This window comes from Shewanella sp. FDAARGOS_354, from assembly GCF_002209245.2.
GTDB classification, from domain to species: domain Bacteria; phylum Pseudomonadota; class Gammaproteobacteria; order Enterobacterales; family Shewanellaceae; genus Shewanella; species Shewanella xiamenensis.
This window is the reverse complement of sequence record NZ_CP022089.2, coordinates 4,469,214-4,699,899: the sequence shown is the minus strand read 5'-3', so window position 1 is coordinate 4,699,899 and position 230,686 is coordinate 4,469,214. Positions and strand designations below refer to the sequence as shown.

Genomic DNA, 230,686 nt, shown 5'->3' with positions numbered 1-230,686 from the left:
ACAAAAAATGACCGTGGCGCAAATGCAGCAAAAAATTGAGAGCGAAGGCTTAAGCTTCGGCCAATACCGTGAGCAACTGCGTGAAGAAATCACCTTAGGTGAAATCCAACGTATTCAAGTACAACGCCGTATCCAAGTTTCACCACAGGAAATCACTGGCCTAGTGAAACTGATCCAAGAGCAAGGCATGAAGGACGTCGAATACCAAATCGGCCATATCCTGATCGATGTACCCAATAATCCCACCAGTGAACAACTCGAAGCGTCAAGCAAACGCGCCAATGCGGTGCTTGAACGTTTAAAGAGTGGTGAGGATTTCCGCCGTACCGCTATCGCCTCTTCATCTGGCCCTAAAGCACTTGAAGGCGGTATTTGGGATTATATGAACATCAACGAGATGCCAACCCTGTTTGCTGAAGTCATTAATGGCGCCAAAAAAGGCGATATTATCGGCCCAATTAAAAGCGGTGCTGGCTTCCATATCATCAAGATTATGGATGCTCGTGGTTTACAAACCAAAGAAATTGAAGAAGTGAGAGCGCGTCATATCCTGCTCAAGCCATCGCCAATTCTGTCGGAAGATCGCGCTAAGGCCATGTTAGAACAGTTCCTGAAGCAAATTCGTTCAGGCGAAGCTAAATTCGAAGATTTAGCCCGTCAATACTCTGAAGATCCGGGTTCAGCGACTAAGGGGGGCGAGTTAGGTTGGGCTGAGCCTGGTATTTATGTGCCAGAATTTGCGCAGACACTTAATAGTTTAAGCCCTGATCAGATCAGTGAGCCTTTCCGTACTACCCACGGCTGGCATATCACTCAGTTAGAAGAGCGTAGAAAAACCGATGCCACGGATCAATTTAATACTAACCGTGCGCACCAACTGATTTTCCGTCGCAAATTTAACGAAGAACTGCAAAACTGGCTAGACGAAATGCGTGCCGACGCATACATTGAAGTCTTTCAGCCTGAGTCTAATCGAGGTTAAGGTAAATTGACCACTAAACGTATTGCCGTTACCCCCGGAGAACCTGCGGGTATCGGCCCCGATTTAGTCGTGCAACTGGCTCAGCAGGCTTGGCCTGCTGAGTTAGTCGTTTGTGCGGATCCTGAATTATTAGCCAGCCGGGCTAAACGACTTGGCCTTCATGTTACCTTTCGCCCCTATTTGCCTGATCAAGCCCCAAAACCTCAAGCAGCAGGTACGCTGACAATCGCCCCCTTCAAGCTCGTCACTGAAGCCGTCTGTGGGCAACTTGATGAGCAAAATAGTACCTATGTGGTTGAGACTCTGCGTTACGCAGGTGAAAAAAACATGAGTGGCGAGTTTGATGCCGTTGTCACCGGCCCAGTGCATAAGGGGATCATCAATCAAGCAGGGATTTCCTTTAGTGGTCACACCGAGTTTTTTGCCCATCAGGCTAACTGCCCCGATGTAGTGATGATGTTAGCAACTCAAGGTTTACAAGTGGCACTGGTGACCACTCATATTCCACTGGCTTATGTTGCTAAAGCCATTACACGCCAACGCTTACATCATATAATCAAGATTTTACACGCTGACCTTATCAGCAAGTTTGCCATTGCTTCGCCTAAGATTTATGTCTGTGGCTTAAATCCCCATGCGGGTGAAGACGGCCATCTTGGCCGGGAAGAAATCGATGTGATTATTCCGGCACTGAATGAACTGCGTGAAGAATATCAAATGAACATTGTCGGCCCTCTACCCGCCGATACCCTGTTCCAACCTAAATATTTACAGGACGCGGATGTCGTCTTGGCCATGTACCATGACCAAGGCTTACCCGTTCTAAAGTCACAAGGATTTGGCAAATCGGTAAACATTACCTTAGGTTTACCTTATATCCGTACCTCGGTTGACCATGGTACGGCGCTCGATCTTGCGGGAACTGGCAAAGCCGATATCGGCAGTTTTGTCTGCGCCTTGAATAAAGCCATTGAGTTATCCTCAAAAAACTAAACGATTAGATATTAATGAGTAGCAAAGTACATTTAGGCCACACGGCCAGAAAGCGTTTCGGACAAAACTTCTTAACTGATAACAATGTGATTAACCGCATTGTGGGTGCGATCGTCCCCGATAACGACCATGTGATGGTAGAGATCGGCCCAGGCCTTGGCGCTTTAACGGAGCCAGTCGCCTCCTCGATAGACAATCTCACCGTAGTGGAGTTAGACCGCGATTTGGTTGAGCGCTTGCAGCATCACCCAGTACTTAAGGATAAGCTCACCATTCATCAGGGCGATGCATTGCAGTTTGATTTTAGTCAGTTGGTTGTCCCAGGTAAAAAACTCAAAGTTTTTGGTAACTTACCTTACAATATTTCAACTCCGTTAATGTTCCATCTGTTCGAGTTTGCCGAACTGATTGAAACCATGCACTTTATGTTGCAGAAGGAAGTAGTGCTGCGTTTATCTGCAAGTCCAGGTACGAAAGCCTATGGCAGATTAACGGTTATGGCACAATATTTTTGCCAAGTGGTCCCCGTACTCGAAGTACCACCCCATAGCTTTGCGCCGCCACCGAAAGTGGATTCTGCCGTAGTGCGCCTTTTGCCCTATGCAGAAAAACCCTTCCCCTGTAAAGATGTGAATGTGCTACGCCAGCTATGTACCACGGCATTCAATATGCGCCGCAAAACACTGCGTAATAACCTCAAACAAGTGTTAAGTGATGAAGAGTTCGAACAGTTAGGTATCGATCACAACCTGCGTCCAGAACAAATCTCCGTTGAACAATATGTTGCAATGGCGAATATGGTATGTGATAAGCAGGCTTAAGCAGTTAAGTTTGATGGGCACTTAGGTGCCCAATATCATTGTAGGAACTCACATGAGCGTATTGGATAACTCTATCCGAGTCGAAGTCAAAACCGAGTATATTGAACAACAATCCTCGCCAGAGGATCAGAAATACCTCTTTAGCTACACTATCACCATTATTAACCTCGGTGAGCAGACCGCAAAACTCGAAACCCGTCACTGGATCATTACCGACGCGAACGGCAAAATGACTGAAGTACAAGGTGCAGGAGTAGTCGGCGAAACCCCAAGCATTCCACCCAATACCGCCTACCAATATACCAGTGGCACAGTACTCGATACGCCTCTTGGCATTATGTATGGTACTTATGGTATGGTCAGCGAATCTGGCGAACGTTTTAAGGCAACCATTAAGCCCTTCCGTTTAGCGACCCCTGGTTTATTACACTGATTTAATTTAAGAAAGGATACTGTGGCCCATTATTTTGTTGGTGATGTCCAAGGCTGTTTTGCCGAACTCCAAAAATTACTTGCTAAAGTCGACTTTAATCCATCCCGCGATGAACTGTGGGCGGTGGGTGATCTTGTCGCTAGAGGCCCAGATTCATTAGCGACACTGCGCTTTTTTCAATCTCTAGGTGATGCGGGTAAAACGGTTCTCGGGAACCACGATCTGCATTTACTGGCCCTGCATGGCAAACTTAAGCGGGATAAACCCAGTGATAACCTCACACCACTATTAAACGCACCGGATATTTCGAGCCTTATCGACTGGCTTAGGCAGCAACCCTTAATGCGGGAGTTGCCAGAACATAACGTCATCATGACCCATGCTGGCGTGCCACCGCAATGGTCGTTAGAACAATTAAAGCAAGAATCCCAACTGGTTAGCCAAGCCCTACAGCAAAATGATTATCTCGATGCTCTCATTCGCCAAATGTATACCGACACTGCAGAACGTTGGGACCCAAGTGCTATTGGTATAAATCGGCTGCGATTTTGTATTAATGCGTTGACCCGCATGCGTTATTTGTATATCGATGGTCATTTGGATTTTGATTGTAAACAGCCACCAGAAAATTGCAGTAATCCACAGCTTCGCCCGTGGTTTGAATTTACGTCGGCATTACGCCAAAGTCACACCTTAGTGTTTGGACATTGGGCTGCATTGATGGGAAAAGTGAAAGATCCTAAGTTAAAAGCACTCGATACAGGCTGTTGCTGGGGAGAACACCTCACCCTATGGCATCTTGAAAAAGACCAAAAAATTACCCAAAAAAAGTTAAAAAAGAGTTAAACTAACCTTAACTTTGGTCGATAAACGACAGTGCGTCTAAGCCCTGAATTTAATAATCTTTTCATTCGGAATAATATAATAATAACCGGAGTATCCTATGAAAGTTAATGTAGCCACCCGAGTCATTGGCGGGTTTAGCATAGTCACGCTTTTACTTGTGTTGTTAGGATTTACCTCTTACCTGACGAACATTAGCCTCAAAGATAGTTCGGCGATGATGCAAGAACTCAGCCTGCCAGCCCTAAAATCGACCAATCATTTAACCGAGTCCCTGAGTGAGCAACAGCGTCAAGTATTAATCGCTTACCATGCCCCAAAATCCCGGCTCATTCCCGATATCCGTAAAGTATTTAACGACCATAGCGCCCAGTTTAAAAATGAGATCAGCAATCTCAACCAGCTTGTTCAAAAGCAAAACAACTTGTCATCATTGATTTCTCAATTAAATACAAGCTTTTCTACCTTTGAGCGGGATAGTTTGGCCATGCTTACCGAGCGAGAAGCCGCGTTAAGCAAACAAGAACAGCTTATCAATTTAAAAAAGAAACTCGAAAATGCCGCCGATGATGCCTCATCGGTACTGCTCGATATTATCGATTTAGAAAATAGCCAAAACCCTGATGCCCAGAGTCTTGCAGCTTCAGCCAGTGCAATTGATAGCAGCATGGGGAATATCATCACCACCATTGCTGATTTGGTGACAAACGAAGAAATGAGTAAACACGAACTCATTTCCAAGGAACTTGATTACATTCTTAGCGAAAGCAAAAATAAGCTCGAATACGTTAACCGCCATGCGCAGGGTATTATTGAAGCTGATACCTTAGAATCGATTAACCAAGATATTAAAAAAGTACTGGCACTCCTCGAAGGCTCAGATTCTATGGTGCAACTCAAAGCGAGCCAGCTGAACCACGCACTGGCGGCATCGAATCAACTCAGCATTATTGAGAAAGACGCTAAAATCATCGATCGTAACATGGAAGAAGTGAGCAATAATATCGAAGCGGTTGCGGCACAAATGAGCCAAGAAACCATTGCTCAAATTGATGCAGCAAGTATCCGCACTATGATTGTGGTGCTTATCGCAATTGTTGTCGCCGTTATTATCAGCTTTGCCGTAGTCACGCCCCTAAAACGCTCGCTGAACCAAGTAAACAATGCGCTGAATGTGCTCGCTTCAGGTAATTTAACCCACAAATTAGATGATTCAGGTCACGATGAGTTTGCTGAACTTGCCAAAAACTGTAATCGCTTGGTCTATAGTTTACGCGGCTTAATTGCGGGTATTTTAGATCGTTCAAACCAGCTTGCCGCCGCAGCTGAACAGACCTCTGCAATCACCGCACAAACCACCACGGGTATCCAAGAACAAAAGAATCAAGTCGATCAAGTGGCTACCGCAACGACAGAATTAAGCTCCAGCGCGCAACAAGTGTCGATGAGTGCCGATGATGCCCTCGCACAAATTAAACAAGCTGATCAAGAAGCTAAGCATATGCGTGCTATTGCCGAGGAAAATAAACACACCATTCTGGCCTTAGCGGAAGAAGTGGCTAAAGCAGGCCAAGTGATTAACAAGGTCCAATCGGATAGCGCCTCAATTGGCTCGATTTTGGATGTGATCCGCGGTATTGCCGAACAGACGAATCTATTGGCATTGAACGCGGCCATTGAAGCCGCGCGGGCGGGTGAACAAGGCCGTGGCTTTGCGGTCGTCGCCGACGAAGTAAGAAGCCTAGCATCAAGAACCCAAGTCTCGACCCGTGAAATTCAACAAATGATTGAGGTACTACAGCAAGGGGCACAGCAAGCAGTGGCTGCGATGGATATGGGCCGTGCCCAAGCCAATGCCTGCGTAGCAAAAACAGAACAAGCCAACCTTGCCCTAGAGACCATCAGCCAGTCGGTGCATAAAGCCTATGATGCAGGCACTCATATTGCCCACGCCGCGCAGGAACAAAATTTAGTAAGCCAACAAGTGTCTGAAAAGCTAGAACATATTGCAGCAATTTCGGAAGAGACCGCGATTGGCGCAGATCAAACCGCCCAATCAAGCCACCAGGTGGCTAAGCTTGCCGAAGAGCTACAAGCTTCTGTCGGTGAATTTAGAGTGTAAGCAAACACTCAGGTATAAATAGGGTCGCTGTCGCGGCCCTTTTCTTTGGCTTGCGCTTTCCCTTGAACTAGGTTATCAGGCTATCCCGCAGCCAAATGCTATAAATGCAATTTCGGAACTCAACTTAATATTCGGTAAAAATGGCCTAAACGACACACATAAAAAATGCCGAACTGAGTTCGGCATTTTTTATGTATTATTCTTTGTCTATGTAAAAGCACGCGAGAAAATGATTAATCAGGCTATTACTCTTCTTCACCGCCAGCGCCTGCACCTAAACGCTCTTTAACCGCTGCAGTGATAGGACTGGCACTATGACCATTTGCCTCAGCCCAAGCTTGGATAGTCATGCCATCCGCTTCTGGTACGCTTAGCTCGTTGGCGGATAACCGCTTAGCAACAAACTCACCCGCATCATTCGCATTCACGGCATAGGCGGTACGTAGTAAGCTTTGGCCGTCACAACTAATTCCGCTGTAAACTTGGCGCAATTTAACACGACTTTCTTTTAATTTTTTACGTAAGCGGTTTTTATCGTTCGCTTTAACGTAATCACAAATACTCGCAACAAGCGGATCTGCTTCAGTCGCTTTAGCCGAGGTTGGCACAGAAACATAGCTAAATCCGATTAGTGCAGCCAAGGCTACAGGCATTAGACGCATCCGATACTCCTTAATACTTTCTTATAATTTTTTTATGGTTTGTATGGTCTGCGTCTATCTCTAACGATAATTGACCTCTCAGGTTCAGATAGCTCTCGATAACACAGTTATCTCAGCCTACTGGCGCCTAGCCGGTATAATACCTTCGACATATTGACAATCCATACGCACAGGGTACACAACATAACGACATAATTTAACATTTTTTTGCCAAATTGATAAAGCGATATTCCAGCCCATCAGCATTTATAGCTGCTACGGATTCGGTTTCTTGCCACTCATCGTTTTTCCAAGCAGGGAAAAAGGTATCACCTTCAACGTCTAAGTTAATTTGAGTTAGATAGAGCCTATCGGCTTGGGGTAATAGCTGTTGATACAATTGTCCACCGCCAATGACCACCAACTCTTCACAATCGCCAGCCGCCTCTTTGGCAGCTTCAAATGATGTGACACAGGTTACGCCCTCGATCAATAAATCCGCTTGGCGAGAAATCACAATATTATGACGCCCAGGTAAAGGTCGACCGATTGATTCAAAGGTTTTACGGCCCATCACAACTGGCTTACCTAAGGTCATGGCTTTAAAATGGCGTAAATCTTCGGGTAGATGCCATGGCATTTTATTGTCTTTTCCGATGACTCGATTGTTTGCCATCGCGGCTATCATAGCAATGCGCATGGTCACTCCTGTGGAATTGTTTTTATTTAATAACTGGACGGGTTCTAAAGTACAGCAAACTCGGCAAGGCTAAACCAACCGATAGTGCCCCTAGAATAAAGACTGTTTTTAGCCCATTACTAATCACTTGGCCTGTTAGCTCTTGGCTTACCTGCGATTGTGCCGTGAGTTGCACTAAGGCAATCACAGTATTGAATGCATAAGTACCTGGGATCATGGGGATAATGGCAGCAACTGCATACATCAACGGCGGCGCTAAATGACGCTTTGCAAACCCGATAGTAATAGTGCCCACTAACGCCGCCGCGGCAAAGGTCGCCCACTCAATGGGTAAGCCAAATTGCAGCATAAGTGTGCGAGAGCTATGACCAATTGCGCCAGCTAATGCACAGTAGACTAAAAAGCGTTTAGGTACATTAAATACCATGGCAAAGCCGATGGCAGGGATCGCTGAGAAAAAGGCATCGTGTAGCAAAATAGTCAGTAATTCCATCACAGAAAAATACCACCAAGTTGCATTGCGATTGTAATCCCAATGACCGAAGAAACCGTCAGTAATGTTGCATGTCCCCAACGGGAAATGCCCACGTTCATATGCCCCTTAACCATATCAGAAATCGCATTGATCATTGGGAATCCCGGCACCAGCATTAATACACTGGCCGCCATGGCCGCCTGCGGAGTCTCACTCAAGTTGAATACATAACCCGTCTGCGCCAACATGCTAGTGACAAATGCCGTCACCGCAAAATTCACCAGCAAATTAAAATGCCGCTTTGCGATCGCAAGGCGCACCGACATTCCCACTGCAGAGGCGAAAAAAGTAATGATTGAAGCCGCGACATCACCATTAAAGAGGTGACAAAAACTCGCGCAGGATAAGCCTATCATCAATATAACAAGATAAGGAGGATAGGTCTTAGGCTCGATGCGGGCTAAACGTTTGCGCACTTCATTGGGGCCATAGAGGCCTTTTTCTGCAAGTAAACAAATACGTTGTAACTCACACACTATGGTCATGTTAATGCCATGCTCACGGATCCGACGCGTTGTCGTGATACAGCGACCATGAACTAAACTCGTTAACACGAGGGAATTGGAGGAAATAGAAAGCTCGATACTTGCTAAGCCTAAGGCCTGACCTAGGCGCTGGCTGATTTCTTCAACTAAATCAGATTCAGCACCGTAGGCCAGCAAGAGTTGTGCAACCCGCACAACTTGCCGAGTAATATCATTTTGAGTATCTGCGTACACGAAACTCTCAAAACTTAGATATGGATATTATCTTTGGTAGATGACTTCAACATCGTAGTCATCATCATCAAAGTCATCGTCGAAGTCATCATCATAATCTTCATTGACGGACTCAATGTTAGCTTGATGATAATTATCCCACTTGAATTCGACTTCATCGTCTGGATTTGCATCTTTATCTTCAGGAGGAAGACTTTGGATGAAATCCCACAGCTTAGTCGCTAATTCCTTAGTACCATCGCGGCCATAGGCGGAAATAGTGTAAACCTCACCTTCCCAACCAAGCTCTTTAACAACTCGGTCAACCTTTTCTTTTAGCTCGTCTTCGAGCAGTAGATCGGCCTTATTGAAGACTAACCAACGAGGTTTGCTTGCCAGTTTTGGCGAATACTTTTCAAGCTCACCGACGATTGCACGGGCAGAGTCGACAGGATCTGTGCCATCAATTGGCTCGATATCGATGATATGTAACAGAATACGGCAACGTTCTAAATGCTTTAAGAAGCGAATACCCAGACCCGCACCTTCTGCCGCGCCTTCGATCAAACCAGGAATATCTGCGATCACATAGCTTTGGCCTGGACGTGGGTTAACCACACCGAGGTTAGGCACTAATGTCGTAAAGGGATAATCCGCAACCTTAGGTGTCGCACGAGACACTGCACGAATAAAGGTCGATTTACCCGCATTAGGCATACCAAGCAAGCCAACATCGGCTAACAATAGCAGTTCTAATTTTAAGCTACGCACTTCACCCGGTGTACCTAAGGTTTTCTGGCGGGGCGCACGGTTTGTACTGCTCTTAAAGCGAGTATTCCCTAAACCATGGAAACCACCTTTTGCCACTAATAACTTCTGGCCATGGGTAGTTAAATCACCAAGCACTTCCTCGGTGTCATGATCAATCGCACGAGTACCCACAGGCACTTTTAAAATCAAATCTTTACCACTATGGCCAGTACAATCACGGCCACGACCGTTTTCACCGCGTTCAGCCATGTGGAAACGTTCAAAACGATATTCAATCAAGGTGTTGAAGTTTTCGTCGGCCTCCAGATACACACTGCCGCCGTCACCACCATCACCACCATCAGGACCACCATCAGGGATATATTTTTCGCGTCTGAAACTCACGCAACCGCTACCGCCGTCGCCTGCTTCGACCCTAATTACTGCCTCATCGACAAACTTCATACTTACTCCTGGCATCACTGAATGAAGGAATTATACCGTTTAACTTCATCGGTCGCCAAAAAACTCGAGATACTTGCTCCCAATCTTACCAGTCAACGCCCTTAATTTGATAAAGATTTATCAAATTGCTCCAGAAACGTAGGTAAGTAGAAGCACAAAAAACAGAAAGCCCCACCAAAGGCGGGGCTTTACAGTATAAGCTAGACTCGAAAATTAAGCTTCGATGCTAATAAACTTACGGTTATTAGGACCTTTAACTTCGAATTTTACTTTACCGTCGGTCAGAGCAAACAGAGTGTGGTCGCGACCAATACCCACGTTTACACCAGCGTGGAATTTAGTACCACGTTGACGAACGATAATGTTACCAGCTAGAACTGATTCACCGCCAAAGCGCTTAACACCTAGACGTTTACTTTCTGAATCACGGCCGTTACGAGTAGAACCGCCAGCTTTTTTATGTGCCATGAGTTAGACTCCTATTATGCGTTGATAGCAGTAATTTTAACTTCGGTGAACCACTGACGGTGGCCCAACTTCTTGTCGTGGTGCTTACGACGACGGAACTTAACAATAGTTACTTTCTCGCCACGACCATGACTTACTACTTCAGCAACGACTTTACCGCCAGCCACTAAAGGAGCACCAACGTGCACTTTTTCACCGTCAGCGATCAGTAAAACTTGATCGAATTCAACAGTTGAACCAGTAGCAACTTCTAATTTTTCTAAACGAACTGTGTGGCCAGGGGCTACACGGTGTTGTTTACCACCACTTTGAAAAACAGCGTACATAGCTATTTTACTCCGATATTCCTAACATGCTGGCCCACATTCTTGGGGGCAGGATGCTACAAAAACTTTATTGACAATGGGCGCGGAGTTTACGCGAAGAATCCTTATCTGGCAAGCCCTAATTAGGAAAGAATAAAAAAAGGCCGGAATAACTCGCACATTAGTAGTGTGAGTACTGTCATATGTCAGAATTTTAGGTAAAATTCATTCTATATAACACGTGAGCCTAAAATACAGGCCGGGTACGTAATGGCCCCACAACCAGAGTCTATTATGGATTTAAACGCTATTCGTCAACTGGCTGACACTGATATGCAAGCAGTCAATCAGCTGATCTATAAACAGCTGGAGTCAGATGTCGCCCTGATCAACCAGCTAGGTTTCTACATTATCAATGGTGGTGGTAAACGTCTTCGTCCTTTACTGTCCGTCCTCGCCGCTCGCGCCGTCGACTATAAAGGTGAAGCCCACCTTAAGCTTGCCGCGATTATTGAATTTATTCATACCGCTTCATTACTGCACGATGATGTGGTCGACGAATCGACCCTCAGACGCGGCCGCGAAACCGCCAACGCGCTCTTTGGTAACAGCGCCAGTGTATTAGTGGGTGACTTCCTTTATACCCGCTCATTCCAAATGATGACTGAACTCGACAATATGCGAGTATTACGGGTACTAGCCGATACCACCAACGTATTAGCTGAGGGCGAAGTATTACAGCTAATGAACTGTAATGACCCAGATACTACCGAAGAAAGCTATATGCGGGTGATTTACTGTAAGACTGCAAAGCTATTCGAAGCCGCAACCTTACTTGCCGCGGTATTAGCGGGCGCCACACCTGAACAAGAAACGGCGTTGGGCGATTATGGTAAGTATTTAGGTACAGCCTTCCAATTGACCGACGATTTGCTCGACTACACCGCCGACAGTGAAGAGTTAGGTAAAAACATCGGTGATGACCTCGCCGAAGGCAAGCCGACCTTACCGCTGATCTATGCCATTGCCCATGGCACAGAAGAAGAGCAGCAACTCATTCGTCATGCGATTGAGCAAGGTGATGGCACCCATGCTATTGAGAAGATAGTTGCCGCTCTGCATCATTGCGGCGCGCTCACTTATACTCAGCAAAAGGCCATTGAGGAATCAAATAAGGCTATTGCTGCACTTGCGGCATTACCTGACAGTGATTTTAAAACCGCATTAGTCTCACTGGCGAAAATATCTGTAGATCGCAACCACTAAGCTGTTGTGAACAATCAATAAAAAGGCCTTGCTTAGCAAGGCCTTTTTATTTTTAACGTTCTTTACAACATGGAACTTAAACCTGCCATTGAATCGGCACTTCGCCCCGAGCCATCAGTAGTTGATTCACTTTTGAAAAATGCCCACAACCAAAAAAACCACGATACGCCGATAAAGGTGATGGATGCGGTCCCGATAGAATTTGGTGTTGTGGCGCGTTAATCACAGCACCTTTTTTGATGGCATGGCTCCCCCACAGCACGAAGATAATTGGACGTTGCTGCGCATTAAGCAGCTTTAACGCTTCCGTCGTAAAAATTTCCCAGCCCGCATTGGCATGGGAGTGCGCCTGCCCCTGTTCTACCGTGAGGACAGTATTAAGCATCAAAATCCCCTGTTCAGCCCAGGCCGTTAAATCACCATGGTTGGGAATATGGAATCCCGGAATATCGTTAACCAATTCTTTATACATATTGGCAAGCGAAGGCGGCGGTTTAACCCCTCGTTTCACTGAGAAACATAAACCGTGGGCTTGATTGGGGCCATGGTAGGGATCTTGACCAATTAACACTACACGCACTTGCTCGAGCGGCGTTGTTTTGAATGCATTAAACACATCCTCTTTCGGAGGATAAATCACTTTGCCCGCTTCTCGCTGTTGATTCACAAATGCGATCAGCTGTTGATAGTAAGGCTGCGTACGTTGATGGTCGATAAATGCTTGCCAAGTCGCCAAAATCAGTTTCTCTTACTTAAGTTACAATGCCGTTAGCTTAAAAGTGATAAGCAACCATGACAAGCTCACTGTGCGATTAATTCGCCTGAACTGCTGATAGTTCAAGTTAAAATGCCACCAATTAAGTGCTATAGTGTCGGCACTTATCCCCTATTCATTCAGATAAATGATCCGCGACCGCTTACAAGGCTCAAGTCCACAATCCGCAGGCTTTACCTTAATTGAACTCGTTGTAGTGATTATTGTGCTTGGAATTTTAGCCGTTGTGGCTTTGCCCAAGTTTATCAATGTGCAGCAAGATGCGCAGATAGCTACAGTCAAAGCCGCAGGCGCAGGATTTAAATCCGGTTTAAATTTAGCGCGTTCAGTTTGGGCAGTGAAAGTGGGTTCAGGCCCCAAGGAAGATTTGCCCGTATTTGGCACTGCACAATCTGAACAAGTGGACTTTAATGCTAACGGTTGGCCTGCCCAACACTATATTTATGGCAATGAGGCATCACCTTCATTAGATAATGTGGAAGACTGTGTCTCTGTATGGGAAGTCTTATTCCAAAATGCGCAGCCGAGCGTCTCACGACTCAATATTGATGCCACGGAAACAGACTATAAAGCCAGTTATCTCAACCCTAACCAATGCCGATATTTTTATCGGGCTAACGATAAATTATCCATTTATTACGATTCAAGAACGGGAACCGTCACAACAGACTTAGATCCCAATAGTTAAGAGTTAGCGATTCTTTCCCATAGAAATTAGGATAGAATCGCCCACCAATAAATTATTTTGAGTAAGCGCTATGACAGACACGAGCAACACCACTATTTTTGAACTTGCCGATCAATTTATTGCCTTAGCCAATCAGCTAAGCCAGCAAGAAGGTGATGTAGGCAAAGTAGGTACCGCCCTGCGTTTTGCGGCAGCCCGTTTTAATGCTTTTGAAGCGGCGATTAAATCAGCCGATTTAGGTGCAGAAAAAGACAATGCACTCGACTGGTTTAGCGCAGAATACCGTGAAATGCTGAGTGATAATTTAGACGACCATATCGCCAACCCACCCGTTATGCAGGAAGAACCCGCAGAGATAGATGATTCTGTCCAAATTTTTAAGAACTGATAATCTGCTAAGGGTGAAGTGGCACACTATTTTTTGTGCCACCAAAGCTGCAGTGATCTTCTTATCTTACAGATCACTTTAGGTGAATACATCAGCGCTACACCACAAGACATTTAGGGCTAAATTCAAACTGGATACTGCTGAATTAGTCCCTAATAGAAACCCTAAGCCAGTATCAATATTAGTTTCTATTTACTGTCTCGTTGAGTGAATGCAACGAAAGCCAGTATTTGATATTTAGCGAGCACTAGGGCGTGTGCAACTCAACCTAATGAATATCTATCCCAAACCGCTTTCCACCATACGCAGGCATTGGGTCGTTTTATCATCTCAAAATGAAAAAGCGATAAGCCCTATGGGTTTATCGCTTTTTATTGTCTTGCTTTGACCGCAGTGACGCTAATCCGGCAATGGATTATTTAACGATTTCCATCTCAGCTAAGAGATTGTCGGCACCATCCAAATATTTCATTACCCACAACATATAACGGCTATCGACATGAATAGAGCGGTTAATTTCATTATCAAATGCCCAGCCGCCGATAATGCTTTCATATACACCATCGAACAGCAGACCCACTAATTCGGCGCGGCCGTTTAAGGTAGGTGAACCTGAGTTACCACCAGTGGTATCTAAGGTCGACAGGAAGTTTACAGGCACAGAATCGATGGATTTCATATAGAAATCACCGTATTGCTTCTGTTTAATAAGCTCTAACTGCTTTTTCGGTGCATCGAATGGATCAATTCCCGTGTCTTTTTGCACTATGCCTTCGAGGCGAGTGAATGGCACAGCCACTAAACCATCTTTTGGCGAATAACCTTTTACATGGCCAACCGTAACACGCAGGCTAGAGTTTGCATCGGCGTAAACAGGCTTACCCTGCTCAAGATTATAGGCAATGATGGCATCCATATATTGCGGACGCACTTTCATCAGCTCGCCATCTAATTCTTTTTCTTTCTTCTCTTCGCTCATATTGGTGTCATACATGGCCACCGCAAATTGAATAAAAGGATCCTTAGAGGCTTTAAAATCGTCGACGGATTTTTCCATCCAAGCTAAACGCACATCTTTATTACCGAGTTCGGTTTTGGCGTACATTTTATCTAAGGTTTTAGCAAGCTTAGCTTCGTTAACCTTGTTATCGATACCAAAGGCTTTATCCATCGCAGGTAAACGCTGCGCTTCAGGTAACGCGGCATAACGTTTTAGCATATCTAAGAGTACGGCCTTATCGACACTCGCGGCATAACGGCGATCAATACGTTCCATGCTTGCCTTAAAGCGAGTCATATCACGGTCTTGGAAGCCTGGTTCACGCTGCATATCAGGCAGTTGCTTTTCATGGGCTAAACGGTACAGATTCGTCGCCGTTGGTAACATAGTGGTGCTACTGATGTAGCTTAAAATCATATCCCGCTCTTGGTGCGCTTTGCTCTTAGCAATCAAGGCATCTAATTCGGCTAAGGTTTTACCGTATTTAGCCTCACGGCTGCTGTCTTTAGCGATCCACTCAGCCAGTTTAGCTTCAAGGGCTTTACGGTCGGCCAACATGGTCGATTTGCCGTAGAACTCGATCATCGAAGTGAAGTTTTTAGCATAGTTTGCTAAACCCGCGATTTGGCTCTCGTACTTAATCCGCTCGTCACTGCCCTCTGGCGCAGTTGCTTTGATGATTTCAATAAAGCGCTCACGCAGCATTTTGCCTTCGGGATAAGCCCACTCAAACTCATTTTGAACTTCAGTCGCGGTGCGATAACGATTTGTGCGGCCGGGGTAACCCGCTACCATCACAAAGTCACCTTCACTCACGCCTTTAGCAGAGACTTTTAAGAAGCTCTTTGGCTCGTAGGGCACGTTGTCAGCGCTAAATTCTGCGGGTTTACCATTTTTAGACACATAGGCGCGGTAGAAAGAATAGTCGCCCGTATGACGTGGCCACATCCAGTTATCGATATCGCCACCGTATTTACCCACACTGCCCGCAGGATTGTAGACTAAACGCACGTCGCGGATTTCTAGCTGTTTAACCAGATAGTATTCCAAGCCACCGTGGAAGCTATACACCTGGCAACGATAGCCTTCGTCTTTTTCACACTCGGCAACGAGAGCTTTCTCTTGGTTTTCAATCCCTTGATAAAACTCACGTCCCGTTTTGTTTTCTAGCCCAGCTTTAACGCGCTCAGTAACATTAGTCACATCTTCAGTCACATATACCCGTGAGCCTGGGGCTGCGGGTAATTCATCAGCAAAGGTTTTAGCTAAAAAACCGTCCTGTAACAGGTTTTTCTCAGCAGTAGAATTGTATTGAATCGAACCATAGGCGCAGTGATGGTTAGTCACCACTAAGCCTTTGGGTGATACAAAAGATGCCGTACAGCCACCAAGGCTTATCACGGCATTCATCGGGAATTCGGTAAGTTTAGAGATTGATTTAGCATCAATTTCTAAGCCTTTCGCTTTGAGTTCATCGGCCATTGCGGGCAATTGATGGGGCTGCCACATACCTTCGTCAGCATGGGAAGCAAAACTCGCCGCCACAGCAACTGAGAGTAACCATTTTTTCATTGTCTTAAGTCCGTTTTGATAAAGAAAGCCGAGCGCTTGCGAGGCTATTTCTACGTATGATGTGAATCACTTACCCGACAGCCAGAAAGTAAAAAGTCAGGCATAGAGCCTGACTTTAGCATATCGCACGCACTTTATAACAGACTCAGAAAAATTCGCTTACAAAGCAAATACATTAACTAAGCACTACAAGTTTAAATGCGCTCAATTGCCGCAGTTTAAAGTGCGACAAATAGCTGAGCACCAATAATGATTGCACCCAACAGACCAGCAAGGCCAAGGGCAAATGTTCCGCCTGACACTTGGTATCCTTGGGGCACGGCTTGACGTTGACGTAGCGCCATCACAATCGGCAGAAAAATAATCATCACCACCAGCGGCACCGCAGCAAAGCCTAATACGGCAACAAAGCCTTCGGGCACATAGAGCGCGCATAACAATGGCGGCACAAAGGTTAATAACCAGGTTTGCGTCCGCCCCAAAAAGGTTTTCTTAGCGCGGGTGAGTTCTGCCACAAAATCATACAAACTTAAGGTCACCCCGAGGAAAGAGGTAATTAAAGCTAAATCCGCGAATAGCGAAATACATTTACTGATCCAAGGCGTATGGGCAATCTCTTGTAACGCACTGATAAGCGCAGGCAAAGAACCATTAAAGCCACTGATTTCATTGCCCCCCACAGTGCCTAAGGTCACCAACAACCAAAAGATATAACAGGCAAGCGGAATCGTTGAACCTATTAACAATACCTTACGCAGCGAGGCGGCATCACCATCTAAATAACGCACTAAGGTTGCAATACACACGTGAAAACCAAAGGAGGTGAATACCACAGGGATCGCCGCCATCCAACTGCTGGTCAAGGATTGCGCTATCGCATTGGTTGCCATACTGGAAATACTGACTTCAGGTAATAAAAACAGCACGACAACAATCAGCAATAAAATCATCAATGAGAACAAAAAGCGCGACACTTTATCGACCCAAGCCACGCCTAATGCCGCAAACCCGCCCAGTACTAAGGTGAATAACACCACCGCAAGTTGGTTATCTAACACGATATCAAACATATTTTGCGCTTTGAGCACTAATAGCGATGAGCCTCCTGTTAGATACGCCGCCGTTAAGGCAAAGAGTAAGCTAAGGAACGATGCGCCTTGCACCATTTGGCCTTTCTTACCGAGTAATTTGCCAGTAATCGCATGGACATTATCGCCCACACCAGAACGAAGGTTAATCTCAAGCATTAACAATGAGGTATAGGCTGACAGCCCCCAAATAACCACCATCAATAAAATAGCGGGGATCATACCTAACGCAGCCGTGGCTAAGGGTAAGGCTAACATTCCCGCGCCAATGGCGGTTCCCGCGACGATGGCTATCGAGCCTAACATTTTTGAATTCACACAATTATCCTGTTCAAGTATTAATTATTTTTTTAAGGTTTTTGAGTAGATTTGAAGGATAAAGCCTTGCGCACTCTGTGATTAAGCCAACAGCAATCTCAAACGAAAAGCGTCACTAAACTTAAAGCATCCAATCCGATCTCAATAGAGCAGATCAATTGGCCCCAATAGCTTTTGAATATTTCAACCCAGTAGCCATTGAGGCTAACTAAATCGTTTGCAGAAAAGTGACATTAATTTCAACCGTGATTGCCTTAGCAAAACAGCGACAACGCGCGTAATAGAAGATAGCTAGGGACATTAACAGAGCCAATCCCAGTGGGCAAGCCAGTTGTGAACAAAGATAGAAGGCGCGCCTAATGGTAACAACTCAATAGCGCAGTGATAAACGAAAACATACAAACCAACAAAATCGCTACCTTTGTGAAAATACGCCAAATGCGCGATTAAAATCATCGTAAGGTTAATTTGGCCTTTGCAACATCACAAACGCGCTGATAATGGACTTAAACACCTTCCATATGCTTAAGTCCATTCCGTTGAATTTAACAATCACTCAAAATGTTAAATTACAGCTCAGTCCAAGCCATGGTCCAAGAGCTACCTACGCCTGGTTCAAAACCCGTTGCAGTTGGTGACCATTGCACACAATAGCCACTGTAGGGCCAAGGTTTACATTGATAGACTTTACCAGTTTTAGGTTGTAGCACTTTAGTGCCCGCAGCATAGCTTTTTATCCCCTCAGGGAAGATAAAGTCAGCATCCGGTGCAGTGGCTTGATCTTTTAGGAAAAGATCAAAGTTTTGCTGGATAACTTCACCTTGTTTAGGCTCGGCTTTCACTTGTAAATGATAATGTCCTGCCTTAGGGGCAACGACATCCAACACAAAACTCGCGCTGGTATTGTTTACCGCCTGCGTCACATAACCTGCTGCGGTGCCATCGTGGCTAAATAAATAGGCCGAAACCTGCATATCCGCATTGGTGCTCACATCAAAACTGACCTGTGCGGCACCATCAACAATGGTGTAATCATCGGCCAAGGAGGTGACATTAAGCTGATTTCCCGGTGCTGGCGCAATATCAAAGCTCACTTCCACTCGCTCTAAGCCCGACTTAGGCGCGGCAAAAATCTCATTTTTGCCATATACAGGTGAAATCACACCAGCCGCATTCTTCTGCCCAGCTTTAAGTTGTGGCTGCTGAGCATTAATCGCGCTAGCTAAAAGGAATGGCCAATTTTGCTTAGCACCTTGGGTGGCATCGGCAATAGTAATTTGGGTTTGCTTAGCACTTTGTTCACCATTAGCATCAAACACCCGTGTCATTACCTTATCACCCGCCTTAAGATCGAGTGACGGATTAATATCACCAATATCGGTCCACTCGCCCGGCACCACAGCGCCTGAGCTCAAGTTTACATCGATGGCATTGTAGAAGCTGTTGGTGGTGTCACCCACTTCCCACACGGCCAAGATAACGTGATAACCCGTTCTATCTTCAGGCACATAACAATTATGAGTCACTAGCTTTGGCGGTTGCACCATGCCACCGTCGATCACACAGAAGGGGGCTAAGTCAAAGCTTGCGCGGCTCAGAGCTTGATTTTGATCCCAGCCTTGACGAGTTAAATAGTAACGCCAATTGCGGGTAACGTGGTTAGCAGTAAACTGCCAAGAAAAGTCATTCCAACCCGCTTTGATATCGCGCTTAGACCAACGACTTGGGCTCTGTTCATCCAAAGGAGAAAATGCCCCATTTGCCGCACTAGCAATTTTACCGTCAGCAGGGCCAGACTCAGGGAATCCAGAAGGACCTTCAACACTTTGCGGCTCCCACTGAATGGCGCCACAGTTGACGTTGCTGCCCGTTTTACAGGCGTAGGAGCGAGACTCTGGTGATATAACATAACCATGAGCCGATGCCGTTTGGCTCAGCAACGAACTTCCGGCAGTCAAGGCTAATGCTACTAGGCTTAACTGAGTAAGCTTAGGAATTGCAAATTTAGGGACAGTTGATTGAGAAAAAGCAGTCAGATGTTCCACTTTAATGTACTCCGTAGGGGCCATTCAATAAAAGATTGGCATTGGTATAAAAGTGGTATTTAGGCAAAACAGCATTAAGCAAAGCCGTTTATTTTTTATAGAATTCAATATATTAGCTGAATTCTACAGCAACCCCGCTATCTTAGTTAACATCCTTTTACAACCTTAGACCGGAGGCTTTGCGTCCTAATTTTTCAATTAGTTTGCCCAATACGGTGGATCTCAATTGATTAAGTTAACAGGATGTAACTCAAAGACTGAGATGCGGCTAAACTAACAACAAAAGACAACGTTGTCAAAAATTAAATTATTACAATTCAATGAATTATGGAATGTGAATCGGTATTTTTTTGGCACCTGCCAGATTTTATGCTTTTAATCTTGATAAGTTTAACCTTGAAACGGATCGCGACTTGGGTATAATGCCCACCTCGCTTCGGGGGAGTAGCTAACTGGATTTTGAGTCATCAATATCTAGGGTGAGCATCAACATACTTGGCCACATGCCATGGTGTTCACAGCAAATCATCGATTTGTCTTGCAAGACCTGAGCACAATAACCGCACCTAGGGGTGGACGGTCTATTGTGCTTATGTCAAAAACCACCCCTAAAAGGATCACACTTGGAAGCGTTACTCGCCTCAACCTTTACGGTTGCTATCGCCGAGATTGGCGATAAAACTCAACTGCTTGCCCTCTTACTCGCTGCAAGATTTAAAAATAAAACCGCGATCATTATGGGGATTTTACTCTCAACCCTGTTTAACCATTTTGCCGCTGCATGGCTTGGACAATGGGCCATTAACTGGGTGAGTCCTGATGTAGCGCGTTACTTGGTTGCCGCCTCCTTCTTCGCGATTGCCCTTTGGGTGTTAATCCCCGACAAAGTGGATGCTGAAGAAAGCCGTTTCTATAAAATGGGCCCCTTTGTCGCGACCTTTATTCTGTTCTTTATTGCCGAAATGGGCGACAAGACCCAAATTGCGACCGTAGTATTAGCGGCAAAATACGATGCATTAGCCATGGTAGTGGCAGGTACTACTTTAGGTATGTTGCTCGCGAACGTGCCAGTGGTGATTGCTGGGCATTTTAGTGCCGAAAAACTACCAATGAAATGGATCCACAGGGGCTGCGCGATTTTGTTTGCCCTACTTGGGGTCGCAACCTTAATCTATTAATTCAACTAATCAATTGAATTTTAATAATTAAAAGGCCTGTGATATCACAGGCCTTTGCTATGGGTTAGTAGATTAACTTATAGCCCTAATGCGGTTTGGATCCGTAGACCATAATCCGCATCAGCCTTATGGAAATGTGCCAGCATACGTTGCTGTACATCTAAACTCGCTTGACGCAGTGAGCCTGAAATGGTTTCCACTAAGCGGGCTTTTTCATCTTCGCTGAAGATGCGATACAAATTACCGGCTTGGGTGTAATCATCCTGATTGTATCGGCTGTAACGCGCCGCCTCGCCCTCTAAACGCAGTGGTGGCTCAGCAAAGTTTGCTGGTTCTACCAAGGCGCCCGCAGTGCTATTAGGGCCATAGTTTGCTGAAGCATCACTACCTGTTTGACTGCCATGATAAGGACATTGAGTTCCTGCCATTGCGCCTGCACGTTGATGATGATTGGCTTTAGCCGCATGTGGACAGTTTACTGGCAATTGGTTGTAATTCGCGCCAATACGATAACGCTGTGCATCGGCATAGGCGAACAAACGTGCCTGTAACATTTTATCAGGTGAGGCGCCTACACCAGGCACTAAGTTACTCGGTGCTAAGGCCACTTGCTCGACTTCCGCAAAGTAGTTTTGCGGTAAACGGTTCAGCTCTAACACACCGATTTCAATTAATGGGTAATCACCATGTGGCCAAACCTTAGTTAAATCAAATGGGTTGATATGGTAAGTGTTGGCATCAGCCTCAGGCATAATCTGCACATTCACCGTCCAACGCGGGAAGTTGCCATCGGTGATCGCCACCACCATATCGCGTTGTGATGAATCAGGGTCAATCCCTTTTAACTTATCAGCCTGTTCGTTAGTTAAGTTCACTACGCCTTGCTGCGATTTAAAGTGAAACTTCACCCAGAAACGCTCGCCTTTAGCATTCCAGAACGAGAAAGTATGCGAGCCATAGCCGTGCATTTGGCGATAGTTTGCCGGAATACCACGGTCTGACATCAAAATCGTCACCTGATGCATGGCTTCAGGGTTTAATGACCAGAAGTCCCACATCGCTTGTGGATCTTTAAGGTTGGTCAATGGGTTGCGCTTTTGAGTATGGATAAAATCCGGGAACTTAATGCCATCACGCAGAAAGAAGGTCGGCGTATTGTTACCCACTATGTCGTGATTACCACGAGCAGTATAGAAGCGCAGACCAAAACCACGGGGGTCACGCTCTGCATCGGCAGAGCCCATTTCACCGCCAACGGTTGAGAAACGCACGAAGGTTTCAGTTTGCTTACCCACACCATTGAAATGGTCGGCAATGGTGTAATCACTCAAGTCTTTGGTCAGAGTGAAAGTCCCGTATACACCAGTACCTTTAGCATGAACTACACGCTCAGGAATACGCTCACGGTTAAAATGAGCAAGCTTTTCAATTAAATGCCAATCTTGTAGGAGTAAAGGGCCACGCTCACCCGCTGACAACGAGTTTTGATCGTCTGCAATAGGGGAACCGCTCTGGCTGGTTAAATACTGTTGACTCATATCTTGCTCCTTAGTCTTTTTTAGTGTGAATCCAAGATTCAATTAAATCGAAAATAGTAGCCATGGCTTATCTCCTTGGCAGGCGACGTGTTGTCGATGGAGCTAGAATAGAGAAAAGACAAAATCTAATAAAGCGATTAATACAGATTTAAATAATCTATTTTAAAGATTAAGACTAAGAAATACTCACTGTCATCACTTAAGTGCAGACAGTATTACTGTTTAATATCTGGAGAGTAAAACCCATTAAAGGGTATCCCCGACTGATGGAATATATGAGTTTTTACACTGAGGACTAAAATTAAAGGTATGAAAAATAAGCAGATTGGTTAGGACTTGCATCGAAACCAACCTCCAAACTTACTTTTGGCTTAGCTGCTCACGGTAGATAACAACAAGATAATAAGCATCGATGAGTACAATAAAAAAGTTAACCGCTGCAACAGGATAAGCCTGTATCGCCATCCCATAAGCAACAAACAGTACCGCCCCAAGCAAATTCAACCAACGTAACTTCTTGATGTTTGACATCATCAAAGAGATAGCTACTACCACAGACGCCAAATAACCAACCCATTCCCAAATCATTGCACTATCCATATTAAAACCTTATTTATCGATTTATACATTGAAACAGGTTGGTTAATCTGCATTAGCGTTTAACTACCGCTGCTGTCATCCGTGAGATACAGGTCAACTCCCCTGCACTATTATGGATTAAGATTTCCCATACCGAGCTGCGTTTCCCCAGATGAATGGGTTTTGCCGTTGCGGTTAGCACACCATTACGTGAAGCACGTAAATGGTTGGCGTTAATCTCTTGTCCAACACAATAATATTGCTCGAAATCCACCGCAAAGTTTGCCGCATAACTGGCAACCGTTTCGGCTAAGGCAACGTTCGCGCCCCCATGGACAATGCCTAAGGGATTATGTACGGCGGGCGTGGCAGGCATAGTCGCCTTCATAAAGTCATCGCCAATCTCGCTGATCTCAATCCCTAGGGTCTGCATCAAGGTGCCTTTGCCCCCCATACCAGCATCTAAACGGGCACAATCCTCTAAGCTTACCGGTCTAAACCAAATACTCATTTCAACATCCTAGTAAAGAAAACCAGCTAGCAGTTTACTAAGAAGTGACTGAAGTTCAACACATAAGCCATCGCTTAACCAGTTCTGTACGGCAAGGAAACGCTACGACTAACTTAACCAATGTTTTGTGACAGCCAAACGGCTAAACCAAACTAAGAAAATCCCCCAAAGGATCACTACACTTGGCATCACAAGAGCATCAGTGCCCAATACCGCTGCCGCCTGCTGAATCCCAAATACATAACCCATCTGCACCAATACCGCCACCAGTGACGCGAGCAACACTTTATAAGAGAAGGCTTTTTTAATCAGTAGAAACAGACAACCGATAACGCCAGAAACCACCGCAAAACCAAACACAAAGTTGAGCCAAGCGGGTGTCGATTCATAGAGCTTAATCTGATCAGGACTCATCTGCGCCATGGCGTCTGGCGTCATAGTCATTTGAATAACAAAGGCCAATAATCCCATGATATTCCAAAGCAAACTAACGACTGCGATAACGTAAAACCACAATGGCGCCTTGGTAACACCAATGGAATGCTGGGGTGTACTCACAACCATCTTTTTCTCCGTTGGGCTCAGGACTCATTCCCATGAAATACGATGAAAACACAATAAAACCAGCTCAATAAAAAGGGATGGTAAAACCATCCCTTAGCTCTGAGTTTAGCTCACAAAATAAGTTGTGAGCGTATTAACACGTATTTAACGGCGACGGCGTTGTAATCCAAATAGTGATAACAAGGCTAAGCCTAAGTAACCTAGCGCACCACCATCATCCTTAGGCTTTGGCTCAGGTTTTGGTGGCTCAACAGGCGCTGGATAGCTTAATGCAACTATCACAGGGTCATGGTCTGAAGCAGAAAACGCATTTTCAGATTTTACGAGATTACCTGAGAATTTTTTGCCGTATTCGAACAGGGTAGACTCCACAGAGTTGATATGCCAATCTTCAATATCCACTAAACGCTTGGCGAGACTAGTGTTTGCCAAGGCATGGTCAAGGTTGCCTAACTCACCATTGTAGCTGTATGAGTAAGTGCCAGTACCGTGAGCTTTAGTATTGAGATTGATAAGACCATAACCTTTCTCAATCTTGCTGCCTTGGCGTTCAAACACTTTGCCATTTAAGGTTGTCCAAGAGGCGGTCATGATTGCACGATCAGACTTGCTCGCATCGTAGTCGGTCAATACACGGATAGGATCTTCCATACCGTAGGCATTCATATCACCGATAACCAGTAAATCGCCTTTTACGTCTTTCAACGCTTCACCGATCACTTTAGCTGCTGACACGCGGAAAGCATTACACTTACCCTGTTGATCCGCAGGATCAACAGACTCTTCGAAGTTAACCCAATCCTCCAAACAGCCTGAGCCTTTTGATTTCAGATGGTTAACAACAACGGTTAGATTTTCATTATGGATCTTAAAGGTTTGCGCTAAGCTGTGGCGTTGGTAAGCATCGTTACCTGGGTTAGTCTCAGTCTTACCCTCTTTAATGCGAGTCACACTGCCTGCACTCGCATGTTGCTCTGGGGTATCAATAGTGCGAGCAGCACCTGCAAGGCTTACTTTACCCGCACGGTACAGCATACCAACGGTAATCGCATCGCTACCGAAGTACTTACCGTCGTATTTATCTTCATCGACGATTTCAATATAGCTGTAAGCATTTTCAGCAGTTTGCTTCTCGTTTAAGGCATCGACTAAGTTCTTAATCGCGCTCTTTTCGCCAAAACCGTTGTTAGCAATTTCCATCAAGCCAACGATATCGGCATTCATGGCTGTAATGGCACTAACGATTTTCGCACGTTGTAACAGCATTTCTTCTTCGGTCAATGCGCCGCGGTTGCCACCCGATGGGTTAGTATCACCACCCACAACATCATTGAAGAAGTTCAGTACGTTAAAGCTGGCCACACGGATATCACCTTTAGTCGCCACACTTGGTGCATCTGTTCTATCATCGCCGCGGATAAAATCGCCAGCAGTAATAGTGTTCGTAGCCACTAAACGGTAAGCCCCGTAGCTATAACCAATCACCCCTTGCAGATTGGTCAATTGATCACCGACGCGGATATAACCTGTTTCAGCATTAAAGTCAGGGAAGTAAGGAATTACACCGTCAGCAGGTTTGTAATCGGATTCGATAAACAGCTGATTTTCTAGGTTTGATTTAACTAATGCCGTTGCCTCTGGAGAAAGCGCTGGGTATAACTGGGTTGGCTTCATCAAGGGTTCTTTGTAAGACACCAACATGTTATTACGCTTGCCCGCATAGTCGAAGCTAAAGGTGCGGCTGATCTTCAGATCACTGCCCGCATCTAATAGCACGTTCATGCCTTCATAACGCTCTAAAGCCTGCGCTAACGTTTCTCCCTCGGCAACATAGAAAGGCGCTGCGACAGGAACTTCCCCCTTCGCGCCCACTTCAAATTTTTTATCGGTTTTAATATCAATTTGGGTTAGACCGAAGTATTCCTTGACCTTACCCTGAACACAGATTTCAACCCCAGGTTGTATCGCTGCTGGCGGTGTTTCACCTAAAAAGACAAATACACCATCGGAAGTATATGGCGAGTTATCACCCTTCACTTCTTGCAAATAAAAACCTTTGAACAAACTCTCGCCACGGGCAGTCACCACCCCGCGAACCGTCACTTCACTTTCAGACTCAAATGCACCTTGAGGAACATAAGGGCTAGATTCGCCAGCACCTTGTACTTGATAAATTGGAACAATTTTCGCGCCACTGCAACTAAATACAGGTGTTTCTGGTGCGGTTGGCGTATTCAGAGAACCAAGACCAGTGAAAGTATCTTTAGGTAATTGTTCCCACTGGGCAGCATTAAAGACGGTATTTGCGACTAATGAGTCTAGTTTACGCTTAAGGGTAACATCGAGTCCCCAACCGACTGGCGTTGGCACATCACCAATAATATCAACCACGGCGCCATCTTTAACCAAAGCGACAGCATCACCGCCGTTAAAGCTTAAGCTACCAGAAAAACTATCGACGCCTTGTGGCAGGGTAATAACACCGCTTGAATTGAGAATCACTTTAGTGGCTTTAGGCGCAATGCTCTGGCCATCTAATACTTGCATATCTGACGCATCTGTTGCGCCATCTTTATAACGAACGAGCTTATAACCTGTGAGATCAATTGCCGCATCACCGCTGTTATACAATTCGATAGCTTTGTTATTAGAGCTACCTTCAACATACTCGGTGATTATGACATCGGCACTTGCCATCATAGGCAACGCCGCGGCTACAGCTAAAGAAATAGCTGTCAACTTATTAACATTTTCCATATCAACAACCCCATTATTATAATATTGCCGCTAATTTTTATTAACGTGCGGGCGGATTATTCCAGAGTTGTAGGGCTAAAAAAAGGGGGCAAGATCTCACTATGCATGCATAACATATTGATGGAAATGTAATTTTACAGAGTAAATTGTCTTACATTCAGAACAGTGCCATAACACAAAATTATTAAACAGCGATAAAACAATAAGTAAGAAAAAGACATCCAGTTCCCCTAGTTAACCTAAGTGAACAAATAATAATCGCAAAAAAAATATGATATTTTTATGATATTTTTAAACATGCCATTCTGAATAAGCGTATTAAATTTGTTGCTTTAAATATGCGTTATTCATTTAAAACTTAATCAGTCTTCCATCGTTCTAAAATAATGGCTTATTGATACGCCAATACCTTGTTATTCAAATAACAAAATAAAACACTAATAAAGCTAAATAGCCTGTTATAACTCGGTTTGCTAATGAATTAAAACAAAAGTAGGATTTAACAGCATAAAAAAATACCGCCAAAAGGCGGTATTTTTATAAAAGCATACTGTAACTAAAAATTACTTCTTAGCGGGTTCAGCAGCAGGTGTAGCTTGTGCTTTCTCAATCGATTTCAACTCAACTTCAAAAATCAGTGTTGAGTTTGGTGGAATAGTTCCAGTATCGCGTTCACCGTAAGCTAAGTTTGCAGGGATAACAAACTTGTACTTAGCACCAACAGGCATTAATTGTACGCCTTCGGTCCAACCTGGAATAACACGATTCAATGGAAATTTAGCCGTTTCACCACGTTTGTAAGAGCTATCAAACTCTTTGCCATCAATCAGAGTACCTACGTAATCTACTTCAACCGTGTCTTCAGCCGCTGGCTTTTCACCTGAACCAGGAGTGAGTACTTCGTATTGCAGGCCTGATTCAGTGGTGACTACGCCTGGCTTAGCTTTGTTTTCTTCAAGGAACTTTTTGCTATCCTCGAGATTTTTCGCCGCAATGGCTTTAGCTTGTTCTGTACGCTTGTCGTTTAATTTTTTGTCTAAACTTTGAAGAATGGTTTGCATTTCTTCTTCAGTTAACTTCAGCTGATCATTCAAACCATTAGTAAAACCTGTCACGATCAGCGTGCGGTCAACTGGTAGGCCTAATTCTTCTTGCTCTTTAATATGACCAGACATATAACGACCGATTGAAGCACCCACACTGTAGGCTTCTTTTTGTGCTTCTGTCGTTAATTCAACATTTGTGCTTGCATTTGTTGCTTTTTCTTCTTGATTACAAGCAGATAGGCCAATAACAGCCAATGCAACTAACGATAATTTATAAATCGATTTCATTAAAGCTTCCTCAGCATCCTCAAGCGGTTACAATAACCTAAGCGCGACAACTTTATACTAGTTATCTGGGTTATACCAACTAGATTCTTTATGGGTTAACTGTGATTAATTTCACTCTACCGAGTTAGAGACACCAACTTTAGGAGCAAGTTCATGAAGAAAACCCTACTGCTGGTAATTTGCACGATTTTTTTGACGGCTTGCTATCCTAAAGCCGAAGATATTCGCGTGCTCTCAAAAGACCCTTCTTACAGCGCAAGTCTCTCGAGTGATGGCACTCTCGCAATTGTCGCAACTCAGAATCAAGGAGTCCAATGTTGGGACTTAACCCAGCACAGCCTTAAATACCAATGGGTGCATGGCGACCTTAATACAGGCGTGGCCAGCACAGCCATTTCACCTAATGGAGAGTTCGCTGCATCGTTAAGCCGCGATTCAGTAGCACTATGGACAATAGCCGACGGAAAATCCGTAGGTTGGTGGTCACTGCCCGCATCGGGAGAAAGTGTTGCGGTAGCCAACAATGGGGTTTTGCTTATTGGTTTAAACGATGGCAGCGTAATGTCTCTGAATGCGGCAAAAACGGCACTGATCAAATTCTTAGGCCATAAAGAACGCGTCAATACGGTTGCACTGTCGGCGGATGGTCGCATCGCACTCACAGGGTCAAATGATATGCAGGCCATTTTATGGCAGGCACAAACCGGACAACCAATCCACACTTGGGATCTTGGTAGTCGGGTGACTAAAGTAGCGCTGAACGACAGTGGTAGTTTAAGCTTTACCAATGGCAGTACGAATGACGCAAAAATTTGGGACAACTCAACCGGTAAACTTTTAAATCAATTAGCAATTAATCGTCGCCAAATGACCTTTTCAGCAGTACGTTTTACTGAGCAAGACAAGCAGTTATTAACGGGAACTCCCGCCCGCGAAGTCATACTCTGGCAACGCAGTTCGGGTAAACCTATTGCACAATGGCAAATTGCGTTGACGAAAAACAGCCAAAACCGAGGAGCCGTTGTATACTCTGTGGCAATTCGAGATACCAATAAAGTCGTTAGTATCAGTAGCCAAGGCTTAGTTGAGACTTGGCAACAATAGAGGTTAGCCATGCAAGGTGTACAACAACAAATTGAAGAGCTGCAAACTAAATTAGCTTTTCAAGAACTCACTGTCGAAGAATTAAACCAAGAGGTGATTAAGCTGAATCGACTCGTGGCCCATCAACAGCACCAGATCCAGTTATTAGTTGGCAAGTTGCAGGCAATGGAGCCGAGCAATATTGCCACCCAAGCTGAAGAAACGCCGCCACCCCATTATTAATAACGAACTAAAATCGTCTGCCAAACGATGAAGACTAAATATCCAGGGAATGCGATGTTTAAAAATGAGATACAACACTCCTGTCAGCCGCTACCGATTGCCCAGGTAGGGGAAGCCATTTTAAAACAACGGGCAATTGAAGTACGCGACTTTGATGAAACGCTCAGTCAGTTAGCATCGCAAATGGTGGCAAGCATGGTAGAAGCAAAAGGCGTCGGGATCGCTGCCCCACAAGTGCACAGCCCGCTAGCGCTATTTATCATGGCATCACGGCCAAACGAGCGTTACCCCGATGCACCGCTAATGGAGCCCGTTGTGGTGGTTAATCCACACATCGAGTTGGCATCTTTACAACTCGAAAAAGGTGAGGAAGGCTGTTTATCTGTCCCAGGACAACGATTTACCATTTGGCGTCACCACAGTATAGTTGTGCGCTATCAAAACCTAGCGGGACAGTGGCAACACGCCGAATTAACGGGTTTTATTGCACGTATTTTCCAACATGAATTCGATCATCTTCAAGGGATCACTTTGCTTGAGCGTTCACAAATGCCACAGCAAACACTAATGGCACAAGAAGGTAACCCACAGGCATGAACACCACCTTCATTCACTCTTTTATCAGACCCACCATCAGCACATTGATGCTCACCGCCATCTTCGGTTCGAGCGGCTGTGCCTATAACAGTATTTTTATCAATTATCCGGCACAAATCGCGCCAATCAAACAAGATCTCAATACCGCGACGCCCATGGCGGATATCGACAAATTAGCCAGTAATATCCAAGGCAATGACGGTTTGCTTTACGCTCAAGAAGCGGGGCGCATCGCTCAAGTTGCGGGGGATTTTGCCAGCAGTAAAAAATACTACGAGCAAGCGGTGGCGGCCTACACCGCCTTTGATGATAAAGCCAAGATTAGCGCCAGCGATATCGGCGCGACGGCGACAAGCTTAGTGTTAAATGACAATGCGATTCCCTACCGCGGCCCGGGCTTTGAGCGCATTATGTTGCACCAATATCAGGCGCTCAATTATCTATTCAGCGGTGACTATCAAGGCGCGCTAGTGGAAGTTCGTCGTAGTAACGAATTGCAAAGTTCAGAGCAAGAACGCTATCAAAAATCGCAAAAATCGGTACAAGCTATGGCTAATGGTACGGTCGATGCAGAAGTGAATAAACTAGGGCAAGCGGCAGGCACTGTCACCAGCTCCTTCCTCAATGCTTATAGCTATTACACGACGGGCGTACTACACGAAGTGCTTGGTGAACCAAACGATGCCTTTATCGATTACCGTAAAGCAGCACAAATCACTCCTGATAACACGTATCTGCAACAGGATTTGGTCCGCCTTGCCAAACAACTCGGCATGCCGCAATACGATGAGTTTAAAAAGCGCTGGGGCGATGCCAAGCTACCCAAAGCGGGTGAAGGCCAAGTAGTGTTGATGGTCGAAAAGGGCTTTGTCCCCGAAAAACAAGCACTCACAGTGCCCTTCACTATCCATGGCAACTGGCAAACCGTGTCTCTAGCGACCTATGGGCCAAACAATAGCTATGTGCCAGAGACTCAAGTACAGGGCTTAGGCACAGTGCTTAAAACTGAACCTATCGCCAATATTGATGCCTTAGCGATTACCGCCTTGAAAGAAGATTTACCCGGAACCTTAGTCCGCCAAGTTGCAAGGGTTTATGCCAAATCGGAAATGGCTTATCAAGTCGAAAAAAGTGGTAAACCCGGCAATAATGCCGCCGATATTGGCAGTATTGCTATGCAGATTTTTAACGTTGTTACCGAACAGGCGGATCGCCGTAGTTGGTTAACACTGCCGAAACAGGCACAAATTGGCAGGCGTTATCTCAATCCTGGCGAATACACACTGCAATTGGATAAAGCACCACCGACAAAAATTGACGTTGCCGCAGGCAAGACCACCTTGGTCTGGGCAATTGATACTGGTAATTACACCCGAATTTATTCAATAATCATTTAACCGAGCGGTGAATGTTTGAATAAAACGAGTGTCATTAAGTTTTTACAATCACAAAATGGAACTGACTATGAAACAATTTAAACTGATTTTTGTGCTGGCTGCCGTGATGGGTCTGGCTGCATGTCAATCTAAAGTAGAGTATGGTGATGCCACAGAGGTTGAAACCGTTAACGAAAACTTTGGCTCAACAGATCTGCAAGCCATTGCCGCTAAAATGGTTGATAGCATGATGACTTTCCCACCTATCGTGGCCATGACAGCGAACAACCGCCCAATTTTGTTTGTCGATAGCATCAAAAACAAAACCTCTGAGCATATCGATACTGAGTCAGTAACCGACTCTATCAGCAACAAATTATTGCGCTCAGGCAAGTTCCGTTTCATCGACATGACTAAAGTCGATTCAGTTCGTAAGCAACTGGATTACCAAAACAATACCGGTATGGTTGACCCATCAACCGCCATCAAGTTTGGTCGTCAAATCGGTGCCCAGTACATGCTGTATGGCAATCTATCAAGCATCGTTAAGCAAGATGGCAGCACCAAAGACGTTTACTACAAGATGACTATGCGTCTAATGGACTTAGAAACAGGTCTTATCGAATGGTCTGACGAAAAAGAAATCCGTAAGACCAAATCTAAGTCTTTCTTGGGCATGTAATCCCGCTCAAAGTGATAGGCTAATGCCGAAACATCCAAAAAAAGCCAGTATTTTTGCTGGCTTTTTTTACATTTTTAACATTGGTTATCCATGCTAAATAAGGTAGTGTACTCGCCCAAAACACTAAGCAATGATGCCGCTTTTGTATGGAGAAGAGTTCGCGACACAATCAGGCCGACTCTTAACCCTCGACGCTGCATCTACGCCACAAATAAAGTAAATCGTTGAAGGATTTAAGTAGTGAATTTGTTTAAAGCTAGCCTAGTCGCCCTCACCTGCTCTGCATTAATGTCGTGCGCCGTTAAAAGTCCTTTAAATACAGGACCAAGGGACGCCAGTCCCTATATCAGCCAGTATCAGGCAAGCCTACGTTCACAGGTAATATCGGATGTGCATTATGAGTTGGATTTTCAACTGACAGGTGACACGCAATTCAGCGCAACAACTAAGATCCACTTCAATCTTAGCGAGGTTCCTAAGCAACTGAGCTTGGATCTAAGCAAAGCACAAATTAAGCGTTTTTTGATTAACGGAACCGCCATTTACCCCAATTACAATGGTGCCTATATCAGCTTAAACACCCGCTTACTGACCTCGGGAGATAACACGGTTGAAGTGCAATTTACCCGAGCGCACAGCACTAATGGCGAAGGCTTGCATCGCTTCCAAGATCCCGTCGATGGCAAGGTCTACCTCTACTCTCACTTTGAGCCTGCCGCTGCGCAACAGATGTTTGCAGTATTTGATCAACCCGATTTAAAAGCCAATTACAAAATCAGTGTGACCGCGCCGAAGGATTGGCAAGTGATCAGTACCATGCGCGAGTCCTCTGTCACACCTGCGGGGACCATTAATCGTTGGGAGTTTCCTGAAACGCCTAAATTAAGCCCTTACAATTTCTCTATGCATGCAGGCCCGTACCATATGTGGCAGGATAATTCCGGCCGCTATCCTATGCGATTATTTGCACGACAATCCGTTGCTCACCAAGTGACCCCACAGGACTGGTTTACCTATACAAAACAGGGGTTAACCTTCTTTGACGCCTATTTTGGTATTCCTTATCCCTTTAAAAAATACGACCAAATCCTAGTGCCAGACTTTCTCTATGGCGCAATGGAAAACGCAGCAGCAGTGACCTTTGCCGAAGATCATTTCCTCCACAAAGCTGAAATGACCGCCGAGCAAAAACAAAGCTTGGCGGGTGTTATTATGCACGAAATGGCCCACCAGTGGTTTGGCGATTTGGTCACGATGAAGTGGTGGAATGGCCTCTGGTTAAACGAAAGTTTTGCTTCTTTTATGGGTACACTCGCGACCCAAGAAGCCACCGAATTTACGAATGCTTGGCGCAGTTTTTATGCTCAAGGCAAACAGCGTGCCTATGAGCAAGACAGCTTAGTCACTACCCATCCGATTGAAGTGCCTGTAGCTACCACCCAAAATGCCTTCGACAATATCGATGCTATTACCTATCAAAAAGGCGCCTCGACGCTCAAGCAGCTACGCCATTTACTTGGTGATCTGGTGTTCCGCCGCGGCGTGAGCAACTACCTCAAACAATACAGCTACCAAAATGCCGAGCTGGATGACTTTATCAATAGCCTCGCTAAAGCTGCGGGCAGAGACTTAAGCGCATGGACACAGGAATGGCTATACAGCGCTGGGGTAAACACCATTAAAGCCGAATACCGCTGCGACGGTAACCGCATTAGCGAATTTAGCCTATTGCAATATCCCGCTAGCAGCGAACTACCGACACTGAGGGAGCAAAAAGTCCAAATTGCACTGTTTACTAAAGGACGTTTCGATTTAAGGCATGAGACCACAGTACCAGTAACCTACAAGGGCGAGCGTACCGAGGTGAAACAATTAGTCGGTGAGCGTTGTCCCGATCTGGTTTACCCCAACTATGATGATTGGGGCTTTGTGAAGGTGCAACTCGATGAAAAATCCTTCGATACCGCCAAGCAACAGTTAAGCCGAGTTACAGATCCGCTATTGCGCTCAATGTTATGGCAAAGCTTGTGGGACAGTGTACGTGAGGGCAACCTGAGTTTAGATCAATACCTCAGCACAGTATTCGTCAACGCCCCAGCGGAGAATGACTACACTGTAGTCGGCCAAATTATTTCTAGCTTGCTACGCAGTAAAGAATACCTCGCGCAGATCGCGCCTATTCAGCAAAACTATGCTGAAAATGCAGTCAAAGGCTTAGCGCAAATGAGCCTTCGTAAGACCATGGAGAGTCGAGGGGACAATGACTTCCAGCGCCGCTGGTTCGATGCCTATATCCAATTAGCCAGCGATCGTGACAGTTTACGTCATTTAGCGCAATTGCTAGACGGCACAACTAAAATCAAAGGGCTAACTTTAGATCAAGATCTGCGCTGGGCTATCATAATCCAGCTTAATCGCTACGACTTCCCGAATGCGCAGCAACGTATAACACGGGAAATAGCACGTGATAACTCAGATTCTGGGGAAAAAGCGGCATTAGCCGCTCAAGTGATCCGTCCTGAAGCTGCCGCAAAACGTCGCTGGTTGAGTAAAGTCCACGCCGATGTCCTACCGTTTGCTAAACAGCGCATCATCATGGAAAACCTTTATCCTGCGGAGCAAAAACTCTTAAGCGCAGCCACAGCTGAAGAGCGCCTCGCAAACTTAGCCGATATGGACAAAAAGGGCCCAGTGTTTATGCGTAGCTACAGCCGTAACTTGATCCCAACCGACTGTAATTACAATAGTATTACCGCCTTGGATAAAGTATTAGACAGCCAAACAGGCTTATCTAATCTTAGCCGTCGTACTTTATTAGAAACGCGTCAAGCAGAGCAGCGTTGCGTGCTAATCAAAAATAAAATGACCCACTGATAATGAGTTGAAAAAGAAGAGGCTCTGATGAGCCTCTTCTTTTTGCCTTGATCTTTACCTTACATGGGAAACCTGTAGATAAAAATGTAATAACTCATTCAATGGTAGTGGCTTAGAATAAAAATAGCCCTGATGTTGATACACCCCTTTAGCAGCTAAATAATCTACCTGTTCTTGGGTTTCCACGCCTTCGGCAATCATCTCCATATTCGACTCGTGTCCAAAGGCAATAATGGCATCGAGCACCGCACCTTTAAGATCTTTCGTACCAATGGTATCGATAAACATCTTATCAATTTTGATACTATTAATTCCAAGTCGCTGTAAATAGCTAAAACCGCCAAAACCCGTACCAAAATCATCCAGTTTAAAGTCATGGCACAATGGTAAAACGGCTTTTATTTCAGCTAAGGCTAGCTCAAATTGAGTGATAGGTTTGCGCTCCGTCAGCTCAAATGCAATCCGCTTAACCATGGGATCTCGGTTTAAAGAGAACCATTGACTCAGCAAGCCAGACTCTAAGTGCTGCGCAACAATATTGATGCTTACCCAGCCTTTTAGTTGAGCTAAATCGCGATACACCTGATCTAGCAATAAATCGGTGATCGGTAATATGAGCCCCGAATCCTCAGCATAAGGAATAAATTGATTGGGCTGGACTAATACACCATCGAATCGACGCCAACGTACCAGCATCTCCTGCCCAACAACGTCGCCTGAACGGCAATCGATAATGGGCTGATAATAGGGAATAAATTCTTTTCGACTCATTCCTTTTTGCAGCAACATACCAAGCGATACCCGGGCAGATTGCCAGTTCCAATAAAAAATCACAGCTAAAAATGCTGCAATTAACGCTGCAATAAAGAGTACGACACCAATGCGATAAGCTTCTTGCCAGTAGAGATCATCACCCGCCTTTAAGGTTAAGGTGACATCTAACGTTTTAATATAACGAGATTTCTTGATAATGCTGTGGTTTTCATCAAGATTTTCTGTCCCCCTAACCATGGGGGAAAGCCCTTGATAACTGATGAGTAATTGATAACAACCGTGGCAAAGGTTAGATAGGGTTTCGTTATAAACAGAGCTATTAGTCAGCACGACTAACTTCTGCTCACCTAAATGAAAAGCATAGGCAAGACTACGAGCACGATCGGTGGCCGCGACCGTTGTCGCAATATCGACCTGTTGTGTGCCAAAAAATAAACTTCGAGATCGATCAAGATGGTAATTGACTGGCGGACCGATATTGGAGCATTTTTTACCATCGGCAAGTTCTAGCTGAATAAAACGAACAATTGCTGGACTCAAGGATTGACTATTGAGTAACGCAATATCATCTTCATTGCAGGTAAAAGATAATTTAGCAAATGCCCGTTCAATATTTTTTTGCTTAAAATCATCAACACCATTTGCAAAAGTAAGTGTTATTTCATCAAAATCACGATTAAACCTTTTTTCTATGCTATAGGCCGTCAACCAAGGATAAATTGTACTCGCTAAAAGTATTGGTAAAAGAAAGATTAAGCATGAATGTAACCAAGGATTAAAGCACCAGCGAGGAAAACTCCATTTCATCTATACTACTCTCTTACTTATGTTTGGGTGCACTTGCTTATGACACTTTAGGAATACTATGCTAAAAAGCCTTTCAAAACTGTGCAATAAAACAAGTTCACCATGATATAAGTAACTTTTGAAAATACTTATACAAAACAAAATACTGTTAGCTGCCACAACTTTATCAAATCTGAATGAACAACCATTAATGCTTTAGCTATTTCAGCCGCTATACTTTATTAACGTTAGGTTGCTAGCGGAATTTAAAGGAATAGAATATGCGTTCAACACTTAAAACTCGCCTACTTTTTAGTAGTCTCTTAGCCGTATTCATCACTGTTGCAGTACTGGTTAGTATTTCAAGCTACGTCATTAGAAATCATGCTATAGGCAATACCCAAGGCGAGATTGATCAACTAGCGAATACTTTTGCCGAAGGTATTGGACTATGGATGAAAGATAGAAAAACAGCCATTACAAGCCTTAAAAAGACCATAGAGGCTGACCCGAGTGTGCAAATTACCAGGGTGAGATCGCGAACACTTTTCAACCAAATTCATGATCGATTTGACGATCACATTTAGCTGTGATCATATACTCCCTTTTTAGGGAGAGCACCATGCACATTGACCACTTCAAAGAACATTTTCAAACGATTATCGACCAACGCCAAGGTGCAAAGGTCACATATTGCCTGTTTGAAGTCCTTTTTGGCTCGCTATGTGCGGTGATTGCAGGCGCGAAAGGCTGGTTTGATATTCGTGAATACATTCTCGGTCATCATGATTGGTTTAAGCGTAATGGCCTCTTTGTGAACGGCATTCCTGTTGATGACACTATTGCTCGCATAATATCGACGATTGAACCAGAGTCGTTTCATGAGTGCTTCATCAACTGGATGTCGTCAGTACATACTCTTACCCAAGGTCAAGTCGTTGCGATCGACGGCAAAACACTTCGAGGCTCATACAATCGCGAAGATAGGTCGAGCACTATCCATATGATCAGTGCTTATGCATCATCAAACAAACTTGTGTTGGGACAGTTAAAAACTGAGCAAAAGAGTAATGAAATAACGGCCATTCCTGAGCTGATAAAGATGCTTGATATCAGGGGAGCCCTAGTCACCATTGATGCAATGGCTTGTCAGACTAGTATAGCCAAAGCCATTGTAGAGCAAGGTGGTGATTACTTGCTTGCAGTAAAGAGCAATCAAGGAAAACTCCGACAAGCGATGGAAAAAGCATTCTCATCTCAGCGAGCCAATGTGGCAGACACTGTCAACCTTGAACAGGGGCATGGACGTATAGAGTCTCGCCAATGCTATGTTTTGGCCAGTACCAACCTTGATGGTGACTTTTCTCGCTGGAAAGGGTTGAAGAACATTATCATGGTTGAAAACTTCCGCTTTGAGAAAGGCAAATCTGTCGAGCTAGAGTACCGTTATTACATCAGTTCCAAAGCGCTTAGTGCAGAGCAAGCTGCGGTAGCAGTCAGAGACCACTGGGGCATAGAGTCAATGCACTGGGTGCTTGATGTCACCATGAATGAAGATGCGTGCCAGATATATAAAGGTCATGGTGCAGAAAATCTGTCTTGCTTACGCCATATGAGTTTGAATATGCTTCGAGCAGAGCCAACCAAGCTAAGCATTGTTGGTAAACAAAAGCGATGCATGATGAGCACAACCATGCTAGAGGAGGTATTAAGCGCTGGTTTTAGTCATGTGGTTAAAATGTAGACACTCATGCGGTCGCCCTGTGCAAATTACCCCTTATTTATTACAAGCACATAATGCAATGGGATTTGCGCTCACCTATTTTGGTGATGAGCAAGGCAACATGTACCGCCAAGATCCAGCGCTCAATACCGCAAACTATGACCCACGTGTCCGCCCTTGGTATATGGATGCCAAAGCCGCTAATAGCATGGTTATGACTGCTCCCTATGTCAGCGCCACCCTTAAAAAACAAGTTGTGACTATCGCTGAGCCAGTGATGGTTGCGGGCCAACTCTTCGGTGTCGCCGCGGCAAACCTTACCATTGACCAACTCACCGATGCGGTACAGCGGCTCGAAGTTCCCGGTAATGGCTACACCCTGATGGTAGACAACACTGGACTAATTATTAGTCACCCCAATAGTAAGTTAAATAATCAACAACTTACTACTATTGACTCTGATTTTACCCCCAACTGGCTATCACAACGCGCCAATGCCAATACTATGGAAGAGCGTGAATTAGATGGTGAGACTCAACTAGTCTATGTAGCGAACGTTCCGTCGACCGACTGGGCGTTAATATTTGTGATGAACAAACAAGAAATCATGTCGCAAGCGACTACGCTTGCTTGGTGGATGTCCGCCGTAGGCGCTGGGTTACTGGTAATGTTTGGCTTAGTATTAGTCGCAATCTTCAAAATGCAATTCAAAGACTTAGAACGAGTTGCTTTGGCACTAAATGATATCGCAGAGGGCGATGGCGATCTGACGGTGAGAATTCACACCGCAAACAGCCATGATGAAATTGGGATCTTAGCCTCAGGTTTTAACCGCTTTGTCGAACGTCTACACGGCATGATTTCAAGAATGCACAATATTGCGGGCCAACTTGAATACCAAGCTAAGGGCAGCAGTGCGTCTGCGGCAGATAACAGCCAACGCATCGCGGTTCAGCAGGACGAAGTGACCATGGTCGCCACTGCAGTGACCGAAATGGCCAGCGCCACAGAAGAGATTGCCAGCAACGCCGAACATACAGCGCAAACAGCGCAAAATGCCGTGAGCCTCTCGAATCATGGTCAAAAACAAGTGATGCAAAGTCAGCAATCTATTCGTAACTTAGCAAATGAGGTTGATACCGCAGGACGTATTATCAGCGAGCTGAATGAGCACTCACAAAAAATTAATAGCATTCTATTAACGATCAGTGGGATTGCAGAACAAACCAACTTGCTTGCGTTAAACGCAGCCATTGAAGCCGCTCGCGCAGGTGAGCAAGGTCGTGGTTTCGCCGTGGTTGCCGATGAAGTTCGCGTATTATCGCAACGCACTCACTCATCAACCCAAGAAATTCAGGCAATGATTGAAACCTTGCAACAAACAGCAGGCAAAGCCGTAAAATCAATGACTCAAAGCCATGATATGGCAGAAACGAGTGTGGCTGATGCCAACTCAGCCAGCGAGAGCCTGCTGCAGATAAGCAAAGCAATTAATGAGATATCTGATATGGCAAGCCAAATTGCAACGGCCGCAGAGGAACAAACCTCTGTGACTAGCGAAATTAATCGCAATACCGAATCAATTCGTGAAGTCTCAGAAAACCTCTCTATTGAGGCCCAAAGTGCGATGGTGCAGTCACAGGAGTTGGCTCACTTAGCCGCCTCACTGCAACAGGAAGTATCACGTTTTAAACTATAAATACACTTGTTGCATTGATATAAACACCCGCTGTAGCGATTTTCGTTACAGCGGGTTTTAGTTAGAGTCTTAACACTGGCCTATAAGTGCTTTCCCTTCAAACCTTGATACCCCAACTCAATACGATTACCACCATTCTTTTTAGCCTTATACATGGCAGCATCGGCGCAGGAAATAAGTTGCTGTTCATCTTTGCCATGCTCAGGATACAAAGCGACACCAATACTTGGAAAAATATGAATTTGCTGCTCTACAAGCTCAAAAGGCTGATTCAATATATCCAGCACTTTTTGAGCAACGAGCAAGGTATTGTGTGCAGAATCAACTCGCTCCAGTAAGATAACAAATTCATCGCCACCAAAACGCGCGACCGTATCAGAAACTCTCACGCAGCTAAGAAGCCGCTGCGCGGTAATTTGTAACAACAAATCTCCCACACTATGTCCGTAGGTATCGTTAACCCATTTAAATTTATCTAAGTCTAGATAAAGTAAAGAGAAATAACTCGACTCTCGATGCGCTCGAGATAAAGCCTTTTGAAACCTATCGTAAAATAACTCTCTGTTGGGTAGATGAGTCAACTGGTCGTAGAGTGCTATCTGCTCTAAGCGAGCCAACATTTGACGACGTTCGATGGCGAACGCAATTTGAGTCGAGACAAACTCCACCAATTCACAATCCTGTGTAGTATAGCTTCTCGAACCTGGGTTGCTATGCATTATCAACGCGCCAATCACCCCTTTGTGCAATCTCAACGGCACGCCGAGCCAGCAATCTTTAAAGGTTACTGCTAATGGCGATGAAAGCGTATTCGACATGGGACAAAAGAGTAAGGATTGTCCCGTTTGAATGATCTGCTCAGCAAAATAATTAGCATTACTGATATATGCGCTATTTTGCTCGGACACCGATAACTGGTAAGGAAAATCTAATTGATTTGAATCTTGGTCATAAAGCGCGATAGCAAAATTTTCTGCGGGTAAAAGTTTTGCAATGATCTGATGGATATGACTATAGAGGGATAACAAATCCTCGGCCACATGAACCGCCTCAGAAATCTCGTATAACGCGGCTTGCCGGCGCTCAGCATTTTTATTTTTGGTAATATCGCGAGCCACCGCAACGCGTTGTTGATATTCATCAGACCAGCGGGCTGACCACAGAATATCCACTATGCTGCCATCTTTGCGTATATAACGATTTTCAAAATCGATTTTATAGTGATCTGTCATAATTTCATTGGCCGCAGCAAGCGTACGTTCACGGTCTTCTGGTAAAACCAAATCCAACATCTGCATACCAATCATTTCATCTGGCGTGTAACCAAAAATACGTTCAGCACCCGCACTCACAAATTCAAATCGCCCCGATTTATCCACCACACAGATGGCATCTAATAGCAAATCAATAAAGCGACCAAGTGAAGTATAACCTTCGTTTTTCACACGACTCTCCCACCACGCCTGTAGACAAAACGAGAATAGCTAACTGACTATTGCAGCTAAGCTTTGCATCCCTGTATAGAACCAACGCGCGAATACTCGATGATTAAGGTTAATAGTACATAATATCATACTATTAGAGTAGGTTAATTAGCATGGCAGTTCCACTATTACAACATTCCATACATAAAGCCGAATTGGACATTAGCTTAACCCAATAACAGCATCCGCAAGATGCTTAGTATTTGACTGAGATAAAACTCTTTGAGCACAATAGCCAATTCAAATTTAGTTGATTATATCTGGAGTTATTTTGACGGCGCTTAAGTCACCTTCACACCAAGCAAATCATTTTCGCCTAGGGCTTGCAATGTGGTCTCATCAGCATTGGCAAAGCAGTGTTTATGGTGCAACAACTAAGCAAGCCGATCGCCTAGCCCGCTACGCGACCATTTTTAACACTGTAGAAGGTAATACCAGTTTTTACGCCACGCCAAATACACAAACAGTGATGAACTGGCACAGCGCAACACCAGATGACTTTCGCTTTACCTTTAAACTACCGCAGCTCATCACCCATCAAAGACAGCTGCAACATTGTCAGGAGGAACTAATGGAATTCTTTCGGGTGATGTCGCCCTTGGCTGAAAAAACTGGGCTATGGAAGATCCAACTTCCCGCCTACTTTGGCCCGGAGCAACTAACAACCTTGGCGCATTTCTTAGAAATGCTTCCCCAAGGCTTGACCTATGGCGTTGAAGTACGGCATTTAGCCTTTTTTGCGAAGGGAGAGGCTGAGCGAGCACTAAACCGCTTGCTGATGGATAAACAGGTAAATCGCATCATTATGGACAGTCGGCCCTTGTTTGCCCTACCGCCCGCTAGCGAAGCAATTATTGATGCCCATAAGAAAAAACCACAATTGCCCGTACATGCTATCGCAACTGCAAATGCGCCAGTGGTTCGCTTTATCGGACAAACCGATGGTACTATCGAAGCCTTAGCCGCCAATAACGATAAGTTACAGATCAAAAACAACGATAGCTTTTTCAAAAATTGGTTACAGCAACTTCCCCTCTGGATTAAAGAAGGTCGAGAACCCTATCTTTTTATCCATACACCCGACAATCAAACGGCTCCCGAGCTCGCAGTTCGTTTATATCAGCAGTTACAGCAGCAAATCGCCGCTGAGATTTGCTTACCAACAGTCAAGTTACACACTCCGCCATTGGCAGATCCTACCGCGCAAATGCAACTCTCTTGGTAAGAGGCTGCATATCAACTTCAGCTTAGCCCCAAATTGAGTTAGCAAGAATAAAGACCAATGCCGACAAGAACATCGTAATAGGCAGCGTGAGTACCCATGCCAATAGAATTTGCTTAATAGTTTGGCTTTGCAGCCCAGAGCGATTGGCAACCATAGTACCCGCAACCGCCGAAGATAGAATATGCGTAGTTGAAACTGGCATACCCGTAACGCTGGCAATCCCGATCGAAGCCGCAGCCGTCACCTGCGCAGCAATACCTTGGCTATAGGTCATTCCAGACGAGCCTATTTTTTCTCCCACGGTATAAACAATTCGCCGCCAGCCCACAAGCGTGCCACAACCCAAGGCAGTCGCAATCGCCACTATCACCCAAAGCGGCGCGTATTCGGTCGATTTAGTCAAATCCTTACGCCATTTAGCTAAAGAGCTTAACTCCTTGGCTGGTAAGTCTAATTTAGACACTTTACGAGCGGTATCATCGATACACAGCAACAACCTACGCACTTCACGGCGCTCTTCTACCGTCATATCTTGAAAACTATTCGCCCTATCCAAACGGCGATCAAGCAACGACATCGCGGGTAACACGGTCTGTGCCGAACAATGGCTCAACAGCTCATCACTCGCCTCAAGCTGCGCTTTTACATCAACTAAATCGCTAATTATCGCTTGATTGCGGCTATAGATAGCCATAATCCGCCGGTTTGCATCCTGCGTCCTTGCCAAATCATAGGACTGGCTGCTCATATCGAGGGCAAAATACGCTGGGGCCATACAGATAAGCACCAGCATCACTAAACCTATGCCTTTCTGCCCATCATTCGAGCCGTGGGCAAAACTCACCCCCATGGCCGAAGCTATCAGGCTGACGCGCGCCCAAAATGGTGGATGGCGTTTACCATTAATCTGAAATTGTTCATCGGGCGTACGGTGGATCTTGTGCTTTTGCCACATGAACTTCATCAGCAATAGCAGTACTCCAGCCAGCACAAAACCAAGGGTGGGCGAAATAATCAGGGATAACATGATTTGCGTGGCTTTAGTGAGATTAATACCATGCAATATAGGCTGGTGATGTATCCAAGCAAATGCGCCACCAACCCCCATAATCGAACCAATTAAGGTGTGGGAGCTAGAAGCTGGAATACCAAAGTACCAAGTACCTAAGTTCCAGATAATGGCGGAAAATAACAGTGAAAACACCATTAACAGCCCTTGAGTGGAGTCCATCCCCAACAAGGAGTCAACGGGAAGAAGATGTACTATGGCATAGGCTACGCCAAGTCCGCCAAGTAACACTCCCGCAAAGTTAAAAAGGGCTGATGAAACCACCGCTAAATTTGCAGGCATAGCTTTGGTATAGATCACCGTCGCAACAGCATTGGCGGTATCGTGGAAGCCATTGATAAATTCGTAGGCCAACACAAATAACACTGCCAGCACTAAAGCCACCGACCAACCCAGGCCGATAGAAGTCAATATCTCAAACATGAATCGCTAACCTATAACGAGGACGCCACAGATTACGCCCAAGGTTGGGTATTTGACAGTGAAAAATTATTTAGATTTTCAAAAAGTGAATTAGTGCTCAATAACTTTGAATCCAACTTGCAATTAACAAATCGCTTGATGCAAAAACGCCAGCACTGAGGCTGGCGTTTTGATTCACCCATATAGCTTACTGTAGATGACCTGCGTTATGCAGTTCACGTTCGTTCATCGGCGGTGGTGTCCATTGGTACATCCACGTTTCAGACAAAGGTTGACCATCTACTTCTAAGTAAACTCTTAGGTTAATCGGCTCAACGCTATCCTCTGGCGGCACGAGGTCAAACATAGCGCGGTAACCATTGATCGCATGTTGTGGGCGAGCAGAGTCGATTTCCACACGGCCTTGTGAAGTTGAAATAACCGCTTTCACTTGAGTATCTTTACCCAGCATTGGTAAAGAACCACCAGCAAAATCAATCACGAAGCGCTTGCTATAGTACTTACGCTTTTGACCAACTACGCCACCAATACCAGTAAAGGTATCCACTACGCGGGCACGGGGTGACTGCACAGGTGGAGTACCGCCCCAGTACATGTTGTAGCTATAGAGCAACTCTTGGCCTGGTTGAATGGGCTCTGCAGGATTCCAGAAAGCCACGATATTGTCGAAGGTTTCGTCCAGTGTTGGAATTTCAACTAACTGCACCGAACCTTTACCCCAATTACCTGTTGGCTCAATCCACAGACTTGGGCGCTTCTCGTAGAATACGCCGTCATCTTGGTAGTGGTCGAAATTACGGTCGCGCTGCATTAACCCAAAGCCCTTTGGATTCTCATCGCTATAGGCGTTGAATCTCAAGTTACTTGGATTGCCCAGTGGGCGCCAAATCCATTCACCGTTCCCCGTATGCATGGCAAGTCCATCTGAATCATGGATCTCTTGACGCCAGTCGTAACCTGTACGGCGATCATTCTCACCGACCATGAACATACTTGTCAGTGGTGCAACGCCTAAACGTTCGATAGCCTTACGCGGATAAATCGCCGCATCAACCTTCATCTTCAAACGCTCACCCGGCTCGATATCAAAACGGTAAGCCCCGGTCACGCTTGGCGAATCTAACAGTGCATACACAGTCGCAATATTAGAACCTGGTTGCGGCTTCTCTAACCAAAAACGGGTAAACATCGGAAATTCTTCAGGCTTAGGCAACGCAGTATCAACCGCCAAACCACGGGCAGAAAGACCATATTGCATTTCCTGACCGACCGCGCGGAAATAGCTTGCGCCCAAGAAGGCGACCACGTCACGTTGCCAGTCAGTGTTGAACTGCATTCTAAAGCCTGCAAAACCTAAATCTTTAGGAAGCTGGCTACCCTTTACCTTCGACTTACCGTAATCGAACATAGAAGGAGAATATTCAATCAGTTTAGCCTTGCCATTTTCCAATTGGTAAATGTGCACTGGTGTATCGAAATACAGACCTAAGTGGAACAATTCGGCGCGAAACTCCGAATCATCTTCATGCCACAGTGCGGCTTTTTTCTTGAAATGGAATTGCTGGTAATCATCCCAGCTCATGCCCTGTAAGCTTTTTGGTAACTCACCCTTGTGGCTTACATAGGACTCTGTCGCCAGCGTATGGGCATAGCCTTTTAACCAAGCATAGCTAAACTCTTCTTCCTGCGGCGCACTAGCTTTACCCGCTGCACAAGCAGATAAGCTTAACAACACACTACAGGTGAGCAGTACGCTGCCAACCATCCGTTGTAAGCGGCTACGAGTAGACTGAGCTTCTACCGATGGCATCACCATCGGCTCAGGATTTAAATGTCTTTGTTCGGGAAATAAATTGGGTTGCATAAGCAGACTCTGAATTGGTGTAACTTCCTGACACTTCTCTGCAAAAGTAAGCATTATTGCAGTGACTGCCCTGTGGAGAACTGTTGATGACAGTGATAACAATAACTCTATCTTCATCAGTTCGCCAGAATCTAACATAATTTCGACGCAATGGAATATGTCACAGCGACAATATTCAATACTGACGCCAGTTTATGAAAATAGTATTAAAAAGGGCTGCAAAATGCAGCCCTTTATGGTCATAAAGCCAATTAAGTTATAACTTTGTATCTATTACTGTTTTGCGTTTGTTGTGAGCAATAATCAAGGCGATTAAACACACCACCCCCACTGCGATGCCCACAGGTTGACTCAGGGATTGAGGTAAACCTAAACCAATACCTGCGGTAACAATGTAAGACACTGTCACACAGGTGCCCGCAATCGCAGGCAAGCTTACTATCCAGTGAAAACTGCCTCTATCGAACAGATATTTTGTCGCCAACCATAGCACACTGGTCGATAGCAGCATGTTTGAGAAAGCAAAATAACGCCAGATCAAGGAGAAGTCGATCTTGGTCATAAAGTAAGCGATGGTCAGAATAGGCGCCGCTACCAGCAAACGGTTACGCATACTCTGAGGGATATTAAAGGCGTCGATAATGGTTAGACGCAGCGATCTGAACGCGGTATCCCCCGAGGTAATCGGAAATACAGCGACCGCAATAATTGCCATCACGCCGCCTAATACCCCAAGATAGCTCGTAGCCACTTGGTTAACCACTAAGCCAGGGCCGCCTTGGTCTAGTAAGCTCTTAAGCTCAACATATCCGCCCGGGAAGGCCGCAATCCCCGCAGTCGCCCATACACAAGCCACCACACCTTCAGCCACCATAGCGCCGTAGTAAACTGGGCGAACGTATTTCTCGTTTGTCAGGCAGCGTGCCATGATAGGTGCTTGAGTTGAATGAAAACCACTAATAGCACCACAGGTAATAGTCACAAACAGTAATGGCCAAATCGGTAAACCATCGGGGTTAGGTTCCAATAACTCATTGTTGTAATGGCTGTGGTTGAAGTACGCGAACACATCGCCCATTTCGGGTAACTGCGGTGCATTGATGAGGAGAGCCACTGCAATCGAAGTGGTCATCACGATCATTAATAGGCCAAACGCGGGGTACAGCTTAGTGATGATCTTATCGATTGGCAGCATAGTGGCTAAGAAGTAATAGACTAAAATAACCAACACCCAGAAGGTGTTATTGCCAAAAATGGTGTCTTTAAAATAGTCGAGGTTACTTAACAGTCCCGCAGGGCTCATGATGAACACCACGCCCACGAAAAACAGCAACATCGCGGTAAACAGCAGCATTACACCTTTAAAGTAGATATTGAAATAGTGACCTGCGATTTCAGGCAGACTCTTACCATCTTCTTTAATACTTAATACGCCAGAGAAGTAATCATGTACCGCGCCGCCGATAATGTTGCCTAACACAATCCAGAGTAAGGCCACTGGGCCATATAAAGCCCCTAGAATAGGGCCAAAAATCGGCCCGACACCGGCAACGTTTAAAAATTGGATTAAAAACGCTTTAGCTGGGTGGACGGGTACATAGTCCACGCCATCTTCGAATCTTGCTTGGGGTGTTTGCGCTTTAGGATCAATCCCAGCTTGGCGTTCAACAAACGGACTATAAAACTTGTATGCCAGCACTAAGAGCGCAAGACATAAGAAGAAAATTAACATTATTTAACTATCCATACTTTAGTAGAAGGTGATTAACTATAGAGTTTCATTGAGTTAGCCAATGAGATCAAGCCATCACATACTAGACTAAAGTCGGGTTGATAAATCTAAATTTACGATAAGACTCGCTTATCTAAATAGATTTTTCAAATAATTTGTCTGTAAAAAATAAATCCAATCTTCTCTATAAGTGTTTCAGCGATTGGCGGTATAGCTTGTTTAAGCCTTAACTCAGCACAAATTCAAATAATGGCGCCGTATCATCTTCCTCTTGAATGAGTCTGTCCGTCTTTACAAATCCATGGCGCAGCAACACCCGCTGGGATGCAACATTATGCAGTGCCACATGGGCAAAGAGCGGCCTTGAGATCACTAACGATAAAAACGCGCTCAAGGTTAAGGTTGCGACTCCGCGCCCCCAAAATGCACGGTCAATCCAATAACCTATCATCGCCTGACCATCCCTATGCCAATGGCCAATATTGCCAACAAGCAAGCCATCGACTTCTATCCCCCGTGCCAGTACCGAAGCCTGCCCAAGGATATTTTGCTGCCAATGAAGGTAAAACGCCTCACGCTCCCGCGAGGGGAACTGCGCCAATTGGCAAGCAATCGGATCCTGCTGATGAGTAAAGATCAACTCCAGATCATCTTGTTCTATGGGTCTCAATGTCACATTCGATACGCGTGTTTGCTGATCCATCCTATATCCCTATTCAATTTCATCATCATGACATCTCGACATTCGCCGTCAGCTAAAAAAATGGGCGCATAACCCAAGCAGAGGTTAGCGCCCTAAGAGGCAAAACAACATCATTTAAACAAACAAAATCACAATTAAGGTGGGGAGGGTTAACGCAACCCAGCAAATCACTAACTCACACTAACTGAAGATCACGGCAAATACGGGCGCGCCCAGCACCATAGCAATCCCGATAAAAATCATGGTCAAACTGGCAATGACGCCCTCTTGCTGGCCTAACTCACTGGCTTTGGCAGCGCCCGCACCGTGGGCCGAAGCGCCCAAGGCCACGCCTTTACCTAAAGAGGTGCGAATATGCATCAACTTGAATAGCGGCTCGCAGACTAACATGCCGATAATGCCGGTGATGAGCACCATCATGGCGGTCAGTTCTGGCACACCGCCAAAGGCGCTTGTGGCCTCCATCGCAAAGGGCGTAGAGACCGAACGCACCAACAAACTCTTTGCAAGCTCCACAGGTAGAGGCACAAATTTGACTAATAGCCAGCTCGACACCATGCCCAGCAACAGTCCAGCCACCACGCCAAGGGCAATGGTCAGCGGATATTGACGAATGAGTTTACGCTCCCGATAAATCGGCAAGGCAAATGCGATTGTCGCAGGTGCTAACATCGCCATTAACCAATGGGTGTATTCAAAATAAGTCGGCAGTGGAATATCGAGATTAAACACCAAGAGCGTGATCACTACAGGCGCAAGTACAATCGGCGCTAACCACCATACCCGGTGGCGCTTATACAAACGCTTCGCCGCAAAATAACAAAATAGTGTTAATAACAAGCTGATAAGTGCCAATCCCGTCTGCGAAAACACTAACTCAGAGACAACCGCAGAACTTAAGCTAACGCTCGACATTACACGGCCTTAGCATGGCGACGCGCATGCTTTTTGATATTGAGCTGACGCTCGAAGCGAAACACTCTGTCAACCACAAATCCCGTACCCACCATCACGCACACACTGCCCATCACTAAGGTGAAGAGAATATTCAGCCCATATTGCTCAAACAGGCCTTCATATTTAATGACCGAGATGACCGGCGGAATAAAAAACAGCAGCAGCTCACCGATAAGCCAAGCCGCGCCGAGCTGCACGGCATTTTCAGGGATTAACTTAGTCGCTAACAAAATCAGCAACAGACCTAAACCTAATACACTACCAGGCACTGGTGAATGCGCCCAAGAGGCAAACCAATGGCAGGCAAAAGACAATAAACAAAAGAGGCCAATTTGAGTTAACAATAAAGCCCCATGACGGCATCGACGTATTGCGGCTTGTAGGAAAGACATGCGGTTTCTCGATTTACACCAAAAGTTACTATGGGATTATTTTAGGCTTGCCTATTAAATAAAAAAAATGAATATTAAGCATGTAATCCATGAATTTTAAGAATGCATTATAGGGGCGAGAATGGATCTCAAAGTGCTGCGCTATTTTATCGAGATCATCGATGCTGGCGGTTTTGGTAAAGCCAGTGAAAAGGTTCATCTCACCCAACCCGCCCTTTCCAAGGCGCTGCGCCAATTAGAGGAAGAACTCGATCTCGTGCTACTCGAGCGCGGCAAACGTGGCACGCAAGTTAAGCTCACCCAAGCAGGAGAAGTGGTTTATCGTCATGGTAAGGAGTTATTGGCCGGACGCCAACGTATGCTGGCCGAACTCAGTGCCCAGCGCAGTTTGACTGCGGGTGAATTAAAACTCGGTCTCGCGCCGCTCGGCAGTGCTGAAATTTTTGCCCCTATTATTGCCAAGTATCGCCAGCAGTACCCACAAATCGAAATGCACTTGTTAGTCCGTGGTGGCGTTGAGCAAACGCTGGCAATTCAAAAGGGCGAAATAGAACTGGCCACTGGCATAATCGACCTTGATGATGGCTATGACGGCATTCGAGTGTTTAACGATCCCATGGTGGTAGTGCTGCCCAAGGAAAATCCCCTCACTACCAGGGAAATACTCTCAGTCCATGACTTAATCAATGAGCCACAAGTGATGTTTGAGACTGAATACACCCTGCATCAATTGGTGCTCAACGCCTGTCAGCAAGCCGGATTCTCACCTCAAAATATCACCCGTGTTAGCCAAGCAGACTTTGGTATCGCACTGGTGGCTGCGGGAACTGGCGTGATGATACTGCCGCGCTCGATCGCGCGGCGTTATAGTGTGGCGGGGGTGGTCAATATTCCACTGGCGAGTGACGAATTGCGCTGGGAGTTATCGCTATTTTGGCGCAAAGAACAAGTATTGTCCTTTGCGGCACAGGCGATGATCGCGTTAGTTAAAAAGCACTTAACGCAAAAATAACCTCCTACCAAGGTACGACTAAGCTAAAACGCACTAAGGTATCGTTATCCCAAGGCAGAATAGGCAAGTAGTCGGGTGAGTGCACACTCTCCTTGGCATAGTGGTCAAGGTTGTATTCGGTATACTCCACATACAGTAACCACTGGCTGCCCTTCTCCCAGTAATCAGTATCGTAACTCATGCTGAAGCGATATTGATTTTCAAGCCATTGGTCGCCATCGTTCCAAGTTTGCGCAGCTAAGTTCACGTTTAATTTGGGCGTTAAATCAACACCAACGCTACCCATTACAGTGTAAGCAAACTCACTATTACCAAAATCGCCTCTATCGTAACCTCGGGTGCGGGGCACGTCATCGTCGATCTCCAAAAAGTAATAGCCCGCACCCGCCTTAAGCTGAGCTTGGGTTTGTTGGCCTTGATAATTGGCTGTTAGTCCTGGAAAAAACTTCGCCTGCTTCTCCACTGAACTCACAGTATTACGCTTGCCCTGCAAATCCACTTGCCAACCTAAGGATAACTGCGGGGAAAAACGATAAAGCTCTCCAATCGCGGCATATTCCGATTTAAACCACATCGGAATATGGTCAGGATCCAGCTTATCTCTATCAATATCGATAAACATATCCAGCACCGCAGACAGATAAATATCCGATGCAGTGGTATGTTCAATAATGATATTGCCATTGGCCCCAAAGGTATGCGAATTTTCTTGTTCGACAATAAAATCATGAATGCCCATAGTGTAATGCCATTGGGTTGATTCCTCTGCATAAACAGAGGTTGCTAAACTTAAAAGCAACGCTACAGGCGCCAAAATTTGGTATTTCACATAGTGCTCCATCAATTGCGATTTAAAACTGCCGATTAGATGATTTAAGTTTAATTTAATCAATTTTGCATCATTTGTATCTGAGATAGTTCATAAAAATCCAGCCTATTCACTAAAGTGAATAAAAATTAGCTCACCTCATCACTTTGAAGCGCTAAATTGCTATTCACGGTCACCCTAAACAATTTCACAACCTATTAAAAAACTATTGATATCAAACACCACAATCATAATAAATATGGTGTCGTTATTTAAACTGCCAGTGTAATAATGAATTTTTAATCACAAATAAAGCATAATTATTGACACGAATACGCAATCCTCCTATAGTCGCCACATTGCCAGTTATCCAAAAGAGAGTATTAAATGAAAAAATCCATGTTATTAGGCGGCCTAGCCCTCAGTGCCACCTTGTTGTTAGCTGGATGTGGGAAAAGCAACGATGTTTTAGTGGTAGGAACCAATGCGGCCTTCCCGCCCTTTGAATACGTTGGCGGACAAAGTGGCGATGAAATCAAAGGTTTCGACATTGAGCTTGCCAAACAAATCGCTAAAGATGCCGGCAAAACGCTTAAAGTCGAAAACATGAAATTCGATTCACTGATCGTCGCGCTAAACTCAGGCAAGATTGATTTTATTGCCTCGGGCATGACCATCACACCAGAGCGCCAGGCCAGCGTTAACTTTTCGGAGCCCTACTATGAGGCAACTCAAGTGCTGCTCGTCAATAAAGATAACGACACAATTCATACCCTTGATGACATTAAAGACAAACACTTTGCGGTGCAGCTCGGCTCAACCGCCGATATGATGTCTAAAAAATACACCCAAAATGTCACTGCTTTTAACACAGGCTTCGAAGCCATCATGGAGCTGAAGAATGGTAAAGTCGACTTAGTGCTATTCGATAGCGAGCCTGCGGCGAACTATCTGGCGAAAAACCCCGATCTCAAACTGATCAAGCTAGATTTCCCCGCTGAGTTTTATGGTTTTGCGGTGTCAAAACAGCAGCCTGAACTCCTCACTAGCATTAATAACACGCTGAAAAACTTGAAAGAAAGCGGCCAATATCAGACGCTCGTTTCAGCCCATATCAAGTGATCCCTATGTTAGAAGCAATCAATACTTCGCTGTTTAGTCCCATTGGTGACGACGGCATGATAGGCATACTGCTGATCTTAAACGGCTTAAAAGTCACCTTGATTGTGACCTTCTTCGCCATGTTATTAGGCGCAGTATTAGGCGTGGGCACCACACTGATGAAGATGTCATCAAAGTGGTATATCCGCTTTCCCGCCGAACTTTATGTTGGCGTTATCCGCGGCACGCCTGTGGTGGTGCAGTTAGTGATCCTTTACTTCATCGTGCTGGCCGCATTCGATGTCGATAAAATTACCGCCGCCATTATCGCCTTTGGTTTAAACAGTGGCGCTTATATCTCTGAGATTATTCGCGCAGGGATCCAAGCCGTCGATAAAGGTCAAACCGAAGCAGCACGCTCGCTTGGACTATCGCAAGCCATGACCATGAAACTGATTATTCTGCCGCAGGCGATTAAGAATATTCTGCCCGCGTTAGGCAATGAGTTTATCGTGCTACTCAAAGAAACCGCCGTAATTGGCTTTATTGGCGGTGTGGATTTAATGCGGGCGGGCGAGATTATCCGTAGTCGTACCTTTGAAGACAGTATCCCACTCTTTACCTGTGCGCTGATTTACCTGTTCCTGACCTACAGCTTCACATTTATGCTGTCGAAATTCGAAAAGAGGTTGAAGCAAAGTGATTAACATAACCAACCTACACAAAAGTTACGGCGATAATGCGGTCCTTAAGGGCATCAACGAACATATTCGCCAAGGCGAAGTGGTGAGTGTGATCGGCCCCAGCGGCAGCGGTAAAAGCACCTTTTTACGTTGCATCAACCTGTTAGAAAAACCCACCCAAGGGGATATTGAAATCGAAGGGCAATCCATTACCGCCAAGGATGCCTGTGTCGATAAATTGCGGCAAAAAGTGGGCATGGTGTTCCAAAACTTCAACCTATTCCCCCATAAAACCGTATTACAAAACATTACCTTAGCACCTGTGAGCCTAAAGTTAATGACCCAAGCCGAAGCCGATAACAAGGCGCTGGCGCTGCTTACTCAAGTGGGCTTGCAGGATAAAGCCAATGCCTATCCTTCCAGTCTCTCGGGCGGACAAAAGCAAAGGGTTGCCATTGCCCGCGCACTAGCGATGGAGCCGGATCTCATGCTATTCGACGAGCCCACCTCAGCACTCGACCCCGAAATGGTTGGCGATGTACTGGATGTGATGAAGGACTTAGCGCAAAAAGGCATGACCATGGTAATTGTGACCCACGAAATGGGCTTTGCACGCGATGTTTCCGACAGAGTCATCTTTATGGATGGCGGCTATGTAGTGGAGTCCAATATCCCCGAGGAATTATTCACCCGCCCCAAAGAAGCCAGAACCCAAAGCTTTTTAAGTAAGGTATTGAGGTCATAAAGACTTATACAACATTGAAAGGTGAACAATGGTATTTGCGCGATGATACGCCACACGCTTTAAGACACTTAAAGCTAGAGCTGATTGTTGGATGAGTCATGGCATTCACTCAACGACACGCAGCGTGTCCATCCGTGGATGCTCGACCGCCCCGTCTGATGTGAATGGATTCACGAATGCCGCGATGGCATGGATGCCAAAGAGCGGCCTTGGGGCGGACGGTCGTCTCGCTAATCACCATGACTCACCCTTTTAGCATCGGTGTAGCTTGTAGGTTTTAAACCGTCATTCCGCACCTAATTTTCGATTTAAAAAACTTGACGGCGATCGGTCATTCTGATCTATTACTCTCTTTTGCAGGTAATTCATCATGGCCGCTCCCGCTATCTCTATCCGTAACCTCGACCACCTTGGTTTGGTCGCTGCACTTTGCCAAGAACTCGGCATTGCTCGCATGATTGATGCGGTGCTACCCAAAACGCCGCCCTACAAAGTCTCACATGGTGAAGCGTTGGTGGCGATGATACTGAACGGTCTTGGCTTTCATAGTTCGACCTTGCACATGTTCCCGCAATTCTTTGCCAACAAGCCTGTAGAACGCCTGATTGGCCCGGGGATCTGTGCCGATGACCTCAATGATGATGTGCTCGGCCGCTGCCTTGATGCCCTCTTTGAGGCCGATGTCAGCACGCTTTATCAGGTGATGGCGGAGCAGGTCGTCGAACGATTGGGGCTCAAAAGTACTGCAGTACACCTCGATATCACCAGCTTCCACGTCGATGGCGCCTATGACCAAGCCGATGGCGAGCAGCTCGGTAAGTTGCAATTGGTACGGGGCTATAGCCGCGACCATCGGCCAGAGCTAAACCAGGTTATCCTGGAGCTTATCTGTGAAAATCAGGCCGGCCTGCCCATCTACATGCAAGCCTTGAGTGGTAATAGTAATGATACCAAGGCCTTTGCCCAGACGGTACGGCGCCACTTGAGCAGTCTCAAGGCCGCGCAGGAGAGTCGTTATCTGGTCGGCGATGCGGCGCTGTATTGCGCCGACACCTTGCAACTACTGGCACAACAGCAACAGTTGTTCGTGACTCGTGTGCCTGTCACCCTCAATGAAGCCAAGCGAGCCGTGGCAACCATTGGCACCCAGTCGCTGGTTGCGCTGGGCAATGGCTATCATGGCTGTTGGCAAAGCGCCAATTATGCCGACGTCGCGCAGCGTTGGTTGCTGGTGCGCAGCGAACAGGCCAGCCACCGTGAGCAGCAAACATTAGCCAAAAACCTACTGAAAGACAGCACGCGTGAACTGAAAGCCTTCAACAAATTATGTGCCCAGCGTTTTGCCTGCGAGACCGATGCGCAGGCTGAATTAGCCCGTTTTGCTGTCAGCTTAAATCTGCTGCAACTAGAAGCAGAAGTCGTGAGTGAACCTATCTATGCAGGGCGCGGAAGGCCGCAAAAGGGTGAAATGCCGGTGAGCTACCAATTTCACATCAAGGGGTTAGCCGCAAGTAGCTTGGCGCGGGTGGCTGAGGCGCGCAACCAGACAGGGGTGTTCATCCTCGCGACCAATGATCACAGTGAAACGCTCACCATGGCTGAGCTGTTGGCTACCTATAAAGCCCAGCAGAATGTCGAGCGTGGTTTTAGGTTTCTGAAAAGTCCCGAATTTTTAACCTCCTCGTTATATCTTAAAAAACCGGAACGTATCGAAGCGTTGCTGATGGTGATGACCTGTAGCCTGATGATTTATGCGGCGCTGGAGCACCGGATCCGGCAGGGCTTAGTAGAGCAGAACCGGAGTGTGGCGGACATGAAAAAGAAACCCACGCAAAAACCGACTGCGCGGTGGATTTTTTTACGCTTTGGCGGGGTGCACGAGTACCAGTTGGGAGAGGCGCCACCTCAAGTCACAGGACTCACAGTGGACCAGCAGATCATTCTCGACGTGTTAGGCGAACGGTATCGGCAAATTTATTCCTAAATCAGGTGCGGAAAGTCGGTTTAAAGAAACACACAGCATGCTTTGGGACAAAATCGTGATAGCCCCTTTGCTCTAACTCGTCAGTTTCGGATTAAAATTTCTATAAATTAACGCCCGCGTAATGGCTTTTTTGGAGCGCTAGCGGAAAACAAGTCTCGATTGACGCGATTGTTAAGTGCGATCTATGCATAATTTATTTAAGAAGTTCTGTTAGCCTTTCATATGATTCGCGCATTTTTTCAACAAGTGACGGGTAGATTTCCATGAGGCCAGAGTTTGCACCAAGGCCTAGGCGACTAATTACAAAATCTAGTTTTTCTTGCTCACTCTGTTTAGAGCCAATATGAGAATAAACTACCCGTAAATCATAGAGAATATAGAAAGGTGACATCAAAGTAGGTATATCTTCACCAGAACAGCTAAGCTCAATCGTTTTTTGCAATAGCTTAATACTACCAAGTTTTTTGGGATCTCCACCTAATTGCGAAATCACATCGCCCAACGCTTCCTTATCAAACGACTCAAGGTATATCTTATTAAGCGTATCCGCTACGTGTCTTCGTTCTTTTTCAGTGTCCACAACAGGTGTGTTAAAAGACACTGAAAGATCAAACACCTCACTATCTAGGTGAGCTATTTTTATACCAAATTTATTGAAGCAGGCTTCCAGAAACGTTGAGCGACTTTTAAATAATGCATCTTCTTTAGATAAGTCGGTAAAAATACATTCGATTTGCCCATCGTAAAATTCTGAACCTATAGAGTGATCGGATGCGATATTTTCAGAGCGGAGATAATATTGTTCAGCATCTGGAAGGCGAGCAATATCGCCCAACCACATAACAACCTTACCGTTTTTATTAATGCCAAATGGCATTGAGAAATCATCACCTCTCCGTATCTTTCCATATGTGGTTGAAGCAAAGCTCAATCGATAAGTTGGGGATGAATCATATTTTAAAAGTACTTCTCGATTAAAAAATACTGGAGTAAGAAAACCTTCATCCCATGGCCGCTTAAGTCCAGGAATATATTTATAGTCGTCTGAATCGTAAATGAATGGAACAACACCAAAACCGAAATCTTGGTTTGTTTTATTACGTGTAACAGTCACCTTGTTACTAGATTTTTTAAATGCCTGCTCATGCAAATTGATCACTGCGAACTTAGAATCATCAGGAAATAAGCTTTTTTCACATGATCCGCAGTAGAGCATCGGAAGCCCCTTTATTTCAATATCCACACCTGTAACAAGTTCATGGAAATCAGAAAAAACAAGATCTAAATGACCTTTGCATGCATCACAATGAAGCCTCTGAATATGCCCTTGTTCGGGAAAGAAATCGGTAATTTCCAAACTCACTCCTTAAGCACTTAACGTCTTAGTATTTATGCACTGCGCTGTTTGCGGGACATAAATCGCTTGTTCAAATATGGCCGCAGCCATATTCATGTCAATTGGTATAAATGATGCTATAGGAATTTGCTTTTTTGCGGTAGCGGTTTTTATAGTGATTGATGGGTAATTACTTGATATCGTTTTACCTTTCTCGTTTTTTCACGCTTATTTTTTGTTGATGAATCACTATGCCACTACAAGACTGTACAAACATCTGTCAATTACTTCTTTGGGGCTACACACTCTAAAGCAGTCTCAGGAACATTGGCTCATTGACATTACATTCCTGTACGCTTTTCACAGGTATTGAAGTTCTGTGGAGAGCAAAATGTCACCGGTGTATAAATTATTTCTTGATACTTTTGTTTGGTGACAATTTTATAAAGCGTCAAAATTGCCTGCCTGCCCATTTCATAGGGATTTTGACCGACATTGATATGCGCAAGATTATCCTTCAACATCATTAATTGCTCTGGAGAGGTGTCAGTAATAATAACGACGACCTCCTTGTTGCTAATTTTTCCTTGGTATGGGGCAATCATCTCACGGTAAAGCGCTGCATCATTTTGAGCCCAACCACCAACAGCAATAAATGAGTCTGCTTTCACTGGCTTGCCTTTCATAACAGACTCCATCTGCTTAACCGCTTGACTAAGTTGGTCAAAATTAAACAAAGGTTCTCTCACTTCTGTCCAGCCCTGCTCGTTATTAAGTAATTTCCCTGGAGGAATATCGTATTTTTTTCCCGACAACGCAGAGCGAACCCCCATCAGTCTTAAATTCAAATTGGGAGAATCAGGGCGCCCAGATTGCATGATAAGCGTCCCACCATTAGGCCGTAATTTTTTTAATTGTTCACCTAATGATTTACCCAATTCGAAATTGTCTGTACCGATATAGGCTGAGCGAAAATTCTTGGGGTCTTGGTTGATGGAAGCATCAAAATCTGAATCATAGGTGACAATTGGAATACCGGCTTCTTTAGCTCTTTTTAAGCTATTTTCAAAAAGATACTTAGATTGCGTAACCGCGACAGCAATCCCATCGATACCTTCATCAATCAGTTGGTTTATGACCTCGTCTTGCAATCTAACACTGCTTGATTCTGGCCCTCGATATACACATTCCACACCTTTTATTTCAGCCGCGGCATCTATACAGCCCGTTTTACTTTGATCAAAAAAAACACTATAAAATTTCGGCACAACAGCAAATTTCAGATCTTTTCCATAGCCAGAGGATACGGGTAATAAACTGAAGGTAATAAACAACATAAGTAATCTTGTCACACGTCCTCCCAACAAATGAAACCGTCACTAAAGCTTCATAACAAAATGTAGCAAAGGAATAGCGTTAGCGACATGAGAGATAACGTTGTTATCAAGTATCATTGATCTACATCATGCATTCACAATGCTATTGTACACTGCTAACGGCCAACAAAAGATAAAAAGCACATATAAACAATAAAATAGAAACACATCACATTAGATTCGATCGCGAATAGATTGTTTATTTTGACCGCTAAATATCCTCACTTAATACCTAGGGCGTGTTTCGGCCCTAAGCATTTGCAATGGCTGAACCAACCGTCAGTTTCAAAAATATTTTGAAACTGATAGCCGTTTTGATCACATTGTTTTTTGCCTAAACCTGCTTAAAATGCTGAGGTTGATTTTGTATTCCTAGATGATTTGGAGCCGTTACATGAGTGATTTAAGTTTTCTCGCTAAAAAGCGTTACACCACTAAGGCCTTTGATCCAACCAAGACAATTCCTGCCGACAAGATTGCCGACATCAAGACCTTATTACAGTTCAGCCCATCATCAACTAACTCACAGCCTTGGCATTTTGTGCTTGCCGGTACGGCAGAAGGCAAAGCGTTGATCGCCCAAGCGACTGAGAACTACGCCTTTAATACCCAAAAAATTCTCAATGCTTCCCATGTGGTAGTACTGTGTACCCGTACTCAACTCGATGAAACCCATTTACTGCAAGTGCTAGAGCAAGAGGCCAAAGATGGCCGTTTTGCCAATGAAGAAGCCAAACAAGGCCAACATAATGGTCGCTCTTTCTTTGCCAATATGCATAAATTTGAGCTAAAAGACGCCCAGCATTGGATGGAAAAACAAGTCTATTTAGCACTCGGCACCCTAATGTTAGGTGCCAGCGTGCTCGATATTGATGCTTGCCCGATCGAAGGTTTCGATGCGACTAAACTTAATCAAGTCTTAGGCTTACGAGAAAAAGGTCTATGCGCTTCTGTGATTGTAGCCCTTGGTTATCGCTCTGAAGAAGACTTTAATGCTAAATTACCTAAGTCACGTTTAGCACAAGAAGTTATCTTTACTGAAATCTAAATCCTGACGCCTAAGCTAACCGTAAGTACCCTTGTTTTGCATAAGTGAACAAGGGTATTTTCGACCTTGCCCCATCACTCATCGTAAAAAAATTAACACCATTCCCGCCAGCAAAGCCTATGCGACCTTGAGGCAAATTGCTCTAAAATCCATCTTTGCCTACACTTTGCACTGTGGCATAGTGTACATCTAGCACGCTGTAATTAGCGGCAAATTTAAGGTAAAAGCCTTAAAAATCTTATGGATAGATGTACACTCAGTTTAATCGCCACACTCGCTTGATAATAACTTAGGATGGGACTGTCAGTATGCTACTCGCAAAACCTTCACTCAGTGCAGAAGCTCAATCGGCAAGGCTTTCGACCACTAAGGGGGATAATCCGTTAATCTGGCCAGTGCTATCGGTGTTACAAGCTTCCAATCAAAGTTGGAAAATCCATCACCTCGCCACCGAATTACAGAGCAGAGGGCTTATCCATCCTTTAGATGAAAACCCGGGTAATGATTTATTTAAGCGTAACTTTCTACTGATGAATGCCCTGTTCGAACTGCAAGAAATGCTTCTTCCTAAGCAATGGTTACAAGTTAAAGCAATGGAAATCCAGATTTTCCGCCTCGTGCCATCAAATGTTAACTTATTGATAATGGAAGAGACTTCCCTGCGAGAATATTATCTTGACTGGAATAACTACGACACCAGCGAAAACGTGGTGAGGGAATTATTAGAGGCTTTCTGGAGCAGTTATAAGAGCTACATTGGCCTCAATGTAAATTTAATGCACAAAGGACATGCCCTAAGAGTTTTTGAGTTAGATGAAAGCGCAACCCCAAAAGATATCCGCAAACAATGGCGTCGTTTAGCCCTCAAATGGCATCCTGATAGACCCGAAGGTGATGCTGCCCGCTTTCGCGAAGTCTGCGAGGCTTGGCAATCCCTGCGGGATATTGCTTAGCGAATGTTGATATATCTGTGATCCCCTTTGCAGTCTTGCAAACTTCTAGGTCTAAACTCCCACGGGATCACAGATTTAGTTCAATATCGGCGCACTAATTCAGCGATAATTAAGCATTTCAAACTAACCTAAAACCATCTTCACGCTGGTATAACACAAGCGTAATTTCAAGATTGAATCAGCTTATCCATTACCATTAGGCACAACGCATAGCACTTAATGTACTGGATTCAATCTAACCGACTTTGAGGGTTCTATGATCAAACCAATCGCCTTGGCTGTCGCCTTAATCGTTGCACCATTCAGCAGCTTTGCAGCAAATTTTGTGGAAGGCACTCACTACACTCAAATTTCTGATAAAGCGCCGAGTAGTGAGCCTAAACTTACCGAGTTTTTCTCCTTCTATTGCCATAATTGCTTCAATATGGAAACCAATTATCTGCCTGATATCAAAGCTAACTTAAACAAGGGCATTGCATTTGATACTAAGCATGTCGACTTTATGAATAGTGCTTTAGGGACTGAAGTCATGCGTTCGCTGGCCGTCATCCAAGAGCTGGATAATAAAGACGCTCTAACCCATGCCATGTTCGCCGCGATCCAAGGAGAAGAAGGCGCTAATGGCCACGACCACAGCGCCCCTGGACATAAGCACGAATCGCAAATCAATAGCCGTGACGACATAAAACAAGTCTTTGCTAAGTTCGGTATAGACGCGGCGAAGTACGACAAACTTGCCGACAGTAAAAGCACAGATGAAAAGCTAGCCCTTTGGCGTGCCCAGCAAAACCAATTCCGCGTTGAAAGCGTGCCAGCCTTTATTGTTAATGACAAATATGCAGTTAACTTAAGCAGCATCAGAACCTTAGACGAACTGATTGGCTTAATTAACTATCTTGCCGTCGAAAAAGATGCACAGGCACCTAAAAGTTCTGGTGGTAGCCTAAACTGGTTATTCTTAGCCTTTGCCGCTGCCGTCGCTCTTGGCCGTCAAAAGCGTTTAAGGTAACAATATAAGCTTCTGTTTTTTGCGAATGGATGCTTTAGCGGACTGACAAGTCTCAATCAAAAATGAATCGATACTAGTCAGTCCCTTCAGTAAGTTAGAGCAAGATAAACTCACTCAGGTTGGACCTAACGCTCAGCAGTAGCAGAAGTTATTGCCTAATAAATTCAATAATATGCGTTGCGGCCAATATGATATGCAGTACTAAAAAGCCAATAAAAGCATCGGCACAAATTTGATGATAACCACGCCAAGTCATTGCCAGTGGTGTTCCTTGGTAAATAAACCATACAACGCCAGTTAATCCTGTCGCGACCAGCAGTACCATGCCAATCCCTTCGATACAACTAAACAAGCCTTTGCCACCGGCTACGGGGAGCTTGCCTTTAAAAAGGCCTTTAATATCCTGCACCAATTGTTCCCAATCGCCCACCAGCCAGGCAAAATACTGGTGCCATTTGCCTTGGAGGCTATTACGCAACAAAAATAAAATCCCTAACGCAGCACACACCAATCCCAGATATACATGCAGATAATCCCAAATGCTAGCATTAGCACGCAGGCTTCGACCGATAAAAATCCACGGACTGGTGCAGATAAGTAGACTTGCGGACAACACCAGCCAAACATGCAAACGCGCCAACAAAAAATCGAATATCAAGGTTAATTTGTTCGACATATAGGTTTATCCTCGATAATCAACGTTAGCCTCAACCGCCCGCTTAGGCTTGGTGGATTTGTAATCCAAACTCATGCACTTTTTGCCAGTCAGTGTATTCAACATTAGTAACAGGATCCGTGGGCCCCTTAGTTAACCACATGATAAAACGTATGATATTCCTATCAAATGCATTATAACCCTGATAATTCAAATTACCGCCAAACACTTGCAACAACTGAGGACGCCAAGTCGTTTTAGTTAAAAACGCCTGCATATAGGGATTGGTCTCAGGGGTATTTTTTTCAGGTTTACGGGCAACTAAACTCACAGAGAAAAATCCACCGACTTTTTGTGTCAGGATTTGCTGATGTTTCTGAATAAATTCATACAGCGCAGGATTATGTTTTCCGTGACGAATACTAGCGCCAATGATGATCTTATCGAAGGACTCCATCGCGGGGACGGCTTTTATATCAGCAATCACCACCGAATTACCTAACTCTTTGAGTTGCTGGGCTAACTGATTCGTGATCTTACGAGTTTGACCATGAACACTGGAGAAGATGATCAGAATTTTTTTCACTTAAGCCTCTATTATCTCAACAAAAATAAGAAAAAGCGGCCAGAAGAAAAACAAGTACGGCGGCCTTATGTTGACCTAAATATACCAATCAATATGATACTCAATGCCTCGCAATCCAGAAGGTAACCACAAGATAAACAATGCGCTTCTATGGATAGCGAGTCCGCTAGCGATATTTAGGTTTTCCACGCAAAAAGCAAACTGCCTATTACGATATTGCATACTAGGTGATTTAGTCATCTATTTACATGAAATAGATCACGGGCTTAGCGCCAAACCATCCCTCGATATTCGGTAATTCTAGCTTGCTCACAAAAATAAAAATCACCACTCTGAGGATCAAAATGTTACAAAATCAGCAATTCTAGCCCTAGTCTAGCAAGCGCGAATAAAAGCAAACCAACTCGGAGACTTAAAGCTTACAATCGGCTAAGCTGGACACTTTTGGCAGAGCGGGTATTCTCCCTAATTTGCCATGTAAATTAGCAGACAAGTGATACAGGATTAAGGCATGAAGGATTCGGATATTTTAATGCTTGCGGATGAAGCCGCTCCCGCTGCGGAGGTCTCTGCCCGTAAAAAAGCCCTTTTACTTGGCCGTCAACTCGGTCTCGCCAGTGAGGAAGAATATCGTCCAGCCAATGCCTCGATTGCCGAACGCGCCCAGCATCGGCAGCGTAAACTCGCCAGCCAGTATCAGGCAAATGTTGAAACCATTTTCGCCCTCGCCTTAAGTTATACCTCTTCCGACATGACGGGGGTGGATCTCGATCCCGACTGGAGTCATCAATTTTTTCTGATGGCAGAGCAAATCCATAATCGAAAAATGCAGGACCTATGGGCACGTATTCTCTCTAGTGAAATCATCAACCCAGGAAACTTTAGCCTGCGCACCTTAGCGCTACTTAAGCAATTAACGCACAGAGAAGCGCAAATCCTCGAAAAAGCCCTAGGCATGGCAGCAAAAGTGAATAATGAGCAGCGCTTAAAACTCATTAGCGGCTATCGGCTCACGGGCGGGATTGGCCAATATTTTCGCAAGCATACCAACATCACCCTAGGTCTCTCGCAATTTGGTCTGCCCTACTCCAGTATTCTCACCCTAGTTGATGCGGGGATACTCCACAGCAGTGAGTTTGAAACGGGTTTACTCAATAGTAAAACCCCCATCCAACTCACTATGCCCGGTATTCAAATGAAGCTAACCCCTAAGAGCGGTAATTTGCTCTTTAGTTATTATCGATTAACACCTATTGGCGATGAACTAGCGCAGCTTGTGCTTCCTAAACAGGACCAAGAATACCTTAAAGCCCTTCAAGCCCTATTTGCCAAGGACTTTAAGATTGAATAACAAGCTGTTATAGACTGCTTCTATGCCAGTGCAGTGAGGCGATTTGGGCTAATAACATCGATTGCGGTTAAATAATCAATCAAAGCCCGAACTTGAGATGCTAAATCCCCTTTGCTGGTATCAATCGTCAACTCAGCGGAGAGCGGGGCCTCATAGGGCGATGAAATCCCAGTAAAATGTGCGATTTCGCCCTTGCGTGCTTTAACGTACAATCCCTTGGGATCACGCGCTTCACATACGCTAAGTGGCGTCGATACATGCACTTCGATAAATTGTCCAGCGGGGAATCTTGCACGTATGCTATCGCGCTCTTCTCGGGTGGGAGAGATAAAAGCTGATAACACCACCAAGCCCGCATCCACCATAAGTTTTGCTACCTCGCCAACACGGCGTAGGTTTTCATCCCTGTCGGCCACGCTAAAACCCAAATCTTTACATAGACCGTGGCGCACATTATCGCCATCGAGCAGATAGGTGTGAAAGCCCGCTTCAAATAATGCACGCTCAAGCGCACCTGCTAGGGTCGACTTACCTGCACCAGAAAGCCCGGTAAACCAAAGCAATACCGGATTCTGCCCCTTAAGCTTGGCTCTGGCTGCTTGGTCGACACTATGTTGATGCCACACTATATTGCTCATAAACACTCCTCAAACCTTTAATAAACCAACGACTAAAGGCATCGTTAAAACGGAAAGATGATCGGCACCATAAAAATCACAATCAGCGAATACAGTAGGGATAAGGGCAGCCCTAACCGTACAAAATCACTAAAACGATAGTTACCCGCATTAAACGCCATCAAGTTGGTTTGATAACCATAGGGCGAAATAAAGCTAGCGCTAGCCCCAAACACCACAGCCATAATAAAGGGCCTTGGATCGACGCCATAATTCAGCGCCACCGCATAGGCAATAGGAAAAGCCAAGGCCGCGGCGGCGTTATTGGTGACCAGTTCAGTCAACAACAAGGTAACTAAATAAACCCCCACAAACGCCCCAAACACCCCGTAACCATTGATTGCGCCGAGTAAGCCTTGAGCGAGTCCCTCAGCAAGACCTGTGCTCATCATCAGGTTCGCCAACCCCAAAGCGCTGCCCACAATCACGACTAACTCGAGCGGGAAACGGCGCTTAAGTTCAGATAAGGTTACGGCGCCAATGGCAAAGTAGCTGAGCAGCAATAGCACCAATCCTTTTGCCAAGGGTAAAATCCCCGCCAGACTCAGGCCAATCGTCAACACAAATCCGGCTAACACGATACGACTGCGTTTAGTGTCTAAACGCACATTCAAATCGAGTCCGCTGACGGCGGCAAATTCGGTACTCAGCTTAGCATTGGTGCTAAAACCATCCCCCGGCGTCAGCAGTAACACATCGCCCGGCTGCAATACGATATCGCCCAAGCCACCCTTTAACGGATGATGGCCACGGCGAATCGCCATAACCGCCGCATCAAACTGTTCGCGAAAGCGAGATTCCTTTAAGCTGCTGCCCACTAGGCTCGACGAAGGGGCCAATACCGCTTCGACTAGGTTTTGTCCCTTTGCCTGATGCTTACCAAACCAATCGAGGCCATCGAATTGATGCAACAGCTCCACCGACTCCACCGCGCCACTGAACCGCAGCACATCGTCCGCTTGCAATACTAACTGTGGCGGAACCGGGCAAATACAAATACCGCTTCGCTCAAGCTCCACTAAATAAAGCTTTTTTAGGGCTCTGAGCTTGTTGTCCACCACACTGCGACCGACTAAAGACGAGCCTTTAGCAACATGGGCCTCAAGTAAATAGGGCAGTGCTTCTTCTGTCGTTTCATCCCTTCTGTCGGGCAAGGTATTAGCCAGCATGATCAGTAGCGGAATGCCTAACAGTACAATCAACGCTGCAACAGGGGTAAACTCAAAGAAACCCAGCGCAGGTAAGCCCGCATTCTCCACAAACGAATTAACGATAAGGTTAGTGGAGGTACCAATCAGTGTGAGCGTTCCCCCAAGAATCGTCGCATAGTTAAGCGGCAGTAATAACTTAGCGGGCGCATGGGCCTGATTACGGCGCACTACCCCAATCAAAGATGCCACAACCGCAGTGTTATTGGTAAATGATGACAGCAGAGCCGTGGAAAATCCCAACTTTGCCATTGTCATCGCCAACGAGCTATTACCAATCACTTGGCTTAACTTTCCCAGCAATGAAGTCTTTTCCAGCGCTGTCGCCGCAAGCACCAATAACACTAATGTGACTAATCCCGTATTAGTAAAGCTAGTGAGCGCTGCGTCGAGCGTTACCATACCTAGGAGGTAACATATTAAAAAAGCAAATAAAAACAACACCGCAGGGTTTATGCGGCCAGCAATTAAGCCAGCCAACAACCCAAACAACACTATCGCTAATAGCCACAAGTCACTCACAAATTAGGCTCCAAGCTTTGAAATATCAATCGCTTGCCAGTGCGGGAAGTGTTTACGTACTAGCGCATTAAACTCCAGCTCAAAGGCACTAAATTGTGAAGACACTTGCTTGCTCACATGTTGACCCGATACCACCATCACCGCCGCTACTGTTGCATTGGATAAACGGTCAATCAGGATCATGCCGCCAGTATCACGTACCAGAGAATAGGCATCGAAAACGATATCTTCGGTCAGCTCTAAGGTCACGCGGGCGATGGCATTGAGCCATAGTGTGTCGGCGCTGCTGCGCGCAAGTGTGTTCACATCAACCACATATTCTATGGTCGAGACTGAGGCTTGAGTCTTTTTACCCGCAACCTTGATGTCATATAACTGGCCGAGTTGTAGTGGTTTTTCATCCATCCACACGAGGTCAGCCACGATTTGGTTGGCAACCTGTGGCGCACTCTCTGGCATAGCCAGTAAATCACCACGGGAAATATCGATTTCATCTTCTAAGGTGAGAGTGACGGCTTGCCCAGCAGTCGCTTCTGCGAGATCACCATCGAAGGTCACGATACGCTCAACCTTGCTGCGTTTACCCGAAGGCAGCGCTACCACTTCATCACCCACCTTGATGACACCAGAGGCTAAAGTACCGGCAAAACCACGAAAATCCAGATTTGGACGCGACACGTATTGCACCGGGAAGCGCACGGGTAAGGCACTCAGTTCACGTTGGGTATCAATGGTTTCGAGTAGCTCCAGTAATGTACCACCCTGATACCAAGGGGTATGTAAACTTGGCTCGACCACGTTATCGCCATTGAGTGCGGATAAGGGCACAAAGTGGATATCTAACTCACCAAAGCCTTTAACAAACTCACTGAAATCATTACGGATACGATTGAACACTTGCTCATCGAACCCGAGTAAATCCATCTTATTGACCGCGACCACAAAGTGGCGAATTCCCAGCAAAGAGGCAATAAAGGCATGGCGCTTGGTTTGGGTCTGCACGCCGTAACGCGCATCCACTAAGATCACCGCTAAGTCACAGGTTGAGGCGCCAGTCGCCATATTACGGGTGTACTGCTCATGGCCTGGGGTATCTGCGATGATAAACTTACGCTTGTCGCTTGAAAAATAACGATAAGCGACATCGATAGTAATGCCCTGCTCGCGCTCGGCTTGCAGACCATCCACCAGCAAAGCCAGATCTATAGCTTCGCCCGTTGTGCCCATCTTAGCGCTATCATTTTTTAAACTAGCAAGTTGGTCTTCGTAAATCTGCGCGCTGTCATGCAGTAAACGGCCAATAAGGGTGCTCTTGCCATCGTCTACGCTGCCGCAGGTTAAAAAGCGCAACAAACCCTTATGTTGTTGCTGGGCTAGATATTCTTTTACCCCGTGCTGGCTGATTTCTGCTGCCATACGATTGGTTTTATTGACCGCTTTATCCATCTTTATCTCACTCTTATCTTGCTCAACTGTTCGTGAAATCACTGGTACTCGATTGCTCTAAAAGCCTCCATCGGGACATTCACGAAATCGGTTTAATCTGTCTATCAACCTGCGCTCGAAATGCCTTGGTTTAGAAATAACCTTGGCGTTTCTTCTGCTCCATCGATGCACTCTGATCCGAGTCAATCAATCGCCCTTGGCGTTCGCTCGAGCGAGTTAGCAGCATTTCTTCGATGATTTTTTCGAGATTATCCGCCTGCGAATGCATCGCCGCCGTCAATGGATAACAACCTAAGGTTCTAAAACGCACCACCTCATGCTTGATGGTTTCGCCTTCTTCAAGCTTCATACGCTCATCGTCGGCCATAATTAACTGACCACCACGCTCAACCACAGGGCGCTCGGCGGCAAAATACAGTGGCACTAACTCAATGTTTTCTTGGTAGATATATTGCCAAATATCGAGTTCGGTCCAGTTAGATAACGGGAATACACGAATACTTTCGCCCTTGTTCACAGCGCCGTTATAGGTGCGCCACAGTTCGGGGCGCTGATTCTTAGGATCCCATCGATGGTGGCGATCGCGGAACGAATACACCCGCTCCTTCGCGCGGGATTTTTCCTCATCACGACGCGCACCACCAAAAGCGGCATCAAAACCATATTGGTTTAAGGCTTGTTTTAAGCCTTGGGTTTTCATGATGTCAGTGTGTTTTGCACTACCATGGTCGAAGGGGTTAATCCCTTGGGCAACGCCTTCTGGGTTAGTGTGAGTTAATAATTCAAAGCCAAATTTTTTCGCCTGCGCATCACGAAAGGCGATCATCTCTTTGAATTTCCAGCCCGTATCCACATGCAGCAAGGGGAATGGGATCTTGCCGGGATAAAAAGCTTTACGCGCAAGATGTAACATCACCGAAGAATCTTTTCCGATGGAATACAACATGACTGGATTATCGAATTCGGCTGCGACTTCCCGAATGATCTGAATGCTTTCGGCTTCCAGTTGTTGTAAGTGGCTTAATTCACGCCCGGCCATACTCTTCTCCGTTTACCTAAAATGGGCTGCGACAGGCAGCTGGATTTAACTTAACTATTTCTAAAAAATGTTCTGATTTAACTAAATTTTTGCCACAAACTTGGCGGCATCTGCGGTATCGGGTGCGGACTCGCCCTTAGGTTGGAACCAATTCAAGGAGTCAGCCAGCGCAACCACTTCGCCAATAATCATCAGGGCGGGCATCTGCAACTGCGGATCAGCAGCAAGTTGTTCGAGTGAATCTAATTGCCCAATAAAACATTGCTGCGACTGAGTGGTCGCCTTCGAGACGATGGCCACAGGTGTCTCTGGGCTACGACCTGCGTTGATTAACCCTTGACGGATAATGCCCGCGTTTAAAATCCCCATATATACAACTAAGGTATTGTTGGGATTAGCATAACCCTGCCAATCCATCGGACGGCTTTCGAGCTGACAATGACCAGTAATAAACGTTACCCCTTGGGCATAATCCCTATGGGTTAATGGAATGCCCGCATATGCCGAAGTGCCGCTGGCGGCGGTAATCCCGGGTACCACTTCAAATTCGACGTCCGCTTCGACTAAGGTTTGTAACTCTTCACCACCGCGACCAAAAATAAACGGATCGCCGCCCTTGAGGCGTACCACGTTTTTACGGGTATAGGCTTTCGTCACCAGTAACTGATTAATTTCATCTTGCGCCGCGCTATGCTTGCCTGCACGTTTACCGACGGCAATTTTTTCAGCATCTTTAGGGATCAAATCGAGGATATCTTGGCTAACGAGCGCATCGTATAACACCGCATCGGCAGACTTTAGAATGCGCCACGCTTTAAGGGTTAATAACTCCACATCGCCGGGGCCCGCACCAACCAGCCAGACTTTGCCCTTAGCGCTTTGGCCTGGTAAAGATAAAATTTCCATCACATTCCCCGATATGAGATCAATGTGTAGCAATATAGCGCCAGTTATATTCCATAATAAATATAAAATCATTAATTGTTATATCAAAAAGAAATAACAAAAGAATTTGAATTAAGCCAGTTAACTATAAACGAGGTTGGCAAAAGCACCATACTGACTAAAATAAGTTAATTATCTGAAATAACTAAATAAAACATGATAACAGGGCAAATATGAATGCAACCTAAACTTGCATCACCTCACATAACAGCACTATGTTATTGCTAAAAAATCTACTCAGTCAGCGCGTTAACGCATAAGAAAAGATGCAGTTTCACTCAAGTTAAGTAGTACAAGTGACAGTATTTCTCACAAAAGATCCACAGACTAATGTTAAGCTCGGTAAATAAAGATAAAGCAAACAGACACATCAAGGAGAGTCGATGTCCCCATTTTATCAAGGTATCGCATTAATCGGACTGCTAACTTGTGCAGGGTTACGGGCAGAGGAATCTTTAATCAAAGATCGCGTTAAGGATGAACTGGCGACTTCAGAGCGCCCATTTGTAATAACGCCGCATAAAGTCAATTACATTTTACCCGCGACCTATAATCCCGATCCGAATATGAAACCCTATGCAGGGGAGGCCGCCGGAACAAACTATGAACTCGATGAGATGGAAGCTAAGTTTCAGATAAGCTTTAAGTTTCCAATTTGGTACAATGTCTTTGGTGATAATGGTCACCTATTTTTTGCCTATACCAATCAATCCTATTGGCAGGTATACAATAAGGAAATATCTTCACCCTTTCGTGAAACAAACCACGAACCCGAAATCTTTATGCTATTCAATAATGATTGGAAAATTGGCAGTGTGACAAACTCGTTTTGGGGATTGGGCGCTGTCCACCAATCTAATGGTAAAGCAGGTTTATTATCCCGTAGTTGGAACCGCATCTATGGCACGATGATCTTTGATGCTGGCCCACTGGCGTTTTCAACTAAGGTGTGGTGGCGCATTCCTGAGGATGAAAAAACAGACATCCACCAAGCCCGTGGCGATGATAATCCCAATATTGATGAGTATATTGGCAATGCTGAATTTGTTGGCGTGTATGGGATTGATGAGCATAGATTCACTCTCACCGTTAAAACTAACTTTAAAGATATTGACCGAGGTTCAGCAGAGATCACTTGGAGCTATCCCATCATAGGTAACTTACGCCTTTATACTCAATACTTTAATGGCTACGGTGAAAGCCTGATCGACTATAACCATCATAATCAACGTATTGGGATCGGTGTATCACTCAACGATATTCTCTAGGACGTGACACAGCACAAAAAACAGCCATAATTCTATGCTGACACAAACAAACTGCTGCTAAATTGCTCAAGTGCGAGCAACCTAAGGGAGCTTAATGATGATTTGTATTGCCAACAGCGGCATTTACATCGATAGTCGCACACCTTTTTAGCAGTAAGGGTCATCATGGAGGAATATGAGTTTTAGCTATCGAACGGTAATAACTTTGCTGAGCATGATTATTTGCGCGAGCCTTATCAGGCTCGCGTTTTTTGCTATTCCTGAAAAAGAACAACCCACGTTAACGACAAAAGATATTCGCCAAGATCTCTATATTCTGCTCAATCAAATTGAACAACACTCCGCATTTTATGCGTTAGATCCACAACATAATGACAACCAACTCGAACGACTTGCTGGACTGATGACTGAGCAATACCAAGATCTTGTTCCTACTGAACGGTTCGCAGCTGAGCTTACAAAACTGCTTAACGCCTTAAAAGATCCTGGTGCTCAAGTTGCGAAGGTTGACAATAGTAGCGCCGACTTACCCTTAACACTGAGACCCGTCAACGAACAATGGCTTGCCTTAGACCATAAAAATAATCCTATTAGTGCCGAGTATCCTTTTATCACCCATATTGATGGCATCCCCTTAAGTAAGTGGATTTCAGCCAGCCAAGCCTATCTGTCAGAGCCTGCAAAAAATAGCCAAGAAATGCAGCTGATTTGGCTTAAACGACTCAACCTACTGCGGGAAGACTTAGGCTTAAGCATCAAACCTTATGTGATTATTAGTTTGATAAATGATGATTTGCAGACAACGCAGGTCACTATTGCCCTGCCTCCCCCTTCTAAAACGATAGTTAAACCGATTGAAGACGACACAGAGATAAGCTTTGAACGCCTACTCACTCAACTTGATGACTTAGGGCCGACTACGGTCTCAAAACCTGACTATTCACTAGAACAGATAAATCCAACCACGGCTCGACTCAAAATAGATGACCTCTATGCTTTTGAACTCGATAAAATACAACAAGAAGAGTTACGTAAAGGTATGGAGCAACCATTACTGATTGTCGATCTCAGGCAAGCGAAGGGATTTAGTCCTAAGTTACTGACCATGCTCTCGCGTTATCAGGATATACCCGCCATGGACATATCACCTCATTCAGCGGTCGAAAAAATCATGGGATTTGCCCATTATCGACGCTCGCCAGAGCTTAGAAACGATTATTTAAAACCGTTGAATTTTAAACCGCTTGATGAACTTGAACTCAGCCCTGCGCGACTTAACGTGTTGACACGGCGGCTACCAACTATCGATAAAAGCCGGTTTAGTCCTTGGTTTGTTCGTACCAAACCTGAAGTCCTCACCGAAGGCAATAATCGTCTTGCACTGCTTGTCAGTCCCTTGTGTAAGCAAGAATGCGAGTGGATCGCCTACCGGACTAAAGCATGGTCGAGAGTGAATTTAATCGGCGAAAAAACCTCTGGAGATTTTGCCAGACAATATCAGTTTACCTTGCCAAATAGTGACTTAGAGATTCGATTTAGTAGCTCTCTCACCTATGATGCTAAAGGCGAGTTGCTGTCGGGAAAAGGCACTGAGCCCGATATTTGGTTACCACAAAACAATGATATTGAATGGCAAGGACTCGTGAGTTTAGTTAAATCAGCCAAACCCAAAGCCGTAGATCCAACTAACGGTCGACAAACCAAATTAGCCCAATCTCATTAGTAAAAAGCCAGCAATTTGCCTGTCTCTCATACACAAATCCCTGAACAATGCTCAGGGATTTTTTTTGAACTCATTCCCCGCATTGTGATCAGATCGTCTAGGGCTAAATATTCGAGGCGATTATGATGAAGATGATGGATCCAGAGCAGTGGGCGCAATGTCAATTTGGGCACGCAAACCTCAACGACCCAAGACGTACACAAAGACTTGTTTCACTGGCTACCTCAATTACCCAACAACCCGGAGTTGCCGTGTCCAGACTTCCCTTATCCCCCGCTGAGATGGAAGGGGCCTACCGATTTATCCGCAATGAGAATATTCAAGCCAGTGATATTGCTGAAGCGGGTTTTCAAGCCACCGCGCAGCAAGCTCGAGAGCATGACATCTTGTTAGCACTAGAGGATACCACCTCGCTGACTTACAAGCATGACAGTGTCAGGGAGGAGTTAGGTCATACCAATCAAGGGGATAAAAACCGTGCCATTCTGGCGCATTCAATCTTGCTGTTTTCACCGCAAAGCCAGCAAGTCGTTGGGTTGATTGAGCAACAGCGTTGGACGCGGGATATCACTAAGCGCGGGCAACGCCGCCAACATGCTACTCGCCCTTACGAGGAAAAAGAGAGCTACAAATGGGAACAAGCCTCCGCCAATATGTCTGCCCGTTTAGGCAAGCATATCAACAAGGTGATTTCCGTCTGTGACCGTGAGGCTGATTTGTTTGAATATCTGACCTATAAAACCCAGCACCAACAGCGCTTTGTCGTCCGCTCGATGCAGAGCCGATGCATTCAAGAGCATGCACACAAACTCTATGACTACTCGAACACATTACCGCTTGCAGCGACGAAATCTCTCCTCATTCCTCAGAAAGGCGGAAGGAAAGCCCGGGCGGTGACGCTGGAAATGAGATATGCCCGAGTGACCCTCAAAGCCCCAGCCAACAAACGCACTCAGGCAGATATCCCTCTGTATTACGTCAGTGTCGTAGAGCAAAGTCATCGTGAAGAAAAACTGGCATGGCACTTACTCACCTCCGAATCTATCACATGCTCGAAGGAGGCACTGGAGGTTGTCGGCTATTACGAGCGCCGTTGGTTGATTGAAGATTACCACAAGGTATGGAAAAGCAGTGGCACCGCGGTGGAAGAGCTGAGAATGCAGTGCCGTGAGAACCTGGAGCGTATGAGTGTGATACTGGCTTTTATCGCCACACGCTTACTCCAGCTTCGCTTTATGAAGGTATCCAAAGCGGAAGTGGCAGCACAATGTTGTGAAACGCTATTGGGTCAGAAAGCGTGGAAATTACTTTGGCTGAAAATGGAGGGACGTCCGTTACCTCAACAGGCACCCGATATGCAGTGGGCGTACGAGCGTCTGGCCAGATTAGGGGGTTGGAAAGATACCAAGCGGACAGGTCGAGCTTGTGTAGAGGTATTGTGGGAAGGATGGTTTAGGTTACAAACCATCCTTGAGGGTTACGAATTGGCCATGTCTCTCAATCACGAAGACTTGTGATCAAGAGACAGGCAATTTGCTGGCTTTAAAATGTGGTGGAGTGATAAGTTTATTTCTTATCGCTTGCCTTTGAGTTCATCACTGAGCCAAAAACCAGACCTTGTTTATTCACATCAAAGCTCATTTGCACGCGCATATTATAGTCTTTCAATGCTTGCAGCTCTTCAGGCACTGGTTCACCGGTCATTTCTAACAGCGTCAGCACTGGGGTAAACATCTTACCGTAGTCGGCTGACATGCTGTAAAGGCCATTGGCTGATGGTTTTTCGCTCGCCAGTTTATTGGCTAACGCTAAACCTTTATCGCCAGAGTAAACCACTAAGTGTTGTCCCTTAATCGCCAACATCGGTTTGATATTAAGTTCTGGCGGCAACATTAATAGTGGAGATAAATCAGTGGGTTCACCATTATCCGCGACTTGCAGTTCAGCCAACATAGGGGCAAAAGGCTTAACCATGTTGAATAACATTGAAGGATTATCAGCGGTTAAACTGATTAAGGCATCTAAACTTTCGAGTTTAGGCTCTTGATCCTGTGAACTCATCTTATAGTCGAGTAATGACACACTCAGGCCTTTAACACCATTAGCCATGCCGGTAAACATACCCAACATCGCAGGGCTTTGCTGGCTTAATTCAGCCTGTAGCTCGGTCAGAGGCGCGCAGGTCAACTGTGGCTTTTGTAGATCATCCCAAATCGCGGTGAGCGAAGGCGCTACTTCATTAACATCAATCCCAAGGCCCATCGAGAAAATAGTGCTGTTAATATCCGCTAAATGGGTTGGAATAAAGCCGCGCATTTTTTGTAATGCCGTTAAAATTGCTTGGTTTTTGCTTTCAATCACAAAAGAAGCCGCCATATGGCTTTCTTTTTCAGTCGACTTGAATGCGGTTAAACCTCCCACTGTGCGCGGCCAGTTAGCCGCAATCGCGGTTAACTCAGTGCGACATTCTGGTGTACGGATTTGCGCTAACGGATCTTCACCTTGGCCTTCTTCTGCTAAGAACTTGGTGAGCTGTTTAGCTAACATATTGCCATCTTGAGAGGTTATCGCTTTAACAATCTCAACATGGTTGATAAAGCTGATGCTATCGTCCATAAAACCATGGGTTTTAATGATCTCTTGCAACATGCCAGATGCGGCTAAAGATTGGGCGGGTTTCTTCAATCCTAAAGCCATTTCTAATACTTCAGGCTCGATAGAGGAAGCCGAGAATGTGACCGTTAAAATGCCATCTTTATGGGCAAATAATAGGTCAGCTTTATCAGTTGAGCCTTCTTCGGCAAACGAATAAGCACGGTAGTCAATCCCTGCTAAAGTACGCATTTCGTGGGTATAACCACTTTCTTGTTCGGCTTTATCCAGTACAGCCCAGAATGCATCAATTTGATTAATATCTGTTTTAAGAACAGGCACTACGCCTAAGGTATAAAAATAAGGCTTGATCTCATTCGGTAAACCGAAAGTCTTAAGCAATGCGGTAGGATCTTTCATTCCATCCATATATTGCTTGTAAATACTCACAAAAAACTTAGCCATTGGGCTATCCAAATCGCCTAACTGAGCTAAGGAATCAGTTGAATATTGCTGGTAATTGCTAGAAATCGATTGCAGGTAGTTTTTCAGTGGAAACGGCTTTAACTGGCCAGTAAACACAGGGGTATCGGCTGGAATATAATCTAGCAAAGGATTGGCTGAAGCACTCGAGCTACTTCCGTGTTGAGTGTACCAATAAGCACCCGCCCCCGCTGCAATAATTGCCGCAGCAATAACAATCTTTTTCATCTAAAACTCCATTTAATTACCGTCAAAGTGACAAAAATAATACCGAAAGCACTTACCTTCGGCATTTAAATACTGACCTATTGTCATTCCTTATTACATCAACATTGCAAAATCAAAAGCTTATTATAACTAATCTTGAGAACGGATAAGCTAAGAAATAACGAATAGCAAATAAGAACTTATTAATATGCAAAAATCCGCGATAATCTATCATTAAAACGTCTTTGACGCTAATCGCGGCATGTGTCAGAAGCTTCCTATTTACTGGGCGCAATCATTCGAAACCATCCTGTTACGGAAAAGCGTGGGCGCTTTGCAAACGGCGCGACAAATGAAACTGAATGGGGATGATGGACATCGAATAATGCCAAATTATTAAAGGTTGGCACCCAGGTATCAGTCAGCACACCTTTAGCAGTATAAAACTGCAGCAGACCACCCCAATCAGGATGCCATTCTGGAGTAAAGCCAAAAACAAAAGCAACTTTACGACCCTCACTTTCGACAACATCATTATGTCTTGTTAAGAAATTCCCTTGAATATAACGACTCGCCTGCAGTGAGGCATAACAAATACCTTCAATACCCGTAATCGTTTGAATAAATTTAAACATGTCAGGGCTGTTAATAAAACGATGTAGCGATGTAAGTAATTCCGGTGAAGGCTTTCCATCTAAGCCTCCTACGAGATGACTTCCATATAAAAAACCAATCCCATTTGCAGCATTGTGTAATATTTTTTGCTGTAAATCTTTTTGAGCTTCAATCGGTAATTGGCGTATTTGTTGATCCGACACTCTCATTGGCTTATTGTCGACAAACATTGCATTATCAAAACTCACTTCACTAGCGAGTGTGTTAGCAATAACAGCTGCGGTTTCATTCTGCCAGACTTGTTGAATATTGATTTTTGCATCTCTAGCATATTCTTCACGCAGTGAAGCCATATCTCGCTCAAAATTAAACTCAAACATCGTTTATTCCTTGGATCATTCGAACGTCTAACACTCATCCTACTCATCAGAGATGCATAATTACAATTTAATAACAAAATCACAATCGCAAATTTATTGTGCCTCACCGACTTTTTTGAGTGTCACCTCACCTAACTGACGCATTTGCTTGCGGATCCAAGCGGAGCGTTGTTCAACATAGGAAGAAGGGGGGGAGACTTTATAACGCCAAGGGTTTGGTAAAACTGCAGCCAATAATGACGCCTCATAACGAGTTAATTTGGCTGCACTCTTGCCAAAATAATGCTTTGCTGCCGCTTCGGCACCATAAATCCCAGGACCAAATTCAACAATATTCAGGTATACCTCAAGGATACGCGCCTTATCCCAAAACAGTTCCATTAACAGGGTAAACCACACCTCTATGCCCTTACGGATAAAACTACGGCTCGACCACATAAACAGGTTTTTTGCCGCTTGCTGGCTTAAGGTACTGGCCCCACGAACCTTTTTACCTTTTTGATTGTATTCGATGGCCGAACTAATCGCGTCTAAATCAAAACCACTGTGGCCTGCAAACTTTTGATCTTCTGCGGCAATCACGGCTAATTGCAGCTCAGGGGAGATTTGCTCAAGCGAGCGCCATTGATGCCTAACCTCAGTAATCGGTGCGGGCGGAAACAACGCCCGCTCTATTCGCCAACTCCACATCGGAGGATCGATAAAACGGAGTAGTACCACACTTAAAATAGAGGCGAAAAATAAACCCAAAACCAATTTGGCTAACCAAGTGAATACACGCTTAACACCGCGCATCTTAGGCTTTGGGGTTGGATGATTAACTTGGGGACGATTGACATGATCGCGCATGGCATACAAAGGGGCGGTCATTTAATTATCCTCATCAATCACGCCATCCAAACTAACTGTTAGTCTAAGAGATTTTTTGCTTACAGTAGAATAGCAAAGTGTAAGCCGATGATAGTAAGTCATAAACTACAAAAAACCGAGCTGAATTGAATGAAGAAGATAAATTAATGATGCCACAAATTTGGCTCAACCTCGGCAGCTTTGACCACAGCTGACCGAGGTGAAAATGACTGATTAACAAGCGCTAGCAAGTCAATCAAACTGCTGGATACTCGCAGCGGCGAGCAAGGTCCTTTGGAAGTGCTACTGTTTTCCGTCTCGTTATATCGTTACACAGCAAACTAAGCCCATAAATAACGATATTCAACAACTTAACTTGGCAAAATACCGACTAAAGCAGATCTGCGCAGTAAACTCCCTCAAAACCATCTACGGGAACTTTGTAATATAGCTCAGAACATCCTAATGTGCATAACCCTGTGAGTAAAAATGTACAAAAAATTTAACTCAGGCAAACACACCTTAACTAACTCTATGAAAATACAATTTATCTGACTTTGATGACGGCAGAATGACATACAAAATACCTTAACGGCCAAACCGCTTTAAAATTAAGCAAAATACTCTTTTAGTGGCATAAAATAAAAAATGCCACAGGGAATACTGTGGCATTTTTCTATTTAATCAAATAGATGGCTATATTTCGTAATGCAGACCGCATTCGCGTTTTAAGCCATTAAAGCGTGTTTCTTCTTCAGACATCCCTAATTCTAAGGGTTTAGTCGAATGGGTATCCCCAACGGAAACATAACCTTGCTCCCATAAAGGATGATAAGGCAAGTCAAATTGCGTCAGATACAGATGCACATCTTTGTTCGACCACTCGATAATCGGCAGCAGCTTAAAGCGAGTTCCGTGGATAGCCAATATCGGTAACTCTTCGCGAGTGCTCGACTGGCTCCGGCGAAGTCCCGCAAACCAAGTTCCGACTTCAAGTTCAGCCAAGGCGCGTTGCATAGGCTCCACTTTATTGAGGCGATTATAACGTTCAAGACCCTCTAAGCCCTGCTCCCACAATTGGCCAAAGCGCGCCTCCTGCCATGCCGCCGTCATCGGCGCTTGGTAGACCTTAAGATTTAAGGATAAACGCTCTGTAAGCTGGTCAATAAACTGATATGTCTCAGGAAAGAGGTATCCAGTATCCGTTAAGATCACCGGAATATCCGATTGCACCTGACTCACCATATGCAACATCACCGCCGCCTGGATCCCAAAACTGGATGACAGCGCGTGATTACCCGGCAAATAGGCTAAGCCCCAGAGCACTCGCTCTTGAGCCGTCAAGCCAGCTAAGAAGCGATTAATGCGTTCCAGTTCCGCTCGCTGCACATCCTTAGGCGCCGCCAGCAGCGCTTTAAGTTCGCTACTACTTACCACGCTCTGCAACGCGTTCGGCAAGCCGGAACCCGTTGCCCCAGAATCAAGATCAGCCATGGAAATCCTTAGCGGCATCGATAACCGCCTTCACTACGCCCGTGCGGACGGTGAAGTTACCAAAGGTTTCGCCTGCATTTCGCTCAATCGCGTAGCGGGCAAATAATGCATCCAATTCAGCAAGGATCTCAGCCTCTTGGATATTCTCTCTGTACATTTTATTCAGTCGAGTGCCTTCGAAGTTCGCGCCTAAGTACAGGTTGTAGCGACCCGGCGCCTTACCCACAAGACCGATTTCGGCGGCAAATGGGCGCGCGCAACCGTTTGGACAGCCTGTCATACGCACCACAATGGCTTGATCGCTAATGCCATTTTTAGCCTGCAGCGCATCAATATGGTCGATAAACTCTGGGAAATAACGCTCAGCTTCCGCCATCGCCAATGGACAGGTTGGTAAGGCCACACAGGCAATCGAATGACCGCGGGTTTGAGTCAGCACTTGGCCGAGTAAACCGTGTTTACGGGCAAGCCCTTCGATGGTCGCTTTATCCTCAGGCGCCACACCCGCGATAATCATATTCTGGTTTGAGGTCATACGGAAATCACCCTTGTGGATCTTAGCGATTTCACGCATACCAGTTTGTAAACTTTTGCCAGGCATATCTTTAATACGGCCGCTTTCGATAAACAGGGTTAAATGCCATTTACCATCCACACCTTCGACCCAGCCGTAACGATCGCCTCGATCGCCAATCACGACATCGCGCTTAGGCTCAAATTTAACGCCGGCACGGGCTTCCACTTCGGCTTTAAACTTTTCATAGCCATGGTCGACGATGGTGTATTTCAGGCGTGAACGCTTACGGTTGGTACGATTACCCCAGTCACGCTGCACTGTCATCACAGCTTCGGCAAACTTCATCACATCTTCGGTTTTAATAAAACCAAAGTCATCGGCTAAGCGTGGGAAGGTTTCTACCTCTCCGTGGGTCGAGCCCATGCCGCCACCGGCGGTCAGGTTAAAACCGACTAATTCGCCATTTTTAGCCACGGCAATAAAGCCTAAATCGTTAGTGTATACATCAACATCGTTATCCGGCGGTACGGCCACGGCCATTTTAAACTTACGTGGTAAGTAGGTTTTGCCGTATACCGGTTCTACTGTTTCATCTTCTGTGGTCAGTAATTTCTCTTCGTCTAACCAAATCTCGGCGTAGGCACGAGTGTGCGGCAGCAGGTGATCCGAAAGCTTTTTGGCGACTTCATAGGCCTGTGCATGCAGCTTAGATTCCACCGGATTGGGGTTACACATCACGTTACGGTTAACGTCACCACAGGCGGCGATCGAATCGAGCGCCTCACGGTCCAAGCCTTGAATAATGGTCTTGAGGTTACGCTTTGGAATACCGTGGTATTGGAATGTCTGACGCGTCGTTAAACGAATACTGTTAGAGCTAGTGAGCGTCGAGGCAATTTCATCCACGCCTAACCATTGCTTAGGCGTACATACCCCGCCGGGCACGCGGGCACGTAGCATAAAGCTATATAAAGGCTCGAGTTTTTGCTCTTTACGCTCGTTACGTAAATCGCGGTCATCCTGCTGATAGAAACCGTGGAATTTGATCAATTGCTGATCGCCATCGCTAAAACTGCCCGTCACCGAGGAATCTAATCCCTCTTTAATGGTGCCACGCAGATAATCACTGTCGGTCTTTAAGTATTCGTTTAATGCTAACTTTTGCTCACTCATGGCAACTGCCTCTTAAAATTCGGTTGGCGGCAGTATCTCTGTGGATACTGCTCTCTCTAATCTTTGGGATTGACTTATTAGTACACGTCTTTTTGATAACGTTTATCACTGCGTAAGGTCTCGAAGTAGTCTTCGGCCGCCTCTGTCGACAATCCGCCAAACTCCACCGCAACCCCAAGTAAGGCTTGGTGCACGTCTTTAGCCATACGCTCGGCATCACCGCAAATATAGAGATGCGCGCCATTTTGTAGCCATTGCCACAGGGTTTGCCCCTGCTCTTTGATGCGGTGCTGCACGTAAATCTTATGGGCTTGATCCCGCGAAAATGCCACATCGATACGGGTCAAATCGCCGTTTTTCAGATACTGTTGCCACTCGGTTTGATACAGGAAGTCCTGTTCGAAATGCGGGTTGCCGAAGAATAACCAGCTATCGCCCTCAGCGCCTTGTGCCACGCGCTCCTGCATAAAGGCGCGAAACGGTGCAACCCCGGTGCCAGGACCAATCATGATGACTGGCGTTTGTGGATCTTCAGGTAAACGGAAATGCTTATTCGGTTCAACATACACTTTTACTTCGGCGCCTTCCTGCGCCGAGGCTAAGAAGTGCGATGCACCGCCAAAACGCGTTTGCCCCTGATGTTCATCTTCCACCAATGCCACGGTGAGATGCACTTCGGTATCGACTTCACTCTGGCTAGAGGCGATGGAGTAGAGTCTTGGCGTTAATGGGCGTAGTAACTCAACTAACTTGTTAGCGTCGAGATGAGCATCGGCCTTGAGCTTGTAATTAGCCACTAAGTCAGCAAACTGATGATGTAAGATAAACTGACGAACCTGCTCTTTATCTTCGCTAATAGCAAGCAGCTCAGGACTTGCGGACAACTCGGCCCAAGTTTTGACTAAACCAGGATACAACTGCGTCAGTTCTTTCTTCTCGATCAAGGCTTGCTTGAGGCTGATTGACTCATTAGTGACAGTCACCTTGGTATCGGCTGCTAACCCTAAGCCCGCTAAAATCTCATCGACTAAGGTTTCGCTATTGCTAAACCACACCCCAAGGGCATCACCGACTTCATAGCGTAAGCCTGATTCACCTAAATCAATTTCAACGTGGCGCACATCTCTGTCTGAATCGCGTCCGGTGATCTTTTGGCTCACCAACACTTCGGCACTGTAAGGGTTTTGCTTAGTAAATTCGCCCTCGCTGGCAACTTGAGCCGAAGTTGAATTAATTTCATTCAGTGCCACCACGTTAGCCGTGGTTTGAATGAGTGGCTTAACCGCAGTAAGCACATCGGCGTGCCACTGTCCGGCCGCAGCCTCATAGTCCACATCACACTCAACCAACGGCAATAAGGCTTTAGCGCCTAATGCCGAAAGCCGCGCATCAAAGTCTTTACCGGTTTGGCAGAAGAACTCATAGCTCGAATCACCCAGCGCCAACACAGAGTAATGTAAGTTGTTTAATTGAGGTGCGCGTTTTGATGCTAAAAACTTATGTAATTCAATCGCATCATCCGGCGCTTCACCTTCACCATGGGTACTGACCACCAGCAATAACAAAGTTTCTTGCTTGAGCTGGCGCACATTGTATTCACCCATGGAGGCTAAATTCACGCTATAGCCCTGTGCCTTTGCCTTTTCGGCCAAGGCTTTGGCAATGCCACGACCATTGCCGGTTTGGCTGCCATAGAGAATGGTTACAGTCTGCGCTGCCTGTGTATCAGACACTGGCACTAGCTGGGCTTGATTCCCTCCCGCATTGGCTGTTGCGGCTAAATAACCACTCACCCAAGCAAGTTGCACGGCATTTAATTCCGCGGTGAGTTGTTTCAGCTTGTCGACCTGCGGTTGCGACAGGGGTGAAGCCAGTGATGAAAGTTCTTTTAACAACATGAGACGGCCCTATGACAGTGTAATACCCAGCAGATTAACGTGGATTTGGAAAAGCAAAAAAGAATAAAATTTGATTTTTAATTCCATTTTGGAATATACAAAGTGCAAAAATTAAGCTACAAAAGTGTGCACTGGTTAAAACTTTTTGATACGACCAGTGCAGAATCGACTAGCTTGAGCAATATGCGCTTGTGTCAAACCAAAGTATTGCCACAATGGTACGAGCCTGCAGTACAGTGACCTTTTGTTGCTCGCTAAGAAGTTTGTTTTAAAACACAAATTTTATACCAAATTTGAATGCGCTAACTAACTGCCACAATTGAATAGACGAGTTCATTCTTATCGCGGCCTAGCCCTACCTAGGTTTAGCTCAAGGGAAGCACTCAGGCGGAACGATTATATAAACCATCAGGGAGTAATCATGCAGATTGGAATACCGAGAGAGAGTCTCGTCGGTGAAACTCGGGTCGCCGCGACTCCAGCCACCGTCGAACAGCTTAAAAAGCTCGGCTTTGAAGTTGTTGTTGAGGCCAATGCTGGCTTACTGTCTAGCTTTGACGATGCCGCCTTTGAAGCAGCTGGCGCGAAGATCACGACAGAGGTTTGGCAAGCGGATCTGATTTTTAAAGTCAATGCACCGACCGATGCTGAAATTGCGCAAATTAAAGAAGGCGCGACCTTAATCAGCTTCATCTGGCCCGCTCAAAATGCTGAGTTGGTCGAGAAACTGTCTAAACGCAACATCAATGTGATGGCGATGGACATGGTGCCACGTATTTCCCGTGCCCAATCCCTCGATGCTCTCTCTTCTATGGCCAATATCGGCGGTTATCGCGCCGTTGTTGAAGCCGCGCACCATTTTGGCCGTTTCTTTACCGGACAAATTACCGCCGCAGGTAAAGTCCCTCCGGCCAAAGTGCTGGTAATTGGTGCCGGTGTGGCTGGCCTTGCAGCAATTGGTACCGCAGGTTCTTTAGGGGCTATCGTTCGCGCCTTCGACACGCGTTTAGAAGTGGCCGAACAAATCGAATCCATGGGTGGCCAGTTCCTTAAGCTGGACTTCACCAATGAAGATGGCAGCTCATCGGACGGTTACGCTAAAACCATGTCGGACGAGTTTATCGCTGCCGAAATGGCGCTATTTGCCGAGCAAGCCAAAGAAGTCGATATCATCATTACTACAGCGCTGATCCCTGGCCGTCCTGCACCTAAGCTCATCACCAAAGCCATGGTCGACAGCATGAAGAGCGGCTCTGTGATTGTCGATATGGCAGCACAAGCGGGCGGTAACTGTGAATACACCCAGCCTGGCGAACTCTTTGTCACCGAGAATGGTGTAAAAGTCATCGGCTTTACCGATCTTCCCGGCCGCTTGCCTGCACAATCGTCTCAGCTTTACGGCACTAACTTAGTCAACCTGATGAAGTTAATGTGTAAAGAGAAAAACGGTATTGCCAGCATCAGCTTCGATGATGTGGTCATGCGCAACATGACAGTCGTGAAAGAAGGCGAAGTCACCTTCCCGCCACCACCTATTTCGGTGTCAGCTGCCCCTGCGAAACCTACCGCTAAGGTGGAAGTGAAATCTGCTCAAGCCAAAGTGCCTTCAAAACTCAAGTATATTCTCGCCGCCCTTGGTGCTGCGGGGTTTGCCGCTGTGGCCTCAGTCGCGCCAGCCGAGTTTTTATCCCACTTTACGGTATTTATTCTGTCCTGCGTGGTGGGCTATTACGTGGTGTGGAACGTGTCCCACTCACTGCATACGCCTTTGATGTCAGTGACTAACGCGATTTCAGGCATTATCGTGGTCGGCGCCTTGCTGCAAATTGGTCAAGGCTCGACCTTGGTCACTGTGTTGGCGTTTATCGCCGTGCTGATCGCCAGTATTAACATCTTCGGCGGTTTTACCGTCACTCAGCGCATGCTGAAGATGTTCCGTAAGGATTAAGGGGGTATAACGTGTCTCAAGGACTGGTAACAGCAGCTTACATCATTGCCGCCGTGCTCTTTATCTTCAGTCTCGCTGGATTGTCGAAACAAGAAACGGCCAAACACGGCAATTTATTTGGTATCACAGGTATGGCTATCGCCCTACTGGCGACCATTTTTAATCCAGACACCAGCGGTGTCGCGTGGATTATTGTCGCCATGGTGATTGGTGGTGCCATCGGCGTGCGTTTAGCACTTAAAGTCGAAATGACGGAAATGCCTGAACTCGTCGCGGTGCTCCACAGTTTTGTGGGTATGGCCGCGGTGTTAGTGGGCTTTAACAGCTTTATCGACTTACATCCAGAACAAGTATCACAAGTGGTTGTGGCCGTGGGCGGGGACATGAATTCCACTCTCGCAGCCGTGCAGAATGCGCTGAGCGAAGCGGCAAAAGCGGCTGAAAACGCGCATATGACTGGCGCTATGCTCAACATTCACTTAGTGGAAGTCTTCCTCGGGATCTTTATCGGCGCGGTAACCTTTACCGGTTCTATCGTCGCATTTGGTAAATTACGCGGATTAATTTCATCTAAACCGTTGATGTTGCCACATCGCCATAAGCTAAACCTCGCTGCGGTATTGGTATCACTTGGCCTGTTAGTGTACTTCGTGCAAACCGGTGGCACTATGCCAGCCCTACTGTTGATGACACTTATTGCCTTCGCCTTTGGCTGGCACTTAGTGGCTTCTATCGGTGGTGCGGATATGCCGGTTGTGGTCTCAATGCTGAACTCCTACTCAGGTTGGGCGGCAGCGGCGGCGGGCTTTATGCTGTCAAATGATCTGCTGATTGTGACTGGTGCGCTCGTCGGCTCATCGGGTGCGATTCTGTCTTACATCATGTGTAAGGCAATGAACCGCTCGTTTATCTCTGTTATCGCAGGTGGATTTGGTACCGATGGTGTGGCCTCCTCTGGTGATGAAGAAATGGGCGAATACCGCGAAACCAACGCCGAAGATGTGGCGGATATGCTGAAAAATGCCTCTTCCGTTATCATCACCCCTGGCTATGGTATGGCAGTGGCACAGGCGCAATATCCAGTGGCTGAAATCACCCAAAAACTGCGTGACCGCGGCGTAAAAGTACGCTTTGGTATTCATCCGGTAGCGGGTCGTTTACCTGGCCATATGAACGTACTCTTGGCTGAAGCTAAAGTTCCCTACGATATCGTGCTTGAAATGGACGAAATCAACGAAGACTTTAGCGATACCGATGTCGTGCTGGTGATTGGCGCGAACGACACAGTCAACCCTGCGGCGATGGAAGATCCGGGCAGCCCAATTGCGGGCATGCCAGTGCTCGAAGTGTGGAAAGCGCAAAACGTGATTGGTTTTAAGCGCTCAATGAATACGGGTTATGCGGGTGTACAAAACCCTCTGTTCTTCAAAGACAATACCCAAATGTTGTTCGGCGATGCTAAGGCCAGTGTTGAAGCGATTTTAAAAGCGCTGTAATCCGTTTAAGCACTGAATCACTCGATACAAAACTCAAAGGGAGCCGTTGGCTCCCTTTGCTTTTTTAGAGGGTTTTATTGCGCTAGGCTTCACATACTTTTAAGCCTACTCAGCTAGTCTCTGCGCAGTTTATCGCTTCAGGTAAAAGGAGATATCATGCTGCTTGGATTATTTATGCTGTCGGCAATATTAATCAAAACGTCGTTATTAGGGCTGGGTTGGATATCAATTGGTATCGGCGTTGGGGGTTATCTTTTTTGCCGTTTTTACCACATTAATCTTGCAGACCTACTGGTCAAAAAATTTAGACGGCTTTTTATCAGTGGGGCGATATTACATCTGCTGCTGTATCTCGGCCTTATCGTAAAACTGTTCCTGATCGATAGCCTAGAGGATATTCCAGCCTTTTTAATCAGTCATTTGGTATTCCATCATGCACTCTGCGCAATGATTGCAGCCGCCCTTACTTTTATGGCGATTGGCGTTTACCTTAGCCAGCAAAAGCTAAAGCAGGCAAATATCACTTCCCCCATCGCGAACTAATTTAGCCCCTAAAAGCCAAAAGGAGCCACAAGGCTCCTTTTGATAGCAATTCATTTTTGATTATGCCGCTTTAGCAATATCAAAATTAGATAACAACATCACAGCTGTACGGCCGAGTAAATGATTGATGGTACGATCGCCAACCAATCCTAATTCTGCAATGGCTTGCTGACGTGCAGTGCTTACCGCTCTAAACAGAGTGATTTCATTATTGGTGCCGCCGCAGAGGCTGAAGAATAATCTTAACACTGCGCGGTAATGCTCTTCTTGCATCGCTTGCATCCAAGAGGTTTCTAGCGCTTCTTGGCTAGAGAAGTCGAGCGCAGCAACAAAAAGATTGCCAATACGGCTGTCTAAGCGAATTAAAAAGTCGTTCTTCCGCGGAAAGTGGTGACTAATACCTGTGCGGCTAATCCCCGTTGCTTCAGATAACGTGGTATAAGACATAGTCTCAAAGCCAATAGTCAAAATTTGTCTTAACGCTTCATCCATAATCTGATTGATGGTCTGCTCAGTCTGTACTCGCGAGCGCTTAGCCATAATAAAGTCTCCCACTGTTCTTTTTGTGGGATAGAGCTTACCAAAGCCTTTCAGGGATTACTGCTGTTTAAAAACGTGAAACAAGTGTATTTCACTTTTGTTCAGCTAGGGTTCAGTTTTAAAAGGAGGATTTCATCGCCTTTGTTTACATATTTATAACATTGAATTTTGTACTAACCAGTCGTGTGCTTTTTGTTCCCCCATTAACAATGTTAGGGTCGGCGTTAAATAACGCCCAAGATCGGATTTACGCCAAAACAGGTATTCTGGCAGGGGTTGTAGCACGGTATCACTAAAAGTTCGTTGTATTAAACTCGAATATTCACGCAAAACCTGCGGTTCAATTTGTACCATTTGAGGATAAAAATCGGCTACAAAATCACGATAGTGAGTATATTGAACGATTTGAGTGACCTGATATTTATTTAACACCTGTATCATCATTGGCGCACTCCAGTGTGACATATATTGCGAACTTGTAAGCGCCGCTAGGTTGCGCCGGTGATACTGCTGCCAAGCTAAATCAAAATTGCCTTTAGCATTGGCAATACACCAGATGAGATACAGATCCGCTAACCATTCATGCTGATAAGGTGTTAATTCCTTAGGTAATAAACTCCCCTGCAACGCCAAGTTTTCAAGGTGGCCTAGTTCATGCCAAAGGGTTAATTGTGCTTGTTCTTTTAGATCTAATTGGTAGGTAATACCATCAATATTGGCCAGTTGGATCTCTGGTGTTTCTTGCTCATTGACGAGTATTAGGCCGGAGAAATGACTATCTTCAACAGGTAATACCATGGCACTGCGAAGCCCAAGCTCTGTTTTAAACTGGGCCTCACTGTGGGGGAGCTGTTCACGAACCTGAGTTGGAAATGTTGCCAGACACTGACTCAATTGCGCTAAAGGACAAAGTAATGCCTGCTTATCGGCAATAGGCACCCAAGTTAAGCTTGATATCAGAGTCAGTGCAATTAAACTCACTGTTTTGCCATGATATTCTGGATAATCGCCGTAGTAGAGATACCGTCTTCAAATCCCAACACTTGCACTTGGCCGCCCGCAGCAATGACCTCGGCGCCACCCGCAATATCTTCAATCTTATAATCACCACCTTTCACTAAAAGATCCGGTAGTAATCTGGCGATGATCCGTTGTGGCGTATCCTCACTAAAAGGCACCACCCAATCGACGGCGGCTAATCCTGCCAACACCGCCATACGTCTATCCACTTGATTAACTGGGCGACCTTCGCCTTTTAAGCGTTTGACTGAGGCATCGTCATTCACGGCCACGATCAATCTGTCGCCTAAGGCTTTGGCTTGCTTGAGGTAACTGACGTGTCCCGCGTGCAGAATATCGAAGCAACCGTTGGTCATCACCACTCGCTCACCACGTAATTTGGCTTGCTCTAGGGCGTAAGCAAGTTGATCTTCACTCACTACCCCAAAGCCAGATTCACCGTGATGCAGTGCTAGGGCCTCAATCAACTCAATACGAGAAACCGTAGAAGTACCCAGTTTACCCACCACAACGCCAGCGGCAGTATTGGCAATCGCACAGGCCTGCGGTAACTCAGCACCCGCGGCTAGAGACGTCGCTAAAGCTGAAATCACAGTATCGCCAGCACCCGTTACGTCATACACCTCACGGGCGACTGTTGGGATGTGTAATTCAGGGGCATTGGCCGTCACTAAGGTCATACCTTTTTCAGAGCGAGTGACTAAGATAGCGTCGAACTGGTACTTGTTCAGTAATCCGCGAGCCTTTTCGAGTAGATCTGCTTCAGAGGTTACCGCGCCAACCACGGCCTCAAATTCACTCATATTCGGTGTGATGAGCGAGGCGCCATGATAACGGCTAAAATCGGAACCCTTAGGGTCAACCAGTACTTTTACGCCTTTGGAACGAGCCAGCGCGATAAAATCCTGCGGCTTATCGATAGCGCCCTTCGCATAATCCGATAGCACGACCACATCGACCGAATCGAGTAAGGCTTCAGACTGCTTAAGTAAGCGCGCACTATCCTGCTTATCGAAGGACTCTTCAAAGTCGAGGCGAATAAGCTGTTGATTGCGCGATAAAACCCTAAGCTTGGTAATGGTCGGTTTGTCAGCAATATTCAACCATTGTGGTTCAACCCCAAGTGCTTGTACGCCAAGCGTTAACGCCTTAGCCGTATCATCATTGCCCACTAAGCCCGCCAATTGTACTTGGCCACCTAAGGTCGCAATATTCAGCGCCACGTTAGCCGCCCCGCCCGGTCTATCTTCGACTTGGTTAATCTTCACCACGGGCACTGGCGCCTCGGGGGAAATACGTCCCGTAGGCCCAACCCAGTAGCGATCTAACATCACATCGCCGACGACTAATACTTTGGCTTTTTCAAATGCTGGCAGAGAAACCTTCATAGCGCTCTTATCAGTTGCAGAAATTAAACCGTGATTGTACCTAATTTTCAGCAAAAGATGAGTTAGAATAAGCAGTAATTTTCAAAAGTAGTGAGTATTTTTGTGGTCGAGAAAGCTGAGTTTTCATCATCTTTATATCATCCGAAACACTGGCCCATGTGGTTTGGGGTGTTAGTGATGCGGATTACCCAAGTGCTGCCTCTATCATGGCAGATGAAATTAGGCAAAGGCATGGGCCGATTAGTCAAGGCACTTGCGGCCAGTAGAACCCATACCGCGCGCCGAAATTTAACCCTCTGCTTCCCGGATATGCCAGAGGCCGAGCGAGAAGCGCTCCTCACCCGCAACTTTGAAGAAACGGGCAAAGCGATTTTCGATACCATTAATGCTTGGTGGTGGTCTGATGAAAAAATCCAACAACATATGCAGATAACCGGCAAAGAATACGTTCAAGACACCTTGAACGCTGGCCATGGGGTGATACTGTTTGCAGTGCACTGCTTACCACTGGAAATGGGCGCACGTATTTTTGGTCAATTCCAACCCGGTGTTGGGGTGTACCGCCCACATAACAATCCCGTGATGGAATACCTGCAAGTGAAAGGTCGATTACGTTCGAATAAAGCCTTAGTGCCGAAACGCGATCTACGCCAAATGGTACGCTGTTTACGTAACCCCGATGTGATTTGGTATACCGCTGACCAAGACTTTGGCCGCTCTAGTGCAGTGTTTATTCCGTTTTATGCCGTGCCCGATGCCGCCACTATTACTGGCGCAACCACGCTGGCAAAGTTAGGTAAGGCCAAGGTATTACCCTTCTTTGTTGAGCGCACAGAAGGAGATACGGGCTACCGGATTGAAATCATGCCTCCATTAGATAATTTCCCAGGTGAAGACGAAGTCGCCGATGCCATCCGTGGTAACAAAATTATTGAACAGATTATCGATAAAAATCGTGCTCAATATATGTGGCTCCATCGCCGCTTTAAGACGCGCCCGGATCCAACGGATAAGTCCTTATATAAGTAAGCTTTTGGTTAATCACATCGAGATAATCGCTTAAAAGAGAATACAAAATGCCAAGCAATCGCTTGGCATTTTGTTTATATCTTTTGCATCTTTAGGCGATAAAGTTGAGCTAAGAAAATTGCATATTAAGCACTAAAACGCCGCAATAAAAGGCGAGCCTAAGCAAGTTCAGCCAGCACCTTTGGTGGGCGATTTTTAATTGCCTTGTTAGGTAATTGGATCATTGCTGAGTACTAACCTCTACAGAGGAATCTGTGACAACCGCAATAGTTACAATACCAGAGGTAAAGTAAACCGCGGGAAAACTGGAAGTAATTCGCCCATTTGAGTATAAGGCTTTAAATTCCATTGTAGCTTCATCAGTAACTTCAAACTCAATAATGGTGTCTGGTGAAAGCTCGCCAAGATCCTTAATTTTATCTCTCCAATGAGCCGTAACGTTAACAGGAACACTGGCTTCATTTTTTACGATAAACCTTGGCGTTGTCACATGTAGCGCAGCCAAATAGACCAATGCGACTCCGCCAAGGATTAAAAATGCTGCGATCGATAGTAGTAATTTGTTGATCATGGGTAACTCTGTCACCTAACAAGAGGTCTTTAAACACTGATTTAGTTAAGCCTACGCCGGTAAGCGAATACCCACATTGGTGACTTTGCCTTCATAGAGTCCCGCGACGACCCAATGGAGTGATTGCCATTGAAACTGGTCTCCAAGTACTGGATGCGCACCTAACTCTAAAGCAACTAAATCAGCAACAGTCATGCCGCCAGTTTCATCGTCTAATGTTAAGCCATAGATAGGTGCAAGATCCGCCAATTTAACCTCGGTATCGATAAAGAAGTCACCAAAGAAACGTGGAACCTCCTTGGTTTCAGGGGCTTGGCTAAAGAGGTTACTCAATGCTTCAAGGCTCTTTTCCTGCCCGAGTACGCACAGAATATCACCCGCCTCTAAGCACGTACTTCCCGAAGGATGCAATAACCTATTATTGCGAAATACTGCCGCAATGCGAGTACCATCGGGCATTGCTAAGCGTTTTAGCGGTTCACCAATACACCACTTACTTTCACTCAAACGATAGACAAACACTTCCCATTCGCTGCTCGGGTAAATTTCAACCCCCGAACGCGAAACGGGCAAAGGCTTTGGGGGCAATTCTACCTTTGCTAAGCGTGCAGCCGTAGTCAGTGACGCCCCTTGGACTAGCAGAGAGACTAACACCACAAAAAAGGCCAAGTTAAAATACAATTGAGCCCCAGGAAGCCCGGCCATCATTGGGAATACCGCTAAAATAATCGGCACGGCACCACGAAGCCCAACCCAAGAGATAAACCAGCGGTCACGGCTGCTAAAACTCTTAAATGGCAGCAAACTTAGCCATACCGCTAAAGGTCTGGCAAACAGGATCATCCCAAAGGCCAGTGCTAAGCCCGGCAGCCAAATATCTAATAGATCCGAGGGGGTTAGGAGTAGTCCCAAGACGAGGAACATACCGATTTGACTCACCCAAGTCATTCCATCCAATACGTTTAATATCGCATGACGTCCACGAGTTGGCTTATTACCGAGGAATAAGCCAACTAAGTAAATCGACAGAATGCCACTGCCACCTAACTTGTTCGATGCAGCGTAAATAATAAGGCCGCCACTGAGCACGAGAATCGAATATAGACCTTCAGCGAGTTGACTTAAGTTCACTAATTTCCATAGCAGCCAGCCACCACCCAAGCCTAATAAAATTCCCAGCCCAAATTGTTTAATAAAGCTAATCAGCATAAAGCTTGCAGATAGCTCGGCATCGACATTGCCGAGAATGGCAATCAAGGTGACAGTTAAAAATACCGCCATAGGGTCGTTACTACCCGATTCGATTTCCAGCGTTGCTCCAACCCGCTCATTAAGGCTGCGTCCCTTTAACAGTGAGAATACCGCCGCCGCATCGGTAGAGCCGACAATCGCTCCCACCAGCAAACCTTGTAGCCAATGTAAGTCAAATAGCCACGCAGCCATAATGCCTGTGATACTGGTGGTGATCGCCACCCCAAAGGTTGCCAAGGATAACGCAGGCCACAGTGCGACCCTGAAGCTCGCGACCCGAGTGCGCATACCGCCATCGAGCAAAATAATGGCTAAGGCTAAGTTACTGACAAGATAAGCGGTTGAATAATCATCGAAGAGAATACCGCCGGGACCATCTTCACCAGCAAGAATACCTACGGCGAGGAAAATTAATAAGATAGGAATCCCAAGACGGGATGACATGGGACTAAGCAAAACACTCACGGCAGTAAGTAAGGCACCGATCAGAAAAAAACTATTGATGGAATCTGCATCCACACATGCCTCCTTAAATGCTGCTGGCTCAGCTAAACGATAGCAAAAACACCTAGATTAAAAATGACTCAATTAAAAATTTCAGTGTTTCTATACTAGCATAAAAAATGCAGATTATTGGAGTTTTAAATATTAAATTTCAATCATCTACACTAAAATAATCATCAACAGTAACTTTAGGCTAATTTTCAGATAAAAACACATAAAAAGACAAATACAACCTGAACATCAAACCATAAACATAAACAAAATAAAGCTTATATTTATCAAGTTCTTTAAAAAATAAATCCGACACAAACTTTCCATTTTTAATCAAAAAAATATCGATAACCATATAAAAAGACACTATATCGATAAAAACATATACCTAACTATATTTATCGCCGCAATACCTTGAAAGACCACATTAAATTGAATAGTTCATTGTGTTATCAACATTGGCCCACCAATGACTGTCATAAAGACAATTAATGTCATTATGACAATTTTTATTGCTATCAAAAAGACACCATTAAGAATTTAAATTAAATTTTTTTCCTTTATTTTCAATAACAAAAATACTTGGCACATATTGCGCAATAGCAAATTACAGGTATCAAAATGACGTTGGATTAAGGGGATTTATGAGCAAACAAAAACTCACCGCTATAGCACTATTATTAGTGTTGATTGCCTCATTTACTGTACTACTGAGCGTAGGCAGTGAAATTTATCGAGAAAAACCACCCATTCCCAGTGCATTTGTCGATGTGAATGGCCAAGTTATCTTTAGTGAAAATGATATAGAACAAGGTCAATTAGTATGGCGCTCAATGGGCGGCCATCAACTCGGTTCGATTTGGGGACATGGCTCCTATGTCGCCCCCGATTGGACCGCAGACTGGTTACACAGAGAAGCCCAAGCTTGGCTCGACCTGCGCGCCAAGCAACAATATCAAACGCCTTTCGAGCAACTAGGTTCCCAAGAAAAAGCGGGGCTTGAACAAGCATTAAGGGATGATTTACGCCATAACAGTGTTGAACAACAGATCGATGGCACTCAGCTTATTAGGCTATCGACCACACGGGTAGAAGCAATTCGCACGGTTAATCAACACTATTTATCCTTGTTTGGTGATGACCCTAAACTCAGTTCACTACGCGAACAATACGCCATGAAAGAGGGCACAGTGCCCGATGTTACTCGCCGTGAACAACTTAATGCGTTCCTGTTTTGGGGGGCTTGGGCTGCCATCACTGAACGCCCAGATGCACCCTATACCTACACCAATAACTGGCCGTTCGATCCTCAATTAGGCAATACTCCCACCTCGGATAATATTGTCTGGTCGATACTCAGTATCGTGACCCTGATAGCGGGTATTGGTGGATTGCTATGGCACCATGCCAGCGGTAAGCACGAAAGTCTGCCTAAGCCGTCGGAACAAGACCCGCTGTTTTTCACTAAACCAACCGCTTCACAAAAAGCCGTCGGCAAATACTTCATTACGGCGATAGGTCTCTTTTTACTGCAAATTTTACTCGGAGGCATTACCGCTCACTATGCGGTAGAAGGCCAAGAGTTTTATGGTTTACCTATTGCGGAAATACTCCCCTATTCAGTAACGCGTACTTGGCACACCCAATTAGCCGTATTTTGGATCGCAACTGCTTGGTTAGGTACAGGGCTGTATATTGCTCCTGCGTTATCGGGCCATGAACCCAAATATCAACGAATAGGCGTTAACGTACTCTGGGTAGCCTTAGTGGTGGTTGTGCTCGGTTCAATGGCGGGCGAATGGATTGGGGTACAACAGTATTTTGACCTCGATATGAACTTTCTCTTTGGTCATCAAGGATATGAATACATAGATCTTGGTCGAGTATGGCAAATCTTACTCCTCGTTGGATTATTGATTTGGCTCGCCCTAGTCACCGCCGCCATCAAACCCGCCCTCAAAGTTCAAGGCGAGATGCGCCCTGTTATTTGGGTACTCTATGCCTCCTGCGTCGCAATTGGTTTGTTCTATGGCGCTGGCCTCTTTATGGGCAAACACTCCAACTTAGCGATTGCAGAATACTGGCGTTGGTGGGTAGTACATCTGTGGGTTGAGGGCTTCTTCGAAACCTTTGCCACCGCCGTTATCGCCTTGATGTTAGTACGTTTAGGGTTAATCCGCGGCCGTAGTGCTAACGGTGCAGTGTTATTTACAACGGTGATCTTCTTAACCGGTGGTTTGATTGGCACCCTACACCACCTCTACTTTACTGGCACACCGACCTCGGTGATCGCTTGGGGCGCCATCTTCTCCGCCTTAGAAGTTGTTCCCCTCGCTATTATTGGTTTTGAAGCCATGGAAACCTACCGCCTGCGTAAAGCCAGTGGCTGGATGCAACGTTATCACTGGGCGATTATGTTCTTTGTGGCTACCGCGTTTTGGAACTTGGTCGGTGCCGGTATGCTAGGCTTCTTAATCAATCCACCAATCTCGCTCTATTACATTCAAGGGTTAAATACCACTGCCACACATGGTCACGCCGCCTTTATGGGGGTTTATGGCATGCTCGGCATGGGACTAATGCTTTTCTGTCTGCGCGGTCTAACTGGCAATATGCAGTGGAATGACAAAATGCTCAAAGGTGCCTTCTGGAGCCTCAATATTGGCCTAGCGGCTATGGTGTTCATGTCATTATTACCCGTAGGGATTACGCAGTTTTTTGCGGTCATCGACCATGGATATTGGTTCGCCCGCTCGCCAGAAGTGATCCATAGTCCGCTGGTTGAAAGGCTGGTTTGGATGCGCATGTTTGGGGATGTCATCTTCAGTATCGGTGGTCTCTTAATGGGCACCTTCTTATTTGACTTAATTAGAAAGGCCCTGAATAAACCTGCAAAGTTACAAGGGGAGCAATTATTACCAGACCACTAACACGAGACTAAAAACCGGTTAGTCCCACACCAAGGTGCCATTGCTGGCACCTTGGTTGCCTAATCTCTAGCAGCTACGTTACGGAGAGTCATTCCTGCATGCATTTTGCTGTTAGTCGTGTTTAAACTACATGTGTCAATATAACAATCAATGGTATAAATCAGGGTAATCTAGCTGCTGGAGTTTTTATGGCCCTTAGTCAAACCGATCTTACCCGTATCGCCCTCGATATCACCTCAGGTTTAGCCCATAGAGACCGCTTCTCACGGCTGCTCAATACCGTTAGAGAAAACTTACACTGTGATGCCGCTGCGCTACTCACGTTTCATGGTCAGTATTTTACCCCACTCGCCATCGATGGTTTGAATGATGACGTACTAGGCAGACGTTTTATCCTTAATGAGCACCCAAGACTTGAGGCTATTGCCCGTGCGGGGGATATAGTGCGCTTCCCGGCTGACAGCGAACTTGCAGACCCTTACGATGGTTTAATCCCCAATCAAACAGGCGCATTAAAAGTGCATGCCTGTATCGGACTACCGTTATTTGCCGATGAACAGCTTATCGGGGCCGTAACTATCGATGCCTTTAATCCCCTGCAATTTGATCAATTCAGCAATGCCGAGCTACGCAGTTTAAGTGCCATTGCCGCAGCATCTTTAAGTAATGCTTTACTGGTTGAAAAACTTGAACGTATGGCCCTAAACAGCCATTCAACCCATGCACAAGAAAATAGCCCTAACCTGAGTCAGAATGCCGAAATCATTGGCCATTCGCCCTTAATGCAAAGTTTGAACCGAGAGATTGAAGTCGTAGCCCATAGCGATCTGAATGTGCTGATCTTGGGCGAGACAGGCACAGGCAAGGAGTTAGTCGCCCAGGCGATACATCAAAAATCTGCAAGATCCAGTAAACCATTGGTCTATCTAAATTGTGCAGCACTCCCCGAATCGGTTGCCGAAAGCGAACTCTTTGGTCATATCAAAGGTGCGTTTACAGGTGCAATTAGCCATCGCAGTGGCAAATTTGAAATGGCCGACAAAGGGACACTCTTTCTAGACGAGATTGGCGAACTGCCCCTCACACTCCAGGCCAAGTTATTGCGGGTCTTACAATATGGCGACATACAAAAGGTAGGTGATGATCGCAGCCTAAAAGTCGATGTCCGCATCATAGCTGCAACCAATAAAGATCTTAAAACAGAAGTGCTTGCAGGTCGTTTTAGGGCAGACCTTTACCATAGGTTAAGTGTTTTTCCGATACTGGTTCCGCCCTTACGGGAGCGCGAACAGGACATCACACTACTGAGCGGATTCTTTGCTGAACGCTACAGGCAAAAACTCGGGATGAAACAACTTAATTTCAGCAACAGTAGCCTACTCTTGCTCAATCAATATACTTGGCCGGGTAATGTACGCGAACTGGAACACGCTATCCATAGGGCGACAGTTCTAGCACGCGTAACCGCACAGGACGGCTGCTGTACCATTGCGCCACAACATTTCGATTTGCCTGTTACACTTAACACCTCAAAAATGAGTTCATTGGCAATTACGCCGTTGAGCAATGCAACGCAAATCCAGCAAGAGTTTGTTAGCTTATCCCTAGCAACCGACACATTTCAGCGCGACTACATCAAACAAGTCTTTACCACACATACTGGCAATTGGGCTGCCACGGCAAGGACATTAGGAGTTGACCCAGGTAATCTGCATCGGCTCGCAAAACGTTTAAAGCTAAAATAAGCAATAAATACGCTTTATGAACCATATTTCAGTTGAAATAATATCCAAAATAAGGAAGGATGCGAGCTTCGCGCGCCAGTGCATTGTGTATTACAATTTGCCGCCCGATTTTGGGAAGAAACTGCCGCGTAAAACAGGTTATTTTATTAACAGGAATCGTAGTATCCGCTTATGAGTATGCTTCGCACCACAGCTTTATTATTGACTTTGGTTTTTCCAAGTCTCTCCGCTTTAGCAACGGAATACCCTTTACCGTCTTCTAAGAGCCGGTTAGTTGGCGAGAACCTGTATTACACAGTGCCTGAGGGTAAACATACCCTCGAAGATATTGCCGCTCAGTTCCAACTCGGCCTAAGCAACTTGCTGGAAGCAAACCCTGGTGTTGATCCGTTTCTTCCAAAGCCAGGCAGTAAATTGTTAATTCCTAAACAATTAATTCTGCCTAATGCGCCACGTGAAGGCATAGTTATCAACGTTGCTGAAATGCGTCTGTATTACTATCCAAAAGGCAAAAATACCGTGGAAGTTCTACCTATCGGTATTGGCCAAATTGGTAAAGACACGCCAGAAAACTGGGTAACCAGCGTGCAACGTAAACGTGCTAACCCGACATGGACACCAACGCCACGCATTCGTAAAGAATATGCGGCAAGGGGCGAAATTCTGCCAGCGGTATGGCCAGCAGGTCCAGATAACCCAATGGGACTGTATGCACTCTACATTGGTAACTTGTATGCCATCCATGGTACCAACGCAAGCTTCGGTATTGGTTTACGTGTTAGCCAAGGCTGCGTGCGTTTACGTCACGATGACATTGAACATCTGTTCAAAACCGTGCCAGTTGGAACACGTGTACAATTTGTGAACCAACCGATTAAAGCGACCGAAGAGCCAGATGGAAAGCGTTATTTAGCCGTGCATCAGCCGCTATCACGCACTATTGCTGAGTTTGAGTCAAACGAGCCTGTGGCAATTGCTTTACCAAAAGACATCGCTAAGTTTATTGCCAAAGCTGATACCGACTCCAGCGTGATCAAAAAGCTACTGGACGAGCGCACAGGCGTACCGACAATTATTAATCAATAGTTGTATGGCTAGGGCGTGTTAACGCTGCTTACTCTATAAAAATACCCGCCTTGGCGGGTATTTTTATATTGGTTGCAATCAAGCTTTATAATCAATCACATAAAGGCGCGCATAGCGCTAAGAAGTGGGTCATTGCCGCGCTATTTGCTAACACCCGTTGATCAAAGTTTTGCAACGCTGGCGTTTCGGTACAGGCGCCAACACGCGCGCCACTGCGCACTAAACATGCCTCAAACGAGGTATCGAAATGATTGAAAATCAAGCCATCTTTAACCGGGCAACCATCAATCTCACCATCAACAGCAATGGGGAAATATCCTGCCAGCGTATCGCGTAAATCGAGACTAAAACGCCCTGGCACTTGGCTTGGCTCAAAAGAATAAACATAAGCTTCATGACTTAAGACGTCTTCATGGCAGGTTAAAATACCATCACGACTCGCCGCAATCAGTAATTGTGCGTGTTCTAACAGTAATTTACCTTCAACTGAGGTGCTCTCATTTGCCTTAGGTTTACCGTTTTCAAATACAAAGCCTCGGTTAGGATTTTCACCAAATTTGTTAAATCGGTGGCCGCGTTTAAACCCCGTTGGATTCACCAAAGGCAAAATACTTAAGTTTACCCGTTCGAATAATTCGACTGATGCCTCACTTAAAAAGTGCAGTAATCCCCAAGGACCAGCAGACTCTTCACCGTGAAATCCTGCGCTGATCAATAACGAAGGTAAGCCAGATTTCGCTGCAGGTGACTGATACAGACTGACACTGTATTTACCCACGTCACCGAGTTTTTTCTCAACCATCCCCAAACGGGACATTTCCTGCTCAAGCTGTAGATAAAAATTATCGATATCAGTGCTTTCACAGTTAAAAATATCGCTTTTCCACTGAAAGGATTCGAACGGAGATCTGCTTACCATATCTTGTACTTATGCCAGAAAAAGAACTGTGCCATCATAGCAGCTCTTTACAAAAACTGAATGCTATTCAACTGATTTAGATGAAATCCGACGAGTGTCTGATGCGCCAACACCACCACTGCGTTATGCCATCAATCGGAAATTGAGATGGGATGCCAAATGAACACACACACACGCCTTGGACTTGCTATATTGATAATGCTGCTTAGTCCAGCGCTCAAGGCACAATGTCAAATCGAAGGCGCTGCAACGCTTTATCAATTAGAATCACGCATCGAAACTTACTCCCTCGCCAATGGCCTTACCGTACACTTATTGCCCCTTGAGGATAAACACACCCTCACCATTGCCAGCCAATTTACTGTAGGGGCGCGCAACGAGACTAAGGGGCAAACGGGATACGCGCATTTGTTCGAGCATATGTTATTCAAGGGCAGTGAACAGGCACCCGGCGACACCTATGCACAACAGCTAAGCGCCTTAGGCGCCCGCTTTAATGCCAGCACCCACTTCGATTACACCAATTACTATGTCACTCTGCCGAGCCAAGCCCTCGCCTTGGGCTTGTTCCTCGAGGCCGATCGTTTTATTCGCCCCGATTTGACCGAAACCACAGTGAAAAATCAGCAAGAAACCGTGCTCCAAGAGATGGCGCAGACCATAGATAATCAACCCTATGTGCGTAGTGCGATGGAATTTCTGCTAGCACAGGTTAAAGATACGCCCTATGGCCACGGTATTATCGGTAGCCGTGAGGATATTACTCAGGCAAGTCCCGAGCGGTTAGTCGCCTTTCATCGCGCCCATTATCGTCCCGATGCGATGCAGCTATCTCTGGTCGGCACACTTCCCTCCGACGTCAAGTTGCTTATTGCACAACACTTTAGTGCTTGGCCCACGCCTAATCAGCCGATTGCCAAATTTGACGAGCTAAAAATTAACCCTAAGCCCGTGCATGCGGAGCTCATCGATGAACGTGGCCCTTGGCCCGGCTTACTGCTTGCGTGGCATACGGTAGGTAAAAATCATCCCGATGCTGCCGCTATACGCCTGCTCGAAGGCTATTTATTTCAAAATACTCGCAGCGCCCTCGCACAAATCAGCCTGCACGATCCGGCACAAATGTTGAGTTATTCACTGCCCTTTGAGCTAGAAAATCATGGCATAACCAATCTGGTATTAGTGCCAAGGGCAAAAACCTCCCTTAATGCACTAACCGACATGGTCTTAGCGTTAATTAAGCAAACCCAACAAACTCGCATAAGTGATGCAACGCTTTGTCAGCTCAAGCAAACCTGGTTAAACCAGCGTTTGGCAGAGCTCGACAACACTCAATCCCTAGCCACCTTACTATCCGCCACCGACAAACAGGATCAAGCCTATCCCTTAACGGCGCAATGGGAAAGGGTTAACGCAGTAACCACAGCGGATATCCAGCGCGTTGCCCTGCAATACTTTACTCCCAATATGGTCAGGGTTGATCTGTTACCGCCTTGGTATATCCGCTTTGGAAAAACCTTACTCGAATGGTTACCCGCAGGTATTAGCGACGATTTAGAGGATGCAGTGCTATGATGAAAACATTCAGATACAACTGCTTAATACCAACCTCAAGATTATCTAACGCACTGCAAACCATGAGTATTGGGCTTATTGCAGTCATACTTGGCGCCTGTCAGCAGACGCCGCTTAGCTTTACCCCAACTCAAGCGCCCAGTTTGGCAAACTTTGATACCCAACCCAACCTACCTCAAGTCGGAAATATTTATCTTCCCAATGAGCAACCTTTTATTGATGTCACCCCCAATGGCGTCACCCTACCTTACCAGTTACAGCGTACGACTAGCGCGACTCAAAACCTTACTAACAGAATGAGCCTAGTAGCAATTAGCCCCACTATACCCTTTGATAATCCTGATATTTTACAAGTCGCCTTTCAGGAAAAAGCTCGTAGCCTAGCGCTGACCCAAGCCGATGCTTGCCTTGAAACCTTCGAAACTCGAGTCACGCTGCATAGCATTAATATCAGCTTAACGTGCCCCGCATCAGCTAATCATCTATACCATTTACTGATACAGTTTTGGCAGCCCGATGCATTTAGTGAAACGGCGGCAATCGATATCGATAATATTCGCCGTCAATTGAAGCTTAATAAGCATTTAAATGCCTTTAGTGGCGCCGAAATCGATAAAGTCTGGCGGGACAAACTCCTAGGGACAGCACATCCCTACAACAAGAACATCAACAATCAGGCCTTGTTTGACTCACTTAGCCTAAGCGAACTGTCGCGGCTACAGCAGAACACCTTTGCTCAGGCAAACTGGCAGTTATTTTTACCTAATCATGCGCAAACCGAGTTTGATATTAAGCAGAGCCTCAGCCAGTGGCCAACTCGCATAAATACGGACTCTCCATCACACCTCATCAACACTCAAAAGCCACCACAATCCCGCACGCTGTATTTGATTGATGCACCGGGTAGTGTGCAAACACAAATGCGAATAGGGTATGCCCTCGACGATAAGCATTTGTCAGCGCGGGATATGCCGTTAGCTTGCCGCAGCTTAGCCGCACTCTTAGGACGCAGTTTTTCCGGACGACTCTATTACGATTTGCGAGAAAAGCGCGGTTTGACCTACGGGATCTATGGTCAGTGCGCCAATGCACCACTCTCCACTAGCATCAAGTTTTATGGCAGCACGGCAATAGAACATACGGGCGCCTTTGTGGTGGGGATCTTAGATCATTTGAAACTGCTGGCTTCAACGCCTGCAAGCGAAGGGGAATTAGCCGCCCTCAAAACCTATCTGATTGGCGAAGCCTTGTTAACGCAAGATAATCCTAACCTGAGCGAAACCCAATTTATTCATCAACAGGTGCTTAGATTAGATCCACAATCGATACAAGCCATAAACCTTAAACTGCAGGCACTATCGCCCAATCAGTTGATGCAATTAGCACAACAAGCGTTTTATGGTGAACCTCTAATCATTTTACGGGGAGATGTCGCCAAAATCTCGGCGGATCTCTCAGCTAAGCTGCCGGGATGGCAACTAGAGGAGGTCAAGGTGAATGATTGATCTCGTTATAATTTATCCTTAGGAACATCACTCGCGTTGCCTTGCTGTAACATTTGGGCATGGCCTTGTTCCATTTGCGCTAAGTCTTCCATAGCAGCGCCCGAGTCGATATTCATATGGGCTTGATGATTTTCAGCACTGCTGGTCTCGACCTTATCCGAGGTTATCAATGCAGCATTTTGCGACTCGTTATCGGTAGCGGCCATAACGCCATTCGGCGCTAAAGAGTCATCTTTTACTGGCGATAACAACATAGACTCAGTTGTCACTGACGGACTCTGCTCAGTACTCACTGACGTTGAAGCCGTTTGACCAAGGGTTGTGAACCATGAAGTCAACGGTGTTGGTGCCATCATTCCAGCAACCGTGATGAGCGCAACTGCGGCAGCGCCATAGGACAACCATTTGTGTACTCCCTGCCGATGATCTTTAGGCTCGCTGGCATATAAGGCGTTAACGTGAGCGGTTTTCGCATTGGAAGCAATAACGTCTGGCGCTAAGGTCTGAAGTAAATCGGGCAAATGATCCAATTCAGTATTTTTTAGGCGCTGACCGATAAATTGTCCGCCCTCATAAATCTCTAATTGATGGCTCAACACTTCGCCTTCAACGACACCAGAACTCACAATCACTAACTTATTACAACGCACTTTGCCACGAAAAACCCCACAAACTCTCAGTTCATCACAACTCACTTCACCCGTGATCTCACCGCCAAACTCGATTTTAATCAGTCCAGCACCGCGGATCTTACCTGTTAATGCCCCCGCAACGAATGCCGTGCCCGCCAGTTGCATCTCACCTTCAATTGCGGTTGAGGCACTGATAAATGTGGCACTATGGCCTTTGCTACCCATAGGTTTAGTTCCAGATCATTATTTTTGTGAAAAAGATGTTAGGTTAAAAGTTCTCAATAATAAAGCATTGGATTTCTTTGATATTTAACCAGGCTGTGTTTTAGACAAGATTTTAGCCCTACAACAATCTATGTTAGGCTGAAGACGATTGGGCAGATGTCCCATCCCATATTGGTTCTAGCACCGCCTAAAATTGACTCAATTTATGACAAATTCCATGACCTTCAAGCCGTTGTCACCGTCAACCCAAAACCAAACACCATTAGCCATTTATCAAGCTAAAATCGGGTTCGAGTTAATTGAGGATCCCGCGCAGGCGCAGGCAGTGCTCGCCTTAGATAAGTTGTATCAGCAGATTATTGGTAGAACAGACGCTCAGCCACTCAAAGGTTTATATCTATGGGGCGATGTCGGTCGCGGTAAAACCTTTCTGATGGATTTGTTCTTTGATGCTCTGCCACAGCAAGGAAAACTGAGATTGCACTTTCACCGCTTTATGGCGCGAGTGCACCAAGCCTTAAAGGAACATGCGGGGCAGCGCGATCCCCTTAAATTGATTGCAAAAAATTTAGCAAAGGAGTGTAAGGTACTCTGCTTCGATGAGTTTTTTGTCTCAGATATTGGCGATGCCATGATCCTCGCCGGATTGTTTGAAACCTTGTTTGCCCAAGGAGTCGTGCTGATTGCCACATCCAACATTCCCATCGAACGTTTATATGAAAATGGCCTAGCAAGGCACAGATTTTTACCCTGCATTGCCCAGCTCCTGGCCCATACCCAAATGCTGCATCTGAATGGCGAGCAAGACCACAGGTTGCACGCCTTGAATCACGAACCGTCGGCAGAGGCCATCGCCGCCATCTCAAACCATATTGGACTAAGTGGCACACTGGATTTTGATGGTATTTTTACCACACTCACTCAAGGCGCAAACACTGTTCAAACAAGAACTCTGCGAGTCTGCCAGCGGGATATCCCCGTCGTGCGCGCCACAGCTGAAGGCCATCTCCCCTCCGTCGCTTGGTTCGACTTTTATGCCCTGTGTGATGGCCCGCGCTCACAACTCGATTACATCGAAATTGCCAGTCGATTTAAGATCGTAATGCTGAGCGGTGTTCCCAAACTGGGCGGCGAAGTAAAAAGTTGGATCCGTGCCCGCGGCACTGAGGATGGCACTGGTGCAAACCAAGCGGCCACTACGGGAGAGCGGCAACTTTCCTACGCCGCCAACGATGATCCTGCTCGGCGTTTTATCAGCCTTATCGATGAGTTATACGATCAAGATGTCAGTTTATATTTAAGCTGCGACGTCCCACTGATGGACCTCTACCAAGGCGGCGCCCTCAGTTTTGAGTTTCGACGCACCTATAGTCGGCTAATCGAAATGAGCCACAGCACAAAACAATCCTGAACCCTCAACACGCCCAAAGAAGCGGCAGCGGTCAACCTCTGCCGTAACCCTTTACCAAGACAAACTTTCAGGCGCAAAGATAGCACTTAACTGCTGGATATCCGCCGCAACCCACTCTGGTTCGATACACTCGGCAAGATGGGTCGCCATAAACGCCACAAGCTGCATTGCGGCATAGGGCAAACGCTTGTCCCGACGGCCAACAAGATACCAATTACTCTCCAGCGGAAATCCGTTCACTGACAAGATTGCGGGTTTTTCACGCCCTTCCTGCAAAGTGTGCGCTGAAATAACCGATAAGCCTAAGCCTGATGCCACGCTCAAGCGGATCGCTTCATTACTCTCAATTTGCATCGTTTCACTCAAGGCGATCCCTTGAGCGCTACACCAAGATTCAAACATCAGGCGGGTTGCCGAGCCGGGCTCGCGGATAATAAAACGCTCTTGCTTCAATTCACTAAAGCGAACTTGTTGACGGCCAACCGCCCAATGATCCTTAGGCGCAATAAGCTGCAGCGGATTTTTAATGATCCTCGCCGATAATACTTGCTCACCACTGGGTGGATGACTGAAGAGATATAAATCATCTTCTTGGCGCTCAAATCGTCCCAAAATATGCGCGCGGTTACCGATATTTAAGGTCACTTTGACCTGCGGAAATTGCCGATAAAACGCCCCTAAAATCCGTGGTACCACATATTTTGCCGTAGTCACTAAACCGATATTGATATGGCCAATGCTGCCACCTCTGGCTTGCTGGATAAAGGCATCGAAATCTTCAAAGCGGCTCAAAGTATCGCAGGCGGCTCGGTAAAGCTCTTGCCCTATTAAGGTTGGCGACATACGGCCATCAATACTGTTCAGCAAAGGTTCGCCCAAAATATCCGCTAACTTTTTAAGTTGCAGTGACACTGTGGGCTGAGTAAGGTGCAGGGTGCGAGCCGCCGCCGAAATATTGCCCAATCGAACCACCTGCACATAAACCTCAAGTAACCGAAAACTCAAATGCCGTAGTTTTAATTGACCTTGAGAAGATTTATCCATAGATAATTATCTATACCTAATTAGCAAATAATTTATTTTTCAATATATCGAATTAGGTTCAGAATCTCCAGCGTTCAATGGTTTTCAAATAAAATGATAGTAAGCGTAACGCCAACCACACCTTGCGGTGTGGCTGGTGATCAGTAAGGCAGGAGTTGCTGTAGTTTCTCTTGGGTGTTGGCTTTGGGTAGCTCGGTTAATAAGCGGCATAGGTAATCATACGGCTCCAGTCCGTTGATTTTTGAGGTCTCGACCAGGCTGTACAGTGCCGCACTGGCTTGTGCTCCCGTCTTGGTATTAGCGAACAACCACGCCTTGCGACCAATCACGAACGGTTTGATGGCGCGCTCCGCACGATTGTTGTCGATATTCAGACAGCCATCATCCAGATAGCGGACAAGCTTGGGCCACTGATTCAGGCTATACGTAATAGCCGCTCCCAGTAAACTTTCTTTCGTGACACTCTCGCTTGATTTATCCAACCAGCTTTTGAATTGCGCGAGCAACGGCTTGGCTAGCGTTTGCCTGGCTTCATATTTCTTATCAGGCGGCGCAGTTTTTAATTTACTCTCCAGCGCATAGAGTTTCTGGATATGGTTAAGGGCCACATCGGCCTTACCCGTTTTGCCTTTGCCCTGCGCTTTTTGGGCTTCGACGAACTTGCGTCTGGCATGCGCCCAGCAGCCGACTAAGGTTGCGTGGGTTTTCTCATATCCGGCATAACCGTCGACCTGCAGATAACCGTTAAACCCCGCCAGGAAGTCGGTGGGATGTTTACTGCTGCGACTATCCTGATAATCAAACAGCACGAGCTTGGGGCCGGTACTTTTTTCTAAGCCACAGCCATATACCCACATATAACAGGTGCTTTTCTCAACATCCAGCACATTAACCGTGGTTTCATCTGCCCACAGCACGGGCTGTTTCAGAAGCTCAGCTTTCATTAACGCCAGTAACGGTTTCAGTTTCTCTGCACAGCTTATCAGCCAGCGGCTCATCGTTTGACGGCTAAGCTCAATACCGGCCTGATTAAACAACTGCTCCTGACGATAAAGCGGTAAGCCATAGTGCATTTTGCTGCTGATGATTTGGGCAAGCAGACTCGGTGTGGTCATGCTCTTAGGGATAACCGCCGGTGGCACATCGGCAATTTTAATGTCGACCTTGGTGTCCGTGGTTTCACACTGCCGGCAGCTGTATTTCAGCCGCACGTTTCTGAGCACCCGGATTTGTGCCGGTACGAACTCGATTTGCTCACTGACTTCCTCACCCATTTGATGTAGCGCATGGCCACAGCAAGCACAGGTTTTATCGTCAATGTCATGGATAACATCAACGCGCGGCAGCTCAGGGGCAATCCGTGGGCGGCGTGGCTTAGCAGCTTTCTTAGCGCTCTCGGTCGTCTGAGTATCTGGCTCTGTCGCTACTGACTCGTCTTCAATAAGCTGTTCGGCCTCATTTAACACCTCGCCTTCACCTTCATAGGTTTCACTGCTGGGGCTAAATTTCTGGTACTTCTTCAGGTTGTAACGCTCCAGCAACTGCTGCAACTTGTCCGACAGTTGCTGGTTAACCCGCTCTAATTTGGCGATGCGTTTATCTTTTTGCGCCAGTTTGCGCTCAAGCTTTTGCGTCTGCTCAAGCAGCATTTTCTTGAGCAGTGCAACGTCATCAGGTAAGGATTGAGGTGTCTTTTTCATGGCCGCTATTGTAACGGCCAATTTAGCTAAGTGCTTGGTAAAATTTAGATTGTTTTGGATGCGATCATAAGGATTTATAGCCGATCGTCATATCAGCCCACACTCTGGTAATGCAGTGGCTGATGGGCGGTGATTTTTTGGATATCGACACCTTGCAACAGCCAATGCCATTGCTGCTCGCTAATAGACAGTATTTTGCCAGGCATCTGCCGTGGCCAGCGGAACTTGTCTTTTTCAAGCCGTTTGTACCACAGGCAAAACCCGGTGCTATCCCAGTACAGTACTTTTAACCGGGTACGCTGCTGATTACAAAACACAAACAGTGCGCCGCTAAATGGCGAGAGCTGCATCTCTTGCTCGACCAGCAACGATAAGCCATTAATGGATTTACGAAAGTCGACCGGCTGTTTATGCAAATAGACCTTAGGCACATCGAGGAACATTTTCATGGTCAGAGCGCTCTTAGCAAGGCTGCTAACCACTGTGCATCGGTGCCGGCTGGAAACTGCAATTCGATATCGCGCTTGCGTAGCAAAATGGATTGATTCAGCTGCAAACCCTGTGGCGTCAGCTCAACAAAGCCACCGTCATCATCCTGAAACGCCAACAACTGACGCTTGCGATAACTAAAATATGTAGGAATGATGCCCTGACGTTTTGCAAATTCAGTTTGGGTGAGACCACTTTGGGCTTGCTCGGCAAACAAGGCCAGCCATTGTTCTTTGGTACGGTGCATGATGATTACCCTGGCAGTTGATAATGGCAGACAGGGTAAAGTTGATCAGTTAGGATTGGAATGTGTGGTTGGCGTTACGCTTACAAATGATAGCCTTAAAATATTAATGCCTTTATTAATGAGATACTTATGCCAGATATTGTCATTGCATTTTTCGCCTTAGGTTTGCTCGCAGGCTTAGTCAAATCCGACCTTAAAGTGCCACCCGCCATTTACGAAACCCTATCCATTTTGTTAATGCTGACCTTAGGGTTAAAGGGCGGAATGGCACTGCATGGTCATACTCAACACTTAGTGATCACTGAACTCGTTGCTGTTGTTGCACTGGGTTTGATCATCCCATTAGTACTTTACCCTGTGCTCACGCGCTTAGTTCGGCTCGGACGCACGGATGCCATTAGTATTGCAGCCCATTATGGATCGGTCAGCGCAGGCACATTTGCCGTTGTTATCGCCATGGTGGAAAAATCAGGGATGATATTAAGACCGGAAACCACCTTATATTTGGTGTTACTCGAACTCCCAGCGATTGTGGTTATGCTCTGGTTACACCGATATTTAAGCGCTAAACAGCCGCTAGAAGCTACAGTGCCTAATACTCAGCAATCGAGCATACTGCATGAGGCCTTGACCAGCCGCGGCGTAATACTCCTAGTGGGTGGAGTCGTCATCGGTTGGCTTTATGGTCCGACAGGGCTTGCACCCATTAGTCCTGTATTACTAGGAGGTTTTAAAACGCTACTGGCCTTGTTTTTACTGGAGATGGGATTAGTCACAGCGAAAGTCTGTTTACCACTCCCATTGCAGCAGTGGCGCTTATTAGTGTTTGCCGCCGTCACACCTTTTATCTTGGCATGGTGTGGGATTGGAGTGGGGTTATGGCTCGAGTTACCTGCCGGAAGCATCTTAGTGCTTGCAGGTTTAAGTGCCAGTGCCTCTTATATTGCCGCACCCGCCGCCATACGAGCCGCAATTCCCGAAGCGAATATCGGACTCGCTATGTTAGCATCCCTCGGGATTACGTTTCCGGTGAACGTGTTAATCGGTTTACCCTTGTACCAACACTGGATAATGCAAATTACCGGATAACAATTTGTCATAAGGGAGACTCAGGTCTCCCTTTTTATATCCGCCATTAAGGTTTTTTTGAATGATGTTCGGCTTTATCCTGATACATTGCCCTATCGGCAGCATCGAGTAAATCCTCAAGATTGATATCCGAATCAGGCGACCAATGGGCGATACCTATACTGGTTTTTAAGGAGTTTTGCTGTGGATGTTGTTGATTATATTGGTCAAGTAATAATTGAAATCGTTTGATGGCAAAGCCAACGGTATCGGGCTGCACTAAACTTAATAGCACCACAAACTCATCGCCACCTAATCTCGCGATTACATCTGATTCCCGAAATGCCGCCATTAAAATATGGGCAAAATCATAAAGTACCTGATCGCCCTTGCGATGGCCAAAACGGTCATTGACCTCTTTAAAAAAATCCAGATCAAAAAAGACTAACGCTGCCTGAGAATCCATGCGTCGACAACTAGCAAGAGATTGATAAGCAAGGAGTTCAAATCCTCTCCGATTAGAAATCATCGTTAAAGGATCTAAAGTATTCTGTGCAATAGACAACAACTCAGCCTCAACCATCTGCCCCAAATCCGTTAAGGTTTCGATATCATCTTCGCTAAATTCCCTCGGCTCATTATCAATTAAGCACAACGTCCCCACCCGATATTCGCTATGAATAGTCAAAGGATAACCAGCATAAAAACGAATATGGGGAGACTGAGTGACTAAAGGATTATCGTGAAAACGGGGATCCGTTAAGGCATCGTTAACGATAAAAATACCATCGTGATTAATGGCGTGGGCGCAAAACGAAACATCCCTTGATGTCTCCGTCACCGCTAATCCTTGGCGGGATTTAAACCATTGACGATTTGCATCAACTAAGGTCACCACGCAAATCGGCAGAGCAAAGATCCGCCGAGTCAGCCGAGTGATCCTGTCAAATCTTTCCTCGGCATCGGTATCGAGTATATTCAATGCCCTTAAGGTGGCTAAACGTTGCAACTCATTCTCAGGGATAGGAGGTAATTGCATAGCTCGCTCCAACTCTATATCAAGCATCGACTCACTACTTGATTCACTTGTTTTTACTTACTCAAGTATCGTCTGATAAATGGCGAGTATCCGCTCCGCATGAGCAGCTACATCGGCGTAAGCCAACTTCCCTGATTTTTGCTGTAGAGTTAGGCGATGATTTTCATCCCTTAACCAGCAATAACTTTGGGTTAAATGTTGAGCGCTCATCAGTGGCAAGAGCTCAAGCTCAGCCAACACGCCGAAGATACGCACATTATCTGACCAAATTGACAACTCAGGGTACTCATGGGCATTGGCGAGCACTAAGTATTGTGCAATAAACTCAATATCCGCAATCCCGCCAGGACTCTGTTTTAAATCAAACTCACCTTCGGCAACCTTAAGCAAATGGTCGCGCATCTTCTGCCGCATCTCACGAACCGCTTTTTTAAGCTCGTCTTTGTCCCTTGGCTGCTCTAAGACTGAAGCGCGGATTTGGCTAAACTTGACAGCCAAGCTATTATCACCAAACACAAAACGTGAACGCACTAACGCTTGATGTTCCCATGTCCACGCCTCTTGGGTTTGATATTCACTAAAGCGGGCGATCTCACTCACCATAAGACCCGATGCCCCAGAAGGACGCAGGCGCATATCCACTTCATACAATTCACCCGAGGTCGTTCGGGTCGAGAATAAGTGCAGAATACGTTGAGCCAGTTTAAGGTAAAAATGACCAACTTCAATCGGTCGATCACCATTGGTTAGGCTATTGGTCATATTTTCCGGCGCTTCATACAGAAAAACCAAATCCAAATCTGAGCCATAACCCAGCTCAATACCCCCTAACTTGCCATACCCAATCACCGCAAAGCCCGTGTCGCTGCTTTCCGCTAGATAACTTGGCACGCCATGGCGCACCGCTATCTGCCGCCATGCCTGCATCACCACTTGTTCGATAATGGCTTCAGCCAAAAAAGTCAAATGGTCACTCACCTGCATCACAGGCAATACACCGGTGACATCGGCGGCGGCAATTTTAAGTTGTTGCGATAACTTAAATTGACGCAGCGCCTCCATTTGCTGCTCCATATCATCCTCTGGTACCCGCAGCAGATACTGGCGCAGTTCACTCGGATAATCATCCAGCGAAGTTGTATCGTATAGATGCGCTGGGTCGATAAGCTCATCAAGCAGCATAGGAAACTTTGCAAGTTGCACCGCAATCCAAGGACTTGCGCAGCACAGACTCACCAGTTGCTGACGGGCGCCGGGGTTTTCGCACAGTAACTCAAGGTAGGTAGTACGCGTTAAAATTTGCTCAAGCACTTTAGACACGGGCTCAAAAGCCGCTGAAGGGCTAGGTTGATTAAGCAACTCGTCGAGCAACCTTGGCATTAATTTATCGAGAGTTTCACGTCCACGCGGGCCAATCGAGCGTTTAGTCACGGTTTCACGCCAACGACTCAGTAAAGGCCAGAGTTTTTCATCATCAATCTGCTGCTCAGCTAACAAGTTGATTGCGTGATCATCCTGCTGTACGTTCCACAACTGCGCTGTCCAATGCTCGGCTTTTTCTTCGCCTTCTTCGCCGCCAACGGTAGCCTTAAAGTGACGATGAATTTTCGCCATCGCCGCCTCGATATGGGTACGAAGATCAGTTTCATTAGCTATCTCTAGCACATAACAAAGCCTCTCCCAATCGAGAGGATTATTCGGCAAGGTTTGCGTTTGTTTATCATCAATCGCTTGCAAAAGATTCTCGACACGGCGCAGCAATAAATAACTGTGTTTTAGCTCATCGACCGCCAGATATTCAAACTGCCCAAGGCTATAAAGGGTGCCCATAGCACCAAACAGACTTTGCTGGCGCAGCGAGGGTTCACGACCACCACGGATCAACTGGAAGCTTTGTACAACGAACTCCACCTCACGAATCCCTCCCGCACCGAGCTTAATATTGTCGGTTAACTGACGACGGCGGACTTCTTGTGCGATGAGTTGTTTCATTTTTCGCAGGGATTCAATCGCCGAAAAATCGATATAACGGCGATAAACAAAGGGGCGCAACAAACTGTGTAGCTCGTCGGAAAAATGATCCCAAGGCCCGAGCGAGCGGGCTTTAACCATGGCATAGCGCTCCCAATCACGCCCTTGCTCTTGGTAATAATCCTCAAGACCACTAAAGCTCACGACTAAAGGCCCGCTCTCGCCATAAGGGCGCAGGCGCATATCGACGCGGAATACAAAACCATCAACAGTAATTTGGTCGAGTAAATTAACGAGCCTCTGTCCCATTCGGATGAAAAACTGTTGATTATCAAGACTACGACGACCACCAACGGTTTCACCATGTTCTGGGAAAGTAAAAATCAGATCGATATCAGAAGAGAAGTTCAACTCTCGGCCACCGAGTTTTCCCATACCCAAAATTAATAGCGGTTGAGGATTACCCGCCTTATCCATTGGTGTCCCGTATTGCGCGCACATCTCTTTATAAAGCCAATCCCTTGCGCCAATAACTAACGCCTCTGCGAGCGCAGAAAGATCGAGCAAAGACTCCTCTAAGCTGGCGTAATCTAAAAAGTCTCGCCATGCTAACCGCACCATTTGATAATTACGGAATCGCCGCAATAGGCGTTTTGCCATGTCTTCGGTAGTGGCTCTAGTTAATAGCTCGCGTAACTGGGCATCAAACAATTTTCGTTCGACTTGCTGCAAATCATCGGCAAACAGGGTGTTGATCCATTCAGGAGAACGAGTTAACTGCGCTGCGATATAATCGCTTAATCCTAAAACGTTTTTCAGTTCCTGCTGCTGCGCAGGCGTTAAATTTGCCAGTCCTTCTGACCATACTTCGGCGAGGCGTGCCCAATGCCGCTCTGCGGCTTGAGTAACGAGGGGAGACAATGACTTATTACTGTCTTTTTGTACGGCCATAATAATCCCTAACAAATTTAAACGTCGACATATTATGTCATAAATGATATAGAATGAAGCCACATCAGGTTTGATGCCATTGCCATGCCTCAAGGCAAATTTTCCTCCATGGCAAATGCAAGCTCAGCCCAACAGAAAGTGGCCCCCTCTTTCTTGGCTGTTTAGGGTACTATAACCTGTGAGGCAAACATATTGGGCAAGTAGATTATTATTGTCCGCCCATATTTGAGTTTTATTTCAGCACTTTTGGAGAAAACATGGCAGGAATGCTAATGCGGGTTCTCACGTCGATACTCATTTTGGCCGCGACCTTATCGCTTACGGGTTGTGGCGATGACAGGCCAGAGAAAATTGAGAAGTATCAACAACTCACTCAGCAGCGCCTCTCGACACTCAATACCATGCTCGAGGACGGCCAAATACGTAACGCCAATCTGCTCAAGCAATACAGCAGTTTGCTCAAACAGCAAAAGCCCGATTTCGCACCACTCTTGGATGAATTAGCCAAGGATTCAACCGCCGAAGGGCCAATGTATACGTCGCTGAAGCGCCGCTTAGACGATGCCAAGAACCCGGCTAACTTTACCGATCTCGACCAGCAACTCGCCGAGGTTGAGAATCTCTATCAAGCGGCCGATCCCAGCCTGTATAACGACATGCTTTCCGATCCGGTCAACGTGATTGCCGATATGTCGGATGGCAAGCTTGCCCGCGTTAATGCCATCAGCCGTGAAGCGGCGGCCCTTGCCAATAATGCCGAAGATTTTGGCCCTGGTAGCCAATTGGTGGGTAACCCAGCCTACGGCAGCTGGCAGACAGACTCGAGCGGCATGTCCTTCTGGGCTTGGTACGGCATGTATTCGATGTTTTCGAATATTTTCCACCGCCCCATTTATTACGACCGTTGGTCGGGTAACCGTGGCTACAGCTATTACAACGACGTAGGTCGCTATCGCTATACCTCGCCAAAACAAGCACAGGCGCAGGAAAAAACCTTCGAGCAGACCAAAAAACGTTTCGATTCTCAAGGGAAACGCTTCGACAGCCCCTATTCAAAATCGCGCACGGGTGCCACGGCTCTCTCCCGTGAGAGCAGCAGCGCACCTAAAACCAATACCACAGCGAATAAGTCGAGCGCGCAGTCGGGCAGCAAATTCCGCTCAAATTATTCTAAAGACAGCAGTTTCCGTAATTCCAGCAACCGCACGACCCGCAGTGTGCGCCGAGGCAAGTAAACTAAAGGATCTCCCATGACATTATTTCAGGATTTCGGTATCACACCAGAGCTAGTCACCATACTGGCAATTGACCTCACGATTGCGGTTATCTTATTGACATTAATGCGTTATTTGCAGGGTTGGAGCGTTAGAGTCAACAGCAGTAAAGAGCTGGCCGAACGCGATAACTTTGCCTTTGGGATCAGCACCGCCGGTGCCGTTGCCGCGCTCGGCATAGTGCTGACCGGTGCTATTACTGGCGCAGCTGCCCCCTCCTATTTAACCGAAGCTATCGGCATGAGCGCCTACGGGTTATTTGGTTTAGTGCTGATTAAACTCGGACGTTTTTTACACGACAAAATCGCGCTAAATGAGTTAGATAAGAACCAGCAAATCCTTAAAGGCAACGTGTCTGTCGCCATTGTGGATGCGAGCGCCGCCATCGCTACCGCGATCATTATCCGCGCCGTCCTGCTATGGGCCGAGGATTTAACACTCGACACCTTTATTGCCATCTTCAGCGCCTTTGCGATTTCGCAGTTGATGCTAGTGCTACTCACCCGCCTACGCGAAAAACGCTTCGCGAGTCGTAATCAAGACTCTTCCATGCAGCAAGCTCTCGCCCAAGGCCACACAGCATTAGCCATCCGCCACGCAGGTTTTATGATCGCCATGGCACTTAGCTTTAATGCCGCGAGTCATTTTATCCTGTTCAACCCAACCGCCTATGTGACCAACATCATCGGCTGGTTAGTGTTCTCTATCATCATGTTGGTGGTACTGACACTGCTGCTATTCGTAATCAAAAAGCTGGTGCTGGCACGAATCGATTTAGCGGATGAAGTCGAAAGACAGCACAACATTGGTATCGCTGCCGTGGAAATGGCCATCAGTATTGCTATCGCACTTATTCTCACGGCCCTAATGGCGTAATCCAATGCACGAATCCCAAATAACCGGCTCTGCGACTCAAACGGTAAAAACGAGTCGCCTAAGCTGGTTCGATGATGTCCTACTATTGGGCATTATGGCCGTACTCGCTGGGTGCGGCCTGATCTACGAATACCTGTTGTCCCACTACGCAGGCAGGATCTTAGGCGCGTTAGAAGCCGCCATTTACACTATGATCGGCCTGATGATCGTCTCCATGGGTCTTGGTGCCTTTGCCGCTCGCAAAATTAAAGATGCCTTTATTGGCTTTGTGGTGCTCGAACTCACGGTCGCGCTCTGCGGCTCGCTGGCGATTTTAATTACCGCAGCCGTAATAGGTTTTGGTCAGCAGCTGCCGATGCTTATCGCCTCCACCTTAGGCTTACCACCGGATCAACTGCCCGAGGGTGGCATGATTGGCTCGCTGCAAAAGCTGAGCGAATATCTGCCCTATGTCTGGGGCGTTTTGCTCGGCTTGATGATCGGGATGGAAATTCCGCTGATCGCGAGGGTAAGACAATCTCTATCAGATGAGCACTTGCTGCATAATGCCGGTACTATTTATGGCGCCGACTATATTGGCGCAGGGATTGGCGCGGCCATTTGGGTCGGCTTTATGCTGGCCATCGATATTCAACTCGCCGCCGCGCTGACCGCCAGCTTTAACTTGCTCGCGGGCTTTGTGTTTATCTGGCGTTTTTGGCCCAAGATCCAAAGGGCGAAATTATTGCTCTCGGGGCATTTTGTGGTCACGGGCGTATTATTGCTGCTCGCCATTCAAGGGCCGAGTTGGGAGCAACAGTTCAACAATCTGCTCTATAAAGACAAAGTGGTTTACGCTAAGGCCACGCGCTTTCAACAACTCACCTTTACCGAACGCTTACGCGGCAATGGCCTCTCCCCCATATACTCTTTGTATATCAATGGCCGATTACAGTTTTCGAGTATCGATGAGCATATCTACCATGCGTTTTTAGTTCACCCAACGCTTGCGGCCAGCGCTCGCCACAACAAGGTATTAATCATTGGTGGTGGTGATGGACTGGGCCTAAAGCAAGTGCTGCGCTGGGAGCCTGAGCAAGTGACCTTACTCGATCTTGATGCCGCATTGGTGCAACTCTTTAAAACGCCCGATACGGATATGCCTAAGCGTTTAAGCCAAGCCCTGTTAGCCCTCAATGGCAATGCCTTTAACAATCCTCGCGTTAAGGTGATCCACGACGATGCCTTTAACGGAGTCGATAAATTGATTGCCACAGGGAATAAATACGACGCCATTATTGTGGACTTGCCCGATCCTAGCCATCCCGATTTAAATAAGCTCTATTCGGATTATTTCTATCGCAAGCTCAAGGAACTAATGAGCAGTGATGGCGCTCTGACTGTACAGTCAACCTCGCCCTATCACGCGCAAAAGGCCTTTATCTCGGTCGCGAAAACCTTGGCTTTAGCGGGGTTTGACGTAAAACAGTATCACCATAACGTCCCAAGCTTTGGAGAATGGGGCTGGAGCATTGCCACTGTATCGGGAAAAGATGCCCAGCATCGCCTAGGCGAGCTGACAGCACTGCCGATAGCGGATGACTGGTTAACCTTAGGTTTAGTCAAAGGCGCCTTTGAATTTCCTGCCAATTTTTATCAGGACGCCGCCAATATTAAGCCTAACGAACTCGGTTCGTTGCAGTTGTACCATTACCATCAACAGGCATGGTCCGAAACCCAAGGACTGGATCTTTTTTAACGGATAAAGATAGTACTTGACATATTATGTCCCGATGCTATCTTTGAACACAGACATAATATGTCAATAAGGACAAATATGAATATCCATACTCTTGCTAATCACCTCAACAGCCTTGGCAATAACAGCCAGACCGGCTTCCAATTCGATTGCTATCCAATTGATGGTGAAGTCGAAGTGTTGCAAGTGAATGTGGTCGGCCGTGAAGAAATCCCGGTATTCGTATCGGTTACGGACAACCAAATTCTCTGCATCAGCTACCTGTGGGGCGAGAACGAAGTAAACCAAGAACGTCGCAGCGAAATGTTTGAGACCATGCTCGAATTAAACATTCCAATGCCATTGTCAGCCTTTGCCAAAATTGATGACAAATACGTGGTTTACGGCGCGCTGTCTCTGCAATCTAGCATGCTCGAAATCGAGCAAGAGTTAGCAGTCTTATCCGATAACTGCTTAGAAGTTATCGATGAAATGGTCGACTATCTGAAATAAGGAGCCACAATTATGGGCATTCTGAACAAAATTTTAACAGCGTTTCGCGGTGGTGCCACCGAAGTTGGCCAAAGCATCGTAGACGCAAACTCGACTCGAATTTTCGAACAGGAAATCCGTGATGCCGAGAAACACTTAACCAACGCCAAGCGCGAACTGACCGATGTGATGGCGAAAGAAATGCAAGCCAGCCGCGAAGTTGACCGCTTAAAGCGCTCAATTGCCGAACACGAAGGCTATGCAACGCAAGCATTAGATAAAGGCAACGAAGCCTTAGCCATTGAAGTAGCTGAAAAAATTGCTCAATTAGAGCAAGAGCTGGCCGAGCAGCAAACTGCGAATGACAGCTTCAGCGCCCATGCAGTACGTCTGAAAGATTTAGTGAAGAAGACCGAGCGTCAACTGTCTGATTATCAACGTCAGTTAAGCATGGTCAAAACCACCGAAAGCGTGCAAAAGGCAACAGCGACCATTACCGACTCTTTTGCCTCAAGCAACTCTAAGCTGCTGAATGCCAAAGATTCATTAGAGCGTATCAAGGCGCGTCAACAACAGTTTGACGACAGATTGAAAGCCGCTGAAACCTTAGCCGAAGAAGGCAGCGATAAATCATTGCAGGCCAAATTAGCCGAAGCAGGCATTGGTGAGCAAAAATCGAATGCCAACGCCGTGCTCGAACGTATCAAGGCACGTAAAAGCTAATTCATGATTGACCAAACGCCGAGCACCGATGGGACCATCACCCCCTATTGTGCTCGGCTTTTTTGTTTTTTGTTTTAGACACGCGGATATGTCCAATCAGCCACTCATGGTGTGAGCTTTGGCATGGTGCGCACTGTTTAGGAGCGAATATGGGATTTTTTAACAGTATTTTTGGTAAAAAGACGCCGCCAGCGCGTGAACTCAATCATCCCTCTGCGCTCAAGATCGGCGATATGGTCTCCATCGACAATAGTTTTGCTCTGCCGCCACAATTGCGCGGTCAACAACTGAAAGTCGAAGCGGTGAATACCTATGAGTTTGAACGCAATCAGCAAACCGAGTGGGTGCTAAAAGGGCATGGTAGCGAGACGCTATTTTTGAGTCTTGAAGAAGACGATGAAACTTACCTCGCCTTCTCCCTTAAAATTACCCGCGCACAGGTGGAACAGTTATTCGATTTAGAGCAATTCAGCACCCTGTTCGATGAACCAGACCACGCCGAACTCACCACCCAAGAGTTATCGCCACAGCTAGCCGAGCAGCTCGAACAATGGCTGGGTAAGCAATATCACCAAGTGACCTTTGCGCTGTTTGGCTATTTTCACCGTGAAGACTACCGCGGCCTAAAACCGCCGCAGGATGCCAATGGTGCAACCGGCGAGCCCTTCGAATATTATTTACTGCTCGATGATGACGAAAGCCGCGCGGTAGAAGTCGAAGTGTACGAGGGTGGAGATACTGATGTGGTACTGACCTTATACCGCCCCTTGTCGGACATTCGCGACTACTGGCCCGGTCAGTAAAGTTTGGCATAGGATAAAGTGCGCGACTCGCACTTTATCGCTTAAGCCATTACAATCCCAATTGAATTCGCTCGAAATGTACGGTTGATAGCAACAGGTAACGCCTAATGAGTAAAACGAAACACCCTCTCCCAGAGCAATGGCAAAAGAACCAGCAAGCCGCAAAAGCGACGCAAGTGGCCTTCGATCTCGATGAAAAGTTTCAATATTCTATTCGTAAAGCCGCGCTCGATGCAGGTGTCAGCCCTTCCGATCAAATCCGTACCATTTTAGGCTTAAGTGTTTCAAAACGTCCGACTCGCCCCCGCTTAACCGTCTCTCTAAACGCAGAAGATTATGTACAACTCGCTGAAAAATATGGTCTTAGCGCCGATTCTCAGCTTGAAATTAAACGCCGCGTGCTCGAAGATTTAGTACGCTTTGTCGCCGAAGATTAATCGTAGTTACGCCTCTAAGCATTTAAGCGCCCGACAAACCTAAGTCGGGCGATTTATCACAAAGTTAATTTACTCATAGCGTAAACTCTTTTACCTTAGACATCCGCCTTAAAACACAGGGATCATGTTAGGCATGACAGATAAAACCCCTTGGTCGCTCCGCTCTTTGGGTAATCCATCTCCCTTCGAATTCGCCATGATGCTGTTGTCGCTGCTCTCGGTCATCATAGTGTTAGTGATGACCTTTGGCCGACTCGACAAAGAAACCTACAGGTTACTGTTTTTTATCGATACCACGATTTGCATGATTTTTATGGTCAATTTCTTTGCAGGCCTATTTCGCGCGCGGGATAAACTTTTTTACCTGCGCCATCACTGGATCGATTTCATTGCCAGTATTCCGGCCATCGAAGCGCTGCGAATCGCTAGAGTATTTCAAATTCTGCGGGTAATTCGTTTAATCCGCATGAGCCGCTCCTTCCTTATTCCCTTGATAAAACAACGTAAACAAGCCACTCTCGCCAGCTTACTGGTCGCTATGGTGACCATTTTAACCTTCGCCTCTATCATCATCCTGATTGTCGAAAGTGGCACCGAGGGCGCCAATATTCAAACCGCCGAGCAAGCCATTTGGTGGGCCTTAGTGACGATTTCGACCGTGGGTTATGGCGATTTTTATCCCGTCAGCACCGCAGGACATATTGTGGGCGGCATAGTGATTGTCAGCGGTGTAAGCTTTTTCGGGGTGATTTCGGGTTATATGGCCTCGGTATTTGTCGCCCCCGATGAAAGTGAGCGCCAAGAACGTCAAGACGCCCATAAGGCGGAGATTAAAAGCGAACTCGAGATGGCTCTTGCCAGAATGGAAGAAAACCAGCGGCAGATGGAGCAGAATCAGGCGCAGATGCTGGCCAAAATTGCCGAGTTAAAACAGGCATTGGAAGCTCAAAAAAATTAGGAAGGCATGGCCTTCCTAAGCTTCATTCAAAGGGGTCTCGACCAATCGGCCATTTACCAATAGGTCGTTTGCGTCATCGCGTTTTGTCTCGACGCCTCCATCGCAAAGAGTAAGCTTTGCTGCTTAGCCTCAAGCCAGTCGCTTAAGTCGATGCCAAGGGTTTGCGCCGCCAGCGTCAGTTGCTGATAACAGGCTAAGGTTCTAATCCCTAACACTAAATCCTGCCAAGGTGCCCTAAAGGCATCGCGGGATTTTGCCTCATACAAAAGCCCATAGGCCTGCCCTACTTGAATACTCTCATCCAGTAACGCCGCGCACTGTAAATAATCCTCGGCTGTCATGGTCTTATCGCTTGGCATGGCCGAGAGAACCGCCTGCCACGAGGCTTCCTGCGCATGATCAGCATGCTGGGACAACCCAAGCTCTGCGGGCAGCTCGATATTCCCCGCACTAAGCGCCAATAGGATCTCGACAATCGCTAACTGCAATTGACCGTATTCAACACTTTGCCAGAGTGAGTTTAATCGCCCAGAGATATCCATGGCCTCAAATTGCAGCTGTAGTTGTTGCATCAAAACTTGACGGGCGTCATGCCGAGCCAATAAGCCTTTTTGACTGCCGAGCAAGGCTGCGAGGGCCTGTGCCTCTTCAATAAAGGTAAGTTGCGATTCAATCAAATTAAAGTGCTGCATCAAAGTAGCATTAGCGAGGCCAAACTGGCTCAGCGTCATCCGTAATAAACGGATACAGGCGCGCATCCGCCACCACAGGGCAATTACGGCTTCGTTGTCTTGTTCTTCGGCAATCATGGCTTCGAGCAGCTGCCAACGTTCGAGTGCAGTTTCCAGTAGCACTTGGCAGGTAGCCGTTAAATCCTGTTGATGGGGCTGATGCAGGTTGAGATCCTCTGGCACGGGCAGCGGTAAAAACTCCAGCGCACTCAAGGTTAACGGCTTTGATTGCCCCGCGAGTCGATAGCCGCGCTGCGCCTTACTGGCTTTACCTAAACGAACAGGAACGCTATCGGCCACTTGCATCGCTAAGGTTAATAAGGCACTGGCATCCCCCGACAATAGCTCAAATTCGAGTTCGCAGAGGGCTTCATGCTGACCATTAGCGGTAATATCCCCCGTGTCCAAGGCAACCTCAATGAGGCTCTCTTCGAGAGTCACATGCCAGGCACGGCGATAAAAATCGGTATGAAATACGCAGCCAAGCGCCGCTTGCACTGAGGCTAAATCGGCATTCTCGGGCCAGATATTGGCGGGAAAGAGGCTTAAATTTGGGCTGTCGGCTTCAATGGTGACGTTATATTCGGGACGTGAATGGATCCCGCCCACAACTTGCCCCGCCGTCTTAATGGTTTGCTCTTTGTGACCATCAAACCCGCGTACCCTTAACCCCATGTCCCATTGGCGTAATTGTAATCCGGGGGTATCAAAGTAACTGTTGCTTAAGCGACGCTTTCCCTGCGGAGCGGCGTTTGGCAGGCTATCTAACTTATTTATCAAGGATTCTTGAAACTTAGGTAGGAAAAACAGTTTTAATTCAATCTCAGCATTCATTACTGCACCGCTCATTTTGTCATCAAATATTCATTCACGCGTCATTTTTAGTTCATAATGTCACAAATGTGTCATAAAAATCCCGTAGGATTTGGTTTTGAAGTTGGTATATAACCCGTTAGAATAAAGCTGTGATTTTTTCTCAAAAAACACAGTTTCAATACGCGGACGCATAGGGTAACATGCGCCCGCTTTTTCCAATCATGGAACAATCTAAATAGGTAAACGGCAATGCCAGTAAACTCTATTTTGGGCGTGTTTGCAAAATCGCCAATTAAGCCTCTTCAAGAGCACATGGACAAAGTCTACGATTGCGCATCGTTACTGGTCCCCTTTTTCGAAGCCACCATCACAGGTAACTGGGATGCTGCAGTTCAACTACGTAAACAAATTAGTTTAGCGGAAAAGCAAGGGGACTCACTCAAACGTGAAATTCGCCTCACTCTGCCAAGCGGTTTGTTTATGCCTGTTGAGCGTACAGATCTATTGGAACTACTGACACAACAAGACAAAATCGCTAACAAAGCAAAAGATATCTCTGGTCGTGTAATCGGCCGTCAATTGCTTATCCCTCAGGTCATGCAAGTCCCCTTTATCGCATACTTACAACGTTGTATCGACGCTGTAGGTCTTGCAAAAGAAGTCATTAACGAACTCGAAGATTTGCTCGAAGCAGGTTTCCGTGGTCGTGAAGTTGACTTAGTGGCCAAAATGATCAATGAACTCGATATCATTGAAGAAGATACTGACGATTTACAAATTCAACTTCGTCGTCAATTATTCGCATTGGAATCAGAATTGAATCCTGTCGATGTGATGTTCCTCTATAAAACGATTGAATGGGTCGGCGGTCTTGCAGATCTGGCCGAACGCGTCGGTTCGCGTCTTGAGCTTATGCTTGCTCGCGTTTAATAAATAAGGTTATCAAGGTATCAATATGGTTGATGCAGGTATGGAGGTGGCTAACGTATTAGCCACTAATGGGCCGTGGCTTATTGCCATTGCGGCTGCGTTTGGTTTTCTAATGGCGTGGGGCATTGGTGCAAACGATGTGGCCAATGCGATGGGAACCTCTGTTGGTTCTAACGCTATTACGATTAAACAAGCGATTATTATCGCTATGATCTTCGAATTTGCAGGTGCTTTTTTGGCCGGCGGCGAAGTGACCAGTACAATCCGTAACGGTATTATTGATTCAAGTTATTTTACCCAAACCCCTGAATTGCTGGTATATGGCATGATTGGCTCATTGTTAGCTGCGGGGATTTGGTTAGTCGTGGCATCGGCATTAGGCTGGCCAGTATCAACGACTCACTCAATTGTAGGCGCGATTATCGGCTTCGCGGCTGTAGGCGTTGGCACTGAGTCTGTCGCTTGGGAAAAAGTAGGCGGTATTGTTGGTTCTTGGGTCATTACACCAGCAATCTCTGGCTTTATGGCGTTCATTCTGTTCCAAAGCACTCAAAAACTGATTTTCAACACCGATAACCCACTTGCTAATGCTAAACGCTATGTACCTTTCTACATGGCGTTCGCAGGCTTTATGATGTCATTAGTCACGATCCTCAAAGGATTGTCACACGTTGGCATTCATTTAAAAGGTGCCGAAGCTTATATCCTGGCGGGCGTAATAGCATTGGTCGTTGGTATCATAGGTAAAGTGTTTATTTCTCGTCTAAAAATGGATGAGAAAGCAAGCCACAAAACCATGTACGCTAACGTCGAAAAAGTGTTTGCGATCCTGATGGTTTTAACCGCTTGTTGTATGGCATTCGCCCACGGTTCAAACGATGTTGCAAATGCGATTGGTCCTTTAGCTGCGGTGGTATCTGTAGTTAATAGTGGTGGCCAAATTGCATCTAAATCACCGTTAGTATGGTGGATCCTACCTTTAGGTGCTGTGGGTATCGTTATGGGTCTGGCGATTTTCGGTCAGCGCGTGATGCAAACCATTGGTAAAAATATTACTCACTTAACCCCAAGTCGCGGTTTTGCTGCCGAATTAGCCGCAGCCTCTACCGTAGTGATTGCTTCTGGTACTGGTTTACCTATCTCTACCACACAAACGTTAGTCGGTGCGGTATTAGGTGTGGGTATGGCCCGTGGTATTGCGGCAATCAATATTGGTGTGGTGCGTAACATTGTTGTGTCTTGGGTGGTTACTTTACCTGCGGGTGCAGGTCTATCGATCATCTTCTTCTATATGATTAAAGGCATCTTTAACTAAGAAGCACATGACGACTATGGCAAGCTCGCCGTAGAAATGTACTAACACAGAGGAATTGCTAGCATGGATGCGGCAAAGTTGAGGGAAGTCTATGACTTCCCTCTTGCATTGCAGGCCTCAAATCCCTAGCATGTGGTCACTATTTCGTTGATGAGAATACAAAAGTGTTAAGAATGCTGACTCTGGTGGGAATGATGTTACTCTCCCCTAACCTGCTGGCCGAAGGCCAACCCCGCTATATCTCGGATAACGTGTTTCTTTATATTCTCAACGGCCCTGGTACTGATTATCGTATTTTGGGTTCGATTGAAGCGGGACAACCCGTTACGTTACTTGGCGAAACTCAGGGCGATTATTCAAAAATAATCGACCATAAAGGTCGTGAAGGTTGGGTGCCAACCAACTTAATTAGCTCAACGCCTAGTTTTCGTGAGCAAGTTTCAACACTCACTAATGAGTTAAACGAAACCAAAGCCAAGCTTGCTGAAGTCTTAAGTTCGACGAATAACCATTCCGATGAAGTGGATGAACTCAAAGCCAAGCTAAGCGAAGCCGAAGCTATGCTGAACAAAACCACTCAAGAGCGTGATAACCTCAAAGTAGCGGTTGATCATAGCGCCCAAGAGGCACAATTTGCGCTATGGCGTGAGGGCGGACTGATTGCCGCCGCCGGTTTAGTGGTTGGGGTAATTTTGGTATATCTGCCAAGACCACAACGCCGCAACAAGAAGCGTTGGATGTAAATTTTTACGCAAATAATCTGAAAGTCAAAGCTAAAGCCAGTGTTTTCAAACACTGGCTTTTTGTCAATCAAGCGTTACAACTAACGCTTAACAAGCCAATCAAACAATCCTCACATTCTTTCACGCTATAGTGTTGTCCGTCACATTTTGGTTGTATAATCTGCGCGCGCAAAGCTTCATATTGTATACAAAATATCAAATGCGTTTCGCGCCCCCCATTTTTGTTTCAACAATAGAGCCGAAAACAACTGGCCAAGATGGAAGCGATTACTATGTTCAAAGCGAGTGAAGTGCTGGCAGGCCGCTACGATTCTGCCAATCTCGACGAACTGTTCAAAGCCGTCACCGACAACTACATTGTCGATGAAGAACAATACTTGTCAGAGCTAATCAAACTAGTACCCTCCAGTGATGAAGCCATCGAGCGCGTCACTCGTCGTGCCCACGAACTGGTAAACAAAGTTCGTCAATTTGAGAAAAAAGGCTTAATGGTTGGCATCGATGCCTTCCTGCAGCAATACAGCTTAGAAACACAGGAAGGCATCATCCTGATGTGTTTAGCCGAAGCCCTGCTGCGTATTCCCGATGCGGCCACCGCCGACGCCTTGATTGAAGATAAACTTTCAGGCGCAAAATGGGATGAACACTTAAGCAAAAGCGATTCAGTGCTGGTTAACGCCTCAACTTGGGGCCTAATGCTCACGGGTAAAATTGTTAGCTTAGATAAAAAAATCGATGGTAGCCCGAGTAGCCTATTAGGCCGTTTAGTCAATCGTTTAGGTGAGCCTGTGATCCGCCAAGCCATGATGGCGGCGATGAAGATCATGGGTAAGCAGTTCGTTCTCGGCCGCACCATGAAAGAAGCGCTCAAGAACAGCGAAGACAAGCGTAAGTTAGGCTATACCCACTCTTACGATATGCTGGGTGAAGCCGCGCTAACGCGTAAAGATGCCGAAAAATACTTTAACGATTATGCCAATGCGATTACCGAGTTAGGCGCGCAAAGCTATAACGAAAATGAATCACCACGCCCAACCATTTCTATCAAGTTGTCGGCACTGCACCCACGTTACGAAGTCGCTAACGAAGACCGTGTATTGACCGAGCTATACGACACCGTTATTCGCCTGATTAAACTCGCGCGCGGATTAAATATCGGCATTTCTATCGACGCCGAAGAAGTTGACCGTCTCGAACTGTCATTAAAGCTGTTCCAAAAACTGTTTAATTCTGACGCCACTAAGGGTTGGGGCTTACTCGGTATCGTGGTGCAAGCTTACTCTAAGCGCGCTCTGCCAGTGCTGGTATGGTTAACCCGCCTAGCGAAAGAGCAAGGCGACGAAATCCCGGTTCGCTTAGTAAAAGGCGCTTACTGGGACAGCGAGCTTAAATGGGCGCAGCAGGCTGGCGAAGCTGCTTACCCACTCTACACCCGCAAAGCTGGTACCGACGTATCTTACTTAGCCTGTGCGCGTTACCTGTTATCCGACGCCACCCGCGGCGCGATTTACCCACAATTTGCCAGCCACAACGCGCAAACAGTGGCGGCCATTTCCGATATGGCGGGCGATCGTAACCACGAATTCCAACGTCTACACGGTATGGGACAAGAGTTGTACGACACTATTCTGTCGGAAGCTGGCGCGAAAGCGGTGCGTATCTATGCCCCAATCGGTGCCCATAAGGATCTGCTGCCCTACTTAGTGCGTCGCCTGCTGGAAAACGGTGCTAACACCTCGTTCGTACACAAGCTGGTCGATCCGAAAACCCCTATCGAGTCTTTAGTGGTTCACCCACTGAAAACCCTGACAGGCTACAAAACCCTGGCTAACAACAAAATCGTTTTACCTACCGACATCTTCGGTAGCGATCGCAAAAATTCCAAGGGACTCAATATGAACATCATTTCAGAAGCAGAGCCATTCTTCGCGGCCTTAGACAAATTCAAATCGACGCAGTGGCAAGCGGGCCCTCTGGTTAATGGTCAAACCTTAACTGGCGAGCACAAAACCGTGGTTAGCCCATTCGATACCACTCAAACCGTGGGCCAAGTGGCCTTTGCCGACAAAGCGGCTATCGAACAAGCCGTGTCTTCTGCTCGTGCAGCTTTCGCCTCTTGGACCCGTACGCCTGTTGAAGTGCGCGCCTCTGCCCTGCAAAAGCTGGCGGATCTGTTAGAAGAAAACCGCGAAGAACTGATTGCCCTCTGTACCCGTGAAGCGGGCAAGAGCATTCAAGACGGTATCGACGAAGTGCGTGAAGCCGTTGACTTCTGCCGCTACTACGCGGTGCAAGCTAAGAAGCTGATGTCAAAACCTGAACTGCTCCCAGGCCCAACGGGTGAGTTAAACGAACTCTTCCTCCAAGGTCGCGGTGTGTTCGTGTGTATCAGCCCATGGAACTTCCCATTGGCGATCTTCTTGGGCCAAGTCTCAGCAGCCCTCGCTGCGGGTAACACTGTGGTCGCAAAACCCGCTGAACAGACGTCTATCATTGGTTACCGTGCAGTGCAGTTAGCACACCAAGCGGGTATTCCAACGGACGTGCTGCAATATCTACCGGGCACAGGCGCTACCGTAGGTAACGCACTGACGGCTGATGAGCGCATCGGTGGCGTATGCTTTACCGGTTCAACGGGCACAGCCAAACTCATCAACCGCACACTGGCAAACCGTGAAGGCGCAATCATTCCGTTAATCGCCGAAACTGGTGGTCAAAACGCTATGGTGGTTGACTCTACTTCTCAGCCAGAACAAGTGGTTAACGATGTAGTGTCTTCATCCTTCACCAGTGCGGGTCAACGCTGCTCGGCGCTGCGTGTACTCTTCCTACAGGAAGATATTGCAGACCGCGTTATCGATGTTCTGCAAGGTGCGATGGATGAGTTAGTGATTGGCAACCCAAGTTCAGTGAAAACCGACGTAGGCCCAGTTATCGATGCGACCGCGAAGGCTAACCTTGACGCCCATATCGACCACATCAAGCAAGTCGGTAAGCTTATCAAGCAAATGCCACTGCCAGCGGGCACTGAGAATGGTCACTTTGTAGCGCCAACTGCCGTTGAAATCGACTCAATTAAAGTGCTTGAAAAAGAACACTTTGGTCCAATCCTGCACGTGATCCGTTACAAGGCATCTGAACTTGCCCATGTGATCGATGAAATCAACAGCACAGGCTTTGGCTTAACCTTAGGTATCCACAGTCGTAACGAAGGCCATGCCCTCGAAGTAGCTGACAAGGTTAACGTGGGTAACGTGTACATCAACCGTAACCAAATCGGCGCTGTGGTTGGCGTACAGCCTTTCGGCGGCCAAGGTCTGTCTGGCACAGGTCCAAAAGCCGGTGGTCCACACTACTTAACTCGTTTCGTGACTGAAAAAACTCGCACTAACAACATCACCGCCATCGGTGGTAATGCGACCCTGTTGTCACTGGGTGATAGCGAAGAATAAGCCCTCTCACCTGTGAGAGTTGAACAAAAGCCAGACGGAGTCTGGCTTTTTTTATTTACGTTAATCAAAATCAAAGTCGTGGGGCTTCACCCCCTTGATTTTTAATAAAGAGTCGCCCTAGGAGGACTGCTCGTCCTATCCTCCTTGGATGCTCCAAGACGCACCTATCGGCTCAACGGCAGCATCCATACTAGTACTGTATCTCGTTAATTCCCGAGTATACTTGTCGCTAAATAACTATGGATGTCTCGATAAAGTTATTGTGAAAGGTGCATGATCGATTAACGTAAATGTAGTTTGAACAAAATAGGACATAGGCCTTGATGTCCTCTGTTTTTCTCTTCATGCCAATTTTTATAACACCAATGCAATGGAGGGCATATGACTGAAACCGACAAAAAATATTTAGAAGCAAAAAAGAACCATCATCATGTATGGGCTAATTATATGAAGAGATGGTCGCCTGATAACAAACAGGTTTACTACACGACTAAGAAAAATAACGACATTCGCTTTGATAGTGTCAAAAACATTGCTGTTGAACGTGATTTTTATCAAGTAAAACCACTTACACCTGAACATGTGCAAATAATCAAAAGATGGTCGTCAAAAAGTCCTAAAGACCTACACGAGCTGCATATGTCTTATCTAAGTGATTACCTAGCAATGCAGTACTTGGAATCACTGTATAAACAAGGCGGTAAAAAAGATGAAACCGCTGATAAGATGATTGAAGCTTGGAAGTGTAACGGTATTGAAAACTATCACACAGCTCACGAAAATGAAGTTCAAGAAACTCTAGAGGCGCTTGCAAATCGAAATTTATCGGTACTTGATAAAGACGATAATATGATTAAGTTCATGCAATTCTATGGTCAGCAAATTGCGAGAACTAAAAACATCAAAGATACGATAAGCAACACTTCAGCCAATCATATTAAGACGTTAATGCTAGAGTGTTGGTGGTTCATTGGTTATATATTAGGCATGAGTTTAGGGCGTTCACTTTACTTAGACAGAAAAGACGACACTCATTGCCTGCTGCTCAATGACACAGATACACCGTTCATTACTTCTGACCAGCCCATTATTAATGTTCATCAAGCATTAACAAACAAGATTAAACCACCAAAAGATCATGAATGTGATTTCTACTATCCGATATCACCAAATGTTGCTTACATGATAAACAAATCAAATCGTTTTCCGCGCGGCAAGGTTCAAGTATCAGTTGATGTTGTTGAAGAAATGAATATCAAGATAGCCAAACGTGCAAATGTTCATATCATTGGCAACAGTGAGGAGTCACTTAAGCTTTATAAGAAGTTTGTTGGTTCAAATCTCAAAGCTGTTAAAACAGTCCACATAACACCTTACTTGCATGAGTAAAAGTAAGTGATAAAAGACACGACAGGCATAACTCTTTTGGAACCAACAGCCGACACTGAAATCACAGAAGCTCACCATACCTCGGAGTTACCGCAGGCCATTTTCGTTCGTTACGTAAGCGAGGCAAGGTTGTTCTCGTTAATACATGCACTTCACGACATCAAGCATCCTACCTATCAGATGCCGAGATAGCGTCAGTCGAATCAGACATCGGATGACGCTAATATTAGATAGGTGAGCCAAGGCGATTTGCGAAGACGACCGTCCGCCCCATGGACGGGGCGGTCGAGCATCCACGGACGGACTCGCTGCGTGTCGGTAAGCAAATGCCATGGCGAACCACTTTCGGAAGATATCTGTAAACATTAAACACACAACGGCTATAGTTACAAAGTCTTACTCAATCAGTACGCGGCTTCGAGATATGCTTTAATGTATTTTTCTCACTCACTTACCTCACTAGAATTTCCTCAAAACTGAGTCTTACTAAGCAAGCGGTTTTAAAGCCAATGTGAGCGGCTTCAAATTGTGAATAGGCGAGATTTGAAAGCGATATGGGGGGATTGCGCCTAAGAGATAAAAACCTTCATAATCGCCATTCAATCAATCGATTTTTACTTTCTCAAAGTCACTTTCTCAAGGCAACTATGACATTCTCGCTATTAGATATTTCTGCATTGACGTGGTTTATCGTTTCTTGGGCTGGCTATACCGCCTTTGCCCGACGTAAGGCGAAGGATACCGACTGTATTGCCCGTGGCCTGCATAAGCACCGAATTTACTGGATGCTCGAGCTGATGACTCGAGGCGTGCGGGTAGGCGATGCGGCGTTATTGGCAAACCTTGAACGCAATATTGCCTTTTTTGCCTCGACCACGCTGTTCGTGCTCGCAGGGGTATTAACCCTATTTGCACAGGTTGAACGTCTCGAGGCCGTGATTGCCACTATTCCCTATGCGACGCCACCAAATCATTCATTGGTACAAGTTAAATTAGCGTTATTAGTGGTCATTTTTGTGATGGCGTTTTTCCAATTTACCTGGTCGATGCGCCAATACGGCTTTGTGAACGTGATGATAGGCGCAGGCCCGATGGATAGCGAAGGCGCCAATGACAACCTCAAAGCCTACGCGCGGCAAATGGCAACGGTGCAAGACCAAGCCGCCCATTCCTATAACTATGGCCTGCGGGCTTACTACTTTTCGATGGCCGTGCTCTGTTGGTTTGTGCACCCAATACTGTTTATTTTGGCGAGTTTGTTTGTGGTGGTCACCCTGTATCGCCGCGAATTTAAATCCCGTGCTGTTATGGCCATTACCGCTGCGAAGGCACATTTAGGAACAGAATACCAAGCGCGAGAAACTCAGCGTCAATCCAAGTAGTCGTCATTTAGCTTGAGACTGCGCCAGTAAAGCGCAGTCTAATTCTTGTTCTATACTCATTGGGTTAATCACCAATCAATAATGGGAGTGAACCATGAGTGATAATCTGTTAACAGTGGATGAAGTGTGCAAGTTGCTGGATAAGAGTCCGGCAACTATCAAACGCTATGCGCGGGAAAACCTGCTCAGCAGCGTCAAAGACGGTGAAGAATTGCGATTCCCCGAAGAAGAGGTCAAACGTTACATAGCCTTTTCGCAGCGCTTAGGAAGATAAGCCGCCGCGCCTTTTATCGATTCATCCCCAAATGGACTTGGGATGCCTCGCTTATCCTTGTATAGCCATCTGTAACTGTTTGTAAGATAAAAACTCCCGCTGTGATTCCTCTAGCCCAAGCTCTGCGGCTAAGGCGAGGAGCTGCGCCTCATAGATTGGCAGCTTAGCTTCATCATTAGTCATGATTGCAAGCTCGGCAAAGTCTCCTAAACCTTCGAGCCAATCAAGCGTTAAATGAAATTCCCCGAGAAAATACACGCTGCGGCGTTTTTTAATCTCAAGCACACATTGATAGCCTAAAGTCCGTAGCATACTTTTGGCTTTATTGGCATCCGTGATATTGACCGCCTCACAACGGTCTTTCTCGGGTCCTTTCACAATCCACAGCATGATGCCAGAGGGCTGCATCTCACGAATGCACAGGCTTTTATGCTCCGCCGCTAACGACACTGAGGGCGAATCAAAATAGCAGTCATGCTCAAGATTATCCTCGAGCATCACCTCGGGGGATTTGGTGCTTAGGCGTGCCCAAAAGGCTTCACGGTCTGTAAGCCGATACTTAAGCTCAACCTCAAACTTGCCGTTAAAATGAGCGTTAATTTGCGGCGCAAGCTGTGCAGGCATAAAATTATTCATCAACTATCTCCATGATTACAACCTAGTTCAACCTAATCGACGATAAAGAGCCTGGTACGCCGCACATTCCTTGAGCAGACTTTGATGATTTCCTGAAGCAACGATTTTACCCTCAGCCATAAGGTGAATTTGGTCCATCTTGGCCATCGCCGTTAAACGATGGCTAATCATGAGCAGAGTTTTATCCTTTGCAAATTCAAGCAGTAAACTTAAGATCTCCCGCTCGGTGCGCTTATCTAAGCCCTCGGTTGGCTCATCTAACAGTAACAAAGGCGCATCACGCAGCAATGCCCTTGCCACGCCAATTCGGCGCTGCTCACCGCCCGATAACTGCCGGCCGCCCTCGCCAATCCACATATCGAGAGGCTTGTCGCCTTTAAGTAATTCGCCTAAACCAACCTGTTGTAATACTTGGATAAAACGCTCGTCATTGGCGGTACGTTTTTGACCTTCAGGCACAGGCAAGGCAATAGCAAGGTTCTCCCGCAGCGTGCCCGCGTACAGGTAAATCCGCTGGTTCACGACTGTCATCGCCGATCTTAATGCGCCCTCGCTATAGTCACTCAATTGATGACCATCAAGGTAAATCTTACCGCTTTGCGCCTGCCACTCTCGGGTAATTAAGGACAATAAACTGGATTTACCGCAACCAGTGGAGCCCAATAGCGCCACCTTTTGGCCCGGTTTTATCTCGAGGGATAAGCCCTGAAGCACGGGCTGGCTTTCGCTATAACTAAATTGGATATCGCGGACCAGCAATCCACCAGAGGTCGCCTTAAGATCTGTATCTGTACTAAAACGAATATCGCTTTCCTGCTCGGTGATTTCGTTAATACGCGTTGCCGCCAGCACACAACCGGACAAATGTTGGAAAGCCCCCGCAATCGGCATCATCATTTCCACACAGGCCATAGTGGCAAACACCATCAAGGCAAACATCGGGCCGGGAGGCACGGCATCGCCCACGCCATTGGCGGCTAAAAATAGCATCATGATGAGTGCCGAGCCCGTCGCCAGGATCAGCATGGCTTGGCTTAAGGCGGTGATATTCGCCATCGCCCCTTGGCTAGCAAATAACGCCTGCTCTGCCTCGTCGAGCTTGTGTCTGTATCTGGCGTTTGCTCCAAATAAACTCAACTCCGCTTGGCCTTGTAATATATCGAGTAACTGCACTCGATATTGGCGTTTAGTCTCCAGCATATTGCGGCTAGGCGCATGCCCGAGACGATAAAACAACAGTGGTAGCAGCAGCCAAATCACCACTAAAAACAGGCATAAACTTAAGGCTAGCTTGGCATCAAACCATGCAAGGAATAGATATAACAACGCCGTCATCAGCAAGGAAGCCGCCATCGGCGTCAACAATCGTAAATACAGATGGTCGAGCGTATCTATATCCGCCACGAGGCGGTTGAGCATATCCGCACGGCGCAAACCTTGCAGATTTTTAGCGCTGAGAGGGAAGAGTTTTCGCCAGGCCCAAACTCTGAGTTCAGTCAGTAATTTAAAGGTCGCCTCATGGGTCGCGAGACGCTCACCGTAACGACTGGCTGTACGGGCAATAGATAAGAATCGCACGCCACCCGCGGGGGTAAAAAAGTTAAAGGATTGGGAGCCGATAATAGTTAATCCCGCCACCGCCGTCGCCGATAAAAACCAACCCGACAACGACAATAAGCCAATCCCCGCCATCAAAGTGGTAAGGGTAAGCACCAGCCCAATAACCATCATTAACCATTGATGGGAGAACAAACGAATGAAAGGAAGGAGTATTCTCATTGTGCACCTCCCTCTGTTGTCCCTAACGCAATATCGATGCGAGTATCAGGCATTGGTGTATCCAGCTCAATATCTGCCACCGATTCGATATTTTCATGCAACATGGTTTGGAATAAACCCGCCTGCATAGAAAGAGTCGCAAAGTCGCCTCGCTGAACAATCAATCCCTTATCTAAGACTAAGATCGACTGCATCCGATCGAGCTGATCTAATCGATGGGTCACCATAATGCACATCTTGCCCGCCATCGCACGGTTCAAGGTGAGCGTTAATAGTTGCTCGCTAACACTGTCTAAACTCGCGGAGGGTTCATCAAGGATAAACACCTGCGACGCCTGTGCTAGCGCCCGCGCCAGAGCTATACGTTGTGCCTGCCCGACCGATAGGGTTGATGACTGTTCACCGATAGCTGTCGCTAAACCAAGGGGTTGCATGCGCACAAATTCATGGATATTGGCTTGCTCTAACAAGTGCCACACCTGCTCGTCTGTAATATTAGGATTGGCTAGGGCTACGTTTTCCCGCACTGTGCCATGGAATAACTGTGGCTCCTGTCCAAGCCACGCTAATTGGCGCCGCCAATAAGCAAGATCAATGCTGGAGAGCTCAACACCATTAATCAGTAACTTGCCTTGATAGGGTAAAAATCCTAATAGCGCGTTGAGTAAACTCGTCTTGCCTGCGCCACTTGGGCCGACTAAGGCTAAATGTTCCCCCTGTTTCAACTCAAAACTAATAGGCCCTAATAAGCGGCTGCCATCAACGCTAAAGACCTCAAGTTCTTCAGCTATCAGGCTTTCAATCTTCTCAAGTCTGGTATCACCAACGACTGAGTCTGTTGGCTGAGGCTCGGGATGCTCAAGCAGAGTCATTAAAGCCTGCGCGGCACCAATCGCCTGCGCTTTGGCATGGTAGTGAGTGCCCATATCCCTTAACGGCTGATAAAACTCCGGCGCTAAAATAAGGATAAACAAACCGACAAACAGGCTAAAAGGTAAACCTTCATTCGTATTAGGCCCAATTTGAGCGTGCGCGCCATAGTAGCCAAAATCGAGGTGACCTAAGTAACTAAAACCAAAGTAAACCGCTAATACAGCAATTGACACCGCGGCAAAAAACTCCAGTACCGCCGAGCTTAAAAAGGCCATGCGCAGCACCGACATGGTTCGGCTGCGAAACTCCTCCGATGCCTTTTCAATCACCTTCAGCTCAGCATCGCCTCGATTGAATAGCTTTAAGGTCGCGAGCCCTTTTAATCTATCCATAAAGTGGCCACTTAATCTGGCTAACGCATTGAAATTTTTACGATTGGCATCAGCAGCACCCATACCGACAAGGATCATAAACAGCGGGATAAGGGGCGCGGTTAACAGCAAAATCAGCCCCGCCGCCCAGTTGATGGGAAACACGGCGATGAGGATCAATAACGGGATCACGCCAGCAAGCGTCATTTGCGGTAAATAACGAGCATAAAAATCTTGTAAATCTTCAACTTGCTCTAACACTATGCTCGCCCAACTGCCTGCGGGTTTGCCTTTAATAAACGCAGGGCCGAGCCGAGTTAACTTATCCATTACCGCACTGCGGATCTGTTGACGCAAACGCCTACCCGCTTCAAAACTGGCACGCTCGCGGCCATAGGCAAGTATTGCTCGCAATAACATTAAGCCAATCAAGGCCATAAAATGCGGCAGATAATCACTCGCTCTGATAACAGTCTGAGCGCTATCGGCGCCTAATCCGAGCAATCCATTACCAATAATCACACCATCGAGGAGAGTAGCAATTAAATAAGCCTGCACGATCAATGCAATAGCACTTAACATTCCACACCATACGGAGAGCTTAACAAACCAGCCACAGGCTTTTTTTTGCGACTTGAGCCAAACGAGAAGGGACTTTTCTAACGACTTATCCATGGTGCTCCAACAAAACCAACACTGCAGTAAATTGTAGAAATCGAACTAACGCTTACCAATCAATGCCAAGAACTTGCAATAAGCGAAAAGGTTCGATAGGGACGCAGTATCGCAGGCATCCCCAACAGATGAAACCTTGGACGTACCTTTTGCCAAAAGATTCATAAAAATGCGATAACGATCAATAAATTCAGATTTAGCTCACACAGATAAACACTGCACGCCTATAAACACTTATCTAGAACCACGTATTCACACCCCCAAATATTATCAAACTTAAAAATCTTTGTTGATTAGGGATAACCCTATTTAACGAGGATAAAGACTAAAATATTAGCTAACTGGTCATTAGCGAAATTGTTGGATAAGATAGGAATAATTTTCAAGGAGTTAGATAGCAATGACAAACAAACATTCCGGTTTCACGTTAATAGAACTTGTTGTTGTGATTATTATTTTGGGCATTTTGGCTGTAGTGGCTGCCCCCAAATTTGTTAATTTACAGTCTGATGCGTACAAAAGTCAGTTGTCGGGTGCATTGGCATCAATGAAGTCTGCGGTCACCTTATTCAAGGCAAAATCAGAAATCGCCAACACAGGTACGACTAATCGTGTGGTTTTTGATGGTATTCGGGGCGAGAATTACCAACCTTGGGCCGCAAGCAGTAGTGGCACAGCACCTAGTGCGGGCTACACAACACCACCTGAAATTTTTAATGCCGCAGGCTTAAGCGTGAATGATTGGTCCTACCGTATTTATACATCCAACGGCACCTATCAAGTCATTGCAACCCCAAAGCAAAAGTTAAATCTCGCGACTCCGACTCAAGCCGATGTATCTGCAACCAATTGTTATATAGACTATAAATGGGAGACAACAGGTGTTCCGACCTATACTAAGGTTGACACAGGTTGCTAATGACTGAGGCTTGTTGACGTTTTGGGCGCAATCAAAACGTCAATAGTGCGCATGTAACCATATTTAGTGACCCTATTTCAGCGCTAAGGCTGAATACCACCGTATTTGACTAACACATGCCAAAGTAGCTTGAGTTCATGGGCTACTTGAGCACGATTACCTCGATCTCGCCAATGCTGGGGCGAATGGTATAAATCCCGCGCAGCAACCCCAATGGCATAAGCATCGACGCTATCGTCAATCGCAATACGTTCGGCCAGAGATGGCATAGTGGGTCCACGGAAATCGCTAGGGATCTGTGCCATATGCAGGCTAAAACCATTATGGTATTGCAGCTCAATGTCGTAACGGTCGCACAACTTAGTTAACGTTGCCCCGATTTCAGTCCCTTTAAAACTCGGATCGGCCACCAGCATGGCAATATCTTCATCGAGTGACACGTCACCGTGAATTTGCGCTTCGATATAATGATCAAGATTTGTCGACATCGGGCGTTCAAAGCGGGTAAGCAATGACGAATTAAGCTGATGCGCCAAATAATGAATCACATTTAGAGGCTTAAAGTCCGCTTTACCCAAGGCATAGTGGCGCTCAAAACTCTCGGTCAGCAGTGCCGCTAGCACATCATCAAAACAAGATAATGTCCCCTTTTCCTTAGGATTACGGTAAGAATCAAGGTAAGTAAAGGTCGAACGCGTGAGCAATTGTGAGTGGGTGAGCAGATAACAACTGCCAAAACGCGGGGCGGGGCCATCCTGCCACATACCTAAATCTAAAGCGCCATACTTAGGGCGGGATTTGGTTCCTTTATACACATCGCCAAACAGCTGATTTTCCCAATGATCCCTTGGTCCTCCAAGCTCAGGCGATAACTGCCCATTGGAAATATGGGTCTCGAACTGACTACGGTATTGCCCATCACGTAGAAGCCCTTCAGCGACTGTTAGACCTCGGCTGTCGATTCTGTCGGGATGGAAATGCAGTGCAACGCGGCCACACTGAAATAATTGCTTGAGTGCTAACTGCATCTCCTGCATGGGAATATTCGACATCTGCTGCACGTTTTTAATCACAGCCACGGCCTGCTCACTTCGCCCACGTGCAAGGCGTTCAATATGCTGTATTGCTGTCATAATCCACCCGCCATGAGGCGTTAATATTCCTGAGCAGAACTATCTTAAGAATGCAATGGTGCAGAATTCAACCTGCAAACGGAAAAACATCCCGCGAATCTTTACATATCCCGTTTATGAATATGTCTGGCCAACACTTTGGCAACCTATTGAGGAATCTTGTTAATTTTACCTCAAGTTGAACTACTTATAAGCAATCAAATTAACATAAACGTGATCTTTCGCTAAATACTGAACAAGATACTGATAGGTCGATAAATTAGCCACTAATGAAATAGGATTTTTATGCCTTTATACAACAAAATGCTTTCAGTCGTAGCACTGAGGCCCCTGTTAATGTAAGCTGCACGCCCGCCGTTCAGGCTATACCAAAGCAACGATGCGATGTTGCCACAAGAGATCCATTAATGAGTTTTTCCGCCTTAGGTTTATCCGCACCACTCCAAAAAGCCGTATCCGAACAGGGCTATGACACGCCATCTCCCATCCAAGCGCAGGCAATTCCAGCTGTACTAACGGGCAAAGACGTCATGGCTGCGGCCCAAACGGGAACAGGAAAAACCGCAGGTTTTACGCTGCCATTACTGGAATTACTCGCTAAAGGCCAAAAAGCCAAGTCAGGACAAACTCGCGCCTTAGTCTTAACTCCTACGAGGGAACTGGCGGCACAAGTTGGCGAAAGTGTTGAAACCTATGGTAAATATCTACCACTGCGTTCAGCTGTGGTCTTTGGTGGCGTGCCTATCAACCCGCAAATCAATAAATTACGTCATGGTGTTGATGTGTTAGTTGCCACACCAGGGCGACTATTAGATCTTGTGCAACAAAATGCGGTGAAGTTTAATCAACTTGAGATCTTAGTGCTCGACGAAGCGGATCGTATGTTGGATATGGGCTTTATCCGTGATATCAAAAAAATCCTTGCACTCTTACCCGCTAAGCGACAAAACCTGATGTTTTCAGCCACCTTCTCCGATGAGATCCGTGAGCTTGCAAAAGGGTTAGTCAATCATCCGGTTGAGATTTCTGTCACGCCGCGCAATGCCGCAGCAACGACGGTTAAACAATGGATTTGCCCCGTTGATAAAACGCAAAAATCAGCCCTGCTGATCCAACTCATCAAACAGGAAAACTGGCAGCAAGTGTTAGTGTTTTCGCGTACTAAACATGGCGCAAACCGACTCGCGAAGAGCCTTATCCAAGCCGACATTAGCGCTGCCGCGATCCACGGTAATAAAAGCCAAGGTGCGCGCACTAAAGCCCTCGCCGACTTTAAGAGCGGTGAAGTTCGCGTATTGGTTGCGACCGATATTGCCGCCCGCGGTTTAGATATCGATCAGTTACCGCAAGTTGTTAACTTTGATTTACCTAACGTGCCTGAAGATTATGTGCATCGCATTGGCCGTACCGGCCGTGCTGGCGCCACAGGCCAAGCCGTTTCATTAGTCAGCAGCGAAGAAATTAAACTGCTTAAAGATATTGAGCGATTAATTAACCGCGTGCTCGAGCGCCAAGAAGTTGCAGGTTTTGGCCCAGTGCATGCGCTGCCCGAAACAACGCTCACTCCCCAAGGCAAAAATCATAAAGTAAAAGCCGTGGCAAGCCAGCGTAAACACCGCAGTGCAGGAAAACCTGCCCCACGATCTGGTTCTGGCCGAGATGCGTCTCAAACATCAAGCGTTCGAGATGGCAACCACGATAAGCACAGCACGCCATCACGCAACAGCAATGAACATCATAAGACCGAGGCAGCAGTTACACGCTCGCCAAAACCAAAGAGTAAGCATCCTCTGCGCGATGGCGGCACAACTAACAGTGCAACGGCAGGGAACAATGCAAAAGCGAAACCGCATTCAGGTGCACAGCAACGTAGCCATGCAGAACGAAGCGACAAATCAAACAATGATGGACGCCGCCAAGAGCAGCCCAAAGGCCGCAATCCACACAGTACAAAACCGGCTTCGAATGAGCCGAAACAGCACTCACATCGCGCAGATAACCGCCCGAATCGTGTTAAGCCTTAATCGCGTTAAGTCATAGTCGCGTTAACTAATAATCGCCGTTAAGCTTCAGCCAGTTATCCAAAAATGCACAATAAAAATGCCCAGAGCCTAAGCGCTGGGCATTTTTATTTTACTAAATAAATTGATAGCGATAGTGCTAAATCCCTAGACTGTGCGCACCTTAAATTGCAGCATCGCTTCACGTAATGAATTTGCCTGTTGGGAGAGTGACTCACTGGCTTTAGCCGTTTCAAAAGCACTGCTAAGCACAGACTCACCTGAATCCCGTATGGTATTGATCCGTTCACTGATATCCTCAGCCGTGACAGCTTGCTCCTCACTCGCGGTAGCCACTTGCGCATTAGCCTGTGATAACTGAGTTAATGCATCCGAAATCTCAAACAAGTTTTGTTTGATTTGATTGACTAATAGAGATGAGTCTTTGATTTGTAATTCATTTTTACCAAATGAATCCACAGCTGATTTCGCATCAAGTACTAAAGTTTGAATAAGTTCACTGATTTCCTGTGTAGCCGTTTGGCTACGAGTTGCCAATGCACGAACCTCATCGGCAACCACGGCAAACCCTCGACCTTGCTCACCCGCTCTTGCCGCCTCAATCGAGGCATTTAAGGCTAACAAATTGGTCTGGCCTGCAATCGCATCAACTACAGACACAAAATTTAAAATTTTACCCGTACTGGCCTGTAACTGTTGGATCAGTTGACTGGATTGCTGAGCGCTAGCCACTAATTGCTGAGCAATTTTCTCACTCGCATCAACAACGGCACAGCTTTCTTTCACTCGGCTTTCCGCCTGTCCAGAGGAGTAGGATGCGCTCTCGGCGCTGCTAGCAACTTCAGTAATTGTCGCCGCCATTTGGGTCATGGAGGTGGCAACTTGATCTGTATCTTCCTGCTGGCTAAGTATCGCTTTACGGTTATTTTCAGCTACAGCATTAAGCTCTGTAACCATAGATGCGATTTCTTCACTGCGACCAATCACTTGCCCAACGGTTTTACTGAGGGTTAGGGCCATTTGATTCATACTAATAGTCAGCTCGCCCAGTTCATCTTTCGATTCTACTGTTAATTCTCGGCTAAAGTTTCCCGACTCCATCATGGCTGCTGCATTACGCAGGCGCATAATCGAACGTACTATGTACTGACTAAAGGCGATTCCGATAACTAAACCTAAAATCAAAGCGATAGAAGAAATAACTATCAAGCCGTAAATGGCGTCTTGCTCTTCGTTCTCGGTAACAGTGACTGCTGTTTGTGTCATTTGCTCTAAACGCAACGCAAACTGACTTAGCTGGGTATTAAATTCACCTTGGGTTTGTTCAAGTTCATTCACCTGTTGCACCAATGCCGCAGGATTAGTGTGTTGCTGGATTGCGGCGACCACGGTGGCAAGCTTTAGATCGTAATCTCGATAAACTCGAATAATATTGGTAATTTCTTGAGTTAACTGCTGTGTTTTATCTCGTAACTCTGAAGATTGGGGATATGCTAGCGCCTCATTGAGCATGGTTTGAGTCGACATCAACTCATTATTAATCCGCTCTTTATGTTGAATCACTTCTCCAATAAAGCCGTCAATTAATCGCTCCTGCGCTGAAACGGGTATCTCAGAGGCTCTGAAAGCCTTCTCAAGGCTAATCGAACTCTCAAGCTGCAAGATAGTAACTTCATTCGATAATTTCACTAATGGTAAGTTTTCGACAGTGATTGCGTGAATCTCATCGGCAACTCGCTTCATTTTTAGCAAGCTAAATCCTGCCAAAAGCAGGATCAATAGCAGCATGATGGCTATTAAACTGCCCATCTTATATTTAATCTGTAAATCTTTTAAGAAGCTAAGCATAGGGATGTCACTCCAGCAGCCAATGTCTTATTTGTCTTTATATAGCATAGATGGAGTTTTGAGCTTTGCTGCAATGAGCACGCTTGGGTTAAACAAAAAATTTAATCCCTACACCCAGCCCTTGTCCGACATATAAAGCAAAACAGGTGATGGTGCTTATATGGAATGGTGTTTATATGAAATAGCATTAACACTTGCTGGATATTGCGATAACGGGAATGCAGATCCGACGAAAACTTGCATTCACCTGAGAGATAACAGAAGATCCAACAGCCTTTTTATTGCGTTAAGCCCGTAGATGACACACACAGCCTCAACCAACACCACATTGCCCAACGCCGAACTTGCGCCGCTGGATATTGGATCACAGAGCACAGCACCAGTGAACATTGCAATAGACGATTTTGTATCGGAGAAGGTTGTGCCTGAATCGAACACATTGCCAACGCAGGCGTTTGATCTCAATAGTCAAATCCGTTCACAATTTCCGACATTAACCCAAATGTTGGGCGATTATCCCCTGTGTTATCTTGATACCGCTGCCACCAGCCAAAAGCCACAGTGTGTGTTAGAGGCAATGGCTCAGTATTACCAATACGACAATGCCAATGTGCACCGTGCGGCGCACCAGTTATCGGCGCGCGCCACCTCAAGTTACGAAAAGGTGCGCGATCAATTGCAGGTATTTATCAATGCCAAGCGCCGTGAAGAAATCATTTTCACCCACGGCACTACTGAGTCCATCAACTTAGTCGCTTTTGGCTTAACGCCACAACTCAAATCAGGCGATCTGATTTTGATCGACAGCGCCGCCCACCACGCCAACATTGTTCCGTGGCAGGAATTGGCCAAACGCACGGGCGCTATCATTAAACCTATTCCGCTGACTCAAGATTGCCGACTTGATCTAAATGCCTACCAAGCCTTGCTGGAACTGAAACCCAAGGTTGTCGCCCTTTGCCATGTATCCAACGTCTTAGGTACTGTGAATCCTGTTATCGAGTTAGTGCAGCAAGCCAAGGCACAGGGCGCCATCACCTTAGTCGATGGCGCGCAGGCCGTGGCACATTTAAGTGTTGATATGGCCGCCATCGATTGTGATTTTTATGTGTTTTCTGGCCACAAGATGTACGGCCCGACGGGCATTGGCGTACTTTATGGCCGTTTCGAGATACTAGATAGCCTTACACCGCTGCTTACGGGCGGCGAAATGATCAAACGCGTCAGTTTTGATGGCACCGAATTTGGCAGCTTGCCTAATCGCTTAGAGGCTGGCACACCGCCGATCAGTGCAGTGATTGGCCTTGGCGCCGCTATCCGCTTTTTGCAACAACACCTCACGCCAGAGGTTAAAGCCCATGAAGCTGAACTGCTTCAGTATTTGCAAAACCAACTGCGCCCCCTTGGCGATGTGCATCTGTATGGCGCACATCGCGATAATATTGGCGCGGTCGCTTTTAACCTTGCCGATGAACATCATCAGGATGTGGGCATTTTATTAGATCAACAAGGCGTTGCAGTTCGCTGCGGCCATCACTGCGCCATGCCCTTAATGCAAACCCTTAACCTTAAAGGCTGTTGCCGCGCCTCAATTGGTATATACACCAATAAAACCGATATCGACCGCTTTATTGCCGCCTTGGCCTCAGTTAAAGAATTGCTACTCTAAGGTTTATCCTTAAAGCCATCAGCAAAACAGATAAAAAGAGGATAGTTTCCCATGACATTGCCAATCATGCCTCCTGCAACCGATTTTGCTTATCAGGTTGAGGATGCCGCAACGCTATTAGCACGGTTTGAGCAGGCACCAAACTGGCAGGAAAGATATCGCCAAATCATGTTACTAGGTAAAACCTTACCGACTTTAGCAGATGCATTTCGCCTTGAGTCTGTTCAAGTTAAGGGCTGCGAGAGTAATGCCTGGCTATACCATATTGAGCAAGACGGTAAGCATTATTTTCTGGCCGATAGTGATGCGCGCATCGTGAAGGGGTTAATCGGTTTACTATTGAGTGCCTGTCACGGCAAACAGAGCTACGAGATACTCGCCTTCGACCCTTCCGCCTATTTCAAACAATTAGGACTAGAGGGCCAATTAAGTCCCTCACGAACCAACGGCTTACATGCCTTAGCTAAGGCAATGATTGATGCGGTAAAACCCTAAATCAATCTGCGGGTTAAATCGACAAAAGAGGGATTTAATCAAAGACTTCTATGCTTTAACAGGGTATAAAGAATTACAAATGAGCTTAATCTAAAGGAGAGTGCACGTCCATGAAGGCTATCAATCATCGTCGCCGAACTCTGCTCAAAGGCCTCAGTGCAGTTACTGGATTGAGCGCCGCCAGTGCATTAAGCCCTTTTGCCAGTTTCTCTAGTCTTGCAGCGCCGCTTCCTCCACGTGCACGGCGCTTATATATCGATGGTTTATCCTTTTTGCCCGATGATTTAGCCGATGTTCGCGCCTCAGGCCTCGATGCCTTTCTGTGTGATATCTCCGCCATTGAAACCATTGAACAAGCCGACGGCACCTTAAACTACAAGCGAACCTATAAAGCCTGCCTGGACAGCATCCAGCAAGCAGCAAAACGGGTGAGCGAGCATCCCGATATCCTCTTACAAGGCTTAACAGGACGCGACATCCAGCTTGCGAGGGAGAGCAATCGCACGGCAGTTTTCTTTCAAATCCAAGGTGCGGACTGTGTTGAAGATGATAGTGATGCCAACCAATGGGCCCGTGTCGATGAGTTTCATCGCCAAGGCCTACGCGCACTGCAACTCACTCACCATTATGGCAATACCTTTGCGGGCGGAGCGCTAGATAACGATGCCAATGGCGGACTCAATAAACCGCTGACGAATCATGGGCGAGCGCTTATCGCAAAACTCAACCAAGCCAATATATTAATCGATGTCAGCCACTCAAGCGCCCAGACCGCGTTAGATGTGGCTAAACTGAGCCGCGCGCCAATCGTTCAAAGCCATGGCGCGGCGCGCGGGATCGTTAAACATGCCCGTTGTAGCCCAGATGAAGTGATCCGTGCTATTGCTAATTCAGGCGGTGTTTTTGGTGTCTTTATGATGAGTTTTTGGCTCACCAATAAGGCCGTCCCAACGATCAATGACTATATCCGCCAATTAGAATATGTGGCCCGGGTCGGTGGAGTTGATTGCGTTGCCATCGCCAACGATTTTCCGCTCAGAGGTCAAGAAAACCTATTAGCCCTGAATAACGAGAATACTCAAGGTGTTAAGGAATACCAGGATTGGTGGTACAGCCTAAGGGCCAAAAAAGTATTAGGCTTTGATGCTGAGCCAAGGCATGTAGTGATCCCTGAGTTAAATCATATCGAACGCATGAGTCGGATTGATGATGCCCTAGCCAAGGCCCGCTTTAAGTCGACCGACCGCGACCGCTTTATGGGCGGCAACTGGCAACGAGTGTTAAATCAAGTCTTAATCTAAATCCAATTGATTAAGCAGCGCTATCGCTCTACAGAAAACATGACTCATACCAAGGCATCATAAAATACCGCTAGCCACAAGGTTTCGCCCTGTATACAAGTCGAAGCGACGCGGTGTTTTTCATGGGGCGCGATGGTGAGATAATCCCCTGGTTTAAGTGTTAACAATCTACCTTGCTCAAATTCGAGTTGTGCCTCTCCTTTAAGCAACATCACCCATTCATATTGGGTTTGATCGTACCACTCTCCTGCGGGGGTCGAATGGCCTTTAGAGATAATGCGCTCAATCTTCACATTGCCATTTCCGGCAAGGGTTTCAAACACTTCTTGTGAAAGATCACTTGGGAGTGACTGATAAAAATTTTGTAGCATCATGAATCCAGATCTCGACTTAAGGGCAAGATAATCTATTGAGAAACCAAAGTATAACCCGTTATCATAGGCCTATTTGACTTAAGAAATTTACCAAATAAGTCAGTTGTATCATATGGATTTGGAGATGTTGACCTATGTCGTTGTTGAACGCATTTAAAGCAAAGTTGTTTAATACCAAAGAAAAACGCGGCGTCCAGCAAGACATTCCATCTCAAGCAGCTCGGCCGCAAGCCACTCAAGCAGCCTCCTCGTTTAAGCCTTATTTTAGCCTTGCCATCCAGGCCACTCCGGCGCAAGCCAATCGAGTGGATACTCAGGCAGCGATAAATCGATATTATTTTGATAACCCGCAAACCATTGAACTCCTTGGCTGGGAACATAAACATGAGTCCTGTACTTTTCACGATACTCAGTTTGACAGCATTGAGGTCAATGGCCCTGGGCAATATTTTTATCTAGGCAAAGATAAAACCTGTAGTCTGCTCCCTCATCCCAATAATGCCCAGCAAACACTATGGCAAGTTGAACTCTATAACCAACAAGATTTAGTGACTTGCCATTTTATTATCGACTCAGCCCATACCGTTCAAGGCGATATGCAAGATTTCTCCAGCCTCACAGGGAAATTGCAGCGTACTTTACATCAAATTCATACCGAGCAAGGGCGCTCGCTGCTGAGGATAATTACCCTATCCCCTAACATCACTCAGGCGGTAGATTGCAATTACTTTGGTGAGCGCAACGGGATAACGCGCCAGCTCAATGCCTTAGGTGTACTGCAATTTGAGGGGCATTTCGTTAATGACCAACAACTTGGCCGCCAAACTTGGTACGACCATGAAGGAAAAATCAATCAAGTCGAAGAACGCCAGCTCGATGGTATGTTGCTCACCTACTACCATAGTAATGGCCAGATAAGGGAAACCGCAGAAAAGGATAGCGAAGGCAATTATATCAATCAGTTAAAACGCTATTATGAATCTGGCAATCTATGGCTGACGCGCCCAATGGTGGCAAATCACATCCATGGAATTGAGTATATGTACTATGAGGATGGCAAGCTGCAAGCCGAATTAACCCATGATATGGGTCAGCCTGTTAACGAGCTTTGGTATCATCCCAATGGCAATCTTAAGCAAGAGGTCCACTTCAATCAGGTAGGCAAACGCATTGAGACTTACTATGAAGATGGCCAACTCGCGTGGCAAGTACAACTCAATTCACAGGGGGTAAATGAAGGCCTGCGACAAGAATGGCACCCCAATGGCGTGCTTGCAAAACAGCTCAATTTTAGTAACGGTATCGCCCATGGCAACAGTGAACAATGGTATCCCAATGGGCAGTTAGAACAGTGCATTCCCTTTGAAAATGGCCATGAGCAGGGCCTTGCCACTTGGTACCATGAAAATGGCCAACTCGCCCTTGAAATCTACCTTGAAAAGGGCTTAAGAGAAGGATTATTTCGCAGTTACTATGAAAGCGGTGTCCTATCTGCCGAAGGTCAATATCGACATAATCTCTCAATTGCGCCCTTTATTGAATACTATGAAAACCAACAAATTCAAATGTATTTGCCCCATACCCAAGGCAATCGTGATGGCACAGCACGCTGGTTTTATGAAGATGGCACCATCCGCACTATTACAGAATATGTCGTTCGAGAGGGACAGGGTTATCTCAAACAAAGTAGCGCCTACAACAAGCAGGGCATCCTTGAATCCTTTGAGAGCCACTCAAATACTCGCTGCGGCTATCATCTTGAGAATAATCAAAGGCAATACTATCAAGAAGGCACTCCTGATACTCGGATAGAATACTATCAAGATGGGACAATTCGTTGGTTGTTGACTCGCTTAGAAGGGGAACGATACAGCTCAAAATCCTTTTCTGAACAAGGCAAACTCATCGAAACGGGTTTTATCACCTATATCGATGGTGATTACCTTGATGTCGGCCATTGGCAACGATTTACGCCTCAAGGGCAACTGTATCGTGAAGCGTGGCTCAGCGACGATGGTAAGCTCAATGAAAGCCGCCATTATTTTGATGGCGCAGAGGATACACAGGAACAAACTGCAACAATTCAAGCTGGTGCTGATGAAACTCACTTGAATCTTACAGAAGTGACTTCAACTGGAGCAGACACTGCAAGCTGGCAGCAAGCAAAACAACCCGCTCCTATCCTCTCTTATCATTTAAAATTTGACCCAGATAGCCAACTCTACGCCATGAAGCGCTATCACCCCAACAGCCAAATCGCTGAGGAGGGTAACCTACACTTCCAAGGAGAAGAGCAATTTTGGGTCGGCATCCATAATCAATATGATGAGCAAGGTCGAATCACACTATCAGAAACTTACACTATGAGCGGAAAACCAATAGAACAGTCTAACGACCTAAACTACCGAGTATTAAATTGATTGGATATAAGCAAGCACACCAGCTTGCTTATAATATCTTGATACAAAAGTATTAAATTACAAGACTATAGTGCAAAAGTGGCGATAGTCTTTTGGATCCCGACCACATCGGTGCCGCGCTTAAGCTCTTTTACCAGTGGCTCACTTCGACCTGAAATCCAAATTCTTAGCTCGGCATCCATATCGAAATGGCCTGTGGTTTCCACTTCAAAATGGGTGATGGATTTATAGGGCACGGAGTGATAGCTGGTCTTTTGGCCCGTGAGCCCTTGCTTATCAATTAAGATCAAGCGCTTATTGGTAAATACAAACAGATCACGGACCACTTTATAGGCCAGCTTTAATTCTTCCTGAATCCCCATGATTGGGCGCAGCTCTTCGGCCAGCTCCTGTAAATTCACCTCAGAAGCATTTCCGAGCAACCCATCTAATAGTCCCATGCTGACATCCTTTATTATTAAAATTTTTCAATAAAGTATCCTTTCAGTAACCCATAGGCAACAATGAGAAAGCTGAGCAGCTGAAAAACAATAAAAAAGGGAGCATTGAATGCTCAATGCTCCCTTGCTATCAAGGCATTAATTAAAGCGCTTTTTGGCCGCGAACCTGACGGTTTTCACCGACAACAAGCATCTCGCACTTAGGGCAATCAAATACTAACTTAAGTACATCGTTACCGATCTCGAGCACCATAGGATCGGCCTTTATTCCCGGCACTTCCTTAGGACAAAGATTAAAGTTAAATCTCAGGCAGTGCTTAGTCACCATCAAAGGCACGTCTTCAGTCACGCCGTTTTTCTCGTAGGTATCCTGAATTTCAATCACGCCATGGCGCTGATAAAAATCCTTCGCCTTTTCGTTTGCCACGTTACCTAAGTAACTTAAGTGTTTGAATGGATACACAGCATCTTGGTTATATTTCCAAGGTTTTGGGCGTTGGTAGCCCTCTACACGGGCAAGTTCTAATGCCGCTACCGCATCACGGCGCAGGCCGTTAAGCGTTGAAGCAGGCAGGAACCAAGGCTGAGCAGTTTCGATACTAATCTGGCGCGCCGTAAAATCGGTACTGCCAAGCTTTGATAATTGTGTACGAATCGTCTGCAAGGTTTTTTCAGCGTCGGTGGCGGGTGTCTTTTCGACTTCCAACTCAACCGTAGCACTGAGGCCGTAGATATCGGTTAAAGTCAGCGCTACGCCCGTAGCGGTATCGGTTAAACGCATATCTACACCGATAATTCGCTTGGCCGACTCTTTCGCTAACAAGGCTTCAAATGCCTGATTATGGTTACGGTATAAAGTCATACCAACACGTAAATCCCGTGGAACTTGTAACACATGCAGCTTATGGCCTTCGGCGCGGTTTACCCGTAAACCTTGCAACTTGTCGTCGGACTGCTTTGCCATCGCATAATTGGGTGGAAAATACGCTAACCCATCACCGTTATTAAATTCGTGGGTTGAACTGACTTGAATAAAATCCTTACCAAGAGCGACCACTTTACCCACATCTTGGCCAATATATTTTGGCGAGCGAAAATCTTTAATCCCTTGGCTACGCTCATGGACAAAATAGTCGGTGCTGCCACGATTAAAGGTTTTTTCGGGATCAGGGGTAAACGTATGCTCAGTACGGCCATGGGATGAAGCCACAAACTCAGGGCGACGCGCCATAATGGCATCGAGTTTTTGGCGATAATGAGCGGTCACGTTTTTAACGTAACTTAAATCCTTTAAACGCCCCTCAATTTTGAAGGAGCGAACACCGGCATCAATCAAGGCTTCGAGGTTATCGGTTTGATTATTATCTTTTAATGAGAGTAAGTGTTCGTTTTGTGCTAACACATCCCCTTGGCGAGTCTTTAGATTTCCCGGCAGACGACACATTTGCGAACATTCACCGCGGTTAGCACTGCGATTACTAAAGGCATGGCTTAAGTTACATAATCCACTGTAGGCCACACACAGCGCGCCGTGGATAAAGAACTCAATCTGCATATTGGTATGAGCCGCAACCTCACGGATTTGGCTTAAGCCCAGCTCGCGCGCCAGTACCACCTGCGAGAATCCCACTTGCTCTAAGAAGGCAACTTTTTCGGGATTACGGTTGTCCATTTGCGTACTAGCATGCAGCGCAATCGGCGGCAGGTTAAGTTGCAATACGCCCATGTCCTGCACAATCAGTGCATCGGCGCCCGCGTTATACACATCCCAAATCAGTTTTTCAGCCGTCTCGAGCTCATCGTCCATCAGAATCGTATTGAGGGCGACAAACACTTGAGCATGATACTTATGTGCAAAAGCACATAGGCGAGCGATATCTTCCACACTGTTACCCGCCGTTGCACGCGCCCCAAATGCTGGACCACCGATATAAACCGCATCGGCACCATGGCGAATGGCTTCAATACCATAATCGGCATTTTTTGCTGGCGCCAATAACTCTAGACGGTTATTAACGTGAGAAAGTGTCTCAGGGGTGTAAATCTCTGGCTGGCTCATACTTCACAGGCTCAAAATGAACAATAACGAAAAAGGTGACGAGTATAACAAAAACTCAAATCCAGCTCTATCTGCAAATCATTTTTCGCTGGATTAAAGCGAGGCGAACTCAGGAGGAGAGGCAACAAACTTGCACCCCAGAGCCTAGCGGAGTATCTTTGCCGCGCATTATTGAATAGGCGCGATTATGACTGATTTTATTTACCAACCACCAACAACTCCCTGGCTCGATGTGCTTTACCAAGATAAAGACATTATCGTCGTCAACAAGCCTTCGGGGTTGTTATCAGTGCCTGGTCGCGATCCCGCCCATTACGACAGTGTGTACGCCCGAGTAAAAGCTGAGCATCCGCATTGCCAAATCGTCCATCGCCTTGATATGGCGACCTCAGGTGTAATAGTGGTTGCGCTCATTCGTAGCGCCGAACGCGAATTAAAACGCCAGTTTCATGATAGAGAAACCAGCAAAACCTATCTCGCCAGAGTCGCTGGCCACATCAAAAACGATACAGGTAGCGTAGATTATCCGCTGATCTGCGACTGGCCCAATCGCCCAAAACAGAAAGTTGACCACGACATTGGCAAGCCATCATTGACCCATTTTGAAGTGTTAAGCCGCGCCAAGCGCTCGACGCTGGTTAAACTCAAGCCGATTACTGGGCGCTCACACCAACTCAGAGTGCATATGATGGCACTCGGCCATCCTATCCTAGGCGATGGCTTTTACGCCGATCCACTGGCCAAATCCTTAGCACCGCGATTATTACTCCACGCCGCAGAGCTTACGATCAAACACCCATATACGGGTGAACCTATGACATTCAGCGCTAATGCCTCCTTTTGCGAACCAGAAGGTGAGCAATGATCACTAAAAACAATTAAAAAACGCAAAAGCAGTAGCCATTCCCTATAAAAAAACGTAACTTTATGACAATTCATTATGTTATAGAGAGTTTATTTATGGAAACCGCATTTCAGCGTGATCAGCTAGATAACCATATCCTCGAAGCCTTAATGCAAGACGCGCGCACACCTTTTGCCGAACTTGCCAAACGTTTTGGCGTGAGTGCGGGTACCATTCATGTGCGTGTCGAGAAAATGAAACAAGCGGGGATTATCACGGGTGCCCAGATCACCATCAATCCCAAGGCACTGGGTTACGATGTCTGCTGTTTTATTGGAATTAATCTCAAAAGTGCTGGCGACTACCCCGCCGCCATCGCCAAGCTAAACGCCCTAGAAGAAGTGGTTGAAGCCTACTATACCACTGGCAACTACAGCATTTTTGTCAAAGTCATGTGCCAATCCATCGATGGCCTGCAACATGTGCTGATTAACCGCATCCAATCAATCGACGAAATTCAATCGACTGAAACCCTGATCAGCCTGCAAAACCCGATTACACGGGCAGTAAAGCCTTAATCAACCCACGAATATAAAGCTCAACAAACAGAACGATATATTGCAAAAGTATGACTTAAGTCTTTTTTACTTCAAAAGTGTTAACCGTACGATATTTTTGTGTTACAACTCCATTGCTAGCCACAAAATGCGCAGCATAATTATAACAATTTAGCTACAAGTGCGATTAATTTTGCACTACAAGCATTAATTGACAAGGAATGAAGTTGTGAAGACAAAACTATCTATCGCTATCTCCGCGGCACTATTATCAAGTGCTGCTGTTGCAAACAGTGAATTTACCTTTAAACCATACTCTCCTGAAATGTCCTCCCATGAGAAATACAGTAAACCTCAGGTTGCTGTATCCAATATTGCAGCTCCACAGCGTTTTATCGTTGAAATGGAATCTCCTGCACTGGCGGCTTATCAGGGTGGGATAGGTTCATTTGCTCCAACAGCATCCACAAAAGAAGGGCAAAAACTAAACGTACAATCCGCTGAAGTTAAAAGCTATGCCAGCCATCTCGCCAAAGAACAAAATAATTTTGCATCAGCTTTAGCAAAGACAATTCCTAATGCAAAAGTTGAGCGTCATTTCCAAACTCTTTTTAATGGTGTAACCGTTGTTGGCCAAGGATTAAGTGCCGAAAAACTGGCTAAAATGCCTGGCGTTAAATCCGTCTACCCAGAGACCATGTATGAAACAAACATGGATGCATCTCACCAAGTGATTAATTCCCAAGCAATGTGGGAAGCCGTTTCAGGGATGGAAAATGCAGGTAAAGGAGTTAAAGTCGCAATCATTGATGGCGGTATTCGCCCCGAAAACCCAATGTTTGCAGATGCAGGTTTCACTGCCCCAAGTGGTAACCTACCTTCAGATGATTATTGCTCTACTGTTGATGCCTCTTTTTGTAACAACAAACTCATAGTTGCGCGTTGGTCACAACCGACCTTCCCCGTTTGTGCAAAAGAATACATGAGCCCACTCGGTTATGGTGGGCATGGTACCCACGTGGCGGGAACGGCTGTAGGTAATAAGGTTTCAACAACATTCAAAGATATTCCTGTTGAGTTATCGGGCGTCGCTCCAGCCGCATATCTGATGGTCTATAAAGCACTTTATAGTAATCTCGAGTGTGAAAGAGGCAGCGGCTCAAACATTATGTTAATGGAGGCATTGGAACATGCTGTCAATGATGGTGCTGATGTTATTAACAACTCTTGGGGTGGTGGCGCGGGTGGAGATCCTGCTAGTAGCCCATATAAAACCATGTTTGAAGCGGCAGAAGCTGCCGGCGTTGTTGTAGTCACTGCTGCAGGTAATGATGGTAATGGCGCGCAAACAGTGGGATGTCCTGGCTGTATTGAATCAGGGATTACCGTTGCGAACACGACAACAGGTCGCTATTTTGCCAATAGTTTCAATGCTGGTGGTGAAGATTTACTCGCAATACCAAGCTCAGATGCTGTATTGAGCGCAGATATTACAGCACCTATCATTGCAGCTAAAAATCTAAATGCTGAGAATGCCAATGGGTGTGATGCCTTTCCAGCAGATTCATTTAAGGACGGTATCGCATTAATTTCTCGTGGCGTATGTAACTTCTCATTAAAAGCAGCCAATGCTAAAGCTGCAGGCGCCAAAGCCGTCGTTGTATACAATAGTGTTGCGGGCGCTCCGATTACCATGTCTATGCCCGATGATCCATTTCCTGCACTAATGATTACTAAAGATGCTGGTTTAGCCATTATAGAAGCCATGGGAGACACTCCAACAATTGGAACGTTGTCGGCAACAACCAAACGCATTATCGCACCTGAACTTGCTGATAATTTAAATAGCTCAAGTTCACGAGGCCCTAACGGTAATCAAAATATCCTAAAACCTGATATCGCGGCACCGGGCACAGATATTCTATCTGCTTACTCACCAGATGATGGTGGGCAAGGATTAGATTTCAATGCCATTTCAGGTACCAGTATGGCAAGTCCTCATGTTGCGGGAGCAGCTGCTCTTATGAGTCAATTGCATCCAGACTGGAGCCCAAATGATATCAAAACCGCGCTCACCTCTACGGCTAAATATGTCGATATTCTTGATGATGACTCTGTAACAGCGGCTAACCCATTTGACATGGGGGCTGGTCGTATGAATTTAGATGCAGCAGCGAAAGCGGTGCTAACCTTCGACAAACCATCAATCGCCTCTGACTCTTGTGTTGGACCATGTACTTTCACTCGCACTGTTTATAACAAAAGTGACAGTACAACGTCTTGGAGCTTATCAGCTTCATCCGATAGCACAGGTATCACAGTATCGCCGTCTACATTAGAACTTGCCGCAGGTGCCTCTGCCACATTTACAGTAACAGTTGACTCAACGTTCGCTAAATATGGTGAGTGGATCTTCGGAAACATATTGCTCAATAGCAATGAGGGGCGACAAAATGCTCACTTACCTCTAGCGGTTCTGGCTAAAGAATCAAGTAATGCATCCCTCATTTCAACCAATACGACCAAATCAGATATTAACGCCAGTGATGTCATCCCTGTGGTAGCAACACTCACTAATACTCTGTTTGAAAACACAGTTACTTTTACAGCACAAGCACCTAAAGGGACTAAGCTGACCTCCAAAGATGATGTCAATGTCACATTAGCTGGAGCAACCCAAAATGGCTTGCAGGTAAACGAAGATTTAGGCCTAATCACTTGGGTTGGTTCTCTTAATTTACCTAAGATGGCGACCACAAAAGGGGCTCAAAGATTCCCAAGTATCATTGGATTAGGAACCAACCCTATCACTTGTAGAACTGGATGTGATGAGGTGAGCTTCAGTTATAATGTTCCTAGCTTTAAATATAACGGTGTCAGTTACTCCAGAATTACATTATCGGATAACGGTATGGCAATTGTTGGGGGAGGAAATACGAGTGGTTCTTATGCTAATAAGCAGCTACCTGATGGTGCAAATCCCAATAATATTCTAGCGCCATTCTGGTCTGACTTTGATTTATCAGATAAAACGGTTGGCGATACTGGTGGCGGTGATCTTGCTATTGGCGTGTTTACCGACAATGCAGGTGTAACATGGCTCGCTTTAGAGTGGAATAAAGGCAAGCTCTATGGTGATACATCAGGTTCGGAATATACTTTCAGTATTTGGATTCGGACGGGTGCTACAGAAGAAGTTGTATTCAACTATATCGATATTCCAAACATGCCATCTGCAGTCACCATTGGTGCAGAAAACATAGGAGGAACGATTGGTAGCACATATCACTTTAATGGCACTGGTGGCACTGTCACATCTGGCGATGCTGTAACCTTAAGAAACACAACCGCTGGTAATGTAACGATTAATTACAGTGCTAAAGCAACGTCTCTTAATGTTGGTCAAGCGGATGTAATTGACACTGATGAAGAAACTCTAGTTTCTATTAATGTCCTTGAAAATGACATTAAACCAGATCAAAAGGTAGCCCAAGCCTCTGTCACCGGCGATGGCATGACAGCAAAAGCACTACGTGTTATTGACGTTATGCCCAAGGGGCCTTTAGGTGGCGTAAAAATAGTACAAGCTCCTACCCACGGTACCGCAGTGGTGAGTACTGAAGGTCATATTGACTATACCCCTAGTGTCGATTTCTTTGGTACTGATACGCTGAGCTACACATCCGTTGATGAAGATGGCAATACTGGAGAAGCTGCAATGGTCACTATTAACGTTCACAATGTTAATGATGCGCCAACTGTCGCTCCTGTAGGCTCAACAGGTGTAGAAGGTTCGACAGTAACAGCTACCGCTAATGGTGCAGATATAGACCAAGATACTTTAACCTATAACTGGGTACAAACGAGTGGAACCCCTGTTACCTTCACAAATGGTGGTGGAACGATCAGCTTCACCGCTCCAGCAGGTGCCCAATCGCTGGTATTTACAGTAGTTGCGTCTGATGGTGAGCTAGAAAGTGCTCCAGGCACTGCAACTGTCACAGTAACAGCCAAACCAACACCCGCTAAAAAGAACGGTGGCGGTTCTCTTGGTTGGTTAACAGCTTTACTCTTGCCACTGGCGTTTATTCGTCGTCGTATGAAGTAATATTTTGTTAAAAACAAAAGGGAGCTCTTTAGTAGCTCCCTTTTTATTAGATGTAATGCGAAGAAATATTACGAACGCAGCCCGATCCCGCGTGAGATAAGATAGTAAGCTAACGCCCATAAAGCGATACAAAAGCCCACCATAATGCCAATAGAAAGCGGAATGCTGATATCGGCAAAACCTAAGAAACCGTAACGGAAGACGTTGATCATATAGACCACAGGATTCAGTGCCGACACGCCTTGCCAAAAGGATGGCAGTAACGACAGAGAATAAAATACGCCACCAAGGTAAGTTAATGGCGTGAGCACAAACGTCGGGATGATGCTGATATCATCGAAACTCTTGGCAAATACCGCATTAATTAATCCCCCTAAGGAGAACAGCACTGAGGTTAAAAATACCGTCATAACTACAAGGCCCGCATGGTGCAAGCTGATGTCGACAAAGAACATGGCAACTAGCGTGACGATTAAACCAACGCATAAGCCCCGAGCGACACCGCCACCCACATAGCCTGCAATCATCACATAGTGAGGCACGGGTGCGACCATTAACTCCTCGAGATTGCGCTGAAATTTCGCGCTATAGAAAGAGCTCGCCACATTCGAATAGGAGTTAGTAATCACCGACATCATGATTAAACCTGGCGCGATAAACTCCATATAAGATACGCCACCCATATCGCCAATGCGGCTACCGACCAAGTTACCGAAAATCAAAAAATACAAGGTCATAGTGATCGCTGGCGGAACTAAAGTCTGGATCCAGATCCGAGTAAAACGATTGATTTCCTTGGTTAATATGCTTTTGAAGGCGATAAAATACAGCTGTTTCATGCCTTAGCTCCTTGGGTTTTCTTCACTAACTCCACAAACAATTCTTCTAATCGATTGGACTTATTGCGCATCGACAACACTTCCACATTGGCCGCGGTTAATTGGGTAAACACATCGTTGAGATTGTGATCCTTTGCCACATCGACCTCTAAGGTATGCGGATCGGTTAAACGGCACACCATGCCATCGAGTGTTGGCGCGACATTGATATCGCGGCGAAGGTCAAGGATAAAGGTTTCAAGATTCAGCTTACTCAGCAAGGTCTTCATGCTAGTACACTCCACCAGCACGCCCTTATCGATAATGCCGATATTGCGACACAGCATTTCAGCTTCTTCAAGATAGTGGGTGGTCAGTATGATAGTCACACCCTGCTGATTAATTTGCTTGAGGAATTCCCACATTGAGCGTCGTAGCTCAATATCGACCCCCGCAGTTGGTTCATCTAAGATCAGTAACTTAGGTTCGTGCATCAGGGCGCGGGCAATCATTAACCGCCGCTTCATCCCCCCCGACAAGGTGCGGGACTGACTATTACGCTTCTCCCACAAATCCAGCTGGCTTAAGTATTTTTGGGCTCGCTCAAGAGCCACGGCCTTAGGTACGCCATAATAACCCGCCTGATTCACCACAATTTGCAGCACAGTTTCAAACTGGTTGAAGTTAAACTCTTGCGGCACTAAACCAATACACAGCTTGGCTTCTTCGAGTTGCTTATCAATATCAAAATCAAAAACCTGCACAGAACCAGCGGTTTTCTGCACCAAGGAGCAGATAATCCCAATGGTAGTCGACTTACCCGCGCCGTTAGGGCCTAACAGTGCAAAAAAGTCTCCCTGTTCAACGGTAAGGCTAATGCCCTTTACCGCTTCTACACCGCCTTTGTAGGTTTTTTTTAGCCCCTCGAGTACGAGAGCATGGGCATGCTTGGCCATAGTGCTACCTGATCCTGAAAGAATAAACGAAATACTAAAATGGTGACGAAAACAGCAAATGCAATACGCTAAGCTGTATAAAAACGAATTATGACTCTAATTGATTGAAAAAATAGTTATTAATTTATTAAAAATAACTAATAGAGCACCATACATAGGTTAGTTACACCAAATCGCATTCGTGTGACCAACTTTCTACACAAAACAAAACTCCCGCCTAGGCGGGAGTTTGAGTCATAACGCATCTGGGCTTATTCGAGCGGCACCACTTTGGCGATATAAGGCAAGTTGCGATATTGCTCAGCATAATCGATGCCGTAACCCACAATAAACTCATCTGGGATAGTAAAACCGATAAAGTCGACTTTTACATCCACTTCGCGGCGCTCGGGTTTATCCAACAGAGTGCACAGGGCTAAGCTCTTTGGCTCACGCAATAACAGCATTTCGCGCACTTTGTTTAAGGTGTTACCCGAGTCAATTAAGTCTTCCACAATCAACACGTCGCGGCCCGCGATATCCGATTGCACATCCTTCAGCACTTTCACATCCCGTGAGCTGGTCATGGAATTGCCATAACTCGAAACCGACATAAAATCGATTTCAACATGGCCTTTAATACGGCGGCACAGATCAGCCATAAATACGACTGAGCCTTTTAATAATCCCACCATCAGCAAACGCTCGCTGTTGGCATAGTGGGCATTGATTTGCTCGGCCATTTGATCCAATTTTTGGCTAATCTCTTCAGCGGAGATCATCACTTCGGTGGTGTGTTTCATATCAGTCTCAATTGTCGATGTCAGTAGGGGAGTGTTTGTCATAACCCCAACGACTCGTTAATGCATGGTCAACGCCCAAATGATCGAGGATTCGAGCGACCATGAAGTCTACCAGATCTTCAACCGATTTGGGATTGTGATAAAAGCCAGGCGCCGCAGGCATAATAGTGACACCTAAGCGCGATAGGTTGAGCATATGCTCTAAGTGTATGGCATTAAAGGGAGTTTCCCGCGGAACGAGGATCAGTTGACCACGTTCTTTTAACACCACATCCGCTGCGCGCTCGAGCAAATTATTGCTCATTCCCGTCGCAACAGCTGCCATTGTCCCCGTCGAGCAAGGACAGATCACCATTTGTTTGGGTGCAGCACTGCCTGAGGCTGGCGGCGAAAACCACTCATCCTTGCCTAATACCACTAACTCACCAGATAAAGTTGCATTCTTTTCTGCAAGCACCTCTAACAATTGCGCCTTAGCTTTATCGCTGTTAGCACTGAGCTGCAAGCCATGTTCAGTCGCCAGCACCACACGTGCAGCGCTTGAGATCATTAAAAACACTTGGTAGCCCGAGGCTAATAAGCATTCTAATAACTTCAAACCATAGGGTGCCCCCGAGGCTCCAGTCCAGGCTAAGCTAATGGCTTTCTCAGATTTGGCATAGGCCATATTAGTCCGCCTGCTGAACAAACTGTGGGCTAACTTCAAGCGCCGCCAACAGCTTTTTATGTAAGCCGCCAAAACCACCGTTACTCATCACCACGATAGTGTCACCCGCTTTTGCCGAGGCAGCCACTTTAGCGACAACATCATCAATTTGATGCAGGACAGTCACAGGGATCACCGCCGCTTCCATCGCCTCTTTCATATTCCAATCGATAGTATCGGCTTGATATAAAAAGGCTTCGTCCGCTTGCAGCATGGAATGGGCCAAAGTGTCCTTATGTACACCACTCTTCATGGTGTTTGAGCGCGGCTCTAATACGATAGTGATTTTGCTTTGACCGACCTTGGCACGCATGCCCTTAATGGTGGTCGCTATCGCCGTTGGATGGTGGGCAAAATCATCGTATACGCTGACGCCGTGGACAGTGCCCAACAACTCTAGGCGACGTTTCGGCGGTACAAAGCGGGTTAATGCATCAATCGCAGCACTCGGTTTAACCCCAACATGGCGCGCGGCTGCGATGGCCATTACTGCGTTTTCAATATTGTGCTGACCAATCAGCGCCCATTCGAGCACGCCTTGTGATTCGCCGTCGAAGAAGACTTCAAACTCATGGCAATCATCACTTAAGGCCTTAGCATGCCAACCTTTAGTCGCATCAGTGGTATGGAAAGTCTCCTGTTCGCTCCAGCAGCCCATATCAATGGTTTGCTTTACCGCGTGGGAATCGGCCGGCCAAATTACTTTGCCTTGTCCTGGCACAGTTCGGATCAAATGATGGAACTGTTTTTGGATCGCCGCTAAATCGGCAAAAATATCAGCATGGTCAAATTCGAGGTTATTAATCACCAGCGTACGGGGATGATAATGCACAAATTTAGAACGCTTATCGAAGAAGGCACTGTCGTATTCATCAGCTTCGACCACAAAAAATGCCGATTCCCCTAAACGGGCCGACACACCAAAGTTTTGTGGCACACCGCCAATCAAGAAACCGGGTTGATAACCGCAATCCTCTAAGATCCACGCCAGCATGCTTGAAGTGGAGGTTTTTCCATGGGTACCAGATACGGCTAACACCCAACGCTCAGGCAGAATATGATCGGCTAAAAACTGTGGTCCAGAGGTGTAAGGGATCCCAAGGTTTAATACCGCTTCGACACAAGGATTACCTCGGCTCATGGCATTACCAATCACCACAAGATCGGGATAACTGCCCGCTTCACCTAACTGACTTGGATCAAAACCTTGAATGAGTTCAATACCTTGCTCTTCAAGCTGCGTACTCATCGGTGGATAGACGTTGGCATCCGAGCCTGTCACTCTGTGCCCTTTTGCCCTAGCCAAGAGTGCTAGGCCACCCATGAAGGTTCCACAAATTCCTAAAATATGTACGTGCATACCGCTCGCTCTGATGTTTTTGAATTCAAGGCTATTCTAATCCATAGCACCGCAGATTGGCAGGTTAGGATCTCGGAAAAGCCACTTGTTTGGCAAAGATCCTGAGAGCGGAATAAATTTTAACAATTGGCTGAAGTTTAACTAACAGAATTATGCCACTAGGCTCACTTATCCGCGCAAGCTGGCATAGAGCTTGGGATATTGACTGCGGTGACGATTAAAGAGGAATTGACGTAGGGCTTCTCGCTCTTCGGCTTCGGCCTGAAATCTGACAATCGCCAGTCCCTCTTCATGGCGGATAGGCTCGATTTTGACCCGCATGGTTTCACCATCGGGCAACTGTAATTGCAGTTCTTGGCTATCGACCAATTGTTCAAACTGTTGTGATGATTTAGCACGAATCGCCATGCCAGAACTCGATAAAGACACCACAGACCATTGTTCGCCCTGATCTTGGTCGAAGATCCACACATCTTCAGGCTGAGTCAAACGCCAACTCCGCTCAGCCCCTTTTGCGTCTAACACTTCAGGCACCCCAAGAGTGGGCTGTAATTGGCCAAAATCATCGAGACGCATCTCAAGGGGAAACCAGAGCTTATAGGAGCCAACTTCAGCCAATAGGGTCAACTTGGCCTTACCCAATAGCGAGGCGAGCGCCTGTGGCACCTCGGTTTTGACCGTTAATACATGGTTAACCAAAGGCTCAGGATGAGCATCCTCAGTGCTATGGGTTATACGATTGGGGGAAAATAGCTCTCTAAAACAAGCTAATTCCTCTAAGGTTAAATGCGGCTCATCAACCATACGACAACCTACTCAGATGAATCACTTGTACAAAAAATTACCACTAAAGCGTGATTCTGTATATTTTTTCAGCGATTAATTTGCAAAAAAAGAAAAGTAGGCTAGCAAGGTTAAGATCTGACTCCAATTACCCATTTGCACTATTTGAAGATGGATGATTCCTGAATTTAAGCAACTCACTTATCTTTTTGCTGACTGGCAGGAGGGGCGAATAACAGCTTAAGCCGCTCTGAAAAGCTCAGCCCCTTAGTCGTGACATCACTAAACATATCGCGCCATTCGCTAAAGGTCACTTTGATTGGATTAAAACTGTTGACGGGTTTAGTGATGCCATAAATCACGGTTTCCTCTTCAGGAACAAAGGTACCGAAAAGTTTGTCCCAGATAATCAAGATACCGGCATAATTTTTATCGATATATTGCGGATTACGCCCATGGTGCACCCTGTGGTGGGAAGGCGTATTAAACAGCCATTCCAATGGGCCGAGTTTTCTCACCGCTTGGGTGTGCACAAAAAACTGTAATCCCAAATTGAGCAGCACCACAAAAACCACCCAATTAGGGTCGAAACCCAAAATTACCAACGGCAACCAAAACACCCACATACCAGCGAAGGGATACATCAAACTCTGGCGAAACGCGGTGCTAAAATTCATATTATCCGAACTATGGTGCACCACGTGGGCTGCCCACATCCACCGTACTCGATGGCTTGCACGATGGAACCAGTAATAGCAAAAATCTTGGGCAATCATCAGCAGCACAAAGCTGAATGGCCCCATTTGAATATCGAATAATTTCCAACCAAATACCGCAAGATACAATTTAGCGATCAGCAGGCCGGCCAAGATATCCACCCCTTGGTGCATGGCAGCGAGGCTAAAATTACACAGCACTTCCTTTGGATAGTAACGGGCGCTAACGGGCAGTTTCTGTCTTCTGTCACCGAAATACCATTCCAGCAAAATGCAGACAAAAAACAGTGGAGCCAATACCAGTAACAGCACTTCGGGATGATTAATTAACGCAGCGATATCCATATACCTTTATCCTATTGTTATTATTGTATTAAAGCGTAAATCTGCCCATGGTCTACCAGCGAGCGTAATGATCCTCGGTTAATCCCAATACATTGTTGAGTTGGAATCTCCGCCCCTGATTGTCAATGATAAAACCGCTAAAAAGCCCCAGATATTGACGGAAGTTACTCTTCAGCAAGATAAAATTGCGTTTTTCACTGCGGCAATTTCTCGCGGTAAACTCTAAATCGACGCGGCCATCGTGACTATGAATACGCCAGAGATCTGTGCCCTGCTGGCCATGACGGTCAAATTCAAATTGTACTGGTCCGAGTAAATGCCGCTCACCATTGATCCAAAACACATTTTCATTAGCACCAGTTTCATTCACGCCCGCAGCAAGATTTAATCCAATCACTCCGTCGTCAATTTGCGCACTCAGCGATGCCCAACGCCAACTGGTATCTCGGCGCATAAATCCCGCGGAAAAATCATAGCCTGCGAGGGCGAAATTCAATGGCTGCGGTTCATGATCTACGGTGAGTTGTCCTTTGACCGACAAACCATTGTGTTTTTGCGTATAGGTCCAGCCGTTGTATCCCGTGGGGCTACACATGGCCATAGGTAAACTTAAAGGCAATGCATGTAAGGTTAAATCGGCTTGAATGCTTTTAGTATCAATGACTAAATGCCAACTCCCCTCTTGGATTTTAAAGGTTATGCGCTTACCTTTGCCGCCAATGGTTGCCGTGCCATTGGCTGGAGAAGGCGTCATCCGGTAGCCAAACCCTAGGGGTTTTAGCCAGTCCTGCTGAGTTAACCTATTGTTTTTAATATCATATAAATAACAAAATCCACTGCCAAGGTAGGCGATATCCGCGAGCGCAACACCAATAATATAACGGGGCGTAACGATAGAAATAAATTGGAACTGCTTATAGTCAAACCGTTTCGCCCAAGCCGATGCAGGCTTATCCATAGTATCGAAATAGGCAAAATCCGCTAAACCTAAGCGACTGACTATACCGTCGAAATGACCAAAATGTGGCTGACCTTTGGCATTGATCAAACTGTCGGGGGCGATTTGGGTGATAATCCTAGACATAACTTCGCCTTTGCTTTTGCACTCGAGGGAGCATTTATGCTCTCTTATTTAATGTTGAATTTTTACTCTAACCTGTCATTCATTGCATTAAAAGAGTGCAAGCTCAAATTGTTGTGATTTTGTTGCCGAGAGGAGTTCGGTTTAGTTTCCCCAAAAAGCCATTAAAAAAGCGCCCAAAGGCGCTTAGTTGAGACAAACCCACTTAATCAAATATTGACGAATCCAGTGGAACACCTTAGTCGTTAAAATCGATAGCTGATACCAAAGTTTACCCCTTGCAACTCTAGCTCTTTCATCGGCACATATTGGTATTCGAGGTTTAGCCCAAAGCCCGAGCGAAAACGATATTGCCAACCGATAGCGCCGTAAAAGCCCACATCGTCCGAATCCATCTCCTGCTTTTCAAACTCATAACTCACTTTAGTGTAGGCTGCACCAACTTTGGCATACAGACTATTACCACGAGACAGAGCATACTCACCGTAAGCAGTAGCTCTCACGCCTTGGTAATCTAAGTCTTTTATATCACTGATCGCACTAACAAGCGCACTCGCCACGCCACCAGAGCCCGCTAAATATCCCGCTTCAAATCCAAAATGCTCGTTGAGCATATAGCGGTAATACAAGTCGCCAGTAAATGTATCACCCGTATCATATTTACCGCTTTTAGTTTCAAACTCTTGGGTGCCATAGCCTAAGCTGCCGCCTAACACATGGGGTGAATCGGTAGCATTGGCTTTCCCGATTGCCAAACCACCGAATAGTACAAATGACAACAGCCAAATATTGATTGTTAAGTATTTCATATTGTTTAAATTCAGTATTTAAATGTCGTCACATCATAACCTTTACACCTGTACAAAAACTGAACCCGAGCGCATTGTGGCAACAGAGATGATTTCTGGTATGCTGTAACCACTTTTTACTAGCATGAGATTCCACATGAAACGGTTATTATTGACGCTGACTTTTCCTTTACTTTTTGTAGGCTGCGCGAGCCAAAATCAGACTCATATGGCATTTAGTCCACAGGTTCCAGATATTAGCCAACAGACTTCAAGACCGCTGCAAATCTCATTAGACACAATCGACACTCGTAACGCCGAATACGTTGCGCGTTTTATGGAAGAAGGCACCAAAACCCGTTTAGTCGGCCCAAGCGAGCCCCCTAAGTTATTACTCGACGAAGTATTTCGTAACGGTTTCACTCAAGCGGGATACCAAATCGATCCCAGCGCAACCAACTCTGTTCAAATTCAATTAGAAGAATTACAGATGGATGTCACCAAAAAGACCTTTGGCTACGAAGCCAAACACAGCGTCCGTATCGCAGTCCAAGCACGTAATTCCAATCAAGAATTGGTCAAACGCTATAAAGCCAAGGGGGTCTTAAAAGGCCCATTAACTCCTGACTTTGCCACCTTAGAAATGGATATGAATAAGCTCCTCGGTCAACTCACAGGAGAGATTCTAAATGACCCAGAGTTAAACCAGTTTCTACAACAATAATTGCGCAAGTTTATAATGATTAAGGAAAGAATGATGTTTCGTTGGATATCCGCACTTTTAGTTCTCTGTGCAAGTTATAGCAGCTGGGCGGCAATCGACATTCAACCCGATAGCTTGTATCCCCAGGTCGAGTTTGATACGAGTTTAGGTAAGATTGTCGTCGAACTCGATAGAACTCGCGCGCCGATTACGGTTGATAACTTCCTCACCTATGTGGTCAAAGGAGAGTACAACAACACGATTTTCCACCGTGTGATCAGTGACTTTGTCGTTCAAGGTGGTGGACTGAACCCACAATTAGAAGAGTTGCCAGCGGGCAAGCCGATAGTCAACGAATCAGGTAATGGTTTATCAAATAGTATGGGCACCATTGCCATGGCCCGTGATAATGAGCCCCATTCTGCCACCCGTCAGTTTTATTTTAATGTTGCGGACAATACAAAGCTGGATCCATCAAAACGCCGTTGGGGATATGCGGTATTTGGTGAAGTGATCGAAGGAAAGCAAGTCCTCGAAGCCATGGCTGTGGTAGAGACCACTACTAATGCCAAACTGAATTGGCCCGATGTGCCAGTAACACCTATCATATTGAAAACAGCTAAATTACTCCCAAAAAAATAATCGAAAAAAAATTTGAGCAAAAGCCCTAATCCTCCATCTATACTGTACAAGCAGAAAGAAAGGAGGCAAGGGTGACGATTGAAGAATTTATCGATAATAAAGCGCCCCAACTTGCAGTATATGGGAAAGCGTTTTTGAGTGATGAACTCGATTTCTGCGAGATCCAGCTCTATTTATGGGACACACTTGAAGAATGGCAACAACTCATTCCAACAAGTGAAGCGCAAACAGAAATGGAAACCGTGTTTTGGCACTTGCTCCATAGCTTTAGTAAGTGGCCAGACTGGATGATCCGCGGCAATCAGTACCTGTGTCAGCAGTTGCATGCGTGCTGTGACTTCCTCTGTTTGGGAGGCCAAATGCCCTCGGGTTGTATCGGTATCCGACCTTGAACAATCCCTTCTTAAAAGACTCAGCTTGCTGGGTCTTTTTATTTTTAGCTTTTGCAAACAAAATCGCTCTGAGCATCAAAAGGAGATACCTTGCCCCTTGAACCTAACCACATCTTACCCGTAAGCTAGGCGGATTCGACTCTTCGGCTAATACATATGTCCGTACCCAGTTTTACTCGTCGCACCTTAGATTCCTTGAGTGTTTATTACCATAAACGCGTTTTGATCCTGCTATTACTCGGTTTTTCTGCTGGCCTACCATTAATGCTAGTCTTTTCAACCTTGTCATTTTGGTTACGGGAAGCAGGTGTCGATCGCACCGCTATCGGTTATTTCAGTTGGATAGCCTTAGCCTATGCCTTCAAATGGGCTTGGTCACCGTTAGTAGATAGATTATCACTGCCTTTACTGACGCGCTTTTTAGGCCGGCGACGCGGCTGGATGTTGTTCGCGCAGTTATTACTGGTCGGTGCAATTTTGGGGATGTCTTTTAGTGATCCCGTTAAAGATCTCGAACGCTTAGCTTTGTTTGCATTAATGGTTGCCTTTGCTTCCGCCACCCAAGATATTGTGATTGACGCCTTTCGCATTGAATCCGCACCTGAAAAAATGCAAGCAGCCTTAGCGGCCGCCTATCAGGTGGGTTATCGCAGCGCCATGATTGTGGCGACCGCAGGCGCGCTGACCATCGCTGCTTGGGTTGAGCCAGGTAATACCGAATATAACTTAATCGCTTGGCAAACTTCCTATTTAGTCATGGCTGGACTGATGTTTATTGGGGTTCTAACTACGCTCTTTAGCCAAGAGCCACTGGTCGATACCCGCGCCGCCGATGAGACCGAAATAGCGGTCAAACAACGCTTAAGCGAGCGTTACCCTAAACCTATAGCTGCGAGTCTCTCGTGGATTTATACCGCCAGCATCCTGCCCTTTATCGACTTTTTCAAACGCTATGGCCGTAGTGCTATCTTAATTTTATTGCTGATTTCCTGCTATCGCATCTCAGATATTGTGATGGGAATTATGGCCAACGTGTTTTATGTGGACATGGGATTCACTAAGGAAGAAATTGCCTATTTAAGTAAAATCTATGGCCTTATTATGACCTTGGTTGGCGCAGCCTTTGGCGGAGTCCTGTTAGCCCGCTTCGGTACCATGAAGATATTATTTCTTGGCGCGCTGCTGGTTGCTGTCACTAATTTGCTCTTTGCTTGGCAAGCGGTCATTGGTTATAACGTCAGCTTTTTAACCTTTGCCATTTCGGTTGATAACTTCAGTGCGGGGATTGCCACCGCGGCCTTTATCGCCTATTTATCAAGCCTCACCAGCAGCGGCTATAGCGCAACCCAATACGCCCTGCTCTCTTCGATTATGCTGCTCTTCCCTAAGTTTATTGCGGGTTTCTCGGGGGCTTATGTCGATGCCTATGGTTATGTGAACTTCTTTGTCGCTGCCAGCGTGATTGGCTTTCCTGTGTTGTTACTTATTCATTTAGTGAATAAATACGCCCCCACGTCAGTAACAAACCAGACCAAGAATAATCAGATATAAAAAAGCCCCAAACCGTAAAGGTTTGGGGCTTACTGTATTTTCCACGCTTAAGTTAGCTTAACGCGAACTCAAGCCAATTTTCATGATTAATCGCGGAAGTTATTGAACTGGAAAGGCTGACCAAGATCTGCTTGACGCACTAACGCCATCACAGCTTGTAAATCATCACGGGCTTTGCCCGTCACACGCACTGTGTCGCCTTGGATCTGCGATTGCACTTTAATTTTACTATCTTTGACCATCTTAACGATTTTCTTGGCGATATCCGTCTCGATGCCCTGCTTAAAGCGTACTTTCAGGGAGAAAGTCTTGCCACTGTGAACTGACTTTTCGTCGACATCCATAGTCGAAGGCTCAACATTACGCTTGCTCAATTGAGAACGTAAAATATCCACTAACTGTTTGCACTGGAAATCGTCTTCTGCGGTGAGCGTCACCACATGATCTTTATAATCGATGCTGGCATCTTTACCACGAAAATCAAATCGGCCGCTGAGTTCACGGCGAGAGTTTTCGACCGCGTTACGTAACTCAACCTCGTCAACTTCAGACACAATATCAAATGAAGGCATAGTTGCCGCCCCTTAGGTGATTGTAAATACCCATAGTTTACCGACTCCCTCCCCCAAGTTGAAGGTTAACTTTGTCCCAGCAAGATAAAACTCGGCTTAGGGATGACTTTGGCGACACATTTTCCTATTATGGCGTCACACTAAGATAATCAAATTGTATTTGTGATAACTAAACACACCCTATTCAAACTGGCTTTAGCCGTAGCCTTTGTCGTGATCAGTTATCTGGTGTTCTCCAGACCAACCTATTCGCAAAGCATCCCCCATATCGATAAAGTAGGCCATCTTGGAAGCTTTTTCAGCCTCTCGTATCTGACCTATCTCGCCTTTCGTCCGAAGTGGTATTGGCTCTCACTGGTACTTGCAACTTACGCGATGTTAATTGAGATTGTGCAATCCCGCCTACCCTATCGCAGCGCTTCAATAGGTGATGTGTTGGCTGATTTTGCGGGTATTGCCTTGTTTTATTTTTGTCTTTGGGCCTATCGAAAATATGTTAGTGCCGCACAACTCAAGGAAGAATAATGTTAGGCCAAGATGCGCCATTAGCTATGGAATCTCAAGTCACTGATATCGCGATTTTAGGCGCAGGTGCTGTAGGGCAATTGATTTGCCATCAATTGTCTTCGGCGGGATTAGCGGTAGGCTTAATTGCACGGGACTCCTCGGTATCAAACCTTGAAGCAACTGATTGGCAAAACTTGGTATTTAGCCCTTTGTCCCCAAGCGATGCCGTTACTGACTGTGTGTCCTATCGAGTCCCGCTGCTTAGCGCCGACAAAGCCCACTTACAGCAAGTACAACTGTTGATTGTGTGCGTAAAAGCTTATCAAGTAATTGATGCGATAGGTCCCTTACTCAACAAGTTATCGCCACAATGTCATATCCTATTATTACATAATGGTATGGGGCCACACCTCGCGCTCGCACCAATGTTAAATGGCCGCGGCCTAAGCTTAGGCACGACCTCGCAGGGCGTATTACGTCAGTCATGTTGGCAAGTTAAGCAAACCGGCCAAGGCTTAACCCAGTTGGGTCACTTTACCGGCCCGGCGTTACCACAAACGCTGCGAGATAACCTATTACATGCCATCCCAAACAGTGAGTGGGTTGAGGCGATTATCCCCTGTCTTTGGCAAAAACTGGCCGTAAACGCCGCAATCAATCCTCTTACGGCGCTGCATCAATGCCCCAACGGCGCTTTGGCTCAAGCTGAGTTTAGTGAAACCATTGCTAGTATCCTAGATGAATTAGTCGACGTTGCCGCACATGATGGGATTGAGCTCGACAGGCACTTCTTAGAGGAGCGCGTCTATCGAGTGATTGAACTCACAGCCGCAAACTTCTCATCGATGCACCAAGATGTTGCAAACCACAGACTCACCGAGATAGACCAAATTAATGGCTATATTTGTGACCGCGCCAACGCGCACGGTTTAAGTGCAGCAACTAATGCCAAGATGGTCCGCGCTATTAAACAGCTTTCGGCAATAACGCCACCACGACAACTATATATTCAATTGATTTTAAATAGATTTAATATAAGCCTGCCGTAGAAAATCATTCTCGATAATACTTAACAGTGTTTAAATGCACCCTAATTGGCTTTTTTGCATTTAACGCACCAAGGGCGCGCACCAAGTCAGGGCGCGCTCATCTATTTTTGCACTATTTTGCAGCAAAAATAAGATTTATTTGGGTGCACTACACTATTAACATAATGATAATAAAACATTTATTGTTGTGGCCTAATTCCTGCTATATCCGACAAACTGATGCCTGATGTTTGTTGGAGAATAAAGTTGAAACTCATCACCGCAATTATTAAACCTTTCAAAATTGATGATGTACGTGAAGCGCTCACTCAACTGGGCGTCCACGGCATGACAGTGACTGAAGTGAGGGGTTTTGGCCGGCAAAAGGGACATACAGAGCTCTATCGCGGCGCCGAATATGCTGTCGACTTTCTTCCCAAAATGAAGCTTGAAATCGCGATCCACTCAGAGCTTGAAGAAGCTGTAATCGAAGCCATCATCCAAGCCGCTCGCACAGGCAAAGTCGGTGACGGTAAAATTTTTGTCACTCCGCTCGAACAAGTGATCCGCGTTCGCACCTCTGAAGAAGGGAGCGATGCCATATGATCAATCCAAAATCTAAGTGCAGTTATCAAGCGTTACTTATCCTCATCGCGAGTAGCTTTACCGCTCCAGTATTCGCCGATGAGGTGCAGTTAAGTGGTGCCAACACCGCGTGGATTTTAAGTTCATCAGCCTTAGTATTACTGATGACGCTCCCTGGACTGGCATTATTTTACGGTGGACTGGTGCGTAGCAAAAACGTGCTCTCCATTTTAATGCAGTGTTTTTCGATTGCTGCTATTGCCTCAATACTCTGGTTTGTCGTGGGTTACTCTATCGCCTTCGATACAGGCAATGGTTTTATCGGTGGACTAAATAAAGCATTTTTAGCCAGCATTGGTCGTGAGAGTATGAGCGGTGATATTCCCGAACCTTTGTTTATGCTATTCCAAATGACCTTCGCCATTATCACGCCAGCGCTGATTATCGGCGGCTTTGCTGAGCGAATGAAATTTTCTGCGGTACTCATATTCTCAAGCACTTGGCTGCTGTTAGTCTATGCACCTATTACCCACTGGGTATGGGGTGGCGGCTGGTTAGCTGAGCTTGGGCTCTATGACTTTGCCGGCGGCACAGTCGTACACATTACCGCAGGGGTGGCGGCACTGGTTGCGGCAAAAGTACTTGGCCCACGCAGGGGATTTTTAAACTCAGCGATTATGCCCCACAACTTGACCATGACTGTCACAGGTGCGGGCATGCTGTGGGTGGGCTGGTTTGGCTTTAATGGCGGCAGCGCCTTAGGCGCCAATGGTACAGCGGCAATGGCGATACTCGCGACCCATTTGGCGGCGTCGATGGGTGCCATCACTTGGGCTGGGATTGAATGGTATAAATTTGGTAAAGCCAGCGCACTTGGTATCGTTACAGGTATGGTAGCGGGTTTGGGAACAATCACGCCTGCATCGGGTTATGTTGGCCCAGCTGGAGCCTTAGTGATTGGTTTTCTTGGCGGGGTGGTCTGTTTCTTTTCAACGGTTTACATTAAACAAAAATTGAAGATTGACGACTCTCTCGATGTATTTCCTGTCCATGGTGTAGGCGGCATCCTCGGTACGTTGCTCGCAGGCGTTTTTAGTTCGACTCAACTTGGGATCTTTAGCGGCTATGGTTTTGCCACTGTTAACGACACTATGCTTGACCAACTCGGCGTCCAAATGATTGGTATCGCGGCGACCTTTAGTTATACAGCAGTAGTGACTTGGCTCTTGTTTATCGTTATTAGCAAACTCCTTGGAGGACTGCGTGTCAGCAGTGAGCAAGAAGTGAATGGGCTCGATCTTTCTGAACATGAAGAAACGGGTTATAGCCTGTAAGCACATCAACCTCTTCGCAAAACCTATAACCGTCAGGATACCTATCCTGACGGTTGTTGTTAGTTGCGTTTCTTCAGCCAAAGGGCAAGCTCATCTAATTTCATCGGTTTAGCGAATAAATATCCTTGCAGAAAATGCACATCACGACTGATTAAATAATCCGCCTGTTCCTGTGTTTCTACCCCTTCTGCTACAGCGACATAATTCATTTTATGGCAGAGTTCGATAATAGTATCGAGCACATGGGAAGTGACCGAATCTTGGCCTATGGTATCGATAAAGCACTTATCTATTTTAAGGTAGTCCAAGGTAAAGGTTTGCAGCAGCGATAAGGTTGTCTGTCCGGTGCCAAAATCATCAATAGCGACTAAAATGCCAAGCTCACGCAATGCTGTAATTCGCTCGCACATATCCGCCGTTAATAGCTGCCGCTCGGTAATCTCAATCAAAGGTTGAACACCAATTTGAGAAAAAGCATCCTTTAAATAGCGAAATTTAGCTTCAATATCACTTTGAATAAAATGCTCAGGTGCTACGTTAAAGCCAATTCGAAACCCTGGCTGCACGGAAAACAAACTAAAATCGGCTAAAGCGCGTTCAAAAATATAATTAGTTAGCGGCACGATCAGTTGGCTCTGCTCGGCGATGGGAATAAATAGATCTGGCCGCACCAAGCCCATTTGCGGATGTAGCCACCGCACTAATGCCTCAACCCCTTTAGCCTTACCGTCTTCAGTACAAATAATAGGTTGGTATACAAGGAAAAATTCTTTATTTTCGATCCCGCTTCTAATATCGTCGGCCAGTGAATAGCGGTTATTTTTACGCCAAAGATGTAAACCGACTAACCAGGTAAATGCCAAAAAAACGGGGAGCGATAGCCCAAAAGATATCCAGAAAAAGTACCAAAAAAACGCTTGCGAGACCTCAAGTAGGATCACCAATTCCGAATTATCAGCCTTTACGGCAACAACTTTCCCATCACCAAACTGTGGCACAGTCGGCAATGTCGCGCCCTTCAACCCCAACACCACATTCAGCACAGGACGAGGAAACACCTCAGGCTGAATAAAGCTGTCGATAAAATATTGCCCTTCAATAATCACAACCGCTCCACTCGTTTGGTTGGCCTGCGTAGCAATAACAATGATGGCAGGGACACCTAAACGCGCAGGCGTTTCAGGAACAATAAAATAAGTAGGCTCTTTTAGGGTCGGTTCAGGTAAGAGTGTGTTCAGTGGAAAATCAATTTCACCATTTGTGGATGAACAATAAAAACCATAAGCATTAAAAAGCAGTACACCACGATAATAGGGCTTAAACTTCATATACTCATTCAGGTCACTACAATCACCTTGACTAAGAGTGATGGCATGCTGACCTATAGACTCAGACTGGCTTAACAAATCCTCAAGCCGTTTGAGATTAAACTCACCAACTTCATGCACCTTTTTCTCAACCAAATAACTCGTCACCATAAAACTGGATGCGATAGCCAAGACAACAGGAACAGACAACATAATGAATAAATGCTTGCCTGAAAGATCGTACTGGGAGATGAATAAGCGTAACAGTGACGACAGGCTGTTAATACGATTCTGCATCCGGAATCCTTATCTTGTTGCCGTTATAGCGATTTATCTTGGTTAAACATTGCGTTGCATATGATAAATATAAAACAGCTCAAATACTCATCCCCACATCACGAGTATGGCAGCAACCGCAATGAGTGCTAGACCAAGCATTTCTTTTATTTTTACGCGTTCCTTTAACCAGAATGCGGAAATCAACATCATAAAAAAGATTTCCACTTGGCCTAAGGTTTTCACATAAGGGACAGTTTGTAACGACATCGCACTGAACCAACCAATAGATCCAAAACAACTTGTAGTACTGGTCAGCAAGGTTAACTTAGGCCGTTGTAACAGGCCGATTAATGTTTCTTTATCCTTTAAAACCAAGTAACTGGCTAGCACGATTGTTTGCAGGCTAATCACCAACAACAACACCCAAGCCGCACTATGAGGAAAACCGACATCTAACCTCAAACTAGCTTCTCGCACCCAAAGCGAAGTCAGCGCAAAGGCGCTGCCACTGGCAATGCCAAGGAGCACAGTGCTTAGGGATAGCTGCCTAAGCCCCTGCTTAGCACTCAGCAAAAATACAGCGATACCGCCCAAGATAACCCCAACCCAGCCGAGTAAGGATAAATGGGTACCAAAGAACAATGTTCCTAAGATTGCCGCGACTATTGCCTCACTCTTAGCAAGCCCGGCACCAATAGCAAAGTTTTGCTGCTGGAATAGCTTAACCATCAGGCCGGTCGCAAGGATCTGCATCATGGATGCGCCGATAATAAAGCCGAAAAATTCCGCCGTAAAATGTGGTAAGCCGACATTATCCCAAAGATATAATAGTGCAAGATACAAGGCCGCAATTGGGCCTGCCCAAATAAACCGCGCTAAGGTGACGCCCGCGACCTTAACCTCTTTACTCAGTTGGCTCTGAAAGGCATTGCGCCACGCCTGCATAAACGCAGCGAGCAAGGTAAACAAAATCCACATAAACCTATTTCCACCAAAGCATGTTCTCTTGCTTCGACGCAAAAGATAAGACAAGCATCATACCCCACATGGAAACATTAGACACGACACAAAGACTGATAAATGCCTTTGAGATCATACGCTAGTATGGTCATCGATTAAATAATCGCTATAAAAACGAATATAAAATATACATAATAATTTGAATATTAATTATGGATGTATAAATTGCATGAAAGAGCCAATAATTGATGCAATAAATGACGCCCATGTATAACCCAACACAGCCATTAAAACCGCGATAGATCCTAATTTAGGATGGAAAGCACTCGCAACAACAGGCGCTGAAGCTGCGCCCCCAATATTACACTGACTTGCAATAGCAAAATACAATATGGGCAGTTTAAAATATAAACAAAATAATAGTAGAATAATTATATGAGTAAAAAACCAAATCAACCCAATAATAAAATAGTAGAATATGGATTGAAATGAAGCAAACTCAACATTTAATCCAATATTCATAATCATAAAGTACAGCAAAAAAAATGAAACAAACCTGACTTGTTTAACAAACACATGTCTTGCATAGGTCATCGAGAGTAAAATACCTAAAAGTGTTGACAAAATCATAGACCAAAAGAAACTTGATCCTAGGTTATAATGCAATAAATAAGGAAAACGATTATTCACTGTTAGGGATAAAAATTCGGAGACCGAATGACAAAACAAAAAAATAAATAATGAAAAAGAAATGAGTAACATACAGCCAATAAAATGTTTTTTGCCATCTAACCTTGTTATATCATCTTCAATAAAAACAGGTAAATTGTTCAAATCAGCATCCAACATTCTATCAATCGCTTTTTGTTTTTTAGCCAAAAACAACAAAATAGCCATCCATACGCCAGAAAAAACCACATTTATCGTCATCATTACTGCAAAAATGGCCTCGCCAACTTGATGAATTTCTTTGACTACAAGTTGGTTTGCTGTACCGCCCAACCAGTTCGCCATTAATGTTGCCATGCCACGCCATGCTGCATCGCCACCTTGCCATAAAAGCTCTTCTGGAAATAATTTAGAGCCAATCCATAAACTAATTGGCCCTCCAATACAAACACCAACAGTTCCGATGAAAAACATCAATAAAATCTTTCCACCGACTGACTTTAATGTAATAAAATCCGTACTCACAATTAGCAAAAATAAACTAAATGGAATTAAGTGCGCTTTAAAATAGTCATCAACACTTGACCTACTTGCATCTACCACATTAAAAAAACTAAATACAGCAGGTAAGGTATAGCAAATGAACATGACAGGAAAAACACTATAAAAGCGTTTAAAAAAAAGACAAGATGAAGAGTTTGAATATAACACAACGACAAGAAGTGAGATTAAAAACATAACGATTCCACATTCTGAAGAAATCATTTATTTCACCCACTTTCTAACTAGCATTATTTAAAAAATTCAAAAAAATATTAGACTGTAATGAAAGCTCATCAGACTCTCGCTGGATTGACCAATAAGTGCGTTTATAATCCCATCCTTTCAAATCGATCAAACATAACTCCCCCCGCTCTAACTCTTCTTTTATAGCCACATAGGGTAAAACACTCAAACCTATACCCGTTCCAATTGCACGTTTAATCGCCCCAATAGTAGACATACAAATGTCATTTCTGACATACACGTTTAAACTTTTTAACAATTGAACAGCCCTAATATGTGACAGAGAGGACTCATGGTCAAAAACCCACAATTGTTCACTTAAAATATGATTAGAACATGCTTGCTTTGCTACAGGATGTGAGCACCCACTTACAATGCAAAGCTTATCTTGCATCCATTGCTCGCATATTAGATTTCTACTTGCAGGCTTGGCATCAATGAAACCTAAGTCGATTTCTTTTTCTGATACCATTTTTTCAATCACCAGACTATTCTCTATTATGAGTTTAATTTTTACGTCTGGATATTTATCTTTAAATAATGGGATCTTTCTGGATAAAACATAGTTACCAACCGTTTTACTGCTACCGATCACTAAACAACCTTTAACGCCATCCTCAGCAAAATTAAAAAGCTTCTCTAATTCATTTCCCTTACTAAGCATTTCATTAGCATAAGGCAGAATAATTTTTCCATGGGCATTTAGCTCCAAGCCACCACCAGCTCTTTCAAACAGTCGACATCCTAGCGAGTTCTCTAATTCTTTCAGAGCCATACTCACTGCAGGAGTTGACATGTGCATCAGTTTTGCCGCTTTTGAGATCTGCCTCTCGGTACAGATAGCCTTAAAGATCATTAACTGCCTTAACGTAATGCGCATCTACATCCCCAATAAACTCCAGTTGGAACAAGATAAATGAAAGATACATTTTTTAACATGACTGATATCTAATTTTAATAAAGCGGTCTATTAGACCGCTTTATTTGATATGTTCTAAAAAAGGTATCTTGTTGAAAAAGAAATCAAAGTATCGTCAAACTCATTATTACCTTTTGAATCTGAGTACTCGCCTTCAAAGTAGCTTACTGCTGCACCAAATGTTAATTCCTTCATCAGATTATAATCGACACCAATTGAATATTGACTCGCATCACTATTATTTAATGTTTTAAGATCTGCACCAGCATTTTTGGTAATTTTCCCCAGACCAGCATCATCTTTAAGGTACTGAAACTTGAAATCATATTTATTAACAGGAATACTCATACTTAATAAATATGAATTGCCTTTAACATTTTCATAAATACTGGATTTAGAATACTGATATATCGCCCCCACTTTTATAGATGAAATAGCAACACCAGCAACAACTCTTGTTGCCTCTAACAAATTTAGTCCATCAGCATAGGCAAGAGAAAGATAACTATTTCCTTTTTTAAATGAAGGATCACCATATACTATACTAACAGCATAATTGTTTTGATTGTCAGCAAGCATTGGATTTTTTTGATTAAAATCATCATCGAAAGCATATGTAATGCCAAGAGACATGCCTGCAACTTTTGCAGTATTGATCGTGACTAAATCACCTAACCGGTCATTACCTGCAATAATCATATTCATATCACTTGATGTAATATTGAATAGATCGACTTTACCTTCTGAAGTTTTGAATACAGTATCATTTCGCCCAAAAACGACACTACCATATTTAACCTTAAAGCCTAAATATGAGTTACGCGGTTTAAAAATATTTGTATCATCATTATCAAAACTTTCAACTCCGGCTTCGAACTTATATATCAAACTAAAATCTTCATGCACATCATAATCACCTTTAATTCCAACGTATGAGGCAAAATTCTCAAGTGAAAAACCATTAACCTTTTCATTACCAGAAATACCATGACTAGAGTTTGATACACCAAGCCACAATCTCCCATAAAAATCTAAGGGCTCAGATAAAGCTTGATTAGAACAAAGTAATAAAGCAACAGGCACAAAACAATTGGTATATTTCATAAATTTCATCCTTTAACATAAAAACGTAATTATGCTAATTCTATGTTAAAGATTCCGTTTGAACTTTAATCACACCTCTAATATAAAAATGATTAATTAAAAATTATTTAAAACAATTTCAATTTTATTTAACCACAACAATTTATTGCGCAACATCACCATTTAGCAATTAATAAAAAAATATCATAAGTGATGATTACCTCAATAAAACTATAATTGGAGAATTATATGAAGTTAACACTTTTAAGTTTTGTCTTGTGCTCCATCTTTTCTACAGCATCTTGGGCTGCAAATGACAAAAATGATCTGGCCTCTTTTCATAAAGAAATGGGAGGATGCAAGAGCTGCCACACTCAACCCTGAAGGATCCCCTCATAAATCAGCCATAGCATAGCCATATTTGAGCAACTGATTGGCGAATAATACCCAGGCCGCCAGCAATTCTTTCTCAGTGATTTGATAATCAGGCCGCCTGAGTACCTCCAATCCCAAGCGAATCGTTGAGAGTACCGTTCGATGCCCAATGGTATTGGCCTGAAAATGCTTATCCCAGCCCTGTTGCTGTGCGTGTAAACCAACTAGCCACAACAGGCATTGAACCATCAACGCTATCAGTAGGATGATGTCGAATCGCTCTGGACTGTTGGTACGACTTTGGCGTAAGCCAAAGCCGTATGCCGGGCTTTTGAGGTCACGAAAGGTTTCCTCTATTTGCATACGTTTGGCGTACAGGTTTACCAGCTGCTTTGGGCTCCGAGATTCTGGTGGTAAATTGCTGGCTAACACCCAAGGCTCTTTCGCCGATGTTGAGTACGTTTTTGCCGATGGATGGTGGCAATTAGTCCTCGTTGAACGCTGATTTGTACGCCCCTTAGGTTTGCTACGATAAAGCGTGAGATGGCAATTGATAGGGTTAGTTTTGGTCAAAGTCTTACAACCCAGGCTCTTCGCTTGACCGTTGGCCAAGTCATGTGTACTGCGAACTGCACGCCAATTTTCAGCGCCAATATCTGCAAATTGAACTGTACCGCGAATACGGCTTAGCCAAAACCAACCATGCGCCTCAACCTCTTTGTACCAAGGCACTTTGAACCCCGCGTCAGTCACGATGAGAGGGGTAACATGCAAAGGTAAAATCTTGGCTAAGTCCGCTAAAAAACCGTTGTGGGAGGCCTTAGAGCATTGTTCTGATAGGGGATAGGACTTCTCATACAGGGTAATAGAGCGGCCATTGAAGGCTATTGAGGCGCGCAGAGCCATGATGCGTTTATGCTCTCGGATGTCTGACCAATCGACGAGCACAATCGGCATAGGGTTACCAGAACAGATGAGGCTGGCATGCCATTGGTAGACAGCTAACCGTTCTTGATGCAGATGCGTGTTGCCGAGCAAACGATCAATGCGCTTGATGTTGTGCTTGGTTCGGGCCGTGGTTGGTAAATTTCGACCTAACTCAGTCAAGGTCAGTGTCTTACATTCAATCAGTGCCTTAGAGGCCAGCATCAAGCTGTTTAATCGTTTTAGGTGAAGTTCTGGGCAGTATTGGTGTAAAGAATGTTGTAGGATATTGGCTTCGCGCATCTTGTTGTCCAAGTGTAGTTTTTAGCGAAACCATTTGATCATGCAACAAGATGCGCTTCCACCCTAATTTGATGATTTATTTGTAAATCATCAGGGGATTCTTCAGCACTCAACCTGGCAAAGTATCTGACAGTGAAACTTATGAAAATCAGCAATGTAAATCATGTCATGGTGAATACAGTGCTTTGGCTAATCCTAAACTAAAGCTAGATCCTCACGCATCACATTTAGGTGATATTAACTGTACAAGCTGCCATAAAGGTCATGAAAAACCCAAATTATACTGTAATGAGTGCCACTCATTTAAAGGGCTTGAGATGCCTTTTAATAGTGCACAATCTAAAGAACCATGGGATAAAGGTTGGGACAATGATGCAATCAGCAAGGCGATTGCAGCTGGTCCAAAAGAAACGACGGATGTCATTGTTGTCGGAGCGGGAAGCGCAGGGTTTAATGCTGCTATCGCAGCGAAAAAAGCAGGAGCGCAAGTAGTATTACTCGAAAAAGGCCCATTTAGTGGTGGTAACTCTATGCTTGCAGCTGGCGGTTACAATGCAGTAGGAACTGCTCAGCAAAAAGAACATAAAGTGGATGATAAAATTGAATGGTTTGTTGAAGACACAATGAAAGGTGGTCGCTATGCCAATGATCCAAAGTTAGTGCAAATATTAGCTGAGCAATCTGCTGATGGTATTAAATGGTTAGAATCTTTAGGTGCAAACATGGATGACTTAAAACGCTCAGGTGGCGCAAGAGTTGACCGCACCCATAGACCCACAGGAGGTTTAAGCGTTGGTCCACATATCATTGATGTATTGAGAAAAGCTTCAGTAAAAGAAGGGGTCGATACTCGGCTTAATTCTAAAGTTGTCAAACTTGTGATTGATGAAGACCAAAAAATTGTCGGCGTAGTCGTCCATGGAAAACATTCTGGCCACTATATGATTGCTGCTAAATCAGTTGTTCTAGCAACCGGTGGATATGGTTTTAATAAGGAAATGGTCGCATTTTATCGTCCAACGTTTAAAGGGATGACTAGTTCTAATAACATTACTTCCACTGGTGATGGTATTGAGCTTGCCAAAGCAATCGGAGCGAGTATGACCGATATTGATTGGGTACAAGCTCATCCAACTGTGGGAAAAGATAGCCGCATTTTAATCTCCGAAACTGTTCGAGGGGTAGGTGCAATTATGGTTAATAAAGATGGTAATCGTTTTGTCAGTGAATTAACGACTCGCGATAAAGCATCCGATGCCATTCTTAAACAGCCTGAACAATATGCTTGGTTCTGAAGGATCCCCTCATAAATCAGCCATAGCATAGCCATATTTGAGCAACTGATTGGCGAATAATACCCAGGCCGCCAGCAATTCTTTCTCCGTGATTTGATAATCAGGCCGCCTGAGCACCTCCAATCCCAAGCGAATCGTTGAGAGTACCGTTCGATGCCCAATGGTATTGGCCTGAAAATGCTTATCCCAGCCCTGTTGCTGTGCGTGTAAACCAACTAGCCACAACAGGCATTGAACCATCAACGCTATCAGTAGGATGATGTCGAATCGCTCTGGACTGTTGGTACGACTTTGGCGTAAGCCAAAGCCGTATGCCGGGCTTTTGAGGTCACGAAAGGTTTCCTCTATTTGCATACGTTTGGCGTACAGGTTTACCAGCTGCTTTGGGCTCCGAGATTCTGGTGGTAAATTGCTGGCTAACACCCAAGGCTCTTTCGCCGATGTTGAGTACGTTTTTGCCGATGGATGGTGGCAATTAGTCCTCGTTGAACGCTGATTTGTACGCCCCTTAGGTTTGCTACGATAAAGCGTGAGATGGCAATTGATAGGGTTAGTTTTGGTCAAGGTCTTACAACCCAGGCTCTTCGCTTGACCGTTGGCCAAGTCATGTGTACTGCGAACTGCACGCCAATTTTCAGCGCCAATATCTGCAAATTGAACTGTACCGCGAATACGGCTTAGCCAAAACCAACCATGCGCCTCAACCTCTTTGTACCAAGGCACTTTGAACCCCGCGTCAGTCACGATGAGAGGGGTAACATGCAAAGGTAAAATCTTGGCTAAGTCCGCTAAAAAACCGTTGTGGGAGGCCTTAGAGCATTGTTCTGATAGGGGATAGGACTTCTCATACAGGGTAATAGAGCGGCCATTGAAGGCTATTGAGGCGCGCAGAGCCATGATGCGTTTATGCTCTCGGATGTCTGACCAATCGACGAGCACAATCGGCATAGGGTTACCAGAACAGATGAGGCTGGCATGCCATTGGTAGACAGCTAACCGTTCTTGATGCAGATGCGTGTTGCCGAGCAAACGATCAATGCGCTTGATGTTGTGCTTGGTTCGGGCCGTGGTTGGTAAATTTCGACCTAACTCAGTCAAGGTCAGTGTCTTACATTCAATCAGTGCCTTAGAGGCCAGCATCAAGCTGTTTAATCGTTTTAGGTGAAGTTCTGGGCAGTATTGGTGTAAAGAATGTTGTAGGATATTGGCTTCGCGCATCTTGTTGTCCAAGTGTAGTTTTTAGCGAAACCATTTGATCATGCAACAAGATGCGCTTCCACTCTAATTTGATGATTTATTTGTAAATCATCAGGGGATTCTTCAGTGCTTGGTTAGTCTTTGATAATGAGCTTTATAAAAAAGCTAAAATGGTTCAGGGATATGACCATTTAGATATGCTTGAAAAAGCAAATACAGTTTCTGAACTTGCTAAAATTACAGGCATGAAAGAAAGCTCATTAGAAAAAACGGTTTCAAACTACAATCGTTATTTTAAACAAGGTAAAGATGAAGAGTTTGCTCGCGAACAAATGCCATTGCCACTAGAAAAGGCGCCTTTTTATGCCGTAAAAGTGGCTCCTGGTATCCACCATACTATGGGTGGTGTCGCCATTGATACCAAAGCTGAAGTGCTCGATATTCAAAGTAAACCATTAGTCGGCTTGTTTGCTGCTGGCGAAGTCACAGGTGGTGTACATGGGTATAATCGCTTAGGTGGCAATGCCGTTGCAGACACTGTGATTTTTGGAAAAATTGCAGGCACTAATGCGGCAAAACATGCGTTAGAAACTAAGTAACTCAAGCTCAGATGTACTAGTTCAGAGAGGCGTGGAAATCGCCTCTCGTCACATCTCATCGCAAGCTTTATTCATCATGATTATTGGCAATCAATTTATTGCCTGACTTCAAAAGCTCCCCAGCTATTTTTGAGAGGTTAATTTAACCTCTCTTTTTTTACTTGCTGGTATCAATTGGCTCGAAGGATTTGACTAAATCATCCATCGCTTTCATCTGCTTCAGATAATTTTCTAACTGGTGCAAAGGTAACGCACATGGACCATCACACTTAGCGTTATCTGGATCTGGGTGAGCTTCGATAAACAGACCTGCTAATCCTAATGCCATGCCACTACGGGCTAATTCAGTCGCCTGAGCACGACGGCCTCCCGCTGAATCAGCACGGCCACCAGGGCGTTGCAATGCGTGGGTGGCGTCGAAAATCACCGGATAACCCGATTGCTTCATCTCGTCCATACCCAGCATATCTACTACTAGGTTGTTGTAACCGAAGCATGAACCACGTTCACACAGGATAATTTCATCATTACCCGCTTCATTAAACTTAGTGATGATATGGCGCATTTCGTGGGGGGCTAAAAACTGCGGCTTTTTCACGTTGATGATAGCGCCCGTTTTCGCCATGGCGACAACAAGGTCTGTTTGGCGCGCTAAGAAAGCAGGCAACTGAATAATATCAACCACTTCAGCAACGGGTGCACATTGGTAAGGCTCATGCACATCGGTAATGAGTGGCAGATTGAAAGTCTTTTTGATTTCTTCAAAAATCTTTAAGCCTTCTTCCATGCCCGGACCACGGTAAGAGTTAACAGAAGAGCGGTTAGCCTTGTCGAACGACGCCTTGAAAACATAGGGGATACCCAGTTTTTGCGTCACTTCGGCATAGGTTTCAGCAATCGACATAGCGAGATCGCGAGACTCAAGCACGTTCATGCCACCAAACAACACGAAAGGTTTATCGTTAGCGATCTCGATTGAACCTAGGTTTATGATTTTATTACTCATCGCAACTTCTCTCTAAAATGCTGGAACCTTACCAGCGCTGAACAGGAGCTAAGGCAACTATACCGCGACGACTTGCAGTAACTGACCACAGAGCCACGCCATATAGGTGCCCAGCGCATAACCGAATACGGCTAACAATACCCCTACAGGGGCTAAAGCAGGATGGAACGCCGCCGCCACAACTGGCGCCGATGCAGCTCCACCCACGTTTGCCTGACTGCCCACGGCCATATAAAACAATGGAGCCTTAATTAATTTAGCAATCAATAACATAAAGCCAGCATGCACTATCATCCAAATAATGCCCACTAAAAAATATAGCGGTGTATCAAGGACCTTGCTTACATCCATATGTAAACCAATGGTCGCCACCAAAATATACAAGAACGCCGACGCCACCTTAGAAGCCCCCGCCGCCTCTAAATGGCGCATAGGGCTAAAGGACATGGCCAGACCAATGGTGGTCACAATCACCACTAACCAGAAGAACTTAGAGGTTAAGCTGTAATCCTCAGTCCAAGGGTAGTTGGCCTCAAAATAAGGGCCGAGGAAATCGGCGGCAATATGGGCCACGCCCGTGATGCCAAAACCAACGGCCACAATCAGCATCAAATCACGCAGGCTTGGAATACGCGCATTTTCAGCGTGATACTGCTCAACCTTGTTCTTTAAAGTTTCAATCGCCGTCGTATCCGCACCGGTTTTAGCATCAATTTCCTTGGCCTTTGACGCCATAAACAACAATACCGCCATCCAGATATTGGCCACAATCACATCAACTGTCACCATTACTGAGAAGATATTGCCGCCCACTTCATATATTTCTTTCATCGCGGCTTGGTTCGCACCGCCGCCAATCCAGCTCCCAGCGAGGGTCGTCATGCCACGCCACACCGCATCAGGGCTATCAACACCAATTAATGAGGGCTCGATAAAGGACACCACGAGCAACGCAATCGGCCCGCCAATCACAATACCGACCGTCCCAGTTAAAAACATGATCACCGCCTTAGGCCCAAGTCCTAAGATGGCTTTTAAATCCACACTTAAAATCAATAACACCAAACAGGCGGGCAATAGGTAGCGCGAGGCCACATAGTAAAGCTGCGATGTGTGACCATCGATCACCCCAAAGGTGTTTAACAACGATGGCAAGAAGTAGCAGAGTAATAACGCAGGAATAAAACGGTAAAACTTTTGCCAAAATGGATGACTACTACTGCTGGTATAAAACACAAATCCCAGAATGGTTGCCAATATTCCCAGCGCCACCGCGTCATTGGTGACTAATGCCGTGCTTGCCATGTGTATTCTCCCTGTTTGGTACAGTTGTTATTGTATTTATGCTAAAAACTGCCGTTTGCAGTTAGTGGGCAAACTTCCCATTCACCCAGTTATTATTGTTTTTTAAGGAACAAGGAGAGCCTATAAGACTCTCCTTTAAGATTTAGTGATAGATTTCAGCGTGTTCACTGAGCTCTTTGAGCTGCATTTTGACGATTTCGATAACAGGATCATGCGGGCTGTTATCAACAAAGTGTTGCAGATCGGCCGCCGCGACATTGATACACCCCAGCTGCTGGGCAATAAAGGCGCGCTCCCGATTTAAGTGCACATCATCTGGATGCCACTGTAGCAGCAAGTTGCAACATTCCATCGCCGCCTCAAATTGATGCGACACGATACACCCCGCCTTAAGCTCATGCAGCATACGCGAAATCAGCTTCTTTACCGACGCCGCCTTTAAGTAACTTGGCTTAAGTTCAGCCGCATTACCCAACTCACCGCGCACTAACACATGCAGCTGGTGTTTCGTCAGCTCTTTGCCCGTCAGCGGATCGTGATAACGAACAACGCCACCAACGTTACTGCGAAGCACGGTATTACCCGGTAATAGCAGGGCCTCGAGCTCTAAATCGAGCTGCTTGGCCAGTAGCATCAATACCGTTGCCAGCGTGGTGCTATTACCCTGTTTAGTGATAAGACAAGTGCCCAAGTCCGCCGCTTCGGTGCTGAAGTAATTGTCGCGAACACAGAACCCCAAATCCTGATAAAACCAACGAAACAAAGCCTTTAAGCGTTGCTGTTGATCTACCAGATAATGACTTAATACGGCTCCAGCCAATTCAAACCAAGCCCATTTCGCCACTTCGAGGTTTGAAAAGCCAAGGTGAGCACCAACATCCAATGCCGACTCGGGCAAAGAAATGCCATCTTGCAGAGTGTATTTACCCATTAACCCAATAATACCGCTTGTTTAAAATGCGCCAATTTAGCCGCGTAGACCAACCAACCTATAGCGCCGAGAAAGGCGAATACTTTGAAAAGTTTGTTTCTGTTGGCTTTTATTGCAATTACACCCAAGGCAATATAAGCAACGACAGCGCCAATCTTTTCGGTCAACCAAGGGTCCACAAAGGGATATTGCTTGATCATAAAGCACAGGGTTAAGCCCGACAGCAGTAAAAAAGTGTCGATAACATGGGGCGCGATTTTGAATACTTTCTTGCCCATCAGTGCTGACTGACGTAAATGCAACACAAAACGAACGACAAAAAACAGCACACTCACGGCAATTAAGGTTAAGTGCAGGTGCTTAACAGCAGGATAAAGACTGTAAAAAGTTTCCATTGTGATACTTATGGCCAGTGACAAAGGCGCTAGTTTACCCTAATCATAACGCCAGACCAATGCCTAACACTCGAGATTCACAGACGGGCCCCGTCGCGCACTTTGCAGGAAACCATGATGAATTTAATGATAATTGACGATGAGTCCACCGAGTTTGCCGACACGGTAAAGCAAAAAATCGTCGAATTTAATCAGCAGCACTGGCAAACGCTGCAACGCCAAAACCTAGGCTTAAAGTTGCAGGATGAGCAAGGCACCTTACTTGCGGGCTTAAGCGGCAAGACCTTCGGCAATTGGTTCTTAATCGACTATCTGTGGGTGGATGAAGCATTACGCCAGCAAAACATCGGCTCACGCTTATTACTCGAGGCAGAAAGCAAAGCCAAACAACGCGGCTGCCAATTTGTTCTGCTCGATACCTTAGATTTTCAAGCAAAACCTTTCTATGAGCGCCACGGATATCGTGTGCAGTGGGTACAGCAAGCCTATCCCGAAACCGGCAGTAAATTCTTTATGGTCAAGGTGTTATAGCTTGTTCCTAAGCTTAAAACTGATTTTGAAGATATTGAGCCGGGCACTTGCCAAAAGCGACCCATCTCAACCGATACACAAATAAAAACGCCATTGATAAATAAGCAATGGCGTTGTTTAGTGCTTTGCAGGACTGGATTAAATTTTAAATGCCAATCAAACCCATCCACTTACCCATAGTGCATCTATCGTTGCTGCCAAAATCCCGCACGGTAGCGACATTTTGGTAACCTAGCTCTGTGAGTTTTGCCCTGAGTTTTACTGCTTGTTCAAAACCATGCTCAAGCAATATATAACCATTGGGCTTTAAATAATCTCGAGCAGTTTTTGCAATGTAGTAAAGATCAGCAAACCCTTCATCGGCGGCGGTGAGCGCACTTTGCGGCTCAAAACGCACATCACCTTGATGTAAATGCTCGTCGGCCTCATCAATATAGGGCGGATTGGAAACAATTAAATCAAAGTCACGGGAAGTGATAGCGCTAAACCAATCGCTTTGTAGTATCTCAACCTGTTCAAGCTTCAGATTAGTGCGATTCGCCTTTGCCAGCGCGACCGCATCTTCCACTTTATCCACCGCGGTAATTTGCCACTCGGCGCGTTCAGAAGCCAAAGCCAGTGCAATCGCGCCGGTTCCCGTTCCCAGATCGAGCACTTTTGCGTGACTTTCAAGGGGTAGGTTGAGGGCGGATTCGACGAGGATCTCAGTATCAGGACGAGGGATCAAGGTCGTGTCATTCACAATAAAGGGCAGTGACCAAAACTCACGCTCGCCAACAATGTGAGCCACAGGTACGCCTTGCTGACGCCGTTGCACCATTTGCTGGAAACGTTTCCACTGTTCTACGCTCAAGGCTTTTTCAGGCCAAGTGTACAGATAAGCACGATTCTTATTGAGGCAATACAATAATAAAACCTCTGCATCCAAATGGGCGGATTCAGAGGTTGAAGCTAGCTGTACATAGGCCCATTGCAGGGCCTCGGCGATACAGGATTGATCAGCCAAAATTACCCCTGCTCGTCAGCGAGTGCGGCTAATAAATCTGCCTGATGTTCTTGCATCAGCGGTCCTAAAATCGCATCCAAGTCACCTTCCATCACTTCGTTTAAGCGATACAAGGTTAAGTTGATACGGTGTTCACTCACGCGGCCTTGCGGGAAGTTATAGGTACGTACACGCTCAGAACGGTCACCACTGGCCACCAGACTACGGCGAGTCGACTCTTCGGCGCTGCGGCGCTTTTCGTCTTCAACGGCTTGGATACGCGCAGCTAACACGCTCATCGCTTGAGCGCGGTTTTTATGCTGTGAACGTTGGTCCTGACATTCCACAACAATCCCGGTGGGAATGTGAGTAATACGAATGGCAGAATCGGTTTTGTTAACGTGCTGACCACCCGCGCCCGATGAACGGAAGGTATCGACCTTCAGATCGGCTGGGTTGATTGAAATCGCTTCCGCTTCAGGCACTTCGTGCATGACTACTACAGTTACGGCTGAGGTATGTACACGGCCCTGAGATTCAGTTTCAGGCACACGTTGAACACGGTGACCGCCGGATTCAAACTTGAGTTTACCGTAGGCACCTTCACCACTGACTTTAACGATGATTTCTTTAAAGCCACCGTGTTCGCCTTCGTTCGAGCTCATGATCTCGAGCTGCCAACGGTTGGCTTCGGCATAACGGCTATACATTCGGAACAGATCACCCGCGAAGATTGCGGCTTCGTCGCCACCCGCACCGGCACGAATTTCGATAAAGGCGTTGGTATCGTCGTTAGGATCTTTTGGTAATAACAGAATTTGCAGCTCGGCTTCGAGACGCTCGAGTTCAGCTTTAGCCGCCTTGATTTCTTCCTGCGCCATTTCGCGCATTTCAGCGTCATCTTCTTCCAGCATTTCCTTGGCAGACTCGAGATCCGCCTGTGCTTGCTGGTAGGCTTTAAAGCCTGCAACCACTTCTTCTAACTGAGAATATTCTTTGGATAACGCGCGAAAACGCTCCTGATCGGCGATAACGGACGCATCACCAAGCAAAGCTAAGACTTCTTCATTGCGCTCAAGCAAGCCTTCCAGCTTGCGGATAACGGATTCCTTCATTTAACTCGCTAACCTTAGTTTTTATCTAATCCGAGCGCTGTTCTTAACTGACCTAATGTATTCAAATCCCCCTGACGGCTCGCCACCGTGAGGGCTTGGGTGGGTGCGTGAATGAGTCTATTGGTCAGGCGATTGGCTAGTTCAATCAATACCTGCTCAGTGTCGCCCCCCTGCGCTAATTTATTCAGGGCGCGTTCCACTAACTCATCCTTTATCGCCATGCTCTGGCTGCGATACTCGCGAATACTATCGACCGACTCTAAAGAACGCACCCACTCCATAAAGAGGTGAGATTGTTCTTCAGTAATTAATTCAGCTTGCTCGGCGGCCTCCTTACGGGAAGCCTTATTCTGCTCAATAATGCTATGCAGGTCGTCCACTGTATACAGAAACGCATCGTCCAAATCGGCGACTTCCGGCTCAATATCCCGGGGAACTGCTATATCAACCAATAACATAGGTTGATGGCGACGCTGCTTTAGCGCTTTTTCTACCATGCCTTTACCAAGGATTGGTAGCGGGCTGGCGGTAGAGGATATCACGATATCGGCTTTAGGGAGAAAATCTGGTATCTGTGCCAGCGTAATTGCCGTGGCATTGAACTCTTCACACATGCTTTGAGCGCGCTCTAAAGTACGGTTTGCCACCACCATAGAGGCAACACCGTTATCCTTAAGATGTTTAGCCACCAGCTCAATGGTTTCACCAGCGCCAATTAACAACACCTTAGTGGTCGACAACGAAGAGAAGATATGTTTTGCCATGCTCACGGCGGCAAAGGCCACCGAGACAGCTGCGGCACCGATTTCGGTTTCGGTACGCACTTTTTTAGCAACAGAGAAAGTATTTTGAAACAAGCGGTCAATAGTTAAGGCGACAGTGCCGGCTTCTTTGGCTTTGACAAAGGCTTGTTTAACTTGACCAAGAATCTGCGGCTCACCCAGGATCAACGAGTCAAGACCCGAAGCAACGCGCATCAAATGCCTCACCGCCTCTTGTCCGTGATAATTGTAGAGGCAGGGCGCGACATCTTTATGCTCTAGGCCATGAAATTCTTCAAGCCATTCAATGATATCGGCCTCATCGCCATTGTTACAATACAACTCAGTGCGATTGCAGGTCGAGACGATAACGGCTTCACCGGAGCGCGTACGACTGGCCAGACTCTTCATGGCATCATGAATTGTGTCTGGAGAGAAGGCGACTTTCTCACGCAGGTCTACCGTGGCTGTTTTATGGTTAATACCGATTGCTACAAGGCTCATCTGACTCTTTTCTAGATTCTTGGCGTCTATCTTAATAAGGGCATTCTACTGAATTGGCCCAACTAAAAACAGAATACGCTTAACAAAACCGAATAAAGGTCTAACTTCTTACCTAAATTTTCTATCAATGATAGACAATTACCGATTAGCACGACTGAAGTTATCCCAAGTGACTGCCAATGGAAATTTTACAAATGGCATTGGTATTCTTTCCAAGCCCTCGTATCATAAGGACTTTGGTATATCAGTTATAGATGAATAATTTGAAGCGCTTCACAAAATCCATTTTCTCTTGTATCGCCTTGAGCGGACTATTGTTTTTAGGCGGCTGTGAAACACTGCCGCCTATGACCGATCTCAGCCCTATTACGGTCGATAATGCAGCCCAAGCTAAAGCGTGGGAGCTACAGGGTAAACTCGCTATCCGCACACCTGAAGATAAGCTCAGTGCCAATCTCTATTGGCGCCACAGCGAGGAGCGCGACGAGCTCACGCTCACGACGATGTTAGGTACTACAGTATTGACTTTGGAGGCGACGCCTCACTCGGCTCACCTACATATTGATGGCAAAGATTTTCGTGATAATAACGCCCAAGCCTTGCTTGAACGCGTCAGCGGCTGGTCCATCCCGATTAATGATTTGCCCCTGTGGATCACAGGACAAACTGGCAGTTTAGATCGTGTTATCGTCGTTGATAGTACAGGTCAAACTAAGCAACTGCAAAATGTGCAAACGCCACCACCTTGGTTAGTCACATTTTTAAGCTGGCAATCCCAAAGTGGCGCTAAGGTGCCTTACCAATTAACGCTCGAACGCGGTGATTTACAGCTCAAGCTTCAGCTCAATCAATGGCAAGCCTTAGGTAAACCCTCAATACTGCTCGGAGAAAAACCTTAGCATGTCCCAAGAGATTTCACGAAATTGGCCAGCTCCCGCCAAACTCAATCTGTTTTTGCATATCAACGGACGCCGCAGTGACGGTTACCATGAGTTGCAAACCCTGTTTCAATTTGTTGACTGTTGCGATCAACTCGACTTTCGAGTCACTGACACACCTGAACTGATTTTGCACTCGGACATGTCAAACGTTGTCGCGGATAGCGATAACTTAATTCTGCGAGCCGCAAAATCACTGCAACAATCTACAGGTTATCCTGGCGGTGCAGAAATCTGGCTCGATAAACGTCTGCCCATGGGCGGCGGTTTAGGCGGTGGCTCCTCGGATGCAGCCACCACACTTGTCGCCTTGAATCAGTTATGGAATACCCAATTGTCTCATGATGAATTAGCGGCAATTGGATTAAAACTCGGTGCCGATATCCCTGTTTTTATTCATGGTTTCGCTGCATTTGCCGAGGGAGTTGGAGAGTGTTTACAGACGGTTAATCCCGCTGAATTATGGTATTTAATCATTGCCCCTGACGCCCATGTTTCCACCGCAGCGGTATTCCAAGATCCGCAGCTGCCGCGTAATACGCCTAAGCTTGGTATTGATACTTTACTGAGCCAATCTTGGAGAAATGATTGCCAAGAACTGGTCGTATCTAAATACCCTCAAGTTGCCAAGGCCTTAGGCTGGCTGCTAGAATATGCGCCGTCGAGAATGACCGGAACGGGCGCATGCGTGTTTGGGGAGTTTTCGTCGCAGCAGCAAGCTCTCGCAGCCTTGGCGAAATTACCGTCTGATATGCAAGGATTTGTTGCAAAAGGGATGAATATTTCGCCGCTCATAGTGCGACTCAATCGTCCATAAACTACTTTCTTCTAGAGCAACTTTTTTCACGATAGCCCACGGGTCCGCTCCCGTCCCCGCATCGTCGTTGCTCTAGCCACTAAAATATAAAGCAAACGCCTGAGGTTCATACAGTGCCCGACATCAAGCTCTTTGCTGGGAATGCCACCCCCAGTCTCGCTAAGAAGATAGCCGATCGTCTATTTTGTAAACTCGGAGACGCAGTGGTTGGTCGTTTCAGCGATGGTGAAATCAGTGTCCAAATCAACGAAAATGTACGTGGTGCCGATGTGTTTATCATCCAATCCACCTGCGCGCCGACTAACGATAACCTCATGGAACTGATCGTGATGGTTGATGCGCTACGCCGTGCATCTGCTGGTCGTATCACTGCTGTTATTCCTTACTTTGGTTATGCTCGTCAAGACCGTCGCGTCCGCAGCGCACGTGTACCTATTACGGCAAAAGTGGTTGCTGACTTCCTGTCTAGCGTCGGTGTTGACCGCGTTTTAACCTGTGATTTACACGCTGAGCAGATCCAAGGCTTCTTCGACGTTCCTGTTGATAACGTATTTGGTAGCCCAGTGCTATTAGAAGACATGGTTGCGAAGAAGTTAGATAACCCTGTGGTTGTCTCTCCTGACATCGGTGGCGTGGTTCGTGCTCGCGCAGTGGCAAAACTGTTAGATGATTCTGATTTGGCCATTATCGATAAACGTCGTCCACAGGCAAACGTTGCACAAGTGATGCACATTATCGGCGATGTTCAAGGCCGTGACTGCATTATCGTTGACGATATGATCGACACAGGCGGCACTCTGTGTAAAGCGGCTGAAGCCCTGAAAGAACATGGTGCAAACCGCGTATTTGCTTACGCAACTCACCCAGTGTTCTCTGGCAAAGCGGCTGAAAATATCACCAACTCAGTGATCGATGAAGTGATCGTCACAGATACCGTACCTTTAAGCCCTGAAATGCTGAAAGTGGCGAAAGTGACTCAACTGACGATGTCGGCAGTATTGGCGGAAGCCATTCGCCGTGTAAGCAACGAAGAGTCTATCTCTGCAATGTTCAGCCACTAATCTTACGGCACTTGCATAAAAAAACGCACCTCAAGGTGCGTTTTTTGTTTGCGCGTTTTAGCTTTGGTCTTAGTTTACATTTTAGGATTGAATCGACTTCTGCCTTATCCATCCACAAACCGCGCCTCAAAATGCTATAGAAACGCCCCCCAAGGTGCGTCGTTTAGATCTTAAAATGGCTCACAGCACTCACCAAATACTCGGCTCGGGTTCTTAACTCGTCCGATGCCGAAGCATTAGCATCGGCGGCATGGGAAGATTGCTCCGCGATATCGCGGATAACCACAACATTCTTATTCACTTCAGCAGCCACCATACTTTGCTCTTCAATTGCAGCAGCAATCTGCGTACTCATATCCATAATGTTTCGAACGTCATTATTGATAAGCTTTAGTAATTCCCCCGCTGCTGCGGCCTGCTCAGCACTCTCTGCACCTTGTTTTTGGCTCGCATCCATTAATTGCACAATAGAACGGGTTCGACTTTGCAAGGTTTGAATAATATTAGCAATCTCCTGTGTCGATGTCTGAGTTCGCATCGCTAGACTACGCACCTCATCAGCCACAACAGCAAATCCACGCCCCTGCTCTCCAGCACGCGCCGCTTCAATCGCAGCATTCAATGCGAGTAAGTTGGTTTGCTCAGCAATGCCGCGGATCACATCAAGCACACTGCCAATGGTTTCGCTATCGCGCTCAAGCTCGTCCACTACTGAAGCACTCGTATTAATTTGCTCAGATAACTGTCTAATTTTAAGAATCGTCTGCTCTACCTCAGTTTGCCCCAACTGAGCGTTATCATGGGTTTTACCCGCTTTGAGTGCCGCAAGCTCGGTCGTTTTAGCGATTTCATCAATGGTGGCGCCCATTTCGGTAATCGCGGTAGCCACCATATCGGTTTCGTTAAGTTGCTGCGCAACACCTTCAGAAGCAAGCATGGCATTCTCTGAGACACTCTTACTTGAGGTGTTGATAGTAGAGACAGAGTCAATAACCTGCTCGATAAGCTGCTGGAAACTACCCACCATGCTATTGAAATGCTGTGCAATTTCGCCTAACTCATCTTGCGTTGATGCATCGCATCTTAGGGTTAAGTTTTTACTCACTTCGATGCGTGAAATGACCTGTGTAATGCGCGCAACGGGGTTAATAATGCTACGGATTATTAGGTAAGTAATTATGCCGAGGATTAATGCAATCATCAGAAAGACAGCGATTCCAATATTCCTGCTGCTCTTTTCTGTATCTTCGATAGATTTAAGAGCAAGTTTATGCAGCTCATCGGCGCTAGATTCTGTTAATTTATTCGCGGCGATTAACTGTGCCATCGTGCCCTGTTTTTCATCTAAACCCAGTTGCTGCTCTTTACTAACGAGGCTTTTAAAGTCTTTTTGATATTGTTCGATCAATGCAACAATTTTATTTTGCGCATCAATATCTAAACTTGATGCCCTTAAGCTGTTATTAAACAAAGTAATATTGGCATCGAAGGTCTCGACATAGCTCATTTCGCGGCGCAACATAAAATCTTTTTCATTGCGTCTAAGCTGCAACATGGCAACTTGCAAAGAAAGTTGATCGTATTCCTTCAGCATGGATTCCACATTATGCACCGCAGTTCTTAAGGTGCCATAGAGACCTGTTTTGGGTGTTAAGCCAATTTCTTGTTGCAGTTGAACAACCTCATTAAAGGCCTGTTGATATTGATTTAAATTGCGGTCAAAACTTTCGAGGGAAGTAATAGGTACATCGTATTTTTTAAAGATTTTTTCAAGCTTAGGAATCATGTCATCAATTGAGGCATGAACTTGTTTATGTTTTTCAACATATTGAATATCTTTACGGCCAAAAAAGTCCTTTTCATTTTTACGCAGTAACAACACGTCACGCTCAAGTTCGAGCACGTTTTGCGCCGCGTGGGAGAGTTCCGACTCAACTGAATTTGTATAAAGCTGCAATCCAAACATGGCTATCACGGCCGTTACAGATACGGCAGCACTGAGTAACAATTTCGAGCGGATTAACATAAAAAGCCCCTAATAAATAACATCTATTAAAAGATAGTTGGGAGTCACGTCTTTTACAGAAAATATTGTCCTGACATAAAAAGTTCATTTTTCATTTATTGTTTTATCCGCTTCTGAACTTTCTCCATCTTTCGATTCACATTAACAGCCAAGAGAAGTGTCTAACTATGGAAGTATAATCTGTGATTTTACTTTCATAGAGTTATGATTCAGAATACCAACTGGTATAAAACCTGTAAGTTCATAAACTTAACTCTAAATTTTTGCCACTAATTTTACTATAAAACTCGAACAAGTGATGCTAAATGAACTGATAAAAAATTTATTTTTATCAGATACAAACCTTTTGTGCTTTTCAGAGCGTCCAATCTATAAACATTCACTCAGATGACAGGAAAAGGCTGTGACGGCAGGGAGACTCCCACTCAACAATGCAATGTCAGAATTTGACCTCATCACCTTGGCTAGCCAAGGTAATAGAGCCGCATTTAAGCAGCTGTATTTACACCATCATCCAAGGATATATGCCCTATCACTGCGGTTATCTGGCCAAGCCTCGCAGGCAGAAGAAATCACCCAAGAGTGCTTTATTTTGGTGTGGCAGAAATTGCCGCAATTTAGGGGAGAGAGTCAGTTCTCCACTTGGTTACACAGCATTTGCGTGAATCAGGCACTGAGCTTTATCCGTAAGCAAAAGTCGTTTTGGGCACGTTTTATCCCAATGGAGAGTGACGATGAACATTCAAGCGCCGATGAACATTATCAAGGGTTAGACAAGTTGATCCTAAAACTGCCAGAGCGGGCGCGTATCGTGTTTGTACTCTGCGCGATTGAAGGCTATCAACATGAAGAAATTGCACAATTACTTGGTATTGCCGTGGGAACCAGTAAGACCCAGTACCACAGAGCCAAGCAATTACTACAGGAGATGCTGTAATGTCCTTATCTAATAATGCTCGCGAGGCCAAGCTCCAGCAGTTGATTGATGATGCTCCCAAAACACTAACGCCCGAACGGGATCTTTGGCAAGGCATCGAAAAACGCATGGATAAGCCATTAGCGTCGCAACCAGCGAGTCGCCAAGCGCCGCGACTGCAAGGCGCGCAATGGGCGATTGCCGCAACTATAGTGCTGGCGGTGTTCTTCGGGTTCTACACTCAAGCTCCGGTAAAAACCTCGCTCCCAGAACAAATCGCCAGCCAAGCTGCGGATGATGAGCAAGTGCTGCAAGCTTTGCTAAGCCAAATAGCCCAGACACATCAAGCCCAGGTGACGAGCCTCGCACAGACCCCAACGGTAGTCGCTTGGCAAACGAGCCGCTTTAGCGCTCCGTTAGAGCAAGGCTTAGCGGAATTACGTCGTGCAGGCGAACAGATTTATCAAGCATTACAGGCTAATCCAACCGACAAACAACTTTGGCAACTCTGGCTTTGGGTGCAACAACGTGAACTCGATTTGCTACAACAAGGCCAAAAACTTCCGATTCAAAACTCAACACAAGGAAATAGCATATGAGCCATTTTACCCTCACGAAAACCAGTCTATTAGTGTCAACACTTTACCTTGGTCTTATGGGCAGCGTGTTCGCCGCTGAAAGTGTGGATAAGCAGTTACCCATTAGCAGCGATACTCTGCTGCAAATCAAAATCCAACGGGGCGACGTGCAAATTCAAAGCTGGGATAAAAATGAAGTCAGCGTGACCGGCACTTTGGATGAGCTAAGCGAAGGTTTTGTCTTTGAGCAGAAAGGTAACAATCTGAATATCGAAGATAAAATGCCACGCCACTATAACGGCAGTGACAACAATGGCTCAAAGCTCACCATTAAAGTACCTAAAACCGTTAAGCTCAATGCCGATACGATTTCAGCTAATCTACAAATCAGCCAGACCCAAGGCGAGCTTGAACTCAATACCGTTAGCGGTAATATCAGCGCCGATAATTTGGGGGGTAATCCGACGTTACACACTGTCTCAGGCGATATCACCACCAAAGGATTAACAGGTAAAGTGATGTTAGATACAGTTTCTGGCGAGATTAAAGATTCTGAAAGCAAAGGCGAAATTAAATACCGCTTAGTCAGTGGCGATCTCAGCAGCCAAACCTTAGCCGACAAAGTCAACGTCGAGCAGGTTTCAGGCGAAATTAATGGCGACTTTAAAACCGCTAAAGAAGTTAATGTACGTACCGTTAGCGGCGACACCCAAGTGTCACTAGCCAAAGTCTTTAATAAAGCTAATCTTGAAAGTGTCAGTGGCGATATGACTTTAAGCTTTGCCGATGTGCCCGATGCCAGCTTCGAGCTCAATGGCGGCCCGGGCGGCAAAATCAAAAACGGCTTGAGCCAAGATGTGCCACAAAGACAAAAATACGTGCCGAATGAATCCTTAAGCTTCCAAACGGGCGCTGGTAGCGCCAGTGTGAAGATGGATACCATTAGCGGTAATCTTATCCTGAAAAAACAATAGCCTTATCAGAAAACGCGAATTAGCGATAAAAATAGCAATAAAAATGCCGCTCATCAGGAGCGGCATTTTTTTAGCCAAACGGTGTTAAATCGAGGCGATTTCTTCGCTCGTCAGATAGCGCCATTCGCCTAGGGCAAGTTCGGAATCTAATTCAATTTTGCCAATACTTTCACGATGCAAGCCAACCACATGGTTGCCCACCGCGGCAAACATCCGCTTTACTTGATGATACTTACCCTCGGTAATGGTTAAACGCACCAACTGTGGCTCAATGATTTCAAGCACCGCGGGTTTTGTCAGACCGTCCTCGTTTCTAAGCTCCACTCCAGCGGCAAAGACGCCAATCAGACTCTCATCCACAGGCTCTGCTAACGTCACTAAGTAACGCTTGCCACAGTCTTTTTTGGGCGAGGTGATCCGATGCGACCATTGACCATCACTGGTGATAAGCACCAAGCCTGTCGTATCGGCATCTAAACGGCCTGCAATGTGTAATGTTTCAGGCTTTTCGATATCCAGCAAACTCAATACCGATGGATAGGCTTCATCTATGGTCGAGCAAATCGTATCAACGGGTTTATTGAGCATAAGATAACGCTCACCAACGAGGGAAATAGGCTCGCCGTCAAGGCATACTTGCATCCCCTCAAGCACTTTAAAGCCTGAGTCTTTGACCACAACGCCGTCACAGGTAATCTCACCACAGTGTAAGGCTTTTTTAGCTAGGGAACGTGTAAGTGAGGTACTCTCACAGATAAATTTGTCTAAACGCACTTGATGACTCAACTTCAATAAATGAAAACTGACGTATTATGAGCCCAATCAATAAAAGGACAAAGTCTAAACTAAAACGACATCAGTGCGTCGGCGTAAATAAAATAAGTACCTACTAACTCGGTAATGCTTGCATACGGTATGTTTGCTGCTTTTTAGGTCAATTTAAGTTATGGTAATTTTTAGTTACAACTGCCAGATAATAAATCCATCTTTAAAAGTGTAATCACCTTGTTTCGATTCCCACTAAAGCATTAACATACGTTGCATTGCGCCTGAAGCAATCCCATTTAGAACCCAAATAGCCCCTGATATGGGCACAATAACAAACTCGAAGGAAACGACATGAGAAAAGTACTCATTGGGGGACTGTGTGCCTCACTTATCGCGGGCCTTACTGCCTGTAATGATAAACCAGCACAAGTTAGCGCGCCCGAAACCGCTAAAACCGCTACAGCTGCCGCTGTCACTAAAGCATTGGGTTCTGGTATCGAATTTGAAAACTTTGATAAATCAGTACGTCCACAGGACGATTTCTATAAATATGTTAACGGTACTTGGCTAAAAAAATCTGAAATTCCAGCCGATCGCACCAGCATTGGAGCCTTCTACGATCTGCGTGAAAAATCTCGTGACGATGTCAAAGCGATTATCGAAGAAGTCGCAGCTACGCCAAACCTGGCCGAAGGCACTGACGAGCAAAAAGTGGCCGATCTTTATCGTTCATTTATGGACACTGCCACATTAAACAAACTAGGTGTAACGCCACTCAAAGGCGAGTTTGATGCCATCAACGCTTTAAAAGATAAAAACGAACTGGTTAAATACTTCGCCCATAGCCAAATCATGGGTGCGGGTACACCAATGGCTTTCTACATCGATATCGATGCAAAAAACTCTAGCCGTTACGCGACTCACCTGTATCAATACGGCCTAAGCCTGCCAGAAAAAGACTACTACTTTAACGAGTCAGAGCGTTTCGTTAATATTCGTAAAGCTTACCTTGCTCATATCGAAAAAATGTTCACGCTAGCTGGCCTTGCCAATCCAAAAGCCAGTGCAGAATCTATCCTCGCACTTGAAACCGCCATTGCCGCTAAACATTGGGATGTGGTTGAAACCCGCGATAGCACTAAATCCTATAACCTTTATCAAGTTAAAGATCTGCCAAGCTTAGCGCCAGATATCGACTGGACAGGCTACTTAGCGGCATTAGGTGCTGACAAACAAACCGATATTATCGTTAACCAACCAAGCTATATCCAAGGCCTGAACGAAGTCCTCAAAACGACCGATCTAGCAACTTGGAAAACCTACATGCAATGGCAAGTGCTGACCCACGCGGCGAGCAACTTGAGCGAAGACTTCGACAACGAAAACTTTGCCTTCTTCTCTAAAATCCTTAACGGTCAAGAAGAACAAGAGCCACGTTGGAAGCGCGGTGTTGCCGCAGTTAACGGCGTATTAGGTGAAGTGGTTGGTAAAGTCTACGTGAAGCGTCACTTCGCACCTGAAGCTAAAGAGCGTATGCAAGCACTGGTTGAAAACCTACGCGGTGCCTACGGCGACAGCATCAAAGATCTGACTTGGATGAGCGATACGACTAAACAAGCTGCGGCCGAAAAATTAGCGAAATTCAACCCGAAAATTGGTTATCCAAACAAGTGGGAAGATTACAGCAAGCTAACCATCAAAGCCGATGATTTAATTGGTAACGCGGTACGCGCAAGTGAAGTTGAACACGCTAAGTCGCTGGCTAAGTTAGGTGCACCAATCGATAAAGACGAGTGGCACATGACCCCACAAACGGTTAACGCTTACTACAACCCAACCATGAACGAAATCGTGTTCCCAGCTGCAATTCTGCAACCACCATTCTTCAACATGGAAGCGGATGACGCTGTCAACTACGGTGGTATCGGTGCAGTAATTGGTCACGAAATGGGCCATGGTTTCGATGACCAAGGTGCTAAGTTCGATGGCGATGGTAATATGCGTGACTGGTGGACAGCGAAAGACTTAGAAGAATTCTCTGCCCGTGGTAAAGCCCTGATCGCACAATACGATGGTTACTATGTGTTTGACGATCTGCACGTGAACGGCAGCCTGACCTTAGGTGAAAACATCGGTGACTTATCAGGCGTGACGATTGCTTACCGCGCGTACAAAAAGTCACTCAATGGTAAAGAAGCTCCGGTTATCGACGGCCTGACTGGCGACCAACGTTTCTTCATCGGCTTCACGCAAATTTGGCGTGCAAAAGCCAAAGAAGAAGCTCTGCGTAACCGCGTAGCGACAGATCCACACTCACCAGCGGAATTCCGCGCACTGGGTGCACTGTCTAACATGCCTGAGTTCTACACCACCTATGATGTAAAACCAGGTGATGCTATGTATATCGCGCCAGAGAAACGCGTGAAAATTTGGTAATGCCAAATTAATTCAAGATTGTAGTTAACGCGACATAATCATGAAAGCGCAATGGCGCCGCTCACAATAGCGGTGCCATTTTTTTAGGTGCGAAAAATGTGAACTTAATACCAATCACATTAAATATCTAATCAACCTGAGCTTCGGATAAGAATTTAGCTCCCAAAAGGAACTAAATGCTCGTTCCCTGATCCGATCATTCGACCAAGAGTGATTAGAAAAAGGAACGAGCATGAACAAACTAGTTGAAACTTACTGTGATGTCGATGATTTCTGTCAGTTATTTATCCCACATTGGCAACGCTTATTGCTTGATAATGGTGAAATGAAGCGTAATAGACCTTGTCGCCTTTCTCCCGCAGAAGTGATGACCATTATCATTCATTTCCATCAATCACATTACCGAGATTTCAAAAATTATTATCTGCACTATGTTTGTCGCCAGCTAAAACCCTATTTTCCAGAGTTGTTGAGCTACACTCGTTTCCTTGCATTAATGCCTAGCGTCGTTGTCCCTATGTGTAGCTATCTGACTTCAAAGCTTGGAAAGCCAACGGGAATTCAGTTTGTCGACTCCACTAAAATTGAAGTCTGTCATATTATTCGAGCGAAGCGAAATAAGGTTTTTGAAGGCATTGCCGAACATGGAAAGGGAACTATGGGCTGGTCGTTTGGATTTAAACTGCATCTTATTATCAATCACTTGGGTGAAATTGTAGCGTTAAAACTGACGAAAGGTAATGTCGATGACAGGCAACCTGTCAGTGAAATGGCTGAGTCTCTTTTTGGTAAGCTTTATGGTGATAAAGGCTATATTAGCCAAGCCCTAACAGGTGAGCTTTTGGAAAAGGGCGTTGAGTTAATCACCACAGTTCGTAAGAACATGAAGAAAAAGTTTATTTCTCTATGGGATAGAGCAATCTTAAAAAAGCGATTCATCATTGAAACAGTGAATGACCAATTGAAGAACATTTCCTATATTGAACACTCAAGACACCGCAGCGAGCATGGGTTCATGCTCAATCTACTTGGTGGATTGATTGCATATTGTTTAAAAGAAGAAAAGCCATCGTTAAATCTAACAGCTCAGGAGCTTGAACTGTTAGATAGCTCTAATTTAGTGCTGGCTTAACCAGATCTGAGGTTAATCAGTTCAGAGCCTCACAGGCATCTCAATCCAAGGCGCATTGACGCAGAAATGGTTATTCCCTTTTAAGTCAATGTAACACGGGAGTGAGATGCCTGTGAGGCTCCCGCAGGGCGGGGTTGAACGTGCTTTATACTGCGTTTAAGGCTTTCGACAGAGCGCCACTATGCCTTCAAGCCTTCGCCTTGTCTAAAGCCCGTTTAACTCCCGCTGAATGAACAGATATTTAATACGATTGGTATAAACCAAACATGAACAAGTCTTCATCATTGATTCAGCTTTAATTAAGCCACGTCAGCCTATGGTATCCCTGTGATGTGTATCACTCCCATAAGGAAGTAGGCCGTTATGAATAAGTTGTTTCGTACCTTTTTTATCTTTCTACTCTTATTATCGACCCGCACCGGTGTAGCCAATCCTCTAGATATCAATGACAGCAGAGCCGAACGTAGCAGCTATAGCGCAAGGCAAGCTCAAAGCCATGATCTGCAAGGGCTATATGCACTAAATACCCAAACCTTCGACACACCACGCCAATCTTTAAGCTGTTTAGATAAATTGTATTCAAATGCCCCTATTGCCCAAAATGAGCTAGGTAACTTATTGCAACGAGTCACTGCGGATACACAGGCGCAGGTGATTTTGCCCGACGTAAAAAGCTATCAACGCGCCGCCGAGAAAGTCGCCAGTAAATTTAAGGGGGATGCAAGCCAGATCACCGACCTTGCCCGTGCCAGCATCGTCAGTAACAGTATCTCTGAGCTGATGCAAAGCTATTACGCCTTAAGCGAGCAAGCTCAGGTCGTAAAACAGAAAAACCGTTTCGCCGAGCCTAAAGCCTCAGGTTATCGCGACCTTAACTTACTGGTGCGTTTGCCCGAAAGCGGCATGATTGCCGAGGTCCAGTTACACCTTAAGGATATTGCCGACATTAAAAGCGGCCCAGAACACAAGGTTTATGAACAGGTTCAGCAGATTGAAGCGAATGCGATAAAACAGCAACGTGCATTAAGTGAGTTTGAAACGGCACAAATCGCTAAGCTGCGCCAAGAGTCCCATAAGCTGTATCACAAAGCTTGGCTTAACTACAAACGCGTCGATGAAAGACTGCTGCTGACTAACTCAGTTGCTTAATCACCCGTTTGTTTAATCGCTTAACTGTTTAACGCTGTACCACTTCCACTGTTGCGCTGGCTATTTGTGAAAACAGATGCCAGCGCTTTTTTTACGGAGTCACACCAGACTTAGCCCAAAGCGTCACTGCTGCAAATACGCAAACAAAAGCCGAACTATCCCAGCTACAAGCTCACTGCCCTTCCCTCGCATCCAGCCTTGTTTCCCTATATAATCCCGCGCCATAAGGCGACCCTTAAGGACATTCCATGCACGACATTATTGAGCAACTCCAAGAACGCAGTGAAACCGTACCTGTGCCACTCGAGTTACCGACATTCGAGCAGTTAGTGGAGGTTGAGGAACAGATTTTGATCCCGCTGCCACGGGAATTAAAGGAATACCTACTCCATGCCAGTGATGTGATTTATGGTGCGATTGAGCCTGTGACCGCAGCCGATCCCTATTCACACACCTATTTACCCGAAGTCACCTGCTATGCTTGGTCAATCGGCTTGCCGAGGGACTTGATTGCCATCTGCCAATTGGGCGATGACTTTTACTGTATCGATCAGGATGGCCAAGTTCATTTCTGGCAAAACGGTGACTTTACCGATACTTATTGGGAATCCTTCTGGGAATGGGTCGAAGATATTTGGCTTAAAAACAAATACTGATTTTACCGAGATTTTATATTTATCAACTTGAGAACCGCATTATGTCTAAAAATATTGGCTTGAACGCCATCGAAATGAGCTACTTACGCCAATCACTCAGCCTCAGTGCGGCTCAAGTAGGACAACTGACCAACCACAGCGAAGCCGATGTATTAGCCTGGGAAAATGCTGAGACACAGGCCCCTGAACTGGCGCAGAAAAAGCTGTTAGATCTCGACGATATTATCGAGATGCAAGTGCTCAATACCACAGACGGCATCGAAGCCTTATTTAAGAAAGAGCCTAAGCGTCACTTGGCCTTCGTGGTGTATCCAACCCAGGCCGTTTACACCCAATATAATCCGGAATTTTTAAGCTCGCTGCCGTTAACTGAGCTGTACAACACAGCGGCATGGCGCATTAAGAAAGAGTGTAAACTGGTGCTCGAAGTGGATGTTAGCTTAGTCAATCTCGATGTCGAAGCCTACAAGGCATTCCGTGAGCAAAATGGCTTAAGTGAGAGCCGTGAAAGCCGCGCGAAATGGGCGGCGACTCAGCTATAAACGCAAAATAACTTAATCAAAAGGGCAGAAGTGAATCTTCTACCCTTTTGTTTTTAATGCCTAAATCAGATTAAGCCTGCGTCGCAGCAGCGACAGCATCCATTTTGGCCAACGCCGATTTACGCGAAGGACGCGCTGCAATTCTATCGCGATACGCCGCCAATTTAGGCGGGATCTGCTGCTCAAATAAAGTGCCCCACATCAATGTATGTGCCAGCAGAATATCGGCAACCGATAAGGTGTCACCGAGTAAAAAGTCACTATCGGGCAGCATAGCTTCAGCCAAGGCCGCCGCCTTATCAAACTCCCACACAGCGCAAGGCATGATAGAAGGATGACGCTGCGCTTCCGGCAGTGCGAATTTATGCTTGCCTAGGGTCCATAGAGGCTGCTCGAGTTCGGTAATAATAAAGCTCACCCATTGATGATGCAGACCCGATGCCGCACTGCCCGCTTCAGGTAACAACTTGCCAAATTTCTCCGCCAGATACAGGCAAATAGCCGCAGACTCAGACAACACAAGATTATCATCGGTTAACACAGGCACTTTGCCACAGGGATTGAGCGTTAAGAAAGCGGCGCTTCGGTGCTCGCCCTTATTCATATCCACAAACGAAAAGGCCCACTCGGCGCCTAACTCTTCTAGCACCCAGGCGACTCGTAATGCACGGCTGCGGGGCATGCCATATAAGGTGATCATATTAACGTCCTTTTAGTGATGACTGATTAACGAGAACGAAGATACACTCTGTCGCGGCAGAGTAAAATACAAAAACGGCGCCGAAGCGCCGTTTCAAATGACTCGGCCAATGACTCATTAGAAGTTCATTGTCAGTTTGGTATAGATATAACGTCCCATAGGGTTGTGTACAGAAATCACATAACCATAGAGGTCGGTATCACCGTCACCAATCGCAAACGGTGGCTCTTCATCGAACACATTGTTCACGCCTAATGTCAGCTTAAACATCTCGTTGAAACGGTAACTACCTGACATATCAACTAATAACTGTGCATCAACCATACGAGACTTGTTGGTTTCGAAGTCTAACACGCCATCAAAGTCGATATCTGGAGTATCTTCGAATTCACCGATATAACTCAGGTTTACGTTGGCCGCGAAGTTATCCATGGTCCAGTTCGTGGTGAGTAACCAGCGATGTTGTGGGAACTTGTACTCGCCAGTGTAATCGAGACCGTCTTTTTCGAAGTTATGTAAGTAGCTGTACTCTAGACCAAACTTCAAATCACCAAAGTTATCTAACTCAAGACCATAGTGGGTTGACAGGTCAACACCCTGCACATCCTGCGAGCTTAAATTGATAAAGCTTGAGTGAATAATGCTGATAGGACCTAAGGTTTGACCCACTTGCGGTGCTAAACGCTCACACACAGTACTGTTTTGATCATTACAGTTTGCGGTGTAAATATCACCCAATGGCTGCTTATCGATCTTGTTATCTTGAGTAATGCTGTAAACATCGAATCCGATATCAAACTTCTGGCTTGGTGCCCAAATCATCCCCAAGTTCCATGTTTCTGACTCTTCGGCATCCAACTCAGAGTTACCTTGGAATTCAGTGTTGTAGTCGAGCGCTTCACAATCCACACCATCGGCGGCGCAGCGATAAGTATCGATAAAGAAGCTACTTTCGCGAGATGGGCCTAAACCGATTTGTGCTAATGAAGGTGCACGGAAACCCGTTGACCAAGAACCACGGCTCGTCAGCTCATCGGTAATCCCCCATTGGAACGCCACTTTAGGGTTAGTGGTTGAACCAAAATCGCTGTAGTGGTCATAACGACCCGCAAGTTGCAGCTCAAAGTTATCCGTCACTGGAATAGAGAACTCCACATAACCCGCGTATTGGTCACGAGAGGCCGCCGCAGAAACCGCTTCGGTACCGAAAATCAGCCCACGTTGGAATTGTTCATCCGGCACGTCGCTCACGCTTTCTTCACGGTATTCTACACCCGCTGCCATCATAATATCGCGGTCCGCCAGCGTGAACGCTTGACCCGAAATGTTCGCCGCATATGAAGTCATGCTCGACAAACCTTGGCGGACAAGGCTAGTCGTGATGGCATCGATCACATCCTGCGAGTTCATCGTGCCACCAAAAGGATTGTAGCGGCCAGCATCGATCTCAGCTTGTAGATAATCGGTTCTGACCCAACCTTGGCTACGATCGCCAGTTTGCATCGATTCACTGCGGCCGCGTTGTACCGAGGCTTCCCAATCCCAAGTTTTGATAGTGCCACGTAACCCAGCAACTAAACGCAGGGTATCAGACTCAATATCCCAACGGCGTGCGCCCGCATCCACAGTACGGAAACGACCGATTTCAATATCTTTGCCCCAAGGATTATTAGGGTGGGTACCCGGTACAGTTAAGGCCGCATCTTCATCCAGAGGTGTGGGCGCACCACCCGCAATAGAAGAGTTATGTTGCGCCGCTAACTCGAGGAAAGCAGTTAAATCGTCATTGAAATGGTAATCGAATTGACCAATAGCCCCGATACGTTCAGCTTCAGGGATCACTAGGTTGTAAGGGCCGTAGTCGAATAGACAACTGCCGCTGGCTGTTGCGCGATCGGGCGGACAGGATGGGTCGATAGTCTTCACGCCATCAACATAAAAATAACCGGGGAAACCACGGGAAGAACGAAAATCCTCACCACCATAAGGACTTTGATCCGCAGTGCCAAAACGGCCTAAATCGGTCGCTGACAGCGTTTCGTTTTTAAAGTAATCAAGGATAATAGATGCACTGCCCTTTTCGGATTTGGTTCCCCAGACAACACTCGCAGTGGTTTCATCGTAACCCGTACCAGGGGTGTCGCCGTAACCTAAGTTAACCTCAATCCCTTCGATGTCTTTTTTCAAGACAATGTTGACTACGCCCGCAATCGCATCGGAACCGTAAATCGCCGACGCACCATCTTTCAGAATATCTATTCGCTCAATCGCTGAAACCGGAATGTTGTTAATGTCGACGAAGGAGTTAGTGATACCTTCAGCAAAAGCACTTGCCGCGACACGACGACCGTTGATCAATACCAGGGTGGCGTCAGGGCCTAAGCCACGTAAACTGATCGAGGCTCCGCCGTTTGCGGTCGAGTCTTGGCTGTTACCACGCGTAGAGAAAGCACCTGCACCGTTCGCAGGCATCCGCTCGAGTAACTGCTGCAGGTTGTCAAACCCCATGTTAGCAATATCTTCTTTGCCGATGGATTGTATCGGCGACGGTCCCTCAATATCGGTACGCTTAATACGAGAACCCGTCACTTCAATACGTTCAACTTTATCAGCACCATTTTCAGCTGCATAGCTAACATTCGGGGCAAACGCCATTGCGATCGCGATAGCACAAGCATTGGGTAGAATCTGAGGTCTTTTCATTTGCATTCCCTAACTTTAGTATTGTTGGAATTAATTTACTTTAATTCAACTTTTTATTAACAATATTCAAGGTAATGTGTTGTGAAACAAAGTCAATGGCCCACTGAAAAAAGTTAAACTTTTGTTACTAATAAAAACCATGTATTTTTCAGCACAAACATCTCAAGATAGTTAACAACTCACTGCATAAAATAGGGACGAAAATGCAAGAACAAACGATTCATGAAGCTGAATTTGAAGCCAACTTAGGCATGTATTGGTTACTCGCAGGGGCCGCTTACTTCACCCTAAGCATTGTAGGTATACCTTTGTTATTGCTTTGGTTTCCTATTGGCTTATGGGGGACGCGTCGCTATATCAACAATATGAGCGCGCGTCTCACCAGCAAAAAGCTGATCGTGCGCAGAGGCATATTAACCCGCACCGAAAATACCGTTCCCTTGGATAAAATTACCGATATCGCCTTAATCCAAGGTCCCATAATGCGCCTAATGGGATTACATAAACTCACAGTCGAAACTGCTGGACAATCGGGAACGGGTGCCTTAATCAGTCTAGTGGGCATAGTCGATGCCCCTAGTTTTAGAGCACAGATTTTGGAGCAGAAGGAACGCTTGAGTGACAAGCATCCACAATCTGAAGCATTACCCGCTACAAACGATAATGCGCTACTCGGCCAGCTTGTCGAAATAACCGCCAGTTTAAAACGTATCGAAGGCTTACTCGCATCCAAACACGATGCTTAACAGTTAATTCGATTCAAATTTAGAATGTATGCATTAATATCAAACAGATATATTTTCACCGATAAGGAAGTACGCACCACGCCATGGACAACTCTGAAGTTAAACCACTCTCCATCAATTGGACTGCACAGCTCGCCCTTGGCATAAAAGCCATGGGACCGGGAGTGTTGATGGCCGCCGCCGCGATTGGGGCTTCACATTTAGTATCATCCACTCGCGCCGGCGCAGAATTTGGTTGGCAATTGGCTTGGGTCATTCTTGGCGTAAATTTGCTGAAATACCCCTTCTTTGCCGCAGGTGCGCGTTACACCGCAGCCACGGGCGAAAGTTTACTGCATGGATATCTTAAGCAAGGTCGGGGTTATCTATGGCTATTCACAGTCCTCAATGTGATAGCTTCTATCGCCAGTACTGCGGGTGTGTGCATGTTAACTGCCGCTATGCTCACCCAGTTTATCCCCTTACCTATTGATGTATTGGCGCTGTTGGTGCTAATAAGCTCACTGTTGTTATTGATTTTAGGGCATTATTCTCTGCTCGATAAACTGACCAAAATCATTATGTTTGCCCTGACGCTCACCACTTTAATTGCGGTCGCGCTGGCATTTGATCATATGAAAGCACTGGAAAGTCAGTTTGTGTCGCCCTCACCTTGGCAGTGGGCCCATGTGGGATTTTTAGTCGCGATGATGGGATGGATGCCAGCGCCGATTGAAGTCAGCGCATGGAATTCATTGTGGTTGCTGGAAAAACAAAAGACTTCGCCGGTAACACCATCACAAGCTCTGCTCGATTTTAACTTAGGCTATATCGTCACCGCCCTGCTGGCAGTGGTCTTTCTGGCCTTGGGCGCCCTGGTAATGCATGGCAGCGGCGAACATTTTTCTGAATCGGGTGCCCAATTTGCAAATCAGTTAATCAACTTATATAGCCAAGTCATGGGCGGTGAAAGCAGATATTTGATTGGCATAGTGGCGTTTTTATGTATTTTCAGCACCACTGTCACCGTCATCGATGGCTATAGCCGCACCTTGAACATGGGCTGGCAACTACTCTCCAAGTCAGTAGTGTCAGAAGTACAAGCGGATAAACTTCTGACAGGCATTATGCTCAGTGTCAGTGCGTTAGGATTGTTATTAATCCTGTTTTTTAAGGGCGCACTGCTGCCATTACTGGAGTTTGTGATGATCTTGGCCTTTATGACCACAGTGGTCTTTGCATGGTTAAATTATCGTCTAATGACCAGCAGCCAACTCCCAGAAGCTGACCGCTACGGCACAAAAATGAAATGCCTCTCTTGGATAGGCTTAAGTTATTTACTTATTTTTGCCGTACTTTTTATTTACTGGTACTGGGTAAAGGCCTAGCAGGTGTTCAACGCTAGCGTGATATTAATGATTAACACCACAAATACCGCTGAATCCTGCATCTTCAGGTTGTTTGGGTATATACTATCTGCTCTTAAACCAGACTGCGCAGCCGCGCCTAGAGATGACCATGATAAACAATGATATTTTGCGCCGTTTGCGCTTCGTATTCGATTTTAGCAACGCCAAAATGATTAAGATTTTTGCCAAAGTGGGTAGAGAAGTCTCCACCGAAGAGATAATTAACTTACTGCGCAAAGAAGAGGAAGAAGGTTATAAAGCCTGTAACGATACCACCCTATGTCAGTTTTTAGATGGTCTAATCATCGAAAAGCGTGGTCTACGTGAAGGTGCTGAAATTCCTAAACCAGTATCAAAATTAAACAATAACTTAATCTTCAAAAAATTACGTGTTGCCCTCGAAATGCGTGAGGAAGATATTGTGGCCACCCTAGCGCTCGCCGAAGTGCAAATGTCTAAATCTGAATTAAGTGCCCTGTTCCGCAACCCGGACCATAAAAACTTCAAAGCCTGTGGCGATCAGATCCTGCGCAACTTTATCCGTGGCTTATCGCTAAAATACCGCGGAGTCTAATGTTTCTTCCGCTTAAAATAACAAACGCAGCCTTGGCTGCGTTTTTGTTTTTATCTCGCCGTTAAACAAGCTTTTGCTTGGCAGATGTATTTACAATCAATTAACAGAACTCTGTTTTAAACAGTAAGAATTGCCTGTGCTGCAAAAAAGCCACAAATAGCGCACGACACAGGCAACAAAGATCACATTTCGTGATAACCTTACGTGACCTATAGCACGTCTCAAGCACGTACCGAACCACTTAAACAATAACTCAAAGGTTACCCATGGACGATAATAAACGCCCCCTCTATCTTCCGTTTGCAGGACCTGCCATTCTTGAAGCGCCATTGATTAACAAGGGCAGTGCATTTTCTGAAGAAGAGCGTATTTTCTTTAACCTCGAAGGCTTAGTACCCTATGCCATTGAAACTATTGAAGAACAAGCATCGCGCGCCTACGATCAGTTCAGAAGTTTCAATAACGATCTCGATAAGCACATTTATCTGCGCAACATTCAAGACACCAACGAAACCCTGTTTTATCGTTTAGTGCAAAATCATATCAGCGAAATGATGCCAATTATCTACACCCCAACGGTAGGTTTGGCCTGTGAGCGCTTCTCGAAAAACTATCGCCGTAACCGTGGTCTGTTCATCTCTTACCCAAACAAAGACAGAATTGACGACATCCTCAATAACTCGACTCGCCAAAAAGTAAAAATCATCGTTGTGACCGACGGTGAGCGCATCTTAGGCTTAGGCGACCAGGGTATTGGCGGCATGGGGATCCCGATTGGTAAATTGTCACTCTATACCAGCTGTGGTGGGATCAGTCCCGCGTATACACTGCCAATAACCTTAGACGTAGGTACCGACAATCCACAGTTGCTGGAAGATCCTATGTACATGGGTTGGCGCCATCCGCGTATTGGTGGCGAAGAGTATGCCGAGTTTATCGAAGCCTTTATGCAAGCCGTGCATGTACGTTGGCCAGATACTCTGATCCAATTCGAAGATTTTGCCCAAAAGAATGCGATGCCAATCCTTGAGCGTTATAAGGATCGCTACTGCTGCTTTAACGATGACATTCAAGGCACCGCCGCTGTGACTGTGGGTTCATTACTCGCCGCCTGTAAAGCCGCGGGCACAGAGCTGAACAAACAACGAGTTGCCTTTTTAGGTGCGGGTAGCGCAGGCTGCGGTATTGCCGAAGCTATCGTTGCGCAAATGGTGTCTGAAGGGATCAGCGACGAGCAAGCCCGTAGCCAAGTCTGCATGGTTGACCGTTGGGGTCTGCTACTCGACAACATGCCTAACCTGTTGCCATTCCAACAAAAATTGGCCCAAAAATGTGCCGATATCAGCAACTGGAATAACTTCAGCGACAATATTTCACTGCTCGATGTGGTCAATAACGCTAAGCCAACGGTGCTGATTGGCGTATCGGGCGCACCGGGTTTGTTTACCGAAGAAATTGTTCGTGCCATGCATAGCCACTGCGAACGCCCAATTATCTTCCCACTGTCAAACCCCACCAGCCGTGTTGAAGCGACGCCAAAAGACATTCTGCACTGGACGTCTGGCCAAGCCTTAGTGGCAACGGGTAGCCCGTTCGAACCTGTGGTTGTTGATGGCGAGACCTATGAAATCGCGCAATGTAACAACAGCTTTATCTTCCCAGGCATTGGTTTAGGTGTACTCGCCTCGGGTGCCCGCCATGTCTCCGATGCGATGTTAATGGCATCGAGCCGCGCGCTCGCCGAATGCTCACCGTTAGCCATTAATGGCTCAGGGCCACTCCTGCCAAAGCTGGAAGATATTCACTCAGTGAGTAAGCATATTGCCTTCGCCGTCGGTAAAGTGGCGATTGAGCAAGGCTTATCCTTGCCTGCGAGTGATGAGCTGCTGATGCAATCTATCGAAGATAATTTCTGGAAGCCAGAGTACCGCCGTTATAAGCGTACTTCTTTCTAATTTCAGACATTATTCCAATAAAAAGCCCGTCAATCGACGGGCTTTTTATTAGGTCAAACTCACAGCTTAAGGCGCCATCACCTGTTTAAAGCTATTGAGCATAGAGCGATCGGTGCGGGCCTTTTTCAACTTACGCAGGCTTTCTTTGAGCGACTCATCGGCCAAACGGGTAAATATCCCATTGTATTCCTTCTCGTTAATCGCTTCGTCCGTATCCGCCTGCTCAGAAATCTCCTGTGCAACACGGCTGAGTTGCAACCAAGCATTAGCGATATAAAAACCATGGAATTCAGCCTGTGGCATTAAATTACGCGCACTGGCGGGTAACGCATCCCACGCTTGGCTAAATTTAGTTTCTCTGTCTTCTAACAGCTCGGCACATAAACCTTGATAGGCCGCTAATAGGCTCTCGGGCAATTTCGCCATAGGTAACACTTTATTGGCAACATTGTAAGAAATCCGCTCGGCGGTTTCGCGATACTCAACTGATACTTCAGCCATAATTTCTCTCTTAACTTAAGCGGCTTAAAATTGGCCGCTAATATACAAACCATAAACCCCATTGTGGGCTAAAGGTGTCACAGTGATCCCTTTATAGGGCTCAGTAAAATACCAACCCGCCAGTGCGCCAATGGCAGCGCCGGCGAGGACATCTTCTAAATAGTGCTTATCGCTCTCGACTCGGGTATAACCCACATAAGTCGCCGCAAGATACGCCGGCAGACCATATTGCCAGCCATAACGCTGCTGAATAAACGTGGCTGCCATAAAACTATCCGAGGTGTGCCCGGATGGGAAAGAATCATCACCACTGCCATCGGGTCTATCCTTATTGACACCCAGCTTAAGCCCTTCGACTATGACTCGGCTCGAGACTGCTGCTTTAAGTAATTGCCACGAGCCTTCATTCCCCTCTTCATAGAATAGGGTCGCGCCCAAAGCCGTCGCCGGCAGGAGTAAATGAACCACATCGCCCGAGGTCTCGATATCATCCGAGTTTGCCCAACTCGCTCCCGTGAACAGTAACAGTGCGGCACAGAGTAATTTTTTCAAGGGTTTTCCTTATTGGGTGAGATCCAAGGCGACGTTTATACCTTGATAGCGGAATGAATGCAAAAATTGCCAATACACAATGTAAACAATTAGTGAAAAACTTATGTTAGGATAATAGTTAGCTATCTGTTTCAAAGTGAACAGGAAATCTATCTCTTGCGATATTGCCGACGATTCTTTGCCATAGCACTACTCCTCTTCACAGGGCAAGCATACCTAGCTTTAGCTGAAGAGCCGCCACAGGTCGAACAAATATTCAAATTATTTGATAGCGGCGAGACAATGTCCCGTGAAGCCATCGAGAAAAATATTGCTTTACTAGAGCAGTACATCTCAAGTGATGATATAGAACGTATTGAAAAACTGAACCAAATCAAGTGCTGGAGCCAACCTTCAGATGATGAAGGCCAAATAACTAACGCGCTTAATTATGCCGAGCAAATGCTCTCACATATTCCATCTACCGCTTCGGCCCATTTTATTACCGATATAACCCTTTGCCATGCTTGGTTTTTACAGCTAAGTGGTGATATTAGCGGAGCTATGGAAGGTTATAATAAAGGCGTGAAAAGCGCATACGCGCATGAAGATATAAAACTCATTGCCGATGCCCGCAGTCTTCGTGGAGCACTACACTCCTATATTGGTGACTTTTCAGAGGCATTAGACGATCTTGTCACCGCCCAAGGGCTTTATGAATCATTAAATCTCACAGGCTGGGCCAATATAAACTTGACCGATATTGCCACCAGCTTTAGACGCTATGGCGACCCTGAAAGCGCAATAAAATACTATCAAAAACTCAAAGAGTTATATTTAAAAAATGGCAATATGGATCAAGTTGCTGGTGTAACTTCAGATATTGGACTCGCCCTAGATGAAATAGGGGAGCATGAGCAAGCAATAGAGAACTTTCGCTTTAGTTACCAATATTTTAAAGATCACAAGTACAAGCTTGTGGCTGCAATAAATGCAACGAATATAGCCTACAGTCTTATTCAATTAAACCGGCTACAGGAAGCGGAAAACTATTTAAAGGAGGCTGCACTCGACATTACAGAGAAAGAGCCCGGAGCTTATGGTTTTATGAAGCTTTTTATGGCAAAAATCCTTTATCAACAAGCTCTTTACCCAGAGGCGCTAACTGAACTAGCCTCAGCCGAAAATGCTTTTCGGACCATGCATAATGACCGTGGTCTTATTCAACTGTTACAACTCAAGAGTGATATCTATGCTGCGATGGGGGACTTACAGCAAGCCTACTATACTCTGCAGCAATTTGTTGATCTAACGAAGAAAGTTGATAACAACTCCACGGCTCACCAGACAACTGAATTAAAAGTAAAATTTGATACCAGTAGGATCGAGTCTGAAAACAAGCGATTGATTGATAATCAAAAATTAAAAGAGCAAGAATTAGCCTTGCTCGAAAAAAATAAGTCACTACAGCTTATCATTCTGCTGTTGACGGGCTGTATTTTGGGCATAGTATCGCTATTTGCCTATAAGCAAGTGCACAGAAACCGCCAACTACAAACCATCGCCTTAACCGATTATCTCACCCAATTGCCTAATCGCAGGCATATATACGCCCAAGCAGAGCAGTATTTTCAGCAAGCGCTTAAACAGCAAATGCCTTTTTCGATCATCATCTTCGATGCCGATCATTTTAAAAAAATCAACGATAACTTCGGCCACGAAATTGGCGACCAAGCACTTTTAACCATAGCCCAGGCCTGCAAAGAATTTGCCGCTGACTGCAATCAAATCGGCAGGATCGGCGGTGAGGAGTTTTTGATCTTATTACCCAATACCAGCGCTGAACGCGTTTGGGATCTGGCCCATGAATTACAAAGCTTAATCAGCCGTTACGGCACCATTAATTTACCGGAAGAGTTAAAACTGACTGTTAGTGCAGGAGTTGCCACCTTATGTCCAGAGACAAAGCCTCAAGATGAAAGCTTTGCCCGTTTACTGAAACGGGCAGATAGCGCGCTGTACGAAGCCAAAAATGCCGGAAGAAACTGTGTTAAAGCTGCGGAACTTACCTGCTAGCTGAATTATTTTTACGCCAAAAAATCTGATTTTCGAGGGGGGGCTGCAGTGCACCAAACCATTTTTGATAGACCTTTGCAAACTCCCCTGACTCTTTTAGCTTTTCTAACTCAACTTGCCAACGCTGCACAGTCTCGGCAGGTGTCCCCTTCGAGAAAGCAAGATAAAGATGGATTTCAGCGATAATATAAACAGGTTTAATAGCCGAGTCCTTCGCCCCAACATCTTCAAGTATATGCTTTACCGCCAGATCAGCCTGACACCAGAATCGTATCCGCGAAAACAACAGCTGTTTAGCCGATTGCTGTGGAAAACTTGCCACTAAGAGGGCATTAACTCCCTGCTGTTGCAACAGTTGTGCCCCCACAGACTCTCGATACACACCAACAATTCCCGCCGTATTCACATCCAACAAGTGATTGATGCTGATAGGATCGTCCGCTCTGGTGTAAAGAGTAATGTTACTAGTCGCGATGGGACCAATAAAATCAAAATTGGCTTCCCGCTCATCGCTAATAGATGTCGCAAACAGCAGCACATTTGCCGTTGTACTCGCGATCGAATACGCCCGCGCCCAAGGCAATACTTCAATCTTTTCTTGCTGTCCAAGGCGAGCTTGCAGCATATTCACCAGTTCCACCCCAAAACCAGTGGGTACACCATCTTGCTCAAAACTCATAGGCGGCCAAGCTTCTGTGACTAAACGCACTGGAGCCACTATCGCAAAGCTTAGCCCTGAATAACCTAAGCTCACACCTAATAACAATCGATAGCAGTACTTGGAGATGGCGGATAACATAGGCAAGACCAAAGGGGAAGTTTAATCTTAATCATAGATCTGATTTACGCACAGAAGAAAGTAACAATTGCTGTTTGGCTTAAATGCCCTAAACACTAAACTCGTCCGCAGCGGCTTAAAACTGCTATCATAGCGCCATCTTATTAAGTTCAACGCAGCTTCCATGTCAACCACAGCAACCTCTCCCGCCAATATTCCCGATGCAGCCACCCTATCCCGCCTCGCTTTACAAATTAAAAACTGGGGAAAGGCGCTCGGTTTTGCCCAAATAGGGATTTGTGACACCGATTTAACCGCGGAAGAAGCTAAGTTGGAAGCGTGGTTAGATAAAGGATATCAAGGAGAAATGGCCTACATGGCCACCCATGGCATGATGCGTGCCCGCCCCCACGAGTTGCACCCTGGCACAGTTCGAGTGATTTCTGCTCGGATGGATTATTTGCCGCCAGAGGCGGGGTTTGCCACTAACTTAGCCTCGCCGAATATGGGCTATATCTCGCGTTACGCAGGCGGTAGGGATTACCACAAACTTATCCGTGCCCGCTTAAAAAAGCTGGGCGATCAAATCAGTAGCGAGCTTGTCGCCTTGGGGTTTGATGCCGCCGACTTCAGGCCCTTTGTCGATTCGGCCCCAGTGCTAGAACGCCCACTCGCCGAAAAAGCTGGCATAGGTTGGACAGGTAAGCACTCACTTATCCTTAATCACGATGCTGGCAGTTGGTTCTTCCTCGGGGAATTACTGATCAACCTGCCCTTACCCGTAGACATTCCGATCCAAGAAGACTGCAACACCTGCGTGGCCTGCATCACCTCCTGCCCGACAGGCGCCATAGTCGAGCCTTATACCGTGGATGCACGGCGCTGTATTTCTTATCTCACAATCGAATTACAGGGTGCCATTCCCGAGGAGTTTCGCCCCTTAATGGGAAATCGCATTTACGGTTGTGACGATTGTCAGTTGGTGTGTCCGGTCAATCGCGAGGCGCCGCTGACTCAGGAGAGTGATTTCCATATTCGGCCTAAACTCAAGCAGCCTGAACTGCTCACCTTGTTTGCGTGGAGCGAAACCGAGTTTCTTAAACAGACCGAAGGCAGCGCCATTCGCCGTATTGGTCATCAGCGCTGGCTACGCAATATCGCCGTCGCCCTAGGCAATGCGCCGAGTTCGCCGCAAATCATCACTGCCCTTGAGCAACGTAAAGCCCAAGCAGATGTCGATAAAATGGTGAAAGAACATATCGATTGGGCCCTAGCACAGCAACATGCGGGCGGCTCACAAGCCAATAACCGTAAAACGGAGCGACTGGTTCGGGTCATTCAAAAAGGCCTACCAAGGGATGCCTAGCATCTTAGCTTAATGCCTTAATTCATACTGGCAACAATCACTTGTGTGGCATCAAAGCAGGCAAAGCATGGCTCGCCTACGTTGAGCGTTTGAATATCGGCCAGTGGCATCACCGAATAGATAATCTCTTTGCCACCAATTTCTATGGCTAGTTCAGCCTTATCGGCAAGTTCAGTCACACTCAGTAAGTGCCCACTGACACAATTTTGCCCAGCGCTCTGGCAGGCATCACGACTGGCCGTCACTGCGGGTGCCTTAAACAACAATAAAATCGATTGGTCCAAAGCTAACTGCAGACGCTCAAAACTGGCATGGGTCACTGAGATTTGGATCTGTTGCCCCCCCGCCAATGTCACCTTCAGGCTGTCATTCAAACCGAGTGGCTCAATGCTGTGGATACGCCCCGTTAATTGGTTGCGAGCACTGGTTTTAAGGGAGAAATGCGCCATCACATCTAACAAACTGTGCATATCGACCGAATCATCAAGCAACGCCGACAGCGCCATTTCCTGCACCTGCGAGGTGATGGAATACACCTTAAGTAAACGCTCACCAAACTCGGTAAGTTTGGCGCCACCACCGCCCTTACCACCCTTTTCACTGCTGACGACGGGCTCGGGCATAGTGGTGTTCATCTCGTTTATTGCATCCCACGCGGCCTTATAGCTGATCCCCGCCAACTTAGCGCCCTGGCTGATAGACCCAGTATTAGCCACTTGGCGCAACAAAGCTATCCGCCGAGGATTGGCGAAGGGTTTGTCCCCCAATGACAATGTCAATAGTGCGTGTAAGTCCATGTTCCTGCGCGCCTTAGCTTAAGTGAATGCTATTGTCCCCGATCAATCTTGAGATACCAATACGTTCGGTCGGAATTCTCCGCCGAGGTATTAGCGTTTTCGCCAATAAACCGAGCCGAGATCACTAATTTACGCATCGGGACTTGAACGATCGATATATAGATTGATATATAACGATCACTTTTTATCACGGAGGAACACCATGATCTCGCTCAAACACTTTTTGCGTTTTACCACAGCCTCAGTCGTTGGCTTAGCACTCAGTTGTAGCATCAGCTTTGCCGCAGACCAAGAACAAGTGACGGTTTTTGCCGCCGCATCCCTCACGAATGCGCTTAATGAGATTGGCCAGCAGTACGAAAAGGAACATCAAACGAAAGTGATTTTCTCCTTCGCCTCCTCCTCAACGCTCGCCAAACAAATCGCTAATGGTGCGCCCGCCGATCTGTTTATCTCCGCCAACCAAAAATGGATGGATTACCTCGTCGAGGCCAAGGCGGTCAATGCCAATAGCCGCATTACCCTGTTAAAAAATACCTTAGTGCTGATTGCCGAAAAGAATAGCCCAGTAGACCAAGTCACCCTAAACAGCGATTGGGATATTAAGGCCGCGGTCAATGGCAGCCGCTTAGCGGTGGGCGACCCAGATCATGTCCCAGCCGGACAATACGCCAAGCAAGCGCTTGAAAACCTGAATCTTTGGAAAACCGCCGAGCCACTGCTGGCGAGAGCAAACAATGTCCGCGCCGCTCTAGCATTGGTAGAACAGGGCGAAGCACCGCTTGGTATCGTGTACTCGACCGATGCCAAAGTCGCGCAAAAGATTAAAATTGTGGCAACCTTCCCCGCCACCAGCTATAGCCCGATTGAATATCCCAGCGCCTTAACAAAGCAGGAATCAACCGCCAGCGCTAAAGACTTTAATCAATACCTTCAAAGCTCAAGTGCAAAAGCAGTATTTGAAAAATATGGCTTTGGAGTGAACTAGTGCTGAGTGATGTTTTAGTAAGTGGCTCGCTGTTTAACGGGCCACTGCTCAGCGAATACGAAACCGCCGCGCTACTGCTGAGCCTCAAAGTCTCGGCGGTTGCCGTGCTCGCCAGTTTACCCTTAGGCATTTTATGCGCTTGGTTGCTAGCGCGCGTGGAGTTTCCCGGTAAGGCTATCTTCGACAGTCTCCTACATCTCCCACTGGTGTTACCGCCCGTGGTGGTGGGTTACCTGCTGCTCATCAGTATGGGGCGTCAGGGCGTAATCGGGCAGTGGCTCTATAACTGGTTTGGCATAAGTTTTAGCTTTAGCTGGCGAGGTGCGGCACTCGCCGCCGCAGTGGTCTCCTTTCCTCTGATGGTCAGAGCCATACGTCAATCCTTCGAAACCGTTGATATTCGCCTCGAACAGGCGGCGCGCACCTTGGGAAGCAGCCGCTGGCGGGTATTTTTGACCATTACCCTGCCACTCACCTCGCCCGGCATAGTCTCTGGGATGATCATCGCCTTTGCCCGCAGCCTAGGGGAATTTGGCTCGACAATTACCTTCGTCTCTAATATTCCCGGCGAAACTCGCACCATTCCGCTGGCCATGTATTCCTTTATCGAAACACCGGGAGCGGAATATCAGGCAATGCGCCTGTGTATCATCTCGATAGTAATAGCCCTGGCTTCTTTGCTCGCCTCCCAATGGCTCACGAAAAAAGCCCTCAAAAGAACGGCAAGTGTATGTTAAACATCAATATTGAAAAACAACTCGGCCAACTACAACTTAAGGTGAACACCCAGTTACCTTTACAGGGCGTCACCGCCGTATTCGGCCGCTCAGGAGCGGGCAAAACCTCCTTAGTGAATTTACTCGGCGGATTAACCACGCCAGACAAAGGCGAGATTAGCTTGGGCGATACACTATTGTTCAAGCATAAAACCGTTAATCTGCCCCCTGAAAAACGCCGAATTGGCTATGTCTTTCAAGAAGCGAGATTATTTCCCCATTACAGTGTGAAGGGCAATCTCACCTATGGAATGCGCTATAAAGCACCTGAATTGTTCGACAAAGTGGTCTCGCTACTGGGTATAGAAAAACTTTTAAGCCGCTATCCCAGCACACTGTCTGGCGGTGAAAAACAACGGGTCGCCATTGGCCGAGCCCTACTCATCTCGCCGCAAATGCTATTGATGGACGAGCCCTTAGCTTCCCTCGATTTACCCCGAAAACGCGAATTGCTGCCTTACCTACAAACCCTAGCGCAGGAATTGAAGCTACCCATCGTCTATGTGAGCCACAGCTTGGATGAAATCCTACAACTTGCCGACCATATGTTGGTGTTGCATCAAGGAAAAATGATCGCCCAAGGACCGCTAACACAGGTATGGAATAGTGAACAAATGCGCCCCTGGGTACCATTGCAGGAATTAAGTTCGCTGCTGAGCGCCAGAATCTCCGACAGACATCCTGATTATCCAATGACCAGACTGTTGATGGATGACGGCAATCAGCTCTGGGTCAGCGGCCAATTACCGCCCACCCATAAACAGTTAAAGGTGCGCATTCAAGCGAACCATGTTTCGGTTTGCACAGAGGAACCTAAAGGCTCGAGTATTCGTAATTTACTAAGAGGAAACATAAAAGAGCTCTACCCCAGCGATAATGGCGAGCAAATTCAGCTAAAAATTGCCCTTGGCAAAGAAGAACTGTGGGCCAATATCACCCCATGGGCTTGTGACGAGTTACAACTCGCTCCAGGAAAGGCTATCTATGCCCAAATCAAAGGCGTGACTATGACGCAAATGGATATTGCTGAGTCCCACTGAGTGGAATATTTAGCGCAAAATTCAGACACAAAAAAACCGACTCTAGGTCGGTTTTAATCCCTTTGAAGGGATGGTACCAGAGGACGGACTCGAACCGTCACGCTTTTAAGGGCGGCGGATTTTGAATCCGCTGTGTCTACCGATTTCACCACTCTGGCATCAAGATTTAGAGCTAACAAAAACAACTAGCTGGCTCTAAGTGCTGGGAATTATACCTTTGCCTTTGACAATGGCAAGCCCTTTTGAAAGGCTGGGTGGCAAATTAGTTTTAACCGCTCAAAAATCAGTCTTATATAGGATTAAAGCCCTACATAGCTCGATAAGAAGACATTTATCACGCCTGATTCTACTCAGCTCCGTGGGAAAGCAAAAATTGCGCGTATTCCCTGTCACTTTTTTGTATATGGTTAACTAACCAGGATTTTAAAAATGCCATAAGTTCATCGGCAACATCTTCACCTCTCGCTACCCGCTTCTGGAAATCCAGCACCTGACCGACAAGTTGAGCATGCTTTTCTTTATGTCCAGCTGTTTGAGGATAACCAAAGCGTGCAAACAGTTCTTCTTCATAGGAAAAATGATTCGCGGTGTAATCCACAAGTCCTTGAACAATCCGTTTAATCGCTTCGAGGCCATAGGCTTCGCTTAAGGTACGGTGCAATTCGTTAACAAGAGAGACTAAGCGTTGATGCTGGCGGTTAATCTCCGGCATACCGATATCAAGTTCTGGCCCCCATTTTACAAATAGTTGGCTTTGGGCTTGATTAGAGGTAAATAGCTGCTTATCCACATGGAAACGATGTAGCAGTGAACCAATCTCCTGAGACATATTATAAACCTTAAGACTAGATAGATTGGTTAGATTAGTATGATGTGCATTTTTCAACGCTAATTCAGTCATCGCGTTGATATTTTTGTTAATTTCCTCTGCAACTGCATGCTGCTCTTCCGATGCAGTGGCAATTTGATGAGACATATCCGTAATGCTTTCAACGTGAGTGACAATTTCACCCAAAGATTGATGCGCTTTCTCTACCATCAAGGCGGTTTCATCGGCGATAGTGACGTTTTTTAACATCACTTCAACCCCTTGTTGAGCGCCCTTTTGTAATGCGGTTATCTGCTGTTGAATTTCGGCGGTCGCCTCTGAGGTACGTTTTGCCAAATTACGGACTTCATCGGCAACAACCGCAAATCCACGGCCATGCTCACCCGCTCGGGCACTCTCAATCGCCGCATTAAGAGCCAATAAGTTGGTTTGTTCGGCCACTTGCGAGATAGTCTCAATAATGCTGCTAATGCTATTCGTATCGGCGGCAAGGTGTTCAATCACTGCTTTTGTTTGGTGAATTTGCGAAGTCATATCGCTGATTTTATTGACAATAGCGCCCATGACTTCATCACCATGTTTAGCTGAAGTCTGCGCAATATCAGCGGCTTGCGCGGTATTAGCCGCATTGTGTGACACTTCTTGTACGGTTGAAACCATCTGGGTCATGGCCGTTGCCGCAAGCTCGGTTTGACGTTCTTGCTCCAAAACGCCTTGTTTTGCCTGCTCACTAATCGTCTTTATGTCGGTGGCGACCTTCTTCATCCATTCGCTGGTATCAACTAGAGATAGAATAGTACGACTCACATCTTCGCCCATGCGATTGATGCTGTGAACGACAGTGTGAAACACTCCCGCATCTTTCTCATCAAGCTGGTAACTCAAATCACCGTCACCCAAGTGATGAGCCGCACGCTCGAGGTGCCTCAGATTACGGATAAGTTTGTTAATGTTAAAAAATAGAATAAGGGCAAGTGCGATTAAACATAAGGTTGCAACCCAATGCGCGCTACTAAGCAAACAATAAAGGGGATATAAAAGTAAGACCATAGGAGCGAAAATAATACCATATCCCATAGTGCCCTTTTTAACAGTGGTGCTAGCCATTTTTGGCTCCTTCAAAAATGCAGTCTAACTTCAATCAATGCTAAAACGGATTAGCAAATACCTTGTTCTTGGTATCACTTAATAGTTACTACTCTTAAGACTAGTCCCGAATGAAGTAAGAAACAAAGCCCAAAAGATTGAGTTTGATAAAATTTCATCACCCGCTAAATTTGAAGTAGATCACAGGGTTAATCTTTGGTTACAAGATTGTTTTAGGACGTCGATTTTTTATTGATCAGGATCAGTATTTGCTGACAGTAAGAGCGCTAGTGTATGGATGACTTCACAAGAAAGAGGATTTCAATCATGGCATTTTGGTTAGATTTAATGTTCGGTAACCCAATTGGTTTACTTTCAATGATCGTTATCTTTAGCACTATAGGGATAATTTCTTATATCACTTGGATGTTTATCGTGAAGTCAGCGCAACAATCGTAGTTTTTGCTTCCAAATTGTTATTCTGTTCATTGTAGCTTGTAAAAATTGCACGTTGTTATGGGGGTTCCATTAACCCCCATTTTTTATGCCTGTAATTTCGCGTTAGAGCCAACGCTACACTTAAGCTGCGTGTTTACGGTTTTGTACTAAGCCATTGAGAAACTGCGGGCGCGCTTTAATCAGATGTTGCATTTCTTCTTCACTTGGTTCCCCTGCAGGTAAACGTAAAACGCCCCGATTTAAGTAGATACGTGCTTTCATCGAAATTTTATAGTCTGCTGTGGGCCCTTGGATTGCGTAATGACGTTCATTACCTAAACATTCGAGGATACAGGCACTGAGCAAACTTTTGACCGCGGGTTCGTTTTGCGGCAATGTCAAAATAGTGGCTCCTTGCAAAAAGAATTCTCGTAATAATGCTCGCTCTGCACGATCCAGCAAATTAACTTTTGCTTCAATGGTCTCGGTGATGCGCTTATCACTTAAATGACGAATCGACTCATCTAATCCCAAGTTCAATAACTGAGTTAAAAAATACGCGATCGAGATAATAAGTCCAAGCCCGACAAAATGTGCGTGCTCGGGTACAAACTTATCCAGTGCCAGCAAAGTAAGAATATTTGACGGCATCGCCAATAAAACTGCACAACTCACCATTAGCCACAGCATAACCCGAAACATTACCTTCTTAGGGTTAAACAACTTCACTGAATCGAATTTGAGTTTAATCATAGTGTTATCCCAGTGACAAAAAATTGAACTTAGCCAAGACCAAGCAAGTTTGATGCCATTGCTTTATTCAATATTGAGGGATTTTTCACTGGGATAACATGCGAAATTTTTTAAGCTTGAGTCTATGCTTATAAGCATCCAACTTGCTATCAGATAAAGATTATTTAAGATGCTGACATTCTTCAGTCAATTTATAAAAAGCCCGATTGGTAGGCACCTCACCTTGTCAATTGTGCTATTCAGCTCCTTAATCACACTAATGACGACAGCCTACCAACTCATTAGCGATTATCGTGGCGATGTTAGTCGGATTGATCGGGTATTTTCTAATATCGAGAAAGCTAACCTGGATGTATTAGCCGCAAGTATTTGGGTAATAGATGAAAGACTGATTAACACCCAACTAAATGGTCTCATCCAACTACCTGATATTAACTACATTTCAATCAAAGATGATAGTGGTCAATCGTGGAACGGAGGAACCCCAAAACCAACTCATACTTTAAATAAAATCTTTCCTCTGGTGTATAAATCACCGACCGACAATATCAACGTTGGTACTTTAGAAGTACAAGTAGACATGGATGCCATTTATGACCGCCTTTACGATAAAGCCATCCTTATTTTACTCTCCAATGGCATAAAAACCTTCTTAGTCGCTGGATTTATTCTATTTTTAGTCTGGTACAACATCACTAAACATCTCGATAAACTCAGTAAATACTGCAAACGGATTAACTTAGACGCGGACTTCGAACCCCTTCAATTTGAACGTAAGGAGAAAATCGATGAGTTTAAACAAGTTGCTGATGCGATTAACAGCATGCAAGGGCAACTTCGCAGCTCATTTGAAGCACTGAAAAGTTCTAAAGCAGAGTTACAAACAGCATTAGAAGATAGAGAGCGTTTACTGAAACTCGAACGTAGTTATAAGGAAGAACTAGCAAGACAAGTTAAAGAGCGAACCCAAGAGTTAGAGCAATCCTTAGCCGCTCTAAAGCGCGCACAGCAGGTGTTAGTTGAACAGGAAAAAATGGCCGCCTTAGGAGGATTAGTGTCTGGTGTGGCGCACGAAATTAATACCCCCATTGGTATTTGCTTAACGGCGGCCAGCGCACAATTAAATCATATAGAAGAACTCATTGAGCTTATCCATAGTGAGCACGCGACACTCGACGAAATCAATGCGATTTTGGACGAGTATCAACAAAGCTGTGAGCTTATAGTTCGTAATATCACCAAAGCCAGCAGCCTAATTCAAAAATTCAAGACTATTGCTATCGACCGCAGCCACGAAGAGCACTGAAGAATCCCCTGATGATTTACAAATAAATCATCAAATTAGGGTGGAAGCGCATCTTGTTGCATGATCAAATGGTTTCGCTAAAAACTACACTTGGACAACAAGATGCGCGAAGCCAATATCCTACAACATTCTTTACACCAATACTGCCCAGAACTTCACCTAAAACGATTAAACAGCTTGATGCTGGCCTCTAAGGCACTGATTGAATGTAAGACACTGACCTTGACTGAGTTAGGTCGAAATTTACCAACCACGGCCCGAACCAAGCACAACATCAAGCGCATTGATCGTTTGCTCGGCAACACGCATCTGCATCAAGAACGGTTAGCTGTCTACCAATGGCATGCCAGCCTCATCTGTTCTGGTAACCCTATGCCGATTGTGCTCGTCGATTGGTCAGACATCCGAGAGCATAAACGCATCATGGCTCTGCGCGCCTCAATAGCCTTCAATGGCCGCTCTATTACCCTGTATGAGAAGTCCTATCCCCTATCAGAACAATGCTCTAAGGCCTCCCACAACGGTTTTTTAGCGGACTTAGCCAAGATTTTACCTTTGCATGTTACCCCTCTCATCGTGACTGACGCGGGGTTCAAAGTGCCTTGGTACAAAGAGGTTGAGGCGCATGGTTGGTTTTGGCTAAGCCGTATTCGCGGTACAGTTCAATTTGCAGATATTGGCGCTGAAAATTGGCGTGCAGTTCGCAGTACACATGACTTGGCCAACGGTCAAGCGAAGAGCCTGGGTTGTAAGACTTTGACCAAAACTAACCCTATCAATTGCCATCTCACGCTTTATCGTAGCAAACCTAAGGGGCGTACAAATCAGCGTTCAACGAGGACTAATTGCCACCATCCATCGGCAAAAACGTACTCAACATCGGCGAAAGAGCCTTGGGTGTTAGCCAGCAATTTACCACCAGAATCTCGGAGCCCAAAGCAGCTGGTAAACCTGTACGCCAAACGTATGCAAATAGAGGAAACCTTTCGTGACCTCAAAAGCCCGGCATACGGCTTTGGCTTACGCCAAAGTCGTACCAACAGTCCAGAGCGATTCGACATCATCCTACTGATAGCGTTGATGGTTCAATGCCTGTTGTGGCTAGTTGGTTTACACGCACAGCAACAGGGCTGGGATAAGCATTTTCAGGCCAATACCATTGGGCATCGAACGGTACTCTCAACGATTCGCTTGGGATTGGAGGTACTCAGGCGGCCTGATTATCAAATCACTGAGAAAGAATTGCTGGCGGCCTGGGTATTATTCGCCAATCAGTTGCTCAAATATGGCTATGCTATGGCTGATTTATGAGGGGATCCTTCAGCGAAGAGCATCAGTGCATCAATCTGCAAAGGCAGCTTAAAGAGATTTTAGCGTCTAGCTTGATAATGCATCCTAAACTCAACGCAAAAACCGACCTACAAGTCGATCCCAACTTAAATATTCAAACTAATGTGAGCCTATTAAACCAAATCGTCAGTAATATATTGTCCAACGCTTATACCCATGCATTTCAAGACCGAGAAGATAATCAGATACAAATCTCCGCCAGTATTGAGCAGGGCTTTGTGAATATCAGCATCCAAAATAATGGCGTCGCAATCCCCCCCGAAGTCGCTGAACATATGTTCGAGCCTTTCTTTACCACCAATAGAAGTAAAGGCGGCACGGGATTAGGTTTATCCGCTGCCTTTAATGCAGTCACCTTGTTAAAAGGTTCAATGAGCTATCAAGCAGACTCTTCACTTGGCGGCGCGCAATTTAACATTCGCATTCCTCTTAACCAATGCGATGCGCCTAAGATAACCACTCACCACGAGTTCACTATTTGAAAATATTTAGAACAATAAAACATACAAATTGGATTATTCGTTAGCTAATTGTGCCAACCGAGAAAGGACACGGCTCGCCGCCACAAATCCAAAAGTACCAGTGACCATAGTCACAGCACCAAACCCCGAAGCACAATCCATCCGCATGCTACCATCGGCGGTGGCTTTAGTACTACAAACCGAGCCATCAGCTTGAGGGTAAACGAGCTGTTCACTAGAAAAAACGGCATCCACAGCAAAACGACGTTGTACATTTTTGGAGAAGTTATATTCACGGCGGAGAATATTACGCACTTTTGCAAGCAACGGATCTTGATAGGTCTTAGCCAAATCAGTCAGTTGGATCTGTGTTGGATCAACTTGCCCACCAGCACCACCTACGGTCACTATCTTGATTTTTTGACGTTTGCACCAAGCAATAAGCGCTGCTTTTTGTTTAACCGCATCAATACAATCAACAACATAATCAATATTGCCGCCTGACTGAGAACCTAGTAAATAGTCACCCAGATTGTCGACCGTAATAAAATCTTCTACTTCATTGACTTGGCAATCAGGATTAATCTCGCGGATCCGTTTGGCCATAACTGCAACCTTAGAATCGCCAATAGTTGAGGTAAGCGCATGAATTTGACGGTTAGTATTGGTCACGCAGATATCATCTAAATCAATTAAGGTAATTTGACCAATACCACTCCTTGCCAATGCCTCAGCCGCCCAAGTGCCCACACCACCAATACCAATTACCACGACATGAGATGCTGCAAATTTCGCAAGCGCTTTTTGCCCGTACAAGCGGCCTATGCCACCAAAGCGATTTTGATAGGCTTCAGTCATCAATACTTACCTTATTTATATCTAGCGAACCCGGCCGCAACGAGAATGAGGAGAAACACTTACCAACGCAGCATAATGCATGAAAAATGCGCCGAAGATTCTAAACGATTTAAGCCAAAAACCGAAATCAAACTCAACCCATGAGCTAAAAGATGCAGCTAGATATTAAATTAAACCACTCGGCTTTCCTAAGGCACTGAGCAGACATGTTTGCACGAATGCAAATGTAAGCGCTAAACCCACGTTGATTGACGGCTTTACTCGTCAATAATCATTTCTCGTATCGCAAGCACAAGCTTGCCAGAACGAATAAAATTCACACTCAAAACGTCAATACGTCCTAATACTATGGTCTAGGATGATGGCTATCGCATTGAACTAATGCTTATGCTAGCTGAGTTAATACAATATCTAAATAATAGATCATCAACAACAATTAAATTTTTGATTTTAAACACATTTAACAACATCTTCTCAGGTGTTTTGTTGCTAAAAAGTAACTTTACTTGTTTTTTTTATTGTACTCGGTACCCAATAACACCAACTCACGCGTATATGACAAACTTGCGACAACATTAGTATATGCTACAGTTAGGCCCGCCGGTCTGTATATGCTACGGCACTTCGCATACCTCTTTAGTAGTATGCCAAAAATACAGTTTTATCTCTTACACGCCGATTTTCGGTCAAGTGATAGGGAAATGTCCTAAAAAACCCCGAATACAGGCAAGGAGAGCTAAAAACTTGATCTATGACACAGCCTGCAAGGCATAAAACTGTAAAAATCGGCGGCAACTTTGTTACTTATTTCTGTAACAAACGTGTTAAACCACACAAAAACCATGAAAAATGGATAAGAACTTAGGTTCGAGGGAGCACAAAACATGAAAAAGACATTCATCTCTGCATCAGTTGCATCAGTATTAGCGCTGGCTTCATTCGGTGCGCTAGCCGAAGGCCCAAGCTTCTATGGTCGTTTAGAGCTTGCATTAACTAATACTGAAACAGGTGCAACTCTACAATCAGGCACCAATGGTGTTGACACAGCAAACTATGCTGATGAAAACAATGCTGGTACCTATTTAGAAAATAACTTCTCACTGTTAGGTGTTAAAGGTACTGAGAAAATCGCTGATGGCTATGATGTTGTTTATCAAATGGAATTCCAAGTTGAAAACACTTCTGGCTCAGGTGATGTGTTCAAAGCTCGTAACACTTTCCTCGGTTTAAAAACTAATGCAGGTACTGTATTAGTAGGTCGTAATGACACTGTATTTAAGCAAGCAGAAGGTAACGTAGACGTATTTGGTAACACCAACGCCGATATCGACCGTTTAGTCAGCGCACAAACTCGTAGCGCAGATGGTGTATGGTACTACTCACCAAAAATCGCTGATTTAGTGACCTTAAACGCCACTTACCTGTTCGATGATAACG

The 230,686-nt window shown here is 45.9% G+C and carries 197 protein-coding genes, 1 tRNA gene, 4 pseudogenes and 1 riboswitch (2 of these 203 only partly in view); of the genes and pseudogenes, 103 read left to right on the top strand and 99 right to left on the bottom strand.

Translation table 11 applies throughout. The features are described from left to right. From surA to CEQ32_RS21120, 6 genes are all read left to right on the top strand, one after another. Positions 1 to 982, top strand: partial view of a peptidylprolyl isomerase SurA gene (gene surA, locus CEQ32_RS21145; RefSeq protein ID WP_037421411.1) — the 3' portion only. The gene continues 323 nt to the left of window position 1, outside the view; the window shows 982 of its 1,305 coding nt (coding positions 324-1,305); the start codon falls outside the window, past its left edge; the stop codon is at positions 980 to 982. Positions 983 to 988: 6 nt separating this feature from the next. After that, positions 989 to 1,975, top strand: coding sequence for a 4-hydroxythreonine-4-phosphate dehydrogenase PdxA (pdxA, locus tag CEQ32_RS21140; protein WP_037421414.1), 987 nt, complete (start codon positions 989 to 991; stop codon positions 1,973 to 1,975). A 14-nt stretch (positions 1,976 to 1,989) separates the two neighbouring features. After that, entirely contained in the window at positions 1,990 to 2,796 is an 807-nt protein-coding gene (gene rsmA, locus CEQ32_RS21135) for a 16S rRNA (adenine(1518)-N(6)/adenine(1519)-N(6))-dimethyltransferase RsmA (protein ID WP_088586792.1), read from the top strand. Between the two features lie 52 nt (positions 2,797 to 2,848). After that, positions 2,849 to 3,229 (top strand): Co2+/Mg2+ efflux protein ApaG, encoded by a 381-nt coding sequence (apaG, locus tag CEQ32_RS21130; RefSeq protein WP_037421420.1) that lies wholly within the window; start codon positions 2,849 to 2,851, stop codon positions 3,227 to 3,229. Positions 3,230 to 3,250: 21 nt separating this feature from the next. Continuing rightward, on the top strand, positions 3,251 to 4,075 hold the full coding sequence (locus CEQ32_RS21125; RefSeq protein WP_047535502.1) for a symmetrical bis(5'-nucleosyl)-tetraphosphatase: 825 nt from the start codon (positions 3,251 to 3,253) through the stop codon (positions 4,073 to 4,075). Positions 4,076 to 4,172: 97 nt separating this feature from the next. Further along, entirely contained in the window at positions 4,173 to 6,194 is a 2,022-nt protein-coding gene (locus CEQ32_RS21120) for a methyl-accepting chemotaxis protein (RefSeq protein ID WP_088586791.1), read from the top strand. A 245-nt stretch (positions 6,195 to 6,439) separates the two neighbouring features. Here CEQ32_RS21120 and CEQ32_RS21115 read toward each other — a convergent pair whose 3' ends face one another. From CEQ32_RS21115 to rplU, 7 genes are all read right to left on the bottom strand, one after another. Continuing rightward, positions 6,440 to 6,856, bottom strand: coding sequence for a DUF3718 domain-containing protein (locus CEQ32_RS21115; RefSeq protein ID WP_037421428.1), 417 nt, complete (start codon positions 6,854 to 6,856; stop codon positions 6,440 to 6,442). 196 nt (positions 6,857 to 7,052) lie between these two features. Then, positions 7,053 to 7,535, bottom strand: a complete 483-nt coding sequence (gene folA / locus CEQ32_RS21110; protein WP_037421431.1) for a type 3 dihydrofolate reductase — start codon at positions 7,533 to 7,535, stop codon at positions 7,053 to 7,055. Between the two features lie 22 nt (positions 7,536 to 7,557). Next, positions 7,558 to 8,031, bottom strand: coding sequence for a threonine/serine exporter family protein (locus CEQ32_RS21105; RefSeq protein WP_037421434.1), 474 nt, complete (start codon positions 8,029 to 8,031; stop codon positions 7,558 to 7,560). Further along, the gene (locus CEQ32_RS21100) at positions 8,028 to 8,789 is read right to left on the bottom strand and encodes a threonine/serine exporter family protein (protein ID WP_037421437.1); all 762 of its coding nucleotides are present in this window, start codon (positions 8,787 to 8,789) and stop codon (positions 8,028 to 8,030) included. The genes CEQ32_RS21105 and CEQ32_RS21100 overlap by 4 nt, the downstream gene beginning before the upstream one ends. Before the next feature lie 27 nt (positions 8,790 to 8,816). Beyond that, the gene (gene cgtA, locus CEQ32_RS21095; protein WP_037421441.1) at positions 8,817 to 9,983 is read right to left on the bottom strand and encodes an Obg family GTPase CgtA; all 1,167 of its coding nucleotides are present in this window, start codon (positions 9,981 to 9,983) and stop codon (positions 8,817 to 8,819) included. A gap of 213 nt (positions 9,984 to 10,196) precedes the next feature. After that, complete coding sequence (gene rpmA / locus CEQ32_RS21090) at positions 10,197 to 10,451, bottom strand: 50S ribosomal protein L27 (RefSeq protein WP_007650346.1); 255 nt, start codon at positions 10,449 to 10,451, stop codon at positions 10,197 to 10,199. Between the two features lie 14 nt (positions 10,452 to 10,465). Continuing rightward, positions 10,466 to 10,777 carry a 50S ribosomal protein L21 gene (rplU, locus tag CEQ32_RS21085; protein ID WP_011073451.1) on the bottom strand — a complete coding sequence of 104 codons (312 nt, stop codon included), beginning with the start codon at positions 10,775 to 10,777 and terminating at the stop codon, positions 10,466 to 10,468. A gap of 273 nt (positions 10,778 to 11,050) precedes the next feature. Here rplU and ispB point away from each other — a divergent pair, with 273 nt between their 5' ends. Further along, positions 11,051 to 12,022, top strand: a complete 972-nt coding sequence (gene ispB, locus CEQ32_RS21080) for an octaprenyl diphosphate synthase (RefSeq protein WP_037426181.1) — start codon at positions 11,051 to 11,053, stop codon at positions 12,020 to 12,022. Between the two features lie 76 nt (positions 12,023 to 12,098). Here ispB and ung read toward each other — a convergent pair whose 3' ends face one another. After that, positions 12,099 to 12,764 carry a uracil-DNA glycosylase gene (gene ung, locus CEQ32_RS21075; protein WP_088586790.1) on the bottom strand — a complete coding sequence of 222 codons (666 nt, stop codon included), beginning with the start codon at positions 12,762 to 12,764 and terminating at the stop codon, positions 12,099 to 12,101. A gap of 160 nt (positions 12,765 to 12,924) precedes the next feature. Between ung and CEQ32_RS21070 the strand changes: the two genes are divergently transcribed. Then, a complete protein-coding gene (locus tag CEQ32_RS21070) occupies positions 12,925 to 13,485 on the top strand; it encodes a Tfp pilus assembly protein FimT/FimU (protein WP_037421445.1) in 561 nt (186 codons plus the stop codon). Positions 13,486 to 13,555: 70 nt separating this feature from the next. Next, positions 13,556 to 13,873, top strand: a complete 318-nt coding sequence (locus CEQ32_RS21065) for a DUF3144 domain-containing protein (protein WP_037421448.1) — start codon at positions 13,556 to 13,558, stop codon at positions 13,871 to 13,873. Positions 13,874 to 14,288: 415 nt separating this feature from the next. On the opposite strand, the gene CEQ32_RS21060 is transcribed toward CEQ32_RS21065, so the two are convergent. From CEQ32_RS21060 to gbpA, 3 genes are all read right to left on the bottom strand, one after another. After that, on the bottom strand, positions 14,289 to 16,445 hold the full coding sequence (locus CEQ32_RS21060; protein ID WP_069454374.1) for a S46 family peptidase: 2,157 nt from the start codon (positions 16,443 to 16,445) through the stop codon (positions 14,289 to 14,291). A 218-nt stretch (positions 16,446 to 16,663) separates the two neighbouring features. Beyond that, a complete protein-coding gene (locus CEQ32_RS21055; RefSeq protein ID WP_181382092.1) occupies positions 16,664 to 17,839 on the bottom strand; it encodes an aromatic amino acid transport family protein in 1,176 nt (391 codons plus the stop codon). A 581-nt stretch (positions 17,840 to 18,420) separates the two neighbouring features. Next, positions 18,421 to 19,896: an N-acetylglucosamine-binding protein GbpA gene (gbpA, locus tag CEQ32_RS21050; RefSeq protein WP_069454373.1), complete on the bottom strand. Its 1,476-nt coding sequence runs from the start codon at positions 19,894 to 19,896 to the stop codon at positions 18,421 to 18,423. A 124-nt stretch (positions 19,897 to 20,020) separates the two neighbouring features. Next, a riboswitch (cyclic di-GMP riboswitch) is annotated at positions 20,021 to 20,114 on the bottom strand. Positions 20,115 to 20,519: 405 nt separating this feature from the next. Between gbpA and CEQ32_RS21045 the strand changes: the two genes are divergently transcribed. Next, complete coding sequence (locus CEQ32_RS21045; protein WP_037414866.1) at positions 20,520 to 21,074, top strand: TMEM165/GDT1 family protein; 555 nt, start codon at positions 20,520 to 20,522, stop codon at positions 21,072 to 21,074. 77 nt (positions 21,075 to 21,151) lie between these two features. Here the strand turns inward: CEQ32_RS21045 and katB are convergent, their stop codons facing one another. From katB to fkpA, 6 genes are all read right to left on the bottom strand, one after another. Continuing rightward, entirely contained in the window at positions 21,152 to 22,612 is a 1,461-nt protein-coding gene (gene katB, locus CEQ32_RS21040) for a catalase KatB (RefSeq protein WP_088586788.1), read from the bottom strand. Positions 22,613 to 22,972: 360 nt separating this feature from the next. Further along, entirely contained in the window at positions 22,973 to 23,212 is a 240-nt protein-coding gene (locus tag CEQ32_RS21035) for a YgjV family protein (RefSeq protein ID WP_069454371.1), read from the bottom strand. A 52-nt stretch (positions 23,213 to 23,264) separates the two neighbouring features. Beyond that, positions 23,265 to 23,702 (bottom strand): PaaI family thioesterase, encoded by a 438-nt coding sequence (locus tag CEQ32_RS21030; protein WP_037426162.1) that lies wholly within the window; start codon positions 23,700 to 23,702, stop codon positions 23,265 to 23,267. 108 nt (positions 23,703 to 23,810) lie between these two features. Next, positions 23,811 to 24,266 (bottom strand): hypothetical protein, encoded by a 456-nt coding sequence (locus CEQ32_RS21025; RefSeq protein WP_088586787.1) that lies wholly within the window; start codon positions 24,264 to 24,266, stop codon positions 23,811 to 23,813. A gap of 144 nt (positions 24,267 to 24,410) precedes the next feature. Continuing rightward, the gene (gene exeM / locus CEQ32_RS21020; RefSeq protein ID WP_055646809.1) at positions 24,411 to 27,023 is read right to left on the bottom strand and encodes an extracellular exonuclease ExeM; all 2,613 of its coding nucleotides are present in this window, start codon (positions 27,021 to 27,023) and stop codon (positions 24,411 to 24,413) included. 563 nt (positions 27,024 to 27,586) lie between these two features. Then, a complete protein-coding gene (gene fkpA / locus CEQ32_RS21015) occupies positions 27,587 to 28,357 on the bottom strand; it encodes an FKBP-type peptidyl-prolyl cis-trans isomerase (protein WP_037426153.1) in 771 nt (256 codons plus the stop codon). 153 nt (positions 28,358 to 28,510) lie between these two features. On the opposite strand from fkpA, the gene CEQ32_RS21010 reads away from it, so the two are divergent. From CEQ32_RS21010 to pepN, 6 genes are all read left to right on the top strand, one after another. After that, positions 28,511 to 29,461 (top strand): WD40 repeat domain-containing protein, encoded by a 951-nt coding sequence (locus tag CEQ32_RS21010; protein WP_088586786.1) that lies wholly within the window; start codon positions 28,511 to 28,513, stop codon positions 29,459 to 29,461. A 9-nt stretch (positions 29,462 to 29,470) separates the two neighbouring features. Further along, positions 29,471 to 29,683: a SlyX family protein gene (locus tag CEQ32_RS21005; RefSeq protein WP_037414894.1), complete on the top strand. Its 213-nt coding sequence runs from the start codon at positions 29,471 to 29,473 to the stop codon at positions 29,681 to 29,683. Positions 29,684 to 29,737: 54 nt separating this feature from the next. Next, entirely contained in the window at positions 29,738 to 30,280 is a 543-nt protein-coding gene (def, locus tag CEQ32_RS21000) for a peptide deformylase (protein ID WP_037426148.1), read from the top strand. After that, the gene (locus CEQ32_RS20995; protein WP_037426146.1) at positions 30,277 to 31,677 is read left to right on the top strand and encodes a COG3014 family protein; all 1,401 of its coding nucleotides are present in this window, start codon (positions 30,277 to 30,279) and stop codon (positions 31,675 to 31,677) included. The genes def and CEQ32_RS20995 overlap by 4 nt, the downstream gene beginning before the upstream one ends. A gap of 67 nt (positions 31,678 to 31,744) precedes the next feature. After that, the gene (gene lpoB / locus CEQ32_RS20990; RefSeq protein ID WP_007645693.1) at positions 31,745 to 32,338 is read left to right on the top strand and encodes a penicillin-binding protein activator LpoB; all 594 of its coding nucleotides are present in this window, start codon (positions 31,745 to 31,747) and stop codon (positions 32,336 to 32,338) included. 240 nt (positions 32,339 to 32,578) lie between these two features. Then, on the top strand, positions 32,579 to 35,212 hold the full coding sequence (gene pepN / locus CEQ32_RS20985) for an aminopeptidase N (RefSeq protein WP_088586785.1): 2,634 nt from the start codon (positions 32,579 to 32,581) through the stop codon (positions 35,210 to 35,212). A 54-nt stretch (positions 35,213 to 35,266) separates the two neighbouring features. Here pepN and CEQ32_RS20980 read toward each other — a convergent pair whose 3' ends face one another. Beyond that, on the bottom strand, positions 35,267 to 36,694 hold the full coding sequence (locus CEQ32_RS20980) for an EAL domain-containing protein (RefSeq protein WP_226871855.1): 1,428 nt from the start codon (positions 36,692 to 36,694) through the stop codon (positions 35,267 to 35,269). Between the two features lie 359 nt (positions 36,695 to 37,053). Here CEQ32_RS20980 and CEQ32_RS20975 point away from each other — a divergent pair. The 3 genes and pseudogenes from CEQ32_RS20975 to CEQ32_RS20965 all read left to right on the top strand — a co-directional run. Further along, positions 37,054 to 37,299 (top strand): annotated as a pseudogene (locus CEQ32_RS20975) (methyl-accepting chemotaxis protein); the annotation flags it as partial. A 95-nt stretch (positions 37,300 to 37,394) separates the two neighbouring features. Beyond that, on the top strand, positions 37,395 to 38,516 hold the full coding sequence (locus CEQ32_RS20970) for an ISAs1 family transposase (RefSeq protein WP_088585462.1): 1,122 nt from the start codon (positions 37,395 to 37,397) through the stop codon (positions 38,514 to 38,516). Between the two features lie 19 nt (positions 38,517 to 38,535). Beyond that, positions 38,536 to 40,194, top strand: a pseudogene (locus CEQ32_RS20965) (methyl-accepting chemotaxis protein); the annotation flags it as partial. 80 nt (positions 40,195 to 40,274) lie between these two features. Here CEQ32_RS20965 and CEQ32_RS20960 read toward each other — a convergent pair. Continuing rightward, positions 40,275 to 41,639, bottom strand: a complete 1,365-nt coding sequence (locus tag CEQ32_RS20960; protein ID WP_047535420.1) for a diguanylate cyclase domain-containing protein — start codon at positions 41,637 to 41,639, stop codon at positions 40,275 to 40,277. 310 nt (positions 41,640 to 41,949) lie between these two features. Here CEQ32_RS20960 and CEQ32_RS20955 point away from each other — a divergent pair, with 310 nt between their 5' ends. Beyond that, on the top strand, positions 41,950 to 42,903 hold the full coding sequence (locus CEQ32_RS20955; protein ID WP_394854149.1) for a DUF72 domain-containing protein: 954 nt from the start codon (positions 41,950 to 41,952) through the stop codon (positions 42,901 to 42,903). Between the two features lie 22 nt (positions 42,904 to 42,925). Here the strand turns inward: CEQ32_RS20955 and CEQ32_RS20950 are convergent, their stop codons facing one another. From CEQ32_RS20950 to CEQ32_RS20925, 6 genes are all read right to left on the bottom strand, one after another. Next, positions 42,926 to 44,395 (bottom strand): inorganic phosphate transporter, encoded by a 1,470-nt coding sequence (locus CEQ32_RS20950; RefSeq protein ID WP_088586781.1) that lies wholly within the window; start codon positions 44,393 to 44,395, stop codon positions 42,926 to 42,928. A 187-nt stretch (positions 44,396 to 44,582) separates the two neighbouring features. After that, entirely contained in the window at positions 44,583 to 46,259 is a 1,677-nt protein-coding gene (locus tag CEQ32_RS20945) for a glucan biosynthesis protein (RefSeq protein WP_037414921.1), read from the bottom strand. A gap of 256 nt (positions 46,260 to 46,515) precedes the next feature. Then, positions 46,516 to 47,991: a carbon starvation protein A gene (locus tag CEQ32_RS20940; RefSeq protein WP_088586780.1), complete on the bottom strand. Its 1,476-nt coding sequence runs from the start codon at positions 47,989 to 47,991 to the stop codon at positions 46,516 to 46,518. Between the two features lie 226 nt (positions 47,992 to 48,217). Further along, positions 48,218 to 48,694, bottom strand: coding sequence for a GNAT family N-acetyltransferase (locus CEQ32_RS20935; RefSeq protein WP_088586779.1), 477 nt, complete (start codon positions 48,692 to 48,694; stop codon positions 48,218 to 48,220). A 180-nt stretch (positions 48,695 to 48,874) separates the two neighbouring features. Beyond that, the gene (locus tag CEQ32_RS20930) at positions 48,875 to 49,609 is read right to left on the bottom strand and encodes an LrgB family protein (RefSeq protein WP_088586778.1); all 735 of its coding nucleotides are present in this window, start codon (positions 49,607 to 49,609) and stop codon (positions 48,875 to 48,877) included. Continuing rightward, the gene (locus CEQ32_RS20925; protein ID WP_037414933.1) at positions 49,609 to 50,043 is read right to left on the bottom strand and encodes a CidA/LrgA family protein; all 435 of its coding nucleotides are present in this window, start codon (positions 50,041 to 50,043) and stop codon (positions 49,609 to 49,611) included. Before CEQ32_RS20925 ends, CEQ32_RS20930 begins: the two co-directional genes overlap by 1 nt. A 121-nt stretch (positions 50,044 to 50,164) precedes the next feature. Here CEQ32_RS20925 and CEQ32_RS20920 point away from each other — a divergent pair, with 121 nt between their 5' ends. Further along, entirely contained in the window at positions 50,165 to 51,055 is an 891-nt protein-coding gene (locus CEQ32_RS20920; RefSeq protein ID WP_047535402.1) for a LysR family transcriptional regulator, read from the top strand. 4 nt (positions 51,056 to 51,059) lie between these two features. Here CEQ32_RS20920 and CEQ32_RS20915 read toward each other — a convergent pair whose 3' ends face one another. Next, positions 51,060 to 51,884: a hypothetical protein gene (locus CEQ32_RS20915; RefSeq protein ID WP_082389598.1), complete on the bottom strand. Its 825-nt coding sequence runs from the start codon at positions 51,882 to 51,884 to the stop codon at positions 51,060 to 51,062. A gap of 366 nt (positions 51,885 to 52,250) precedes the next feature. On the opposite strand from CEQ32_RS20915, the gene CEQ32_RS20910 reads away from it, so the two are divergent. From CEQ32_RS20910 to CEQ32_RS20895, 4 genes are all read left to right on the top strand, one after another. Beyond that, entirely contained in the window at positions 52,251 to 52,985 is a 735-nt protein-coding gene (locus tag CEQ32_RS20910; RefSeq protein WP_037414939.1) for a basic amino acid ABC transporter substrate-binding protein, read from the top strand. Between the two features lie 5 nt (positions 52,986 to 52,990). Next, the gene (locus CEQ32_RS20905; protein WP_037414942.1) at positions 52,991 to 53,671 is read left to right on the top strand and encodes an amino acid ABC transporter permease; all 681 of its coding nucleotides are present in this window, start codon (positions 52,991 to 52,993) and stop codon (positions 53,669 to 53,671) included. Next, complete coding sequence (locus CEQ32_RS20900; protein WP_055646796.1) at positions 53,664 to 54,392, top strand: amino acid ABC transporter ATP-binding protein; 729 nt, start codon at positions 53,664 to 53,666, stop codon at positions 54,390 to 54,392. The genes CEQ32_RS20905 and CEQ32_RS20900 overlap by 8 nt, the downstream gene beginning before the upstream one ends. A gap of 370 nt (positions 54,393 to 54,762) precedes the next feature. Next, positions 54,763 to 56,376, top strand: a complete 1,614-nt coding sequence (locus tag CEQ32_RS20895) for an IS1634-like element ISShes12 family transposase (RefSeq protein ID WP_088586043.1) — start codon at positions 54,763 to 54,765, stop codon at positions 56,374 to 56,376. A 193-nt stretch (positions 56,377 to 56,569) separates the two neighbouring features. Here CEQ32_RS20895 and CEQ32_RS20890 read toward each other — a convergent pair whose 3' ends face one another. Beyond that, positions 56,570 to 57,739, bottom strand: coding sequence for a YgiT-type zinc finger protein (locus tag CEQ32_RS20890; RefSeq protein ID WP_226871854.1), 1,170 nt, complete (start codon positions 57,737 to 57,739; stop codon positions 56,570 to 56,572). 314 nt (positions 57,740 to 58,053) lie between these two features. After that, positions 58,054 to 59,064, bottom strand: coding sequence for a sugar-binding protein (locus CEQ32_RS20885; RefSeq protein ID WP_088586777.1), 1,011 nt, complete (start codon positions 59,062 to 59,064; stop codon positions 58,054 to 58,056). Between the two features lie 418 nt (positions 59,065 to 59,482). Here CEQ32_RS20885 and CEQ32_RS20880 point away from each other — a divergent pair, with 418 nt between their 5' ends. From CEQ32_RS20880 to CEQ32_RS20870, 3 genes are all read left to right on the top strand, one after another. Next, positions 59,483 to 60,136, top strand: coding sequence for an oxygen-insensitive NAD(P)H-dependent nitroreductase NfsB (locus CEQ32_RS20880; protein WP_055647526.1), 654 nt, complete (start codon positions 59,483 to 59,485; stop codon positions 60,134 to 60,136). A 308-nt stretch (positions 60,137 to 60,444) separates the two neighbouring features. Continuing rightward, positions 60,445 to 61,089, top strand: coding sequence for a DNA-J related domain-containing protein (locus CEQ32_RS20875; protein WP_088586776.1), 645 nt, complete (start codon positions 60,445 to 60,447; stop codon positions 61,087 to 61,089). A gap of 256 nt (positions 61,090 to 61,345) precedes the next feature. After that, the gene (locus CEQ32_RS20870) at positions 61,346 to 62,098 is read left to right on the top strand and encodes a thiol:disulfide interchange protein DsbA/DsbL (protein ID WP_055647524.1); all 753 of its coding nucleotides are present in this window, start codon (positions 61,346 to 61,348) and stop codon (positions 62,096 to 62,098) included. 148 nt (positions 62,099 to 62,246) lie between these two features. Here the strand turns inward: CEQ32_RS20870 and CEQ32_RS20865 are convergent, their stop codons facing one another. Both CEQ32_RS20865 and hemG read right to left on the bottom strand, forming a co-directional pair. Next, a complete protein-coding gene (locus CEQ32_RS20865; protein WP_055647523.1) occupies positions 62,247 to 62,774 on the bottom strand; it encodes a cytochrome b/b6 domain-containing protein in 528 nt (175 codons plus the stop codon). 43 nt (positions 62,775 to 62,817) lie between these two features. Then, positions 62,818 to 63,339 (bottom strand): menaquinone-dependent protoporphyrinogen IX dehydrogenase, encoded by a 522-nt coding sequence (gene hemG / locus CEQ32_RS20860; RefSeq protein WP_037421655.1) that lies wholly within the window; start codon positions 63,337 to 63,339, stop codon positions 62,818 to 62,820. Between the two features lie 511 nt (positions 63,340 to 63,850). Here hemG and CEQ32_RS20855 point away from each other — a divergent pair. Further along, entirely contained in the window at positions 63,851 to 64,690 is an 840-nt protein-coding gene (locus tag CEQ32_RS20855) for a TIGR03899 family protein (RefSeq protein ID WP_037426109.1), read from the top strand. Between the two features lie 20 nt (positions 64,691 to 64,710). On the opposite strand, the gene cysC is transcribed toward CEQ32_RS20855, so the two are convergent. From cysC to cobA, 5 genes are all read right to left on the bottom strand, one after another. Next, positions 64,711 to 65,328: an adenylyl-sulfate kinase gene (gene cysC, locus CEQ32_RS20850; RefSeq protein ID WP_037421649.1), complete on the bottom strand. Its 618-nt coding sequence runs from the start codon at positions 65,326 to 65,328 to the stop codon at positions 64,711 to 64,713. 44 nt (positions 65,329 to 65,372) lie between these two features. Beyond that, complete coding sequence (locus CEQ32_RS20845) at positions 65,373 to 67,097, bottom strand: SLC13 family permease (RefSeq protein ID WP_088586775.1); 1,725 nt, start codon at positions 67,095 to 67,097, stop codon at positions 65,373 to 65,375. A 3-nt stretch (positions 67,098 to 67,100) separates the two neighbouring features. Then, complete coding sequence (gene cysN / locus CEQ32_RS20840) at positions 67,101 to 68,543, bottom strand: sulfate adenylyltransferase subunit CysN (RefSeq protein WP_088586774.1); 1,443 nt, start codon at positions 68,541 to 68,543, stop codon at positions 67,101 to 67,103. A gap of 130 nt (positions 68,544 to 68,673) precedes the next feature. After that, a complete protein-coding gene (cysD, locus tag CEQ32_RS20835) occupies positions 68,674 to 69,582 on the bottom strand; it encodes a sulfate adenylyltransferase subunit CysD (protein WP_011623816.1) in 909 nt (302 codons plus the stop codon). An 81-nt stretch (positions 69,583 to 69,663) separates the two neighbouring features. Beyond that, positions 69,664 to 70,488, bottom strand: a complete 825-nt coding sequence (cobA, locus tag CEQ32_RS20830; RefSeq protein WP_088586773.1) for a uroporphyrinogen-III C-methyltransferase — start codon at positions 70,486 to 70,488, stop codon at positions 69,664 to 69,666. 422 nt (positions 70,489 to 70,910) lie between these two features. Here cobA and CEQ32_RS20825 point away from each other — a divergent pair, with 422 nt between their 5' ends. The 3 genes from CEQ32_RS20825 to CEQ32_RS20815 all read left to right on the top strand — a co-directional run bounded on the left by CEQ32_RS20825 (position 70,911) and on the right by CEQ32_RS20815 (position 75,035). Continuing rightward, entirely contained in the window at positions 70,911 to 71,795 is an 885-nt protein-coding gene (locus CEQ32_RS20825; RefSeq protein WP_088586772.1) for a phospholipase A, read from the top strand. 175 nt (positions 71,796 to 71,970) lie between these two features. Beyond that, entirely contained in the window at positions 71,971 to 73,518 is a 1,548-nt protein-coding gene (locus tag CEQ32_RS20820) for a S41 family peptidase (protein WP_088586771.1), read from the top strand. Positions 73,519 to 73,652: 134 nt separating this feature from the next. After that, complete coding sequence (locus CEQ32_RS20815) at positions 73,653 to 75,035, top strand: IS4-like element ISUnCu8 family transposase (RefSeq protein ID WP_088587020.1); 1,383 nt, start codon at positions 73,653 to 73,655, stop codon at positions 75,033 to 75,035. Positions 75,036 to 75,084: 49 nt separating this feature from the next. On the opposite strand, the gene CEQ32_RS20810 is transcribed toward CEQ32_RS20815, so the two are convergent. From CEQ32_RS20810 to CEQ32_RS20780, 6 genes are all read right to left on the bottom strand, one after another. After that, entirely contained in the window at positions 75,085 to 76,821 is a 1,737-nt protein-coding gene (locus CEQ32_RS20810) for a hypothetical protein (RefSeq protein WP_088586770.1), read from the bottom strand. Between the two features lie 257 nt (positions 76,822 to 77,078). Next, positions 77,079 to 77,795: a 2OG-Fe(II) oxygenase family protein gene (locus tag CEQ32_RS20805; RefSeq protein WP_088586769.1), complete on the bottom strand. Its 717-nt coding sequence runs from the start codon at positions 77,793 to 77,795 to the stop codon at positions 77,079 to 77,081. Between the two features lie 93 nt (positions 77,796 to 77,888). After that, positions 77,889 to 78,665 (bottom strand): monofunctional biosynthetic peptidoglycan transglycosylase, encoded by a 777-nt coding sequence (gene mtgA, locus CEQ32_RS20800; protein ID WP_088586768.1) that lies wholly within the window; start codon positions 78,663 to 78,665, stop codon positions 77,889 to 77,891. A gap of 675 nt (positions 78,666 to 79,340) precedes the next feature. Continuing rightward, entirely contained in the window at positions 79,341 to 80,138 is a 798-nt protein-coding gene (locus CEQ32_RS20790) for a phosphoadenylyl-sulfate reductase (RefSeq protein ID WP_088586767.1), read from the bottom strand. Continuing rightward, positions 80,131 to 81,828: an assimilatory sulfite reductase (NADPH) hemoprotein subunit gene (cysI, locus tag CEQ32_RS20785; protein ID WP_088586766.1), complete on the bottom strand. Its 1,698-nt coding sequence runs from the start codon at positions 81,826 to 81,828 to the stop codon at positions 80,131 to 80,133. Before cysI ends, CEQ32_RS20790 begins: the two co-directional genes overlap by 8 nt. Positions 81,829 to 81,905: 77 nt before the next feature. Continuing rightward, on the bottom strand, positions 81,906 to 83,726 hold the full coding sequence (locus tag CEQ32_RS20780; RefSeq protein ID WP_088586765.1) for an assimilatory sulfite reductase (NADPH) flavoprotein subunit: 1,821 nt from the start codon (positions 83,724 to 83,726) through the stop codon (positions 81,906 to 81,908). A 421-nt stretch (positions 83,727 to 84,147) separates the two neighbouring features. On the opposite strand from CEQ32_RS20780, the gene CEQ32_RS20775 reads away from it, so the two are divergent. The 3 genes from CEQ32_RS20775 to CEQ32_RS20765 all read left to right on the top strand — a co-directional run bounded on the left by CEQ32_RS20775 (position 84,148) and on the right by CEQ32_RS20765 (position 87,713). Then, positions 84,148 to 85,674: a Re/Si-specific NAD(P)(+) transhydrogenase subunit alpha gene (locus CEQ32_RS20775; protein WP_088586764.1), complete on the top strand. Its 1,527-nt coding sequence runs from the start codon at positions 84,148 to 84,150 to the stop codon at positions 85,672 to 85,674. Between the two features lie 11 nt (positions 85,675 to 85,685). Beyond that, entirely contained in the window at positions 85,686 to 87,170 is a 1,485-nt protein-coding gene (gene pntB, locus CEQ32_RS20770; RefSeq protein WP_037421695.1) for a Re/Si-specific NAD(P)(+) transhydrogenase subunit beta, read from the top strand. Positions 87,171 to 87,326: 156 nt separating this feature from the next. Continuing rightward, entirely contained in the window at positions 87,327 to 87,713 is a 387-nt protein-coding gene (locus tag CEQ32_RS20765) for a hypothetical protein (protein ID WP_088586763.1), read from the top strand. Between the two features lie 60 nt (positions 87,714 to 87,773). Here CEQ32_RS20765 and CEQ32_RS20760 read toward each other — a convergent pair whose 3' ends face one another. From CEQ32_RS20760 to hldE, 3 genes are all read right to left on the bottom strand, one after another. After that, positions 87,774 to 88,253, bottom strand: coding sequence for a TetR family transcriptional regulator (locus CEQ32_RS20760; protein ID WP_037421701.1), 480 nt, complete (start codon positions 88,251 to 88,253; stop codon positions 87,774 to 87,776). A 153-nt stretch (positions 88,254 to 88,406) separates the two neighbouring features. Then, positions 88,407 to 89,234, bottom strand: coding sequence for a hypothetical protein (locus CEQ32_RS20755; RefSeq protein WP_088586762.1), 828 nt, complete (start codon positions 89,232 to 89,234; stop codon positions 88,407 to 88,409). After that, a complete protein-coding gene (hldE, locus tag CEQ32_RS20750; RefSeq protein ID WP_088586761.1) occupies positions 89,231 to 90,661 on the bottom strand; it encodes a bifunctional D-glycero-beta-D-manno-heptose-7-phosphate kinase/D-glycero-beta-D-manno-heptose 1-phosphate adenylyltransferase HldE in 1,431 nt (476 codons plus the stop codon). The genes CEQ32_RS20755 and hldE overlap by 4 nt, the downstream gene beginning before the upstream one ends. Before the next feature lie 102 nt (positions 90,662 to 90,763). On the opposite strand from hldE, the gene CEQ32_RS20745 reads away from it, so the two are divergent. Further along, on the top strand, positions 90,764 to 91,690 hold the full coding sequence (locus CEQ32_RS20745) for an LpxL/LpxP family Kdo(2)-lipid IV(A) lauroyl/palmitoleoyl acyltransferase (RefSeq protein WP_037421862.1): 927 nt from the start codon (positions 90,764 to 90,766) through the stop codon (positions 91,688 to 91,690). Positions 91,691 to 91,910: 220 nt separating this feature from the next. Here the strand turns inward: CEQ32_RS20745 and CEQ32_RS20740 are convergent, their stop codons facing one another. Beyond that, a complete protein-coding gene (locus CEQ32_RS20740) occupies positions 91,911 to 92,276 on the bottom strand; it encodes a hypothetical protein (RefSeq protein ID WP_146128727.1) in 366 nt (121 codons plus the stop codon). 36 nt (positions 92,277 to 92,312) lie between these two features. Next, a complete protein-coding gene (locus CEQ32_RS20735) occupies positions 92,313 to 94,031 on the bottom strand; it encodes a potassium/proton antiporter (protein WP_088586759.1) in 1,719 nt (572 codons plus the stop codon). 620 nt (positions 94,032 to 94,651) lie between these two features. Between CEQ32_RS20735 and CEQ32_RS20730 the strand changes: the two genes are divergently transcribed. From CEQ32_RS20730 to CEQ32_RS20720, 3 genes are all read left to right on the top strand, one after another. Then, positions 94,652 to 96,937: a nitric-oxide reductase large subunit gene (locus CEQ32_RS20730; protein WP_088586758.1), complete on the top strand. Its 2,286-nt coding sequence runs from the start codon at positions 94,652 to 94,654 to the stop codon at positions 96,935 to 96,937. 188 nt (positions 96,938 to 97,125) lie between these two features. Next, positions 97,126 to 98,682 (top strand): nitric oxide reductase transcriptional regulator NorR, encoded by a 1,557-nt coding sequence (norR, locus tag CEQ32_RS20725; protein WP_069454342.1) that lies wholly within the window; start codon positions 97,126 to 97,128, stop codon positions 98,680 to 98,682. Positions 98,683 to 98,853: 171 nt separating this feature from the next. Beyond that, positions 98,854 to 99,768, top strand: coding sequence for a L,D-transpeptidase family protein (locus tag CEQ32_RS20720; RefSeq protein WP_037421718.1), 915 nt, complete (start codon positions 98,854 to 98,856; stop codon positions 99,766 to 99,768). 91 nt (positions 99,769 to 99,859) lie between these two features. On the opposite strand, the gene CEQ32_RS20715 is transcribed toward CEQ32_RS20720, so the two are convergent. After that, complete coding sequence (locus tag CEQ32_RS20715) at positions 99,860 to 100,687, bottom strand: M14 family metallocarboxypeptidase (protein ID WP_037421721.1); 828 nt, start codon at positions 100,685 to 100,687, stop codon at positions 99,860 to 99,862. A 159-nt stretch (positions 100,688 to 100,846) separates the two neighbouring features. Between CEQ32_RS20715 and CEQ32_RS20710 the strand changes: the two genes are divergently transcribed. Both CEQ32_RS20710 and CEQ32_RS20705 read left to right on the top strand, forming a co-directional pair. Next, complete coding sequence (locus CEQ32_RS20710; protein ID WP_088586757.1) at positions 100,847 to 102,262, top strand: M16 family metallopeptidase; 1,416 nt, start codon at positions 100,847 to 100,849, stop codon at positions 102,260 to 102,262. After that, positions 102,259 to 103,767 carry a M16 family metallopeptidase gene (locus CEQ32_RS20705; RefSeq protein ID WP_088586756.1) on the top strand — a complete coding sequence of 503 codons (1,509 nt, stop codon included), beginning with the start codon at positions 102,259 to 102,261 and terminating at the stop codon, positions 103,765 to 103,767. The genes CEQ32_RS20710 and CEQ32_RS20705 overlap by 4 nt, the downstream gene beginning before the upstream one ends. Positions 103,768 to 103,772: 5 nt before the next feature. On the opposite strand, the gene CEQ32_RS20700 is transcribed toward CEQ32_RS20705, so the two are convergent. Next, complete coding sequence (locus CEQ32_RS20700; protein WP_088586755.1) at positions 103,773 to 104,624, bottom strand: bactofilin family protein; 852 nt, start codon at positions 104,622 to 104,624, stop codon at positions 103,773 to 103,775. A 205-nt stretch (positions 104,625 to 104,829) separates the two neighbouring features. Here CEQ32_RS20700 and zapE point away from each other — a divergent pair, with 205 nt between their 5' ends. Beyond that, positions 104,830 to 106,035, top strand: coding sequence for a cell division protein ZapE (zapE, locus tag CEQ32_RS20695; protein ID WP_088586754.1), 1,206 nt, complete (start codon positions 104,830 to 104,832; stop codon positions 106,033 to 106,035). Positions 106,036 to 106,086: 51 nt separating this feature from the next. On the opposite strand, the gene CEQ32_RS20690 is transcribed toward zapE, so the two are convergent. The 4 genes from CEQ32_RS20690 to tnpA form a co-directional block, all read right to left on the bottom strand. Beyond that, a complete protein-coding gene (locus CEQ32_RS20690) occupies positions 106,087 to 107,079 on the bottom strand; it encodes a LysR family transcriptional regulator (RefSeq protein ID WP_088586753.1) in 993 nt (330 codons plus the stop codon). Between the two features lie 140 nt (positions 107,080 to 107,219). Beyond that, positions 107,220 to 108,779 carry an IS66 family transposase gene (gene tnpC / locus CEQ32_RS20685; RefSeq protein WP_088585667.1) on the bottom strand — a complete coding sequence of 520 codons (1,560 nt, stop codon included), beginning with the start codon at positions 108,777 to 108,779 and terminating at the stop codon, positions 107,220 to 107,222. A 92-nt stretch (positions 108,780 to 108,871) separates the two neighbouring features. Continuing rightward, on the bottom strand, positions 108,872 to 109,228 hold the full coding sequence (tnpB, locus tag CEQ32_RS20680; RefSeq protein ID WP_057786146.1) for an IS66 family insertion sequence element accessory protein TnpB: 357 nt from the start codon (positions 109,226 to 109,228) through the stop codon (positions 108,872 to 108,874). Between the two features lie 2 nt (positions 109,229 to 109,230). Then, positions 109,231 to 109,515 (bottom strand): IS66 family insertion sequence element accessory protein TnpA, encoded by a 285-nt coding sequence (gene tnpA, locus CEQ32_RS20675; protein ID WP_088585668.1) that lies wholly within the window; start codon positions 109,513 to 109,515, stop codon positions 109,231 to 109,233. 129 nt (positions 109,516 to 109,644) lie between these two features. Here tnpA and CEQ32_RS20670 point away from each other — a divergent pair, with 129 nt between their 5' ends. Beyond that, positions 109,645 to 110,604 (top strand): sodium-dependent bicarbonate transport family permease, encoded by a 960-nt coding sequence (locus CEQ32_RS20670; RefSeq protein ID WP_055647754.1) that lies wholly within the window; start codon positions 109,645 to 109,647, stop codon positions 110,602 to 110,604. Between the two features lie 46 nt (positions 110,605 to 110,650). On the opposite strand, the gene CEQ32_RS20665 is transcribed toward CEQ32_RS20670, so the two are convergent. Then, positions 110,651 to 111,622, bottom strand: coding sequence for a sensor domain-containing diguanylate cyclase (locus CEQ32_RS20665; RefSeq protein ID WP_037430251.1), 972 nt, complete (start codon positions 111,620 to 111,622; stop codon positions 110,651 to 110,653). A gap of 57 nt (positions 111,623 to 111,679) precedes the next feature. Next, positions 111,680 to 114,544: a bifunctional [glutamate--ammonia ligase]-adenylyl-L-tyrosine phosphorylase/[glutamate--ammonia-ligase] adenylyltransferase gene (gene glnE / locus CEQ32_RS20660; protein WP_088586752.1), complete on the bottom strand. Its 2,865-nt coding sequence runs from the start codon at positions 114,542 to 114,544 to the stop codon at positions 111,680 to 111,682. Positions 114,545 to 114,801: 257 nt separating this feature from the next. On the opposite strand from glnE, the gene CEQ32_RS20655 reads away from it, so the two are divergent. From CEQ32_RS20655 to CEQ32_RS20620, 8 genes are all read left to right on the top strand, one after another. Continuing rightward, a complete protein-coding gene (locus tag CEQ32_RS20655; protein ID WP_088586751.1) occupies positions 114,802 to 115,779 on the top strand; it encodes a hypothetical protein in 978 nt (325 codons plus the stop codon). Positions 115,780 to 115,794: 15 nt separating this feature from the next. Then, complete coding sequence (locus CEQ32_RS20650) at positions 115,795 to 116,694, top strand: DUF350 domain-containing protein (protein ID WP_011623854.1); 900 nt, start codon at positions 115,795 to 115,797, stop codon at positions 116,692 to 116,694. A 4-nt stretch (positions 116,695 to 116,698) separates the two neighbouring features. Next, on the top strand, positions 116,699 to 118,432 hold the full coding sequence (locus CEQ32_RS20645; RefSeq protein ID WP_088586750.1) for a polyamine aminopropyltransferase: 1,734 nt from the start codon (positions 116,699 to 116,701) through the stop codon (positions 118,430 to 118,432). A gap of 78 nt (positions 118,433 to 118,510) precedes the next feature. Then, complete coding sequence (locus CEQ32_RS20640; RefSeq protein ID WP_007645549.1) at positions 118,511 to 118,924, top strand: YjfI family protein; 414 nt, start codon at positions 118,511 to 118,513, stop codon at positions 118,922 to 118,924. 12 nt (positions 118,925 to 118,936) lie between these two features. Beyond that, positions 118,937 to 119,626 carry a PspA/IM30 family protein gene (locus CEQ32_RS20635; RefSeq protein WP_011715973.1) on the top strand — a complete coding sequence of 230 codons (690 nt, stop codon included), beginning with the start codon at positions 118,937 to 118,939 and terminating at the stop codon, positions 119,624 to 119,626. 149 nt (positions 119,627 to 119,775) lie between these two features. Continuing rightward, positions 119,776 to 120,429 carry a hypothetical protein gene (locus tag CEQ32_RS20630; protein WP_088586749.1) on the top strand — a complete coding sequence of 218 codons (654 nt, stop codon included), beginning with the start codon at positions 119,776 to 119,778 and terminating at the stop codon, positions 120,427 to 120,429. 107 nt (positions 120,430 to 120,536) lie between these two features. Continuing rightward, entirely contained in the window at positions 120,537 to 120,866 is a 330-nt protein-coding gene (locus CEQ32_RS20625; RefSeq protein ID WP_011715971.1) for a hypothetical protein, read from the top strand. A gap of 133 nt (positions 120,867 to 120,999) precedes the next feature. Next, entirely contained in the window at positions 121,000 to 121,824 is an 825-nt protein-coding gene (locus CEQ32_RS20620) for an ion transporter (protein WP_088587019.1), read from the top strand. Between the two features lie 53 nt (positions 121,825 to 121,877). On the opposite strand, the gene CEQ32_RS20615 is transcribed toward CEQ32_RS20620, so the two are convergent. After that, positions 121,878 to 123,389: an inorganic triphosphatase gene (locus tag CEQ32_RS20615; protein WP_088586748.1), complete on the bottom strand. Its 1,512-nt coding sequence runs from the start codon at positions 123,387 to 123,389 to the stop codon at positions 121,878 to 121,880. Positions 123,390 to 123,620: 231 nt separating this feature from the next. Here CEQ32_RS20615 and CEQ32_RS20610 point away from each other — a divergent pair, with 231 nt between their 5' ends. The 7 genes from CEQ32_RS20610 (at position 123,621) to CEQ32_RS20580 (ending at position 132,856) form a co-directional block, all read left to right on the top strand. Next, positions 123,621 to 124,301, top strand: coding sequence for a TIGR00153 family protein (locus CEQ32_RS20610; RefSeq protein WP_037421779.1), 681 nt, complete (start codon positions 123,621 to 123,623; stop codon positions 124,299 to 124,301). A gap of 25 nt (positions 124,302 to 124,326) precedes the next feature. Next, the gene (locus CEQ32_RS20605; protein WP_080612413.1) at positions 124,327 to 125,616 is read left to right on the top strand and encodes an inorganic phosphate transporter; all 1,290 of its coding nucleotides are present in this window, start codon (positions 124,327 to 124,329) and stop codon (positions 125,614 to 125,616) included. 194 nt (positions 125,617 to 125,810) lie between these two features. Further along, the gene (locus tag CEQ32_RS20600; protein ID WP_037421868.1) at positions 125,811 to 126,359 is read left to right on the top strand and encodes a TIGR04211 family SH3 domain-containing protein; all 549 of its coding nucleotides are present in this window, start codon (positions 125,811 to 125,813) and stop codon (positions 126,357 to 126,359) included. A 257-nt stretch (positions 126,360 to 126,616) separates the two neighbouring features. Further along, a complete protein-coding gene (gene putA, locus CEQ32_RS20595) occupies positions 126,617 to 129,811 on the top strand; it encodes a bifunctional proline dehydrogenase/L-glutamate gamma-semialdehyde dehydrogenase PutA (protein ID WP_192959135.1) in 3,195 nt (1,064 codons plus the stop codon). 381 nt (positions 129,812 to 130,192) lie between these two features. Next, complete coding sequence (locus CEQ32_RS20590; RefSeq protein ID WP_088586745.1) at positions 130,193 to 131,200, top strand: DUF4238 domain-containing protein; 1,008 nt, start codon at positions 130,193 to 130,195, stop codon at positions 131,198 to 131,200. A gap of 647 nt (positions 131,201 to 131,847) precedes the next feature. Continuing rightward, positions 131,848 to 132,582 (top strand): DUF599 domain-containing protein, encoded by a 735-nt coding sequence (locus tag CEQ32_RS20585; RefSeq protein WP_037421785.1) that lies wholly within the window; start codon positions 131,848 to 131,850, stop codon positions 132,580 to 132,582. Between the two features lie 94 nt (positions 132,583 to 132,676). Next, entirely contained in the window at positions 132,677 to 132,856 is a 180-nt protein-coding gene (locus CEQ32_RS20580; RefSeq protein ID WP_088586744.1) for a helix-turn-helix domain-containing protein, read from the top strand. A gap of 51 nt (positions 132,857 to 132,907) precedes the next feature. Here the strand turns inward: CEQ32_RS20580 and cyaB are convergent, their stop codons facing one another. From cyaB to cydD, 3 genes are read right to left on the bottom strand one after another with little or no spacing between them, the layout of a single operon-like run. Continuing rightward, complete coding sequence (cyaB, locus tag CEQ32_RS20575) at positions 132,908 to 133,492, bottom strand: class IV adenylate cyclase (RefSeq protein ID WP_055647746.1); 585 nt, start codon at positions 133,490 to 133,492, stop codon at positions 132,908 to 132,910. Between the two features lie 27 nt (positions 133,493 to 133,519). Continuing rightward, a complete protein-coding gene (cydC, locus tag CEQ32_RS20570; protein WP_088586743.1) occupies positions 133,520 to 135,271 on the bottom strand; it encodes a heme ABC transporter ATP-binding protein/permease CydC in 1,752 nt (583 codons plus the stop codon). Then, a complete protein-coding gene (gene cydD / locus CEQ32_RS20565) occupies positions 135,268 to 137,190 on the bottom strand; it encodes a heme ABC transporter permease/ATP-binding protein CydD (protein ID WP_088586742.1) in 1,923 nt (640 codons plus the stop codon). Before cydD ends, cydC begins: the two co-directional genes overlap by 4 nt. 400 nt (positions 137,191 to 137,590) lie before the next feature. On the opposite strand from cydD, the gene CEQ32_RS20560 reads away from it, so the two are divergent. Then, positions 137,591 to 138,109 carry a type II secretion system protein gene (locus tag CEQ32_RS20560; RefSeq protein ID WP_088586741.1) on the top strand — a complete coding sequence of 173 codons (519 nt, stop codon included), beginning with the start codon at positions 137,591 to 137,593 and terminating at the stop codon, positions 138,107 to 138,109. 83 nt (positions 138,110 to 138,192) lie between these two features. On the opposite strand, the gene CEQ32_RS20555 is transcribed toward CEQ32_RS20560, so the two are convergent. Then, on the bottom strand, positions 138,193 to 139,242 hold the full coding sequence (locus CEQ32_RS20555) for a DUF3626 domain-containing protein (RefSeq protein WP_088586740.1): 1,050 nt from the start codon (positions 139,240 to 139,242) through the stop codon (positions 138,193 to 138,195). Between the two features lie 407 nt (positions 139,243 to 139,649). On the opposite strand from CEQ32_RS20555, the gene CEQ32_RS20550 reads away from it, so the two are divergent. Further along, a complete protein-coding gene (locus tag CEQ32_RS20550; protein WP_088586739.1) occupies positions 139,650 to 141,266 on the top strand; it encodes a DEAD/DEAH box helicase in 1,617 nt (538 codons plus the stop codon). Between the two features lie 144 nt (positions 141,267 to 141,410). Here CEQ32_RS20550 and CEQ32_RS20545 read toward each other — a convergent pair whose 3' ends face one another. Beyond that, a complete protein-coding gene (locus CEQ32_RS20545; protein ID WP_088586738.1) occupies positions 141,411 to 143,111 on the bottom strand; it encodes a methyl-accepting chemotaxis protein in 1,701 nt (566 codons plus the stop codon). A gap of 502 nt (positions 143,112 to 143,613) precedes the next feature. Between CEQ32_RS20545 and CEQ32_RS20540 the strand changes: the two genes are divergently transcribed. The 3 genes from CEQ32_RS20540 to CEQ32_RS20530 all read left to right on the top strand — a co-directional run bounded on the left by CEQ32_RS20540 (position 143,614) and on the right by CEQ32_RS20530 (position 146,576). After that, positions 143,614 to 144,780, top strand: coding sequence for a cysteine desulfurase (locus CEQ32_RS20540; protein ID WP_239642752.1), 1,167 nt, complete (start codon positions 143,614 to 143,616; stop codon positions 144,778 to 144,780). A 51-nt stretch (positions 144,781 to 144,831) separates the two neighbouring features. Then, the gene (locus CEQ32_RS20535; protein WP_088586737.1) at positions 144,832 to 145,275 is read left to right on the top strand and encodes a SufE family protein; all 444 of its coding nucleotides are present in this window, start codon (positions 144,832 to 144,834) and stop codon (positions 145,273 to 145,275) included. 110 nt (positions 145,276 to 145,385) lie between these two features. Then, positions 145,386 to 146,576: a membrane dipeptidase gene (locus tag CEQ32_RS20530; protein WP_088586736.1), complete on the top strand. Its 1,191-nt coding sequence runs from the start codon at positions 145,386 to 145,388 to the stop codon at positions 146,574 to 146,576. Between the two features lie 44 nt (positions 146,577 to 146,620). On the opposite strand, the gene CEQ32_RS20525 is transcribed toward CEQ32_RS20530, so the two are convergent. After that, entirely contained in the window at positions 146,621 to 146,947 is a 327-nt protein-coding gene (locus tag CEQ32_RS20525) for a cupin domain-containing protein (RefSeq protein WP_037427811.1), read from the bottom strand. A gap of 137 nt (positions 146,948 to 147,084) precedes the next feature. On the opposite strand from CEQ32_RS20525, the gene CEQ32_RS20520 reads away from it, so the two are divergent. Continuing rightward, complete coding sequence (locus CEQ32_RS20520) at positions 147,085 to 149,370, top strand: toxin-antitoxin system YwqK family antitoxin (protein WP_088586735.1); 2,286 nt, start codon at positions 147,085 to 147,087, stop codon at positions 149,368 to 149,370. Positions 149,371 to 149,435: 65 nt separating this feature from the next. Here CEQ32_RS20520 and CEQ32_RS20515 read toward each other — a convergent pair whose 3' ends face one another. Together CEQ32_RS20515 and CEQ32_RS20510 are read right to left on the bottom strand one after the other, a co-directional pair. Continuing rightward, positions 149,436 to 149,810, bottom strand: a complete 375-nt coding sequence (locus CEQ32_RS20515) for a PH domain-containing protein (RefSeq protein ID WP_037421824.1) — start codon at positions 149,808 to 149,810, stop codon at positions 149,436 to 149,438. A 142-nt stretch (positions 149,811 to 149,952) separates the two neighbouring features. Continuing rightward, positions 149,953 to 151,869 (bottom strand): peptidase U32 family protein, encoded by a 1,917-nt coding sequence (locus CEQ32_RS20510; RefSeq protein WP_088586734.1) that lies wholly within the window; start codon positions 151,867 to 151,869, stop codon positions 149,953 to 149,955. Positions 151,870 to 152,056: 187 nt separating this feature from the next. On the opposite strand from CEQ32_RS20510, the gene rluA reads away from it, so the two are divergent. The 3 genes from rluA to CEQ32_RS20495 all read left to right on the top strand — a co-directional run bounded on the left by rluA (position 152,057) and on the right by CEQ32_RS20495 (position 157,378). Continuing rightward, complete coding sequence (gene rluA, locus CEQ32_RS20505; RefSeq protein ID WP_088586733.1) at positions 152,057 to 152,734, top strand: bifunctional tRNA pseudouridine(32) synthase/23S rRNA pseudouridine(746) synthase RluA; 678 nt, start codon at positions 152,057 to 152,059, stop codon at positions 152,732 to 152,734. A 95-nt stretch (positions 152,735 to 152,829) separates the two neighbouring features. After that, positions 152,830 to 153,291: a transcriptional regulator AsnC gene (gene asnC, locus CEQ32_RS20500; protein ID WP_011073571.1), complete on the top strand. Its 462-nt coding sequence runs from the start codon at positions 152,830 to 152,832 to the stop codon at positions 153,289 to 153,291. A 208-nt stretch (positions 153,292 to 153,499) separates the two neighbouring features. Continuing rightward, on the top strand, positions 153,500 to 157,378 hold the full coding sequence (locus tag CEQ32_RS20495) for a S8 family serine peptidase (protein WP_088586732.1): 3,879 nt from the start codon (positions 153,500 to 153,502) through the stop codon (positions 157,376 to 157,378). A 68-nt stretch (positions 157,379 to 157,446) separates the two neighbouring features. Here CEQ32_RS20495 and CEQ32_RS20490 read toward each other — a convergent pair whose 3' ends face one another. The 9 genes from CEQ32_RS20490 to CEQ32_RS20450 all read right to left on the bottom strand — a co-directional run bounded on the left by CEQ32_RS20490 (position 157,447) and on the right by CEQ32_RS20450 (position 165,734). Then, positions 157,447 to 158,217, bottom strand: a complete 771-nt coding sequence (locus tag CEQ32_RS20490; RefSeq protein ID WP_088586731.1) for an ABC transporter permease — start codon at positions 158,215 to 158,217, stop codon at positions 157,447 to 157,449. After that, positions 158,214 to 159,152, bottom strand: coding sequence for an ABC transporter ATP-binding protein (locus tag CEQ32_RS20485; protein WP_122040782.1), 939 nt, complete (start codon positions 159,150 to 159,152; stop codon positions 158,214 to 158,216). Before CEQ32_RS20485 ends, CEQ32_RS20490 begins: the two co-directional genes overlap by 4 nt. Before the next feature lie 251 nt (positions 159,153 to 159,403). Then, complete coding sequence (hpt, locus tag CEQ32_RS20480; protein ID WP_037421839.1) at positions 159,404 to 159,934, bottom strand: hypoxanthine phosphoribosyltransferase; 531 nt, start codon at positions 159,932 to 159,934, stop codon at positions 159,404 to 159,406. 7 nt (positions 159,935 to 159,941) lie between these two features. Next, entirely contained in the window at positions 159,942 to 160,601 is a 660-nt protein-coding gene (locus tag CEQ32_RS20475; RefSeq protein WP_088586730.1) for a flavin prenyltransferase UbiX, read from the bottom strand. Position 160,602: 1 nt separating this feature from the next. Continuing rightward, entirely contained in the window at positions 160,603 to 162,000 is a 1,398-nt protein-coding gene (mpl, locus tag CEQ32_RS20470; RefSeq protein WP_088586729.1) for a UDP-N-acetylmuramate:L-alanyl-gamma-D-glutamyl-meso-diaminopimelate ligase, read from the bottom strand. A 168-nt stretch (positions 162,001 to 162,168) separates the two neighbouring features. Continuing rightward, entirely contained in the window at positions 162,169 to 162,804 is a 636-nt protein-coding gene (locus CEQ32_RS20465; RefSeq protein WP_088586728.1) for a hypothetical protein, read from the bottom strand. Between the two features lie 176 nt (positions 162,805 to 162,980). Further along, entirely contained in the window at positions 162,981 to 163,844 is an 864-nt protein-coding gene (locus CEQ32_RS20460; protein WP_088586727.1) for a sterol desaturase family protein, read from the bottom strand. A 52-nt stretch (positions 163,845 to 163,896) separates the two neighbouring features. Continuing rightward, entirely contained in the window at positions 163,897 to 164,928 is a 1,032-nt protein-coding gene (locus tag CEQ32_RS20455; RefSeq protein WP_088586726.1) for a DUF2804 domain-containing protein, read from the bottom strand. 242 nt (positions 164,929 to 165,170) lie between these two features. Further along, the gene (locus tag CEQ32_RS20450) at positions 165,171 to 165,734 is read right to left on the bottom strand and encodes a porin family protein (RefSeq protein ID WP_088586725.1); all 564 of its coding nucleotides are present in this window, start codon (positions 165,732 to 165,734) and stop codon (positions 165,171 to 165,173) included. A gap of 136 nt (positions 165,735 to 165,870) precedes the next feature. Here CEQ32_RS20450 and CEQ32_RS20445 point away from each other — a divergent pair, with 136 nt between their 5' ends. The 4 genes from CEQ32_RS20445 to CEQ32_RS20430 all read left to right on the top strand — a co-directional run bounded on the left by CEQ32_RS20445 (position 165,871) and on the right by CEQ32_RS20430 (position 169,001). Then, positions 165,871 to 166,437 carry a YajG family lipoprotein gene (locus CEQ32_RS20445; RefSeq protein ID WP_088586724.1) on the top strand — a complete coding sequence of 189 codons (567 nt, stop codon included), beginning with the start codon at positions 165,871 to 165,873 and terminating at the stop codon, positions 166,435 to 166,437. Between the two features lie 33 nt (positions 166,438 to 166,470). Then, positions 166,471 to 167,058 (top strand): peptidylprolyl isomerase, encoded by a 588-nt coding sequence (locus tag CEQ32_RS20440; RefSeq protein WP_011073582.1) that lies wholly within the window; start codon positions 166,471 to 166,473, stop codon positions 167,056 to 167,058. A gap of 71 nt (positions 167,059 to 167,129) precedes the next feature. Further along, a complete protein-coding gene (locus CEQ32_RS20435) occupies positions 167,130 to 167,450 on the top strand; it encodes a hypothetical protein (RefSeq protein WP_037421860.1) in 321 nt (106 codons plus the stop codon). A gap of 156 nt (positions 167,451 to 167,606) precedes the next feature. After that, the gene (locus CEQ32_RS20430) at positions 167,607 to 169,001 is read left to right on the top strand and encodes an AmpG family muropeptide MFS transporter (protein WP_088586723.1); all 1,395 of its coding nucleotides are present in this window, start codon (positions 167,607 to 167,609) and stop codon (positions 168,999 to 169,001) included. 86 nt (positions 169,002 to 169,087) lie between these two features. On the opposite strand, the gene CEQ32_RS20425 is transcribed toward CEQ32_RS20430, so the two are convergent. Continuing rightward, positions 169,088 to 169,573: a YajQ family cyclic di-GMP-binding protein gene (locus CEQ32_RS20425; protein ID WP_037422293.1), complete on the bottom strand. Its 486-nt coding sequence runs from the start codon at positions 169,571 to 169,573 to the stop codon at positions 169,088 to 169,090. 162 nt (positions 169,574 to 169,735) lie between these two features. Here CEQ32_RS20425 and CEQ32_RS20420 point away from each other — a divergent pair, with 162 nt between their 5' ends. From CEQ32_RS20420 to CEQ32_RS20405, 4 genes are all read left to right on the top strand, one after another. Beyond that, positions 169,736 to 170,098 carry a VanZ family protein gene (locus CEQ32_RS20420; protein ID WP_088586722.1) on the top strand — a complete coding sequence of 121 codons (363 nt, stop codon included), beginning with the start codon at positions 169,736 to 169,738 and terminating at the stop codon, positions 170,096 to 170,098. Further along, complete coding sequence (locus tag CEQ32_RS20415; RefSeq protein ID WP_088586721.1) at positions 170,098 to 171,129, top strand: ketopantoate reductase family protein; 1,032 nt, start codon at positions 170,098 to 170,100, stop codon at positions 171,127 to 171,129. Before CEQ32_RS20420 ends, CEQ32_RS20415 begins: the two co-directional genes overlap by 1 nt. A gap of 246 nt (positions 171,130 to 171,375) precedes the next feature. Further along, entirely contained in the window at positions 171,376 to 171,714 is a 339-nt protein-coding gene (locus tag CEQ32_RS20410) for a P-II family nitrogen regulator (protein WP_037422289.1), read from the top strand. After that, positions 171,711 to 173,027 (top strand): ammonium transporter, encoded by a 1,317-nt coding sequence (locus tag CEQ32_RS20405; RefSeq protein WP_088586720.1) that lies wholly within the window; start codon positions 171,711 to 171,713, stop codon positions 173,025 to 173,027. Before CEQ32_RS20410 ends, CEQ32_RS20405 begins: the two co-directional genes overlap by 4 nt. A 59-nt stretch (positions 173,028 to 173,086) precedes the next feature. Here the strand turns inward: CEQ32_RS20405 and CEQ32_RS20400 are convergent, their stop codons facing one another. From CEQ32_RS20400 to CEQ32_RS20375, 6 genes are all read right to left on the bottom strand, one after another. Further along, positions 173,087 to 174,631, bottom strand: coding sequence for an EAL domain-containing protein (locus tag CEQ32_RS20400; protein WP_069454305.1), 1,545 nt, complete (start codon positions 174,629 to 174,631; stop codon positions 173,087 to 173,089). 87 nt (positions 174,632 to 174,718) lie between these two features. After that, complete coding sequence (locus CEQ32_RS20395; protein WP_088586719.1) at positions 174,719 to 175,591, bottom strand: DMT family transporter; 873 nt, start codon at positions 175,589 to 175,591, stop codon at positions 174,719 to 174,721. A 192-nt stretch (positions 175,592 to 175,783) separates the two neighbouring features. Further along, entirely contained in the window at positions 175,784 to 177,007 is a 1,224-nt protein-coding gene (locus CEQ32_RS20390; protein ID WP_088586718.1) for a DUF819 domain-containing protein, read from the bottom strand. Positions 177,008 to 177,023: 16 nt separating this feature from the next. Continuing rightward, a complete protein-coding gene (locus CEQ32_RS20385; protein WP_088586717.1) occupies positions 177,024 to 177,908 on the bottom strand; it encodes a LysR family transcriptional regulator in 885 nt (294 codons plus the stop codon). 114 nt (positions 177,909 to 178,022) lie between these two features. Further along, positions 178,023 to 179,051 carry a porin gene (locus tag CEQ32_RS20380; RefSeq protein WP_226871852.1) on the bottom strand — a complete coding sequence of 343 codons (1,029 nt, stop codon included), beginning with the start codon at positions 179,049 to 179,051 and terminating at the stop codon, positions 178,023 to 178,025. A gap of 372 nt (positions 179,052 to 179,423) precedes the next feature. Then, positions 179,424 to 180,632 (bottom strand): IS4-like element IS10A family transposase, encoded by a 1,209-nt coding sequence (locus tag CEQ32_RS20375; RefSeq protein WP_001206290.1) that lies wholly within the window; start codon positions 180,630 to 180,632, stop codon positions 179,424 to 179,426. 86 nt (positions 180,633 to 180,718) lie between these two features. On the opposite strand from CEQ32_RS20375, the gene CEQ32_RS20370 reads away from it, so the two are divergent. Then, positions 180,719 to 181,927 carry a flavocytochrome c gene (locus CEQ32_RS20370; RefSeq protein ID WP_320060513.1) on the top strand — a complete coding sequence of 403 codons (1,209 nt, stop codon included), beginning with the start codon at positions 180,719 to 180,721 and terminating at the stop codon, positions 181,925 to 181,927. A gap of 9 nt (positions 181,928 to 181,936) precedes the next feature. On the opposite strand, the gene CEQ32_RS20365 is transcribed toward CEQ32_RS20370, so the two are convergent. Next, positions 181,937 to 183,145 carry an IS4-like element IS10A family transposase gene (locus CEQ32_RS20365; RefSeq protein ID WP_001206290.1) on the bottom strand — a complete coding sequence of 403 codons (1,209 nt, stop codon included), beginning with the start codon at positions 183,143 to 183,145 and terminating at the stop codon, positions 181,937 to 181,939. 149 nt (positions 183,146 to 183,294) lie between these two features. On the opposite strand from CEQ32_RS20365, the gene CEQ32_RS20360 reads away from it, so the two are divergent. After that, entirely contained in the window at positions 183,295 to 183,723 is a 429-nt protein-coding gene (locus tag CEQ32_RS20360) for an FAD-binding protein (protein WP_088586715.1), read from the top strand. A gap of 157 nt (positions 183,724 to 183,880) precedes the next feature. Here CEQ32_RS20360 and kdsA read toward each other — a convergent pair whose 3' ends face one another. From kdsA to CEQ32_RS20340, 4 genes are all read right to left on the bottom strand, one after another. After that, positions 183,881 to 184,729, bottom strand: coding sequence for a 3-deoxy-8-phosphooctulonate synthase (gene kdsA / locus CEQ32_RS20355; protein ID WP_088586714.1), 849 nt, complete (start codon positions 184,727 to 184,729; stop codon positions 183,881 to 183,883). Between the two features lie 57 nt (positions 184,730 to 184,786). Next, complete coding sequence (locus tag CEQ32_RS20350; protein ID WP_023268500.1) at positions 184,787 to 186,034, bottom strand: DUF819 domain-containing protein; 1,248 nt, start codon at positions 186,032 to 186,034, stop codon at positions 184,787 to 184,789. A gap of 142 nt (positions 186,035 to 186,176) precedes the next feature. Beyond that, a complete protein-coding gene (locus tag CEQ32_RS20345) occupies positions 186,177 to 186,965 on the bottom strand; it encodes a tetratricopeptide repeat protein (RefSeq protein WP_088586713.1) in 789 nt (262 codons plus the stop codon). Then, positions 186,965 to 187,360: a SirB2 family protein gene (locus CEQ32_RS20340; protein ID WP_088586712.1), complete on the bottom strand. Its 396-nt coding sequence runs from the start codon at positions 187,358 to 187,360 to the stop codon at positions 186,965 to 186,967. The genes CEQ32_RS20345 and CEQ32_RS20340 overlap by 1 nt, the downstream gene beginning before the upstream one ends. Positions 187,361 to 187,477: 117 nt before the next feature. On the opposite strand from CEQ32_RS20340, the gene CEQ32_RS20335 reads away from it, so the two are divergent. Next, entirely contained in the window at positions 187,478 to 187,891 is a 414-nt protein-coding gene (locus tag CEQ32_RS20335; RefSeq protein WP_037422261.1) for a GNAT family N-acetyltransferase, read from the top strand. A 145-nt stretch (positions 187,892 to 188,036) separates the two neighbouring features. Here the strand turns inward: CEQ32_RS20335 and prmC are convergent, their stop codons facing one another. From prmC to hemA, 3 genes are read right to left on the bottom strand one after another with little or no spacing between them, the layout of a single operon-like run. Next, the gene (gene prmC, locus CEQ32_RS20330) at positions 188,037 to 188,897 is read right to left on the bottom strand and encodes a peptide chain release factor N(5)-glutamine methyltransferase (RefSeq protein WP_037427846.1); all 861 of its coding nucleotides are present in this window, start codon (positions 188,895 to 188,897) and stop codon (positions 188,037 to 188,039) included. Positions 188,898 to 188,899: 2 nt separating this feature from the next. Further along, on the bottom strand, positions 188,900 to 189,991 hold the full coding sequence (gene prfA / locus CEQ32_RS20325; RefSeq protein WP_011715925.1) for a peptide chain release factor 1: 1,092 nt from the start codon (positions 189,989 to 189,991) through the stop codon (positions 188,900 to 188,902). A 14-nt stretch (positions 189,992 to 190,005) separates the two neighbouring features. After that, the gene (hemA, locus tag CEQ32_RS20320; protein ID WP_037422253.1) at positions 190,006 to 191,256 is read right to left on the bottom strand and encodes a glutamyl-tRNA reductase; all 1,251 of its coding nucleotides are present in this window, start codon (positions 191,254 to 191,256) and stop codon (positions 190,006 to 190,008) included. Positions 191,257 to 191,510: 254 nt separating this feature from the next. Between hemA and lolB the strand changes: the two genes are divergently transcribed. The 3 genes from lolB (at position 191,511) to CEQ32_RS20305 (ending at position 194,072) form a co-directional block, all read left to right on the top strand. After that, on the top strand, positions 191,511 to 192,155 hold the full coding sequence (lolB, locus tag CEQ32_RS20315; protein ID WP_088586711.1) for a lipoprotein insertase outer membrane protein LolB: 645 nt from the start codon (positions 191,511 to 191,513) through the stop codon (positions 192,153 to 192,155). Position 192,156: 1 nt separating this feature from the next. Then, positions 192,157 to 193,011 (top strand): 4-(cytidine 5'-diphospho)-2-C-methyl-D-erythritol kinase, encoded by an 855-nt coding sequence (gene ispE, locus CEQ32_RS20310; RefSeq protein ID WP_055647719.1) that lies wholly within the window; start codon positions 192,157 to 192,159, stop codon positions 193,009 to 193,011. A 113-nt stretch (positions 193,012 to 193,124) separates the two neighbouring features. After that, the gene (locus CEQ32_RS20305) at positions 193,125 to 194,072 is read left to right on the top strand and encodes a ribose-phosphate pyrophosphokinase (RefSeq protein ID WP_037422243.1); all 948 of its coding nucleotides are present in this window, start codon (positions 193,125 to 193,127) and stop codon (positions 194,070 to 194,072) included. A 163-nt stretch (positions 194,073 to 194,235) separates the two neighbouring features. On the opposite strand, the gene CEQ32_RS20300 is transcribed toward CEQ32_RS20305, so the two are convergent. Further along, positions 194,236 to 196,098: a methyl-accepting chemotaxis protein gene (locus CEQ32_RS20300; protein WP_088586710.1), complete on the bottom strand. Its 1,863-nt coding sequence runs from the start codon at positions 196,096 to 196,098 to the stop codon at positions 194,236 to 194,238. Between the two features lie 403 nt (positions 196,099 to 196,501). On the opposite strand from CEQ32_RS20300, the gene CEQ32_RS20295 reads away from it, so the two are divergent. Genes CEQ32_RS20295 through CEQ32_RS20285 form a run of 3 tightly spaced genes read left to right on the top strand, consistent with a single transcriptional unit; the run spans position 196,502 to position 198,566 of the window. Next, positions 196,502 to 197,035 carry an RNA polymerase sigma factor gene (locus CEQ32_RS20295; RefSeq protein WP_037422238.1) on the top strand — a complete coding sequence of 178 codons (534 nt, stop codon included), beginning with the start codon at positions 196,502 to 196,504 and terminating at the stop codon, positions 197,033 to 197,035. After that, the gene (locus CEQ32_RS20290) at positions 197,035 to 197,613 is read left to right on the top strand and encodes an anti-sigma factor (RefSeq protein WP_037427854.1); all 579 of its coding nucleotides are present in this window, start codon (positions 197,035 to 197,037) and stop codon (positions 197,611 to 197,613) included. Before CEQ32_RS20295 ends, CEQ32_RS20290 begins: the two co-directional genes overlap by 1 nt. Then, positions 197,610 to 198,566: a DUF4097 family beta strand repeat-containing protein gene (locus CEQ32_RS20285; RefSeq protein ID WP_088586709.1), complete on the top strand. Its 957-nt coding sequence runs from the start codon at positions 197,610 to 197,612 to the stop codon at positions 198,564 to 198,566. Before CEQ32_RS20290 ends, CEQ32_RS20285 begins: the two co-directional genes overlap by 4 nt. A gap of 84 nt (positions 198,567 to 198,650) precedes the next feature. On the opposite strand, the gene rsuA is transcribed toward CEQ32_RS20285, so the two are convergent. Further along, positions 198,651 to 199,358 (bottom strand): 16S rRNA pseudouridine(516) synthase RsuA, encoded by a 708-nt coding sequence (gene rsuA, locus CEQ32_RS20280; RefSeq protein WP_192959134.1) that lies wholly within the window; start codon positions 199,356 to 199,358, stop codon positions 198,651 to 198,653. A 327-nt stretch (positions 199,359 to 199,685) separates the two neighbouring features. Here rsuA and CEQ32_RS20275 point away from each other — a divergent pair, with 327 nt between their 5' ends. The 5 genes from CEQ32_RS20275 to CEQ32_RS20255 all read left to right on the top strand — a co-directional run bounded on the left by CEQ32_RS20275 (position 199,686) and on the right by CEQ32_RS20255 (position 205,249). Beyond that, entirely contained in the window at positions 199,686 to 201,770 is a 2,085-nt protein-coding gene (locus CEQ32_RS20275; protein WP_088586708.1) for a M13 family metallopeptidase, read from the top strand. A 232-nt stretch (positions 201,771 to 202,002) separates the two neighbouring features. Continuing rightward, a complete protein-coding gene (locus CEQ32_RS20270) occupies positions 202,003 to 202,902 on the top strand; it encodes an IS982 family transposase (RefSeq protein ID WP_088585327.1) in 900 nt (299 codons plus the stop codon). Between the two features lie 363 nt (positions 202,903 to 203,265). Next, complete coding sequence (locus CEQ32_RS20265; RefSeq protein ID WP_088586707.1) at positions 203,266 to 204,051, top strand: RelA/SpoT domain-containing protein; 786 nt, start codon at positions 203,266 to 203,268, stop codon at positions 204,049 to 204,051. Positions 204,052 to 204,299: 248 nt separating this feature from the next. Beyond that, entirely contained in the window at positions 204,300 to 204,707 is a 408-nt protein-coding gene (locus CEQ32_RS20260; protein ID WP_011623923.1) for an SMI1/KNR4 family protein, read from the top strand. A gap of 41 nt (positions 204,708 to 204,748) precedes the next feature. Next, positions 204,749 to 205,249: a DUF4447 family protein gene (locus CEQ32_RS20255; protein ID WP_011623924.1), complete on the top strand. Its 501-nt coding sequence runs from the start codon at positions 204,749 to 204,751 to the stop codon at positions 205,247 to 205,249. A 70-nt stretch (positions 205,250 to 205,319) separates the two neighbouring features. Here CEQ32_RS20255 and CEQ32_RS20250 read toward each other — a convergent pair whose 3' ends face one another. After that, on the bottom strand, positions 205,320 to 205,949 hold the full coding sequence (locus CEQ32_RS20250; RefSeq protein ID WP_055647715.1) for a glutathione S-transferase family protein: 630 nt from the start codon (positions 205,947 to 205,949) through the stop codon (positions 205,320 to 205,322). A 117-nt stretch (positions 205,950 to 206,066) separates the two neighbouring features. Then, positions 206,067 to 208,652 carry a TonB-dependent receptor plug domain-containing protein gene (locus CEQ32_RS20245; RefSeq protein ID WP_037422221.1) on the bottom strand — a complete coding sequence of 862 codons (2,586 nt, stop codon included), beginning with the start codon at positions 208,650 to 208,652 and terminating at the stop codon, positions 206,067 to 206,069. Positions 208,653 to 208,855: 203 nt separating this feature from the next. On the opposite strand from CEQ32_RS20245, the gene CEQ32_RS20240 reads away from it, so the two are divergent. From CEQ32_RS20240 to CEQ32_RS20225, 4 genes are all read left to right on the top strand, one after another. Next, positions 208,856 to 209,398, top strand: coding sequence for a PH domain-containing protein (locus CEQ32_RS20240; protein ID WP_055647714.1), 543 nt, complete (start codon positions 208,856 to 208,858; stop codon positions 209,396 to 209,398). Between the two features lie 83 nt (positions 209,399 to 209,481). After that, a complete protein-coding gene (locus tag CEQ32_RS20235) occupies positions 209,482 to 210,765 on the top strand; it encodes an Nramp family divalent metal transporter (protein WP_055647713.1) in 1,284 nt (427 codons plus the stop codon). 130 nt (positions 210,766 to 210,895) lie between these two features. Further along, positions 210,896 to 211,360 (top strand): DUF1456 family protein, encoded by a 465-nt coding sequence (locus tag CEQ32_RS20230; protein WP_055647712.1) that lies wholly within the window; start codon positions 210,896 to 210,898, stop codon positions 211,358 to 211,360. Between the two features lie 266 nt (positions 211,361 to 211,626). Then, the gene (locus CEQ32_RS20225; protein ID WP_023268525.1) at positions 211,627 to 213,315 is read left to right on the top strand and encodes an NAD-dependent malic enzyme; all 1,689 of its coding nucleotides are present in this window, start codon (positions 211,627 to 211,629) and stop codon (positions 213,313 to 213,315) included. A gap of 66 nt (positions 213,316 to 213,381) precedes the next feature. On the opposite strand, the gene CEQ32_RS20220 is transcribed toward CEQ32_RS20225, so the two are convergent. Both CEQ32_RS20220 and CEQ32_RS20215 read right to left on the bottom strand, forming a co-directional pair. Then, the gene (locus CEQ32_RS20220) at positions 213,382 to 213,816 is read right to left on the bottom strand and encodes a DUF3069 domain-containing protein (RefSeq protein ID WP_037422197.1); all 435 of its coding nucleotides are present in this window, start codon (positions 213,814 to 213,816) and stop codon (positions 213,382 to 213,384) included. A 24-nt stretch (positions 213,817 to 213,840) separates the two neighbouring features. Continuing rightward, on the bottom strand, positions 213,841 to 214,368 hold the full coding sequence (locus tag CEQ32_RS20215; RefSeq protein WP_055647711.1) for a phosphatase PAP2 family protein: 528 nt from the start codon (positions 214,366 to 214,368) through the stop codon (positions 213,841 to 213,843). 114 nt (positions 214,369 to 214,482) lie between these two features. Here CEQ32_RS20215 and CEQ32_RS20210 point away from each other — a divergent pair, with 114 nt between their 5' ends. Next, positions 214,483 to 216,423, top strand: a complete 1,941-nt coding sequence (locus CEQ32_RS20210) for a GGDEF domain-containing protein (protein WP_055647710.1) — start codon at positions 214,483 to 214,485, stop codon at positions 216,421 to 216,423. Here CEQ32_RS20210 and CEQ32_RS20205 read toward each other — a convergent pair. After that, positions 216,413 to 217,222: a substrate-binding periplasmic protein gene (locus tag CEQ32_RS20205; RefSeq protein WP_047539388.1), complete on the bottom strand. Its 810-nt coding sequence runs from the start codon at positions 217,220 to 217,222 to the stop codon at positions 216,413 to 216,415. The genes CEQ32_RS20210 and CEQ32_RS20205 overlap by 11 nt on opposite strands. Before the next feature lie 163 nt (positions 217,223 to 217,385). Between CEQ32_RS20205 and queG the strand changes: the two genes are divergently transcribed. Further along, positions 217,386 to 218,567, top strand: a complete 1,182-nt coding sequence (queG, locus tag CEQ32_RS20200) for a tRNA epoxyqueuosine(34) reductase QueG (protein WP_055647709.1) — start codon at positions 217,386 to 217,388, stop codon at positions 218,565 to 218,567. A 17-nt stretch (positions 218,568 to 218,584) separates the two neighbouring features. Here queG and CEQ32_RS20195 read toward each other — a convergent pair whose 3' ends face one another. Continuing rightward, the gene (locus tag CEQ32_RS20195) at positions 218,585 to 219,364 is read right to left on the bottom strand and encodes a TOBE domain-containing protein (RefSeq protein WP_047539382.1); all 780 of its coding nucleotides are present in this window, start codon (positions 219,362 to 219,364) and stop codon (positions 218,585 to 218,587) included. Positions 219,365 to 219,566: 202 nt separating this feature from the next. On the opposite strand from CEQ32_RS20195, the gene modA reads away from it, so the two are divergent. From modA to modC, 3 genes are read left to right on the top strand one after another with little or no spacing between them, the layout of a single operon-like run. Next, a complete protein-coding gene (gene modA / locus CEQ32_RS20190) occupies positions 219,567 to 220,352 on the top strand; it encodes a molybdate ABC transporter substrate-binding protein (RefSeq protein WP_088586705.1) in 786 nt (261 codons plus the stop codon). Beyond that, positions 220,352 to 221,089, top strand: a complete 738-nt coding sequence (gene modB, locus CEQ32_RS20185) for a molybdate ABC transporter permease subunit (protein ID WP_088586704.1) — start codon at positions 220,352 to 220,354, stop codon at positions 221,087 to 221,089. The genes modA and modB overlap by 1 nt, the downstream gene beginning before the upstream one ends. Further along, positions 221,083 to 222,168 carry a molybdenum ABC transporter ATP-binding protein ModC gene (gene modC / locus CEQ32_RS20180; protein WP_055647707.1) on the top strand — a complete coding sequence of 362 codons (1,086 nt, stop codon included), beginning with the start codon at positions 221,083 to 221,085 and terminating at the stop codon, positions 222,166 to 222,168. Before modB ends, modC begins: the two co-directional genes overlap by 7 nt. 71 nt (positions 222,169 to 222,239) lie before the next feature. On the opposite strand, the gene CEQ32_RS20175 is transcribed toward modC, so the two are convergent. Next, positions 222,240 to 222,326 (bottom strand) — tRNA-Leu (locus CEQ32_RS20175). Positions 222,327 to 222,514: 188 nt separating this feature from the next. Next, the gene (locus tag CEQ32_RS20170) at positions 222,515 to 224,104 is read right to left on the bottom strand and encodes a bacteriohemerythrin (protein WP_055647706.1); all 1,590 of its coding nucleotides are present in this window, start codon (positions 224,102 to 224,104) and stop codon (positions 222,515 to 222,517) included. A 306-nt stretch (positions 224,105 to 224,410) separates the two neighbouring features. On the opposite strand from CEQ32_RS20170, the gene CEQ32_RS20165 reads away from it, so the two are divergent. Further along, on the top strand, positions 224,411 to 224,542 hold the full coding sequence (locus tag CEQ32_RS20165) for a DUF3149 domain-containing protein (protein WP_011715898.1): 132 nt from the start codon (positions 224,411 to 224,413) through the stop codon (positions 224,540 to 224,542). Between the two features lie 120 nt (positions 224,543 to 224,662). On the opposite strand, the gene CEQ32_RS20160 is transcribed toward CEQ32_RS20165, so the two are convergent. Further along, on the bottom strand, positions 224,663 to 225,274 hold the full coding sequence (locus CEQ32_RS20160) for a superinfection exclusion B family protein (protein WP_047540754.1): 612 nt from the start codon (positions 225,272 to 225,274) through the stop codon (positions 224,663 to 224,665). A gap of 169 nt (positions 225,275 to 225,443) precedes the next feature. Between CEQ32_RS20160 and CEQ32_RS20155 the strand changes: the two are divergent. The 3 genes and pseudogenes from CEQ32_RS20155 to CEQ32_RS20145 all read left to right on the top strand — a co-directional run. Then, positions 225,444 to 226,577, top strand: a pseudogene (locus CEQ32_RS20155) (histidine kinase); the annotation flags it as partial. Positions 226,578 to 226,682: 105 nt separating this feature from the next. Continuing rightward, the gene (locus CEQ32_RS20150; protein ID WP_001206290.1) at positions 226,683 to 227,891 is read left to right on the top strand and encodes an IS4-like element IS10A family transposase; all 1,209 of its coding nucleotides are present in this window, start codon (positions 226,683 to 226,685) and stop codon (positions 227,889 to 227,891) included. Between the two features lie 14 nt (positions 227,892 to 227,905). Then, positions 227,906 to 228,412, top strand: a pseudogene (locus CEQ32_RS20145) (sensor histidine kinase); the annotation flags it as partial. A 33-nt stretch (positions 228,413 to 228,445) separates the two neighbouring features. Here the strand turns inward: CEQ32_RS20145 and tcdA are convergent. After that, entirely contained in the window at positions 228,446 to 229,249 is an 804-nt protein-coding gene (tcdA, locus tag CEQ32_RS20140) for a tRNA cyclic N6-threonylcarbamoyladenosine(37) synthase TcdA (RefSeq protein ID WP_047539345.1), read from the bottom strand. A gap of 884 nt (positions 229,250 to 230,133) precedes the next feature. Here tcdA and CEQ32_RS20135 point away from each other — a divergent pair. Further along, positions 230,134 to 230,686 carry the 5' portion of a porin gene (locus CEQ32_RS20135; RefSeq protein ID WP_088586701.1) on the top strand. 518 nt of this gene lie beyond the right edge of the window, so only the first 553 of its 1,071 coding nucleotides appear in the window; it begins with the start codon at positions 230,134 to 230,136; the stop codon falls past the right edge of the window.

Bases quoted from the DNA above. Each gene is read 5' to 3' on its own strand.
- CEQ32_RS20475 (WP_088586730.1), bottom strand. From the start codon at position 160,601: ATGGCCTATGCCAAATCTGAGAAAGCCATTAGCTTAGCCTGGACTGGA.
- CEQ32_RS20705 (WP_088586756.1), top strand. From the start codon at position 102,259: ATGATGAAAACATTCAGATACAACTGCTTAATACCAACCTCAAGATTA.
- CEQ32_RS21025 (WP_088586787.1), bottom strand. From the start codon at position 24,266: ATGGTTGTGAGTACACCCCAGCATTCCATTGGTGTTACCAAGGCGCCA.
- mpl (WP_088586729.1), bottom strand. From the start codon at position 162,000: ATGCACGTACATATTTTAGGAATTTGTGGAACCTTCATGGGTGGCCTA.
- CEQ32_RS20255 (WP_011623924.1), top strand. From the start codon at position 204,749: ATGTCTAAAAATATTGGCTTGAACGCCATCGAAATGAGCTACTTACGC.
- katB (WP_088586788.1), bottom strand. From the start codon at position 22,612: ATGAGTCAACAGTATTTAACCAGCCAGAGCGGTTCCCCTATTGCAGAC.
- putA (WP_192959135.1), top strand. From the start codon at position 126,617: ATGGAAGCGATTACTATGTTCAAAGCGAGTGAAGTGCTGGCAGGCCGC.
- CEQ32_RS20285 (WP_088586709.1), top strand. From the start codon at position 197,610: ATGAGCCATTTTACCCTCACGAAAACCAGTCTATTAGTGTCAACACTT.
- tnpB (WP_057786146.1), bottom strand. From the start codon at position 109,228: ATGAAAATGTTCCTCGATGTGCCTAAGGTCTATTTGCATAAACAGCCG.
- cgtA (WP_037421441.1), bottom strand. From the start codon at position 9,983: ATGAAGTTTGTCGATGAGGCAGTAATTAGGGTCGAAGCAGGCGACGGC.
- CEQ32_RS20995 (WP_037426146.1), top strand. From the start codon at position 30,277: ATGAACACCACCTTCATTCACTCTTTTATCAGACCCACCATCAGCACA.
- CEQ32_RS20260 (WP_011623923.1), top strand. From the start codon at position 204,300: ATGCACGACATTATTGAGCAACTCCAAGAACGCAGTGAAACCGTACCT.
- CEQ32_RS20235 (WP_055647713.1), top strand. From the start codon at position 209,482: ATGGACAACTCTGAAGTTAAACCACTCTCCATCAATTGGACTGCACAG.
- CEQ32_RS20400 (WP_069454305.1), bottom strand. From the start codon at position 174,631: ATGCAGAATCGTATTAACAGCCTGTCGTCACTGTTACGCTTATTCATC.
- CEQ32_RS20655 (WP_088586751.1), top strand. From the start codon at position 114,802: ATGGCAGGAATGCTAATGCGGGTTCTCACGTCGATACTCATTTTGGCC.
- CEQ32_RS20600 (WP_037421868.1), top strand. From the start codon at position 125,811: ATGTTACTCTCCCCTAACCTGCTGGCCGAAGGCCAACCCCGCTATATC.
- CEQ32_RS20395 (WP_088586719.1), bottom strand. From the start codon at position 175,591: ATGTGGATTTTGTTTACCTTGCTCGCTGCGTTTATGCAGGCGTGGCGC.
- CEQ32_RS20375 (WP_001206290.1), bottom strand. From the start codon at position 180,632: ATGCGCGAAGCCAATATCCTACAACATTCTTTACACCAATACTGCCCA.
- CEQ32_RS20620 (WP_088587019.1), top strand. From the start codon at position 121,000: ATGACAGATAAAACCCCTTGGTCGCTCCGCTCTTTGGGTAATCCATCT.
- CEQ32_RS20555 (WP_088586740.1), bottom strand. From the start codon at position 139,242: ATGACAGCAATACAGCATATTGAACGCCTTGCACGTGGGCGAAGTGAG.
- CEQ32_RS20630 (WP_088586749.1), top strand. From the start codon at position 119,776: ATGGGATTTTTTAACAGTATTTTTGGTAAAAAGACGCCGCCAGCGCGT.
- CEQ32_RS20700 (WP_088586755.1), bottom strand. From the start codon at position 104,624: ATGGGTAGCAAAGGCCATAGTGCCACATTTATCAGTGCCTCAACCGCA.
- folA (WP_037421431.1), bottom strand. From the start codon at position 7,535: ATGCGCATTGCTATGATAGCCGCGATGGCAAACAATCGAGTCATCGGA.
- CEQ32_RS20485 (WP_122040782.1), bottom strand. From the start codon at position 159,152: ATGGCCAAGCATGCCCATGCTCTCGTACTCGAGGGGCTAAAAAAAACC.
- CEQ32_RS20585 (WP_037421785.1), top strand. From the start codon at position 131,848: ATGACATTCTCGCTATTAGATATTTCTGCATTGACGTGGTTTATCGTT.
- CEQ32_RS20440 (WP_011073582.1), top strand. From the start codon at position 166,471: ATGTTTCGTTGGATATCCGCACTTTTAGTTCTCTGTGCAAGTTATAGC.
- modA (WP_088586705.1), top strand. From the start codon at position 219,567: ATGATCTCGCTCAAACACTTTTTGCGTTTTACCACAGCCTCAGTCGTT.
- CEQ32_RS20415 (WP_088586721.1), top strand. From the start codon at position 170,098: ATGTTAGGCCAAGATGCGCCATTAGCTATGGAATCTCAAGTCACTGAT.
- CEQ32_RS20790 (WP_088586767.1), bottom strand. From the start codon at position 80,138: ATGGCTGATCTTGATTCTGGGGCAACGGGTTCCGGCTTGCCGAACGCG.
- CEQ32_RS20265 (WP_088586707.1), top strand. From the start codon at position 203,266: ATGAATAAGTTGTTTCGTACCTTTTTTATCTTTCTACTCTTATTATCG.
- modC (WP_055647707.1), top strand. From the start codon at position 221,083: ATGTTAAACATCAATATTGAAAAACAACTCGGCCAACTACAACTTAAG.
- CEQ32_RS20380 (WP_226871852.1), bottom strand. From the start codon at position 179,051: ATGAAATATACCAATTGTTTTGTGCCTGTTGCTTTATTACTTTGTTCT.
- CEQ32_RS21005 (WP_037414894.1), top strand. From the start codon at position 29,471: ATGCAAGGTGTACAACAACAAATTGAAGAGCTGCAAACTAAATTAGCT.
- CEQ32_RS20870 (WP_055647524.1), top strand. From the start codon at position 61,346: ATGATCAAACCAATCGCCTTGGCTGTCGCCTTAATCGTTGCACCATTC.
- CEQ32_RS20365 (WP_001206290.1), bottom strand. From the start codon at position 183,145: ATGCGCGAAGCCAATATCCTACAACATTCTTTACACCAATACTGCCCA.
- glnE (WP_088586752.1), bottom strand. From the start codon at position 114,544: ATGGCCGTACAAAAAGACAGTAATAAGTCATTGTCTCCCCTCGTTACT.
- rpmA (WP_007650346.1), bottom strand. From the start codon at position 10,451: ATGGCACATAAAAAAGCTGGCGGTTCTACTCGTAACGGCCGTGATTCA.
- hpt (WP_037421839.1), bottom strand. From the start codon at position 159,934: ATGAAACACACCACCGAAGTGATGATCTCCGCTGAAGAGATTAGCCAA.
- CEQ32_RS20825 (WP_088586772.1), top strand. From the start codon at position 70,911: ATGTCCCCATTTTATCAAGGTATCGCATTAATCGGACTGCTAACTTGT.
- norR (WP_069454342.1), top strand. From the start codon at position 97,126: ATGGCCCTTAGTCAAACCGATCTTACCCGTATCGCCCTCGATATCACC.
- CEQ32_RS21060 (WP_069454374.1), bottom strand. From the start codon at position 16,445: ATGAAAAAATGGTTACTCTCAGTTGCTGTGGCGGCGAGTTTTGCTTCC.
- cyaB (WP_055647746.1), bottom strand. From the start codon at position 133,492: ATGAATAATTTTATGCCTGCACAGCTTGCGCCGCAAATTAACGCTCAT.
- apaG (WP_037421420.1), top strand. From the start codon at position 2,849: ATGAGCGTATTGGATAACTCTATCCGAGTCGAAGTCAAAACCGAGTAT.
- CEQ32_RS20450 (WP_088586725.1), bottom strand. From the start codon at position 165,734: ATGAAATACTTAACAATCAATATTTGGCTGTTGTCATTTGTACTATTC.
- CEQ32_RS20920 (WP_047535402.1), top strand. From the start codon at position 50,165: ATGGATCTCAAAGTGCTGCGCTATTTTATCGAGATCATCGATGCTGGC.
- cysN (WP_088586774.1), bottom strand. From the start codon at position 68,543: ATGGATAAAGCGGTCAATAAAACCAATCGTATGGCAGCAGAAATCAGC.
- CEQ32_RS20350 (WP_023268500.1), bottom strand. From the start codon at position 186,034: ATGGCAAGCACGGCATTAGTCACCAATGACGCGGTGGCGCTGGGAATA.
- CEQ32_RS20945 (WP_037414921.1), bottom strand. From the start codon at position 46,259: ATGCAACCCAATTTATTTCCCGAACAAAGACATTTAAATCCTGAGCCG.
- CEQ32_RS20880 (WP_055647526.1), top strand. From the start codon at position 59,483: ATGAGTGATTTAAGTTTTCTCGCTAAAAAGCGTTACACCACTAAGGCC.
- rplU (WP_011073451.1), bottom strand. From the start codon at position 10,777: ATGTACGCTGTTTTTCAAAGTGGTGGTAAACAACACCGTGTAGCCCCT.
- cydD (WP_088586742.1), bottom strand. From the start codon at position 137,190: ATGGATAAGTCGTTAGAAAAGTCCCTTCTCGTTTGGCTCAAGTCGCAA.
- CEQ32_RS20775 (WP_088586764.1), top strand. From the start codon at position 84,148: ATGCAGATTGGAATACCGAGAGAGAGTCTCGTCGGTGAAACTCGGGTC.
- CEQ32_RS20345 (WP_088586713.1), bottom strand. From the start codon at position 186,965: ATGGGTAAATACACTCTGCAAGATGGCATTTCTTTGCCCGAGTCGGCA.
- ispE (WP_055647719.1), top strand. From the start codon at position 192,157: ATGTCCCAAGAGATTTCACGAAATTGGCCAGCTCCCGCCAAACTCAAT.
- CEQ32_RS20455 (WP_088586726.1), bottom strand. From the start codon at position 164,928: ATGTCTAGGATTATCACCCAAATCGCCCCCGACAGTTTGATCAATGCC.
- CEQ32_RS20815 (WP_088587020.1), top strand. From the start codon at position 73,653: ATGGATCCAGAGCAGTGGGCGCAATGTCAATTTGGGCACGCAAACCTC.
- CEQ32_RS20530 (WP_088586736.1), top strand. From the start codon at position 145,386: ATGAAGGCTATCAATCATCGTCGCCGAACTCTGCTCAAAGGCCTCAGT.
- CEQ32_RS20290 (WP_037427854.1), top strand. From the start codon at position 197,035: ATGTCCTTATCTAATAATGCTCGCGAGGCCAAGCTCCAGCAGTTGATT.
- CEQ32_RS20205 (WP_047539388.1), bottom strand. From the start codon at position 217,222: ATGTTATCCGCCATCTCCAAGTACTGCTATCGATTGTTATTAGGTGTG.
- CEQ32_RS20780 (WP_088586765.1), bottom strand. From the start codon at position 83,726: ATGTTGTTAAAAGAACTTTCATCACTGGCTTCACCCCTGTCGCAACCG.
- CEQ32_RS20230 (WP_055647712.1), top strand. From the start codon at position 210,896: ATGATAAACAATGATATTTTGCGCCGTTTGCGCTTCGTATTCGATTTT.
- tnpC (WP_088585667.1), bottom strand. From the start codon at position 108,779: ATGAAAAAGACACCTCAATCCTTACCTGATGACGTTGCACTGCTCAAG.
- CEQ32_RS20625 (WP_011715971.1), top strand. From the start codon at position 120,537: ATGAGTAAAACGAAACACCCTCTCCCAGAGCAATGGCAAAAGAACCAG.
- queG (WP_055647709.1), top strand. From the start codon at position 217,386: ATGTCAACCACAGCAACCTCTCCCGCCAATATTCCCGATGCAGCCACC.
- def (WP_037426148.1), top strand. From the start codon at position 29,738: ATGTTTAAAAATGAGATACAACACTCCTGTCAGCCGCTACCGATTGCC.
- CEQ32_RS20765 (WP_088586763.1), top strand. From the start codon at position 87,327: ATGCTGCTTGGATTATTTATGCTGTCGGCAATATTAATCAAAACGTCG.
- CEQ32_RS20390 (WP_088586718.1), bottom strand. From the start codon at position 177,007: ATGATTTCTTCAGAATGTGGAATCGTTATGTTTTTAATCTCACTTCTT.
- CEQ32_RS20720 (WP_037421718.1), top strand. From the start codon at position 98,854: ATGAGTATGCTTCGCACCACAGCTTTATTATTGACTTTGGTTTTTCCA.
- CEQ32_RS20855 (WP_037426109.1), top strand. From the start codon at position 63,851: ATGAAGGATTCGGATATTTTAATGCTTGCGGATGAAGCCGCTCCCGCT.
- tcdA (WP_047539345.1), bottom strand. From the start codon at position 229,249: ATGACTGAAGCCTATCAAAATCGCTTTGGTGGCATAGGCCGCTTGTAC.
- mtgA (WP_088586768.1), bottom strand. From the start codon at position 78,665: ATGACCGCCCCTTTGTATGCCATGCGCGATCATGTCAATCGTCCCCAA.
- tnpA (WP_088585668.1), bottom strand. From the start codon at position 109,515: ATGCACCGTACCAAAGAACAATGGCTGGCCTTGTTTGCCGAGCAAGCC.
- CEQ32_RS20605 (WP_080612413.1), top strand. From the start codon at position 124,327: ATGGTTGATGCAGGTATGGAGGTGGCTAACGTATTAGCCACTAATGGG.
- CEQ32_RS20925 (WP_037414933.1), bottom strand. From the start codon at position 50,043: ATGTCTTTCCTACAAGCCGCAATACGTCGATGCCGTCATGGGGCTTTA.
- CEQ32_RS20250 (WP_055647715.1), bottom strand. From the start codon at position 205,949: ATGATCACCTTATATGGCATGCCCCGCAGCCGTGCATTACGAGTCGCC.
- CEQ32_RS20385 (WP_088586717.1), bottom strand. From the start codon at position 177,908: ATGCGCATTACGTTAAGGCAGTTAATGATCTTTAAGGCTATCTGTACC.
- lolB (WP_088586711.1), top strand. From the start codon at position 191,511: ATGAATAATTTGAAGCGCTTCACAAAATCCATTTTCTCTTGTATCGCC.
- CEQ32_RS20300 (WP_088586710.1), bottom strand. From the start codon at position 196,098: ATGTTAATCCGCTCGAAATTGTTACTCAGTGCTGCCGTATCTGTAACG.
- CEQ32_RS20545 (WP_088586738.1), bottom strand. From the start codon at position 143,111: ATGCTTAGCTTCTTAAAAGATTTACAGATTAAATATAAGATGGGCAGT.
- CEQ32_RS20465 (WP_088586728.1), bottom strand. From the start codon at position 162,804: ATGGTTGATGAGCCGCATTTAACCTTAGAGGAATTAGCTTGTTTTAGA.
- CEQ32_RS20195 (WP_047539382.1), bottom strand. From the start codon at position 219,364: ATGGACTTACACGCACTATTGACATTGTCATTGGGGGACAAACCCTTC.
- CEQ32_RS20340 (WP_088586712.1), bottom strand. From the start codon at position 187,360: ATGGAAACTTTTTACAGTCTTTATCCTGCTGTTAAGCACCTGCACTTA.
- ispB (WP_037426181.1), top strand. From the start codon at position 11,051: ATGGATTTAAACGCTATTCGTCAACTGGCTGACACTGATATGCAAGCA.
- hemA (WP_037422253.1), bottom strand. From the start codon at position 191,256: ATGAGCCTTGTAGCAATCGGTATTAACCATAAAACAGCCACGGTAGAC.
- cysD (WP_011623816.1), bottom strand. From the start codon at position 69,582: ATGGCCGGGCGTGAATTAAGCCACTTACAACAACTGGAAGCCGAAAGC.
- CEQ32_RS20535 (WP_088586737.1), top strand. From the start codon at position 144,832: ATGACATTGCCAATCATGCCTCCTGCAACCGATTTTGCTTATCAGGTT.
- CEQ32_RS20635 (WP_011715973.1), top strand. From the start codon at position 118,937: ATGGGCATTCTGAACAAAATTTTAACAGCGTTTCGCGGTGGTGCCACC.
- CEQ32_RS20875 (WP_088586776.1), top strand. From the start codon at position 60,445: ATGCTACTCGCAAAACCTTCACTCAGTGCAGAAGCTCAATCGGCAAGG.
- CEQ32_RS21035 (WP_069454371.1), bottom strand. From the start codon at position 23,212: ATGGATAGTGCAATGATTTGGGAATGGGTTGGTTATTTGGCGTCTGTG.
- CEQ32_RS20640 (WP_007645549.1), top strand. From the start codon at position 118,511: ATGAATATCCATACTCTTGCTAATCACCTCAACAGCCTTGGCAATAAC.
- prfA (WP_011715925.1), bottom strand. From the start codon at position 189,991: ATGAAGGAATCCGTTATCCGCAAGCTGGAAGGCTTGCTTGAGCGCAAT.
- CEQ32_RS20510 (WP_088586734.1), bottom strand. From the start codon at position 151,869: ATGAGCCAGCCAGAGATTTACACCCCTGAGACACTTTCTCACGTTAAT.
- lpoB (WP_007645693.1), top strand. From the start codon at position 31,745: ATGAAACAATTTAAACTGATTTTTGTGCTGGCTGCCGTGATGGGTCTG.
- CEQ32_RS20515 (WP_037421824.1), bottom strand. From the start codon at position 149,810: ATGGGACTATTAGATGGGTTGCTCGGAAATGCTTCTGAGGTGAATTTA.
- CEQ32_RS20360 (WP_088586715.1), top strand. From the start codon at position 183,295: ATGGTTCAGGGATATGACCATTTAGATATGCTTGAAAAAGCAAATACA.
- CEQ32_RS20650 (WP_011623854.1), top strand. From the start codon at position 115,795: ATGACATTATTTCAGGATTTCGGTATCACACCAGAGCTAGTCACCATA.
- CEQ32_RS20150 (WP_001206290.1), top strand. From the start codon at position 226,683: ATGCGCGAAGCCAATATCCTACAACATTCTTTACACCAATACTGCCCA.
- CEQ32_RS20760 (WP_037421701.1), bottom strand. From the start codon at position 88,253: ATGGCTAAGCGCTCGCGAGTACAGACTGAGCAGACCATCAATCAGATT.
- CEQ32_RS20550 (WP_088586739.1), top strand. From the start codon at position 139,650: ATGAGTTTTTCCGCCTTAGGTTTATCCGCACCACTCCAAAAAGCCGTA.
- CEQ32_RS21030 (WP_037426162.1), bottom strand. From the start codon at position 23,702: ATGAGTATTTGGTTTAGACCGGTAAGCTTAGAGGATTGTGCCCGTTTA.
- CEQ32_RS20220 (WP_037422197.1), bottom strand. From the start codon at position 213,816: ATGGCTGAAGTATCAGTTGAGTATCGCGAAACCGCCGAGCGGATTTCT.
- CEQ32_RS20690 (WP_088586753.1), bottom strand. From the start codon at position 107,079: ATGGATAAATCTTCTCAAGGTCAATTAAAACTACGGCATTTGAGTTTT.
- cysC (WP_037421649.1), bottom strand. From the start codon at position 65,328: ATGAGCAATATAGTGTGGCATCAACATAGTGTCGACCAAGCAGCCAGA.
- CEQ32_RS20225 (WP_023268525.1), top strand. From the start codon at position 211,627: ATGGACGATAATAAACGCCCCCTCTATCTTCCGTTTGCAGGACCTGCC.
- CEQ32_RS21070 (WP_037421445.1), top strand. From the start codon at position 12,925: ATGATCCGCGACCGCTTACAAGGCTCAAGTCCACAATCCGCAGGCTTT.
- CEQ32_RS20560 (WP_088586741.1), top strand. From the start codon at position 137,591: ATGACAAACAAACATTCCGGTTTCACGTTAATAGAACTTGTTGTTGTG.
- CEQ32_RS20905 (WP_037414942.1), top strand. From the start codon at position 52,991: ATGTTAGAAGCAATCAATACTTCGCTGTTTAGTCCCATTGGTGACGAC.
- fkpA (WP_037426153.1), bottom strand. From the start codon at position 28,357: ATGAAATCGATTTATAAATTATCGTTAGTTGCATTGGCTGTTATTGGC.
- CEQ32_RS20730 (WP_088586758.1), top strand. From the start codon at position 94,652: ATGAGCAAACAAAAACTCACCGCTATAGCACTATTATTAGTGTTGATT.
- CEQ32_RS20820 (WP_088586771.1), top strand. From the start codon at position 71,971: ATGAGTTTTAGCTATCGAACGGTAATAACTTTGCTGAGCATGATTATT.
- cobA (WP_088586773.1), bottom strand. From the start codon at position 70,488: ATGGAAATTTTATCTTTACCAGGCCAAAGCGCTAAGGGCAAAGTCTGG.
- CEQ32_RS20715 (WP_037421721.1), bottom strand. From the start codon at position 100,687: ATGGTAAGCAGATCTCCGTTCGAATCCTTTCAGTGGAAAAGCGATATT.
- CEQ32_RS20865 (WP_055647523.1), bottom strand. From the start codon at position 62,774: ATGTCGAACAAATTAACCTTGATATTCGATTTTTTGTTGGCGCGTTTG.
- CEQ32_RS20490 (WP_088586731.1), bottom strand. From the start codon at position 158,217: ATGAAACAGCTGTATTTTATCGCCTTCAAAAGCATATTAACCAAGGAA.
- CEQ32_RS21055 (WP_181382092.1), bottom strand. From the start codon at position 17,839: ATGTTAGGCTCGATAGCCATCGTCGCGGGAACCGCCATTGGCGCGGGA.
- CEQ32_RS20940 (WP_088586780.1), bottom strand. From the start codon at position 47,991: ATGTTAATTTTCTTCTTATGTCTTGCGCTCTTAGTGCTGGCATACAAG.
- cydC (WP_088586743.1), bottom strand. From the start codon at position 135,271: ATGAGAATACTCCTTCCTTTCATTCGTTTGTTCTCCCATCAATGGTTA.
- CEQ32_RS20910 (WP_037414939.1), top strand. From the start codon at position 52,251: ATGAAAAAATCCATGTTATTAGGCGGCCTAGCCCTCAGTGCCACCTTG.
- CEQ32_RS20170 (WP_055647706.1), bottom strand. From the start codon at position 224,104: ATGGCTAGCACCACTGTTAAAAAGGGCACTATGGGATATGGTATTATT.
- CEQ32_RS20540 (WP_239642752.1), top strand. From the start codon at position 143,614: ATGTTGGGCGATTATCCCCTGTGTTATCTTGATACCGCTGCCACCAGC.
- CEQ32_RS20525 (WP_037427811.1), bottom strand. From the start codon at position 146,947: ATGCTACAAAATTTTTATCAGTCACTCCCAAGTGATCTTTCACAAGAA.
- asnC (WP_011073571.1), top strand. From the start codon at position 152,830: ATGGAAACCGCATTTCAGCGTGATCAGCTAGATAACCATATCCTCGAA.
- cysI (WP_088586766.1), bottom strand. From the start codon at position 81,828: ATGAGTGAGCAAAAGTTAGCATTAAACGAATACTTAAAGACCGACAGT.
- CEQ32_RS20425 (WP_037422293.1), bottom strand. From the start codon at position 169,573: ATGCCTTCATTTGATATTGTGTCTGAAGTTGACGAGGTTGAGTTACGT.
- CEQ32_RS20275 (WP_088586708.1), top strand. From the start codon at position 199,686: ATGAGAAAAGTACTCATTGGGGGACTGTGTGCCTCACTTATCGCGGGC.
- exeM (WP_055646809.1), bottom strand. From the start codon at position 27,023: ATGGAAAATGTTAATAAGTTGACAGCTATTTCTTTAGCTGTAGCCGCG.
- CEQ32_RS20430 (WP_088586723.1), top strand. From the start codon at position 167,607: ATGTCCGTACCCAGTTTTACTCGTCGCACCTTAGATTCCTTGAGTGTT.
- CEQ32_RS20935 (WP_088586779.1), bottom strand. From the start codon at position 48,694: ATGGATCAGCAAACACGCGTATCGAATGTGACATTGAGACCCATAGAA.
- CEQ32_RS20160 (WP_047540754.1), bottom strand. From the start codon at position 225,274: ATGATTAAACTCAAATTCGATTCAGTGAAGTTGTTTAACCCTAAGAAG.
- CEQ32_RS21115 (WP_037421428.1), bottom strand. From the start codon at position 6,856: ATGCGTCTAATGCCTGTAGCCTTGGCTGCACTAATCGGATTTAGCTAT.
- CEQ32_RS20950 (WP_088586781.1), bottom strand. From the start codon at position 44,395: ATGTTTGAGATATTGACTTCTATCGGCCTGGGTTGGTCGGTGGCTTTA.
- CEQ32_RS20895 (WP_088586043.1), top strand. From the start codon at position 54,763: ATGGCCGCTCCCGCTATCTCTATCCGTAACCTCGACCACCTTGGTTTG.
- hldE (WP_088586761.1), bottom strand. From the start codon at position 90,661: ATGAAGGTTTCTCTGCCAGCATTTGAAAAAGCCAAAGTATTAGTCGTC.
- CEQ32_RS21010 (WP_088586786.1), top strand. From the start codon at position 28,511: ATGAAGAAAACCCTACTGCTGGTAATTTGCACGATTTTTTTGACGGCT.
- CEQ32_RS20610 (WP_037421779.1), top strand. From the start codon at position 123,621: ATGCCAGTAAACTCTATTTTGGGCGTGTTTGCAAAATCGCCAATTAAG.
- CEQ32_RS20670 (WP_055647754.1), top strand. From the start codon at position 109,645: ATGCCAGATATTGTCATTGCATTTTTCGCCTTAGGTTTGCTCGCAGGC.
- CEQ32_RS20590 (WP_088586745.1), top strand. From the start codon at position 130,193: ATGACTGAAACCGACAAAAAATATTTAGAAGCAAAAAAGAACCATCAT.
- CEQ32_RS20245 (WP_037422221.1), bottom strand. From the start codon at position 208,652: ATGAAAAGACCTCAGATTCTACCCAATGCTTGTGCTATCGCGATCGCA.
- CEQ32_RS20805 (WP_088586769.1), bottom strand. From the start codon at position 77,795: ATGTTTGAGTTTAATTTTGAGCGAGATATGGCTTCACTGCGTGAAGAA.
- CEQ32_RS21065 (WP_037421448.1), top strand. From the start codon at position 13,556: ATGACAGACACGAGCAACACCACTATTTTTGAACTTGCCGATCAATTT.
- CEQ32_RS20165 (WP_011715898.1), top strand. From the start codon at position 224,411: ATGGCATTTTGGTTAGATTTAATGTTCGGTAACCCAATTGGTTTACTT.
- CEQ32_RS20580 (WP_088586744.1), top strand. From the start codon at position 132,677: ATGAGTGATAATCTGTTAACAGTGGATGAAGTGTGCAAGTTGCTGGAT.
- CEQ32_RS20645 (WP_088586750.1), top strand. From the start codon at position 116,699: ATGCACGAATCCCAAATAACCGGCTCTGCGACTCAAACGGTAAAAACG.
- CEQ32_RS20270 (WP_088585327.1), top strand. From the start codon at position 202,003: ATGAACAAACTAGTTGAAACTTACTGTGATGTCGATGATTTCTGTCAG.
- CEQ32_RS20810 (WP_088586770.1), bottom strand. From the start codon at position 76,821: ATGAAAAAGATTGTTATTGCTGCGGCAATTATTGCAGCGGGGGCGGGT.
- CEQ32_RS20665 (WP_037430251.1), bottom strand. From the start codon at position 111,622: ATGCAATTACCTCCTATCCCTGAGAATGAGTTGCAACGTTTAGCCACC.
- CEQ32_RS20520 (WP_088586735.1), top strand. From the start codon at position 147,085: ATGTCGTTGTTGAACGCATTTAAAGCAAAGTTGTTTAATACCAAAGAA.
- kdsA (WP_088586714.1), bottom strand. From the start codon at position 184,729: ATGAGTAATAAAATCATAAACCTAGGTTCAATCGAGATCGCTAACGAT.
- zapE (WP_088586754.1), top strand. From the start codon at position 104,830: ATGACAAATTCCATGACCTTCAAGCCGTTGTCACCGTCAACCCAAAAC.
- CEQ32_RS20930 (WP_088586778.1), bottom strand. From the start codon at position 49,609: ATGTCGAGCGTTAGCTTAAGTTCTGCGGTTGTCTCTGAGTTAGTGTTT.
- CEQ32_RS20710 (WP_088586757.1), top strand. From the start codon at position 100,847: ATGAACACACACACACGCCTTGGACTTGCTATATTGATAATGCTGCTT.
- CEQ32_RS20445 (WP_088586724.1), top strand. From the start codon at position 165,871: ATGAAACGGTTATTATTGACGCTGACTTTTCCTTTACTTTTTGTAGGC.
- CEQ32_RS20335 (WP_037422261.1), top strand. From the start codon at position 187,478: ATGAATTTAATGATAATTGACGATGAGTCCACCGAGTTTGCCGACACG.
- rsmA (WP_088586792.1), top strand. From the start codon at position 1,990: ATGAGTAGCAAAGTACATTTAGGCCACACGGCCAGAAAGCGTTTCGGA.
- CEQ32_RS20970 (WP_088585462.1), top strand. From the start codon at position 37,395: ATGCACATTGACCACTTCAAAGAACATTTTCAAACGATTATCGACCAA.
- rluA (WP_088586733.1), top strand. From the start codon at position 152,057: ATGACTGATTTTATTTACCAACCACCAACAACTCCCTGGCTCGATGTG.
- CEQ32_RS20240 (WP_055647714.1), top strand. From the start codon at position 208,856: ATGCAAGAACAAACGATTCATGAAGCTGAATTTGAAGCCAACTTAGGC.
- CEQ32_RS20460 (WP_088586727.1), bottom strand. From the start codon at position 163,844: ATGGATATCGCTGCGTTAATTAATCATCCCGAAGTGCTGTTACTGGTA.
- CEQ32_RS21120 (WP_088586791.1), top strand. From the start codon at position 4,173: ATGAAAGTTAATGTAGCCACCCGAGTCATTGGCGGGTTTAGCATAGTC.
- CEQ32_RS20615 (WP_088586748.1), bottom strand. From the start codon at position 123,389: ATGAATGCTGAGATTGAATTAAAACTGTTTTTCCTACCTAAGTTTCAA.
- CEQ32_RS20405 (WP_088586720.1), top strand. From the start codon at position 171,711: ATGATCAATCCAAAATCTAAGTGCAGTTATCAAGCGTTACTTATCCTC.